Source organism: Clostridioides sp. ES-S-0123-01, assembly GCF_020658415.1.
Lineage (GTDB): Bacteria > Bacillota > Clostridia > Peptostreptococcales > Peptostreptococcaceae > Clostridioides.
Genome location: NZ_JACVWD010000001.1, coordinates 1 through 230,686 on the forward strand (window position 1 = coordinate 1; position 230,686 = coordinate 230,686).

Below are 230,686 nucleotides of genomic sequence, written 5' to 3' on the forward strand. Positions count from 1 at the left end.
AAGCATAATAAAACATAAACAACAAAACTGACATTAATAAATTATTGAAATACCAACACTTGTTAAAAAATAACAACAATAAACAAACAAAATAGATAAATATATCCAATTAAGGTATAATTAAGTTTTATATGATATAGTTATATTTGATAATTGACAATGGTAAAACTTGGAGGGAAAAAATGGATGAAAAAAAAATAGATAATATGAATTATTCATATAGTAACTATTCTAAAAAAACAGGTAAGCCAACTAGAAAAATAAAAAATAATAACCTTACACTTGAAACTAAAGAAGATAAACTTTGTTCTAGTTGCAACAAAGAAAATAATCCTAAAGATAATTACTGTAAATTTTGTGGAAATGAACTTTATGAAATAGTATCATTAAAATCGAGCGAAACAAAACTTGACTTAAAATCTAAAATAAAAGAACTCTCATATCACGCAGACACAAGAGGGATATTTTTAACGACCTTTTCAACTATATTCATATTGCTTGTTATTTCGTTAATATTTAAGGCTATAATTACTATTCAATTTAATGATATCAGTTACATGATAAATCCAGCACATATAATGTTAGCCCTTAATCTAGGTCAAATTAGCGTATCTATCTCTACTATGATGGGTTCTGGATTTATAAGTGCAAATATAGGATTGTTAATATTACTTATAATTCCTGTTTTAGGATTAATTATATCAAATTTAATTTTTATGAGAAAAAGATGTAAGGATTCAAAAACTACATTAGCCAATTCTCTTGGAGTGGGAATTTTTTATGGATTAATTTTAGCTATTTTATGTACTTTTACTAATGTTAAAACTAGCTCACATAGTATGCTAGAGTATGGATATGCTTTAGAGTATAGTTATGAATTTTTTAGTGCACTTTTAAATGGATTTGTATTAGGATTTATATGTACATATATAACTAATTATAGAAAAAGCTATGAAAAAGAAAATATGTATATGTCCCTTTTTTCAAATGCTATTAAAATATTCATATTAGGTTATGTTTTAGTGTTAGCAATACTTTTTATATTAACTATATCTGATAGTAGTTATTTAAATGAATTGAATATGAGTGGATATTCAAGTGGTATCGATTTATTTGCTGTATTGCCACAAATTGCTAGTTACATGTGGGCTTTTGCAAATGGAATTTCGGTAACAATAATAAATTCAACAGTTTCAATGCTTAGCCTAGGCTCATCCTCTTTATTTGGAGATACTAAATTAATGTTTTATGCAATGGGGGCTTTGTCTGCATTAATAATTTTATTAAATGGATATAAATTAAGATTTAAATATGATACAGATAATATTAAACCTGTAATAATATTTAGTATATATTATGCATTTTTAATGGGTATGTTGGCTCTATTTAGTACTTTTATACTTGATAGTAATATTAACTTCTTTAATACAACTAGCTATGGAACAACTCTAGTTATGCAATTTAAATTGTTCTCAACTATTATAATTTCATTTATATACAGTTTTGTGATATCTTTAATAGGATATAAGCTAAACTCAGCTGATTAAATATGATTGGAGGAAACTTCTGTGGAAGAAAATAATAAAAAGACAGTAGATGATAAATTTTCTAAGGTTAAGAAAAGATTTGGTAATGGAAAATTTAAGATTGAATTATATAAAGAAAAATCAAAGATAAATAGAGAAATTGATGATATTCAAGAAAAGAAGAGTAAAATCTTTTTAGAAATGGGAATGTTGACTTATCAAAAAATTAGAGAAAATTCTATTGATGATGAGTGTTTTGATAAATTCTGTGATGAGTTATTAGAACTTGATAAGATAATTTATGAAAAAAATATGGAAATTAATGATATGGAAATTGCAGAAAGCAATGTAACTTGTGAATGTGGCTATATTGGAAATATAAATGACAAATATTGCGCTGAATGTGGTAAAAAATTTGAATTAGATAATGATTGCGATAATTTTATAGTTTGTGGTTATTGTGAAAGTGAAGTAGATTCGGAATCTGAGTTTTGTCCATGTTGTGGTAGAAAAATTATTATGGATTTAGAGTAATATTGGGGAACCTATGTATTATATACATGGGTTTTTTTATTGAAATCATTTGTATCTATATAGGAATGAAAATAAAAACCAAAAAAATGAAATAAATTTTCTTAAAACTGTGAAATATAAGGAAATACTTGGAATAAATCTATAAAAAAATAGAATTAATAAAAAAATATGAAAAAATATTGCAAAGAAAAAGTTTTCATGTTATTATTAATACATAAATTAAGAAAATAAATTTCAGAAATGAGGTAATCGAAAAAATGCTAGATAAGGTAAAGGGAAGACTAATAGTATCATGCCAAGCTTTAGAAAATGAGCCTCTTCACAGTTCTTTTATAATGGGTAGAATGGCTAAAGCTGCTCAAGAAGGCGGAGCAGTTGGCATTAGAGCTCAAGGAGTTGATGATATTATTGAAATAAAAAAAGTTACTGGACTTCCTGTTATAGGTATTATAAAGAGAAATTACGAAGATTCAGATATATATATAACACCAACTAAAAAAGAAGTAGATGAGCTTTTAGCAACAGGATGTGAGATGATAGCACTGGATGCTACTAATAGAGTTAGACCAAACAATGAAGATTTAAAAGAAATTATAAATTATATAAAAGAAAATAATGTTTTAGTAATGGCTGATATTTCAAATTATGATGAAGCTATTAAGGCGCAAGAATACGGTGTAGACTGCGTTTCAACTACATTATCTGGATACACTCCATATACAGAAATTTTAGATGGTCCAGATTTTGTATTGATGGAAAGATTGGTTAAAGATTTAAAAATACCTGTAATAGCAGAAGGAAAAGTAAATACTCCTCAAGATTTAAAGAAAGTCTTTGAAATTGGAGTTCATTCATCAGTTGTAGGTTCAGCAATAACAAGACCACAATTGATAACAGAAAAATTTGTCAAAGCAATTGAAATTAATTAAAAAATTAATTTATAAATTAAAAATTAATTATATTTAACTATATTTGAAAATTAAAATTGGAGGTAAAGATATGAGAACAACAGATATGAAAGGAATTTATTCAGCATTATTAGTTTCATTTGATAAGGAAGGAAATATAAACGAAAAAGGGTTAAGACAAATAATTAGACATAATATAGATGTTTGTAAAATAGATGGTCTTTATGTAGGAGGAAGTACAGGAGAAAACTTCATGCTTTCAACTGATGAAAAGAAAAAAATATTTGAAATAGCTAAGGACGAAGTAAAAGAAGAAATAAAGTTAATAGCTCAAGTTGGTTCAGTTAATTTAAAAGAAGCTGTAGAGCTTGCTAAATTTACAACTGATTTAGGATATGATGCTATAAGTGCTGTTACACCTTTTTATTATAAATTCGATTTTGAAGAAATAAAACATTATTACAATACAATAATAAATTCTGTAGACAATAGATTAATAATATACTCTATACCATTTTTAACTGGTGTTGATATGAGTTTAGATCAATTTGGAGAATTATTTGAAAATGAAAAAATAATAGGTGTTAAGTTTACAGCAGCAGATTTCTACTTATTAGAAAGAATGAGAAAAACATTCCCAAATAAATTAATATTTGCAGGATTTGATGAAATGATGTTACCAGCTACAGTTTTAGGTGTAGATGGGGCAATTGGTTCTACATTTAATGTAAACGGTATCAGAGCTAGACAAATATTTGAACTAACGAAGAGTGAAAAAATATCAGAAGCACTTGAAGTACAACATGTGACAAATGATTTAATAACAGATATATTAGGAAATGGTCTATATCAAACAATTAAATTACTACTTGAAGAACAAGGCGTTGAAGCTGGATACTGTAGACAACCTATGAAAGAAGCAACTGATGAAATGAAATCAAGAGCGAAAGAAATATACAGAAAGTATTTTTAATAAAAATACTTTTAGTATGGGAGGATTGGTCAAATGGTAGGATTTACTTGGATAGATTTTGCAATACTAGTAGTTTACTTATTGGCAGTTTTATTTGCAGGATTGTTATTTTCAAAGAAGGAAATGAAAGGAAAAGAGTTCTTCAAAGGTGATGGAACTATTCCATGGTGGGTTACATCAGTATCAATATTTGCCACATTATTAAGCCCAATATCATTTTTATCACTAGCAGGTAATTCTTATGGTGGAACATGGATTTTATGGTTTGCACAATTAGGTATGTTTATAGCTATACCTTTAACAATAAAATTCTTCTTACCTTTATACAGTAGATTAGAGATAGATACTGCATATGAATACTTAGAAATGAGATATGAAAGTAAAGGACTTAGAGTACTTGGAGCTTTAATGTTTATAATATACCAAATAGGACGTATGTCTATAATAATGTATCTACCATCAGTAGTTTTAGCAGGTCTTACAGGAATACCTGTAAATGTGTTAATAATAGTTATGGGGGTAATAGCAATAATTTATTCATATACAGGTGGATTAAAAGCTGTTTTATGGACTGACTTTATACAAGGTATGGTACTAATAGTAGGTGTTACAGGTACGCTATTTTATTTAATATCAAGTATAAATGGCGGATTTGGAACAGTGATGGATACTCTTACAAGTGGGCATAAGTTCTTAGCAACAAATGAAGTTATGTTTGATAAAAACATACTATCTACAAGTGCATTTATAATATTTGTTGGAGCTGGTCTTAATACTTTTTCATCATATGTATCAAGTCAAGATATAGTTCAAAGATTTACTACAACAACTGATATAAAACAACTTAACAAAATGACATATGGAAATGGTGTTTTATCAATGGGACTTGCAACAGTATTTTATCTAATTGGAACTTGTTTATTTATATACTATACTCAAAACCCAGATTTAGCACAAACAGTTCAACAAGACCAAGTATTTGCATCATATATAGCTTATGAATTACCAGTAGGTATAACAGGAATACTACTTGCAGCAATATATGCAGCATCTCAGTCAACTTTATCAACAGGGCTTAATTCAGTTGCTACAAGCTGGACTTTAGATATACAAACTATTATAACAAAAGATATGAGTATGGAAAGACAAACTAAGGTTGCACAATATATATCATTAGGAGTAGGTATACTTTCTATAGTTGTTGCAATAATCTTAGCAAATGGAGAAATAAAGTCAGCATATGAATGGTTCAATAGTTTTATGGGGCTAGTTCTAGGAGTTTTAGCAGGAATATTTGTACTTGGTGCGTTTTGTAAAAGAGCAACTAAAATGGGAGCATATATTGGATTTGCAGTATCAGCAATTTTAGTTGTTTATCTAAAATATAGAATGCCAGAAGTAACTTCTTGGGCTTATTCTCTAATAACAATAACTACTTCTGTAGTAGTAGGAACAGTATTTAGTGCAATAGAATCTAAAGTTAAAGCAAAAGTATCTTTACCAAAAGCTGAAACTACAGTTTATTATGAAAAATAATATAGAATTTAAATAAGAAATTATCCTATAGAGTGGCTAGATTAGAGTGATTAGATATATAAATAATCTAGCTACTCTATAAGAATGTATAAAGAACTGTATATGTAAAAAACCTGAAAGTAGAATATACTTAAAATTATATAGGGAGATAGTGATTATGATATTTGGAAGTATAAATCATAGTAAGACATATTCAACATTACACGAAGACTTACTTAAGTGTTTTGAATATGCTAAAGAAAATTCATTGATAGATTACGAAAAAGGGACTCATACAATAGATGGTGATGATATCTTTGTAAATATTGTTGAGTATAAAACTTGTGAAAAAGAAGAAAGATTCTGGGAAGCTCATAAGAAATATATAGATGTACACTTGATGCTAGATGGATGCGAAAGAATAGATTTGAATTTTATAGAAAATTTAGAGCAAAAGACATATGAAGAAGATAGTGACTTTTTGCCTCTTGATGGGAAAAACAATGGATATGTTGAACTTAGAAAAGGTGATTTCTTAGTATGTTATCCAGAAGATGCACATATGACAGCAATAAAAGTTTCAGAAAAAGAAAATATAAAAAAAGCTATTTTTAAGGTTTTGGTTAGATAATGAAAATTTATATAACTACTAAGGCTGAAAATAGTGATTTAACTTTCAGCGATTAGTGATATTTCGTAAATTTTAGTTAGATTACTATTTTCAGCCTTAGTTTTTTATAAGAAAGTTTAAATAGATATTAAAAGGTTTAGAATTGTATAGAGGAGTTAATTTATGGATAAAATAGATGTATTTTTATTAATAGGACAAAGTAATGCAAGAGGCTTGGGAAATCCAAAAGACAGTGTTATTCCAAACGAGAATTGTTTTGAATACTTAAGTAGTGACGAGATTATAAACATGAGATGTGAATTAGAGACTTCTGAAGGGGATGGGACTATAGCACCTGCATTTTCAAATGAGTGGAATAGACTTACTGGTAATAAAGTTTGTTTTATACACAATGCAAAGGATGGGTCAAGAATAAAAAATTGGAATCATGATAATAACTGGTTTTTAAATGACACTATAGAAAAATTTAATGCAGGGTGCAATACTTTAAGCAAGAATTATAAAATAACAAATAAATATGTTATTTGGATTCAAGGTGAAAGTGATGCAAAATATGGTAGTGATGTTTTATACTATAAAGAGAGTCTAAAAAAAATTGCATATAGACTAAAGGAAGAGTGTATCATTGATAAAATGTTTGTTAGTTTAACTGGTTATTGGCTTGGAGAAGATGAATATTTTGTTAGAACAAGACGAATTGCAGCAGCACAAGAATTTGCTTGTAATGAATGTGACATATTAAGCATAGGAAGCAAAATTGCTATGAAATTTCATGACCAAGGTCTAACTATTGATGATGTACATTATAGTCAAGAAGGTCTTAATATGTTGGGAGAAGATTTATGTAAGAATATTTATAAATATCATATAACTGAGAAAAAAATTATATTAAAGGATACCATAGATTTATCAGAAGCGAGAAAATATATCTGTGAGTTGGAAAAAATAAATAAAAAATTCATGTAATATAAAATTTTAATTAGTAATATTGGTTATAAAAATAATTTGTATGGAGATATGTTATGAAAAATTACGTTTGTATAGATATTGGAGGTACTTCAATAAAATATGGATTTATTAGAGAAGATGGGTTAATAATCGATAAATCAAGTTTAGATACTGAAGCAAAAGAAAAAGGTGGACCAGGAATATTATCCAAAATAAAGAAAATAGTTAAAAAATATATGAAAGAAAACAATATTGATGGGATATGTATATCAACTGCAGGTATGGTTGACCCAATTGAAGGTAGGATAGTATTTGCATTAGAAGAATTAATTCCAAACTATAAAGGTATGGAATTAAAGAAAGAGATAGAAAAAGAATTTAATATAAAATGTGAAGTTGAAAATGATGTTAATTGTGCTGGCCTTGGTGAAATGTGGCTTGGAGCAGGTAAGGGAGCAACTTCTTCTATATGTATGACAATAGGTACTGGTATTGGTGGTTGTGTTATAATAAATAATAAGCTTATAAATGGATTTAGTAATAGTGCTGGTGAAGTAGGATATATGAATATGAATGGAAGTACTTTCCAAGAACTAGCATCAACTAGTAGTTTGGTAAAAAAATTAGCAAAAATAAAAAATATGGATGAAAATGACCTAAATGGGAAAATAATTTTTGATTTAGCAAAGAATAATGACGAAGATTGTTTAAAAGAATTGGATAATATGATAAAATCATTAGCAATTGGTATTGCAAATATATGTTATGTAATAAATCCTGAAGTTGTAATTTTAGGTGGTGGAATAATGGCACAAGAAGAATTTCTAAAACCTAAAATAGATAGAGCATTAAAGGAGATTCTTATAGAAAGAGTTTATAAAAATACTAATGTAGAATTTGCAAAGAGACAAAATGATGCAGGTATGCTTGGGGCATTGTATAATTTTTTAAACAAAATATAGAGAATAGAAGGTTTTTTAATGAGTATTTTAGAACAATTGGAATCACCAACTTTTAAAGTTACAAAGTCAGATAAATTATTGATAGCTTATATAAAGGAAAATATAGAGGATGTATTTTATAAACCAATATCACAAATTGCTAAAGAGAGTAATATTGGTGAAGCAACTATAACTAGATTTGTTAAAAAAATGAAGTTTAATGGGTTGCAAGACTTTAAAGTTACTTTAGCGCAAGAAATATCAAGTAGTAATAAAAAAAATATTATAAATAAGAATATACAAAATGATGAGCCAGCTTTAGATACAGCCAAGAAACTTTTAAACTCAAATATAACTACTTTAGAGAATACTGTTGAGATAATCAATAGTGTAGATGTTCATGACTGTGCAAGACTTATAATAAATGCTAAAAAGGTTTACTTTATTGGTATTGGATATTCAGGTATAATAGCACAAGATTCAAACTATAAGTTTATGAGAATTGGGCTTAATTGTGTAAGTTTTGATAGTAGTCATACTATGATAATGATGTCTTCTATAATGGAAGAAGGAGATTTAATAGTTGCAATTTCTCATTCTGGGGAAACTGAAGAAATTATAAAAACTGTAAAACTTGCGAGAGCTAATAATGCTAAAATTATATCTATTACTGAAAATAAAAATTCTGAATTAAAGGATATTTCAGATGTGCACTTATCTTATGTATCTGGGGAAACTGTATTGGAAACTGGTTCAATATCCTCTAAATTGGCACAATTTTTTATTATTGATTTAGTATATACACAGGTAGTAAAAGAGCTTTCAAATGAAGCTATTGAAAGAAAAATCAAGACTACAAATGCTATAAAACTGTTTAAAAATGAATAAAATCAGATATTTGTAATACTTTATGTGGTTTTCTTAAAAATTTAGTAATGGGGAGATTTTACATGTCTAAATTAAAAGACTATGATATTGACAAAGTAATACTTTTTAATAATTTATGTAGTGAAACTAAGAATCAACTTAAGGAAAAAGCTAAACTAAAAAGATTACAAAGAAAAGAAATTTTATTTTATGAAAAAGAACAATTGGACAGAGTATACGTACTTTTAGATGGGAAAGTATCTATTTTTAAGATAAGCGAAAATGGTGAGAGAAAGGTGATTTTTATATTAAATAATGGAGAAATTATAAATGACATTACCTTTGATTTTACGAAGAATTCTGCTGTTGGATGTGAGGCATTTGAAAATTCAATTGTGTCTTATTATAGCATTGAAGAATTTACAGAAATTATGAAAAATGATTTTCAGCTTACAAAAGATATTATTTCTTATATGGAGAGAAGGACAAGACGTTTATATAGACAGTTAAAAAATTCAATATCTATAAAAGTAGATAAGAAATTAGCAGCAAAATTGTATAGATTAAGTAAAGAGTTTGGAATTTATTGTGGAGAATGGACCTTATTAAATGTAAATCTTACAGTTACATATTTAGCTGATATGCTTGGCTGTAAAAGAGAGACAGTTTCTAGAATGATAAAAGTATTGCAAAAAGAAGAACTTATAAAGATTGATAATAAAGGTTTTTATGTAAAAGAAGCCGAACTATCAAAATACTTTAAAAATAATTAATTATAATTAAATAAAGATATTATTAAGAGAATCTATCCATAGATTCTTTTTTATTTATCTAAAATGATAATATTTGCCTTAAGTTTATTGAAACAGCTTAATTCTGATAGTATAATTAATTTAATATGAACAGTAAATATACAGATGTTGACACAGCTTCTATACTCAGAAAGGGATGTATCAAAATGAAAAATAAAAAATTCATAGGTTATGCTTTAGGTTTGATTTTTATATGTGTATTTGTGATGTTTTCTCTTTGGGATTTTACCTATAATGTTAATTCATTAGTAGAAAAAAGTAAAAAGATGCATTTAGAAGAGTTGTCATTGCAAAGTTCAAATACTATAAATGTTAAGCTTAACTCACTAACAAAGTTTATAAATAGTATTTCTAAAATTATTTCAGAGTCAGAGGGTATGAAGAAAGAAGATATAATGAAATTGCTAAATGATGTATCAAAGGAATCTGATTTTGAAAAAATCTATATTGCATATCCAGATGGTACAGCCTATACAGGTGATGGAAAGGTCTATAATATATCACAACATAGCTATTTTAAGAAAGCAATGAAAGGGGAAAGCAATATTTCAGAAATCATAAAATCATCTGTTAACAATGAAAATAGTTTTATAGTAGCATTTCCTATGTACAAAAATGGTAAAGTGATAGGTGTTCTGTATGGTTCTTATTATACAAGTAAATTAAGTGAATTTATAGATGTGACTAGTTTTAATGGAGAAGGAAGTACATATATATTTGAAAAATCAGGAAATCTTGTCTTAAAATCTACTCCAGGAGAAACTGATGACACCATAAATAATGTTAGCGATTTTTTTGATTTTATTTATGTTAGAGAAGATTACAGTTATAAAAACTTTATTGAAGATATATCAAATAAGAAAAGTGGATTTTTAGAATATAAATTCAAAGGAAAAGAGGAATATGCCACGTATACTCCAGTTGGTATAAATGATTGGTATGTATTGTCTTTTATTCCAAAGACTTTGATAGTGAAAGAGATTTCTAAGATAAACAAACTTGCAATTATATTAACAACTAAAAACTTCATAGCACTTTCAATTTTGATTTTAATTGTATTTTATAAAGAGAAAAAATCCAAAGAAAAGCTTGTAAAAGCAAATCTAGAGATATCTTCACTCACTAACAATATACCAGGAGGTGTTTTTAAATGTAGTGTAGGTGAAAAATATGAATTTGTGTTTTTAAGTGATGGATTTATTAACCTGTTTGAATATACTAAAGAAGAGATAAAATCCATGTTTAATAATAATTTTTATGATGTAATTTATAAAGATGATGTAGATAGAGTGAAAAATGAATTTGCACTTCAAATATTAGAATCAAAAGTAGTTGAAATAGAGTATCGAATGATTACTAAGAGTGGGAATTTTGTGTGGGTTGTAAATAAGTGTGAGCTTATAAAAGATTCTGATGGAAAAGAGTATTTCTACTGTGTGTTGGTTGATATAACAGATTTAAAAAAAGTAGAAGAAGAACTTAAGATTAATGAAGAAAGGCTTAGAATAGCCTTATCCAAGACTTCTAACATAGTATTTGACTATTATATGCATACAAAATCTATACATGTCTCTAGTGATGTCTCTTTAATATATGGATTACAAAAAAATATTGAAAATGGCATAGAATATTTTATAGATTCTGGGATAATACATCCTGACTTTGTTGATGTGTTTAAAGAATCTTTTAATAAAATGGAAAAAGGTGAAGAAAGTGTAGTATCTGTAATAAAAACAAGACTAGTCAATGGAAAATATATATGGAATAGAATGACTCTAACGAATCTATTTAATGGAGCAGAAATTCCAATTAGAGCGATAGGTCTACTAGAAGACATAAATGAGCAAAAAAAAGCTGAAATGCAATATAATCAAGAAGAGCAATATAGAAAAGCTATGTTGTCTGAAGCAATTGCTATATATGAAATTAATTTTTCTCAAGATAAATTTATATCAAGTAATATAAAGCCTGATAATAATTTAGGCTTAAGACCTGCTGGAAAATATTCTGAAGTAATGGAGGCTATTGTTGACGATATAGTTTTTATTTCAGATAGGGAAAACTTTAAAAAAGTATTTTATTATGAAAATGTCTTAGATTCATATAATAAGGGAGTAAATGAGTTAAAGTTAGAGTATCGAAGATATGACATTAATGGTAAGATTTTATGGGAACTTTGTACAATGCATTTACTTAAAGACCCCCAAAGCAATCAACTTAAAGGATTTGCGTACATTAAAGATATAGACAAACAGAAAAAAGAAGAGATTGAGCTTAAATTTAAAGCTGAACGTGATATATTAACAGGAATTTATAATAAAGGTACAACTGAAACTCTAATAAAGAGATTTTTGAGTTTAGACAGAGTTAAAGAAAGTAGTCATGCATTTTTTATTATTGATTTAGACGATTTCAAAGCTATTAACGATAATTTAGGGCATGTCTTTGGTGATAAAGTATTAGTTGAAGTATCAAAAAAATTAACTTCTATTTTTAGAGAGGATGATATAATTGGACGTATTGGTGGAGATGAGTTTGTAGTTTTCATAAAAAATATGAAGAATATAAAATTTATTGAAAACAAAGCGATTGAGCTATGTAATGCATTTAGAAATTATTATACTGGAGAAAATAAGTCATATAAAGTTTCTTGTAGTATTGGAATATCTATTATGCCAAATCATGGAACAACTTTTATTGAATTATATGAAAAAGCAGATAAAGCTCTTTATCATTCAAAAAATCAAGGAAAAGATAGATTTATTATATTTAATGACTCTATTTAAAGTTTAAATGCAAATGGAGGGCTTAAATTTTTAATATAAAGAATATTAAGTTGAATAAGAATATTTTAACTATCTTGATATGATTTAGTTATAAATGGAGGCATATTATGAATGGAAAATATAGATTTACTATTACTATGGTTATTTTTTTACTTATATTAAATACATCATTTGTTTTAGCCACTTCTGAGAAAGAAAAAGTAAGGGTTGGATATTGGCCTAGTTATGGAATTTCTGTTACAAAAGATGGTCAGTTATATGGATATACATATGATTATATGAATGAAATCGCTAAAATAAATAATTGGAAATTAGAATATATACCTTGTGGATGGAGTCAAGGTCTAGAAATGCTTAAAGAGGGAAAAATTGATATATTTGGAGCATTGCAAAAGGATGAAGAACGTGAAGAATACTATGATTATACAAATTTAAATTTTGGATATGAATATGGAGCATTGTATGTGAACTCCAAAAACAATACAATATCTTATAATAATCTAAAAGAGATTGATGGAAAAGTAGTAGGTACAGTTTCAGATAATCATTTTAAAAGTGTATTTGATGAATACTGTAAAAAAAATAAAATATCTGTAAAATATAAGTACATAGAAGGTGCAGAAGAACTTCAAAAGGAACTTGAAAAAGGAACCATTGATATGATACTTACAGGAAGCATTAGAGATATACCAAATACAAAGGTAGTATTACGCTTTTCATCAGAGCCTATCTATTATGCAACAACTAAGGGAAACAAAAAAATACTAGATGGTTTGAATTATGCATTAAATGAGATTAAGCGAGAAGATATATATTATGATGGTAATTTATTTAATAAACATTATAAGAGTACTGCAATAGCTAAAGAAGTATTTACTTTGGAGGAAAAAGAATATATAAAGAAACATCCTGTAATAAAAGTTGTATCAGGTCCTGATACGTCACCACTATCTTTTTATGATAAAAATACAAATTCCTACAAAGGTATATCAATAGATATATTAAAATCAATTTCAAATAACTCAGGTTTAAAGTTTGAGTATATAAAGGTAGATAATTTTTCAGAGGGTTTAAAAATGGTTGAAAATGGTGAGGTAGATATTTGTGCAAATATGTTTATGTCACGGAGTACTGAGTTAGAGCATAATATTATATTTACTGATGGCTACCTTGAAACTACCATGTTAGGTTTGGCAAAAAATGATATTAGAATGGATGAAAAAACTAAGGTAGCAATGATTAAATGGACAGGGATAGAATCATTCGTAAAAGAATATTATCCAAATCAAGAAGTAAGTTTTTATCCAAATGCTAGTAAATGTATTGAAGCTGTCAAGAAAGAAGAAAGTGATGTATTTATAGGAAGCAACTATATCCTAAATAATATAATTAATACTGAAGAATCTGATGGGCTTATGTTTATGCCAATAAAAAATCAAGTCGTGGATATTGGAATAGGGGTTTCTGAAAAAGCAAATCCTGCATTATTGTCAATACTCAATAAATCCATCAATAGAGTTACAGAAGAAGAGGTTGCAATTGCAGTTACAGGCAGTACGAAGTACTTAGAGCATACAGTTACTCTATTAGATTTTATACAGCATAATATTATGGCATTTATTTTGATAATATTATTTATTATATTTATAGTTTTCGGAATATTTATTGTAAATTATAAGGTACAAATGAATAAATTAAAAAAGATAGCATATGTTGATGAAGTAACAGGTATAAGAAGTCTATTGAAATTTAAAATTGATGCTAATAAGCTTTTTGAAAAATATGGAACGTATAACTTTGTTATATATTATATTAACATAGATAAATTTAAATATATAAATGATATGTTTGGTTTTGAATTTGGAGACAATATTTTAAAATATATAGCAAGAAAAATAGGTGAAAGTATTTTTAAGGATGAAATATATGCAAGATTATCAGACGATAGATTTATTGTAATGACTAAAAAAAGTAATATAGAAAATTTAAGAAAAAGAGCAAATGATTTTTTTGAGATTGTGAATAGTGATAAAGAAAATACATTTAAAATAGATATAATACTTAAATGTGGAGCGTATTTAATTGATAAAGATGATGTAAATATTGATGTAATGATTGATAGAGCTAAGATAGCTTGTCAAACAATAGAAACCAATTATAAGAGTAAAGTTGCTTTTTATGATGATAAAATAAGGCTTTCTATACTTCGTGAAAAAGAAATTGAAAATAATATGGATAATGCACTTTTAAATAAAGAGTTTGTAGTTTATTTGCAACCTAAAATTAACCTTATAACAGATGAGATTGTAGGTTCAGAGGCTCTTGTTCGTTGGATTCATCCAATTAAGGGAACTATATCGCCTAATGATTTTATTCCACTATTTGAGAAAAATGGATTTATAGAAAAACTTGATTTGTATGTTTGGGATAATGTCTTTAGTACAATGTCAAAATGGATAAAAAATGGAATAAAGCCACCACCAATTTCTATAAATGTATCAAGAATTCATTTAAATAATAGAAATATAGTAACTAGTTTAAAATCTTTAATCAATAAGCATAATATACCAGCGCATCTAATAGAACTTGAGTTAACAGAAAGTTTATTTTTGTCAAATATAAGCATGCTTTTAGATATTTTAAATGATTTGCATGATATTGGATTTATTGTATCTATGGATGATTTTGGAAGTGGATATTCTTCACTTAGTCTTTTAAAAAAATTACCAATTGATGTATTGAAGATTGATAGAGAATTTTTAAATGAGACAATTACATCTACACGTGGAGAAAAAGTTATAAAGAATATAATTACATTAGGTAAGGATTTAGATATGCTAATTGTAGCTGAAGGAATAGAAACTGAAGGTCAATTAAATTTATTAAAAAATGCAGGCTGTGATATTGGACAAGGATTTTACTTTGCAAGACCTATGGATATAGAATCATTTGAAAAGCTTGTATTTAAAAGAACAGATTTTTAATTTAAAGTTATAAATAATAAAGAAATATTACTAGAGTTTAATAAACTCTAGTAATATTTTTTTTATTATTTTTAAAACTGTGATAATTATCACAGAAGTATCTAAAATAAAGTGTTAAGATTTAAACAAGATAATAAGTAAGCAAAACTAAAATATAAGAAAGGTGATAAAAATGAAATTAAAATTAGATTCATCCAAATTCAATGAAGGTCTGAATTTCCTAAAAAAAGACTACAAAATATTTGCACCAGTCATAATGCCATTTAAAGGTACTTTTTCAGATACGGACATGATAAGATACAAGGAAGTAAATACTTTTGAAGAAATGGAATTTGCTCAAAAATCAAACTTTTCACCAAAAGAAGTAGTGCTTCCTATTAATCAAGTCTTATTTTACTTTACTGAAAAAGAATTTAAGGAAAGCGATTTAGACAATAAAAAGATTTTAATTTTTCTAAGATCTTGTGACATAAATGGAATAAAGAGACTCGATGAAATATATTTAAATAATGGAGAAGAAAAAGATTATTTTTATAAACATATTAGAGAAAAAATAAAATTTGCACTTGTAGGATGTAAAGAGAGTTTTAGAAATTGTTTTTGTGTAAGTATGGATTCTAATAAAACTGATAACTATTCACTTGGATTGAATATAGAAGGAGAAACATTGTACTTAGACATAAAAGACAATGAATTTGAAGTATTTAATGGAGAGCCATCAGAATTTGATGTTAGTCATGTAACAGAAAATTTAATTTCTATAGATATACCAGAAAATATTGATTCTAATGAGATAATAGGAAATCCAATATGGGATGAATATGACACAAGATGTATTGGATGTGGAAGATGTAATTTTGTATGTCCAACATGCTCATGCTTTACAATGCAGGATATTTTTTATAAGGAAAATGAAAATGTAGGTGAAAGAAGAAGAGTTTGGGCTTCATGTCAAGTAGATGGATATACAGACATAGCAGGTGGAAATTCTTTCAGAAAAAAACAAGGAGAAAGAATGAGATTTAAAACTATGCATAAAATAAATGATTTCAAAAAAAGATTTGGATATAACATGTGTGTTGGATGTGGAAGATGTGATGATGCATGTCCACAATATATATCATTTTCAAAATGTATAGAAAAAATAAATGATTTAGTAACTAGTAAGGAGGAGATATAAATGAACTCATATATACCAGTAAGTGCAAAAATACTAGACATAGTTAAACATACTGATAAAGAATGGACATTCAAAGTGAATTGTGATACAAAAGGGGTTCTGCCTGGAAAATTCTATGAAATATCTATACCTAAATATGGTGAAAGTCCAATATCAGTATCAGGATATGGAGAAGATTATATTGATTTTACAATAAGAAATGTAGGTAAAGTTACTAGTGAATTATTCAATTACAAAGAAGGAGATTCGTTTTTTATAAGAGGACCTTATGGAAATGGATTTGATGTATCTTTATATGAAGGAAGAGAAATCGTAGTAGTAGCAGGAGGAAGTGCATTAGCTCCTGTAAGAGGAATAGTTGAATATTTTTATAATAATAAAGATAAGTGTGAAAAGTTTAAATTAATAGTTGGATTTAAATCACCAAAAGATGTTCTATTTGCAGAGGACTTAAAAAGATGGAGTGAAAAATTGGATATTTTAGTTACTGTGGATGGAGCTGATGAGGGTTATAGTGGAAATGTAGGATTAGTAACAAAATATATTCCAGATTTAGATATAAAAGATATAAATAATACTTCTGCAATTGTAGTTGGACCTCCAATGATGATGAAATTTACAGTAGGAGAGTTTTTAAAAAGAGATTTAGACGAAAAAAATATTTGGGTTTCTTATGAAAGAAAAATGTGTTGTGGAATAGGAAAATGTGGACACTGTAAGATGGATGATACTTATATATGTTTAGATGGACCAGTATTTGATTATTCATATGCTAAAAATCTTATTGATTAGGGGGTGGAGTTTGTGATAAGAGATTTAAATACTAAAAAAGTAATGAAAAATGCTTATAGAATTACAAAAACAAAATATAAAACTTCTTTAAGAGTTAGAGTGCCAGGAGGTCTTATTGACCCTGAAAGTTTAATCACAGTTTCTAGGATTGCAAATGAATATGGTAATGGTCAGATACACATAACTACAAGACAGGGATTTGAAATCTTAGGAATAGATATGGAATATATGGAAGAAATAAATAATATCATACAACCTGTTATTGAAAAGATGAATATAAATCAAAGTGAGAAAAATGCAGGTTATCCAGCAGCAGGTACGAGAAACATAGCTGCATGTATAGGTAATAAAGTCTGTCCAAAAGCGCAGTATAATACAACTGAATTTGCAAAAAAAATAGAAAAAGCAATTTTTCCAAATGACTTACATTTTAAAGTGGCATTGACTGGATGCCCGAATGACTGTATAAAAGCTAGAATGAATGACTTTGGAATTATAGGAATGACCTTACCACTATATGAAAAAGATAGATGTGTGAATTGTGGAGCGTGTGTAAAAAAATGTTCAAAACTATCTGTTGGAGCATTAAAAACAGAAAATAATAAAGTAGTAAGAGATGGAGATAAATGCATAGGTTGTGGAGAATGTGTACTAAATTGCCCAACAAATGCATGGACTAGAGATGAAAAAAAATACTATAGATTAGCTATAATGGGTAGAACAGGTAAGAAAAATCCAAGACTAGCAGAAGATTTTCTTTTATGGGCAGATGAAGACAACATAATAAAAATAATACTTAATACTTACAAATATGTAGAGCAATATATAGATAAAGATGCACCAGGAGGGAAAGAGCATATAGGATATATAATTGACAGGACTGGATTCATGGAATTTAAAAAATGGGCACTTGAAGGTGTACAATTTGAAGAGATAACTAAAGTACATGAAAATATATACTGGAGTGGTGTTAAATATCTATAAGTAATAAAAAAATATATTTAAATAAATTATAAATTTAATAGAAGGAAGAGGGAATTATGCATAAAGAAACTTTGGATAAATTAACTAACGCAGCTATAAATAAAATAAATTTATTAAATACAAGTAAGATAAAATATTTAGTGTCTTCTGCTTTTGCAGGACTTTATGTAGGTATCGGTATACTTTTGATATTTACTATTGGAGGGATTTTGACAGATGCAGGTTCTCCTATGACAAAGATAATGATGGGGTTATCGTTTGCAGTAGCACTTAGTTTAGTTGTAATGACAGGAACAGAGCTGTTTACTGGAAATAATATGGTAATGTCTGTAGGTATGCTAAATAAAGGGGTAAGTATAAAAGATACTTCTAAAATATGGATATACAGTTGGGTAGGAAATTTAATAGGAGCTTTAATTTTAGGTATAATGTTTGTAGGAACTGGTTTAGTAGATAAAGGTCCTGTAGCAGAATTTTTTGCAAACACAGCAGCAGCCAAGGCATCTATGCCATTTATGTCTCTTTTCTTTAGAGGAGTTTTGTGTAATATCTTAGTTTGTGTCTCAGTTTTATGTTCATTTAGAACTAACAATGATAGTGCAAAAATAATTATGATATTCCTATGTTTATTTGCTTTCATAACAACAGGGTTTGAACATAGTGTAGCGAATATGACAATCTATAGTGTTTCATTATTTTCTCCAACAATTCAAACAGTTAGTATTGGAGGAGCTATTTATAATTTAGTAGCAGTAACACTTGGAAACATTGTTGGAGGAGCTTTATTTATGGGACTTGGTACTTACATACTAGGTAAAGAAAAAATTAAACAAGTTTGCTAGATAAATCTTACAACGCCCTCAATAAGTACAAATATTGTATTATTGAGAGCGTTGTTTTTAATTTTAAAAAAATATTTGAAAGAAAAAACGTATGCTGGCATATGAATATATATGTTATATATGATTATAAAGTTCGTTAATATATGAATTAAAATTAGAATTATAAATAGAAAAATTAGAATCCTCACGTAGAAAAGACGATTTTGAATACGATAATAAGTGTGATAAAATTGACTTTGTTGAAATTTTTAAGGAGGTATTTGATGACAAAAAAATTAATAATATCAAAAACTAAATTGTTTATTTTTATAATAGCATTTATATCTGCATTTATAGCTTTATTTGGAAGTAAAAATACACTTATAGGTGTGGCTATAGTAACAGCTATGCTAATGCTTTTGGAAAGGGATTTAACTATTTCTCCAATTAAAAATTTACTGAAATACTTGATAATAAACGTAACATTAGGAGTATTATCGTTTTTTGCAGTACAAAATATGTATTTAGGAATTTTATTAAATTTTATAGCATTATTTATAATAGGATATTTATTTAGTTATGACTTGAAAAGGGCTGTATATGTACCTTTTGGTCTTATGTATATATTTATGATAAGTATACCTGTAGGATTAAGCGAATTTCCTATAAGATTATCGGCTTTAGCTAGTGGTTCACTTGTCATAATGATTGCTCAATTTGTTATGAATAGAAATAGAATGAAAAAAATTGGTGACAAAGAATTAATATCTATATGTGATGAGTTGTTGGAAAAAATAAATCTTTTAAAAAATATTATTAACAGTGATAATTCTGTAAATAAGTCTAATATGAGAAAAATAGATAGTTGTAATTACACAATAAATTCTATATCAAAAGGTCTTAAAATGGTTATATTTGATAATAGAAAAGATGATTTTTTTATTAGTATTAAAGGAATGGATATAATAAATATCTTATTTTCATTAGAAAGAATAAGTTTAATCTTAGATAGATATAAAATAGATACTAAGGAATTTGAGGATGAAGACATAAAAAATATGCTAAAAGAAAGTAGTACAAATAGTAAAGAAGATGTTTTAGTTGTAGTATCTAAAGAAGTAAATTATATCAAGATGTGCTTAGAAAATAAAGATAAGATAACTGATAAAGAAATACTTGGATTTAGAGATTATGTTGTCGCTCAAGATACTAAAAATATAAATTTGAAAGAAATTTATAGTGCTTTAGAAAATCTATATGAATTTTTATTAGAGTACAAAAAGGTAAAATCAAAAGAGGAAAAAAGAGTTGAAAGAAAAATAAAGATACCACGTGAATTTAAAAGAATATCAATATATAAACAACATTTTAATTTAAAATCTATAAGATTTTCTTATGCAATAAAAATCGCTTTGGCTGCAGCAATCTCAGGTTTTATTATGGATTATTTTCACTTAAAAGATGGAAGATGGATAATGTTAACTGTGTTTTCATTAACGCAACCTTATGCAGAGAACTGTTTGCAGAAATCCAGAAAAAGAATAGAAGGTACACTAGTAGGAGCGGTAATATTTATTGTTTCATTTTCAATAATAAAAGATAATACATTAAGGTCATTAATAGTACTTTTAGCAGGATACATAAACTCATATGTAGTTGATTATAGAAAACTGATAGTGTGTGTAACTGTTTCAGCCCTTGGTTCGGCAGCAGTTATGGGAGACCCTAATGTTTTAACTATGAGTAGAATTTCATATGTAGTATTAGGTGCAATTATTGCATTAATAATAAATAAATTTGTTTTACCATATGATGCAAAAATGGGGTATCAGCATGTTATAGATGTGTATAAAGGTATAGTTAAAAATATAATTAATGAAGTTAATAAATCTATTGAAAATTCAACCAATGTTCATTATATAAAGAATCTATTATTAGTGCCATCACTTATTGAAGATAGACTTATGCTGATAAATACTATATACAAAGATGAACATCAAGATGATTTCTTAGAAAATCAACAATTACTAATAAGTAATATGTACAATTTATATATAAATGTCAAAAAGAATAATATTAGAGATGAAGATGTAGAAAGAATATTGAGAGATACTAGTTATATTTCAAATTATGATGCTGATAAATATGATGAAGGAAGAAGTGTAATTTTAGATAGTATTGAAAGTACAGTAAGTTTAGGTGATAAAATAATTTGTCTAAATTTACTTCAAACCTTAAATGGTGTAAAAGAAATGTATAGAATAAGTAATATCAGTAAAATGTTAGTGCAAGAAGTTGCATAGTTTTCTAATCTAATTAAATTATATAAAAAGTCATAGCTTTAAAATAAAGTATATGACTTTTTCTTTTATACAATGTTAACAGAAAATAGTATATTAAAAACAAAAACCATATATTTATGAATTTTGTGTGAAAAAGGTTAAAATATTGATTTTTTTCATTGGTTGAAAAAACAATTTACTTAGGATAAACTATAATAGTATTCAAATATTATGGGGGTTAGATTTATGAGTAAAGATGTAAAGGTAAAGCGCAATAAGAAATATGATACATTTAGTATAACTATGGAACTTGAAAGACCTTTACTTTATGATGAGGTTGAAAACGAAGATGATAAAAATGATAATAGAAAATTTAATATAAAAAAGAAAATATTCATGGGAATAGGTATACTGTTTGTATTGATTCTGCTTAGTTTTTTCATATGGATAAACAAAACATATGAACCTCAAAAACTAGCAAAAGAAGCATTAGTTAGCAATAGTAAAGTTGAGGTAACCATAAATGAAAATATTTCATTTACACCGAAGGGTAGAAAAGTTTCTAAAGGTATAATTTTTTATCCAGGAGCTAAAGTAGAAATTGAATCATATGCACCACTTGCAAGAAAAATAGCAGAAAGTGGATATGAAGTGGTAATTGCAAAAATGCCACTTAATCTAGCTATACTTGGAACTAATAAAGCACAGAAAATTATGGATTCTTACAGTAATATAGAACATTGGGTAATAGGAGGTCACTCATTGGGTGGAGTTGTTGCATCTAATTTTGCACGTGACAATAAATTAATTGATGGAGTTGTGTTTTTATCTTCCTATCCAATGGGCAATGAACTAAAACAGCTAGGTAAAAAGGTTATATCTATATGGGGAAGTAAAGATGGAGTAGTTAATTTTAAAAATCTTATAGAAGCAAAAGAAAAACTTCCTGATGATACAACTTATGTTGAAATTGAAGGGGGAAATCATGCACAATTTGGAGATTATGGAAAACAAAAGGGAGACAATGATGCTATTATAAGTCAAGAAAAACAGCTTAAGATTACTGCAAATAGTATTATTAAATTTTTAAATAATATATCTTAAACAAAAGCTTGAAGTTTATAATATATATAAAGTATTATTTTAAGTAAATATTATTAATATAATAAAATTAAGAGTTGATTAAAAGGGGGATTTTAATATGGAATATGATATGCCACTTTATAGACCGCCAAGTGAGGCTTATAGTCTTATAATACAAGTTACACTAGGATGTTCTCATAATAAATGTACATTTTGTAGTATGTACAAATCAAAGAAATTTAAAATAAAACCATTAGAAGTAATAAAAAATGAAATTGATATATTTAGAAGACATTATAAAAATGTAGACAGAATATTTTTAGCAGATGGAGACGCATTGATAATACCAATGGAAAAACTAAGAGATATAATATTGTATATAAAAGAAGTTTTTCCAGAGTGTGAAAGAATTACTCTATATGGCTCTCCTAAGTCTATAGAGAAAAAAACTGATGATGAACTTAAAGAGTTAAAAAAACTTGGTGTTAAGATGATTTATCTAGGGCTTGAGAGTGGAAATGATGAGGTATTAGAAGATATTAAAAAGGGATTTAATAGTGAACAACTTATAAAAGTTGGTAGAAAAGTTAAGCAAAATGGTATTAAATTATCAGCTACTGTAATAGCAGGTCTTGGAGGAACTAAAAAAACGAATCAACATGGAGTTGATACAGGAAAAATGCTAGGAGCAATTTCACCAGATTATGTAGGTGTATTGAGTTTAATGGTAGAACCTAATACTGAACTTTACGATTTACTTCAATCAGGTGAATTTACAGTATTGGAAGATAAAGCTGTGCTACAAGAAATTAAAGAAATGATAAAAAATATAGATACCAATGAAAAAGTCGTATTTAGAAGTAATCATGCCTCAAATTATGTTAACTTAAAAGGAATATTACCTGAGGATAAACAACGTCTAATTGATGAGATAGATTATTATCTAAGTAACTTAAAATTAAAAAGAGAAGAGTATAGAAGACTGTAAAATTTAGCTATTCTTAATATATATGTGTAGATGTAAAATATTAAAATTATCTAGAGTTTAAGTAATCATGCTACATTAATAGTGTATCACTATTAATGTAGCATGATTTTTTTGTTAAGAAACATAATCATAAAATTATAGAAAAAATCTATCAATAATGATGAAAATATGCACTGGTTTAATAGATTTCTACGCATTATAATAGAGACATAAATTTAAAACACAAAAACTATAAACATAAAAACGTGTGGAGGAATAGAAATGAAAATATATCAAAATATCTTTGAACCATTAACTATAAAAAGGATGAATGTAAAAAATAGAATAGTTATGCCACCAATGGGAACAAACTTTGGTGGAGAAAGTGGAGAATTTAAAGATGAACACATTAAATATTATGAACAAAGAGCTAAAGGTGGAACTGGACTTATAATTGTAGAAAATGCTTGTGTAGATTTTCCTTTAGGTTCTAATGGAACTACACAAATAAGAATAGACCATGACAGATACATACCTGCTTTATATAAGTTAACTGAGAGTCTACATAAACATGGTGCATGTGTAGCTATACAAATTAATCATTCAGGTGCTTCAGCTATGCCAGATAGAATAAATGGATTAACTCCAGTATCTTCTTCGAACATACCCTCAAAAAATGGAGGAACAATACCAAGAGAATTAAAGAAAGCAGAAATACTAGATATAGCTAAAAAATATGGAAAGGCAGCAAAAAGAGCTCAAATAGCTGGTTTTGATGCTATAGAGATACACGCTGGACACTCATATCTAATAAGTCAATTTTTATCCCCAATTTACAATAAGCGTACAGATGAATTTGGTGGAAGTCTTGAAAATAGAGCGAGATTTGCAAAACTAGTAATTGATAAAGTTAGAGACGAAGTAGGAGCCTTATTTCCTATATCTTTAAGGATAAGTGCTGATGAATTTATAGAGGGAGGAAATACTTTAGATGATACTTTAAAGCTTCTTGAATATTTAAATGAAGAAGTAGATATATATAATGTATCAGCAGCATTAAATGATTCTATACAATTTCAAATCGATACAATGACATTAGAAGATGGGTGGCGTTCATATATGTCTAAAGCAGTTAAAAAAAGATTTGGAAAAACAACAATAATAACTGGAAATATAAGGAATCCAGAGATAGCATCAAAAATACTTGAAAATAATGAAGCGGATTTTATAGGTATGGGAAGAGGCCTTATAGCTGACCCTAATTGGGCTGAAAAGGTAGAAAATGGAAAAGAAGATTCAATAAGAAAGTGTATTTCATGTAATATAGGATGTGCAGGTAATAGAATTGGAGCAAATAGACCTATAAGATGTACAGTAAATCCAGACTTAATAAATGGAGAAGAATATAAACAAAGAAAAGTAAATAAGACAACAAATGTGGTTGTTATAGGTGGAGGAACGGCGGGTCTCGAAGCCGCAGCCACAGCAGCAGAGGTGGGCTGTAATGTATTTTTATTAGAAGAAAAAGCAGATATAGGAGGGCTTGCTGAGACAATATCAACTTTTCCGTATAAAAGTAGAATAAATGATTTTCCAAAGTATTTAAAACAGAGAGTTAATAAATTAAAAAATTTAATTGTTTTTAAAAATACAAAGGCCGATATTAAATTTATAGAAAATTTAAAACCTGATATAATTATAAATGCTACAGGTTCAAAACCATTACTTCCACCAATAACTGGTTTGATGGATAGGATAGACCAAGAAAATGGAAAGGTGAGTTCAATATTTAAGCTATTTAATGATATAGAATATTTTAAAACAAAAGACTTAGAAAATAAGAAAGTAGTAGTTGTGGGTGGTGGAGCTGTTGGATTAGATGTTGTAGAATTTTTCTCAGAAAATAAGGCTAAAACGTCTATAGTTGAGATGTTACCAGTTGTGGGCAAAGATTTAGACCCTATAACAAAGGTGACAATGATGAAGATGTTAAAAGATTACAATGTTGATGTTTATACAAATACAGCATTATTGGAAGTTGAGGATGATAATTTTAAAGTTAAGAAGAATGAAGAAGAGTTCTTACTAAATTTTGATTATGGATTTATATGTTTAGGAATGAAATCTAATAATCCAATTTTGAATAATTTAAAGAAATATTTTGAAGCTAAAAATGTGGAAGTTCTAAATATAGGAGATAGTAAAATAGCTCGAAGAATAATCGATGGAGTTAGAGAAGGAAGAAATATAATAACAACTTTAGAAAAGTTAAATCTTTTATGATAATAAATAATAGAGATGATTTTAGAAAAGTCGAATCTCTTGTAGAGAATAAATAATAAAAGTAAAGTAATTTTAGAAAAGTTAATTTATCTTTGTTTTATAACCTTAGTACTATTTTTAATTTTAATTATATCAAGTAGGACTATTGGCAATATAGTAGATTTAAGGGAATTCCTAAAAAGATTTCCCCTAAATCTCGTTTTAAGATAAATTAGTCATAAAATATTAAACTAATCTATCAATAGCTCCTGATTGAATGTGTTGAATACTTGATTGGATTTTTTCATATGACCAATCCCACCACTTAATTTTTAATAATTTTGAAATTATATCATCATTAAATCTTTTCTTTATAATTTTTGCAGGTATTCCTCCAACAATAGAATATGGAGGGACATTATTAGTAACTACAGCTCTTGTTCCAATAATTGCTCCATCACCAATTTTTACACCTGGCATAATTACAGCATCATAGCCTATCCATACATCATTTCCAATTACAATATCACCCTTATTATCCCAAGCATCTGTTATATGATTTATGTCTAAATCCCATTCTTCATAAAAGATTGGAAATGTATAAGTAGAGAGTGATTTCATAGTGTGGTTTCCACTAGTCATTAAAAACTTTACATTACATGCAATTGAACAAAATTTTCCGATTATTAATTTATCATTGTTTATAGGATATTGATATAGTACATTATTTTTTTCAAAATCCCTTGGGTCATTATAAAAGTCGTTATATATTGTATAGTCTCCAACTTTTATATTGTCTCTTGTAATCACATTTTTAAGATATATAGTTTGATAATCATTACTTCTTGGATATATTTTATCTGAATTTGGAATAGTCATGTTTAAATCTCTCCTTTATATTATGTTGTTTTCCTGACTATCCCATTATTACAATGCATCTCTTCACAGAATCACTCCTTATATATTACTTATTTATTTATAGTTTATTATTTTATTTTAAATAAAATATTTTTAACTAAATTGTATTTTATTACAATTGTCTATTTATTTGATTATATCAAAGTGATAAAAAATTACAAGTATTTAAGATATACTAAATATAAATCATTTTTTATTAAGTTAAATAATGCTATTATTGAATTAAACTTTAATTTTCAACAGTGATTTGACTAGAATATATTGGGTATGATAAAATTATGTTTATATAAATATTTATGTAGTATTTATGTAAATTTATTATCTATATTATATAAATAGATAGTATTTATATGTATTTATTTTTAGGAGGTTTTATTATGAGTCGACTAGAGAGACTCGAAATGAAGAAAGTAGAAACTAAGCATTTGCAACAATTCAATCAATTGTTACGTTATGTATTTCAAGTGACAAACCATGATTTACAACAAGTAGGTTGGGAGGAAAGAGAAATAACTCTTGCTAAACTACCTGTATTAAGACAAGCAGATGTATTTGGTTGGTTTGATGAGGATAAACTAGTATCTCAAATAGCTGTTTATCCATTTAAAATCAATATATTTGGTCAAGAATACGATATGGGTGGTCTTACTGGTGTTGGAACATATCCTGAATATTCTAATTTAGGTCTTATGGATAAATTGATGCGACAAGCATTAACAGATATGAGAGAAAGAAAACAATCTATATCTTATTTATTTCCATACTCAATTCCATATTATCGTCGTAAGGGATGGGAAATAATATCAGATAAGATATCTTTTGAAATTAAAGATACTCAGTTGCCGAAACCTAAAGTGGTATCAGGAGAAGTTGAGCGTGTAAGTATAGAACACGAAGATGTCAGAAATGTTTATGAACGATTTTCTAAAAAGAGCCATGCATCTATGATTAGAAGTGAGTTGGCATGGGAAGAATACTGGCGTTGGGATTTAGATGACTTAACATGTGCAATTTATTATGATAAAAACCATGAAGCACAAGGTTATGTGTTATATTGGATTTCTGATGAAATATTCTATATTAAAGAAATGGTATTTGTAGAAGAAGAGGCACGTACAGGATTATGGAATTTTATAAGTGCTCACTTTTCAATGATAAATAAAGTGGTTGGAAATACATATACAGATGAACCATTGGCATTTTTACTTGAAGATGGAGACATAGAAGAAAATATAAAACCATACTTTATGGGTAGAATTGTTGATATAGAACAATTTATAAATCAGTATCCATTTAAAGAACAAGAAAATGAAGTAAAGTTAGTATTTCAATTAAAAGACCCTTTATTAGATTGGAATACAGGAGTATTTACACTAAGTGTTTCTAAAGAAGGTAAAGGTATACTAACCTCTGGTGGTGATAAGTATGATTTGAAGCTTGATATACAAACACTTACAACTATGTTGCTTAGTTACAAAAGACCAACTTATCTTCATAGAATAAAAAGAATTACTTGTGATAAAGAAATAGTAGATTTATTAGAAAATCTTATTGAACGTGAAAATCCATATTTCTCAGATTATTTCTAATAAACTTTAATAAATTTTAAAATGTGTCTGGGATTGTACAGAGTATTTACTCTGAAACAATCCCTTTTTAACTTGTTCTTATTCCATTTTATCAATTAGATTATTGTTTTTACTGTAATTAATAACAAAGTTTCTAAAACTATTAACAGCAGGAGTTAAATATTTATTTTTCATTGTAGCTAAATATATGTACCTTTCATGTATAGGATTTGTTATTGATAAAACCTTTACATTAAAATATTTAAGAGCAAAAATATTTGGAACAACTGCTATACCATAGTTAATAGAAACTAAACCTGCGACAGCTGTATCTTCTTCTGTTTCACATACAATTTGTGGTTTTACATCAACTTTTTCAAAGAGCTTATCAATAATTGGTCTAACTCCACTATCTTCACTAAAGAATATAAAAGGATAATCCTTTGTATCCTTTAAGTCTACACTTTCATTTGAGGCTAAAGGATGGTTATATGGCACTATTACAACCAATTCTTCCTGAAGTATAGCTGTAAAATCTATGTTGGGTTCATTTGGAACAAAAGAGCAAAATGCTAAATCGAATTTTTCATCTTTTAAACTTTGGATAATCTTTTTAGTAGTACCTTGACCAAATGAAAATGAAATATTTTTATTTGACTCTTTTTCTAAAAACTTACCAAGTATATCTGGAATGAAGTAAGCTCCCAATGTATAAATAAATCCTAAGTCTATGACACCTTTTGATATACTTGTATATTCTCTAAGCTTTTTTTCTCCTCTTTCTAATTCACTCAATGCTTTATCAACATAAGTTAAAAAAAATTTACCATATTTAGTTAAACGAACATTTCTACCTTGTTTTTCAAATAAAAAAGTTCCCAGTTCTTTTTCAAGAGCAGATATAGCATGACTTAAGCTTGGTTGAGTTATAGACAATTGTGTAGCTGCTTTTGTATAGTGCTCAACTTTGGCTAAAACTCTAAAGTAATGCAAATGATTTAGGTTCATTGATATTCAATCCCTTCATAAGAAATAAAATTCGGGTTATTTCTACAAAATTATACCATATTATACCATAATTCATAGATTAATTCTATCAATATTAAGAATAATATGTATTTTATTAATAATAATTAAGTAATATAATGAAATTACAAGAAAGAGTGTAAAAAAATTAAATGTAAGTATATAAAATGAAGTTGAAGTACTACTGTAGAATTAGTATTGTTATGACTTATAGTATTTTTACGATATAATAATATTGTGATGTAAAGAATATAAAATCTGATAAAACTTCTATATGTGTGGAGGAGAAATATGAATAATATAGTACAAGTAAAAAATATTAGAATAGGAGAAGGTATACCTAAAATCTGTGTACCAATAGTTGGAAAAACTAAAGAAGAAATTATTGAAGAAGTTAATGACTTAAAGGAAATTTGTTTGGATGTTGTAGAATGGCGTGTTGATTTCTTTGAGAATGTAGAAAATATTCAACAAGTTAAAGAAGTTATTAATGAATTAAGAAAATATATACCAGATACACCTCTATTATTTACATTTAGAAGTATAAAAGAAGGTGGACAAAAATTAATATCAAAAGATTATTATACTATTTTAAATAAGGAAATCTCTAATACAGGATTAATAGACTTAATAGATGTAGAGCTATTTATGGGAGATGAAATTGTAAATGAAATAGTCGAGTTTGCTCATGAAAAAGAAGTGAAAGTAGTCATGTCGAATCATGATTTTAATAAAACTCCCAAAAAAGAAGAGATTATATCTCGTTTATGCAAAATGCAAAAACTAGGAGCAGACTTACCTAAAATAGCTGTTATGCCAAAAAATGAAAGAGATGTTCTGGTGTTGCTTACAGCTACAAATGAAATGGTTCAAGTTTATGCAGATAGACCAATAATAACTATGTCTATGGCAGGAATGGGAGTTATAAGTCGTTTGTGTGGGGAAATATTTGGCTCAGCATTGACTTTTGGAGCAGTTAAAAAGGTTTCTGCACCAGGTCAAATGTCAGTTGAAGAACTAAATTCAATACTACGCATATTACATAAAAGTATTAATTAGTTTAAAAGACTTGAGTATATATGATAAAGGTTGATGTTGTTTCAGGTTTTTTAGGAGTAGGAAAAACTACACTCATTAAAAAAATATTAAAGGCATAAGGTTTTGTAAATTCATCTGATGTATATTTAGAATTTAGCTATTCTTCTGGCAAAACTAATGTTTTTAAATATAGCGGAGTTAAGGATGGAAAAGTAACTATAATAGGATTAAATTTAGGTAATAAAGTTTTAAAAGAATTATTTAATTAAATAACAAAAATATATAATTCTAATTTTGATTATTAAAAGATTATTATAAGAGTCTTTACTAATATAACTAATATGTGAAATTATGGAAAAATAATAATTTTATAAAAATAGATGATAAATATAAATTAAATTATATATGTATATATTGTAGTCCAATAGTGATATAATAATATAAAAAATTTTTATAGAGAGTGAGATTACATATGCGAAGACTTGAAGAGATATTAGAGTACAATAAATCATTTGTAAAAAATAAAGAATATGAACAGTATGCAACCTCAAAACATCCAAATAAAAAAATAGTAGTCCTATCATGTATGGATACAAGATTAACTGAACTTTTACCTAAAGCCATGAATCTTAAAAATGGAGATGTTAAACTGATAAAAAATGCAGGTGCTACTATAATGCATCCATTTGGAAGTATTATGAGAAGTATTTTAGTTGCAATTTATGAATTTGATGTGGATGAAGTTATGGTTGTAGGGCATCATGGATGTGGTATGTGCAATGTGGATACGGATAAATTACTAAATAAAATCTTAGATAGAGGAATATCAAATGATGTAATACTTACACTTCGTAGTGCAGGAATTGATACAAAACAATGGTTACATGGATTTGATTCAGCAGAGGATTCTGTAAAAGATAGTATTAATTTAATAAAAAATCATCCTTTAATTCCAGAGGGAATTGTTGTGCATGGGTTGATTATATCGCCAGAAACTGGAAAAATAGATGTTGTTGTAAATGGATATGAGGATAAATAATATATTTTTATAGTATATAAGTAATATATTATTAAATAAGAGGTTGTTTCAAAATTTATTTTATTTTGAAACAACCTTTTTTAATTGATAAATTTATGAAAAGGTTTATCTTAAGGTTTTAATGAAAAATATAAGTAGTTAGCTAATTAAAAAACTTATTATTAGCTATTAAAATCATAACTAATCAATAGAAAAATATTTAATAAATGAAATTTATATGAATTTTTTATAAATATATTGAAAAAAGATAGCTGTTATAGTAAAATAATCATTAGCCGACTAAGTAATATAAAAATAAGGAGGGTAAGTATGAATAGCAATTCTGAAGAAAAATTAAATGATGTTTTCTTGCAATTGATGCGAATATATTTTATAAGAACTCATTTTTATTTTGATAAATTAGGCTTGTACCAGGGTCAGCCACAAATACTTTTTTCTCTTAGGATGAAAAATGGTCAAAGTCAAAAAGAATTAGCAGATAAAAGAAAAGTAAAAGCATCTACAACGACAGTTATGATAAAAAGAATGGAAAAAACTGGGCTTGTAGAAAGAAAACAAGATGAAAAGGACCAAAGAATTTCTAGAATTTTTTTAACAGATAAAGGCCTAGAAGTATGTAAGAAAGTTGAGGAATTTAACAAAGAATTAGAAAGAGAAATCTTTTTAGGATTTAGTGAAGAAGAAAAAATAGTACTTAGAAGACTTCTAATGCAAGTTAGAGACAATTTAAAAGCAGGATGTCATAAACATGAGCATGAAAAATATTTCTAAAGTTTAAAACAATGTTTTTCAATTTAATGCTATCAGACTAATTAATATTACAGAAGGGAAGAAGTGTATGTTTAAATTAATTAAATATTTAAAGAAGTCAGCCTTATCAATAGTAATAATAGTATGCTTATTGGTAGTTCAAGCAGTATGTGACCTTTCTTTACCAAAATATACATCTAATATAGTAAATATAGGGATACAGCAAGGTGGAGTAGAAAACTCTGTTCCATCTATAATTAGAAAAAGTGAATTAGATAAGATTACTTTGTTTATGGATAAAGATAATAAGGATAAAATATTAGACAATTATACTTTATTGAATAAGGAAGATTACAGCAAGTATAAAGAGAAGTATCCAAATTTAAAAGACGAATCTCTTTATGAGTTAAATACTAAAAACAAGGATACTATAGATGAGTTAAATACTATTTTTGGTAAATCTATTTTAATTGTATCAGGGCTTGAGGGGGACAGTAAGGAAGTAAAAGCAATGAAATCTCAGATAATGAGTCAACTTCCTACACAAGGGACTCAAGGTGAAGAAGTTGATATATTTAAAGTGTTATCAATGATGCCAACAGAACAATTAGACAAATTAACTAAAGAGATGAGCAAAAGCTTTGAAAGTATGCCAGAAAGTATGATAACACAAAGTTCAGTATCATATGTAAAAGCAGAATATGAAAACATAGGTATTGATACAGAAAATATGCAAAATAATTATATATTACTTACTGGTGCAAAAATGCTTGGTATAGCTATGATTAGTATGATAGCTACAATTACAGTTGGATTTTTAGCAGCAAGAGTAGCAGCAAGTGTAGGAAGAAATTTAAGAAGTGGAGTTTTTAGAAAAGTTATGTCATTTTCAAATAGTGAAATGAATGAGTTTTCTACAGCATCATTAATCACTCGTAGTACAAATGATATTCAACAGATACAAATGTTGATGGTTATGCTACTTAGAATAGTTTTTTATGCTCCAATAATGGCTATAGGTGGAATAATAAAAGTTTTAAATACTAATACTTCAATGGCTTGGATTATAGCAGTTGCAGTAGTAGCCATTTTATCTCTAATAATTGTATTATTCTCAGTTGTTATGCCTAAGTTTAAATTGGTTCAAAAGCTTGTCGATAAGTTAAACTTAGTAAGCCGTGAGATAATTACAGGTATTCCAGTTATAAGAGCTTTTAGTACTGAAAAACATGAAGAAAAAAGATTCGATGAAGCAAATAAAAATTTAACTAAAACAAATCTTTTTGTAAATAGAGTTATGACATGTATGATGCCTGCTATGATGCTTATAATGAACCTTATTACAGTTCTTATAGTTTGGAGAGGTGCATATAGTGTTGATTCTGGAGCAATGCAAGTTGGAGATATGATGGCATTTATACAATATACAATGCAGATAATAATGTCATTCTTGATGATATCAATGATATCTATTATGCTTCCAAGAGCATCTGTTTCAGCTACACGTATAGATGAAGTGTTGGTATCAGATATAAGTATCAAAGACCCAGAAAAATCAAAAGTACAAGAATTTAAAGAAGATAAAAAAGGTCTTGTTGAATTTAAAAATGTTTCATTCATGTATCCAGATGCAGAAGAAGCTATATTGACAGATATATCCTTTACAGCAAAACCAGGAGAAACAACTGCATTTATAGGAAGTACTGGTAGTGGTAAGTCGACTCTTATAAATTTAATTCCTCGTTTCTTTGATGTTACTGAGGGAGAAATATTACTTGGTGGAGTTAATATAAAAGATGTTGCTCAACATGATTTAAGAGAAAAAATTGGATATGTACCTCAAAAAGGAGTATTGTTCTCTGGTACCATAGAATCCAACTTGAAATATGGCAGAAAAGACGCAACAGATGAAGAAATGAGAGCTGCAGCTGAAATAGCTCAAGCTACAGAATTCATTGATTCTAAACCAGAAGCTTTTAAAACTGAAATTTCTCAAGGTGGAACAAATGTCTCTGGAGGTCAAAAACAAAGACTTTCTATTGCAAGAGCAATAGCAAAAAATCCAGAAGTTTATATATTTGATGACAGTTTTTCGGCTCTTGACTTAAAAACTGATGCAGCTCTTCGTAAAGCTTTAAAATCAAAAACTGCTGAAAGTACAGTATTAATAGTTGCACAAAGAATTAGTACCATCTTGCATGCAGAACAAATAGTTGTTTTAAATGAAGGAAAAATAGTTGGAATAGGAACACATAAAGAGCTTCTAAAAAATTGCGAAGTTTATGAGCAAATAGCTTTATCACAACTTTCAAAGGAGGAGCTAGCTAATGAGTAGAATGGGAAAAGGTCCTATGGGAAAATCTATAGGAGCAGGACAAAAAGCAAATGACTTTAAAGGAACCATGCGAAAACTAATTGCATACTTATCTAAATTTAAAATATCAATAATTTTGGTAATTGTATTTGCTATTGGTAGTGCATCGTTTTCTATAGTAGGTCCAAAAATTTTAGGTAAGGCGACTACAAAGATATTTGAAGGATTAGTGAGCAAAGTCTCTGGAGGCAATGTAGGTATAGATTTTGACGCAATTGGAAAAATTTTAGCATTATTACTTTGCCTTTACTTGGTAAGTGCACTATTCTCTTTTATACAAGGATTCATAATGAGTGGAATTTCTCAAAAAGTATCTTATAATTTAAGACAAGAGATTTCAGTAAAATTGGATAGATTGCCAATGAAGTATTTTGACACTAAAACACATGGTGAAATACTATCAAGAATTACAAATGATATAGATACTCTAAACCAAAGTTTAAATCAAAGTATGACACAACTTATAACATCAGTAACAACTATGATAGGTGTTTTGATAATGATGTTATCTATAAGTGGTATTATGACATTAGTGGCAATTTTAATATTACCAATATCAATGTTTGTAATTTCAAGAATAGTAAAGAAATCACAAAAATACTTTAGATCCCAACAAGAATATTTAGGGAATGTAAATGGTCAAGTTGAGGAAACTTATAGTGGTCAAACAATAGTAAAAGCATTTAATCGTGAAGAAGAAGCAATTAATGAATTTGATAAATTAAATGATAGTTTGTATAATTCAGCATGGAAATCTCAATTTTTGTCTGGGATAATGCAACCACTTATGATGTTTATTGGAAACTTAGGATATGTAATGGTATCAATCTTAGGAGGTTGGCTTGCAATTAAGAAAACAATTGAGGTTGGAGATATACAGTCATTTATACAATATGTAAGAAACTTTACACAACCAATGACTCAGATTGCACAGGTTGCTAACTTACTACAGTCAACAGCAGCAGCTTCTGAAAGAGTATTTGAGTTTTTAGAAGAGGAAGAAGAAGACCAAGTTGTTGAAAATGCAGTTTCAATAGATGGTTTAGAAGGTAAGATTGATTTTGAAAATGTTAATTTTGGATATAATTCAAATAAGACTATAATAAATGATTTCTCAGTAAATGTTAAACCTGGTCAAAAAGTTGCTATTGTTGGACCTACAGGAGCAGGTAAAACTACTATAGTTAAGCTTTTAATGAGATTTTATGATGTTAATAGTGGTTCAATACTAATTGATGGTCATAATATTAAAGATTTCAATCGTAGTGAGCTTAGAGAAATGTTTGGTATGGTTCTTCAAGATACATGGTTATTTAGTGGCTCAATTATGGAAAATATAAGATATGGTAAACTAAATGCTACAGATGAAGAAGTTATAGAAGCAGCTAAATCTGCACATGTTCATAGATTTATCAAAACATTGCCAGATGGATACAACATGAAATTAAATGAAGAAGCAAGCAATGTTTCTCAAGGTCAAAAACAATTATTGACTATAGCTCGTGCCATTTTAGCAGACCCTAAAATCTTAATATTGGATGAAGCTACAAGTTCTGTTGATACTAGAACAGAAGTATTAATTCAAAAAGCTATGGATAATCTTATGGAAGGTAGAACAAGCTTTGTTATAGCACATAGATTATCAACTATACGTGATGCTGACATGATTCTTGTTATGAATGAAGGAGATATAGTTGAACAAGGAAACCATGAGGAACTTCTAAAGAAAGGTGGATTCTATGCTAATCTTTACAATTCTCAATTTGAAGAAGATGAAGCAATGTAGTAAGAATTTACTTTAAAATATGAGTATCGTTGTAAGAGAAATATAGAATAAACTATGTAGATAAGATTATATTTTGTAAGATATAATCTTATCTATTTTTTTATGTATTTACAAAGTTATGTATTTTGTTATAATATATAATAAGGAAAATGTTGGAGGTGATTATCAAAATGTATATTTAATCGTATTCTTTAAATTTTATTAATAATAAAATTTAATTTTAATAGTTAACAATTATGTAAAGTTATCTACTTTAGTTACTTTTATTAGTTGTGTAAAAAACTACTTAAATTTAAGAATTGGGTTAAATATAATATAATAATTACATATGAGTCAATTAAATTGACATATTTTTAATATATATTTAGAATTTTAATCCTTCTTATAATGTAAGTAGATTGTTTTGTATTACTTAGATTTATAAGGAGTTTTTTATTGAAAAAACTACATAATATAATTGAGGAGAGGTGTTTTAAAGTGATTTTTTATATAAGATTAAGAAAATAACGCACGATTATGGTTATTATAATATTAAATTAGAAGTATCATTTAAGAATAAAATTAAACAAGCAAATTCTTAATGAATTTAATTATAGAGCCATAATCTCGTGCTATATATTAAATAAAAAATAGTATATAAGGAGAATATGGATATGGCAAAAAAAGGAATAATAGTAGGACTAAACATAAATAGTAAATCTGAGGATTTCAACGAACTAATGATTGAACTTGAAAACTTATGCTCTGCATGCAATATTGATGTTGTAGGAAGTATAACTCAAAATGCAAAGCAGGTTAATAGAGCATATTATATTGGTATAGGTAAAGTTGAAGAATTATTAAATATAATAAAACAAGAAAAAGCAGATATAGTTGTGTTTTATAATGAGCTTTCTACATCACAACTTAAAAACCTTGAAGAAAAATTAAAATGTGAAATTATAGATAGAACAGCATTGATACTTGATATATTTGCACAAAGGGCAAAAACTAGAGAAGCCAAGCTTCAAGTGGAAGTAGCAAGTTTAAGATATATGTTACCAAGACTTATAGGCTCAAATGAAAATTTAGGGCGTCAAAGTGGAGGAGTAGGTACTAAAAATAGAGGTTCTGGTGAAAAGAAATTAGAGCTCGACCGTAGAAGAATAGAAGAAAAGATAACTTCTCTAAATAGGGAATTAGATGATTTAAAATTCCAACGAGAAACTCAAAGAAATATGAGAAAAAAATCTAATCTTCCAAATGTAGCTTTAGTTGGATATACAAATGCCGGAAAATCTTCAATAATGAATGAATTAGTTGATATATTTAAAAACTCTGAAGAAAAGAAAGTATTTGAAAAAAACATGTTATTTGCGACATTAGAAACTTCTATTAGAAGCATAGTTCTTCAAGATAATAAAGAATTTTTATTGTCTGATACAGTTGGATTTGTAAGTAATCTACCACATGATTTAGTAAAAGCATTTAGGTCGACATTAGAAGAAGTGTGCGAAGCAGATGTGTTATTACATGTTATTGACGTTTCAAATCCAAGCTATAAAAATCATATTAAAGTAACAGTAGATACTTTAAATCAAATTGGCGCAAATGATATCCCTATAATAAATATTTACAATAAAATTGATTTAGTTGATGAAGAATTATTAAATGATATTGTAGATGATATAGGCAAGGAAGGTATATTTGTTTCAGCCAAAAAAAATATAAATATAGACAAAATGGTAAAATGCATTTGTGATAGCATATTTAAAGATTATATAAGATGTAAGTTTTTGATTCCATACAGTGAAGGAAATGTAGCTTCTTATTTTAATAATAATACAAGTGTCATAAATACAGAATATATGGAAGAGGGAACTCTTTTAGATGTAGAATGTAGTAATATAGAATATAACAAGTATAAAAAGTATGTTTTAGAATAAACTTTTTAAAAGGTATTGTAATCTAGAATTTATTTAAAGTAGTTAGTTTGGAGTTAAGTTGTAAAATTATTATAAATTATAATTTGTATAAAGCGGTATAGTTATCTAAGCTATACCGCTTCATTATATATGATAAAAAATAAGATTATTGACACAAAAGTAATTAATTACTATAATATAAAGTAACTAGTTACTAATTATAGTTATTATCAAGATTAAGGAGATAATTAACATGAAAAATATAGTGATAATTTATAAAAGTAAGTATGGTTCAACAAAAAAATATGCTAAATGGCTTTCAGAATCATTAGCTTGTGATATTTTTGAAATTAAGGATGTTAATCTAGAAAAGATTATAGATTACGATACAATTATTTTAGGTGGAGGTCTTTATGCTTGTAATATAGCAGGAATTTCTTTTTTTAAAAAGCACTATGAGAAATTAGCAGGTAAAAATCTAGTTGTTTTTGGTGTAGGAGCATCTCCATATGATGATTCAGTAATAAGAAAATTGAGAGAAGTTAATTTTAAGGATAAGTTGAATAATATTCCTTGTTTTTACTGCCGTGGCGAATGGAATGAAACAAAAATGTCATGGCTTGATACCACTCTTTGTAGTTTTCTTAAAAAGTCAATAGCTAAAAAACAACGTCAAGGTTTTAATCCAATAGAAACTCCTTTATTATTAGGAGAAGATTTTGATTGGTGTGATAAAAAGTATCTAAATCCTATACTTGATTATGTGGATAAACTTCAAAATACAAGCTTATAACTATATTGTAATTTATAGAGTAATTAATTCTTAAAAATACAATTTTTTTATTAGTTCTCCTGTATCTAAAAGGGGGGCTTTTTTTATTTGTAAATTTATGTTATATTGATATGAATTTATTATTGTATAAAAATTATATTAATAGAAATTTAAACAATTTGTTTTAAAAATAGAGTAGTCTAATTCTTAAAGAGGGGGGTTTAAATAGTGGATATAAATAAGATAGTAATGATGCAAAGGGAATACTATAATACAGGTAAAACAAGAGATGTATCATTTCGTTTAGAGCAGTTAAAAAAGCTAAAGTCAGTTATATTAAAAAATGAAGATAAAATACTTGTGGCATTAAAACAGGATTTAAATAAATCAAATTTTGAAGGATTTATGACAGAAGTAGGTATTTTATATAGTGAGTTGAATTTTGCTATAAAAAATATAAAAAAATGGAGCAAAACAAAAAGAGTTCGTTCAAGTATGGTCAATTTTCCATCTATATCTAAGGTTGTTCCTCAACCTTATGGTGTTACACTTATAATGTCACCTTGGAATTATCCATTTCAACTAGCTCTTATACCATTGGTTTGGTCATTAGCAGCAGGCAATTGTGCAATAATAAAACTTTCTGAGTACTCTGTATCAACTTCACATATAATCAAAGACATACTTGAAAGTATATTTTCAAAAGAATATATTGCAGTAGTTCAAGGTGACCAAGAAGAAAGCGAAAAAGTACTTTTAGAAAAATTCGATTATATATTTTTTACAGGAAGCACTGCGGTAGGTAAAGTAATTATGAAAGCAGCATCAAAGTATTTAACTCCTATAACTTTGGAACTAGGAGGAAAAAGTCCTTGTATTATACTAGAAGATGCAGATATAAATCTTGCTGCAAAAAGATTGACATGGGGAAAACTAATAAATGCGGGACAAACTTGTGTAGCACCAGATTATATTTTAGTACATGAGAATAAAAAAGATGAGTTAATAGAGAAAATAAAATATTATATTGAACAGTATTTTGGAGAGAATCCATGTGATAATGAGCAATTTCCTAAAATTATAAATGAAAAGCATTTTAAGCGTATAATATCCCTTATTGATATGGAAAAGGTAGTATATGGTGGTAATTATAATAACCATACATTAAAAATAGAGCCAACTATAATAGATGATGCTAGTTGGGATGATGATATAATGAAGGAGGAAATATTTGGACCAGTATTTCCTGTTTTGACATACAAAAACTTAGACGAAATTTTGCAAGAAATTATACAAAGACCAAATCCACTAGCTCTTTATATATTTACAAAAGATAAGTATTTGGAAAATAAAGTTTTAGAAATGATTCCAGCAGGAGGGTGTTGTGTAAATGATACAATTATCCATATAGCTACCAACTACTTACCATTTGGAGGTATTGGTGAAAGTGGTATGGGTTCATATCATGGTAAAGCAGGATTTGATACATTTACGCATTACAAAAGTGTATTGAAAAAATTAAATTTAGATATTCCTATTAGATATGCACCATATAATGATAAATTAATTAAAATTCTTAAAAAAATGATGTAAACTATATTGTAGAAAAAATACAAATCAAATTAAAAATATATATTTTGATTATATTTTATCAAATTAAAAATTTTAATTTGGCATATTTGTTATAAAAGTAGTAATTTTGTGATAAAATTTAATTATATAGAAATAAGGAGGAAAAAATGAAAATTAATTGGAATACAAAGTACACGACAATAGCAATTTATACGTTTATAATATCTGCTTGTAGTATTATATTCTATCTTATATCATCACAAATTGATGTATTCTCTAACAATTTAGATATTATGTTTACAACATTACAGCCATTTATAATAGGGTTTGCTATTGCATATCTTCTGAATTTTATTTTGAAATTTTATGAAGAAAGACTTTTTATCAAAAGTGAAAAATTAAAAAACCTAAAACAAAAATCAAAAAGAGGATTGGGTCTTTTATTAACATATGCAACAGCTGCATTGATACTTTACTTATTTATGCAATTCGTATTACCTCAAGTAATTGAGAGTATTGTTGGATTAGCAAATGATATACCTATGTATGTAAACAACGCAACTAAGCTTCTTGATAAATTAATGACTGATTTAAATCTTGATGAACAATACTTTAATTTAGCAGTAGATAAATGGAATGAATTTGTCACATACATTATAAAATTTGTAACAGATTTAATACCAATATTAGGAAATATGTTGAAGGATATAGCTTCTAGTATATGGAATATTGTACTAGGATTGATTGTTTCAGTATATTTGCTAATTGATAAAGAAAAATTCTATGGATTAAGTAAAAAAATAACTTATGCACTTTTTACAGAAACACAAGCTGCTAAAATTCTAGAATTAACTCACAGAAGTAACTATACATTTGGTAGATTTTTAGGTGGTAAGATACTAGATTCATTTATTATAGGTATTTTAACATTTGTAATACTTACAGTGGTAAAAATGCCATATACATTATTAATATCAGTAATAATTGGTATTACAAATATTATTCCATTCTTTGGACCACTGTTTGGAGCAATACCATCTACAATAATAGTAATGTTTGTTTCTCCAATACAAGCACTATGGTTATTGTTAATTATATTAATAATACAACAAATAGATGGAAATATTATAGGACCTAAAATACTTGGAGACTCAATTGGGATATCTGCATTTTGGATTTTATTCTCATTGTTAGTTGCAGGTAAATTATTAGGCTTTGTTGGAATGGTAATAGGAGTTCCTCTATTTGCAGTAATTTATTCTATAATTAAAGATATTATTGAGGGTAAATTAGATAAAAAAGGATTACCAACAGATACTTCTGATTATATGTAGTTAAAAATATATAAATTAATAAAATATTTAAAGCACTGAGACAATTAAAATCTTGGTGTTTTTTAGATAATAAATTCATTATAAAAGAGGTGTTTTTTGTGGCATTTATAGAATGTAAATTTAAATCAAAATATACAGGAGGAGAGACTGATATAATCGTAGTTTTACCTATAGCAAATGGAAAAGAACTATTTACTGGCAAAGAGATATATGACTTTGAAGGTAAGTTTAAAACATTGTACTTATTTCATGGGCTAGAAGATGACCAAAGTTCATGGATTAGATACACTAATGTAGAACATTATGCCAAAAGCAAAAATATAGCTTTAGTAATACCAAGGGTAGAAACTAGTTTTTACACAGATATGTTATATGGACATAAATATTTCACCTTTGTAAGTGAAGAGTTACCTAGATTTGTTAGAGCTATATTTCCTTTATCAGATAAGAGAGAAGATAATTTTGTAGCTGGAATGTCTATGGGAGGGTATGGCGCTTTAAAATTAGCACTTTCAAAACCAAATGAATTTTCAGCAGTAGCAAGTTTTTCTGGTTCACCTGATATGATTCATGAGTTGGAAAATCAGCAAATAGAAACAAATGCTGATATTCTATTCCATGACTTTGGGAAACCAGAAGATGCTAGAAATAGTGAGAATGATTTACTTTACATACTTAAGAATCTTAAAGAGAGTAATAAAGATATTCCTAAAATTTATCAATTTTGTGGTGATAGGGATTTTTTATATAAGAATAATCAAACCTTTAAAAAATATGCAGAATCTTTAGATGTTGATATTGTATATGAAGAGTGTGTTGGTGGTCATGAATGGCGTCTATGGGATTTATGGATAAAGAAATTTATAGATGCAATTGGATAAGCATTTTATTGTCATTAGAGCAAAATATTATAAAGTATTTTTAAACGTAATAAAGACTGAAATATTAAAATACAATTATGATTTCAAAATTTCAGTCTCTAAAAGTTCAATAAAATTTTATTAAGTTCTTATGCGAGTTATTATTGGCGTAAAATTATCAACTATATCTATATAGTATTTACTCAATTCTTCTAAAATATCTTCGCATAAATCAGTGCTGTGACCAAGGTTAATTAGAAACTGTTTTGTAAAATATTTTATTACAGATTGATAAGATATATCATATTTATGTGAAGTATAGACCCTAATTATCTCAGGTTTCATAGCGAGTATACCAATACAGGAAAGTATCAATTCGTCATGTTCTATAGATTCTTTTTCATTAACATATCTTTTCATGACCATTTCAGTTACACTTCGTTGATAGCTTAAAATAGCTTCCTCATAAGCTATATCCAAATAAAAGTTTCTATACGCTTCATTTTTTAAAAGAAAACAAAGGTCAGCATTCATAGCAAGAAAGAACATCATCATTGTACCTTCTTCATGATAATTATAGATTAAAGATTGCATTTCATCCCTTATATCTTCATATATTATAGCTCCTATTTCACTTTTACTTGAGAAATAATAACTTATTAAGCCTAAATTTATATTGGCTCTTTCTGCAATTTGCCTAGTGGTTGTCTTGTGATAACCTTGTTCAAAAAATAATTCTCTAGCAGCACTTATAATACTAGCTTTTGTTTCCTTACCTTTTTCTGATTTTGACATATTTACTGTGTATACCTTTCTTTTCAATCTTTTTTTGAAAATTTACTAACTATAAATATCGTAACCGAACCACCTATTATAGGTACTAAAATTCTGTCAAAGACAGTAAGGAGGCCAATCATATTTAAAAATGCTAATATTGCACTTACTATGACAGCACAGATAGCTCCTTTTTTTGTAGCACCTTTCCAGGAAAGACCAATGACAAATGGTGCAAATATCACACCTGTACATAATGGTGCTGGCCAAAATAATAGTTCTAATAAACTGTCAAACTTGAGTGCTATAATTGCTCCTATTATAGCTGTTAAAGCTGAGGCGATTTGAGAGTATTTAAGAGTATTTTTTAAATCATTAAACTCTATATTAGGATGTAATAATTTATTATAAATATCTCTCGATATTATGGCACTCATTGAGGTCATTAATGAGTCAGCAGTGGACATTATGGCAGCTAATATAGCAGCTAAGAATAATACAGAAACTAAAGGAGGTAGAGTTGTTGATATCATTTGAGGTAAAACCTGAACAGATGATATGTTTGGAAATAAACTACCACCAATAGCTCCAATTATGCCTATAGGGAAAGCAAGAAATAATAGTATAAATCCTGCAATAACACTGCTTTTAACTGCATTTTTAGCATTATCAGCACATTGGTATCTCAAAAAACTTTCATAAGAAAATATTGAGCCTAAAACCAATGGTAAAACTGTATACATAAAATCACTAAGCGACTTATTTCCTGGGAAGAATGGTTCTTTTACCATTGATTGTAACATAAGTAAAGGATTGTCGCCAACTAATTTTAAGCTTATATAAGCTACTATTGGCAAAAATACTACACAAATAGCAAGTTGAATAAATGCTGATACTGCAACTCCCCACATTCCTGATGCATAAGTATATATAATGATTACTATGACTCCTACAATTACAGCTATATCATAAGGGATACCAAATGCAGTAGATACAGAACCAAAAGATATTAGTTGACTGCCCATAATAGCTAATATTGATATTGGTGTTACAAGACATTGATAAGCTCTTAAGAATATACTATGACCATATCTAGTTTCAATATAGTCAGCAGGTGTTATATCACATGATAAGCTTCTTAATTTTCCTGCAAAAAACGCATTTACAAAACAAGCTAAAGCCGCACCTATAGTAGAGTACATACCAACCCATAGTCCTCTTTCAGCTCCCCATTGAACTCCACCAACCAAACATCCTCCTCCAAAAGACGTAGCAGCAATAGTTGCGGCAAGTATGGGTAAAGGAAGATTTCTACCCGCAATTAGGAAATCGGATGCTGTTTTAACTTTTTTAGAAAAATAAAAGCCAATCCATATGTACACTGCACATGTAGCAATTAAAAGTAACATAATTTTTTCTCCTTATATAATATTTTTTAAATAAAATTTATAAAATATATTTATAAAATATATTTTATATAAAAGTAAGACAATATTGACTTTAACTGGCTTTGGATTAGTGTAGCTACAATAATTTAACATATTATGTTATGTAAAAGTTAGATAAAATAAGAAAATTGAAAATTCTGAAATTAAAGATTATAATAAACGTTTACTTGATATATTCTTTTTTGTAATTGTAACATGCTTTTATTTTAAAATCAATAGTACATGTATAAAAATAAAAGGAATTTAAAGGGTGAAAAAATATTTTTAATATCTGATTGTAGTATATAAAAAGAAGATAAAAATTATTCTTGAATAAATTTATAATAATTTAAAATAAGTAAAATTTTGATAAAATAATTTGGAATGTATGCTTTGGTGACACTTTATATGGATATATTAATAAAAATAACGATTTAAATTAAGTATAAATGCCTTTTTGGTTCATTTGAGTAATGAAAAAATAAAACCAAAAAGTGTTTGACAATTATGAATTTTAAGAATATAATTAAATTAAAATTATACACATATAAAAATTTGATTCGAATTATAGAAAGTGTAGAGATGGATTTGAAATTCAAATTATTATACGTGAATAAAAATAAATAAAGAATAAATTATATTAAGGAGGGGTAGATGTGAGTAGTCAAGAAAGCAAACCAAAAGGAAACCTTATATCAAACTTTAGAGATGATATGAGAGACCCTAAAAAGAGAGCAGTATACACTTACTCAGGTTCTATAAATTTGGCATATAATTTTATAGGCTACTTTGTATCAACAGTAACAAACATATTTTTAACTGATGTAGCAAAGCTTGGGGTAATTATGGCAGGTGGTATGCAAATAATACAATCTTTCATAAAGATGGCTGTGGCTCCAATAACAGGGACTGTATTTGACAAACAACCATTTAAAAAAGGAAAATATTATCCTTGGCTTAGATATACACCAGCAGCATTAGCACTAACATATGGAGTATTTTTCATAGTTCCATTAATGAAAATAAGCCCAACATTACTTTTACCTTTAATGACAGCATTATTGTTAATAGCATCTTGTGCTCAGCAAGTAGTTTTCACTATAATCTATGCTATTTACCCTGTGGTTACTAAAACACCTAGAGACAGAGTTATAGGTTCGACTACTACAAATATATTCAAAGAAGTTGGAAAATTTTTAGTAGGTTTTTCATATCCGTTATTATTAGTTTTATTTGCAGATGTACTAGGTGGAGAAGGAATGGGTTATTTAGGTACTTATCTATTCTTTGCAGTAGGATGTCTTCTAGTATTTTGGTTTTCTTCAACAGAGATAATAAAGTCTGGAGCAGAAGCTGAAGTACTTCAAAAAGAAGAAAAACCAAAAATTAAAGCAAGTGAAATGCTAAAAGCTTTATTTACTAATGTACCACTTATGATGGCATTCTGTTTAGAGTTTCTTATATGCATAAGATCTATAGGGCTAGGACCTTTAGCTCCTTATTACTTTAAGTATGTAATAGAAGATGAACGTGGATTAGCAGTATTTTTAGCAATAATGCCTTTGGTAAGTGTAGGCTTTATGTTTTTCGCACCAGTATTTATAAGAATTTGTAAAGAACAAAAATTAGCTTCAATAATTTCTTTCTCTATATGTGCATTATGTCACTTGTTAGTTGCATGGACTCCTTGGGGGAGAACAACTTTAGGTGTAACTATGTTATTGGCAATTGGTGGAGGTTTCTCAAATGTAGTATCAATAATAAATCTTAACTTCTTTGCTGGTTCTTGTGATTATGGACATTGGAAATCAGGAAAAGATTTACCAGGTTTAAGTATGTCACTATATCCAGTTGCAATACAAGTAGGTGTATTACTTGCGACTACTATAAGAACAATTTTAATGAATTCAATGGGATATCAAGCTGATATGGTAGTTACAGCAGCAGTTAAAACAGGTTTTATAAATATGATTTCTTACTCTATGGCAATACCTTTAATAATAGCTGTTGTTATAGCAATCTTATATCCAGTAAGTGATAAAAAATTAAATCAAATAAGAGAAGAATTAAATCAAAGAAACGCTTAATAAAAAATTTGAGTAAATGACTTAGTTTAGTTGTGAGAGTAAGTAGACGCAATAGCGTTTATATAAATGAAAATACATATACAGAGGGGGCTTTTAAAAATGATAGAAAAATTATTGAGAAATACAGTAAAAGAATTACATCAATATGTTCCAGGTGAACCAATAGAAAAAGTAAAAGAAAAATATGGTGTAAAAGAAATAATAAAACTAGCTTCAAATGAAAATCCTCTAGGACCATCACCAAAAGCAATGGAAGCTATGATTGAAATGTTAAAACAAGGTCAACTTTATCCAGAGCCAGAAGCTAATGAACTTAGAAGAAAATTAGCTGAAAAATTGAATCTAAAAGCAGAAAATTTCATTGTTGCTAATGGAGCAGATAACGTTATCACGCTAATAGGTGAAGCTTTTATAAATAGAGGGGATGAAGTTATATACTGTGACCCAACATTCCCGTCTTATAGAACAGCAACTGTTAAAAATGAAGGAATACCAGTAGAGGTACCTTTAACAGAGGATTATAAGTATGATTTACAAGGTATATTAGATAAGATTACAGATAAAACAAAGTTAATATGTGTATGTAATCCTAATAATCCAACAGGAACAATTGTAGATGATAAAGAATTGGAAGAATTTTTAAAGAAAGTCCCTGAAAATATTATAACTATATTAGATGAAGCATATATAGAATTTTTAACAGTACCTAATTATGTGGATGGGCTTAAATATGTAAGAGAAAATTACAATGTTATAGTGACAAGAACTTTCTCTAAAATATATGGTCTTGCAGGACTTAGAGTAGGGTATGGTATTGCTAAAGATGAGATAATAAGAACTTTATTTACCGTAAAAGAACCTTTCTCTGCTAATCGTGTTGCGATAAGTGGAGCAACAGCAGCACTTGATGATGATGAATTTATAAAGGAGACATATGAGTTAAATAGAGTTGGAATGGATTATTTCAAAGACGAGTTCACAAAAATGGGATTTGATGTTGTAGATTCACAATCAAACTTCCTTTATGTAGATATGAAAACAGATATACCTAAGCTATTTGAAGACTTAAAACAAAAAGGTTTTGTAATAAGACCAAATGCTACACATGCACGTGTAAGTATTGGAACTATGGAAGAAAACAAGAAATTTGTAGCAGTTTTAAAAGAAATATTAAATCTTAAGGAAGAGCCAAGTATTGGCTAATAGATAGAAATATTACGAAATGGGGTGTAACTATGAGTTTAAAAATAAACGCAGAGAGATGTAAAAGTTGTGAATACTGCGTTATATCTTGTAAAAAAGGAGCATTAAAAATATCCGATAATATAAACACAGAAGGATATACTCATGTAGAAGTCGATGAAAGCAAATGCATACTTTGTGGAATCTGCTATCAAGTATGTCCAGATAATGTATTTGAAATAATTAAAGAAGAAGCATGTCAAGAGGCTTAAAAGGAGTTGGGAGAATATGAAAAAAATGTGGAAGGGGAATCACGCCATTGCAGAAGCAGCTCTAAGAGGTGGTTGTGAGTTTTATGCAGGATATCCAATTACACCACAAACAGAGGTAATGGAATTTTTATCACATAGAATGTCTGAACTTGGAAGAACTTTTATACAATCTGAAAATGAAATGGCTGCTATATATATGGTATATGGAGCATATGCAAGTGGAATGAGGTCTATGACAAGTTCTTCAGGACCAGGAATATCTTTAAAACAAGAAGGAATCTCATATTTATGTGCAAATCATTATCCTTGTGTAATTGTAAATGTGCAAAGATGGGGACCTGGTCTTGGTTCACTAGATTCAGCACAAACAGACTACCTAAGAGACACTAGAGGGGGAGGAAATGGAGATTATCATCTAATAGTTTATGCACCAAATAGTATTCAAGAAACTGTAGATTTAATGTATAACTCATTTGATGTAGCGGAGAAATATAGAGTGCCTGTTGAAATTTTGACAGAAGCAGCTTTAGGTCAAATGATGGAACCAGTAGAGTTTCCTGAATTTAAGAAAAGAGAAGAAGACTTAGGTTGGACTTATGATGGAAGCAATAGAGACCATGCAAAAGTTCCAGATAACCAAAAACCAGCTTTTTGTATGGAAAAGCGTATGAAAATAACTGAAAATGAACAACAATGGGAAGATTATCAAGTTGAAGATGCAGAATATGTGTTTGTAGCGTTCGGTATACCATCAAGAACAACTATGAATGCGGTTAGAAGACTTAGAGAACAAGGCGAAAAAGTTGGAATAATAAGACCAATAACAGTGTGGCCTTTCCCATATAAAGCATTTGAAAAGGTAAATAAAGATGTAAAAGGATTTATCTCAGTAGAGTCAACTGATACAGGGCAGTTAGTAGAGGATGTTGCATTAGCTTCAAAGAAAATATGCAAAGAAAATGTACCTGTTTATGGATTATTTAGTGGAAATCATATACCAAAAACATTACAAGTAATGGACACTTACAGCAAAATAAAATCTGGCGAAATTAAGGAGGTGTTCTAATATGGCTACAGATAGATTAACACCTAGCATTGTTTCAATACCAAATAAATTTTGCCCAGGTTGTGGTCATGGAATAGTAAACCGTATAATAGCAGAAGTGATAGAAGAAAATGGATATGAAAAAAATCATGTATTAACTTTAGGCGTTGGCTGTGTTTGTAATATGAATTTTAGCTGGAATGGAGATAAGATGCAAACCGCACATGGTAGAGCTTCATCTACAGCTATAGGAGTAAAAGTAGCACGACCAGATATGTTAGTTATGACTTATCAAGGTGATGGAGATGCATATGTTATAGGTCTTTCTGAAACATTAAATACTGCATATAGAAATCATAATATAACTGTGTTTGTAATAAATAACAATAACTTTGCAATGACTGGTGGTCAAATGTCATGGACTACTATGCCAGGTCAAGTTACAACAACAAGTGTAAATGGAAGAGATATAAAAACTACTGGTAGTCCATTAAAAGTTCCTGAAATGGTGGCAAATTACTTTGATGTAGCCTATGTAGCAAGAGGTTCAGTTCATAGTCCAAAAGAAATAATTAATCTAAAAAAATATATAAAAAATGCTATAGAAGCTCAATTGAATGGAGAGGGATATTCATTGGTTGAAATATTAGCACCTTGCCCAACTAACTGGGGTGTATCATTAGAAAAATCTATCCAGTGGATTGAAGAAGAAATAGTGCCATATTATACTCTTGGCGAATTTAAGCAAAGGGATGGTGAATAGTTATGGAAAAAGAGTTAGTATTTGCAGGATTTGGTGGTCAAGGAGTCTTAACTTTAGGTTTAATTGTGGCTGAATCAGCACTTGAATTAGGAAAACAAGTTACTTGGATGCCAGCATATGGTCCAACTATGAGAGGTGGAAAAGCATATAGTGTGGTTAAGTTTTCTGATGAGAGTATAGGTGGACCTGATATGGAAGAAATAGATGTTTTAGTAGCAATGAATAAGCCATCCTTAGATTATATAAATTTAGTAAAAGAAGGAGGAACAGTAGTTATTAATACGTCTGCTATAGATGAAAATATAGTATTAAGAGAAGATGTAAATGTAGTTAAAATAAATTGTCAGGAATTAGCTCAAAAGGCAAACAATCCAAAAGCCGCAAATGTAGTAGTTCTTGGAGCATTGATTGCAAAAACAGGATTATTTGAGAAAGAATTAGCTATAAAAACTATGTGTGATTTCTTTGAGGAAAAAGGAAAAGGCAAATTTAATGTTCAAAATGAAGCAGCATTCATGGAAGGCTATAATAACGCCATTTAATAAATTACCCTTATCTTAAGTGATTCATCTCAAGATTTAGCAGATTTTAAGTGCCAAGAGAAGCTTTATCTTGAGATGGAATTCACTTAAAATCACAACTATAAACATATAGGAGAGTGAATTTATGAGTTTGGAAAAACTTATTAGACCAAAGAGTATTGCTATAGTAGGAGTTACTGATAAACTTGGTTTTGGTAGAAGTGCTGCACTTAGCATAGTAAAAAGTAAAGATACAGATAGAGTATATTATGTAAATCCAAAAAGAGAAGAGTTATTTGGCAGAAAATGTTATAAGACAATACAAGAAGTTCCAGAAGTTGTAGACTGTGTGGTAGTATGCACACCTAGAAATGTAGTTCCATCTGTGTTAAAGGATTCTGGAGAATTAGGAACAAAGGCGGCAGTGGTATATGCTAGTGGATTTGCAGAAGAAGGAACAGAAGATGGAGTAGATTTAGAAAATCAACTTATAGAAATATCTAATACATATGATATGAAAATATTAGGTCCAAACTGTATGGGATTACTAAACTGTATAGATAAAGTTAATCTATGGGCTGGTGGTTCTAAGTGGGATTTGGATACTAAAAAACCAGGGATAGGAATTGTAGGGCAAAGTGGATTTATAACTGCAGAAATTGTTTCAAGTGATTATTTTAATATATCTTATGGTTTTTCAACAGGAAATGGAAATATAGTTACACTAGAAGATGCAGTAGACTTTCTTGTAGATGATAATTATGCATCAGTAATAGCTATTTATCTTGAGGGACTAAAAAATCCTCAAAAATTTATAAATGCACTAAAAAAAGCAGCTCAAAAAAGAAAACCAGTAATAATATTGAAGTCAGGAAGGTCAGAAAAAGGAGCTATATCAGCTGCTTCCCATACAGGAAACTTAGCTGGTTCAAGTAAAGCTTTTGAAAGTATTTTTGAAAAGTATGGAGTAATTTCTGTAGAGAATTTAGAACAATTTATGAGTTTAGCTCAGGCTTTTAGTGTCTTAGAGGGTAATTTACCTAAAAATTCTAATTTTGCAGCAATAAACTTCTCAGGCGGAGAAAATACTATTTGTGCAGATTTAGCAGAAGAAAATTGCGTAGAACTTGCAGAAATATCTGCTGAAACTAAAGAAGAGATGAAAAAATATCTTCCAGGATTTGCAACACCTAAAAATCCATTGGATGCTACGACTGCATTATTCCATGAAAAAGATATGATAGTAGGATTATTACACACATTTGATAAAGATGATAGTGTTGGATTTACTATGATAGGTGCAAATATAAGAGATGAAGAAAATGAAATGCATGAGACTCTTTGTCAAGCTGTAAGCGAAGCTAGAGAGCAGGGATTAAAGAAACCTGTATTTGCAGTTCCTACACTTGAAGGAAATAGATATCTGAATTATAGGGCTAGGTTAGAAAACAGCCAAGTACCTATAATGTCATCAGTTGGGACTACATTTACTTGTTTCAATAAAATGGCTAAATTTGTAGATTATGATTATTCAAAGAGAACTTTAGAATTTGAAGCTGTTAAGAAAAGAAACTCAAATAATGTAGTAGCTTTATCGGAATTAGACAGTAAAATTGAAATGAAGAAATATGGAGTACCAGTGCCAGGTCAAGGTATTGCAAAAAGTATTGATGAATTGGATGAAATTTTAAATTATATAAACTATCCTGTTGTCCTAAAAATAAACTCTTCAGAGATATTACACAAGTCTGATGTTGGAGGAGTCAAAGTAGGAATTAATAATAGAGAAGAGGCAGTAAACGCATATAATGAGATTTTAACTAACGTAAAAGAAGCAAAGCCAAATGCCAAGATTGATGGTATATTGGTTCAAGAAATGGTTGAAAGTGGAATAGAAATAATTATTGGTATAACTAATGATGACCAGTTTGGACCAATGTTATTGGTTGGTTTAGGTGGAGTATTTGTAGAAGTATTTAAAGATACTACTTTATATCCTTTGCCTATAAATCATGATGAAGCTATAATGATGCTTAAGAAGTTGAAATCATTTAAGCTTTTAAATGGATACAGAGGTAGTGAACCTTGTGATGTTGATGCTCTTGCAGATATGATGGTTAAATTAGGTAAATATGCTTATGAAAACAAGGATGAGGTTAAGGAAATAGATTTAAATCCTGTGTTCGTATATCCTAAAGGAAAAGGTGTATGTGTAGTAGACGCCTTAATAGTTAAATATAAATAGTTAACAAGTTTTGGTATTCAACCATAATTAAAGTACTGACTGAAAATCACACTAATTTATAGATTGTGATTTTCAGTCACCCCACATTTAATACACCTTATCTATTATACTAAAAATTTTAATGGTAATATTTTTATATTGTTACAGGTGGATTTGTTGGTGCTGAATATGTACGAGTAGCAAATTCTTGGTCCACAAAGAATAACCCACCTTCTCCAGCAAGTTTAACACGTTTTATATTGTCTTCGCAAGTTGTCTCTTCTTCTGCTTGTTCAGATATAAACCAAAGTAAGAATTGAGAAGTTCTAAAGTCTGCTTCAGAGTTTGCTACAGCAGCTAGATTGTTTATTAAAGCAGTAACTTTTTGTTCATGAGCTAATGTACGCTCAAGAACATCCATTGCAGAAGTGAAGTCTGCATCTGGCATTGGTATAGCATCAAGCTGAACATTTCCTCCTACATTATGTAAGTATTTGTAGAAATACATAGCATGGTCTGTTTCTTCTTTATATTGAACATAAAACCAATTAGAAAATCCTTTAAGTCCTTCTGCTTCAAGGTAAGAAGACATAGAAAGGTAAAGATATGCAGAATATAATTCATGGTTAATCTGTTCATTAAGTAATTTTTCCATTTTAGCTGAAATCATTTTTATACCTCCAAATTTTAAACGCTCTTATAAGATATAATAATATTAAATGGAAAAATATTCAACAAAAGTGATTAAATATTTTAATATTTTACATATTTAATCAAAACTTATACTACCATTAAAAAAATTATAGCTTACTATGGCTACAGAACCAATTAGTGGTGCATTTGCTCCAAAATTTGAATGCCTTACATTTATTTTTTTATATTTAGAAAAACTTGCTGAAGCAGTCAATTTCTTTAATAATGTATTTTCTATAAATGTACCAGGAATATTAAAGTCATAACCTATTATTATAGAACTACAATCAATTAAGGTAAGTGTATTTACTAATGCATATGATATATATGTACAAAATTCATCAAGTAAAAACATACCTAGATTATCCTTGTTATTGGCTTCATCTATTAACTTGACTAGAGAAAAATCTTTACAATTAATTAGTGGAGAATCTGGATAAATATGACTTAACGATTCAATTCTTTTAATTAACTTACTCACACTTGTATAATAGTCTAGACATCCATTATTGCCACAACTGCATACTGGACCACTAAAATTAATAGATGTATGCCCTATTTCACCACTTTGCCCTAAATTACCAGTGTGAAGTTTATTTTCTAATACTAAACCAGCTCCGATTCCATTCATTATATGTAGATATATATAATTTGGAATATCTTTACCTAGACCATACATTTTTTCAGCCAAAGCACCTGCATTAGCATCATTTATCAAAAATATAGGTAAATCAGATATTTCTCCTATAAAATTTACTATGTTTAGGTTTGATACGTTTCCAAAGTCTGGAGGATTTAATATTATACCATTTATATTATCTACAGGACCTATTGAAGAAATCCCAATTCCAATTATATCTCTTTTGTTATTTTTCATTATTTTAGAAAACATTCGTTTTATTATATCTTTTAAAACGTCATTTGACAGATATTTAGGGTAAGTCTCAAAAAGTTGTTTGACAATATTACCTTTTAAATCTGCAATGATTACCTTACAAATATTTCTTCTTATCAAAATGCCACAAACACAAGGAGAGATATTAGAAATATCTAATAAAATAGGTTTACGACCTGATGAATGTGCATTTAAAGTTGATGATTCTATCTCTCTAATCATATTTTCATTAATAAGTTCAGTGACTAGGTTTGATAAAGTCATTTTAGTAAGACCTGTAGATTTAGCTAAATCAACTCTAGACATAGGAGTATTTGTAGAAAGTAGTTTCAGTATTATTAACTTATTTTTAATTTTTACATCTTTTATGTTAGAACCTTGTTTGTTGCTCATCGTAGATCTCCTTAAAAAAGTTAAGTATTTTTATGTATTTTCATATATATACTATGACCTTATAATAGAATAACATTTGATTAAGTTCGAAAATACCATTAATTAGAATATATCACATTATATATTAGAATAGCACTAAAAATATGTTATAATAGTATGAAAAAATATTAGAGTAAGTTAAGGTATACAATAATAAATTAGGATTTGAGGTGAAATACTTATAGATAAATATACAAAAGAAGAATTGATACAAACACTAAGAGTTGTATCTTCAGTTATCGTAAGATGTGAAAAAGCACAACTAAAGTTTATGGAAGGGACTTCTCAACACTCACTCCTTAAGAATAGGATAAAAGCAATGTATATTTCAAAATCATTAATAACAGATGAAAATATAATTGATAAATATACAAAAGAAGAATTAATAGAAGCACTACGACCTGTATCTTCAAGTATAGGCAAATGTGAAAAAGCACAGTCAAAATTTGCAGAGGGTACTACTAATTACAAACGATTTAGAAATATAATAAAAGCAATGTATATTTCTAAATCATTAATAACAGACGAGATTAATAGAAGAAGTTAGATTCCAGATTTTTAAGTTATTAGAAGCTTATTTTTTAGGTTATTTTGAAAAAATAATTATTCCTATTTCTAAAATGGGAAAGTCATTTTATATAATCAATTAGAATAATAGTCATCCACTTAAATGCTATATTTTTGTGCCCTTTCTTAACTTTTTCATATCTAAAATTTTCTATTTTAATATCATGATGAAGGATTAGTCATACCTACTACACTTGTTACTATAATATTTCTGCTTAAATTTATTACAATTGTTCCTGCACATGTAGTTACAAATACAACAATAAGGGTTTCAAGAGCAAAACCGAACATTAAAGAAAGAAGCAGTGAAATATTGATTGTTATTTTTCTCATTAACTGTAAAATAACAATTAGTACAATAAATAGAAAGAACAGTGTAATAGCAAATAACATGCAAATGATAAATGATAATATGATTTTTGAAAAAAACAAATCCTAAATTGTCTTTGTGCTGTTATTGAAAAGAGCTACAGTACCACCAGTCAGTACAGGTATTAAAGATAGGAGCAGAAGAGAAATCATTTTTTTGACTCCTTGGTTCTTATCTCCTACGCAATACATTATATTTCGTTTATTCAAATAAAGCAATAAAAGATATCTTTTATTGCTTTTTATAATATGTTTATTCAATAGTGAAAGTCTTATATAATTTTTATTAAGTTTTTATATGCAATAAATTTCATTATTGTATAATATTAAAATGAATACAAAGTGTATTTACTATCTTTTATTACAAATTGTTACCAAATATGTATACATTAGAATTAAAAAATGGAAAATTGTAACTAAAATGTAAATTTTTTCTCTAATCTATCTAATATTATGGAAACTTTTTGTAATTTATGATATAATAAGAAACATATAATTATTAAATTATAATAAATGACTATAGCGTAGATGTATTACTATGTTATAGTCATTTTTGGATTAAACTTGATATATCAAGGGGGAAGAATATGAGAACAATTAAAAGAGTTTTAGCATTAGGTTTAACATTAGCTATATTTCTAATGAACGCACCTAATGTAAGTGCATTAACATCAGATACCATTAAAGGTAAGAACATATACGAGACGGCTGGATTAATAGCAGATAAAACGAGTTATGATACAGCAATTGTGGTAAATATGGATAGTTCTATAGCAGATGGTCTTTCAGCAAGTGGTCTTGCTGGTGCTGTAGATGCTCCGATTTTACTTGCTCAAAAAAGTAACATACCAAATGAGACAAAACAAAGATTAAAAAATGTAAAAAAGATATACATAATAGGTAAAGAGTTATCAATAAGTAAGTCAGTAGAAACTGAACTGAAAAATACAGGAGCACAAGTAACTAGATTAGGTGGAGATGATAGAATAAAGACTAGTTATAGTGTTGCCAAAGAAGTAAGTAGCATTAAAAAAGTTGATGAAGTTATATTAACTAATGCATATAAAGGAGAGGCTGATACTATAAGTGCTGCACCTGTCTCAGTAAGAGATGTAGCTCCTATAGTACTTACAGATGGAAAAAGTGTTCCTTTTTCAACAAGTAATGTAAAATCATATGCTGTAGGTGGAAGTATTTCTATGAGTACGAGTTTAGTTAACAAGACTAACTCTAAGAGACTTGGTGGTTCAGATAGATATGATACAAATAAAAAAGTTATAAAAGAATTTTATCCAGATTCATCAGAATTTTATTTAAGTGATGGATATGATTTAGTAAATGCTCTTACAGGTTCTACAATTGCTAAAGATAATCCAATTGTATTAGTATCAGAAGATAGTGATAAATCCATACTAGCAGGAGCAGATAAGATTACTAGATTAGGCTCAATAAGCGATAGTGTATATAATAAGTGTGTTTCTGCTGCACAGAATAATGGTGATTCGTCTACAAAAGGGGATTCACCTATGAAAGATGAGACAAGTATATTAGGTGAACCAACAGCTAGCTTAGAAGCTTGTTTAAAATGGGCAAAATCTAAAAAAGCCAATGATTTATTTATAGAATTAATACCAATACTGTATGATACAGCTGTTCAAGAAGGTGTAAATCCTGTTTTAGCTGTAGCTCAATCAGCAAAAGAAACTGGTTTCTGTAATTTTGGTGGAGTATTAGATGCATCTTTTAAAAATCCTTGTGGACTTAAGACTTCTGTTGGTGGTTCTGATACTGACAAAAATGCACACTCAAAATTTGATACTTGGGAAGAGGGAATACTAGCTCAAATTCAACATTTATGTCTATATGCAGGACAACAGGGTTATCCACTTTCAAATCCAGTAGACCCTAGACATGAAAAATCTTTGTTTGGGAAAGCTAAAACAGTTGAAAGTCTTTCTAATAATTGGGCTGGTGGTCAATATGGACAAGACTTAGTTAGAATGATGGGAGAAATTGAGGCGATAAAGTAATTAAATTATTAATTTAATGGTTATATTTAATGAGTTTCATTAAATAACCAATTCAAAATTACAAATAAGGAAAATTTATTATGAAAAAGAGTAATGTTTTTAGTATTATATTTCCTACAATCATAATGTTATTGGTGTTTTTGACTTTTGCTACAGATATATTCAATATACCAGATATTCATTCTAAAGGGATTTTTGTAATAGGGATGATTTTAATTTTTCCAATTGCCTTTTTAATTCAAGGGATAGTTTGTGTATTGAGTAAAACCAACTGGATTTTATCACTTGTAGTATCTTTAATAACTTATATAATATTAATGTATATGTTTTTAAATGATTCAGCATATATCTATATTTTACTTTATGCCGCTTTTTATATGATTGGATATATAACCACTAAAATTTGTCAAAAAATGCAAATTTTTAAAAGATAAATTAACCAAAATATATTACTAAGGAAGTGTCTGCATTGATTTTTTTAAATCAAAAGATAGACACTTCTTTTATTGTAAAAATAAAATATTTATTTAAGAGGAAGTATTGTAAATAAAATTTAACTATTATCATTTTCTTTTAACAATTGTATACAATAAACCTGTAGTATAATTAAGATAGATAAAATAAAGGGAGGGATAATATGAATTTAATTGATAATCATATTCATACTAATTTTTCAAGTGATGGAAAGGATTCAATGGAAGATACAATAAAAAAAGCTATAAGTATAGGTGTTAGATATTTAACTTTTACAGACCATTTAGAACATGATGAAGGGAAGGGATTTTGTATAGATTATAACAACTATGTCCCAGTGTTTAATACACTAAAAGAAAAGTATAAAAAGGATATAGAATTATTGTTAGGTGTTGAAGTAGGATATAGAAAACATTTAAAAAATGAAATAAAAGATGTAATAAGTTCACATCCTTTTGATTTTATATTGTGTTCAACTCATACAATTGATAACGTACCTGTTCCATCAAAAAAATACTTTGAAGGACTTAGCAAAGAAGATGCGTACTATAAATATTTTAATAGCATACTTGAAACTAATCATGAGTTTAAAGATTATAATATATATGGACATTTAGATTATATATCTAGATATGGGATATATTCAGATAACAGAGTAATATATAATGATTTTAAAGATATTATTGATGAAGTTTTAAAGTCAATAATTAATAATGGAAGTGGAATAGAGTTAAATACATCTGGTTATAGATATGGATTAAATGCCATACATCCAAATGAAGATATCTTAAAAAGATATAGAGAACTTGGTGGTTTTATAGTTACTGTAGGTTCTGACTCTCATAGAGTAGAAGATATCTGCAAAGATTTTGATGTGGCTTACGATATGCTTAAATATCTTGATTTTAAATATGTATCATTATTTAAAGAAAGAGAAACTTATTTTTTAAACATAGAAAAAGTTAAATCTAATAATATAGCATAAAGAACTAATATGGCATATAGAGTCTTTTTAAATAATTTGAAAGTTAGTATAAAAATTAATAGCAGAATATTGTATCCTCTAGGAAAATACTAGAGGTTTTTATTTTGTAAAAAATGATAATAGAGAAGAGTTTAAGTTTAAGAAAAATGATTGTCTCAAATTAGAAAACTATTACTATTATATTTAACTATTATATCTTTTTATTATGATATAATAGTTAAATACATTAACCTATCTTTAAATCATGCAAATTATTAGAAAGAAGGGATAAAGTTGTCTAATAAAAATAAAGAAAATATAACCTTAAGCAATCAAATCACAGAATCAACTCAACAAACTTTAACAAAAGAGGCTATACTACATATACCAATGAGCAACTATGCTTATGGCTATGATAGAGAAACATTACATATAAGAATTAGAACCAAAAAAAATGAGGCAAAAAAAGTGACCTTAAGGATAGGAGACCAATATGTATGGGACAAAGGAGGTGCAGGAGGAGGGAATCTAAATGCATCTGGACTTGGTTGGTCTGGTGGAACAAATATAACAATGAACAAAGAAGTAGAAACAGAATTATTTGATTATTGGATAGCTGAGTGTAAGCCTTTAAATAAACGTTCGAGATATGGATTTATAATAGAAGGTCAAGAAGAAAAAATTTTATTTACAGAGAAAAAGATAATAAAATTAGGAAACGAAAATGATGAAAAAGAGTTATGCGAAATAAGTAATTTTTTTGGATATCCATATTTGAATTATATAGATATACCTAAAGTTCCAGATTGGGTAAAGGAAACTATTTGGTATCAGATATTTCCTGATAGATTTGCAAATGGAAATCCATCTATAAATCCAGAAGGAGTAGATATATGGGGCGCTATTCCAACAAGAGATAATTTTACAGGTGGAGATTTACAAGGTGTAATAGACCACCTAGATTATTTGAGCGATTTAGGGATAAATGGAATTTATTTTTGTCCTATTACAGTTGGAAAAACTAATCATAGATATGATACGATGGACTACATGGAAATAGACCCTACCTTAGGTGATAAATCTACTTTGAAAAAACTAATAGAAGAAGCCCATAAAAGAAATATAAAAATAATGTTGGATGCTGTATTTAATCATATAGGATATTATTCTAAGCAGTGGCAAGATGTAGTTAAAAATAAGAATAATTCGAGATATAAAGATTGGTTTTATATAAAAGATATAAGTAAAGTTGATACTCCAATAGAAGAAATAGATGAAAAAAACATACCTTATGAAACTTTTGGGTGTGAAAAATACATGCCAAAACTTAACACAGAAAATTCAGAAGTAATAGAATATTTATTGCGTGTAGGGAGGTATTGGATACAAGAATTTGATATAGATGCATGGAGATTGGATGTATCAAATGAAGTAGATCATGTTTTCTGGCGAAAATTCAGACAAGAGATTAAAAGAATAAAACCTGATATATATATATTAGGAGAAATTTGGCATGGAAGTTTACCATGGTTGATGGGAGACCAATTTGACTCAGTTATGAATTATTTAATGTCAGAAGCTATGAAACAATTTTTTTGTACAAATGAGATAAATGCTGAAGAATTTAAATACATGATAAATGATGTAATAGTAAGCTATCCAATGCAAGTTAATGAAGTTATTTTTAATTTACTTGGAAGTCATGATACTACTAGAATATTGAGCTATGCTGATGGAAATGTGGATAAATTTAAACTTGCATATTTGTTTATGTTTATACAATCAGGAGGTCCGTGTATATACTATGGTGATGAAATAGGAATGCAAGGAGAACTAAGTCCAGTATCTGAAGGACAAAGAAAATGTATGGAATGGAATGAAGGAAAGTGGAATAAAGATATACTTGATTTTATGAAGAAGATTATTAGACTTCGTAAATCAAATAGAGAACTTAGAACTGTATCAAATGAATGGATACTAGCAGATAAAGAAAATGGAACAATTATATTAAGGAAAGAATCTATTACAATAATAATAAATAATTCATCCAAAGATTTAACCTTAAGATTACCAGATTATTTGGTAAATAGAAAAGTAAAAGATTTATATGAAGAAAAAATAGTTGATTTAAAGGAAGAAATAACATTAAAAAAATACAAGTTTATTATTTTAAAATAATATAACCATGTGTTTGTTAGATTATACTATAACTTTTTATATTATTTAAACAAAGTATCATTAATTATAATAAGTGAATTCAGTATAATTTTATATACAAATTATTTGCAGTAAAACTTGTTAAGTAAAGTTTTTATTTGAATAAAAATTAATATTGAAATTTTTAATTATTTTGTAGTTAAGTAAAGATGTATAATTACTGAATAAGTAGAGGGAAGAGAAAACATGAATGACTATGAAGAATATATAGTTACAGTAAAATCTAGTATCGTGAATCTAATTTTAGGTTTAATATTTTTATCAATTGGGATTGTATTAATTGTATTTTGTGTATATATTAAACAGTATTATATATTATTAATTACTCTTGTACTTACAATGTATGGATTAATTTCAATTCTCAAATATACAAGAAAGTATATTATTTTTGATTTATATAATATTAAAGTTCGTAAATGTATAGGGAGTGAAAAAGAGTATTCATATAATGATATTACTAGAATTTCAATAAATAATAAGAAACAGGAATGTCCAGTTAATATATATGTGGATAATAATAAAACTGCAACTTTTTTTGTATCGGATAAAAGTTATATGTCTGCTATAGCAGAAATGAAGCGAAGAGAGTTGCCATTTGATGATAAAAGTATAGACTATATATCAGATATGCCACTTTGGATTCCAATTCCATCTAGTGAGATTAAAAAATTTTGCAATGAAGCTTCAAGAAAACTTGAAAAACAGGTTAAAGAGGATTTGTGTAAAATAGAAAAGGAGTTTGGAAAAGATATATCCTTTTCTTTTGGTATAGATGTTGAAGAAAAAATATTTGTATGTGTATTTTTAGTATGTATTATGAAGAATGGCAACTATACAAAAGTTATAAAAAAATACAGAGGAAAAAAAGCATGGGCTATGTTTCCTGTATATATAGTGGGTCCACAACTATATAAGAAAGAGATTGAAGATGGCAAATTTATTTGTAATATAAATTATTTAAATGCTTTTTCTGGAAAAATGTGGTCAAATTTTTCTAAAATGATAAAAAAATATGGTGTGCAAGAGAGTGAAATAGAAGTTGATTTTGAATTAAAGAGTGAATTGGATTAAATAGTTCTATAGAGAATATCTTAAATATAAGGTATAGACACAAAATAAATTAATTATTAGTCTAAAAAATCCTTATAGAGAAAGGGGTACAAGAATGCTAGAAGCATTTATATTTGATTTAGATGGAGTGATTACAGACACAGCATATTATCATTATTTAGCTTGGAAAAAACTAGCTGATGACATTGGCATAGATATAGATATAGAATTTAATGAGTCTTTAAAGGGTATAGGTAGAATGGAGTCATTAAATAAAATATTAGAATATGGATATAAAAAAGATTTATTTTCAGAAGAAGAAAAAATGAAAATGGCAGAAGACAAAAATAACTATTATGTATCTTTAATAAACAAAATAACTTCAAATGATATTTTGCCAGGTATAAAAAATTTACTTGATGATATAAAATCTAATGATGTAAAGATAGGGTTGTCTTCTGCAAGCAAGAATGCTACAAATGTATTAAAACATCTAGGCATAAGTGATAAGTTTGATTTTATAGCAGATGCGTCAAAATGTAGGAACACCAAACCATATCCAGATATATTTCTTATGTCAGCAAAGGGACTTGGTGTAAATCCTAAAAATTGTATAGGAATAGAAGATGCAAGTGCAGGTATTGATGCTATAAACTCAGCCAATATGTTTTCTGTTGGAGTTGGAGATTATAAAAATCTAAAAAAAGCAAATTTACTTGTAAATTCAACAAGTCAGTTAAATTTTAAGTATATATTAAGTGAGTATAATAAGTATATAGTTAGGAGCATTATATGAAATGTTTGTTTGATAATATAAATGAGTGGAAAGTTATACAAGACAAGATTGAAATTAAAGAAAATAGATTAGCAGAGTCTATAATGAGTATAGGCAATGGTTATATGGGTATGAGAGGAAACTATGAGGAAAGATATAGTGGAGATAGCCATAGAGGTTCTTATATAGCTGGAGTATGGTTTCCTGATAAAACTCGTGTTGGATGGTGGAAAAATGGATACCCAGAATACTTTGGTAAAATTCCTAACTCAGTTAACTATATAGGGATAAGAATTTTCATAGATGGGGTAGAGTTAGACCTTGAAAAATGTAATGTTGAAAATTTTTATAGAGAATTAGATATGAAAAATGGTATTTTAAAACGTAAATTTACTGTGAATATTAATGGTAAAAAATTTGAAGCTAATATAACAAGATTTTTAAGCGTATCAGTTAAGGAATTAGCTGTAATAAAGTATGATATAAAAGCTTTGAATTCTAGTGCTAAAATAAAATTTATTCCATACTTAGATTCAAATATAAAAAACGAAGATTCAAATTACGAAGAAGAATTTTGGAATGCAGTTTCTTCAAGTTCCTCAGAATATAGAGGAAATATACTTTCACGTACAAAAGAAAATACATTTAAGACACCCATATTTACAGTAGGTGCAACGATGCATATTAAAGCAAGAGGTAAAGTAGATGATATATCTTATTTAAGTACTGATAATTACTGTGAAAATTCAATAACAATGGATGTTTTAGAAAACGAAACTATTGGAATAGAAAAATATGTAACAATAACTTCCACTAGAGATTATAGTGAAAATGAGTTATTAAAGAAATGTGATGATATCTTAAATATAGAAATATCTAAAGAGTATGAAGAAATTTTAAATGAACATACAAAATTGTGGAATAAAAGATGGGAAAGTGCAGATATAAAGATAGAAGGAGATAAGAGTAGTCAACAAGGTATAAGATATAATCTATTTCAATTATTCTCGACTTATTATGGAGAAGATTCAAGATTAAATATAGGGCCAAAAGGTTTTACTGGTGAAAAATATGGAGGTGCTACTTATTGGGATACAGAAGCATATTGTCTTCCAGTCTATTTAGGTGTAGCAGATAAGAGTGTAGCAAGAAATCTTTTAGTATATAGATACAATCAGCTAAAGCAAGCAAAAGATAATGCCAAAAAACTTGGACTTAAGGGAGCACTATACCCAATGGTTACTTTCGATGGAGTGGAATGTCATAATGAATGGGAGATAACATTTGAAGAGATTCATCGCAATGGAAGTATAGTATATGCAATATATAATTATACAAATTATACAGGTGATTTTGGATATATAAAAGAAAAGGGCATAGATGTAATAGTAGAAGTAGCTAGATTTTGGGCTAGTAGGGTACATTTATCTACAAGAAAAGATTTATATATGATACACGGAGTTACAGGCCCAAATGAATACGAAAGTAACATCAATAATAATTGGTATACTAATTATATAGCTAAGTGGTGTTTAGAATATGCTGTAGAAAACATCTTAAAATTAGAAAAAGAGTACAGTGAATGTATTAAAAGAAATAATGTAAGTAAAGAGGAAATTGAGGACTGGAAAATAATATCAAATAAAATGTATTTGCCATATGATGAAGAATTACAAATAATAGTTCAAAATGATAATTTTTTAGATAAGGAATTTATAGAGGTAAAGGATTTGCCAAAAGAGAATCTTCCTCTTAATCAAAAATGGTCTTGGGACAAGATTCTTAGGTCATGTTTTATAAAACAAGCAGATGTGTTACAAGGAATTTATTATTTTGGGAATATGTTTACTAAAGAAGAGAAAAAGAGAAACTTTGATTTTTATGAAAAATATACTGTACATGAGTCTTCTTTATCTTCTAGTGTTTATTCTATTATTGCTTCTGAAGTAGATGACTTAAAAAAAGCTTATGAATTATACTCAAGAACAGCTAGGCTTGATTTAGATAATTATAATAATGATACTAATGATGGTCTTCATATAACTTCAATGTCTGGCTCATGGCTTTCTATTATACATGGATTTGCAGGGATGAGAACATGGAATGAAACACTATCTTTTGAGCCTAAGTTACCTCAAGAATGGAATAATTATTCTTTCAATATAAATTATAGATATAATAATATCCATGTTGATGTATGTAGTAATTTAATTAAGATAGAAAATTTAAAGGGAAAACCAATAAAAATTATTGTATATGGAGAAGAGTATGTATTAGAAAAATCTATAGAAATTAATAGAAGTAAATTAAAATAATGTCTTAGTGTATAAATAGTTAAAATAAATTTATCTAATTTTAAATTTATTTTAACTATTTTTTATTTAATGCAAACCTATATATTATAACAATAATCGTGCTTTAAATTAAATATATTACATAAATCTTCATAAAATCTTCATAATTTCGTAAAGAATATGTAACAAAAGTAGGGTATATTGTATTCTGTAGAGAATATAAGGGAGGAAATAATTTATGAAGAATAAGAAGTTCATTATAGCAATACTGATAATAATAGTTGGAATAGGTGTGTTAGTAAAAGAATATTCAATTAAAGAGATAAATAAGGCTGATATAGATGTTAGTAAGTATATAGAATATGCTGATTTAGCAAGTGAAAATAATGCACAAGTTAATTGGAAGTATGTGGCTTCTATCATTGCTGTATTAAATAAAAATAAGTTAGAAAAAGTTAATGATTCACAAATAAAAGAAGTATCAGATTTATTTGTTAAAGATTTTTCTAAAAATAATAAAGTAGAAAATTTAAGTAGTGTTTTAGATGAGTTGAAATTTAATAATAAACAAAAAAGATTGGTTAATGATTATATAGAGGACCTTAAAGATTATGGAATAAAGCCAGAAAGATTAAAATCTGATACACAATATATGAAATTTATTAATGAGATTGAAACATCTGCTATACAAAACTATAAAAATTATAAAATATTGCCATCTATAACCATTGCACAAGCAATAATTGAGTCTAGTTGGGGTAAATCAAGTTTAGCAAAAGAGTATAATAACTTATTTGGTATAAAGGCTGATGCCTATTGGAGAGGAAAATCAGTTACTTTAGAAACAAAAGAACATTTAGATACAATTATAGATGATAAATTTAGAATATATGATGATAAAAGTGAATCTATAAAAGACCATGCAGAATTTTTAGCTACAAATAAAAGATATAAAGCCAATGGTGTATTTGATGCAAAAACATATATCTATCAAGCTAAAGCATTAGAAAAAGCAGGTTATAGCACTGCAAAAGATGAAAGTGGAAGTAACATATATGCAGAACGTCTAATAGAATTAATTCAACAATATAATCTTCAATTAATAGATAGTGAAATTCAAAGTAAATTGTAACTTTGGTGTAACATAAGGGTGATATATTTATCGAGGAGGTGGATTTTATGAAAAAAATATTCTCGGTATTTACAAGTTGTATGATTATTGCAACTACTATCACTGGATGTAGTAGTAGTGAGGTTATTAATGACACATCATCTATGTATAATGTCAAAAATCTGGACTTTAATTTTGAAGTAAAACCAGAAACTTTTGAGGTATCAGTAGAATCTAATGGTTTAAAGGAAAAGATATCTGAACCATTAAAAGAAAGGAAAGTATCAAATTTTAAACAGACAAAAACAGAGACATCATGGACATATCCTGATGAAAACATAGACATAAATATAAAAAAAGAGGAAAGCTATTTAGATGTAGATATTAAATCTAATTCAGAAAAAGAAGCTAGTTTTAATTGGCCAAGAATTGAAGGCGAAAGTTATGTGTTACCACTTTATGAAGGTAAATTTATACCAAGTGATGATAAATACTGGAAAGAGCATTTAAATGAATCAGCTTACAATGTCATAGAATCCTTTTCGATGCAGTTTTTTGCAGTAAATAAGACAAAGTATTCTGTGCTTTATATTATTGAAAATGAATTTAATAATGAGATTAAATTTAATTCTAAAGATAAAATTAATTTTACATTTACACATGAATATCCAAGTATAAATAAAAATAAAGAGTATGGATTTAAAATATATTTGACTGATAAAAATATTACAGATGTGGCAAAAACCTATAAAAATTATATAGTTGATAAAGGTGAGTTTAAAACATTAGAAGAAAAATCTAAGGATAATAAAAACATTGAAAAGCTTTATGGAGCTCCTCAGATTTATTTTGCAGACAAATCTATAATAACAGTAGGTGATATTAAATGGGACAAATTAAAGGAAAATTTATCAGATGATTTAATTAATTGGATGAAAGAACTCCTAAGTAAAAAACCTGATAATAGTGAATTTATAACTGTACTTAATCAAATAAAAACCCAAGATTATATAGATAAATATCAAAAAAATCAAATAGTTCAAGCCTTTAATCAAGTTATGCAACTAAATACTTTTTATAATAGTAAGGTTTTTGATAGTAATGATAAAGAAATAAAAAAAGTACTAGATAAAGGAATATCTAAATTAAATAGAGTAGAACTTATAGAGTTTAACAAAAAGTTATTAAAGTTAAAATTGGGGAATAGTGTGAATAAAATTGATACATGGGCAAGATATAATACAATTGATGTAATTAATGATATGAATAAATCTGGTATTGATAATGCTTGGATAGGGTTTGATGATATGGAAGAAGGTTATGTATCACCAGAAATAGTCAAAAGAGCTAATGATTTAGGTTATCTTGTAGGACCATATGATTCATATCATTCTATACACAAGCCAGGGGAAGAAAAATGGAGTACAGCATCATTTAAAGATAAGTCACTATATGAAAATGCTACTATAGAAAATAAAAAAGGTGAAAAAGAATCTGGATTTCAAGGAGAAGGAAGACAACTAAATCCTACATTATCTTTACCAAGTGTAAAAGAGAGAGTAAAAAGTATATTGAATGAGGGGTATGAATTTAATTCTTGGTTTATAGACTGTGATGCTACAGGAGAAATTTTTGATGATTATTCTCCAAATCATATAACAACACAGTCACAAGATTTAAAAGCTAGACTTGAAAGAATGTCATATATAAGAGATAATGCAAATATGGTTATAGGTTCAGAAGGAGGAAATGACTTTGCAAGTAGCACTATAGCATTTGCACATGGGCTTGAAACACCAGCGTTTGCTTGGGTAGATAAAGATATGAGTAAGAACAAAGAAAGTGAATATTATGTTGGTAGATACTATTCTCCAACAGGAGGAGTGCCAGAAGTCTTTTCAAAGCAGATACCTGTAAAAGAAAAATATAAAAAAATATTTATAGACCCAACTTATTCTTTACCTTTATTTAGATTAGTTTATAATGATTCTGTTGTATCTTCTCATCAATGGCTATGGGGAACTTTCAAAATTAAGGATGAAGTTGGAAGTAGAATGATGAAAGAAGTATTATATAATACACCACCTATGTATTATATAGATAGAACTGAATGGGAAAAACATAAAGGTGAAATAATTTCTCATGATAAAGTATGGTCAGAGTTCAATAAAAAGGCTATTAAAAGAGAAATGACAGACTTTAAGTTTATTTCTGATGATAGATTAGTTCAAATGACTAAATATGGAGATGATTTAAAAGTAGTAGCTAATTTCTCTGAAAAAGATGTTAAATATGAAAATGAAATTGTAAAATCAAATTCTTTGGTAATATATGATAATAATAAGAAAATTATGTATAAACCAGAATAATAGATTTAATGAAAATAAATTCTATCAAACTCACATATAAAATAATATTTAATTAAACTATACAAAATGGTGACTATAATTAATTTTAATAATTAAGATAGTCACTATTTTTATATCATTTTTAATATTGAAAGCTTTACTTCAGTAATATTAAATATCCTAATTATTCTAATATATGTCATACTCATTGTGCCTCTTAATAAATATAAGTTTTATTTTTATTTTAGACAATATATTGACTTTTTGTATTTGAAATAGTATTCTTAGATAAGACACTATATTGTCTAATTGAAGTAATATTATTTTATGAATTATGAATGAATCAAATTTGAAAGATTTAATAAACACTAAAAATAAATACTGGTTCATAGAGAAAGGAAAATATTAAAGAAAATGAATACAATCATTAAAGTTCAAGATTTGGTAAAAGTATTTGATAATCAAGAGGTCATAAAACATTGCAATATAAATGTAGAGAAAGGAAGTATTTATGGATTTTTAGGTGCAAATGGAGCTGGAAAAACTACAGTACTAAAATTGATAGCAGGTTTATTAAAACCAACCACTGGGAATATAATGATTTCTGATATGAATATATCTGAAAATCGTAATAATATTTTAAGAAAAATTGGATGTATTATAGAAACACCAATTTTTTATGAACATTTATCAGCTGAGGAAAATTTAAAGATACATAATGCTTACATGAATTTTTATGATGCAGATATAAATGCTGTTTTGCAAAAAGTAGGACTCGAAAATACTGGAAAGATACAGGTATGTAAGTTTTCTTTGGGTATGAAGCAAAGGTTGGGGATTGCTCGTGCAATGATACATAATCCAGATATTCTTTTACTTGATGAACCTATCAATGGTCTTGACCCTATGGGAATAAAACAAATGCGTGATTTATTCAGAACACTTGCAAAAGAATATGATATGACACTTATTATTTCAAGTCATATATTAAGTGAAATAGAGTATATAGCTGATACAATAGGCATTATTTCGAATGGAAGTATTTTAAAAGAAATTCCTATGTCTACAGTAAAACAAGAATTTCCTAATGGCTTGGAAGAGTATTTTTTTGAAATAATGAATGGAGGAAACAACTGTGTATAAACTTATAAAATTAGAACTAAAAAAAAATAATATTCGCCCTTATCTTCATGCCATGGGTATCATTACCTTATGTGTATTAGGATTTTTGTATACATTTGCTATGATTGCTTATACAGGGGGGGATACAGATTCTGCTGAGTTTTCTAATTACCATAATATTTGGGTAATCACTAACGTTCTACAAATGTCAGCTTATGCCATTTTATCAGCTGTATTGTTTTCCACATTTGTTATAAAAGAATATTCTGGAAAAAATGCAATTTTGATTTTTACTTATCCAATAAATAGAAAGACTTTATTGAACTCAAAGATTGTATTGATAGCTACATTATGTTTGAGTTTTATGTTGCTTGGGACGATTATTTCCCTCCTTATATTTATGGTTACAGAAGCTTTTTTTCCTATGATTTCTGATAATTTTACTCTTGGATTGTTTTTTAAGATTATTATTGAAACAATTTTGTGTGCTGTATTCTCTTTATTTATAGGTGTAATTTCTGCTAGCATTGGATTTCGAAAATATTCCATTCAAACAACGATTATAGTCTCTGTTATTCTTGCTTCCTGCACTGCTAACATTATAACAACTATGCTTCACACATATATTCCTTTTATTATTGTATGGATAGTAGCAGCAGTATTAGCTGGACTTTCGTATTTATGGCTTATCTCAAAAGTTGAAGACATAGAAGTATAATTGTATACTTAATAAAGGTAGTTCTAATGAATAAAGCAACAGATAATAATGCGTCATACTTTATTTATCTGTTGCTTTTTAACATTTTGTGGATGATTAAAGTATGTTTTCCAATCGGTTTGTACATTTAAAAATAATTTTTAATTATTTTATACTTTATGCTTTTGATTCATTCTTATATAGATACTTAGCAAGAATTGAAATTAATAGCATAATTATGAACATACATACTATAGGTATATAGACTGTGGAACTGAAAATTTCAAATAATTTTCCATGCATAATTTGACCAACTGGAGCAACACACTGTGATACAGCGGTAACAGTAGCCATTACTTTACCCAATAATTCATTAGGAGTTTGTTTTTGAACAATAGTTAAAACGAATATAGTAATAATTGTCATAGACATGGCTATAGGTATAACACAAATAAATAACAATATAAAAGATGGATAATATCCTAGTCTAAGCATTAAAGGTGAAATAGAAATAGCCATTGGTATCATCAGAATACTAATTAACATTAACCAGCGATACAGTGTATTCATTTTCATTTTTTTAGCAAACAGACCTATTGAAAGTGCACCTAAAACACTACTAAATTCAATAATTCCTATCCCTATGCCATACATATTATTACTACTATGCATTGTTATACGTAAAATATATTGTATTCCTACAAGTAAGAATGGAGTCAAAAATAAATTTAAAGAAGCAGCTAGAATCATGGCTTTACTAATATAAGATTGTTTTATAACATAAGAAAATCCTTCTTTCATATCACTGACTATTGTTGATACTATGCTTCCATTAACTTTTCTTTTATTAAAAGGTATATGAATAAACATTTCCATTACTGCGGATAGAAAAAATGCAATACAACTTACAATAAGAAGCATCTTAATTCCAATAAGGCCATATAACAAACCTCCAAGTACAGGAGCAAACATACTTGAAAGAGAGCTTATTCCGTTTACAATTCCATTTGCTTGTTCTAAATCTTTTTCATTTGCTATTAAAGGTATGCTTGCTTGCACAGTAGGTTGATACATAGAACTAATAATTGATAATAGTACCATAATAACCCCAATTAATATAATAGAATTGTTTAAAGTAGAAAGAAGACAAATAAAAGTAAAAATAATAACTGAACTAATAAAATCAAATATAACCATTAAATTTTTACGATTAAATCTATCAGCTATTGCACCACCAATTGGAGAAAATAAAAGAGGTATGCTTGATATTGCGTATAAAGTTGCAAATATGTCTGCACGTCCTGTCATATCTAAAATATAAGTGGAAAGTCCAAATCTTAACAACGATGAACCAAGTATAGAGACAATTTGACCAAGTACTATTAAATTAAAATTCTTATTAAAACAACTATTCATTTTATTTAAATCTTGCATTTCTAGAACACCTCACTTTTTAAGACTGACCGTCGGTCTATAAAAATTATAATCAATCACAAATAAAAAGTCAATAGAAATATTTAATTTATAATTTTAAAATTATATTTTTATTTTAAATAAAAGGTATGATATCTATCAAAAATATATCATATCTTATAAATAGCGATATTTCTTTCATACAAAATTAAAAATGGTAATTTGAAATAGTTATAATGAATAGTATTAATATATAGATATAGGGAGATTGATGAAATCATGCATGAAAAAGATAAGGTTATATATAATCTGGAAGAATGTGAGAGTCTAGAAAATACACTTTACATTTCTCAATTTAATACATATAAAAATTTTAAGCTAGTTTCTAAAAAATCTGGAGTAAATTTATTAGATACATCTGTTTGTGGCATGAATATCCACGATATAAAATTGATTGATACAATAGAATGTATGTCGTTAGAGGATGAGCAGATGACTGGTAAAAAGTTAATTTTAGTTGGTGATATAAATACTAACATAAGGTTAGAAAATATAAATAATGCTAAAAGAAATAGGAATTTTACAAAGAAAAATATACTTGAATTAAAAATACCTTTTAGTACATTTATACAAATGCCTAGAGGAATAAAAAATAACGATAAAATTAATTTAAAGTATATTATACAAGATATAACATCATCCATTTTAGATGACAATAATTTATTTATAAGTATAACTACAATTATAAGTTATGACAATAATTTTAAAATAAGATAATATTTAAATTATAGAAAGGTGGGTGCAATGAGAGGTATCAATGAATATGGGGGAGATTTTAGTTATAAGTTATTATCTAGAAGCCCTATAATAACAAAAACTACTTTTAGTAATATTGTTTCAAATGATATGAGTGGAAATATTTTAGAGGTAGAAAAATATGTTGATAAAGAATGTGCATCTGTATTTGATATTTTAACATATACTATTGTTGTTACAAATATGAGTAATCGCAAAACTGGGAATATATTTTTTAAAGATTATATTTCTAAGTACATAAAATTTATAAATAATACTGTAGAAGTTAATGGTATCAGAAAGGGTGGATTAAATCCACAACAAGGTTTTTACATAGGTAAAATAAATGGAAATTGTAAAAAAATAATATCTTTTAAAAGCATAGTATTAGCAAATTCAGCATGTAGGGTTATAGAAAACCACGCTAATATATATTATTATTATAAGTATGATATGGAAAAATTTCCAATGAAAATATCAATAGAAAGTAATCGTGTTTATACAAGTATTAAAAAAGCTGTATTTAAACAATTAAATATAAGCAATACTTTAAAAGCACCTAAAAATCTAAAAGATATATTAAAAGTGAATACAAATAGCAAAATACTTAGTATAAAACTTATAAAAAATCCTATAAATAAAGACAAAAATCTAAAACTATGCAATTTAATAATTGTTGGAAGTATAGAGTTTGAAATTAACTATAGTTGTAGAAATTATAGTAGATTTAAATCAGTAAATAAATTAGATAATAGTTATAACATTCAAGAAGATAAGGACTATAGAAGTAATATAAAAATGGCTAATGAAAATATAGAAAATTACAAAAATCAAATTAATATTACTCCTAGCAAAGTTAAAAAAGTTACTAAAACCTTTGGTTTCTCTTGCTTTATTTGTTCACCTGTTGGAATAGTTTATGAAGATGTAAAAAGTATAAATATAAAAACTGAACATATATCAATAAATGAACTGAATAATGGTGAATTATTCATAAATACATCGCTTTTATTATACTATTAATTGGTTGTACATAAAATTTAAAATTACTAAAACAATTATATGGTTTAATGTATACAAATATTATTATAGATTAGATATAAGGTGATAATTATTGTTAAAATAGCATCAATTATAAAAAATCAGTTAATCAAGTATTTATGACTTATAAATTGATTATAAAGCCTTAACAATAAGCTATTATCAAATAATTTATTATAATATTATAATGACAAGTATATAGTTTAAGAATAAAAGTGTTAGCAAAGTTAGAGATAAGAAATTTGTGATTCTTGATGAAATTTTAGCTTGCAATATATCTGTAATAAATATAGAAATATAAATTTAATAACCACAGTATTCTTAGGAATACACCAAATAATTCAATGTTTGTAACATATACTGTTAGATAATGTGTTGAACTATAATACTTATACTGGATTTACAGTAGTTATTATGAAATAGAGTTAAATAATAATTGTAATAAATAAAATTAAGCATCTAGATTTATGCTAAAATAAGACAAATATGTTAAAAAAATGATAAGTTATGAGAACTTTTGCCATCTTCAATTAATATATTATTACTAGTAATAGCTTTAAAATCATATTACTATTATACAAATTTTAGCTTTAAAAGAAGGTGACAAAAAGTAAATGAAAATATGCATAACAGTAGGTCATAGTATACTAAAAGGTGGAAAAAGTACAGGTGTAAATGCAATAGTTGATGAGTATAGTTATAATAAAAAATTAGCTCCTATGTTAGCAGAGATGCTCATAAGTCAAGGTAATACAGTAGATGTAATAATTTGTCCAGAAAGACATTTTGTAGCAGAAAAAGAAGAGTTTTTTTATAGAGTTCCAAAAGTAAATAGTGGCAAATATGATTTACTAGTAGAGCTACATTTAAATAAAAGTGATGGAAAAAGCTTTGGTGCAGAAGTACTTTATTATGGTAATGAAGGATTAGAATATGCTAAAAGAGTATCTAATAAACTTGGAGAATTATTTGAAAATAGAGGAGCTAAAAAAAGAGAAAATTTATATATCTTGAGAAACACGAATCCAGTTGCAATACAAATTGAAAGTTTTTTCTGTGATAATGTGGATGATTGCAATAAAGCCAATGAAGCAGGTTATGACTATATAGCACGATTAATTACAGAAGGTATTTTGAATAAAGATATAGGTATGTGAGATTATGGTAATTTAGGTATTGATTAATACCTTTTAATCTTAGATATAAATTGAAAAATTGTCTAGGAATATAAATTAAACCTAAGAAGTATACTAATTCAGTTTATTTAAATCAATTTAATTATCTAAAAAAAATACCCCTTGAAAATATTGACTTATCAATGTTAATAAGGGGTATTTTTTTAGATTTTATTTTGATTTAAGGACTAGTTCATAATTTTTTCTGCTAAAATCTATATATAATGATAAAAAGTATAAAAATATCGGTGTCTTACATTATAATAATATAATGGAGAAAAATATAATTGATAAGATAAAAATAAACATAATAAGGTGGTAATATATGAAATATACATTCGAAAGTTTTAAATTGGATAAAAAGATACTTAAGTCATTAAAAAATTTAGAATATAATGTACCTTCTAAGGTACAAATAGAAGTTATTCCAGAATTGTTAAATAGTAAAAATATAGCAGTAAAATCAAAAACAGGAAGTGGGAAAACAGCAAGTTTTGCAATACCGATATGTGAAAATATTGATATAGAATACAATAATATTCAAGCACTTATAGTAGTACCAACGAGAGAATTAGCGCTACAGGTAAAAGATGAGATATCAAGTATAGGAAGGTTAAAGAAGGTAAGATGTAGTGCTATATTTGGTAGACAATCTATAAAAGAACAAGTAGCTGAGTTAAAGCAAAGGGTTCATGTCGTTGTAGCTACTCCGGGTAGAATAATTGACCATATAAATAGAGGCACTATTAATTTAGAAAAAATAAAGTATTTAATAATAGATGAAGCTGATAAAATGTTTAATAAAGGTTTTCTTGAACAGATGGAAACAATATTAACAAATATACCTAAAGAGAGAACCTTAGGTCTTTTTTCAGCTACAATAGGTGAAGAGATAAAATATATATGTGAAAAATATACGCCAGATTACGGCATTATAAATGTAGAAGGAAATGAAAGTAACACTAATGAAGGATTAAGACAAATAGATGATAAAATAATCAAGTCAAAGGAAAGAAATAAGTATGTAGTTTTAAAAGAATTAATATACAGCGAAAATCCAAGGAGTGTAATAATATTTTGTAATACTAAAGAAAAAGTATCTAAACTATATAATAAAATGAGTAAGGAAGGTTTTTTGGTAAGAGAGTTACATGCAGATTTATCACAAGAAAAAAGAATATTTGTGATTAAGGATTTTAAAAATATAAAGTTTAATGTATTAGTTAGTAGTGATGTAGCATCTAGAGGAATACATATTGATGATATTTCTTTAGTCATAAACTATGATGTGCCACAAGATAAGGAAAACTATATACATAGAATAGGTAGGACTGGTAGAAAAGGAAATAGTGGAAAAGCTATCACTATAGTAGATGAAAAAGATGAGAAATATATAGATAATATAGAAACATATGTAGGATATAAAATAAATGAGTTAACTAATATAGAACAAAGTAGTATTATTAAGGGTAAAGTTTTGTTTGAAGAATATTCAAAAGAAATTTTGAAAGAAGTATCGAAAAGAAAAAAAATTGCTAAAAATTCAAACAAAAGTAAAGATATAAAATCAAATCTAGAAAATGAAGTAGTTAAATTGTATTTAAATGCTGGCAAAAAGAAGAAGATAAGGGTATTAGATATAGTTGGAGCATTTAGTAATATAAAAGGTATTACTAATGATGATATAGGTGTAATCGAAGTTCAAGATTTATGTTCATATATAGATATATTAAATTACAAGGGAGACTTGATATTGAAAAGATATAAAGAGATTCCTATAAAGAAAAAAATGGTTAAGGTAAAAAGAGATATACAATAATTCAATTATCATTATTAGTTAATTATTATAATAAATTGCATTGGTTTTGTATTTTCTAAGTATAATGAGATTATAAAGGCTAGATAAAATAAAATTAGAAGAAAAAAGAATTTGATTAAGAGGTACTATATGAAATATTTTGGAAATGGGTTAAGTGAAGTACACAAAGAATTAAATAAAATCATACGTAAAGAAGAAAAAATAGAACAGGGAAAAACACTATTTTTAGAAATTCATTCAAAATTACATCTCTCAGAAATATCAAATACAGAAAAAAATGAAGTGGACAAACTTATTAATGACTTAAACAGAAATGAATATGCTATTGTGCCAACAAGTAAAGACGAAACTATTGCATGGGTTTTGTGACATATCTCAAGGATTGAAGATTTTTATTACAGATACAGGAAATGCTCTCTCTGATGATGAAATTATGAATTTAAGTAAAAGTATCAATACTAATGAATTGCTTTGCTATCGAAATGAAGTTGCAAATGGAAAGAACATTTTCGTACAAAAAAGAAACTTTACAGAAGTTAGATTATAATAACTTAAGTAAACAACAAATCAACTAAGGTATTATTGATTTTGGTTATACTCTAAGTTATACTATTTTTAAGTGTTTATGACAATAGTCATTTTAAATGTAAATCATAAACATATATTTATAGAAATATTAAAGGGGGAAACATATGGCATACTTTAAATATAATAACAAACAGTGCTACTATAATGAAATTGGAGATGGTACACCATTACTTTTTTTACATGGAAATACAGCCTCATCTAAGATGTTTGATGATATAATCGATTTTTATAAAGATGAATATAAAATAATATTAATTGATTTTGTTGGTCATGGCAAATCTCAAATGGTTGATAAGTTTTCTGTCGATTTATGGTTTGATGAGGCTATGCAAGTTATATGTTTTTTAGAAAAGATGAACTATAAAAAAGTAAATATAATTGGCAGTAGTGGAGGAGCTCTTGTTGCATTAAATGTTGCACTTGAAAGACCCGATTTAGTGAATAAGGTAATTGCAGATAGTTTTGAAGGAGAAGCTCCTCTAGAGTCCTTTGTGCAAAATGTGAAATTAGAGCGTGAAGCATCAAAGCAAGATGATGATGCAAAAGCTTTTTATATTTACAATCAAGGCGAAAATTGGGAGCAAGTAGTAGATAATGATACAGAAGCTATTTTTGAACATTATAAAACTATAGGTAAATTTTTTCATAAGCCTCTAGAAACTATGCAACCAGATGTACTTTTAACAGGAAGTAAAGAAGATGAATTTGTATCTTTAGTAGCTCATGATTTCTTTGAAAATACTTTTTCATCACTTCTTGAAAAAATTAAAAATGGAAAAATGCATCTGTTTAATAAAGGTGGGCATCCAGCTATTTTATCAAATGGATTAATTTTTTCAAATGTAGCAAAGAAATTTTTAAAAGAATAATTTAATGATATAATTTGAGCATGGAATAGAGTGTGTTATGGAAATAAAGAATACTTTATATTTTATAAAGGCGTTGGAATATATGAGATACGTACATACAAATATAATAGCAAGAGACTGGGAAAAGCTGTCTGAATTTTATAAAGATGTATTTGAATGCAGAAAAGTACCACCACAAAGAAACCTAAAAGGTGAATGGTTGGATAGATTGACAGGGATAAAAGATGCTCATATTGAAGGTGTGCACTTAGCTTTACCTGGATATGATGATTGTTTACCAACATTAGAAATATTTTCATATAATTTATATGGTGAAGTGCTTCAAAAAAATATAAATAATTATGGTTTTTCACACATCGCATTTGAAATTGAAAATGTTGAAGAAACCCTAAATAAAATAAAAAGTGCAGGTGGAGGTCAAGTTGGAGAAATTGTTAAAACAAAATATCCTAATGGACAAGTTGCTACATTTGTATATGCAACAGATATAGAGGGAAATATTATTGAATTACAGAGCTGGGATTAAATAATAACACAAACAAATTTTTATTTATATTACAAAAAATTTAAAAAGGGTGTTATTAAAATATGTAATTAGACATATCTATTATGTATTGATAATACTTTTTTAATAAATTGGTCATCCTGCAATTTTATCAAATGGTCTTGCTTTCTTAAAAATAGCTAAAGGTTTTCTTAAGAAGTAATTTAAAAAGTTTTTGTATATAATAATGAATAACAAACAATGGAAGAGAGACTTATAAAAAGTAATAGATATTGCTTATAAAAAGTAATAGATATTGCTTATAAAAAGGATACTTGATTATTTCATAGAGAATTTATCAGGTATCCTTTTAAATGCTAAATTAATTGACATAGTTTTTCTAATGAGGCAGATTTATACTTATTTTTATTTATTACTACAGTAATATCATTAAAAAGTTTAAAATCAGGAATAAATATCTGTATAAGGTTTCCTTTTTCTATTTCTTGCTCAACTAGAATTTTAGGAAGAATTGAAACACCTAAACTATTTTTAGTAGCTTCTATTAGGGATTGTGAATCTACACTTTCCCAGCTTGCATGTACTTTGTAACCTTGCAAGGTTACAGCTGATTCAAAAGTTTCACGTACAGCACTTCCTCTTTCTCGTAATAGTAAATCCATACCCAATAGTTGAGATAAACTTAACTCGGCAGTATTGCAATAGCTTGGTGAAGATACAATGCATAATTCATAAGAAGAAAATTTTCTGATTTCTAATGCGCCTTGTATGATTTTCCCTTCAATAAAAGCTATATCAACCTTTCCTTGTTTCAATAATTTTAATGCTTTTAATGCACTATGAACTTCAACGTTAATCTTAGTATTTGGAGATATTTCTTGAAATCTCCTTATTAATTGAGGCAGCCATATTTGAGCAAACGTAATACAAGACGCAATATGTATGGGCGTTTCACACTCTAAGTTTTTAATCCTTGATTCAACATTTTCTAAATTTTCAAGTATTGGCAAAATTTCTTGTAAAAGAAGTTCTCCTGTTTTTGTTAATTTGACACTTTTATGTAATCGCTCAAATAATTTGGTTTCAGCCTCATTCTCAAGCTCTCTTATTGCATGGGAAACTGCTGATTGTGTAATAAATAGATTATTTGCAGCTTTAGTGAAATTTTCTACTCTTGCAACTTCTCTAAAAATAATGCAATGTTTAAAATTCATAATTAGACTCCTTTACTCATGAATTAAATTCATGTCTGCAACAATATTTTATCATTTTACAAATAGCAGTACAACATTTATAATATGTCCATGTGCACATAGAAAGGAATATTATGAGAAAAAATATTAAATTGTATTTATGGCTTTGCTATATAAATTTATTTATAAGTGCCTTTACTTTTGGTGGTGGATACGTTGTTGTTCCTATGATAAAAAAGTACTATGTTATGGATAAAAAAATATTTAGTGAATCAGAGCTTGTAGAAATGGCTACAATTGCTCAATCTTCACCTGGAGCAATTGCAATCAACTTAAGCATTTTAGCAGGTAAAAGAACAGCTGGATTTATAGGAGTAATTATCAGTTGTATTTGTTCAATTATACCTCCTATAGTAATTTTAGGACTTGTTTCAAGGTGGTATGTTGCGTTTTCTTCAAATATTTATATAATTGCAATCTTAAAAGGTATGCAGGCATGCGTTGCTGCATTGATTGTAGATTTGACTATAGATATGTATAAAATGATTCTTAATGAAAAATCAATGTTATTAAATCTATTAGTACCATTTTCATTTATTGCTTGTACTTTCCTTAAAATTAATGTAATACTCGTATTACTTTTAAGTTGTTTGATTTGTTTATTTGCTATATATATTCAACTTCGAAAAAAGGGGGAGAGTATATGATTATAAATTTATTCTTTACGTTTTTGAAAATAGGAATGTTTAGTATAGGTGGTGGTTATGCTATTATTCCAATTATACAGGAACAGGTAGTTTTTAAGCAAGGATGGATAACACAAAAGGTTTTTACTGATATTATTACAATTTCTCAAATGACTCCAGGTCCATTAGCTGTTAATACTTCTACTTTTGTTGGTATGCAAGTGGCAGGAATTGAGGGTGCTATATCAGCAACAGTTGGTTGTATAATATCAGGAATAATTATTTCTATGTTTTTATATGGATTTTTTAAAAAATATAAGAGTTCGAAATTTGTTTTTGAAATTTTAAATGGACTGAAAGCATCCTCTTTAGGATTAATCATCTCAGCAGGATTTACAATTATATTGTTGACATTTTTTGGTTCTTCAAATTATTATACTACCAATATTTTCAAAAATATAGATATTATAGCTGTTATTTTATTTTGTTGTTCATTGTATTGTTTACGAAAATATAAGATTGGACCTATACTTATGATGGTGTTATCTGGATTGTTTGGATTAATTGTATATTTATAAAGAAGGTTAATATATAAGCAAAGAAAGATTTACATATAATTTTCAAAGCTTAAGATATTATGGAGTCTCCTATATTTTAGGAAACTCCTGTTTATCAATTACAAATAACATAGTAGTATTTTATTTTTACTTACTATATATCTTACCTTCAATTAAACAAGTCCATTATCTCACTATCAGATAAACTTCTTAATACACCTTCGTTAGAAAGCTCTCCATTTATAAATTGATTTATAAGCTCTTTTTTATTTTCTTGTAATTTTATTATCTTTTCTTCTATAGTGCCTTTAGCAATTAACTTTATAACTTGTACTACATTTTTTTGACCGAATCTATGAGCTCTGTCACTAGCTTGATTTTCTACTGATGGATTCCACCATGGGTCAAAGTGAATTACAATATCAGCAGTTGTAAGATTTAATCCTGTACCACCTGCCTTTAAAGATATTAAAAAAACTTTTTTGTCAGTACTATTATTAAATTTATCTACAAGTTCAAGCCTTTCTTTAGCATTAGTTTTACCATCTATATAGTGATATGCAATTTTACACTTATCAAGTTCCTTGCCTATATTTTTAAGGACAGATGTAAATTGTGAAAATAATAATATCTTGTGATTTTCATTTATACTATCTCTAAGTATTTCTAGACATGTTTCTATTTTTGAACTTTTTTTATTATAATCTTTTACCACTATACTTGGGTCTAAACAAAGCTGTCTTAGTTTAGTTAAATAAGAGAAAATAACTATTTTATCTTTCTTAAGATTTTTATCTTTCATTTTATCTTGTATATCTTTTGCATACACACTATATATTTTTTTCTGTTCCTTATTTAATTCAACAAAAAAGTTTTTCTCAATCTTGTCTGGGAGTTCTTTCATTACTTCTTTTTTACTTCTTCTAAGAATAAAAGGCTTTATAAGTCTTTTTAAATTTTCAACATTATCTTCTTTATTTATAAATAACTCTTGAAATTTTCCTCTACTATATAAATATCCAGGCATTATAAAATCAAATATAGACCATAACTCTACTAAATTGTTTTCCATAGGTGTACCAGTAAGTGCAAATTTATTTTTGGCATTTATATTTTTTACAGCTTCTGTTACTAAAGCCACTGGATTTTTAATGTTTTGAGCCTCATCTATTACACAATAATCAAAAATTATTTCATTATATTTTTCTAAGTCATTTCTAAGAGTACCATATGTTGTAAGGACTATATTAAAATCGTTTATTTCTCTAAAGCACTTTTCTCTATCTTTTTTATTTCCATGTATCAATAGAACTTTTATATCTGGAGCAAATTTTTCAAATTCATTTTTCCAATTATAAATAAGTGATGTTGGCGTAACAATAATACTTTTTTTATTGAATACAGATAGTAAAAATGTAATAGTTTGTATTGTTTTTCCAAGACCCATTTCATCAGCTAATATACCACCAAATTTATAAAAATCTAAAACTTTAAACCAATTAAAACCATTTATTTGGTAGTCACGTAGATTTGCTTTTAAATTACTTGGAATTTCTGAATTTATAACATTAAAATTTCTAAATTTAGCACATGTATTTTCTAATTCATTTTTACCAGTTATAAATTTTAAATCTTTACCTTTTATCATTTCATTTATATATAGAGCTTTATTATTATGAATTTTATTATCTTTTGATTTATCAATTACATCCAAATTTTCAACCAGTTCAAAAAAATCTTTAGTTTCTTTTTCTGATAAGTCTATAAAACTTCCATCTTTTAGCTTATAAAAAGTACGTTTTTCTTGGAGAGCTTTTAGAATATCTTTGTACTCTTTTGGATTTATATCAGATATATTAAAATTAAATTCTAGATAATTTTGATTAGTTTGATTAATTGAAGCTTGAATTGATGAAGAATTATATATTTTCTTCAATTTAAACTTTTCAGAATAATAGATATCTCCAAATTCCTTTAAAGATTCTAACTGTGAATCTAAAAATGTAAATAGGTCATAGTCAGTTCCTTTAAATGTATATCTGTTATTTTCTTTTACAAATTGTGAAGAAAGCATTTTATTTTCAATTTTAGCCTCCTTTTGTATATTGGGAAGTATAAATTTTTTACCACCTTCATCATCATAGATATACTTTATGTCGCAACATACATTGCCATCAATTATATCAAAGTAAAACTCTGTTTCAAAATTATTTGCTATATTATTTTTTATGTTTTCATCCAAATAAACTTCTTTGGATATTGACTTTAATTTAGGCACTAATAGCCCTAAAACATCTTTAGAGTCTTCTTTATCAAATTTTAATTCCTTAGATTTTGCTAATACTTGATAGATTTTTGAATAATCTCGAGCCTTTTTATGAGACAATAAGTAGATATTATTCTCATATAAAAGTACATCACCTTTTCTACTAAGTGGAACAGGTAGTAAGTCTTTGGAGGATAAGACAATTTTATCTTCTATATTTTTAAAATTAAATTTTATTGGTAAAATATCACTTGATACTTTTGGATGATATTCTTCCTTAGAAAAAATTAGAGTAAAATCCTTGTCCTTAAGAGCATTCAAAAATTGTTTCAGAGAACTCATATTTATTTCCATGAACTTTTTTGAGTATGACGAAGAAAAATTATATGAAAGATTTGTTCCATATTCTTCTATCATATCTATTAACTTCTCATCTTCATCAGCAAAATAATGGATGTTAGGATTATAAATAAATTTTTTTCCAAACTCCAATTCATATCCATTAAGTTTTGAATATGCAAATTCAGTGATATTTTTTAAAACATACATTTTATCGATTCCAATTTTAAACTCAGCAATTGCTTTGTTTGAATCAATGTTTAATAATACATCTAAATTGACTCTTTCTTTTTTAGTATCATTTAAAAAAGAAAGTAGTTGTTTACTTAAGTCCAAGCCGACTTTAGAATCAGTCTTAGAAAGTTTATCTTTATCATCATCTAATATATCTATTAGAACAGGAGGAATGTCATTTTTACTTTTTATTTGCTTTAGGCTTTTTATCACAATAGCAACTAGATGTTTACATATAAAGATGCCTCGATTTGTAATATTTGATTGACAATCAACACAACTACAGTCACTCTCAATTATTTTAAAGTGTTTTATATCTATTGTTATTGAATTAAAATAAAAGCTATAATTATCCTCAGAATTGACTCCACCACGAAATGTTAGCAAGTTATTTTGTAAGTCATCAATATCAATGTCTATATAATCAACTAATTGATTACTATAGTATTTTATACCTCTTGACCATCTTGATGGTTCTGTATTTCTTTTGATTAATTTATATATCATATCTATTTTCATTTTATTCACCTTACCTCACTGTATATATTATAATCTAAATCTATTCAATTTACACTCTAAATACAGTGTTTAAATTAAAGCATATATAAATAGCTTTTATCTATTGCAAAATATATATAAATAACAATTTGCTATTAGATTTTTATTGTAATCTCCTGTAAACTAGGAGTGAAAAATAATGATTTAAGTAGTTTATAAATGTATATAAAATTTAATTATTAAAAACATATTTTAAGTTTATGATATTTAAATTAAAAGAATGTATAATAATTATAGTGTTTTATATTTATCATTGGGAAAGGAAGATATTGATATGGATAGTTATAAATTGATTAAGGCTAAGATACCATGTAAGGAAACAGGAATAGAAATAAAGAAGACTTTATGTGATATTTGTTCTCCAGGAATTCATTGTGGAATTGATGCATATGTCAAAGATGGCAAAGTAATAAAAATAGAAGGAACAAAAGAGCATCCAATGAACAGAGGGTTGTTGTGTACAAAGGGGCTTTGTAATAGAGAATATATGTATCGAGAAGATAGAATAAAAACACCACTGAAGAGGCTTGGAAAAAGAGGTGAAGGAAAGTTTAAGCCAATATCATGGGAAGAAGCTTATAGTGAAATAGGGGGAAAATTAAATAAAATAAAAGACGAATATGGAGCAAAACATGTAGCATTTTTTACAGGGTATGGAAAGTGGTATAGACCGTTTTTACAGAGGTTTGCATCTTCATTTGGTTCTCCTAATTATGGTACAGAATCAAGCTCCTGTTCAACATCAGCACAGATGGCTGGAAATGTTGCAACTGGGAGAAATTTTACAATGCAGGATATGGAAAATGCAAATACTTATTTAGGTTGGGGGTTTAATCCATACTACTCTAAATTTTTAAATAGTGTAAATTTAAGTAAACTAAAGGAAAAAGGTTTAAAATTTATAATTGTAGACCCTAGGATAACACCAACAACTCAAAAAATATCAGATTTGCACTTGAGAGTTAAGCCTGGTACTGATGGAGCTTTAGCTCTAGGAATGGCTAATTTATTTATAGAAAAAGATTTGATAGATAAAGAATACATAGAAAAACATGTACATGGGTTTGATGAATACAAGGAATATGTAAAATTATTTGATTTAGATACTGTCAACAAAATTACAGGGGTTTCTAAAGATGATATAGTAAAAGCTGTAGAGATGTTATCGAAAGGTCCATTTTGTATAAATGAAAGTGCTGCTCCAGTAGTTCATCACCAAAATGGATTTCAAAATTATAGGGCAATGATGTCTCTATCTGCTATAACAGGTAATTATGATAAAATTGGAGGTAACATACCAAAACAAGATTATTTTGCTGGTAAGGTAGGAGGATTTCAAACATTAGAAAAAGAGTTTGTAAAAGAAGTGCTACCTAAAAATATAAATGAAAGAATTGGTGGGGAAAGATTTCCTCTTTGGAATGAAATGGTAAATCAATTTCAAGCTATGGATTTAACTCGACAAATAGAAGAAAAGACACCTTATGAAATAAAAGCATTGTTTTGTCATGGTATAAATGCTAGAATGTTTCCTAATTCAGGTAGGCTTTTTAACGCTCTAAACACTGTAGATTTCTTTGTCAATATAGATTTATTTATGACAGATGCATCAAAATATGCAGATATACTTTTACCTGCATGCACATCTTTTGAAAGAGAAGAATGTAAGAGTTATCCAGGTGGATATATTACATATACGAAAAAAGTAATTGATACATTATATGATTCAAAATCAGATGTAGAAATACTTTCTGATTTAGCAAATGTTATGGACATAGAAGATGATTTCTTAAAAGCAGGTTATGAAGCAAGTATAAGACATATGTTTAAAGGAACTTGTGTAGATGTAGATGAACTTAAAGAAAGTGATTTACCATTGAAATGTAAAGATTTTAAATCATATGAGGTAGGTTCGTATACAATGGAAGGTTATGATACTAGTACATCTAAGTTTGAATTAAAATCTACAATTATTGAGAAATATAAAGATTTTGGATTAGATGCATTACCAACATACAAAGAATTTAATGATGATATAGATGAGTATAATTACCTATTAACATCAGGTGCAAGAATTCCAAATGCATTACACTCAAGACTTCATGATGTTAAGCTTTCGAGAATATTAAAAAATGAGGCTAGTTGTGACATTTCTAGTTTAGATGCAAAAGACTTAGGTATTAAGAATGGAGATTATATAAAAATAACTACTAAAATAGGAAGTTTGAATGTCAAGGTCAATGTTACTGATAGAGTTTTATATAAAAACATACATATGTATCATGGATATAGAGAAGTTGATGTAAATAGTATCATCTGTGATAATTTTGACCCTTATAGTGGATTCCCTGCATATAGAAGTTGTAAGTGTAAGATTGAAAAAGTGAATAAATAATTGGGGGGATATAATGAAAAGTTTATTTGAATTCAATAAAGAGTTATGTACAGCATGTGGGGCTTGTTTGCTTGCTTGTATAGACCAAAATGATAATGACATAGATAATGGTGAATTTTTTAGACATGTATTTACAGTGGAAGAAAAAGAAAAGGTAGAATATTTTTCATTATCATGTGTTCATTGTGATGAAGCAAAATGTGTAGATGTATGTCCTAAAGATTGTTTTAAAAAAGAAAATAAATTTGTCATATTAGATAATCAAGATTGTATAGGATGTAAACTTTGTGAAAAAGCTTGTGAATATGGAGCTTTGATTTATGGAAATGATGGTAAAGCAAACAAGTGTAATGGTTGTGTTGAACGAAATGAGTATGGTATGGATGCACCTTGTGTAATGGTATGTCCTACAGGAGCATTAAAGTTTAATATGGAAGTAGATTAATTATAAATTATAATTTATACTAAGATGTAAAATGAACTTTGTAAAGGACTACATTAAATTTGTATTATAACTAATCTAATGTAGTCTTTTTATGTATATACTTATAAAATAAAAATTGAGATAGTTAGAAGTTTAAATTTTTATTTTAAAAAGTTTGTCTTATGGATTACTAATCAATTAACATGTTTAAGAATTTTTTTTTATGATTTAAAAAATCTTGAGTAAGTTGATAATTTTCACTATCTTCGCATTTAACTTTATTAATGCCATTCTCATTTATTTCATAGATGATTGAATTAGGATAACAAATTAATATGGGTGAGTGTGTTGCTATGATGAATTGGCAATTTTGGGTTACTAATTCGTGTAATCTTGTTATAAAAGCCATCTGTCTAGCAGGTGAAAGTGCTGCCTCTGGTTCATCTAATATATATATTCCTTCTTTAGAAAATTTATGAATAAATAATGAGAAGAAGGATTCACCATGAGATTGTTCATGCAATGATACTCCTCCATAATAGTTTATAGTTTTTACTCCTGACGAAAACCTAGAAGCTTTATCTATTGCAGTAGCTACATTATAAAAAGATTCAGCTCTCAAGAAAAAATTTTGCTTAGGTTTTTTAGGTCCTTTTGTGATTGTTATATATTTATGAAGTTCAGAGTGGCTATTATAAGTACTAAAGCCAAAGTTTTTTGTCCCACCTTCAGGGTTGAATCCATATTCAATAGCTATTGCTTCTAATAATGTTGATTTTCCACTTCCATTTTCACCAATTATAAAAGTTACGTTTTTATGAAAATCAAGTTGATATAAGTTTTTTACTATTGGTAGATTAAATGGATATTCATTTATACTATGTATACCTTTTCTGTTTAGTTTAACTGACCTAATATATTGATTTATTTTTTCAGCATTCAAATTTAAAACTCCCTTTTATTGATTTTAATATACTTATTATAACTTAAAATTAGTGACTATATTTAGGTTTTTATCTAATAAATTTTAATATAGATATTAATAATTTTTAAATTGGAATCTAGATATAGATATTCATAGTGTTAATTATCAGAAACCTTACACTAACAATAGATAATTTTAATTACTCTTAAAATATTTACTTAGGAAATTAAAATATTTTATATTTTTAACAATAAAAATATATCTTTTATTATAAAAAATCATTGAAAAACGATATTATATGATGTAGTATATAAAATATTTTAAAGGAGTTGATATAGTGTCTGATAAATTTATAAAAAATCTATTAAATGGTATATTACAAGTTTTATTTTTTCTTTTAGCATTAGTACTTTCTGTAGGAGGAATTAAAGGCTTTAGTTATATTTGTTTTAGTGGTGAAGCAACTATACAAAGTTTTATATCTGGTATATTAAGGTTTTCTATGGTTGTATCATATTTTATTATAGTAAAGTCATTGTTAGAAATATTAAATAGTTCTGAATATAGCTTATTCATAAATGAAAATGCAAAAAGATTTAGACTTATTGGCTATCTTTTACTTTTAAATTCTGTTATAGAATTTAGTTCAACTTTCGGTACTACTGGAACAGGAATGAGGTTCCTAGATTTAGGATTCGGATTTTACTTCACAGTCCCAACTCTTGTATATTTTGTGGTTGCTCTTATGAGTTTTGTGATTTCAGACGGATTTAAGAAGGCAATAAAGATAAAAGAAGATAATGATTTAATTATTTAGGAGGCACACTATGTCAATTATAGTAAATTTAGACATGATGTTTCGATAACTCTATATTTATGTTTAGTATATGGTAATAAAATATTTAATATATACTCAGTCTTTATTTTAATATATCCAGTATTCGTTCCATCACTACATCCATAATAATTCTTCTGAAGTAAATGATACACGAGATATATTTAATTCTTTACTAAATTTTTTCGTATCTAATTTTTTATTGATTAATATACAGTCTTCCACGGAGGTTGATTTGCAATAGCAGTAATGATATGTAAATATCTATATCATAACTTTTTCATATGTTTTAATTTTATAAAAACGAGTTAGACAGCCCAATTATATTAAATAAATTTGATATTAAAAAGGGCTATATAAGTGAGTAAGGAAATAGTTTTTTTCTATTAGAAAAATAAAGAAAATTCTATTATAATTGAACATGTGACAAAAGTTTGCAAAAAACAACATTAAGTGAGGGGGACTTATTTTATGATTTTTAACATGAAATATTTTTTGGAATTATTTCAAATAATAATGAAATCATTCAATGTAACTGTGATTTTAACAATAAGCTCACTGATATTTTCATTAACTATAGGAACGATATTAGTGTTATCATCTTAGAAGAAAAAGTGCTTTAAAAATACTTGGAGATGAAAATATTGAAATGATTGATTTTCCAGCAATGACAGGTGAAGATTTTGCTATTTATATGAATGAAAGACCTGGTTTATTTATGTATATAGGGGTAGGAAATAAATAAAAAAATATAAATTACAGACTTCATAATAACAAGTTTAATATAGATGAAAAATGTTTAAGCACAGCATCTTCATTATTTGCACAACTTGCAGTAGATTATCTTTGTCAATGTTAGATTATAATTATAAGAATATATTCTATTTAAAAATAAAATGACTAAGTTATTTTTAGATTTCAAATTAACATATTAATTTTAGTATCAAATATATGATTAGTCTATTCTGTTTATTAAAAAAGGTGGATAATAATGATAAAAGTAGAGAATTTACATAAAAGTTTTAAAGGTACAGAAGTTCTTAAAGGTATAAATTTAGAAATAAATCAAAGTGAAGTAGTAGCTATACTTGGTCCATCTGGAACAGGTAAATCTACGTTACTTAGATGTTTAAATTATTTAGTTGAGCCTACAAAAGGAAAACTAATGATTGGAGATGTAAAAGTAGATGTAGAAAAAGCAACAAAAAAGGATATAGCAAATTTAAGAAAACATACATCTATGGTATTCCAAAATTATAACCTATTTAAAAATAAAACAGCATTAGAAAATGTAATGGAAGCATTGATAGTAGTACATAAAAAGAGTAAACAAGAAGCTAGAGAAATTTCTCTAAAATTAATAGAAAAAGTTGGGATGTTAGATAGAAAAGATTTTTATCCATCAAAGTTATCTGGAGGTCAGCAACAAAGAATAGGTATAGCTAGAGCGATGGCAGTAAATCCAAATGTAATATTATTTGATGAACCAACATCTGCACTTGACCCAGAACTTGTTGGAGAAGTTTTAAGTGTTATAAAATCGCTTGCAAAAGATGGAATAACAATGCTTATTGTGACTCATGAAATAAATTTTGCAAAAGAAGTTGCTGATAAAATTATATTTATGGATAATGGTGTGATAGCTGAAGAAGGAACTCCTGATGAAATATTTAATAATCCAAAAAATGAAAGAACGGCAAAATTTTTAAATATTATTAGGAAAGAAGAAGTATTTAATTAAAAACATATAATTGAAGTATGTCTTAAGACATATGAGATACTTTCATAAAAGTAAGCTAATTAACATACAAAATTAATGGATATCTTAATTTATATAATTAAGATATCTATTAATTTTTTGAGTAAAAATATAAATTCTAGATTTAGACGTAATGCCTATAATTTGAATTAATTAAAATTATGTGTATTGAATCATATAAGTTTAAATATCAAACTTATTTTGGAAACAAAAGATTTCAAACTTATTTTTGTTAAAAGATAATAGACCTTCATCTCTCATTTTTCCAAGTTCTCTTGACATAGAACTTCTATCAACACATAAAAAGTCAGCCATTTCATTTCTTGAAAAAGGGATTGTAAACTTATAGTTACCCGTTCTCTCTATTTGATTTGAAAAGTACATGAGCAATTTTTCACGAGTTGTTTTACAAGAAAGCAACTCTATTTTGTTATGAAGTAAAATATTTTTTTCAGCTATTAATTGTAACATATTTTCAACAAGTCTATTGTGAAATTCACATGTAGACGAGCAAATACCAGTCACACTTTTAAATTTTATAAATAGAACTTCACATGAAGATGTTGTCACTACTGTTACAGTACTTTTATGTAGTCTAGTGCAAGCAAACACCTCTCCAAATAAATCACCAGGTAAAAGTTCAGCCACAATATTTCTATTACCTTCAATATCTTCTTTTATTATGTGTGCACTTCCCTTAAGCATAATTCCAATAGAAGTCACTTCATTTCCTACAGAAAATATTATGTCATCTTTTGGATAAGTCTTATCAATAACACCCAAACATTCTAACATTGCTTCAAGTTCATCATCTTTAATCCCTTCAAACAGAGAAATCCTTCTTAATAGATTTATATGTTTTTCTAAAAATTTTTTCAAATAATCACTTCCTTGTTGCATATGCAACCGATAATTTCTTTTCATTGTACTATACTAAATTTATAAAAGCAAGGAGATATAAAAATCCTGTTACAAAAATCTAAAATAAAAAAGACCTATGTCTTAAAAATAAATATCTAGCAAAGTAGTATTTTAAACAAAAAAATTTTATGAGGTGATATAAATGATTAGAAAAATAATTAAAATTAATGAAGAAAAATGTAATGGTTGTGGATTATGTGTTGAAGCTTGTCATGAAGAAGCTATAGGTATGGTAAATGGAAAAGCAAAACTTTTAAGAGACGATTATTGCGATGGTTTAGGAGATTGTTTACCAACTTGTCCAACGAATGCAATTTCATTTGAAAATAGAGAGGCTGCAGAATATGATGAAGAAGCAGTAAAAGCAAATATGGAAGCAAAGAGAGCACAAAAAGAAAATTTAGCATGTGGATGTCCAGGTTCTCAGTCTAAGTCTATAAAAAGACAAGATTTAGATACTATATCTACAAATAACAATATAGTAATGGAGGCACAAGAGTCTCAGCTTAATCAGTGGCCAGTGCAAATAAAACTAGTACCTGCTAATGCATCATATTTAAAGAATGCAAGTCTTTTAATAGCAGCAGACTGTACAGCATATGCATATGGAAATTTCCATAATAAATTTATGAAAAATAAGGTTACATTAATTGGTTGCCCTAAACTTGATGAAGTTGATTATGCTGAAAAACTTACAGAAATTTTAAGATTAAATGATATTAAAAATATAGTGGTAACACGTATGGAGGTACCTTGTTGTGGTGGTATCGTAAATGCAGTTAAAACAGCCCTACAAAATAGTGGAAAGATGATACCATGGCAGGTAATTACTATATCTGTAGATGGGAAAATAGTAGATGGAGAAATCTAATTAAGTAAATCGTAAACAATTTAATAAATTTTAATAAATAAAATTAAATGGGAGGAATAAAAGATGGAGAATATGTTTTGTTTTCAATGTGAACAGACAGTTGGTGGTAAAGGATGTACTATAAATGGAGCTTGTGGTAAAAAAGGGGGAACAGCTAATTTACAAGATGAACTTACAGGAGTATTAATTGGACTTTCAAGAGCAACTGTTGGAAATAAAAATAGACCAACAAGAGAAACAGATAAAGTTATGATAGAAGGATTGTTTACTACTGTAACAAATGTAAGTTTTGATGATGAAGCTATAAAAAGACAAATTGAAAAAACTGAACTAGCAAAAAGTGAACTTGTACCTAGATGTTCAGATTGCTCAACAACTTGTAGTAGAAATGATAACTATGATATGAAGAATTTATGGAATGATAATGAAGATATACGTTCATTAAAATCATTAATTTTATTTGGATTAAGAGGGATGGCTGCTTATGCTTATCATGCAATGGTACTTGGATATACAGATAAAGAAGTGAATGACTTTTTCTACGAAGGGTTAATAGCAGTTGGAGAAGACTTATCTAGTGATGAACTTTTAGGATTTGTAATGAAAACTGGGGAAATAAACTTAAAATGTATGGAATTACTTGATAGAGCAAATACCGAAACTTATGGAACACCAGAGCCAACTCAAGTACCTATGAAAATTGAAAAAGGTCCATTTATTGTAGTTACAGGGCATGACCTTTATGATTTACACAAATTGCTAGAGCAAACAAAAGATAAGGGAATAAACATATACACTCATGGAGAATTATTACCAGCACATGCATATCCAAAATTAAAAGAATATAAGCACTTAAAAGGAAATTTTGGTACAGCATGGCAAAATCAACAAAAAGAATTTGACAATATACCTGCTCCAATACTATTTACGACAAACTGTTTAATGCCTGTTAAGGATAGTTATAGAGATAGAGTATTTACTACAGAAGTGGTTGCTTATCCTGGTATGGTTCATATTGGAGAAGATAAAGATTTTTCTAGTGTAATAGAAAAAGCACTTGAACTTGGAGGATATAAAGAAGATATGCATATGACTGGAATAAATGGAGGTGATATGCTAACTACTGGTTTTGCAAGAGGAACAGTTTCATCTGTACAAGATACAGTAGTAGAAGCTGTAAAAAATGGTGCCATAAGACACTTTTTATTAGTTGGTGGTTGTGATGGTGCAAAACCTGGAAGAAATTATTATACTGAATTTGTAAAACAAGCTCCTGAAGACACTGTTATATTGACTCTTGCATGTGGAAAATATAGATTTAATGATTTAAATCTTGGAGAAATAGGTGGTTTACCACGTTTAATGGATATGGGACAATGTAATGATACTTACAGTGCAATTCAAGTGGCTATTTCATTGGCAAATGCTTTTGAATGTGATGTAAATGAATTACCTCTTAGCATAGTTCTATCATGGTATGAACAAAAAGCTGTTTGTGTACTTCTTACATTGCTTTACTTAGGTATAAAAAATATCTATATAGGACCTTCTTTACCAGCGTTCTTGTCTGAAAATGTATTGAATATATTGGTTGAGAAATTTGCTTTAACTCCTATATCTACTCCAGAAGAAGATATGAAAAAAATATTAGGATAAAGAAAATACGCTTAGCTGATAAGGTATAAATTTTATAATCAAAGTATTATTAAGATTAATTATAATTAACATAAATAAGGGGTGGCTTTGTATAAGGTCAACCCTTATTTATATTTTTATGGTCTATTACTAAAGTATATATTATTTTAATCAATTATTTATAATAAATCATACTTTTAAATATTTATAATAAATCATACTTTTAAACTTATAATACTTAAAATATGTGTATAGTACAAACAAATAAAAAGTATAGTTTTAATAGTGCAGGATACTGAATTTAATTATAGAAAGAGGAACTTTGTAATATAGAATTTGCATAATATATATATATTATAGTGTAATTATTTTAACTAAAATTTAAAATATATAAGGCATTTTATATGGGGGTATGTATATATGAAAAATTCGAATTTTAATATATTAACATTCGATGGTGGTGGATTAAAGGGAGCATTAAGTATATCCATACTTGAGAGAATAGTAGAGGAGTATCCAAGTTTGTTAAATAACATAAATATGTTTGGAGGAACATCTACAGGCAGTTTGATTGCATTAGGGCTTGCATATGGTGTAAGCCCAAAAGAGATAAAGACTCTCTATTCAATTGAAAATTCAAAGTATATTTTCAACAAAAGTTATGCAGAAATGCTCAGACCAAAGTATGAAAATAAAAATTTAAAGGAAATTTTACTAAGTATATTTCCAGAAGACTTAGAATTGAAAGATTTAAGTAAATTAGTCATGGTACCAAGCTTTTATATAGGTAATGAAGAACATTCATGGAAGCCTGTATTTTATAATAATATGCCAAATTCTCTTAATAAAACTAGTAAAGTTGTGGATGTAGCAATGGCAAGTAGTGCTGCACCAGTATTCTTTCCAACCTATAATTGTCATGTTGATGGTGGTATAATAGCAACTGACCCAAGTTTAGCATGTATAGTTTATTCAATTGACAGTGGACTTAAGCTAAATTATAAAAATACAAGACTTTTTTCTATAGGGACTGGATATGTATATAATAGTATAAAGACAGATACAACTGAATGGGGAGCTATTGACTGGATAATCAATAAGGAGCCAGACTTACCAATTATATCTGTTACACTAGAAGGGAACTCTCAAATGAGTCAACTATTTTCTCAAAAACTTCTTGGAGATAATTACTATAGGTTAAATCCTAAAATGGAGAGAGATGTAGCTATGGATGATTGTGATTCACTAGAATATTTAATATCTCTAGGTGAAAACTGTGATATAAAAGATGCATTTGAATGGATAAATAAAAAAGGTTTTTATAAAAATTAGGTATAGTTTTTCATTATATTTATAAGTAGAAAATTTTTATAGTTTATAATTTTGATAAAAGATTTTGCAATTTTAAATACTTTAATATCATATAGTATTTTCTAAATAAAGTAAAAAATAATAAAATACAAGATTATTAAGTTACTTCTTAGGGAATAAATAAAATATAATTTTTTTAAGGAGTGATGAAAATGATAAAACTTGCTACTTTTGCAGGTGGGTGTTTTTGGTGTATGGTAAAACCTTTTGATAAATATGATGGGGTTATAAAAGTAGTTTCTGGATATACATCTGGTCATGTTGAAAATCCTACATATCAAGAAGTATGTTCAGGAACAACTGGCCATGTTGAAGCTATTCAAATAACTTATGATGATAATATAATAAGTTATGATGAACTTTTAAATATATTTTGGAAACAAATTAATCCTACGGATGATGGTGGACAATTTGGTGATAGAGGAACTCAATATAAAACTGCTATATTTTATCATGATGAAGAGCAAAAAAATACAGCTTTGAAGTCAAAAGAAAGCTTAGAAAATAGTAAAATATTTGATAGTAAAATAGTTACTGAAATAATTCCAGCAACTAAATTTTACGAAGCAGAAGAAAATCATCAAGATTATTATAAAAAAAGACCATTAAATTATAATATGTATTATAAAGGTTCAGGAAGATATAATTTTGTAAAAAGTTATTGGGATGGAAATAATGTAGATAGGGAAGCGTTAAAAAAGACTTTAACTCCTATTCAATTTGAAGTTACTCAAAATGACATGACAGAAGTACCTTTTGAAAATGAATATTATGATAATAATGAAGAAGGTATCTATGTGGATATAGTAAGTGGAGAGGTTTTATTTTCTTCAAAGGATAAATTTGATGCGGGATGTGGATGGCCTAGCTTTGCAAAGCCAGTTATAGATAAGTCTATAATTGAAAGAAGTGATTTTTCACAAGGCATGTATAGGGTTGAAGTAAGAAGTGCTAAAGGAAATTCTCATCTAGGTCATGTTTTTGATGATGGACCAAAGGAACTTGGAGGTTTAAGGTATTGTATAAATTCTGCTTCTCTTAAGTTTATACCTAAAAAAGACATGGAAGAATTAGGATATGGAGAATATTTAGAGCTTTTTAAATAATTAAAACTAGTTATATCATATATTCAGATTAGAGATGGAAATATAAATTTATGTTTTCATCTTTTGTTTTTTTGCCAATAATATGATAAATTATTAATTGTAATGTTATAATTTATATTTGTATGACTAAAGAATTTAATTTTTGAAAGAGAGAAAACAAATGAATTTAAAAGACTTTAATGGAAAAAGATTAAAATCAGCTAGAGTTTTTAGAGCTAAAACTCTAGAGCAGTTATCTAAAGAAACTAAAATAAATAAAAAAGATTTACAAGCTTTTGAAGAAAATAAGTATGTTCCAAATATTGAAAATGCATTAAAATTATCAAATATATTAAACTTCCCAAAAGAGTATTTTTATAAAAACGAAAGTATAAATGTTATTGTGGAAGATAGTCATTTTAATCCTCAATCTAAACTTCCTAGAGTGGAGGAAATTTCTTATAGAGAAAAAATAATAATCATTCATAAAATATACTCGTTTATGGAAAGTTATATAAAATTTCCAAAAGAAAACTTACCAAATAGAAAACTAATTAAGGATGTTAATATAAATGATATAGAAAGTCTTGCTAATAAGACTAGAGAACTTTGGAATTTAAACAACAATCCAATAGTAAATATGGTAAGTTTATTAGAGGCTAATGGGATTATAATATCAGGAATGAATGTAGATAGAAAAGGAGCAACCGTATTTACTCAAAAACAGAGAATAGGTAAAGAAACTAAATATCTAATATCTCTTGGGAATGATAAAAAATCAGCATCAATTAGAAACTATGATTTAGCCTATGAGCTTGGATATATAATATCAAGTCAATTGGGAATACCAAATAAGCAATTCTTAGCAGATGAATATGCCTGTGCATTTTTGCTTCCAAGAGAGACTTTTTTAGAAGACTTGGTTTATCCAGAAGACCTAGATTATTATGTAGAACTAAAGCAAAAATGGATTGTACCTATATCTGTTATGATTTTTAGAGCATACAATTTAGGTGAGATAAGCTATAAAAAGTATAATTATCTTATGAGCGAAATGGATAAACGAGGATGGTTAATAGAAGAACCATTAGATAAAATGAAGGGTGTAAGTCCAGTATATTTAAAAAAAGCAGTCGAATTACTGATAGAAAACAAAATAATGAACACAGACAATATAGTATCAAATTTAGGAGATATAGGAATAAGTCTTTATCCAGAAGACCTAGAATTATTGATGGGATTGAAAAATGGACTCCTATCTCAAAATACAAAGAAAAAAAGTAAAGTTATAAAATTTGATGGGAAAAGATAAATTAATATTTTAATATTGAAAGATAAAAGCAGGTATTTATGATTTAAATTTAAGGTTTATTAAGATAATTTTTTATCATAAGAAATTTACCTGCTTTCAATATTAAATTTGAGATACACTTAAAATATGCTATTAACTTAAATATGTATTCTAATATGGTATTAATCTAAATATCCTTAGCAATTTTAATGTATTCTTTTAAAATAGTACATGATTTATTGAATTTTTTTTGTTCATCATCAGTTAAATTAATTTCTACTATAGACTCAACTCCATTTATGCCAATTATGGCAGGAACACCAGCAAACACATCTTTTTGCCCATACTGACCATCTAATAAAGTAGAAACAGGAAGGATTTTTCTTTCATTATGAAAAATTGTCTTTACTATTTCTGTTAAAGCAGTACCAATACCAAATTCAGTAGAACCTTTGCCATAAAGTACATCCCAACCAGCTCTAGCTGTTTTTTCAGTTAATTCATCTAAGTTTAATTTTCCATAAGTGTTAGGATTTTCTTTCATAATATCAAATAATGGTTTACCACCAATTGAAACATGAGACCAAGGAACCATCTGAGAATCTCCATGTTCACCCATAGAATAAGCTTGTATTGATTGTTGAGGAAGATTTGTTTCCTCAGATAAAAGCCTTCTAAGTCTCGAAGAATCGAGTGCAGTGCCTGTACCCAAAACTTTATTTTTAGAAAATCCAGAAACTTTCCAAATATAATCAGAAATTATATCAACTGGATTTGAAATTACAATAAATATACCATCAAATCCAGAATCAACAATAGGTTTTACAATTGTTTTTACAATGTTGACTGTAGACTCAAGAGTATCCAATCTAGTCTGATTTTTTTCAGGTAATGGACCTGCACTTATTACTACAATATCAGAATCTTTACAATCATCAAGTGTTCCACTTTTTATTTTTGTAGCATGTTTAAGATAAGAAACTGCATCTGATAAATCTAAAGCTTGAGCCTTTGCTTTATTTTCATCTATATCAATCATCAGTAGTTCATCACAAACACCTTGAGTTATTAAACTAAATCCACAATGTGAACCGACATGACCAGTTCCTATTATTGATACTTTTCTTGGTTTTATTGACAAATTTAACATCTCCTTACAATTTGTTTTATGTATACATATGAGAATACTCTATAATAATTATAGAGTATCTAAATAAGTTAATTAAAGAATAAATCGTATAGATTTAAAACTAAATAGTCTTTGAAAGTGCAATATGGTCTCTTAAAACAGAACAAGATTTACTAAATCCTTCTTGCTCATCATTAGTTAAATTGATTTCAACAATTCCCTCAATCCCACTTTTTCCTATAATACAAGGAACACCTGCAAATACATTTTCTTCATTGTATTGACCTTCTAATAATGTAGAGACTGGTAAAATCTTTTTCTCATTATGTAGTATAGCCTTTACAATTTCTACTAAAGCAGTTCCTATTCCAAACTCTGTGCAATCTTTGCCATTTATTATACCTATACCTGTTTTCTTGTTTTTTTCAACTATTGATGGTAAGTCTAATTTGCCATAAGTATCTGGATTATCCTTCATCATATCTAAAATTGGTTTGCCACCAATTGAAACATGAGACCAAGGAACTATTTGAGAATCTCCATGTTCACCCATTGAGTAAGCTTGTATTGATTGTTGAGCGATTCCAGTTTCTTCAGATAAGAGTCTTCTAAGTCTTGTTGAGTCTAAAGCTGTTCCAGTTCCAATAACTCTGTTTTTAGGAAAACCAGACTTTTCCCAGATATAATTTGTAACTACATCAACTGGATTAGAAATAACGATAAATATACCATCAAATCCAGAATCAATTATAGGTTTTACTATAGATTTTATCATCCCAATAGTTGGTTTTAGTAAGTCTAACCTAGTTGTGTTTTGTCTGCGTAAAGGACCTTCTGAAGAATCTGCAACACTTATCACTACGATATCAGAATCCTTACAATCATTAAAAGTTCCTTTTTCTATATGTACTTTATGTGGAAGATAGGAAACCGCATCAGCTAAATCTAAAGCTTGAGCCTTTGCTTTAGCTTCATCAATATCAATCATAAAGAGTTCATCACAAACTCCTTGAGTTATCAAACTAAATCCACAGTGTGAACCAACATGACCTGAACCTACAATAGATATTTTTCTTGGTTTTATTGGCATTTTAAATCACTCCCCCTACAAAATAAAACGATATATTTATAATACAATGCTATATGTTATTAAATATGTTTTTTATAGATTGCAATATTCTATCATTTCAGAAAATTTATTTAATATGATTTTATACTAAAGTTTTTAAAAAAGCAATGTTAATATACTTTATATTATTGAATATTTAAAATAATATATAATTATAAATTTGTTAACATTAATATCTATATGTTAAAATATAGTAGAAGATTACTATTAAAAAATAGGTTAAGCTCTATCTGGTGTAATTACTTTAAACTTAACCTAAAATATGTGTATATTTAAACAATAAGGCAGTTTACAATAAAGGAAATGGAGATAAAATCATAATGGAAAAGTTATACTATACAAATCAGTATATAAGAGATTTTACAGCAGAAATAATTGAGATAAGAGAAATAGAAAATAAGTTTCATGTTTTGTTGGATAAAACAGCGTTTTTCCCTGGTGGAGGAGGACAATTTGGAGATTTAGGAAAAATAGATAATTATGAAGTAATAAGTGTATATGAAGAAGATAAAAAAGTATATCATATATTAGATAAAAAACCAATAAAGATACATAAGGTAAAGTGTAGTATTGATTGGGATAGAAGAGAAGATGGTATGCATCAACATTTTGGACAACATGTACTCTCAGGATGTTTTTTTAAGACTTTTAATGCAAATACAACGGGTTTTCATTTAGGTAATGAGTACAGCACAGTGGATATAGAGGGTAATTTAGATGAAGAAAAAATTAGAGAGATAGAGTTGCTTGCCAATGAAATTATTCATCAGAATATACAAGTAGAAACATTACTTCCAACTAAAAGAGAATTAAAAAAAATTTGGTTAAGACGTGCTTTACCAAACACAAATGAAGAAATAAGGGTAGTAAAAATAGGTGACTTAGATACAAATGCGTGTTGTGGAGTACATCCAACATCAACAAGTGAGCTTAGAATGATAAAAATAAAGAAATGGGAGAAGCATAAGTCTAGTACAAGAATAGAGTTTTTGGCTGGTAAAAGAGCTGTAGATGAAGTATTAAAAAGGGATATATATTTAACTAAAATCTGTAGATATTTAAGTTGTAGTGAAGAAGATGCTATAAATGGAATTGTAAATTTAAATGAGAAAGTGGAAGATTCTCTAAGTAAAAAAAGAAAACTTGAAGAAATAGTAGCTAAGTATCAAGTTAAAGAAATGGTTGAAAATGCAAATAAGATTGGAAATATTTCAGTTGTTAAAAAAATTTATGATGAAGAAGATTTAAAATATGTAAATAAAATTGCAAATAAAATTACAGAAGATGAAAATAAAATTGCATTATTAGCTGTTAGATTTGAAGAAAAAATAAACTTGATTTTTGCATGTTCTAAAAATTTGAAGGCTGTTAATATGGGAAGTTTATTGAAGGATGCAATAAGTCTTATAGATGGTAAAGGTGGAGGAAGTCAGGTTTTAGCTCAAGGTGGGGGAAAAAATAATGGTAACTTAGAATCTACCTTCGATTATGCATTTATGAAACTAGAAAAAATTTTATAATGTATTATTACAAAGAGATTAATGTAATACGTAAAATAGATATGGGGGAATAAGTATGGAACAAAAGGACTATATAGAATTATATGAAAATGAAGAACTGATAGAGATAAGAGAAGCCCGTTTAGATGATTTGGATATAATAGCGAGATTTAATTATAATTTAGCTAAAGAAACAGAAGGAAAAGAACTTGACATGGATGTTTTAACTAAAGGTGTAAGGGCGCTGTTATTAGATGAAAGAAAAGGAAAATACTATGTATATACAGTATTTGATAAGGTTGTTGCACAGATTATGTATACATATGAGTGGAGTGATTGGAGAAATGGAAACTTTCTTTGGATTCAGAGTGTATATGTAGAGAAAGAGTATAGAAGAAAGAACATCTTTAATTATTTATTTAATCATATAAAAAATATGTGTGATAGAGATGAAAATATTGTTGGCATGAGATTATATGTAGAAAAAGAAAACATAAATGCAAAAGCAACATATGAGTCTTTAAATATGTATGAATGTGATTATAATATGTATGAATATGAAGTAATAAACCAGTAATGTAAATATAAGATGTAATAAACCAATAATATAAACTTATACTATTATTATATTAAGATTATAAGTTTATATTGGGTATATTGAGAATTGTATGAAATAAAGCAGATATTATAATTAAATTTTTTAGGGGGTATAAGTATGGGCGTTTTAAAAGTCATGTTTTATGTATTTTTGTTTTTAGATTTAGTATCAATATTCTGTTTCTTTTTTAATAAAGGCAAGATAGCATCTAACACAATTGTATTTAATGCAATAGGTGTATATACATTTGTACTTTGTTTCATGTATTTTAGTTCTTATCCAAGTAATAATATTCTTGGTAAATTTATTGCATCTCTCTTTTTTATACTTGGAGTTGCAGGAGTTATGCTTAAAGAAAAAAATTTTTTATATGCTAGATTACTTTTAACTTTGGTTATTGTTTGTTCTACACTTAAATTGTTTGTCATTTAATAAAATGTATCTATAATGAAATTTATGAAGGTCTATATTTTAAAGTATAGACCTTTTTAATATGTTTTAATTTAACACTTAAGGAAAATTTAAGAAAATTTTAAAGGCATCTTAAACACTTGTTGGCATTATTAAAATATTAGAAGAGAGAAGGTGTTATTATTGAAAAAAGACATGTGTAGAACTTCAGAAAAATTATTATTATCAATTATATACATAATATTTTTTGTATATGTTCTAATAACTATAAGGATAATTTTATTTAAAGATGTACCAATTTATGCCATTTTCAAGGGTGGATTTAGGTCTGTCAACTTAATTCCATTCTATACAGTATGGGAATTTATGACAGATAGTAACATTAGTCTTATAAGAGCTATTGCAAATATCATAGGTAATATTGGTATATTTATTCCAATGGGAATTTTTCTTCCTGTAGTATTAAAAAAATTAGATAAAAAAACTATAATTATAATAATTTCTCTTATTAGTTTAGGATTTGAATTAATACAATATATTTTAGCTATTGGAAGCAGTGACATAGATGATGTGCTTCTAAATTCATTAGGTGGGATACTTGGTATTATTATTTATACAAAGGTGACCAAATTATTTCCTAATAACATTAAGAAATTCCAAGCCATAATAAGTACAAGCATAGTTTTGGGAGTAATAGGATTAGGTGTCATTGTTACAAATTACCAAAGCTTGTTAACTTTTAAACTCAAGCCAGATAAACAAGTTTCAAGAATATTAGTTGAAGAAAATAAGGAAATAATTAAAGATATAGATAAAAATGAGGGAGATATAATTGGCTCATTTGAAAGCTTTAAAAATGGTGTATTAACTATTAAGGCAGCTTGTAATAATAATATAAAGAGTCCAGATAATTTAATGGATAAGAGTGGTAATATAAAAGTTTATCTAAGTAAAAATACAAAACTAATATCCTTTGTAATCACTGAAGGAGAGAATAAAGATATAATTAGATATGAAGAATTTGATGCTAAAAATTTGCCTCTGTTAAAGAAATCTGATACATTTGAGATTTGGATTGATAAGTATAATCGACCAAAAGATGAACATGGAATTACAGCTGCTAGATTATTAATCGGATTAGATGAATAGAATATCCAACAAAAAAGAATAACAAAAGTAAAAAACGAAAAAACTATTTCTACAATTATTTTTACATTATGCACAAAAATATATCAACTATTGAAGGAGTAGAGATAAATTATGGAGATAATAAAATATATTTTGTATTTTTTTATATATTCATTTCTAGGATGGGTAGTAGAAAGTGCAGGATGTTCTATAGCAAGCAAAAGGATAATCAATAGAGGTTTTTTAAATGGCCCAATATGTCCTGTTTATGGTTTTGGAGCAGTACTTGTGATATCAATATTAGGCAGGTTTGACAATATAATTATTTTATTTTTGATAGGAATGATTTTGACTACAATACTAGAATATTTTACAGGATTTATTTTAGAAACATTATTCCATGCTAAATGGTGGGATTATTCTGACCAAAAATTTAATGTAAAGGGAAGAGTCTGTTTAAAAAATGCAATATATTTTGGAATAATGTCTGTTGTAATAATAAAATTTATACATCCCTATATAGAATATATTGTGAGTACTATTCCGTATAATATATTAATTTCAATAGTGGTAATTACGACTTTATGGACAATTGTGGATTTAATTGTTACTATCATATCACTTAAAAAATTAGACATGAAGCTCAATTTATTAGATGAAATAATTACAGACCTAAATGGTATAAACATGAAATTGGATAAGTTTGATAGAAGAGAGATACAAGCTTTATTTAAAACAATAAATAGTGAAGAGTTAGAAGCCAGAGAAAAATTAAACAAAATAAACAGTAAATTAGACCGTATAGAATCTAATATTATCTTACAAAAAAGAATTATCAAGGCTTTCCCAGATATAAAACATAAAAAACAACAAGAACAATTACAATATTTTAAAGAAATCATTAATGATAATAAAAGATGATAATATGATTTAATTAGAAATAAATAGAAAAATAGTATTTATAAGATAATTTGCAAAGAACTCTATTATAATAGAATAGAGTTCTTTATTTTTTGGAGAAATAGAGTTGATTTGCTGAAAATAAAATATATTATCTCTGAATAACAAATATTTTGAAAATTATAAAAACATATATTGACAATTTGTGTCAAAAATACTAACATTAGTATATAAAGAATTTTATATAAAAATATCTTTATAAATTGCAATAATTCTAAAAATATAAATTTACTTAAAGAGGGGAATGATTTGCCAATGAGCGAGATAACTAGTCAAATGATAAGTACAGAAGAAAAAAAATATGTTGCTAAGACTCAAAAAATACCTTATTATCCAGTAGCATTTAAATCAGGTGAAGGTGCGATGTTATATGATTATGAAGGTAATGAGTATGTAGACTTTTTAGCAAGTGCAGGCTCTGCAAATGTAGGTCATGGAAATAAGGAAATCTCACAAGCAGTTAAAGAACAAATGGATGATATCACACAATATACACTTGCATATTTTCATAGTGATCCTCCTGTAAAGTTAGCTGAAAAGCTTGTGGAAATAGCCCCTGGAGATAATGATAAGAAAGTATTATACAGCGCAACAGGCTCTGCTTGTATAGATGCTGCTATAAAATTAGCAAGAGGATATACTGGAAGAACAAAAATAATATCTATGTGTGAATCATATCATGGAAGTACTTATGGAGCTATATCTATATCTGCATTAAGTACAAATATGAGAAGAAAAATGGGTCCATTATTACCAGAAGTTTATCACTTCCATTATCCAGATAAAAATAGAACTGCCAAAGAATGTTTAGATGAAATGGAATATGCTTTTGCACACTACTTACCAGTAGAAGAAGTAGCTGCAATATTTATAGAACCAATTGCAGGAGATGCAGGAATAATAGTGCCTCCAGTAGAATGGATTAAAGGATTAAGTAAAATATGTAAAGAAAATGGAATACTACTTATAAGTGATGAAATACAGCAAGGTATGGGAAGAACAGGTAAATGGTTTGGTATAGAAAATTTTGGTGTTGAAGCAGACCTTATAGTTCTTGGAAAATCTGTTGGTGGAGGATTACCTTTAGGAGCAGTTGTTGGAAGAACAGAAATAATGCAAAGTCTTGATGCACCAGCACATCTATTTACTTTAGCTGGAAATACAACAGTATGTGTAGCTGCTTTAAAATCTATAGAAATAATTGAAAGAGAAAATTTACTTCAAAAGAGTATAGAAATGGGAGATTATATTAAAGCAGGATTTGAAAAACTAAAAGAAAAATACGATATAATTGGAGAAATAAGAGGCTTAGGTTTATCTATAGGAGTTGATATAGTTAAAGGAAAAGGTTCTACTGAAAAACATCCAGATGCTACAGCTAAGATATGCTACAGATGTATACAAACTGGTTTGATAATGATATTCTTAGGACAATCCACTTTAAGAGTACAACCACCTTTAGTAATAACTAAGGAAGAAGTAGATAAAGCAATGAGTATTATAGATTCTGCAATAGATGATTATTTAAATGGTAGAATTGGTGACGAAGTTTATGAAGTAACTCAAGGTTGGTAAAATAGATATTAAATAAAAAAGAGTTATCTCAATTTTAGAAAATAATTTCTGAAATGAGATAACTCTTTTAAGTTACCCACAAGTAAGAAGATTAGTCGATTCATTAAAGGTTATGTTTTGGGTATTACTTTTGTGAGTATTAGAAACAGTATTGCGAGAGTAGTTACTCTTACTCGAACTATCTGTCAGTTTTGTTATAATCAAAATTGCTAAAAGAATAAAAATTACTGTGTATAAAGCAATAACATATGGTTTTCTTTTATATTTGTATTTGTTATTAAAAAAAGAATGTCCATAATTATCTTTATTGACCTTATGTTTATTTATATTTGTATTCTTTTTTTTGTTATTCTTCTTTTTATCATCCTTTTTTCTATTTTTAGGGTAAGGAATGACTTTGTGTGTATCATCAAGTTTGACATTTTTATTTTTTTGAATATTGTTTTCTAGGCTAGCTTTTTTTTCTCCAAATTGAATAGTTTTATTGGTATTGTTGTTATCTTTCAATGTTAATCTCCCTCCCTTAAACTTTCCCTTTAGATAATATTACTACTAACCTATAGAATATACAATAATAATATACAACGAATAAAATTTTATAAGTATAAATCTCTTTCCCCACGTTCTAAGGCAGTCATATTGTTAGATACGATGTTTCTTATGTCTTCTCTTTCTATCTTAGATATTTCTTCAGTAATAAGTTTTTTACCCATAGCTTTAAGTTCTTCGTCACCATAATCAATTAAAAATTCATTCAATGTAGTAAGTGCATTTGGTGTGCAGACATTGTGAATTTGACGACTCTTAGCCAAACTCATAAATCTATCTCCAGTTCTACCTTTTCGATAACAGGCTGTACAGTAACTAGGGATATATCCATCAGTGATTAATTCCTTAAGGACTTCTACAGGGCTTCTGTGGTCTCCAACCTCAAATTGTTCTGTATTGTCACCATCTTCATATGCTTTATATCCACCAACACCTGTTAGAGAACCTGCACTAACTTGTGATACACCATATTTTAGTAATTCATTTCTCATTTCAGCAGTTTCCCTAGTAGACATTATAATTCCAGTAAAAGGAACTGCCAATCTAGTTATAGCTACAATTTTTTTGAACATATCATCAGAAACTAAATGAGGGAAATTTTCTAAACTCATACCCTCAGCTTTTTTTAATCTAGGGAAAGATATAGTATGGAATCCTACACCAAATTTTTCTTCTAGGTGTTCATTATGCATCATAAGTCCTAAAACTTCAAATTTAGGGTCAGCTAGACCAAATAAAACTCCTGCACCAACATCATCAACTCCAGCTTCCATGGCTCTATCAAAAGCTGTTAAATGGTAGTAGTAATCATTTTTTATAGACTGACCATGCATCTTTATAAATGTTGGTTTATGGTAAGTTTCTTGGAATAGTATATAAGTTCCTATTCCTTTTTCTTTTAGTAGTTTATATTCTTCTACACTAGTAGCTGCTATGTTAACGTTTACCCTTCTTATGTTTCCATTTTCATTATATGTTGAATAAATTGCATCTAAGCAGTCTAATATATAATTTATATCACAATTTTTAGGGTCTTCACCAGCTTCTAAAGCAAGTCTTTTATGACCCATTTTTTCAAGTATTTTAACTTCTTCTCTTATTTCGTCCATAGTAAGTTTTTTTCTTTTAAATTTATTACATGTATTGAAACCACAGTAAACACATTCATTTACACAGTAGTTTGATACATAAAGAGGGGCAAATAAAACCACTCTATTACCATATATTTCATTTTTTATTTGCCCAGCTATACTAAATAATCTATCAAGTTGTTTTTTATCTTCTACTTCAAGAAGTGTAGCTATATCTTTATAACTAAGTTTTTCTCTTCTATCAGCCTTATCAAGTACTTTCTCAATATCATCAGAAGTTGAATTTTTTGCATCCTCTAACAAAGAATTAATAAGTTCATGTTTTATGAACATTTACAAACGCCTCCATTCAATATTATCACCACGAGAGTAGTCAACTTTAAGTCCTAGTGACTTGATATTTTCCTCTAAACTCTGGTGATATTCACAAGCTTCTTGACCAGTAAAGGCTTTGTTATCATAAAGAGAATATTGTTTTCTAAATTCTTGAGGAGAAAGGTTTGGCATAATTACATTACAACCAGCTAAAAGACCTGCATTTCTACCACTAGGGTTTATAGATGCAAGAGCTGTTGTAGCAGGTAATAAGATTTTTGGAAGTAGAAGTCTTGTAATTGAAAGCATAAGTAGTGTTTTTTCTAAATCACCATGTTTATAATCTTTAAAGATTGTATCATGATGTGGGATAAAAGGTCCTATACCAACCATATGAGGATTTAACTCTTTTAGGTATAATAAGTCACGAACAAGGTCCTCATTGCTTTGGAATGGTGACTCAACCATAAATCCAGCACCTACTTGATAACCAATTTCCTTGAGGTTTTTAAGGCATTCTTTTCTAGTTCTAAGTTCAATGTTTGGCGGATGTAATTTTTTGTAATGGCTGTCTGTAGCAGTTTCATGTCTTAAAAGATATCTATCTGCACCACTTAAAAAGTATTTTTTATAGGAGTCATAGCTTTTTTCTCCTAATGATAATGTTATAGCACAATCCTCATATTTATTTTTGATACTTGAAACAATCTCACATATCTTATCATCAGTAAAATATGTGTCTTCACCACCTTGTAAAACAAAAGTTCTGTATCCTATCTTATAACCTATATCACAACATTCAAGTATTTCATCCGTTGAAAGTCGATATCTTGTAATATTTTTGTTAGAAGATTGTATACCACAGTAGTAACAATTGTTTTTGCAGTAGTTTGTAAGTTCTATAAGCCCTCTTAAGTAGACTCTATTTCCATAGTGTTTATTTCTCATATCGCTAGCTTGCTTGTAAAGATAGTTTCTCAAATTTTGTTCAAAGTTATATTCTTCATTGTCGATATTCTCTATTAAGTATAGTAGTTCATCAAAGCTTAGTGAATTAATGCTGTAAAGTTTATCTATAAAGTATTTAATCTTATTTTTAGTCATATCTTAGTATGTATTTATTAAATATATTTAAATTTTTAGTAATTGAAAAGTTCAAGGGATCTTTCCAAAATACCTTTTGTATATGCTATTAAAATACCATAGTTTACGATAGGTACATTGAAAGATTTTGCCTTTTCTATTCTAGATAACATTCCAGCTCTATTCATCATACAAGCTCCACAGTGAACTACAAGTGCATATTTAGTTATATCTTCAGTGAAAGATACTCCAGAACTAAATTCAAAAGTAATATTTTTACCAGTTTTCTTTCTAATCATATTAGGGATTTTAACTGTTCCAATATCATCAGTTTGTCTGTGATGAGTGCAACCTTCAGCCATCAAGACCTTGTCACCATCTTTTAAATTTTCTAAAGCATAGGCACCATCAATTAATTCTTTAAGGTCTCCTTTTTGTCTAGCGAACAATATAGAAAAAGATGTAAGAGGAATATCTTTTGGAGTATCTTTATCCACTTGTGGAAATACTTGAGAGTCAGTAATAACAAGCTTAGGTTTTTTACCTAAATTAGATAGAGTTTCTTTTAAGCTATCTTCTTTTGTAACTATAGAAATTGCTCCAATATCCAAAATATCTCTTATAACTTGCTGTTGAGGAAGTATAAGCCTACCTTTTGGAGCTGCCTTATCTATTGGAACAACTAAGACAACTAAATCATTTGGCTCGATTAAATCTGATACCAATTTAAACTCATTACTGTCTTTAGGCAAAACCTTTATTATTTCATTTTTTAAATCTTCAATTCCAATTTTATCTGTTGATGAGACAGAAACAACTGGACATTTAACTTTATTTTTAGTTAAGTTTAAAATTTCAGATTGATTTTTAATTGTATCAATCTTGTTAAGTACTAAAATATGAGGTATATTTTTATCATTAAACTTTTCAATTAGTGATAAATCTTCTTTTGACACACCAATTTGGCAATCCACTACTAGTAAAGCTATGTCTGTCTTTTCTAAAATATCTAATGATTTGCTTATTCTAAGCTCACCAAGTTCACCAACATCGTCAAGACCAGCAGTATCTATAAGAACACAAGGTCCTATAGGAAGGATTTCCATTGGTCTAAATACTGGGTCTGTAGTAGTTCCAGCAATATCTGATACTATTGCAGCACTTTGATTTGTTATAGCGTTTATTACGCTAGATTTACCTGCATTTCTTTTACCAAAGAGACCTATATGTACTCTTATTGATTGTGGAGTAGAATTTAGACTCATTTGTACTCACCACCTTAAATTTCTTTTTTTGATATACTAGTTTTTACAGATACATGAGGTATATTTCCCAATTTACCAGTCAAACTATTGATAATATCCATTTCGCCAACAACTGCTATACATACAATTGAGACACCTTCTTCTTCACAAGGAATTCCCATTCTACCTTTAATAATACCTTTAAAAGTTGATACAACTTCATTAAATTTAAGCTGACATTCTTTTGGTTCTTCCAAAATAGCACTTATAACCGCAACCTTTTTCATAAATATCCTCCTAACTCAGAAAATATGTTCTTAAACAAATCCAAAATCAAAAAACTTTTCTTTTTAAAGAAAAGTTTCTACAAAAGAAAAGTTATTAATTACACAATTATAATGTGCTATATTAAACTATTTCCTTACAGATTAGATAACTCTTTTCTGGTAGGGTTAGCTTGTAAAATTTATTTTAACAACAATTAGCTAAAGAAAATTTTTATACAATTTGTGTGAATCATATAAAAATTAACTAAAGAAAATTGAAGTTACTTATATAATAGTAGTAAATCGAGATTAAGTCTATAGAAAAACCAATTTTTGTATAAAAATAAAAATTGGTTATTTACAAAGAAATGACTTTAATAAAATATATAGTTAATTATTTTTTTAGCATGTAGTTTATAAGAAGTTTTAGAGTATTTTCAATTGCTTCTATATGAGTTCTTTCGTAGTGGTGGCTATTATTTGTTCCAGGGCCAACACAAGCTATTTGAACATCTTCTCCCCAACGAATAGCCTCTGAAGCATCTGAACCATAAAAAGTAAATACATCGACAGCATAATCTAAATTATTATCTTCTGCAACATCTACAAGTTTATTTCTTAAACTAAAATCATATAGAGATAAGTTATCTTTTGCAACTATAGTTACACCATGTTCACTAGATGTTTGACTTGGTCCAGTAGGTGCTATATCTATTGCTACAAATTCTCTAGTTTTTTCAGGTAAAGCTTTAGAGACACCATGTCCAATTTCCTCATAATTACTTATATAAAAGTTAGTAGTATGCTTAGGTATTAAGTTGTTTTCCTTAAAGTATCTAGCTATTTCAAGAACCATTGCTACAGCTGCTTTGTTATCTATATATCTAGATTTTATAAAACCAGATTCTGTAGTTTCAAAACGATGGTCTAGACATACAAAATCTCCAACATTTATTCCCAAATCCAAAATATCCTGTTTATTAAATACTTTTTCATCAAGTCTAATAATCATTGTTTCTTCATTTCTTTCAGATGCAGCTTTTGTCTGTCCATATATATGAGTAGAAGCGTATTTAAACACAACACTTCCTCTAACTTTTTTACCTTTTCTAGTTATAACAGTGCAATTTTCACCTTCTATAGCGGCCCAACAACCACCACCGACTTTATGGTATTTAAGAGTACCATCTGGTGATATTTCTTTTACCATAGCACCAAGTGTATCCATGTGTGCAGATATTGTTATTTGATTTGAATCATCTTCACCAGGAAGAGTAGCTATAAGAGCACCTTTTTTTGTAAGAGTAGTATTAAGACCTAAAGTTTCAAAATCCTTTTTGCTTTCTAAAACTGCATTTTCAGTATATCCAGCTGGACTTGGTATATCAAGATACTTCTTCATCAAATTTATAGTATTAGTTAAATTTAAATTCATATTATTTCCTCCTAAAAAATGTATATTCATACAAATTATAACATAAATACGAATGTTCTGAAAACTGTATTTGAAAGAAAAATTTCTAAATCTATTAAAAAAAATAATATATAAGGTAAAATTAATTTATATTATATGGGTTTAAGTTGAAAATAGTTTTATTGTATAAATAATAAAAATAAATAAAAAACAAATAAACAAATAAAAACAAATAAATAAAATATTTAGTTTAATTCTCTTTACAAATAAAGATTTTAGTAATAAAATAATTTTTGAAAAAGATTTTAAATTCAGACTATTCGTTTTTAAAGTAATTAATCTGTAAACCTTTATTAATATGTGTAAATAGTTGGTTATATATGTATTTAATTAGCTAAATATAAATAAAAAAGTTTATTTTAATTATTTTCATTATTGGGAAAAAATTTATTAGGAATTATAAAAAATCTGGATTACTTAGAAAAAGAGAGGGTGTGTATAATGTGATTGAAAACGGATTCGTATTTTGTAGTTTTTTAGTTGTATTTGTAGGTGGCATTTTTTACATGGTTGATAAATTAAAATGGAAGATATTCGATGTTATTAATCCAATGCTTTTAATCTATTTAGGAGCTGCTATACTTGCATCATTTGGTTTATTTGCACAAAATGAAGAAGTTGGTATCTATCAGAATATAATAACCGTAAATTTTCTACCATTAATGTTAGTATTCTTATTAATTCAATGTGATTTAAGAAAAATATTAAAAATGGGCCCTAAAATGTTATTATCATTTTTCTGTGCTACATTGACATTTATGCTTGGATTTGTTATAGCCTTTATAATTTTTAAAGGTTCAATGGGTGCAGATTCATGGAAAGTTCTTGGTGCAGCATCTGGGTCATGGATAGGTGGTTCATCAAATATGATTGCAGCAGCTAATGCTTTAGGTGTTGCAGAAGAAGGGCTTAGTTATGCAATACTTATGGGTTCTATAGGATATACAGTATGGATGTCTGTTTGTCTAATGTCTGTAAAATTTGGACCTAAATTTAACAAATGGACAAAATGTGATACAAGTTTTATAGATGAGGTTACAGCAAAGCTTGAGAAAGAAAATAAAGATAATACAGCACCTACGTTTGTGGAACTTATGACTTTATTATCTGTTGGATTTGGAGTTGCAGCATTTGCACAGATTGTATCTAAGATACTTCCAACTTCAGGCATACTTAATGAGACTATGTGGGTAGTGCTTGTTGCCTCTACAGTATCAATACTGTTAGGTATGACTAAGATATCAAAACTTAAAGGAAGTACATTAGTAGGAAATGTGTTTATGTACTTGCTTCTTGCAGCAACAGGAAGTAAAGCAAATTTCTTTGGACTATCAGAGGCTCCTGTTTACATAATGTTTGGATTAGTAGTAGTTCTTGTACATGCCATTTCATTTATAGGACTTGCAAAACTATTTAAATTAGACTTATTTACTTGTGAGGTAGGAAGTATAGCTAATATAGGTGGTGTAACTACAGCACCAATGATTGCTGGGGTTCATAATCCAGTATTAATTCCAGTAGGTGTACTTATGGGGCTTTTAGGAAATGTTATAGGAACTTATTGTGCTCTTATAGTTACTCAAATATTACATATGTTAGCTTAATGAAACTATAGTATAAAGCTAAATAATTCATATCAAAAAAGTTATTTCAATTTAAGCATAAGCTTTTATCGAAATAATTTTTTTTATTTGGCAAAATAAGTCGTTTTAAAAAGTTGTTTTGACATATTTAGTGAATAATATTGTAAAAATTACCAATAACGATATATATTTAATTTTTATATTGAATCGAACGTTTGTATGATGTATAATAAATATATAGAACGAATGTTTGCAGAACGAATGTTTTTTGAAATTATTTTAATAATTTATGAATATATATCACAATGCATAAATATATTTAAATATAAAGATAAAAAGAATTTAAAGGAGTGTTGATAACTTATGATAATTCCATCAAGAAAAATACAGGATATAACATTAACAAATTTAAAAAATGGTGAAGTGACTTTAATTGAATTAGATGAAATATATAAAAAGATGGGATTTTTATTTGTTGTAAGTGAAGGCAAATTGAAAAAAATAAAAAAGGAGAATCATCATTAAAAATGCATAAAATAAATACTATAAAATTTTGTAAAACCTAACTTATGTAGAATATAAATACTTAAGTTAGGTTTTTTTGTGATAAAATCTGTGATTACTTGAGTTTTAGAAAGCAGTACAGTGTTTTATAAACTAAAAAATAAATGAGTTTAAATCTCAAGGGCATAATACTGCATAAGAGGTGATATTAATGAAAATAGTAACCTACAATATTCATAAAGGTATGGATTCAAATAATAAATTGACATTATCTAAAATGGGAATATATTTAAAGAACTTAAATTGTGATGTAGTTTGTTTGCAGGAAGTACTATACCCTCAATTTTTAGCTTTAAAGGCTGTTTTAAATATGGATGGTGTATTTGCCACAAATGTAAAAAAGGTAAATATGTTATATGGAATTTGTACATTTACAAAATTAAAAATATTAAACAATAATCATTTTTTTTTAACTAGTAAAAAAGAACAGCGAGGAGCACTTTGTATAACTGTAGATGATTATGGAAGAATTATAAATATTATAAATGTTCACTTAGGTTTAGATAGAGAAGAGAGAGCAAAGCAACTGGATGAAATAATAGACTATAGAAATAGATTAGTAGGAGCTGTTGTTTTATGTGGTGATTTCAATGAAAAAAATATCTCTTTAGATATGTTTAGTGATATGGCTGTTTGTCTAAATAAATCTCAGTTTGCAACCTTTGAAAAGTCAAATTCTAGGATAGATTATATTTTTGTTGATAGAAAAACTGAACTAAAAGGATATATAGTAGAGAAGATTTATTTATCAGACCATTATCCAGTAATAGGATATATTTGATTTTTAATGTAACTTAATCAATATTCGTAAATAAAGAGTAAATTTTTTATTAAGGTATAATTAAAAAAATATAATTAAAAAGTGTCAAAAAGAAATCTAATTATAAGACATAAATTTACAATAAAGTTACATTTGCTTAAATGCCTTGTTTAAAAAAAGCTATTCAAATATAATCTAAAGTAGTTTTGAAAGGGAAACTTTAATAAGCAAAATTAAGATAAATTAAGTTAGTGTTAAAATGAGGTGAATTTATGAGCAGAAGTACAACAAGGGTTTCAAAATTAGGAAAAGAAAAAAAACGAAATTTTATAATAGTGTTAGCAGTTTTAGCTGTAGCGATTGGTGTGTCTACTTATTTTTTTAACAACAAATTTCTATATAATGGGAAAATAGCTAAAAATGTATATATAGAAGATATAAATGTATCCGATATGAGCAAAGAAGAAGCATTAAAAGCTGTAACAGATAAGTATACTCCAGAAGACCTGAATCTTACTTATGATGGAAAAGATTATAAAATATCTCCAAATGATATTGATTTAAAATATAACACAGAAGAAGTTGTAAAAAATGCTTATGAGAGTACAAAAAAAGGTTCTTACTTTCAAAACTTAAAGAAGTATATTGATATAAGAATAAATAAGCTATCCCTGAAAATAGAATCTGGATATGATGAGGCAAAACTTAGTGCTCAAGTATCTTCAGTAGCAGATAGCATCAACGTTAAAATGAAAAATGCTTCAGTTAGTGTTGGAAGTGGTGGATTAAATTACACAGAGTCTGTTATAGGTAGAGAATTTGACTTGGCATCAAATAAAGAATCTATATACAACATGATAAAAAATAAAGAGCATAAGCCTTTAGAACTAAAAGTAAACCTTCAAAAACCAGATATAACGACAGAACAAGTAAAATCTGTGAATTCTGTTATAGGTCAATATTCAACAACATATTCTCAATCTGTATCAGGTAGAGCATATAATGTGGCATTGTCAGCAAGAAAAACTAGTGATGTTTTACTAATGCCAGGTGAAGAATTTTCATATAATAAGCTTACAGGGCCTAGCAATAAAGCTAATGGTTACAAAGATGCACCAGTTATAGTTTATGGAAAATTAGAGCAATCAGCAGGTGGAGGTGTTTGTCAAACATCTTCAACAGTTTATAATGCAGCTCTTCTTTCAGGTATGGAAATAACACAAGTTACAAACCACTCATCTGCATCTACTTATGTACCAAGAGGTAGAGATGCTACGGTAAGTGATGGAGGATTAAATTTAAAATTTAAAAATCCATATAACCATCCTGTATATATTAAAAATTATGCAGGTGGAGGAAGTGTATCATCTATAGTATATGGCAATTCTGGTGATAAACCAAATATATCTATAGAAGTAAAAAACACTGGAAAAGATAAATATTCTACATATAGGGTGTATAAAGACTCAAATGGAAAAGTCATAAAAAGAGAACATATATCAAATAGTTCTTATAAAGAATTGAAAAAATAGATTATTTTTTAGCTTAATATTGAATTGATACAAAAAACAAGAGAGTTGATAACTCTCTTGTTTTTTGTATAAGAGTAGACTTACTAATTGTCGTTTTGATATTAGAATCATTAATATATAGAAAATATTCCTATATATTGGTATAATTATAAATAGATTTAGTTATATAAAATGTATGAGGAGGTGACAGGGTTGAATTTTATAGGCAATAGGTATGAGGTAGTAAATTCTGATGACGTTTTAGAAATTAACAAAATCTATAAAGCTAGGGATGTTTTTTACAGAAAAAATGTGTTAATAAAAGTTATAAAACACAATAACTATATTTGTGAAGATTTTGTATCAAATTTAATTGATGAAAGTACTGCTTTAGATGAAATAAACTCTCCTTATATACTAAAAATAATTGATGTTGGGATTCATTGCACAGAAGAAACAACATTATATTATATTGTAAGTGAAGACTTTGATGGTATTGGCCTAGATGAATTAATTCTAGGTAATTATCTTCATCTAGAAGCAATTATAAATATAATGATACAAGTTTTAAAAGCTTTAGAAATGATACATAGAAATTATTCATATCATGGCAGTTTAAAGTCAAGTAGTATAATGGTGAATACAGAATATAATATTAAAATTTGTGATTTTGGAATTACAAAAGCAAATAATGGGGTTAATACAAGAAGCTATGGAAATAGAAGATATTTATGTCCACATCAACTATGTATAAACTATACTGATAGAGAGAGTGATTTTTTCGCAACAGGTCTTATTTTATTTGAGTCTATATTTAAGAAATTACCTTTTGGAGAAGCAAATTCAGAAGAAAAAATGTTACAATTGATTGATAAAGGGCTAGATTGGAATAGTATAAGAGCAATTAATGGAAACATAGAACTTATAAATGTTATAAAAAGACTGCTTGGTAGAAATAATAAATATACTAGAGCTAATGATATTATTGTTGACCTTAGTAAGGTAATGTATGAAAAAGCATATATAGAGGTTGAAGATAAATTAGAAGAAGAACCAAAAAAAATTGTTCAGGTTAGAAAAGAAGATAAAAGTAAAGTGAGAAGAAAATTACATAAAAAAATTGTTGTTGCTGGCTTAGCTATAGTTATGATTTCAATGATTATTATAGGTTCTATAATATAAAAATTATATATTGTACATTTTAAAATAAATGTCTATAAATAATATACATATAGATTAAAATTTTAGTATTGTTTTAATTATGAGAGGAAGTGGTTATTATGTTAGCAAAAAATAATGAGGTGTTAAACGTTTAAGAGTATTTTAACAAATAGCCACCTGCTTTTGTAGTTTAAAATAAAAAAGCTGTGGCTAAAAGTCACAGCTTTTTGCTACTTTTTAAAGGCAGGAGTATATTAAAAAGGAGCAAAGTATGAGTGAAATAAAAATAATAGCAAGTAACAAGTGTTGGATTGAAGATATAGCAAAGAAACAACTTGAAGATATTTTAAAATTGAATGGAGTTTTAAGAATAGTAGGATTGCCTGATTTACATGCAGGTAAAATACCTGTGGGCCTAGCAGTTGAAACCAAAGATATTATCTATCCACATATAATTGGAAATGATATAGGTTGTGGCATGACTTTATTTAAAACTGGAATTTCCAAAAAGAAATTTAAAAAAGATAGATGGATTAAACGTCTTTATGAAATTAAAGATTTATCTGATATAAAAATAATAAATCCATATGAAGAGGAATGCCCAATATCAAATTTGGGGACTATTGGAAGTGGAAATCATTTTATAGAATTTCAATGTGTAAATAAAATTCACAATAAAGAAAAATTTGAACTATTAAGATTTTCACCTGATGACATAATGATGTTAGTTCATTGTGGGTCAAGAAATTACGGAGAAACCATACTTAAAAAATTTTATAATAAAAATGGTACTGAAGTTGGAAGTGAAAAAGAAAGAGATTATATGATAAATCATGATAAAGCTTTAATCTGGTCAGAGCGTAATCGTGAAATTGTTAGTAAAAAAATCATGCAATCAATAGGTATATCTAGAGATATTGAAAAAATATTGTCTATAAATCATAATTTTATAGAAAAAAGGGAAGATAAATTCATACATAGAAAAGGTGCTGTTTCAAGTGAAAGAGGAGCTGTAATTATACCTGGTTCAAGAGGAAGTCTATCATATATAGTTATGCCTACTGAAAATACAGAACTGTCTTTATATTCTCTATCACATGGAGCTGGTAGAAAATGGTCTCGTTCAATTTGTAAATCTCGTCTTAAAAACAAGTATAATAAAGATACTATAAAACAAACAAAATTTAAAAGTCATATTCTATGTAATGATATAAACTTGTTATTTCAAGAGGCTCCAGAAGCATATAAAAATATAGAACAAATTATTGAAAGTTTGATAGAATATAAGCTTATTCAAGTAGTGGCAACTATGAAACCACTAATTACTTATAAAGGGTAATTTTAAAAATTATATTAAATTATAAATAACTGATTTTATTAAAGCATATTAAGAATGCTTTGATACTATCAGTTATTTTTTTGTTTTTTGTTAGGGTTAATAATTTAAAAAGCTTAACTTCATAATATGTAATTTTTATAAAATTACATTCTGTAAGAAATGTTGGGTATAAATGAAAGAATAAACATTATTTTTATTTTAATAGTGAGTATTATAGGTGTTTTATTATGTTAAAAGATAAATAAATTTATTTATATTGACACTAGGATATAATTTATGAAATAATGTTAAAGTGACTAAAATAGTTAAGTAAAAATAGAAAAGGAGCAGTGTTTTATGAAAAAGAATACTAACATTAGTGAGTCCGGGGTTAGACTTCTTAATAAATAAGGAGTTTAATGAACAATAATTCCTTATTTATTAAGTCGATTACAAATAATTATTATAAAAATAAGTGAAATAGTTATTTAAAATTCATGACTTATAAATAAAGGAGAAAGTAAAATAATGAATAGTAATACAATTGAAAGACTACAACTAAATGAGGTTAAAGAATTAATAAAAATACATTGTGTAAGTTCACTTGGAAGAAATTTAATAGACAAATTAACTCCTAGTGGTAATATTGAAGTAGTAAGAAGGAAATTAAAAGAAAATAAAGAAGCTAGAAAAATAATTGAAAATAGTAATCATATACCACTTGAAGGGTTGTTTAATGCAGGTTCTACAATAGATAAAATTGAAAAAGGAATGATAATAGAACCTATTGAACTTGTAAATATAGAGGATTTTTTAAGAGGTTGTAGGAAGATGAAAGCTTTTATGTTAGACAAAGAATTTTATTCGCCTACATTAAGTTCTTATGCTTTAAATATAACAGAATGCAAAAACATAGAGGAAGAGATAAACTACTGCATAAAATCAAATAAAGTTGATTCTAATGCCAGTAAAGAATTAAAAAAGGTAAGAAGAAATATAGAAGTTACAGAAGGAAAAATAAAAGATAGATTAAATAAGTTTATAACATCAAGTATAAACAAAAAGTATATACAAGAGTTTATAATAAGTAAAAGAAATGATAGATATGTAATACCAATTAAATCTTCTTATAAAAATGAAGTTGATGGTACTATATTAGATACTTCATCAAAAGGAAATACTGTATTCGTTGAACCAATAAGTGTGTCAAATTTAAGTACAGAATTGACTATGTTAAAAGCTGACGAGACTATTGAAGAATATAAGATATTATCTTATTTAACAGAGCTTATATTTGATAAAATAACTCAGATAAAGTTAAATATAGAAATACTTTCTGAATATGATATGGTATTTGCAAAAGCTAAATATAGTCAAAAAATAAATGGTATTACTCCAAGAATAAACAACAATGGATATATAAAAATAATCAAAGGTAAGCACCCACTTTTAACAGGAGATGTGGTACCTTTAGATTTTGAAATAGGTAAAAGTTATAGAAGTCTTGTAATAACAGGACCTAATGCAGGTGGAAAAACTGTAACTCTTAAGACTGTTGGTCTATTAACTTTGATGGTTCAATGTGGTTTTGATATTTCTGCTAAAGAAGACAGCGAACTAAGTGTATTTGAAAAAGTGTTTGTAGATATAGGAGATAATCAAAGTATTGAAAATGCTCTAAGTACTTTTTCATCACACATAAAAAATATTGCAGAAATTATGGACTCATCAAATAATTCTACACTTGTTCTATTTGATGAGATAGGTAGTGGAACTGAACCCAATGAAGGAGCAGGACTAGCAATATCATTGCTAGAAGAGTTTTATAGTATGGGATGTATAACAATAGCATCAACTCATTATGGCGAAATAAAAAAGTTTGCTAATTTGCATCCAGAATTTGAAAATGCAGGTATGATGTTTGATAAAGAAACTTTAGAACCATTATATAAATTAACAATAGGAAAATCTGAAGATAGTAATGCTCTTTTTATTTCTAAAAAGATGGGAATAAAAAATAAGGTATTAAGTAGAGCTAAAGAATATATAACTGATAGAAACTACAATTTAGATTTAGTTAAGAGAAGTAAATTAAAATCCCATACTGAAAATAAAGATAATGTTGAATTTATTTCCAATTATACAGAGTATAATACAGGTGATAAAGTAAAATTATTGGATGAAAATGACTTTGGAGTTGTGTATAAACCTAGAGACAAATTTAATAATGTAGAAATATTATTTAAAGACAATTTTGTTTTAGTAAATATAAAAAGATTAGAACTTAGTATAAAAGCAGAAGAGTTATATCCAGAAGGATATGATTTAAATTCATTGTTTACTAGTTTTAAAGATAGAAAATTAGAAAAAGACATTCAGAGAGGTTCAAAAAAAGCTCTTAAACAGATTCAAAGAGAAATTAGAGAAAATAGAAAACAAATGTAAAAAACATAAATGACTATTTAAAATGTAAATAATTATTTTACAAAACATGAGTAATAAATGCGATTATTTTTGCGTATTTTACTCATGTTTTTTTGTGTGTAAAAATTTATACTTTAAACATAGATGAAATAATATTAAAGGAGGTATAAATATGGATGTTCTATTATCTGTAAAAGATGTAACAAAGACTTACAGTAAAAATAAAAAACCAAGTTTGAATCATGTTTCATTCGAGGTAAATTCTGGTGAATTTGTTGGAATTATGGGAGCATCAGGTTCTGGAAAAACAACTTTACTAAATGTATTATCTACAATAGATAGTGTAAATAGTGGTGAGATAGTAATTAATGGTGTAAATTTAAAAGAATTAAATAATAACTCTACTGCGGATTTTATAAAGGATAATATTGGATTTATATTTCAAGAATACTTTTTGATTGATAGTTTGAATGTTTTTGAAAATATAGCTGTACCACTTACTTTAAAACATATGCAAGCAAGTGAAATCGAAGATTCTATCAAGTTATTGACAAAACGTTTTGGAATAGATTCAACTTTGTATAAGTATCCAAATGAGTTATCTGGTGGTCAATGTCAAAGGGTTGCTGCAGCAAGAGCTATTATAAAAAAACCATCTATAATACTTGCAGATGAGCCAACTGGAGCACTTGACTCAGTATCAGCAAATGAGTTACTAAAAACACTAAGTGATGTAAATCGAGAATTAAAAACTACTATATTGATGGTAACACATGATGCTTATGTAGCTAGTTTTTGTAGTAGAATTTTGATTTTTAGGGATGGTCAAATTATAGATGAACTTCAAAAAAATGAAAAAAATCATAAAGATTTCTTTGAAGCTATAGTTAGCAAGACCAGTAAACTAGAAGAAATATATTAGTATACATTAAAAGGAGATAGTAAAAATGAATATATATAACATTGCTAAAAAGAATCTCAAGAAAAACTTTTCGTTTTATTCATTATATTTGTTTTCTGTAGCTTTTATACTCATGATATTTTTTAGTTTTGTATCTTTTTCTGTGAATGATATTATAATGAATAAAATTTCATCAGATGGAAGAGTAGAAACTATGACAAAAACTATTTCAATTTTTATAATTTCATTTGTATTATTCTATATGCTTTACTCAAATAGATTTTTTATAAGACGTAGAATGAGAGAGCTTGGCATATACACCTTGATGGGATATAGAAAATCAAGTATATTAAAATTAGTTATGATTGAAAATATATTTATTTGCATGATTGCTTTTATTATAGGTGTTTTAGCTGGTTCATTATTACATAAGTTTATTATACATGTAATTGTGCATTCATTAAATTTAAATGTAGATAGTTCAAAGATACCTTTTTTCAATGTAAATGCTGTTATTTCTAGTATATTATTTTTAATTGTTATATTACTTGTACTATATTTTTCAAATTGGAAATTGATTCGAAGAAATTCTCTTCTTAATTTAGTCAAAATAGAACGAAACGAAGAAAAACAGATTATAATAAGACCTTTGATAGCTTTTATAGGTATTTTTATGCTTGTATTAGGATATGTACTAGCTTTTGATATGACTAGAGGAAAGGATTCTGTTTGGTATAGTATTGGTTTTTCTCCAATTGCTATATTGACCTTACTTTGCGTAGTTGTTGGAACTGTTTTTTTTATAAATTCATTTTTACCTTATATTATTAGAATATTAAAAACTAAAAAAAATCATTTTTATAGAGAAATACAGATTATTACAATTCCTAAGTTTATTTACTCCATACGTTCTAATGCAAAAACATTAATTTTATTAACTTTGTTGTCAGCAGGAACATTATGTATATTTGCGTCAACTGTTTTATCAATTTATTATCCTGTAGTAGCAGTTTCTCGTATAGTACCTTCTGCTATTGAGTTTAAGTTAGAAGAAAAAAGTAATGTTGATAAAATTATTAATGCTGTAAGAGATTATGAATTAATAGAAAACCTTAAATACAGAGAAACAAATATTATAAAAGTAAATTCTTCATCAAAAAATTTACCGATTGAGTATTCTATTGGCAAAGACAAAGGAAGAATCTCTGGATTTGACTGTATATCAGAGTCTGATTATATAGAATTAATTAAACAACAAGGGAAAACATTTGATTTAAAACCTCTGAATTATAATGAAAGTGTATTAGTAAAATATAGACCAAGTGAAGAGAATGTGGATAAAGGGAAAATCCTTAACTTAGATTTATATTCAGATAAAAAGGTAGATGTGGTTATAAAGGATACTACATTAGATAATCCAATTAGTTTTTCAAATAGTATTGGAACATTAATAGTGTCGGATAAATTATATAATGAAATATCTAGATACAATAATCTATCAAGAAATTCTATTATAAGTATTGATGGAAAAGATATGAGAGATAATAAAGAAATTTATGAAAAACTTAAAAATTTATTAAAGAATAATCCATATTTTATAAGTGCTTATCAAAGAAAATTTGAAATTGTGCATGAGAGTAGTTCAACTTTTTTATTGATTAGCTTTCTTTCTGTTATATTTTTTATTGCTACAGGAAGTATGCTGTATTTTCACAGTATTTCTAATGCCATTTATGATAGAAATAGTTTTAATATATTGAGTAAAATAGGATATAGTCAAAAAAATATAAAGAAAATAATTAAGAATCAGATTTTAGTGTTTTTTTCGATACCATATGTATTAGGAATGGCACATAGTATATTTGGATTAATTGCTTACAAATCTGCTTTAATAGATAACATATTAGGAAATAATACACCTATAATAATTCCAATAGTATTTGCAAGTGTCATATTTACACTAGTATATATAGGATATTACATTTTAACAAAGTATTCATGTTATAAAATAGTGCTTAAAAAATAGCATTAAAAATTTTATAAAATATTTGGAAAATAGAAGATAAGCATCTTGTATATAAATTAATTTACAAGTTATGTAATGTTATCATATAATTAATTATCAGAAAGGAGTTAATATGTTCAAAGTCAGTTATAATAAAAGAAAGATTTTCATATTAATAAATCAATTATTGATAATATTATTTCTAATTTATGAATTTTTTAATAATAAAAATATTAAAAGTATTTCCATTTTCAATCTCTTACTTGTATCTATTATAGTTGTTGATATAATGTACATTGAATTAATTAACTTGAAACAAAATAGAGTGCTCGTACAATTTACAAACTTGCTTGTTTTGCTTTCTTGGTATTTTTTATTTTTATTTGATAATAGTAAAACATCTTCTGAATTAATTTTTTTCCTAAGTCCAATTATTGTTTTTGAAAGTGTAAGATTTTTATTTGTATTTTTCTTTCAAGATTACAAATACAACTACCAGAAAGGCTTAGAATTTATATTGAAACTTATGTGTGCTTTGACAGTCGTTTCAAAATTTATTGATAATCATCTGTTTGCACTACTTTATTTATTACAAATAATTATAAGTTTGATAAGCTTTATATTCTTAATAGTCTTATATAAAAAAACTGTGATACTTGTTTTAAAGTGTGAGAAAAGAAATTTTATATATTCAGCTATTTTATTGTTTATATTCCTTGTATATGCTATAGTTTTTTCTAAAAAACAGGAATATGTTGAGAATCTAGGAATGTATTTAATTATATCATTAGCCATATTTAGTATCCATAATATTGCTATAAAAGATAAAGGTTATATAAAACAAAATACTATGCTAAATGGTAAGAAAAGATTGATTTTTATTTCTTTAATAAGTGTATTTTTCGTTGGAATTGGAAAACTATTAGACCTTAATATAATTACGTATTTTATAATAATACATTGTATATTTTGGTTTACTCTACTTTACTTTATTTTAATTTACACAAACATTGATGATATCATATATAATAAAAATTCAGTAAAAAAATTTAGTGTGCAAGAAAGCAACTTAATAAATAATCTAATGCAGATATATAAAGAGGAAGAGCTTAAAAAGGATTTTTCTAATTATCTACATGATGAAGTATTACAAGATTTACTGTCAATTAAAAATATGATGAAAAAATCTGAAAATCCAGATGTAAAATATATAATCGTAAGTACATTAGAAAAATTAAATCTATCTATTCGCAATCAAATGCAGGATTATCATCCAATATTGTTAAAAACACTTACATTAAAAGAAAATATAGAAAATATGTTTGTTATGGTTAGAGGTAATTATTTATCTAAAAATATAGAAATTTGTTTTACATGTGAAGATAATATATTTTTGGCTGAACCATATAATTTTATTATATACCGTATATTAAAAGAGCTAGCAACAAATGCTTTTAAACATTCAAATTGCTCTAAAATCGAAATTTCACTAATTCAAAAAAATAAAGATATAATTCTTTCAGTATTAGATAACGGAGTGGGAGTGGAAAGTGAATATGATTTAATAAGATATCAAAATAATGGGCTATCTTCTATTCAAGAACAATTACACAGATTAAATGGTGTTTTTAATATTGATAAGACAGCTTCTGGGTTTAGTATTGTTGTAAAAATTCCTATGGAAGGAGAGAATTATTATAAATATTTTATTAATAGATGACCATGTGTTATTTGCAAAAAGCTTAGAAATTGCATTAGAAGATTATACTGAAATAGAAAAATTTATTTATATTAAAGATATTTCCCAGGTAATTTCAATAATTAAAAATGAAAAACCAGATATAATTCTTATTGATATTAATTTAGGAAAAATTGATAATGATGGGTTGTCTCTAGCAAAAGACATTATAAGAATAATACCTAAAGTAAAAATAGTCATGTTAACGGGTTATGATTTGCCTGTATATAAGTATGAAGCTCAAAAAATGGGTGCAAAAGGCTTTATAAATAAAAATATTGAGCCAGATAAATTTATTGAAATATTAAATCAGATTCAAAATGGATATAATTATTTTCCCAATGAAATAAAATATATTGAAGAGCTAACACATAGAGAAAAATTAATATTGCAATTTCTATATAATGGAGTTAAGAGAAAAGATATAGCAACTCAATTATACTTAAGTGAGCGAACAGTATCTAATCATATCCAAAACATTTTTGATAAACTAAATGTATCTTCTTCATTAGAAGCTGTCACAAAGGGAGTTCAGCTTGGATATATTAAACTCAATATGCAATAAGAGAAGTTTGTAGTTCAGTAAATGTATTTGATTGTAAATTTTCATCTAATATAATAATTAAATTTAAGTAGAAATTTTTATCATTTAAAATATATATAAAAAGGCTATCTAAAATAAAATTTTAAGATAGCCTTTTTGTTAACATATTTTCATAAATCCAATAATTAGTAAAATCAAACCGCTTAACCAAGATAAATTTAGATTTATATTTTTAACAAATACATTTCCTAGTAAACAACCAAATGATACTGCTAATATATTTGAAATTAGAGAAAATAAGATAACTTGTATATAATTTACACCTACAAGACCACTTCCAAATCCAATAGCTAATCCATCTAAGCTTAAAGCAAGTGCAAGTGTAAATGCTTCAGCAGATTTAAGAATTTTAGATTTATTTGTATCTAAAGTGTCAGGTTCAACACTAACATTAAAATTTAACTTAAGGTCTAGCATATTAAAATTATAATCTTTTGAATGTATGGATTTTTTCTTGAAATAAGATTTAAAGAAACTCTCAACTAATCGAGAACTTCCTAATAAAAATAAAATTAAAAAGCATATCAACATTGTTATATTTTGAGGTAAGAAGTCTCTAGCTATTGTACCTGCAAAAAGTGATATTGCCAAAATTGCTGAAGAAACCACACTAATAATCATATTTGAATATAAAGGAACTTTAACTTTATTTACGCCATATCCAAAACTTGTTACAAAGGCATCTATACAAAGAGAAGTTACTAATAAAATTGATTCAATCACAGTAGATTAACATCCTTTCTCTTAAATTTTATACTTATATAGTTATAGTATTGTAAAAAGAGATAAATTGTTACAGATAAACCAATAGAGTGTTGATAGAATTTCAACATTTTGTAACACCTAAAAAACAAAAAATTCATATTATATAATATAAAATCAAACCTAATAAAGCAGGTGAAAATAATGGAGCAACATATTGAGGTTGAGAGTTTTGGTAATCTATTGAAGGCATTATTAAAAGAAAAATCAATATCAATGGGAGCGTTGAGTAAAAAAAGCGGAATTGATAAATCTACTATATCTCGCATAGCAAATAATAAACAAAAACCGAATATAAATCACCTAGAAAAGATTGCAATACACTTAAATGTAAATTTAGAAGAGTTATTAAAAGCATCAGGATATGAGTTTAAAAACAGTAATAATAAACAAATTTTTAATATAGATAGCGATTTTAGTAACTTTGATGATGTACTTGGATTTGCAAATTTAATTAATGATAAAAATTTCAACGGAAATATTGAGAAAGAGTTAAGTAAATGTGAATTATATGTTCAAACAGATGAAGGGAAAAAATTACTTTTTGATAGTTTTAGTAAAAAAATAGATTCTATAGAAAAACAAGGACAATTTACAGATAGACTGAGGGACATGTATGCTGAATTTTGTACAGGAAAATTAGGAATAAAAAAATATTTATTGACTGGAAGTATGCTGCTTTACTTTGTTATATCAACGGATGTTATTCCAGACTTTGTATTTCCAATAGGATTTATGGATGACTTAGTAGCATTAAATATGATTACAAAACTACTTAGAAAAGATAAGTAGTTTTGTAATTGTACTACTCTATGGAGATGACAAGCAAAGATACTGAGTATAGATAAATTTTAATGTTTATCTAAGGAGAAATAACTTGAAAATTTTAAAATAAACAATTTAATATATATTTTGTATGTATTTAAGTATATAAAATAAAATAATATCCAAACTAATACAAAATAGTGATAATTTTTTTGTACTGGAGGATATTTATGAATTGCAAATGGATATCTAAAATAGATGAAAGAAAAAAATGTCATAGAGAAGCAGATTCTTCTGGATATTGTATTTTTCACAAAGAGAATAAGTCTAGTGAAGATATAAAACTGATGATGGACAATATATATAAGGAAGAAATAAATGAATTTAATGGATTTATATTTGAGAATGAATTTAATGCAGAAGAAATATTAACTTATGACTATAAATTATTAAATTTTTCTGAAACGATATTTAAAAAAGAAGCAAATTTTAGAAAATATCTTTTTAAAAAAAATGTTATTTTTAACTATACAGATTTCAGGGGTCAAGTATCTTTTAATGCTTGTGTATTTTTAGAAAATTGTGATTTTAATAAAACAAAGTTCAATAAGGTATATATAAATGATAAGATATTTGAAAAAGTAAAATTTAAAGGGCCTGATTTAGTAGTTAATAAAGTAGAAAATTTTCCAAGAATGGATGGAATAATTTTTAGTATGTGTACAAAATTTATACTTAAAAATGTGGAGTATGGAAAAAGTGAATGCAAGCATGGAAAAATAAATTATAGAATAGCTAGAAATCAAGCTACAAAAATTGGAGATTATGAGATGATAGGTCCTTACTATTATAAGGAAAGAATTTATAGTAGCAAAATGATAAAACGTTCTGACTATCCAACTCTCAGCAGTTATTTAGTTGAAAAGTTTTTTGACCAAATAGCGCACTATACTACAGGTTATGGAGAAAAACCATGGAATATATTATTTGTGATTATAGCTATAATAAGTAGTTTTGCCTTATTATATCTATTCGTAGGTATAGAAAGTTCAAACAGTACACTTATAACTTTAAATATAAATAACTTAGGTAATTATTCAGCAAGTGAGATTTTTAAAACATATATAGATTTATGGTATTTTAGTATGGCTACATTTAGTACAGTAGGATACGGAGATATGGTTGCTACAAGTTTGATTGGTAAAGCTTTAGCAGGTATAGAAGTATTTTTAGGAGTTACAATAGGAGCAATTTGGGCATCTGTGATTATTAAGAGAATGATAAGATAATATCTGTGTAAATATGGATAGGTATTAATTACTAGATATAAATTGGACTAAAGAGGGAAAATTTAAATATAAATATACTTAATAATCCAAGAAGGTGAAAAAATTGAAAAACGGAATAAAAAAAATTTTAACATTAACTCTAATTCTAGCATTTATAATACCAAATTATTCATATGCTGATGAAAAATCCGTAGACAAATACTCAAAAACATCTATACTTATAGACCAAGAAACAGGTAGAGTCTTGTATGGTAAAGAGCCTGATATGAAGGTACCTTTAGCAAGTTTAAGTAAGATGATGACTTTTTTACTTGCAATAGAGGCTATTGAAAATAAAGAAGTAAAAGAAACTGACACAATAAAGATAGACAAGTCTATTGCTTCAGTGAAAGGTTCAAGCTATAAACTAAAAGTTGGTGAAGAAGTACCACTTATAGAACTTATGAGAGGTCTTATGATTGTATCAGGAAATGATGCAGCAATTGCTATAGCAAAACATATTTGCAAATCTAAAGAGGCATTTGTAGATAGGATGAACAAAAAAGCAAAAGAAATAGGAATGACTAATACTCATTTTTTAAATCCAAATGGTCTTCCAATATATGATTTAAGTAATCCCAAAAAACCAGCAAAAGAAAATATATCTACTGCAAGAGATATATCTATTCTTGGAAAATACATGTTTGACCATTATGAAAAGCAAGTAACAGCTATAACTGATATGGAAACCTATACGAACTCAGATAGAAGCTTTGAAAAAAGCAATACAAATGCATTATTGAGAATTATACCTGAAGTTGATGGTATAAAAACAGGGTACACTGGGAATGCTGGCTATTGTTTATCATTTTCTATGATTGTTAATAAGAATGATAAAAATGAGAAAAAACGTAGAGTAATAGGCGTTGTATTAGGTGCTAATCATAAAGATAAAAGAATATCCTCTTCTTTGGCTATGTTAAAATATGGAAAAGAGAATTTTAATATGAAAAAAGTAATTGATAAAGATAGCTTTATTGGTAAGAAATATATAAAAGGAATGAAAGAACTAGAGGTTACTTTAAAAGCAAAAAATGAACTTTATACAATATTAAAAAATGATGAAAATATAAAATCTGAAGTAAAAATTAAAAATATGGAGTATCCTGTTAAAAAAGGTGATACTATGGGTACTATAAAATATTACACTAGTTCAGGTGATTTACTTGGAAGTGTAGATATAGTCAGTGATAATAGTGTTGATAATGTACCACTAAAAACAAAATTAAAAATGAAATTTGCAAATTAAATTCAAAAAAATGGTATAAAATATACAAAAAAATATAAAAATAGAAAATATGGAAAAAATATTGTTATTTTTTCACCTCTATGATATACTACTAGAGGTGAAAAAATAAAATAAATCACACACAGCATTGGGATCCTTAAAAGGTGCCTATTACATGGTTTTTTAGGGAGAAGATCAAGCTGGAGGTATAAAACCAGGAGGTAAATATGTCAGTAATATCAATGAAACAATTATTAGAAGCAGGTGTTCACTTCGGTCACCAAACAAGAAGATGGAACCCTAAAATGGCTAAGTATATATTCACAGAAAGAAATGGAATATATATAATCGACTTACAAAAAACAGTTAAAAAAGTTGAAGAAGCTTACAAGTTCACTAAAGAAGTAGCTGAAACAGGAAAGCCAATTTTATTCGTAGGAACTAAGAAACAAGCTCAAGATGCGATAAAAGATGAAGCTGAAAGATGTGGAATGTACTTTGTTAATGAAAGATGGTTAGGTGGAATGTTAACAAACCACAAAACTATAAAAACTAGAATAAATAAATTAAGAGAATTAGAAAAAATGGAAGAAGAAGGCGTATTTAACGTTCTTCCTAAAAAAGAAGTTATAAAATTAAGAGCTGAAAAAGAAAAACTAGAAAAGTACTTAGGTGGAATAAAAGACATGCCTGAATTACCAGGTGCAATGTTCGTAGTTGACCCAAGAAAAGAAAACATAGCTATTCAAGAAGCTCACAGATTAGGTATACCAGTAGTTGGTATAGTTGATACAAACTGTGACCCAGAACAATTAGACTTTGCTATACCAGGAAATGATGATGCAATAAGAGCCGTAAAATTAATAACTGGTGCTATGGCAACAGCTGTAATTGAAGGTAGACAAGGTGCTGAAGAAGAAGTAGCTGAAGACCAAGAATAATAATTTGACAATTAAATGGTAAGGGTCGCCCTTACCATTTATAATATGGAATAGAATAAGTAGGAGGAAACTTAAAAAATGGCTAATATAACTGCTCAAATGGTAAAAGAGTTAAGAGAAAGTACAGGCGCAGGAATGATGGACTGTAAGAAAGCTTTACAAGAAGCTGAAGGAAATATGGAAAAAGCAGTAGATTTATTAAGAGAAAAAGGATTATCAAAAGCTGCTAAAAAAGCTGGTAGAGTTGCTGCTGAAGGTCTAGTTGCAATAGAAATGAACGATGATAATACAGTTGCTTCTATGGTAGAAGTTAACTCAGAAACAGATTTCGTTGCTAAAAATGAAGACTTCAAAGTGTTCGTTAAAGATGCTGCTTGTATGGCATTAGCTACTGATAAAGAAGATATCGCTTCTTTATTAGGTGAAACTCATAGAGAAGGAATAACTTTACAAGAAGTTTTAAATAATAGAGTTGCAAAAATAGGTGAAAAATTAGACTTTAGAAGATTTGCTAAAGTTGTAACTAATGGACAAGTTGCTGGATATATCCACGGTGGTGGAAAAATAGGTGTTCTTGTTGAAATGGAAACAGAAGCTAGAGATGCTAAAGTTTTAGAATTAGGTAAAGATGTAGCTATGCAAGTTGCTGCTATGAATCCTAAATACGTTTCAAGAGATGAAGTAGATGCTGAATACATAGCACATGAAACAGAAGTATTAACTCAACAAGCATTAAATGAAGGAAAGCCAGCTAATATAGTTGAAAAAATGGTTAAAGGAAGATTAGAAAAAGAATTAAAAGAGGTTTGTTTATTAGAGCAAACTTTCGTTAAAAATCCAGATATAACTGTTAAACAATTAGTTGCTGATGTTGCTAAAGCAGTAGGTTCTGATATAAAAGTTGTTAAAGTTGTGAGATTCGAAGTTGGTGAAGGTATACAAAAGAGAGAAGAAAACTTTGCAGAAGAAGTTGCTAAGCAACTTAAGTAATAACCAAAGAGAGAACACGCAGGTGTTCTCTTTTTTAAAAAATAGAAAAAATGGATATGAAGGATTGAAATAGGAGGTTTCTGATGGATAAACCAATGTACAAAAGGGTATTGTTAAAATTAAGTGGAGAAGCATTAGCGGGAGAAAGAGGTTTTGGTATAAATAATGATGTAGTTAATGATATTGCTATTGCTATTAAAAAAATACAAGAAATAGGTGTTGAAGTGGCTGTAGTTGTAGGTGGAGGAAACTTCTGGAGAGGTAGAACTAGCGAAGGAATGGATAGAACTACTGCTGACTATATAGGTATGTTAGCTACAGTTATGAATGCAATGGCATTACAAGATGCACTAGAAAATATAGACGTTGCTACAAGAGTTCAAACTGCTATAGATATGAGACAAATTGCAGAACCATATATAAGAAGAAGAGCAGTTAGACATTTAGAAAAGGAAAGAGTTGTTATATTTGGTGCAGGAACTGGAAACCCTTACTTTACAACAGATACAACTGCTGCTTTACGTGCTGCTGAAATGGAAGCAGAAGTTATTTTGTTAGCTAAAAATGTTGATGCAGTATATGACAAGGATCCAAAAGTACATGCAGATGCTAAGAAATTTACAGAATTAAGCTATATGGAAGTTATACAAAAAGAATTAAAAGTTATGGATTCTACAGCTACATCTTTATGTATGGATAATAAGATTCCAATAAAGGTATTTGAGCTTACAACGGAGAATATAATAAGAGCAGTAAAAGGTGAAAATATAGGAACTACTGTAAAATAATGAAGAATGAAGGAGGAGTAAAATTATGAAACTAGAAATACATAAGCAGTTAGAAGAGAAAATGAATGGGACAATTGATGCTTTAAAGTTCGAATTTGGAACTATAAGAGCAGGAAGAGCCAATGCACAAATGTTAGACAAAATAAGAGTTGATTATTATGGAACTCCAACTCCAATAAATCAAATTGGTGCTATATCTGTACCAGAGCCAAGAATACTAATGATATCTCCTTGGGATAAATCTGCTATGCATGAAATAGAAAAAGCTATAGCTAACTCAGATTTAGGATTGAATCCATCAAATGATGGTGAAGTTATAAGACTTTCTGTACCAGCTTTAACAGAGGAAAGAAGAAAAGAATTAGCTAAAAAGGCCAGTAAAGCTTCAGAAGAATTTAAAGTTAGAATAAGAAATGAAAGAAGAGACGCCAATGAAAAAATTAAGAAAATGGAAAAAGGCGGAGAAATAACAGAAGATGAATTAAAGAAAGCACAAGATGAAGTTCAAAAAATGACTGATAAATTTATAAAAGAAATAGATACATTATTGGCTAAAAAAGAAAAGGATATAATGGAGGTATAATATTGAAAAAATATTATAACCTTTTAGGTCTTCATATAGATGAGGTAAAACAATATTTTGATGAACAAAATGTAGCTTATACCATAAAATCTATTGAAGGTAAAAAGGATAAAGATAAACTTGTAGTTCCTAGAGTTATAAAAATATCTGAGATAGGTGATAGTGTAGAACTAATAATCACATACTTTTCTGACTCCTTAATTTAAGGAGTCAGAACAATATTGGAGGCAAAATATGAATAACAACATCATGTATGACATAGACTTAAATAACATACCTACTCATATTGCTATTATAATGGATGGGAATGGAAGATGGGCAAAATCCAGATTTCTTCCAAGAACTGCAGGACATAAGGCTGGAGTAGAAACTATAAGAGATATAGTTAAAGAATGTTCAAATTTAGGTGTTAAGCACTTGACACTATATGCATTTTCAACAGAAAATTGGAAAAGACCAAAACTTGAAGTTGATACACTTATGAACTTATTATCTACATACTTAAGAAATGAAATAGCTGAACTGCATCAAAATAATGTAAAAGTAACAGCTATAGGAGAGATAAGTGCTTTACCAAAAACTTGTATAAGAGAATTAAATTCAGCTAAGGAAATGACAAAAGACAATACAGGAGTTAACTTAAATTTAGCATTGAACTATGGAAGTAGGGCAGATATAAAAAATGCTCTTATAGATATAGTAAAAAATTGTGAAAGTGGTAAAATAGATATAAACAATATTGATGAAGATATTATAAAAAACTATTTAAGCACAAAGTCTATACCAGATCCAGACTTGGTCATAAGAACAAGTGGGGAACAAAGATTGAGTAACTTTTTACTTTGGGAAGTTGCTTATTCTGAGTTTTACTTTACTGATATACATTGGCCTGATTTCAACAAAGAAGAATTACAAAAGGCTATATATTTATATCAAAAAAGAGATAGAAGATTTGGAGGACTTAAGTAAGGAGATTATTTTATGCTTACAAGAATTATTGCTTCACTAGCTCTGGTTCCATTATTTCTATTTGTTGTATATGGAGGGATTCCTCTTTATATAGCTGAGATGGCAATAGTTTATATTGCATTACATGAATTTTATAAAGCATTTAAAATAAAAGATATACATCCAATATTTATTATAGGGTATATATTTTCTATTTATTTAGCTGTAAAAAATATTTTTAACTTACCATTGGAATATACTTATGCAGTGCTTTTCATTTTATTTTTAGCAAGTATAATTTATATGTTGATGGGCAAAAGCAATGTTATAGATGTTTCGATTACATTTTTAGGAGTTTTTTATATAGGAGTATTTTTAGATTTTATAGTTATAACTATAAATAGCTTTGAAAGAGGGAATATCTATGTATGGCTTATATTTGTAATATCTTTTATGACAGATATATTTGCATATTTTAGTGGCTATTTACTTGGCAAACATAAGTTAATCCCTAAAGTGAGTCCTAAAAAGACTGTAGAAGGAGCTATTGGAGGAATAATAGGAAGTACACTTTGTTGTATTTTATTTGGGTATTTATTTGGTATTGATTTGCTTCAATTGGCTATAATAGGAAGCATAGGAAGTATAATAGCTCAATTAGGAGATTTATTTGCATCCTCAATAAAGAGATATGTAGGGATAAAGGATTATGGAAAGATAATACCTGGTCATGGGGGTATATTAGATAGATTCGATAGTGTTATATTAGTAGCACCTTTTGTATATAATACTATTAAATTTTTTATTAGATAAAGATTGGTTGGTTTTAAAAAGGCAGTCTATAATTGCTAGTAATGAAAATAGCTATGTAACTTTTAAAAAGCAGAAGAATTCTGTGAGTATTTAGTTACATGGCTATTTTCATTTTTTTATTTAATAATTTCGACATTTTTAAATATAGTATCTTTTTATAAGCTATATATCTGAATATAACTAATTTATTCTCAATTATAAATTTTATTTTTATGTATAATTAATAAGTCATAAGTATATTATTGATTTTATTTGATAAGTATGGGTATAATTTAAGTAATATATCAAAAAAAAGGAAAATATTTCCAAAATATGATAAAATAAATTCAAATAGTTAAATTCTCAATAAATAATATATTTTAATTGTTTATTGAAATATATTAGGTACTCCATCTTCAACATCATCAAGTTGATGATGTAAATTTAAAGTATACCAGTATAAAAATAGCTTTTGAATTAGGTAAGAATTTATTATATATATATAAATTTTCATAACTAGAAAATATGATTGGAATTAAAAAAATAATAGAAAAAAGTTTATTTCAAGAAGTTAAAGCAATTTAGGGGGGATGGATTAATAGGCATGTTAACTAATAATATTATAGACAAATTAACGAATTTAAATGGAAATTACAATTTGAGAATGATGCTTTCAAGTCTAGAAACACAGAAAAAGCCATATGGTATTATGTTTATTGGAATTGATGATTTCGAACAAATTAATAACTTATATTCTTATTCATTTGGAGATAGGGTTTTAAAAAAGTTTTCTAAATCTATTTTACCTTTTTTACCTGAAGATATAAGTTTATATAGATTAGATGGAAATGGTTTTGGAATTTTGTATCCAAATGGAGATTGTTATGAATTAACAAAACTCTTTAATAGGTTTCAAGATATCGCACAATGTATAAAACAGATTAATGGACATGCTATTTCATTTACTATATCAGGAAGTATTTGTTTTTATCCAAAAGATGGTATAGATTGTGATACACTATACCAAAATGCACGTGTTACATTTGAAAAAGCAAAAAAGCAAGGGAAAAAAACACTAATTGTCTATTCAAAAGATGAGTTGACTTTTTCGCAGTATTCTATACAGTTGATAGAGTATCTAAGAGAAAGTGTATTAAATAATTTTAAAGGATTTTATTTAAATTATCAACCACTTATTTTTAACAATAGTAAGAAACTATATGGATGCGAAGTATTGCTTCGTTGGAGAAATCCTAATTTTGAAATGAAACTTGGTCCAACTGAATTTATACCTTTTTTAGAATCTTCTGGGCTTATGGATACAGTTAGTCAATGGGTAATTAAAACAGCTTTAAAGCAATTAAAAGTATGGACAAAATATATGCCAAATTTCAATATGAATATAAATGTGTCATATCAGCAGCTTGAAGACCCTAGCTTCAAGTTTTTTATTTTAGACACTATAAAGCAAGAGGGTATATCTCCATCTCTGATTACATTGGAATTAACAGAAAATAATAACATAAAACAAATAGAAGAAATAAGGAGTTCTTTTGATTTTCTTCGAAGTCAAGGTATTAAGATTACATTCGACAGCTTTGGAGCAAAACATTCATCTTTAGAAATTTTTCGTGAACTAAGTGCTGATTCTTTAAAAATTAATCATACTCTTTTAAACCGTATTACATATGATGTAATAGACCAAAAAATCGTCTCTCAAATTATTAATCTATGTCATAGTATGAATATGTCCGTTTATGTGGAAGGAATTGAAAATAAAGAAACTTTAAAAATAATTGAACAGATGAGACCAGAAATATTGCAAGGATTTTATTATAATGAGCCTATAAACGCAGAGAAGTTTTATGAGCATTACTTTGAAAAGAATATTGAGAGCATTAATTATCAGGAAGATGTTATATCAAAAGAACTTTCTATAGAAAAAGAAAAAAGTATGGTATATTCTGCCTTTACTCCAACACATTCAATGAATATAAAAGAATTGGTTGATAATGCTTATGCAGGCATATTTCAAGTAGGAATGAACCCTGAATTTACTTTTCTTACATGTAATGAAGGCTATAGAAGGATGTTAGGTTATAACATTAAAGAGATGGAAGAAAAATTTAAAAATCAAGCATTAGGATTTGTGCATCCAGATGATATGGAATATGTGAATTATGAAATTAGAAGGCAACTTGGAATTAGCGATATAGTTACAATTGAATTTAGGGTAGTAAAATCTGATGGAACTCCTATATGGATACTTGGAACAGGCAATGTAGTAAAAGGTAAGCAGGGTTCTAAAAGTTTAATTGTAGTCATAATAGAAAATGATAGGCTTAAGAAAAGGTCTTTAGAGATGGAAGAATCCTATTGGAAATACAGAAGAGTTTTAGATAATATTCCTGCTTGTGTAAAATGTATCCATTTTGATGAAAATTTTACTTTAGATTATATTTCTCCTAGCTTTATATCATTGATAGGTTATACAGAAAAAGAAATTAAAAGTAAGTTTGATGGAAAGTATATCAATTTAATTATAGAAGAAGATAGAAGAGTTGTACTTGGAGATATGATAAGCCAAGTTAATTCTGGAGATATAGTTACACTTCATTATCATGTTAGATGTAAAGATAATCGTTTGATTTCTTTAGAAACGATTTCTAGATTATGTGAAAATGATAAAGATGGCAAGAAGTACTTTTATTCAAGTATTGTGGATGTAACAGAGGCAACAGATGTAACTTCTGAAAAAAGTGATAAAAAATCTAATAGACTTGTTAATCGCTATCAAACAGCCTTAAAACAATGGGGAGATATATTATTTGAATATAGTTTTAAGGATGGTACAATAACATTTTCTGATAACTATTATAGTATATTTGAGATAGAACCAAGAGGAACAATTTCTGAACAATTATCAAATATTTATGAAGAAGACCATCAGATTTTACTTGACGCTTTAGAAAATGCACGTATTGGTAATAAGCCAGAAGCAATAGAGATACGTATACGTTCTAAAGATAACGTACATTTATGGTGTTCTATAGTATTTAATGAACCTGATAAGATTGGAGATGCTACTATATCGATACTAGGTAAAATAAGAAATATTGATGAAGAAAAGAGAGAGTATAATAAGTTAATTGAGCAATCTCAAAATGATTTAATGACAGGATTACTAAATAAAAGTACTACTGAGGAAAAGATAAGACACATGTTGCTATCAGTTGATGAAAATAAGAAATATGCATTATTTATGATTGATGTAGATAATTTTAAGGATGTTAATGATACTATGGGGCATGTATTTGGAGATAAAATCTTAATTGAGTTAGCGGAATGTCTAAAAAGTAATTTTAGGAAAACAGATATTGTTGGCCGTGTTGGAGGTGATGAATTTATAGCATTTATGGAGTATAATGGAGATAAAGAAAGCCTGCAAAAAAAAGGTCATGATATATTAAAAAGATTAGATACCACGTTTACATATGATAAATTATGTTTTGAAGTAAGTGTAAGTATAGGTATTTCTAGATACCCAGAAGATGGGAAACAGTTTTATGAGTTGTATCATCGTGCAGATAGTGCATTGTATAGAGCAAAAGAAGAAGGTAAAAATACATATTGTATGTTTTCCATCTAAAAATAAAATCAATCAAACACATGTTACTACAAAGCTTTTGTAATCACCTTTACTAAGTGATTAGTTATTTGTAAGTTATATAGATACATTATAATAGAGGTAACTGAAAGTGCTTTTAATGAAATATCAGAGCCAGTTAATTCAATTTTAGAAAAGCTTACTTAAAGAAACCTTTAATTGAGAAAAAGTCTACAAGTATCATTTAGTACATTATTAAAATGTCACATCGTATAGATATGTATGTTGTATGTTAAGGAATTGAAACTAAGAAAGACTTAGATTTTTTAAAGACTATTAAATGTGATGTGGGACAAGAATTTTATTTTTCTAGACCAATAGAAGAAAAAAATTTTTTAATAAATATGTGACTGAAAAATAATATAAATATTGTAAAAGTGTAATAAGAACATAACATGCTAGAAGAATTAAAAATTTGTAATTAAAATTAGCAATAGATAAAAAGTATTAGTAATGTAACTAATGCTTTTTCTTATTGGCTTTATTTAGATTAATAATCATAAGAATAAAATGTTCATATAATAATTGAGTTGATTTCAATTTGATTTTATTAATAATGTAATAATGTTATTTGTGTAATGTCCAGTATTCATAACCAAAGATACTCTTTCTTTTACAAAGTTGAACTGAGTTATTTTTATTTGTCGAATCATACATGTTATTAGTAACTTTCATTTTTTTATTTTATTATTTACATTTATTTTAAGATAGTAATCGTTTTCAGAGCGAGAAGGATTTATTTCTTTATCAACAACTGTTACAAATTCAAACTCAGGTTTATCTAATGTTGCTATATAATTTAATGCTGGTGTTGTAGAAAAACTAAGAATAAATGTAGATAAGGTAACCAGTAATACTTTAAGTTTTGTTTCATGTCTTTTTTTGATAATTAATACTAAGGCATAAAAAATTAACAACACTATCATGTAAATAGCAGAAAAACTAAATCTTTCATTATTTGGTGTATTTAGGGTGTTTGTTGATAAAAGTGGAGTTAACATAGATAATGAACATGCTGTTAAAGGAAATGGTATATGATACTTTCTTGATTCTTTTGCTTTAGGTATTTCTAGTAGCATTTTAGGATATAGCCATAAATACATCATCCAACTGAATAGTAATATAAATATATAGATGGAAAATTTAATTTTCATAGGAGTAAGGAGAGCAATGATAGCAAGTATTGTTAGTAAATAACGAATAATACAAGTAACCTTTTTTTCTTTTTCTATGACAGCTAAAGTCCATCTATTTTTTATAAATTCATTTTCTCTTTTTTCACTCTGCTTCATTTAATAACCCTCTATTAATAGTATAGTTTTTTAATCCATTACTTTGTTTTATTTTAACATATTTATATAAAAAAGTAACATTGAAGTTTTTTATTTTTTGGAATGTTATGTTAACTTGGGATAATGATTATACAAATTTGTAATCAGAAGAAATTACTTCTATCATTACTTAAAGTTAATAAATATAATTTTCTGTAAAGCTTTTTAATTAGATACAGATTATTTTAAAACATATTTTTGATAGGTGCTATTTATTGTTATATTAAAATGAATTTATTTATCAATATTGAAAGAACATGGTTTTAGCCAATTTTGAATAAATGATTATTTATCGAAAAAGATGAAAATTTTTCAAAATAGATAAAATATGATAAAATAGATTTTAGAAGAGGTGATAAAATGATTTCATACACTCCATTGTGGAAATTGCTAATTGATAGAAAAATAAGAAAGATGGAATTTGTAAATATATCAGGTATAAGTATTTCTGTTTTAGGTAGATTAGGAAATGATAAGTCTGTTTCTATGGATACAATGGAAAAGATATGTTTAGCACTAGACTGTAAAATAGAAGATGTTGTAGAAATAAAAAAGGATGTTTAATGATGCTAAAATATTTTAATAATATTGTAAAAAACATATAAAGAATAGGTAAGGTTTAATTTAATAGATAGAGTTTTATTGGATTAAAAATAAAAGTAACTATATGTGAATAAATTAAAATTAAAGAGTAATGCTATAATGTAAACTAAATATATTTTTCCAGTAATTATATGAAGTTTTTGTGAATAGTAAAAATAATTGTTTTAGTAGTGTTATAATGTCTTGGTAGGGTATATTTATTATTAGAAAGGATTATTATATGAAAAAAATATCAATTTTAGGTTCTACAGGCTCTATAGGTAAGCAAACCTTAGATGTAGTTAGAGAAAATAGAGACAAGTTTGAGGTAGTTGCAATATCAGCTAATAGCAGTATTGAATTACTACTTGAACAAATTGTAGAATTTAGACCTAAATATGTAACCGTTTTTGAGGAAAGCAAAGCATTAAAATTAAAAGAAATATTGCCACAAAATATAGAGATAGAAGTTTTAACAGGAATGGAAGGTTTAAAAATAATTTCATCACTAGATGAAATTGATGTACTTTTAACTGCTGTTGTGGGAATGATAGGATTGGTCCCAACACTTTGTGCTATAAAGAAGGGAATAGATATAGCATTAGCGAATAAAGAGACATTAGTAACTGCTGGAGAGCTTGTAATGGCAGAGGCAAAAAAATATAATGTAAATATTCTTCCCGTTGATAGTGAACATAGTGCTATATTTCAGTGTTTAAATGGAGAGAATAATAAAAATATAGAAAAAATAATACTTACAGCTTCTGGTGGTCCATTTAGAGGAAAGAAAAAAGAAGAACTTTTAAATATAACTAAAAATGAAGCTTTAAAGCATCCAAACTGGAGTATGGGAAGAAAAATAAGTATTGACTCTTCAACTCTTATGAATAAAGGACTAGAAGTAATAGAAGCTAGATGGCTATTTGGAGTAAAACAAGAAAATATAGATGTAGTAGTTCATCCACAAAGCATAATTCACTCAATGGTACAGTATACAGATAGTTCTATAATTGCACAATTAGGATGTCCAGATATGAGGTTGCCTATACAATATGCTCTTACATATCCAGATAGAATGGAAAGTAATTTTGAAAGAATGAATTTTTCAAAATTTAGTACTTTAACCTTTGAAGAACCAGACTTAGAGACTTTTCCATGTTTAAAATTAGCTTATGAATGTCTAAAGATGGGTGGAACTTATTCTTCTGTTTTAAATTCTGCAAATGAAGTTTTGGTAAGTGAATTTTTAGAGGATAAAATTGGTTTCTATGACATACCATATTACATAGAGAAAACTTTAGAGGTTCATAAAAGCATAAGCAAACCAACGTTAGAACAAATTTTAGAAACAGATAGATGGAGTAGAGCTTATGTTGAAAATCTGATAAAAAAATAGGAAGGTGAATTTATGACTATAATAGCTGCATTAATACTATTTAGTATAATTGTATTAATACATGAATTAGGACATTTTATATTTGCAAAAAGAAGTGGGATTAAGGTAAATGAGTTTTCTATAGGTATGGGACCTAAGATATATAGTGTAAAAAAAGATACAGAGTATTCCATAAGAGCTCTTCCAATTGGTGGATATGTAAGTATGGAGGGTGAAGACGAAGAACAAATAAGTCCAAATTCTTTTGGAAATAAATCTATACTACAAAGATTTAGTACTATTGTAGCAGGACCAATATTTAATATAATACTGGCAGCAATACTTTTAGTACCAGTGTTTTTGTATATAGGTTCTCCAACTACTACACTTGGAAAAATAATGCAAGATACTCCTGCACAAGCAGTAGGACTTCAAGTAGGAGATAAGATAAATAAAATAAATGGTAATTCTGTTAAGACTTGGGATGAAGTTGCAAATATTATAAATACTTCTTCTGGTGGAGAATTGAAGCTTAGTATAACTAGGGATGGAAATGATAAAGTTGTAAATGTAATTCCTAAAGATAACAATGGAAAGTATGAAATAGGAATTCAGCCACAAAGAGAAAAAGATTTCTTTGGTTCAATAGTAAATGCATGTAAAACTACTGTGGATATGACAAAACAGATGTTAACATTTTTAGGTCAAATGGTTACAGGACGTGTACCAGGAGGAATTGGTAATGCTGTTGCAGGACCAGTAGGTGTTATTGGTATGGTATCAGATGCAGCCCAAACAGGTCTTATAAATGTAGTCTATTTGGCAGCTGTCATAAGTTTAAATCTAGGTATAGTAAACTTATTACCAATACCAGCCCTTGATGGTTGGAGAATACTTATGTTATTATTAGAAGCTGTTAGAGGCGGTAAAAAACTTGACCCAAATAAAGAAGGTATGATAAATGTAGTTGGATTTGGAGCCTTAATGTTATTTATGCTTTTTATAACATATAAAGATATATTAAGGTTATTTCAATAATTTAACTTTATATAAAGTTTAAAAAAGCTATGTAGTTTTAAGTGAGAATAAATTAATTTTAAAAGGTTAAATTTATTCTTAGTTGTTTAACTATATAGCTTTTTAATTTATAATATATATGTAGTTTGTAGTATTTTTTAAGATATTGAATAATTTTAATATAAAATAATATATAGAGGTGAAATATGAGTTACAAGAGAAGACAGACAAGAGAAGTTAGCGTTGGGAGTGTAAAAATAGGAGGAGAAAATCCTATAAGCATACAATCTATGACAAATACTGATACAAGAGATGCAGAGGCTACAATATCTCAAATAAAAAGATTAGAAGAAGCTGGTTGTGATATAGTTAGAGTTGCTGTTCCTGATATGGAAGCAGCTAAAAATATAGGAAAGATAAAGTCTAATGTAAATATACCTGTTATTGCTGATATACATTTTGATTATAAGTTAGCACTTGAAGCTATAGAACAGGGTGTAGATGGTGTTAGAATAAATCCTGGTAATATTGGAAACATAGAAAGAGTTAGAATGGTTGTTGAGAAATGCAAGGAAAAAAATCTAAAAATTAGAATTGGTGTTAATGGAGGTTCTTTAGAAAAAGAACTTTTAAATAAATATGGTTCTGCAACTGCTGAAGCATTAGTTGAAAGTGCTATGGGACATATTAAGATTCTTGAAGATTTAGGTTTTTATAATATAGTTATTTCTCTAAAATCATCTGATATTTATAAAACTGTTGATGCATATGAATTAATATCAAAGAAAGTTGATTATCCTCTTCATATTGGAATTACTGAATCTGGAAGTGTTCATAAAGGAACAATAAAGTCTTCTATAGGTGTGGGAGCACTTCTTCTTAAAGGGATTGGAGATACTGTCAGAATATCTTTGACAGGTGACCCTGTTGAAGAGGTTGTTGTTGGTAAACAGATTTTAAGAAGTTTGGGTCTTTTAAATGACAAGATTAAAGTTATATCATGTCCTACATGTGGAAGATGTAATATAGATTTAATTAGTGTTGTAAATGAAGTTGAGGATAAAATTGGTAGTATGGAAAAAGATATTACTGTTGCAATTATGGGGTGTGCTGTAAACGGACCTGGAGAAGCTAGAGAAGCCGATATAGGCATTGCTGGTGGTAAGGGTGAAGGTCTTTTATTTAAAAAGGGCGAAATTGTAAGAATGATTAATGGTGATAAATTGGTTGACGAGTTACTGGAAGAAATTGATAAGTTATAGTATACAATCAATAAATATAAAATAGCTAGATATTCAGTACCTTTGGAATAAATTTTATTCATGGTATTTAATTATCTAGCTATTTTTAATTAAGTAAATTTGAAAAGATATAAGAAATCTATATTCTAATTCAATCATATAAGTGAGTACCAAAATTTATTCTGTATTTATTATAATAAAATTATATTTGCTAAAATGAAAATTACAATAGTAGTACTGCAATATAATTACTATTATTGTAGTATTTAGTTACTAAAACTATTGATGTATTATGTTAATATAAATAGTAATGCATTTTAGAACCTATTTAAGAATATATACTATAATTCTTCCTTGTATCATAAGTATACATGTAGTAAATACTTAGAAATAGTTTGTTTTTTAATAATGAACTTATAAAAAATAAACTATTAAATAATAGAAAAGTAGATAAAAATAACAATTTTTTATTTTTTATCTATTTTCCCATTCTCTATAAATACTTTTAATTATATGGATATAATTCATAATAAGTTAGCAATAAATCAACCATTTTACCATAACTTTGGGTTCCTTCAGCAATTCCATTAGCTTTTAAATAAGAATTATTAAACTCATTGGAGATTTTATCGATTTTACCTTCATATCTTTGCCAAAATTCACTCTCATTTTTTAAATCCCTACGAACAGACTCTGAAATACCAGCAGAAATATCAGCATATGCCTTATAGTCAACTTTGCTTAAAGCAGAAGCAGTATAATTTAAGGCCAAAATATAGCCAGAATAATTAAAATCAATATCAGGATGTTTTATTGAAGTGAGATAACCTATAAAGTTAGCTTCATCTTCACTAGCAAATCCTCTCTGATGTGCCATTTCATGACCAACTGTACAAGGAATATATAAGTCAGGGATTGCAATATTAATATTTGCCTCACCTGTAAAGGGAAAGTATATACCAGTTATTCCTGTATAACACATAAGATGTGATGAAATAACATACTTTGGCTTAGAGTAACTACCACTAACACTAGGTAAAATATATGAAATTTTATCATATCCTAATTGAGCTCTATTTATGACACCTTTATAATCTGTATTAGATTTTACGACACCATTTTTATCTTGTAGTGTAAGTTTTCTAGTTTCATTTGCTTTAGCTACCAAAAATTTATATAACTCAGAAAGTTCTTTAGTACTATGTTGCTTTGATTGGACAGAACTGTTGTTTTTTAAATTGTATTGGTTGATAAGGGTATTCTCGAGTGGAACTCTATTGTAGTTTATACCCCAAAGTACTACAAAAAGAAAATAAACTATTGATAAAATGGATAATATATTTAAAATAGAATTCTTTAAAAATGTCTTTAAATTTCTATTCTTTTTGAAAATTGTAAATACAATAGAACATAAAAATAAAAAAATAGATATAACTATTATGTACATTGTAATTTCGTAGATAGAAAATGGAAATATTCCTGAAACTTTACTTAATAGCTGTATAACTTTTTTATCTATGGCTTGAGAATAATATTTTTCAACAATATGTGGAATTTTACTTGCTATGAAATTTAAAAACAAAGCAATAGGAAAAAGGATTAAAGAAAAATATTTTATTTTTTTACTCATATTTCACCTCTCAGACTTTAATTTATATAAATATATTATATATCAATTAAAGTTAGATTGTAAAATAGGTATAGTTATTTATATTTATGACTTTATACTAAATAAATGATAAGTTATAATATTCATATGAATAAACAATTTATGTATAACTAATAATAATTAAAAATAACAATTGTATAAGGAGTAAAAAATATTATGATAATAAGGCTTACTAAAGATAATTTTAATTTTAGATTTAAACAATATGAAGGGATGTTTTTTCATGCTGAAGTAAACGAAGGAGAAGAATCAATTAAATACAAAATAACTAAAGATAAAGATGGCACTGAACTAAAAGAGTTTGGAAATACACATATAAAGGATAATATGATATATATACCTCAAATAGAAGCATACATAGATTTAAACAGTATAAAATAAAGATTGTAGGTATTAATTTAAAAAGAGGGTTATGTTTAGGGGGGAATACAGTATGAGTAAAGCATTAGACATAGTAATAAGACCAGTAAGAAGGGAAGACGCGAAATCGATTAATGAAATGAGAAGAGCATATAATGTTATGAGAAATACACTAGCATTAATGAGTGATAGGCTGGATAGAACTATAGCTATGCTAGATTCTCTAGGTGAAAATGATTATATGTTTGTGGCTGAAATTGATAATGATGGAGAAAAAAATGTAATAGGTTTTGCTGGTTTACATGTGAATCCATCTCCAAGATTAAGACATAGTGCAGAACTAGGAATAACCGTTGATGAAAAGTATCATGGTATAGGAGTAGGTCAAAAGCTTATGGAACAACTTTTAGACATAGCAGACAATTGGATTAAGTTGATGAGAGTAGGGTTAGAAGTAATTGTAGACAATGAAAAGGGATTAAACTTATACAAAAAACTGGGATTTGAAATAGAAGGAACTAAAAAATATGCTGTAATTAGAGATGGAAAATTTGAAGATGTTTATATCATGGGAAGATATAATAAAGATTTAATTTAACTCATTCCAATAAAAATAGAGAAGTAGAATAGATTATCTATTAATAAAGAATTTTCATTAAAGATAATTTAATATTACTTCTCTATTATATTTTAAAAACTTTATTATCGAAAATTTATAAAAACATTCTATATACAAATAGAATTATTAGCAATATCAAAGCTACCTTAAAAGCTAGACTAGCAACAGTTTTTATAATTTTTACAGAAACGCCTATAGCAACTATAGCAAATACTATTTTAAAGAGTAAATCTATATCCATATTTAAGCCTCCTATTCTATCATACATATAGATATTATTGACAAATATCTAGGAAAAAATTCCATCAATACACTATAATAAATTGTTTATATTTGTAATTTATTGAGTCTATTATTATATAATACATAAAAGAATAAATCAAGATAGTAAAAAAATACTTATAAAAGGTATTGATATAACTGAAAATAATGTCGTAAAAAATACACATTGTGAGGCTAGTGTTACATTAGAATCATATTGATTAGCAAATATAGCAGTATTTGCAGCAGCAGGCATAGAAGAAATTACTACTGGTATAGCTAAAATCATTTTATCATTAACCCACCCTTTTAGAATAAAGTATATAATCACAGGAAGTACTAATAATCTTACAATAGTAACTAGATATAATCTTTTATTTACAAAACAATCTATTGCTGAAGAATTAGCAAGCAAACTACCAATAATAATCATAGATATTGGTGTAGTCATATCTCCTAACATCTTAAGTGGATCATTTATAAACTGAGGTAATCTAAGACCTGTTATAAATAAAAATAAACCAATAACTACTGCTATTGTAGCAGGGCTTATAAGTGATTTCATTGAAAATCCTTTAGTGGTACTACCTTTAGATAACAAGTAAATTCCCAAAGTAAAAGAAAACAAGTTAAATGGTAGATTAAAAATAGCGGTGTAGAATATAGCTTCATGGCCTAGAACTGCTTCAATTACAGGATAACCCATGAAAGCTACATTTGAAAAAACAACTATATACTGATATATCCCCAGGTCTTTTGTATCTTCACATTTTAAAATGTATTTTAACAAAAAAGCAATTATAATAGAAACTATATACATAACTAAGGATATAAATAATAATAGTAGTATTTTTTGTATCATTTTATTATCAAAGTTAATCTGCATAGAACTAATTATCATAGATGGTAAAAAAATAGTCATTGTCAAATTTGAAAGTTTAGATGTACAGTGTTCATCTAATAAGTTGAATTTTCTGACAAAGTATCCTACTAAAATAATTATAAATAAAACTGCAACTTGAACAAAAATATTGCTGAAATTCATAAAATGTCCCCCCTATATATACATTATATACCAACTCAATAATAAAATCTAATGATTATAAAATTTAAAATTCAATATTACAATATAGTGACAAAAGGTAAAAATTCAATATTATAGCATTAATTATGGTTTATAATGTATAATAATGTTTGAGAGAATATATTTTATAAAATGGGTAGGTAGCGAATAATGAAAAACACAAAATTTTCTATAAGAAAAATAAAAAATATATCTAGTGACCCCAAAGTTATACATACTAAGGGAGCTCTTTTTGAAAAAATGGGAAAGACAGAAAGTGCAATAGAATTATATAAAAGTGCAGCATTAGATAATTATGTAAAATCTCAATATACTTTGGGAAATATATATGAAAATAAAAAGCAATTTAAAGAAGCAGAAAAATGGTATTCAATGGCATATAAGAATGGAAGTGAAGATGCTGCATTTGATTTGGGTAATATGTATTATAGATTAGATGGATATGAGTATGCTATATACTGGTATGAGAAAATAGCTACTATAGGATATTTACAAGCACAAAATAATTTAGGTGTATGCCATTTTAAAATGAAAGATTTTATAAGATGCGAAAAGTGGTTAAAAGAAGCAGCAGATAATAATCTAGGTAAGGCTTGTTTTAATCTAGGAGTATTGTATACATTTTTAGAAAAAGAAGATGAGGCATATGAATATTATAAAAAAGGTTCTGTACTTTTAGATGATGATGCGAAGTATAATCTAGCAATACTAAATGGAAAGAAGAAGGACAATAAATCTACAGTAAGTCTATATAAGCAATTGTATAAGTCTGGTCATATGAAAGGTTGTTTTAACTTGGGTATGATTATGGAAATCAATGATAATTTGGAAGAAGCAGAGAGATATTATAAAAAGAGCGCAGATAGAGAAGATGTAAAATCTGAGTATAGACTTGCATATGTATATGATAGAAAAGAAGAATTAGGAGACGCAATTTATTATTATGAAAAAGCAATAGAAAAAAATCACACACTTTCTAAATATAGACTTGCAAATTTATATAATAGAGAGAATGAGATAGAAAAAGCAAAGACTTATTATAAAATGGCAGCAGAAGATGATATAACAGAAGCTAAAAACAATCTAGCAGGTATATATTTTGAAGAAAAAGATTATGAAAATGCTATAAAGTACTATGAAGATGCTATAGCTGTTGGATGTAAAAGTTCTCTTGAGAATCTTGGAGACTTATATTATCAAAATCAAGATATAGAAAAAGCAGTTTCATATTATTCTAGAATTCCAAATAATGTATCGTGTCAAATAAAATTAGGGAATATATATGAAGATTTAAATAACATAGAAGAAGCTATAAGTTGGTATAAAAAAGCATCTGAAAATGGAGATACCAAATCTAGCTATAGATTGGGATGTATATATGAGAATTTAGGAAATACAAAAAATGCTAGAAAGTATTTTGAGATGGCAAGTAGTAAAAATCATATGAATGCGCGTATACATTTAGGTAGAATTTATTTTAGAGAAGGAAAACTAGAAGAATCTAAAATGATGCTTGACACACCTGCTAATGAAAATAATATATATGCTCAACACATGGTAGGACTTATTTATGATATGTTTTACAAAGATTATGTTAATTCCAAATACTGGTATGAGAAGGCTAGAGCACAAGGTTGTGTTGAATCAATATATAATTTAGGGCAAATTTATTTAAAATTAAATGATGATGCAGAAGCTGAAAAATATTATAAAGAAGGTATTAAATTTGGGAGTAAGAAGTGTGAATACATGCTTGCAGGACTTTACTACAAAAAAAGTTTAGATATGTATATTTCTCTAGCAGATGAAGAATATGATAACTGTGGAGAAATAGTAGAAGATTTCCCTAAACTAAATATAAACTTTGATGAAATATTAATTCCACCATTTAAATTACAGGAAGAAATACTTGATGAAGAAGAGTATGTTCCAATTTATATATTGAACATAAAAGAAAGTTTAGACTCAATGTTGGAAGGTCTTGAAACTGAAATGAGTATAGATGAAGAATATGATAATTAAAAAACCTGATAAAAAAAGTATTTTTAAAATAAATAAAAGCCATTGGAGTAAATGTAAATTAATTAACTCTAATGGCTTTTTCTTATTAATATTTTATAATAGCTTGTTTCTTGACATAAAAAATGTAATTATTATGCATATTATAGAAGTAATGAGCATAATTATCCAAAATCCATTTGGGTTATCAGAAAATGGCATATTGATAACATTCATACCAAAGAATCCTGATATTATTGTAGGTATTGAGAAAATTAGTGTAACTACTGTTAAAAATTGCATAACATTATTTTGATTATTACTTATAATTGCACTGAAAGCATCCATAATTCTACTCAATATATCTCCATAGATTTTAGCCATATCAAGAGCCTGTCTATTTTCGACTATAACATCTTCTAAGAGGTCTTCATCATCTGGATATTTCTTTATACCAGCAGTTCTAACCATCTTGTTTAAGACCAATTCATTGGACTTTAAAGAGGTAGAGAAGTATACCAAAGACTTTTCTAATTCCAATAGTTGTACTAGTTCTTTATTTTTCATAGATTTGTAAATTTCTCGCTCTATTATGATTGTCATTTTATTTATTTTTCTTAAGTAATGCAAGTAATAAGCTGCATTTTTATGAAGAATTTGAAGCAAGAAGCGAGTTTTTTTAAATGTAAAAAAATCTTTAATATGACCAACTATAAAGTCATTTAAAATCTTAGTTTGTGCATTACAAACTGTTATAATAGCTTCTTGAGTTATTATAATACCTAAGGGTATTGTAGTATAATGAGAAGAATTAGAGTCACTTTCGTCTACTGGTATATCTATAAGTATAAGAGTATGATTGTCTTCAACATCTATTCTTGAGCGCTCTTCTTCATCTAGTGCAGATTCTATGCTTTCTACATCTATATTTAATAAATTAGAAATTTCGTTGATTTCACTATGATTAGGTTCAACAAGATTTATCCAACAGCCATCTTCAAAAAAACTAAGTTTCTCTAATTTTGAATCTATAGTTTTGTAATATCTTATCATGGCAACACATCCTTTATTCAGTTTTATATAAATCTCATCATTTAATAGTATCTATTAATTAACTAATTTATATAACTGAATATCTGTATTAGTTTTAAAGTTAGATATTATTAAGTGATGAAATTGTAAAAAATTCTCTCCGCAACGGACTAGTATCCATTGCTCATCACTCTCCTTATTTATTATTTTATACATGCCTATATACAAAAGAAGTATTTTAAGCACTCTTTAATATAATACCTTTTCCAGGTATATAAATCAAGTTTTGATTTAGTCAAATGATATTTTTGTTATAATTTACATGTAAAACATAACAGTCATATTTAACTTAGATAAAGTATATATATACTCTGAGTGAAAATATTAAATATATTAGAAAATGAATAGGTATCTATATCCTTACTCCTTTATAATATGTTTAATAAAAAATACTTTGTTTTTCAAAGTAAATTCTAGTAATAATTTATGATGAAAATAAAAGTATTATCAATATAATAGAATGAGAGGTTATTAGAGGTATGAGTGAATTTAAAGAGATTATGTCAGAAGAAATTAAAAGTAATCCATTTAAGTTGATAGGTAAAGACTGGACATTGATAACAGCTGAAAAAGAAGGTAAAGTAAATACAATGACTGCTAGTTGGGGTGGACTTGGAGTTATGTGGGGAAAAAATGTTGCTTTTGTAGTAATAAGACCACAACGTTATACTAAAGAATTTATAGATAATACAGATTCATTTTCTCTTACTTTTTTTGATGAAGATTTTCGTGAAGAACTTTCTTATTGTGGTAAAGTATCTGGCAGAGAAGAGGATAAAATATCTAAAACAGGATTTAATGTAGAACATTTAAATGGTACACCTTATTTAAAAGAGGCAAAGTTGGCTATTATATGTAAAAAAATGCACTGCCAAAAAATTGACCCACAATGTTTTATTGATGAAGAGATAGATGGAAGATGGTATCCACAAAAAGATTATCACACTCTATATGTAGCTGAGATAACAAATGTACTTGTAAAAGAAGATTAAATAATATGCAATGATAGGGTTATATCAGTAAGCAGTATTATAGGAAGCAAAGAAAATTTAATTATGATATATAAGTGATTGAGTTTTTATACATGAAATTTTCTACAATTGATTGGAAAATAAATTAAGTAAGAGCAAGTGAAATTTTGAAATATACTATTAATAATGGTGTAAATTATATTTATATAGTATCTTAATAAAAATAAAGATGAGAATATAAATAAGCTAAGGATATAAATATGTTAATATAGATTGATTAGTAACATATTTAAACATCCTTAGCTTAATAAAAATTTAATTTGTAAATTTTCAAATTATAATTCAGAAATTAATTCATTGATAACATCTTCAACAGAACTTAACTTATCAATTTTATACGCATTATTGCCACAGAATAAAAGTGAATTTTCCACATCTCCTTTAACAGCATTAATTAATGCTTGAGAAATACAGTATGGTGTTTCTTTTGGATTGCAAGGAATCAAACAGTTGTAACATTTTTTTATCTCTGGACGATTAGTTTTAACATCTTCTATAAATTTATTTCTTATAGCACGTCCAGGAAGACCTACAGGGCTTTTAACTATGTGTACATCTTCTTCTGTAGCATTTATATACGCCATTTTAAAGTTTTCATGTGCATCACACTCATAAGTAGCAACAAATCTCGTACCAACTTGTACACCACTTGCTCCCATATCAATATATTTTTTTACATCACTACTAGAAGTTATGCCACCAGCAGCAACAACTGGAATGTTCTTGCCAAATTTTTCTCCATAATTATTTGCAACTTTTAATATCTCAACAAATTCTTTATCATAGTCTATAGAATCTATGTTATCAAGCTCCTCATTAGAGTATCCAAGATGACCACCAGCTTTTGGACCTTCAACAACTATTAAGTCAGCAGTAGTTTTCTCTTTTCTATCCCACATTTTTAAGATTACACTAGCAGCTTTTGCAGTAGAAACTATAGGTGCTATTTTTACATTACTTCCTTTTACTAAAGATGGTAGTTTATTAGGAAGTCCAGCCCCTGATATTATAAGGTCTACACCAGCTTTAACAGCTTCTTTTACATATGTTTCATATTCTTTCATAGCGACCATGAAATTAATGCCAATAATGCCACCATTTGAAATTTCTTTTGCTCTGGAAATATGTTTTTTTATAGCTCTTAAATTTGCATTTATAGTGTTAGTCTCAAAATCTTCCTCATCATAACCAATTTGAACTCCAGAAACTACACCAACACCACCAAGCTTAGCAACAGCACCAGCAAGTGATGATCTAGATATACCAACGCCCATTCCACCTTGAATTATAGGAACTTTTGCAACTAAATCTCCAATTATTAACTCTTTTATGATAATCCCTCCTCAATGTAAACATGTTTAAAGAACTAGATTATAATACTTAATATTATTACCTAGTCCTAATTATTATACTACAAATTATAATAAAAGAGTAGTTATATTTTATATGTGAGACAATAATTATAGAATATTTAAAACTGCTCCTTTAGAATCACAACACAACTCTTTTATTTCCCAATTAGATTTTAAGTTTGATAGATGATCTCTCATATTATACACGAAATTATCATCATTTTCTTTTATTAAAGCCATTATAGTAGGCCCAGCTCCACTTAAGAATACGCCAATACTATTTAATTGTTCAGATTTTTTAACAATATCACTGTAGTTTTCAATTAAAGTACCCCTATAATCTTGATGCAATTTATCTTGACAAGCTACTTTAAGAAGCTCAAAGTTTTTGTTTAACAGTGCAGACACAAGTAAAGCGACTCTACTAACATTAAACACTCCATCAGAATATGGTATTTCTTTTGGTAAAACACCTCTAGCTTTTTCAGTTGACAGTTTGAAATTAGGTATCATTGCACAAAATTTGAGTTCATTAGGGATTTCTATAATATCGTAGTGTATATTGTCATTATCAGTAACAGAAACAACCATATTACCTAAAATAGCAGGAGCAACATTATCTGGATGTCCCTCTATTTCTGAAGCTATATTTAACAACTGGCATTTATCTAAATTAGCATTTGATAGAGCATTTGCAGCTATAACGCCAGCAACTATACAAGAGGCACTACTACCAAGACCTCTACATATAGGGACATCACTTTGGATTTTTATTTTGATACCAGTAGGTATTTTAGCTGGCTTAACTCTATCAAAGAAGTATTTCATAGATGTATAAACTAAATTATTTTCATTTTTGTAGGCATCTTCGCAACCTTCTATTTCAAGACCACTTTCAATTTCTTCAACATAAAATTTATTATATATATTTAAAGCAATTCCAAGACAATCAAATCCTGGACCTATATTTGCACTTGTTGCAGGAACTATAATTTCTAACATAATAATCACCTATACCTTTAAGAATTTTTCTATAGCTATTTTTAATTCATCCTTTTCATAAATATCTTTATGTAGTATTTCTGCATTTTGAAGATTTCTAATAGGTTTTGGTATATCTACCTTAGCAATATTTGATAATCTATCTATTATGGCAAAATCATCAAGATTTCCCAAATTGGAGTCTATAGATTTTAAAACATCTTCAGAAAACTTAAATGGGCTTGCAGTACTTACAACAACAGTTTTTGTATCATCAGAAGTTTCTTTTTTGTATTTTTCATAACAATTATATGCAACAGCAGTATGAGTATCGATTAAATAATTGTAATTTTTAAAAATATTATTTATCGTGTTTTTAACTTCTTCCTCATTAGAATATTCACCATAGAATGAAGCCAGATTCTTTTTCATATCTTCATTTATTTTATAAACTCCATCTTCACTAAGATTAGATAGAAGTCTGCTTACAGTTTCAGTATTTCTATTTGATATTTCAAATAATAATCTTTCTAAATTACTTGAAATTAATATATCCATAGAAGGTGAAGAAGTCAATTTCAATGCTCTATTTTTATCATATATACCAGTTTTAAAGAAGTCATAAAGTACATTGTTGTCATTTGATGCACATATCAATTTATTTATTGGAAGTCCCATTTGTTTAGCATAATATCCAGCTAAAATATTACCAAAGTTACCAGTTGGGACTACAAAATTTATTTTGTCATTTAACTTTATTTCATCACTATCTACCAATTTCATATATGAATAAAAATAGTATGCAACTTGAGGAAGAAGTCTTCCTATGTTAATTGAATTAGCAGAAGATAAGATATAATTACTATCTAATAGTTTTTCATTAAATTCCTTATTAGAGAAAATTTTCTTTACACCAGATTGTGCATCGTCAAAATTTCCTTTTATACCAACTACATATGTATTTTTTCCAGTTTGAGTCTTCATCTGAAGTTTTTGCACTGCACTTACACCATCTTCTGGAAAGAATACAATTATTTTTATCTTGTCTATATCTTTAAAACCTTCAAGTGCTGCTTTTCCTGTATCTCCAGATGTAGCAGTAAGAATTACAACATCTTTTTCTAAATTATCTTTTTTAATAGATGTTTTAAGAAGGTGAGGCATTATAGTAAGTGCCATATCCTTAAATGCTAAAGTTGGACCATGATATAATTCTAAGAAATAAGCATCATTTACTTTATTTAATGGAGCTATACTAGTGCAATCAAATTTTTCGTCATATGCATTTGTTATACAATCTTTAATCTCAGATTCAGTAAAATCGCATAAAAATTTACTAAGGACAAAAAATGCTATTTGGGAATACGTTAAATTTACTAAATCTATAAGTTCATTTTTTACATTTGGAAATTCACTTGGAACATAAAGACCACCATCGTTTGAAATTCCTTTTATTATTGCTTGTGATGCAGTTACTTTTTCTTTGGTGCCTCTTGTACTTGAATAATACATTTCTATAATCCTCCATATATTTTAAATTTTTAATTAGCTAATTAAACTAGATACAGAATATTTTAAAAACTGAATTTAGGTAATAAAAAAAGACCCTCATCCCTAAAAAAGGGACGAGAATCTGTTTCCCGCGGTTCCACCCAAATTGATTTTAAAAAATCCACTTGATACTTTAACGTAAGTAGTAAAACGTCTATTCTTACTAAAATCATAAGATAACTTCAGATAGAAGCTCATAGGTAGTTTTCAATCTTTCTAGTTAAAGAAACTTTTCAGCTAATAGTTTCCTTCTCTGGTAACCGATTCAGATTTACTCTTCCTAATCAAAGCCTTTCAATATTCTTAATATTATTAATTATTCTAGAATATAAAACAGACAAAGTCAAGTATTAATATAAAAATTTGGAAAAAATATTTTTTGAAATGTAAAAAAACTGTAATCAAATTGACTTATATACAGAATATTTTTTTAACCTTTTTAAATCTATAAAAACTTGAATTTTCATAGAAATGAAGTGGATTTTAATAAAAATTAATTAGAAGATAAGAGTTACATATCTGTAATATTAAAATTTTATGCTACACCATATTACAAAAAAAGTTTACAAAACTTTAATTTGAAAAATGTAATTATATGGTATATCATATAAATATAGATAAATAGCGTTAATATTTAAACGATTAATTGTACTTGAATTAATAAAAGTATATAATTCTTAATTTGAAAAAAATACTATTGTAAAATTACAAATATGTTCAAATTAAATTCACAAGTATTTCACATAATAAGAGTATACTGTAAACAAAAGGAGGTATTAAATATGGGAATAGTACTTATAACAGCAGCATTAGTTTTGGTTATGTATGGACTTTCAATTCTATCATATATATCAGAAAGCAATATATTAGAAGACACTGTAAATGATAACCAATAAGGTTTTAAATTATATAAATAAGTAGAACTGTAAGTAAAAATTACTTTTTATTTACAGTTTTTTTATATATTTATTAAATAAAGTTAACATATAAATAAATAAAGTTAAAATGTAAAAAATAATACTTTATTTATAGCTATCAGTTTTTAAATTAATCCTTTCTATAAACTAACAAAAATAATGTTTTGTTTATAGTATATATGGATAATAATAGTAAAGTATAAGAATAATGAGAATAATATATAAGAAATAATAATATAAAGAGAGGTAAATTGTCATGGTAGATATTATTGTAATTGGTGCTGGACCAGCAGGTTTAACTTCAGCAATTTATGCTATGAGAGCTGGTTTAAGTGTAACAGTCTTTGAAAAAAGTATTTATGGAGGTCAAGTTGCAAGTACATCTGAGGTAGAAAATTATCCAGCAGTTCAAAAAATTTCTGGTATAGAGTTTTCTACTAACATATATAATCAAGCAGTCGATCAGGGTGTTGATATTCAGTTTGATGAAGTAGAAAGGATAAGTTTAGAAGGTAAAGTAAAAATTGTTAAAACAGCATCAGGAGAACATAAAGCAAAGGCTGTTATCCTTGCAAATGGAGTCGAAAGACGTAAATTAGGATGTGTTGGAGAAAAAGAGTTTACAGGTAGAGGAGTATCTTATTGTGCAACATGTGATGGAGCCTTTTTTAAGAATAAAGAAGTTGCAATAGTTGGTGGAGGAAATACTGCATTAGAAGATGCTTTATTTTTAGCTAATAATTGTACAAAAGTGTACTTAATTCACAGAAGAGATGATTTTAGAGGTGAAGAAGTATTAGAAAAGTCAGTAAAGGCAAGAAAAAATATTGAGATACTTTATAGTCATGGTGTAGAAAAAATAGAAGGTGAAAAGACAGTATCAAGAATAGAAGTAAAAGACTTAAAAACTGAGGAGAAAAGAACTATAGATGTAAGTGGTATTTTCATTGCTATAGGACTTAAACCTAACAATAAAATGTTTGAAAATGTACTTGAGTTAGATGAAGGTGGGTATATAGTTTCAGATGAGTCTTGCACAACATCAGTTGAAGGTGTATATGTAGCAGGAGATAATAGAACGAAGTTTTTACGTCAAATAATAACAGCAGCTTCAGATGGTGCTATCGCAGCTGTTCAAGCAGCTAATTATATAAATGTTGAATAAATATAACTCTTAAATAAAAATAGCCATATAACACTATAAAGAAAATATATCTTTAAGTATTATATGGCTATTTAGTAAATAGATATTAGAATTTATTTACCTTGTCTAGACTTATTATATCTTAATCTATCATGTTCATTTAATAATCTTTTTCTAAGTCTTATAGAATCTGGTGTGATTTCAACTAATTCATCATCTTCTATAAATTCTAATGCTTCCTCAAGAGTGAATATTCTAGGAGGTGATAATTTTATAGCATCATCTGAACCAGAAGCACGTACGTTACTCATTTTCTTGTTTTTACAAGGATTAACTACCATGTCATCTTTTCTAGAATTCATACCAATTATCATGCCTTCATAAACTTCTACACCAGGGTCTACAAACATCGTAGCTCTATCACTTAAAGCATTAAGAGAATATCCCATAGTAACACCAGGCCCTTGTGCTATTAAGACACCATTTCCTCTTGAAGGTATTTCACCCTTAAATTCTTCAAATTTTTCAAATGAACGAACTAGAGTACCTTCTCCACGAGTAGCATTTATAAACTCACTTCTATATCCTAAAAGACCACGAGTAGGAGCTAAGAATTCTATTTTTACATAGTCTCCTTCTATTGACATAGACTCCATCATACCTTTTCTCATGTTCAATTCATTTATAATAGTACCTGAATAAACTTCTGGACAGTTTACAATAACTCTTTCTACTGGTTCCATCAATTTTCCATCTTCTTTATGCATTAAAACTTCAGGCTTAGAAACACCAACTTCATAACCTTCACGTCTCATATTTTCAAGAAGTATAGATAAATGAAGTTCTCCACGTCCAGAAACTTTATATCCATCAGTAGTATCAAGAGGTTCAACTTTAAGTCCTACATTTACTTCAAGTTCTTTTTCAAGTCTGTCTTTTAAATGTCTAGTTGTAACGAATTTACCACTTTTTCCAACAAATGGAGAATCATTTACTAAGAAGTTCATAGAAAGAGTAGGCTCTTCTATTTTTATCATTTCCATAGGAAGTGGATTATCTAAATCACATAGAGTTTCTCCTATAGATATATCAGGAATACCAGATATAACAACTATTTCTCCACTAGTAGCTTCATTCACTTCAACTTGTTTTAAACCTTCATATACAGAAAGTCTTGATACTTTTCCTCTAGATACAACAGAACCTTCTCTACAAATAGCAACTTGTTCATTGCTTTTAAGTGTTCCTTTATAGATTCTACCTATACCAAGTCTACCTACATAATCATCATATGCAAGAGCTGATATTTGGAATTGTAGAGATTCATTGTCGTAATCAGGATAAGCTTCAACATGATTTACAATAGTTTTAAATAGTGGAGATAGGTCTTCACTGTCATCATCCATTTCAAGTTTAGCTATCCCTTGTTTAGCTATTCCATATATTATAGGGAACTCACATTGTTCGTCTGTTGCATTTAAGTCTACAAATAAATCGAAAACTTCATTAACTACTTCTTCCGCTCTTTGGTCTTTTTTATCAATTTTATTGATAAATAGTATTGGTTTTAAACCGAACTCTAAAGATTTTTGTAAAACAAATCTAGTTTGAGGCATTGGGCCTTCGCTTGCATCAACTAGTAAAATAACTGTGTCAACAGTTTTCATAACACGTTCAACTTCAGAAGAAAAGTCGCTATGTCCTGGTGTATCAACTATATTTATTTTATAGTCTTGATAGTTTATTGCACAGTTTTTTGAATATATAGTTATGCCTCTTTCTTTCTCAAGGTCGTTACTGTCCATAACGCAGTCTTTAACTACTTCATTTTCTCTAAAAACACCACTTTGAGAAAGGAAAGCATCAACTAGTGTTGATTTTCCTGCATCAACGTGGGCAATAACTGCGATATTTATAATTTTATGTTTTTGTGACATTTTTGTTGCTCCCTTCGATTAAAATAACTTATTAATTATATCACAATATATTATTAGGTACAAGGAAAAATAGATTAAAATGCATTAATATAATTTAAATTAGGTAAAAATGTTGATTTCAAATATATAAATTTATTTTGTTTAAAAAAAATTTTTAGACAAATAATAAATTTATAAATGAACATACTAATTTAAAAGTAGAGGATGATATATATTGGAAGTAACTAAAATAATCATTAAATATTTTACAAGTGAAAGTGATATTTTCATAAAAGAGGAAGTAGATAATTTTGAAGAACTTTTAAGATGTTCTAAAAAGTTTATTGAGGGTAAAAAAATAGAAGAAGATGTTTTATATATAAAATCTAAAGAAAACTACAAAGTAAATGTAGTTAAGTTTATAGAAGTTAAAGAGTTGGAGATAGTAAGAAAACAGCAAATACCCCCATACATGTAATAATAAAATTACTATAAAATGGAATGCATGGAAATAATTTATTGTAAAAAAAAAATTACAAAGCTTATATTTGGGTATAACTGTATTAATTAGACATTAATTAGGAGGAACTTAAATATGATAAGAGTATGCCCAAACTGTTCAAATGTGGATGTAAATAAGCTAAAAACTTTAGTTGGAGAAGAAAATGTGAAGACTGGTTGTATAGGTCAATGTAGAGCATTTAAAAAAGAAGCTGTAGGAATAATAGATAATGAGCTTGAAATAAGAGAAACAGAGGAAGAATTTTTTGAAGCATGTAAGAAATAAACTATACATGTAAGAAAAAACTACAGTAGAAAATAAATTATATAAAAGAGAGCATATAAATTGAGTAAGTATTTAGCAATTTATTTGCTCTCTTTTTATGTACATATTTAATTATGAGTATACTTTTTTATTAAATACAAATAAATATAACTAAATTAAATTTATTTATTAAAAAAATATTGATTAAATATACCTATAGGGGGTATAATATATACTATAGATTTCCAAATAAAGAATTTATCAATATTACATATCAAAATAAAATATACAAATTAATTGAAAATATATTGAAAGAGAGGAAGAGTTTATTATGAGTTCAAATAAAATAGTAGAAAATTATAAAATAACAGGTATGACATGTGCAGCTTGTGCAAAGGCAGTAGAAAGAGTAACTAAGAAATTAGATGGAGTATATGACCAAAGCGTAAACATAGCTACTGAAAAACTTAAGATAGAATATGACAATTCTAAAGTTAGCTTTGATGACATAAAGCAGGTTGTAGAAAAAGCTGGATATGGAATTATAAAGGAAGAAAGTAATAAAAAAATTGATATGAAAATTGATGGAATGACATGTGCAGCCTGTGCAAAAGCTGTAGAGAGAGTAGTAAAAAAATTGGATGGAGTAGAAAGTATTAGTGTAAATATTGCAACTGATAAAGCTAATATAGACTATAATCCATCAAAAGTAAAATTATCTCAGATAAAAGCAGCTATAGAAAAAGCTGGTTATAAACCAATAGAAGAAGTAAAAAATAAAGTTGATGTAGATGAAGATAAATTAAGAAAAGAAAAAGAAATGAATACTTTATTTATTAAATTCATAGTTGCAATAGTATTTGCAGTACCTTTGTTTTATATAGCAATGGGTCCTATGATAATAAAACCTATAGGACCATGGCCTTTACCAGAAATTCTAAATCCTATGACAAATACTTTAAATTATGCATTAGTTCAATTGATTTTAGTAATTCCAGTTATGATAGCTGGATATAAATTTTATATAAATGGGTTTAAAGCACTTTTTTCTTTAAGTCCTAATATGGATTCTTTGGTTGCAATTGGTACATTGGCAGCATTTTTATATAGTCTATATACAACAGTACAAATAGCAAATGGACAAATTCAGGGTATGCACCATCATCAGTTGTATTATGAAAGTGCAGGAATAATAATAGCACTTATATTACTTGGTAAATATTTAGAATCAAAATCAAAAGGAAAAACATCAGAAGCAATTAAAAAACTTATGGGGCTACAACCTAAAACTGCAATAGTAATAGTTGATGGTAAAGAAATAGAGACTCCTATAGAAGAAGTTGGAATAGGAGATATAATACTAGTAAAACCAGGGACTAAAATACCAGTAGATGGAGTTGTAATAGAGGGATATACATCAGTTGATGAATCTATGCTTACAGGTGAAAGTATACCAGTAGAAAAAAATATTGGAAGTAAAGTTACAGGAGCTAGTATAAATAAAAATGGTGTTATTAAATTTAAAGCTGAAAAAATTGGTGGAGATACAGCTCTTGCTCAAATAATAAAATTAGTTGAAGATGCACAGGGTACAAAAGCACCCATTGCTAAACTTGCTGATACTGTTTCTGGATATTTTGTACCAATAGTAATTGCAATAGCTATAGTATCATCATTATTGTGGTTTTTAGTGGGTGGAAAAGATATAGTATTTGTACTTACTATATTCATATCAATACTTGTAATTGCTTGCCCTTGTGCATTAGGATTGGCTACACCAACTGCTATAATGGTTGGAACTGGAAAAGGTGCAGAAAATGGAATACTGATAAAAGGTGGGGAAGCACTAGAATCTGCTCACAAAGTAAATACAGTAATATTTGATAAAACAGGTACAATAACAGAAGGAAAACCAAAAGTAACAGATATTGTATTAAATAATGTGAAAGAAGAATACCTAATTAAGATTGCTTCAAGTGCAGAGAAAGGTTCAGAACATCCTCTAGGAGAAGCAATAGTTAGATATGGAGAAGAGAAAAATATACAGATTGAAAAAGTTGATAACTTTAAAGCTATACCAGGTGCTGGTATACAAGTTACTATAAATAATGAAAATATATTACTTGGAAATAGAAAGCTTATGAACGACAATAATATTAACCTTAAAGATTTAGAGGAAAAATCTAATATACTAGCAAGTCAAGGTAAGACACCTATGTATATTGCTGTAGATGGAAATTTATCAGGAATAATTGCAGTTGCAGATGTGGTTAAAGAAAGTAGTAAAAAAGCAATAGATATTCTTCATGATATGGGAATAAAAGTTGCAATGGTAACTGGAGATAATGTTAAGACTGCAAATGCTATAGCAAGTCAAGTAGGTATAGATATGGTATTAGCAGAGGTTTTACCAGAAGATAAATCAAAAGAAGTTGAAAAATTACAAAATCAAGGTAAGTTTGTTGCAATGGTAGGAGATGGAATAAATGATGCACCAGCTCTTGCAAAAGCTGATATAGGAATAGCAATAGGAAGTGGAACAGATGTAGCAATTGAGTCTGCAGATATAGTGCTTATGAAGAGTGATTTAATGGATGTTCCAACTGCGATTAAACTTAGTAATGAAACTATAAAAAACATAAAGCAAAACTTATTTTGGGCATTTGGATATAATACAATTGGTATACCTGTAGCAGCAGGATTATTGTATATATTTGGAGGACCTCTTTTAAATCCAATGATTGCAGCAGCAGCCATGAGTTTAAGTTCAGTTTCGGTAGTTTCAAATGCGCTTAGACTTAAAAATTTCAAAGCATATAAAAAAAATTAGAATAATAAATTAAGTAAAAATGTATTTAAAAGAGCTATCTTTAATTAAAAGGATTAATTTACAAATTAAGATAGTTCTTTTTTCATGTAAAATTCACAACAATGAGATAAAATATAAGTAATATAAGAAATTTTAAAATAGAAAGGATTGATAGGATGAACTCGTCAATACTTGTAATCGAAGACGATTCAAACATACAAGAATTAATATCAGAGTTTTTAAGTGCAGAAGGCTATCAGGTTGAGTCAGCAAATGATGGATTAGAAGGTATACAAAAATTTAAGCAAGGAAGTTATGACTTGGTAATATTGGATATAATGATGCCAAACTTAGATGGTTATGGAGTTTGTAAAATGATAAGAAAATCATCAAGTGTTCCAATTATATTTTTGACTGCTTTAAACGATGAAGGAGATCAACTTAAGGGATTTGACTTAGAATGCGATGATTATATAACAAAACCATTTTCATTTAATCTTCTCATTAAAAGAGTAGAAGCTATCTTGAGAAGAAGCAACAAAACGATAAATGATAAGTTTATAGTTTTTGAAAAATTAAAGTTAGATTTAAACACATATATTGCTGAAATAGATGGAGAGCCTATAGAACTTACATTAAAAGAATTTAATATATTGAAAGCTTTGATAGAAAAATATCCACAGGTTATAACTAGGGAAGGTCTTTTAGATAGTATATGGGGTTATGATTATTATGGAGATACTAGAATTGTTGATGCACATATAAAAAATATAAGAAAAAAAATATCATTACCATATATTAAAACTGTAAAAGGAATAGGATATACACTTGAGAAGGATATTTGATAAGTGGGAAAAATTAAGTATAAAGTATAAATTATTTTCCATAACAACATCATTATTAATAGCATTAGCTTTAATAATATACCTAATTTTATATTTTTTATTGCCATCATATTATCATGAGTATAAAATTGAGTCTCTTCAAGAAAGCTTAAAATCTCTAGTAGATAGTTCAATTCACTTTGATACATATACTTTAGAAGAAAGACTCTATTATATGGCTAAAGACCAAAACCTTGCTATTTTACTAAAAGACAACCAAGGAAAAATTGTATATGGTAAAAATGAAGTAGTTATTTTAAGATATAGTAAGTATATGATTAATAGTATTGAAGATGAGTATAGAACATCTATACCTATATATACAAAAGACTCAAAAGACGGGCCATATAGTTTAGAACTTGTTATGCCATTACAGCCAATTGACGAAGCAAATGAAGTCATAAGAAAGTTAATGCCATACATTATATCAATAGCGATATTAATAGCAATTATTGGAGCATATATATATTCAATCGTAATAACAAAGCCTCTTATAAATATAATAGAGAGTGAAAGAGAACAGGAATATAGAAGAAAGGATTTTGTTGCAACGATATCACATGAATTAAAAACTCCAATAACCATAATAAGTGGTCAAATTGAAGGAATGATTTATAGTGTAGGTAAGTATAAAGATAGGGATACTTACTTGAAAAAATCATATGAATGTACACAAGAGCTAAAAGATTTAGTAAATGAGATGATAGAGGTTTCAAAATCAGAAATACTAGAAAAAGATTTAAAATTAGTATCAATAAATATAAGTGAACTTTTAAATAGACTGGTAAAAAGACAAGTATTTTTAATAGAAGAAAAACATATGAAAACTATTCTAAAAATAGAAGAAAACCTAGAAATTAAGGCAGACCAAGAGAGAATAACTAAAGCAATTAATAATATAATAAATAATGCTATAAAATATTCTCCTGAAGGCTCAGACCTTATAATTAGACTTTATGATAAAAACAATCGAATAAACAAAAAAACTTCTAATCAAAGAGTTATTTTAGAAATTGAAAATACTGGTGTAACTATAGAGAAACGTTACTTAGAAGAGATATTTAATCCATTTTATAGAATAGAAAAATCTCGTTCAAGAAAAACTGGAGGAAGTGGTCTTGGTCTTTATATAGTCAGTCAAATTTTTAAAACTCATGGGTTTGAATACAGTATAAAAAATAAGGAAAACTCTGTAGTATTTACGGTTGAATTTAAAAATTAGCTTTAAAACATATATAGAGTATCTTTTCATAAGTTGGAAAATGTCAGCATAGCCTGTATTTACGAGTTTTGATAAGGATGGTAGTAGAAAATTAGCAAAATCAAGGCTTTGCAGACAGCAGGCAGACAGTGTGATTATATAAAACTGAATATTATGATAGAAAAAGGACGCATTTTTGAAATCTGCGTCCTTTTTCTATTGGATTTTGCTTATCCTTGAAAAGTCAGCAGGAAGTAAAGAACATCATTGAATGGGCTTCATTGATGGCTTTTGATTAAATGGGTTTTAGAGCCGTGTTACAGTCATTTTTAGATACCGAAGATACAAGGCATCTTACTTAGAGGATGGGCAAAATCTAGCGCTGGATAAGGTAGATTTTGGTTATCTCATTGAGCATTTATACAGGCAGACTGGAACTGAATATGAGTTATTCCCTGCTGAAGAAGAAATTTGAGAGGGATTTTTTGGATAAATTGCAAGGTTAATGCAAGGTTCTAGCAAGATTAATGTAAGATTAGAGTGTTATAATGGGAATCAGAATAGGGGGAATGTATATGAACAAATACATAATTGAAACGAAAAATCTTACAAAACAGTATGGTTCACAAAAAAGTGTTGCTGACCTGAACATCCATGTACAGAAAGGGAGAATTTACGGTCTGCTTGGTAGAAACGGAGCAGGAAAAACTACCACAATGAAAATGTTGCTTGGATTAACACAGCCTACTTCTGGTGAAGTGAAGATTTTTGGAAAATGCTTAAAAGACAATGAAAAAAAATTGCTGCCACACATAGGAAGTCTGATTGAATCGCCTGGTTTTTATCCGAACCTGACTGCTACGGAAAATCTGTGTATTTTTGCTACTTTACGTGGAATTCAAAACCGGAACTCTATCAAAAATGCTTTGGATTTAGTAGGTCTTCCCTATAAAGACAAAAAGCTGTTTTCTCAATATTTTCTGGGAATGAAACAAAGACTAGCGATTGCCCTTGCTATTATGCACGAGCCAGAATTATTGATTTTGGATGAACCAATTAACGGTCTTGACCCTATTGGAATTGCAGAAATACGCTCATTTATCCATGACCTATGTAAAAAAAGAGGAAAGACCATTTTAATCTCCAGTCATATTTTATCAGAAATAGCTCTGCTGGCTGATGATATAGGAATTATCGACCATGGAGTATTATTGGAAGAAGAAAGTCTATCTGAACTGGAACAGAAAAGCAACAAATATATTCATTTTACGATTTCTGATACAGCACAGGCAGGAAGAGTTTTGGAACACATATTCCATGGGCAGCACTTTACAATTCAAGATGACCACAATTTAAGACTGCATAATCTTGATTTATCTGTTGGAAAAATTGTAACTTCGTTTGTAGAGAATGGATTAGAGGTTTTTGAAGCACATACTTGCGAAGAGACCCTTGAAGACTACTTCAAACGAGTAACCAGAGGTGAGGTAATTGCTTAAACTTATAAAATGTGAATTTTGGAAGTTAAAACGCAAAAAGTTATTATACGCACTTTTGTCATTATCATTATTCTTTCCCTTAATTTTAACATATATGGCAAAATCCAGAACAAACACAGATATGACAGAACATTATCTTCAAACAAGATTTGATTATGTCTATACAATGATGTTAGGTTATGGATTGGTTTTTTTACTGCCTTGTTTAATTGGTATTATTGCAGCTATTCTTTTCTTTATAGAAAGAGACTGTAATACTTCAAAAAATATCAGGACAATACCTATTGCAAATACGCAACTTATCATGGCAAAAATCTATATGTTATTTATTTTTGGAATTGCTTTTTGCCTAATAAATACCTTATCAGTTGCATTGTTTTCCAGTTTGTTTCATGCAGGAATGGTTTATGGTATGTCCTATAAGTTAATGATGAGTTTAGTTTTTGCTGTGCTTATTGTAGCGGCTTCTTTACCAATTGTTTTTCTGATTATTTATTTTAACAAAACATTTTTATTGTCCATCTTGCTTGCATTTTTCTATTCTATTTTCAACTGGGGAATATTGGGGACTGTGGGAACCTCCATAAGTGCTTCTAAAATCACTTTTTTAAATTTCTTTCCAGTTATATGTGTTATGAACTGGGCGAGCGGTTCCATGATGAATAATCTGCAAAAAGATAATCTTTTACCAGAAGCATACGATATTGTACCAACCACTAGCCATACAGTTTTACTCATGGTGATTACTGTTACTATCTTCTTATGGCTGATAGTTCGATTCTACAAAAAATGGACGAGGTAATATATATGGAAAATATAGTAAAAGTTGAATTTTTGAAATTAAAACGATATTCTGTAATAAAGGCTGGAATTATTATGACAACACTTTCTCCACTACTGTCATTATTTTATTCAACAGCTAGTGGTGGACAATCATGGACATTTGAATATTTCATGCAACAGGTTATGACTAGTAATTGTACCCTTTTCTTCCCGATTATTATTACATTGATTGCTGGATATATCATAACACGGGAATATACAGACGATACCATAAAAAACCTATTAACAATTCCTATTCCTTACAAACAACTACTTTCCAGCAAATTACTTGTACTACTACTCTTAACAATTTATTTCAGTTTTATAGGATGTGTTATAGCGTTAGTAATCAATATAATTGCTGGATTTCCAGGAGTAGGTTTTGGCAATATCATTAATATGTTTATTCATATTATCGGAGCAAACATTTTTGTATACATTGCTGTTTTACCCATTATCTTACTTTTCTGTTGTTCAGTAAATAACTTTTTGGGTGGTGTTGCACTTGCTTTTGTATATGGATATTTTGGAACTTTTGAAGGAACATTATTAAATTATTATCCGATTAAAGCAAGTATGATTTTAATGGATTCTAATTGTAGTGCGGAGTATGGATATACTTATCGTATTTTTCCTGCTTTAATTGTACTGCTGTTCATTTTATTGATTTCTGGAATTATCCTTGCTGGCAAAAAGAAAGAAACTAGTGTATTAACGATTACTAAAAAGAAAAAAACAGCAAGAAAAAAGGGATGGTAATAATTTAAAAATAAGCCAACAGAAGATTATTCTTCTATCAGTTTATATTGGATAATTTTGTAAATTAAATGCTGATGTGCAATACAATATCTTTACATATATAGTATTTTCTACATTAAAAAGTAGAAGTTTCAATAATAGTTCATTGTAAAATCATAAAAAATTCATACTAAAAATGTATTATGTAAATAGAAATAAAAAATTTTAAACCATAAAATAACACCAAGCTATAATGATGATATAACCTAATATCCTCCAATTAAATCATCATTATAGTAATTCCCAACAATTAAATGCAATGAATTTAAGTAAATGCAATGAATTTAAGAAATAACATCGAGCATAGAGTATATATGCTTGATGTTATTTTTATTTTAAAACGAAAAATAGGTAATCTTTATTAAAAGTTATATATTCAGATAGTCTTAAATTACATTTAATAACTTAAAAATTATACTTGATAGAGCAAATAAATATATACATTTTGGGAAAAATAACTGTAGGAAGTATTATATTTACAGAGGAGGTAGTTTTGATGGATAGACTTAAAAGAGATATGAAAAACATGAAAGAAGATTTAAAAGAAGGTGCTAAAAAGACAGCTTATGTAATGAAAAATACTGCTGAAGACTTAAAAGATGACGCTCAAGGTGCTATGGTAAACCTAGAAATGAAGAAAGATGAAATGATGGAAAGATATGAGCAAAAGAAATTTGCAAAAGATTTAGAAAAGCAAATGAAAGATGAAATGAAATAAAGTTTTGTCTATAGATTTAGGTACTATTGTCAATAATAGTTCTTAGATAAGAAATACTATAAAAGGTTTTACAGAAGAAATAGACTTTCTAAAAATAACTGTATTATATTTAGAAAGTCTATTTCAAGTATGTTGTATTTAAATCATATCAATTTTAAAATTTTAAATATTAAATTTGATTATTGCTGTAATCATATAGAATTAAGGATTTTAAGGATATTTACAAAATAATGGTTTATCTCTTTAATCTATTTGAAAAATATATCATTAAGTTTATAAAACATTCACATTAAATTCTGATAAAGTATTTACTATGTCAGGAGTAGGTGATTTTTCTGTAATTATAGAACTAATGTCTTCTAAATGAGCAAATTTAAAGTTTCCATCAAATTTAAATTTTTTATCTTCCATAACTATAAATACTTTTTTACTTGAATTTATTATAGCTTTTTTTGTAAGTCCATCTTCAATTTCAAATGTTGTAAGAGAAGAATTAAATACATCTATACCACAACTGCCCATAAAAGTTTTATCAAATTTATATCTTGATATAAAGTCTATTGTCGGAGTACCAACAAATCCATCTAAGCTAAGATTTAATAAACCACCAGTAGAAATTACATTTAAATTATTGGGCTTTGAAGTAACTACATTTAGTATATCTAGCATATTTGTGACCAATGTTACTTTCTTATTGCTTTCAGCTAACAGTTTAGCCAACAATATATTGATTGTAGATATATCTAAAAATATAGTTTCTCTATCTGAAATTAGATTAAATGCTTTTTCTGCTATTATTTTTTTTGTTGGTATATTAATTTCTTTTCTATCTTTTGTATCTTGGTTTTCAAGGGTTTCTCTGACTAGTACAGCTCCACCATAAATTCTTCGTATTGAAGAAATTTTTTCTATATTTTTTAAATCTTTTCTTATACAATCTTCAGTAACATTAAATTTTGAACTGAGTTCTTTTACAGTAACTCTTCCTTCTTTTTTTAGGATATTTAATATAGCTTGAATCCTTTCTTCCGCAAACATCTTTTACCTCTTTTCCTGAATATAGTATTATAGTAAATATTATAAGATAAAAGATAAAATATCAACTATTTTAATATGGAATACAACATTAATTTAATATAAAAAGTATATTATTCTTAATAGTTTATTTAAAACTTAATAAATAAAGAAATTATAAAAATATACAACAAAATCAAACAATAAAAAAACATAAAAAACAATAATAAAAAAGTTGAAAATAATACCAAACCAATATATAATAAGAATAAATAAAATAAAAAAATAAAGTTTAAAGGGGGATATTTTAATGCAACTAATCTTAGATACAGGTAACATAGAGGAAATTAAAGAGCTAAGTACTTATTTACCAGTTGATGGTGTAACAACAAATCCAAGTATTATTTCAAAGGAAAAAAAGAATTTTAAGCAACTTATAAGTGAGATTGGTGAAATTATAGGTGAAGATATGCCTATACATGCTCAAGTATTAAGTACAAAGTATGAAGATATATTAGATGAAGCATTATATATAAGTAGTTTGAGAGAAAACATATATGTGAAAATACCTGTAACACAAGATGGTTTAAGAGCTATAAAAGACCTTCATAAAAAAGGAATAAAAATAACTGCCACTGCAATATTTACTGCTCATCAGGGATTTTTAGCTGCAAAAGCTGGAGCAAATTATGTTGCACCTTATGTAAACAGACTTGATAATATATCTGGGGATGGTGTATCTGTGGTTTCAGAGCTTATAAAAATAATAGATACTTATAATATGGATACAAAGGTACTTGCTGCTAGTTTTAAAAATGCACAACAGGTTATAGAATTAATGAAGTGTGGAGTACACAGTGTTACAGTGCCATATGATATTTGTAAATCCATGATGAATCATCCATTGACAGATTGGAGTGTTGATAAGTTTATAGAAGATTGGGAAAATACTTTTGGAAAAGGTAGCAAAACAAATAACATTTAATTTTAGAATAAAAAATTAGTTTTTATGCAATTTTATAAATAGATTTTTATAAAAAAGATGAAAATATGAATTAACTTAAGATAATAATGTTCTAAATTATTAAAAAGAAAATTCATATTTTCATCTTTGTTAAACTTCTAGACCTATAAATCTCCACCAAGGGAAGGTTATACAGATTATTATAAAATAGGTTAAAGGAATTAAAGTCAAACCATACTTAAAAATAACCTTACTATTATATAGATTCTCACCATGTCCAACCATTATTGTTGCATGATGAAAAGGCAATATGTATTGTATACTTACTACAATATAAACAAAAAGGCAAAGAACAATACTATTTTCTTTCAATATATGTAAACTTCCAAGTAATGGTATCACCACGGAGGATGTAGTGACAGCACTTCCAAGGCATATATTCAGTATTATTGTCAGGGTTATTAAAAATAATATTGAAATAGTTTTTGAAGAGTTTGGAATTAATTTTATTAAATAGTTTCCCATTATATCAACAACTCCAGAATACTTTAGTACTCCTCCAATTGAAAATGCTGCTACAAAAAAAATGAGAACTTTCCAATTTATTTCTTTTAAAGTATTGAAACCAATTATTCCTTTTAACAACAAAAGAAGTACACAAATAGACATTATAATTAGTGTATTTAAATTATGAATAAATTGAGTTAAGAACATAAAAAACATTATTCCTAAACATAAAAATACATGTTTTTGTTCATCACTTAATAAACAAAATTCTTTTTTTAGATTAGAATATGAAAATTGAAATTTATTAGAATTAAGATTATCATAAGAAGTAAATTTTATTAAAGATAATTCTTTTTTAAAAACAATTATAAATAAAAAATAAGTTATAAAACAAGTAATTATAGTTGGAACAGACATATAAAAAGTCCACTGCCCCCAGTTTATATTACAATTTCCAAGTTCTAGGACTACATAGTTTAAAAGAGTATCTCCATTTACAAAAAACATTGATGTAAATGTAGATGCTGTAAATATACTAAAGAGAAGTATAGATTTTGAATCATCAGCTAAGTGTTGTTCTTTAAAAAATTCTTTATAAAAAGCTGACACAAGAATGACTCTTGGAAATGGCTGTGGTATGAAAAATATTAATAATACACCTAAAATATATGATAAAAAAATCATTTTTTTAGGGGTATCTACAGTATTTAAAATTAATTTTTCAGAAATAATTTTTGCAACACCTGTCTTTGCAACTGCATTAGTAATTATGTAAGCAAGGATTATTATATAAAAATTTTCTGTAAATAAAAATTGTAAAATGACTTTCAAAGGTGCAATATTAAAAATAAAAGCTAATATTACAAAGACTAGTGCAACTACAGTTTTTTCAACAGAGTCTACAGCCCATATTAAGATAGTTAAAAACGATAAGCATATAGAAAATTTTATATTGAAACTATAATTTAGAAAGAAGTAAAGAATTATAGTAACCATAATAGTCATGCAAAATTGTTTTGGTTTAAGAATAATATCCATTTTTTGTATCCACCTCCATAATTTATTATATCATAATGAAGGTGAATACATTTTATTAAAAGATTATTCATTAATTCTATGATTTACAATAGCTTTAGTTTTCCAATAACCTTTTTTATAATAGATGACTGTAACAATAAGACCTAAAGTCCAACCAAAAGGTATACCCATCCAAATTCCATCTGTTCCAAATAATCTAGAAAATAAATAAGAAGCAGGAATTCTTCCAAGCCATAAAGATACGACTGAACTCATCAAAGCAAACATAGAATCACCAGCACCTTTCATTGCACTTGAAAGTACAAAGGAAGTACCAATAAATAAGAAAAAAGGTCCTATTATAAATAAGTAAGAAGAACCAATTTTAATGACATCTTTGTCTGTATTAAATAGAGAAATTAAGTTTTCTCTAAATAATAAGATTAAGGCAACGACAACAATTGCTAGAATTAAAGCCATTTTTATAGATTCACGAATTCCTTTTCTAACCCTTTCATTTTCTCCAGCACCTATATTTTGAGCAACAAAAGTGGAAACAGCAGAACCAAGGTTCATGATAGGTAAGCTTATAAAGTTTTCTATTCTAAGACCAGCTCCAAAAGCTGCCATGGCAGATGTACCATAACCATTAACTAAAAATTGAAGAGCCATGTTGCCAATTGAAAATAACATCTGTTGAACTCCACTTGGAAGTCCTAATCTAAGACCATCTTTAAATATTTTATTGTCATATACAATTCCTTTAATCTTAAATTTAAGTACTTCATGTTTTTTATTTAAATATATTATGCTAATTATAAATGATACTGCTTGAGCCATTATAGTGGCAAGTGCAACACCTTCAACTCCCATTTTCAAGACAACAATAAAAGTTAAATCTAAAACTATATTTAAAATTGTGGCTATTATTAAAAAATAAAGTGGAGTTACTGAATCTCCAAGTCCTCTAAGTATTGCACTTACTGAATTATATCCAGCAGAAAATAAGATTCCACCAAATATTATAGTAAGATACAGTTTTGATTGATTAAAAACTGATTCTGGAGTATTCATAAGCTTAAGCATAGGACCTCCAAATACTATTCCAATAACACTTATCAATATAGAGCCAATAAATAAAAGTATATATGTAGTATCAATAGTAGCTTTTACTTTTTTTAAATCTCCTGAACCATAAAACTGTGAAATTAAAATAGAAAAACCAAGACTGACACCCATAAGCATTGCTACAAGCAAAAACATTATAGGGTTAGCACCTGAGACTGCTGCCATAGCTTCTTTACCAATAAATCTACCAACTATAATACTATCAGCAGTATTGTATAGTTGTTGAAATAAACTACCAATAAGCATAGGCATAGCAAAAAAGAATATAGATTTTCCCTCATGACCTGTAGTTAAATCTTTCACCCTTATTCCTCCAAATTTAAAAATTATTAATTATCAATTTGCTATAATAAATATAATATAATCTTAACATAAACTTTATATCTGTACTATAAATAAATTGTATTAAATAATCATATATTTTATAAAAATGTAAAGAATATAAGTATGACGTAGATATAGAAAATTAACATTTAATATAATCGAATATTAATACAAATTTATTCTAATATATACGCATATATTGACAAAATTAACTATATAAATTAAAATAATATTCGTAAAGAAAAATTCATGTTTTATATTGTATAACATATAATTTTGACAATACGGGTCATAAGTTTCTACCGGAATACCGTAAATATTCTGACTATGTATACTATTATTTAGTTAAATAAATATTTATTTAACTAAATTATGAAGGATACGACTCAGCTTATTAGTTACTGCGTCGTTTTTTTGTAAAATTTAATAGGAGGTGTTGTTATGCAAACAACAAACAGTAGTACCATGCAGAAACTTTTTCCAATTTTGACTAATAAAAATGTCGACATGAAGAAAGAAGTAATTGCTGGTGTAACTACTTTTTTAACTATGGCTTATATAATAGCTGTAAATCCAAACATTTTATCAGCAACAGGGATGCCAGCAGGTGCTCTTGTTACAGGGACATGTCTAGCAGCAGCATTTGGATGTATTTTAATGGGAATGGTTGCAAATCTTCCTTTTGCTTTAGCATCAGGTATGGGTCTTAATGCATTTTTTGCATACACAGTAGTCTTACAAATGGGGGTTCCTTGGGAAGTAGCTCTTACAGCGGTATTTGTAGAAGGTATCATTTTTATAATATTATCAGTAAGTGGAGTTCGTGAAGCTGTTGTAAATGCAATACCAAAGAATATGAAGCTTGCTGTTACAGGTGGTATAGGTATATTTATTGCACTTATAGGTTTAGTTAATTGTGGAATCGTAATTGGAGATCAAGCTACTCTTATAAAGATGGGGAAATTTACTCCAGCAGTAATAATAGCTTGCATAGGATTAATAATTGTAGCAGTATTAGATAAAAAAAGAGTTAAAGGTTCTATCCTTTTTGGAATAGTAGTAAGTTCATTACTTGCTTGGGGATTTGCATTTATGAATCCAGAATATGCACAAAAATTAGGTATATACTTACCTAGTGGAATATTCAAGTTTGAAAGTTTAGCACCGATAGCAGGTAAAATAGATTTAGGATATGTATTACATCCAACAAATATAGGTGGTTTCTTTGTAATAGTTTGTACATTCTTATTTGTTGATTTCTTTGATACAGTAGGTACATTAGTAGGGGTTTGCTCTAAAGCAAATATGCTAGATGAAAAAGGAAATGTTCCTAATGTAGGTAGAGCTTTGCTTACAGATGCAGTTGCAACTACAGTAGGTGCAGGGCTTGGAGTATCTACAGTTACAACTTATGTTGAGAGTTCAACAGGAGTTATTGCAGGTGGTAGAACTGGATGGACAGCAGTAACAGTTGGTGTTTTATTCTTAGTTGCAATGTTTTTCTCTCCTGTATTTATAGCAATTCCATCATGTGCTACAGCACCAGCTTTAATTTATGTTGGGTACTTGATGCTTGGTACAGTTAAAGATATTGAGTTTGACAATATAACTGAAGGTGTTCCAGCTTTCGTTACTATTGCTTGTATGGCATTAACTTATAGTATAGGTGATGGTTTAACTCTAGGTATATTAACTTATGTTTTTGTAAATGTATTTTACAACATATTTGGAGCTAAAAAGGCTGAAGATAAGAAACATGTTTCAGTAGTAATGATTGTTCTTGCTATATTATTTATAATAAAACTTTGGCTATTATAATAGATATTGTTTAAAAATTTAATTCAATAAAATAAAGAACTGTAATTTCTAATCTATTTTGAGAAGAAGTTACAGTTCTTATTTTTTTGTATTACTTAGATATATCTACTAATTTTCCCTTTTCTAAGGTTTTAGGCACAATTGTTATATTAAATTCTTTTTGCAATTCTTTTATAATATCTAATTCTTTTTTTGTTATTATTGAAATAGTATCTCCACTTCGGTTTCCTCTAGCAGTTCTACCACATCTATGCAGATATTCATTTTTACTATTTGGAAAATCTAAATTAAAAACATGGCTTATATCTACTATATCAAGTCCACGAGCAGATAAATCTGTTGTAACTAAAATTTTTGCTTTTCCAAGTTTAAATTTATTTATTGCATTTTTTCTATCCTCTTTTGGCATATTTCCAAATATTCCAATTGCTTTATAATTATGATAGTTTAATTTTGATACTATAACATCTATGTTTTTTTCATTGTTTACAAATACAATAGCTCTTTTTGGGTTTGTAGCAGCTAATGTTTTTCTAAGAAAATTAAATTTATCTCTTATTTCCCCTAACATATATGTATGATTTATATTAGGATTTATCTGTGACTTTTCTTTTGTTTTTATTAATTCAAATTCTTTCATAAATTTATCACAAATTTTTATAGTACTATCTGTAAGACTTGCAGAACAACCTATGATTTGTCTATCTCTTAATGTAGTTTTTATTATGTCTTCTACACAAGTTATGTTTTTACCATTCAACAAATTGTCCACTTCATCTAAAACGATAGTTTTTATGTTGTGTGATTTTAACTTCTTCTGCTTTATTAAGTCTAAAACTCTTCCACAAGTTCCTATTACTATATGTGGTTTTATAGCCTTTATATTTTTTATTTGTTTTTGTATATTAACTTCTCCAATTAAGGATAGTGAAGTCAAAGGAGTTTCTGAGTTTTTTGCTAATAATTCAATTTGATTTGTAATTTGCATTACTAATTCATGTGTTGGTGCAAGTATAAGAGCCTGAGTTTCTCTTTTTGATGTATCAATTCTTTCAAATATAGGTAAAACATATGCAAGTGTTTTTCCTGTTCCAGTTTGTGAGTTGATTAATAAATCTTTATTTTGCATTATATTTTCTATAACAAGTGACTGAACTTCTGTTGGAGAAGTTATGTCTTGTTTTTTAAGTCCATTTATTAGAGTAGAACTTATCTTTAATTGTTCAAATGTGTTCATCTTTTGCTCCTTCTATTAAAAACTTATATTATTGTAGTTAACTATTTCTTATTATACATTGTTTAGTCAAATCGAACTATACATTATTTTATAATTATGTGCAATTTAGAAGTAAATATAGATGTTTTTTGTATATTTATATTGAGTTCAGTATTTTTACAATTGTCTAATACTTAAATTTAAAAATTTAGCAAATTGTAGTTGCAATTGTTTAATACTTGTTATATATTATATATAACAAGTATTAAAACTATAATATATAACATGGAGGGAAATTATGTTAAAGATAAGTAATGTATCTAAATCATATAAAAATAAAAAGGTAGTAAATAATATTTCATTTGAGGTAAATGATGGAGAGATTTTTGGCTTTATAGGTCATAATGGTGCAGGAAAAACTACTACTATTAAAGCAATTGTTGGGATACATGATTTTGAGGGAGGAGAAATACTTATAAACTCTAAATCTATAAAAAAACAATCTGTTGAGTGCAAAAAGGAAATGGCGTATATTCCTGATAATCCAGATTTATATGAAGATCTAACTGGAATACAATACCTTAATTTTATAGCAGATATATTTGAGGTAGATAAAAATGAAAGAGAGGAATTAATAAAATACTATTCAAATAAATTTGAAATTAATAGGGCATTAGGAGATTTAATATCTTCGTATTCACATGGAATGAAACAAAAACTAGCTATAATTTCAGCTTTAATCCATAATCCTAAAATTCTAATTCTTGATGAACCTTTTGTAGGTCTTGACCCAAAAGCTTCCTTTATATTAAAGGAAATCATGAAGGAGTTTTGTAAAAAAGATGGTTGTATATTTTTCTCAACGCATGTATTAGAAGTTGCTGAAAAAATCTGTGATAAGATTGCCATAATAAAAGATGGAAATATAATTGCTTATGGAACTACTGAAGAAGTGAAAGGAAACAATTCTCTTGAAAATATTTTTATGGAATTAATAGAAAAATAAAATGCTATTTTTACAGAATATAATGTCTAAAGTGAGGTATGATAAATTATGAGTAATCTAAGTATATTAATAAAAACTAATATAATAAATGAGTTTAAATTGAATGCTTTAAAAAATATAGACAGCAAAGAAAAACAAAAAATAATAGGAATGATGTTTTCAATAGTTGTTGTAGTAGGGCTATTAATATTTTATGTAACAAGTTTAAGCCTTTCTCTAGTTGATATTTTAAAACAAATAAATCAAATGGAAATGTTGCTTGTGTTTGGCTTTGGATTATCAACAGTAATGGCAATTGTTACATCATTATATAAAACTTCATCATATCTATTTCAAGCGAAGGATTTAGAGTTATTAACTAGTTTGCCAATAAAAGAATCTACTATATTGGCTAGTAAAATATTAATGTTAGTTGGAACTAATTATTTGTTTTCTTCAGTGTGTATGATTATACCAGCAGTAGTTTATTTTTTTAATGCCAATGTAAGTATAACCTATTTTCCTTACTTAATATTATTATTTTTGGCTCTGCCATTACTACCAATAGTTGTTTCATCAATAATTTTCTTATTTATAGGACAGTTATCATCAAAGCTAAAATATAAAAATTTAGTGTTAATCATAGGTAATGTAATATTAATTTTGGCTTATATTGTACTTATGTCAAAACTAAACTCTATATCAGTTGAGTTATTAAAAAATAGTGCATCTATTTCAGAAACAATTAATAAAATATATCCACCTATATACTATTTTGTTGATGCTCTTAAAACTGGAAGTATAGTTTCATTTTTAATGTTTATGGCAACATCATTAATACCATTCTTTATCTTTGTGACTCTGTTTGCAAAAGGATTTACAAAGATAAATGCTAGAATGGGTGAAAGTTATAAGACTAAAAACTATAAATTTAAAAGTCAAAAAATTTCAACACCCTCAAAGGCTCTATTGAAAAAAGAATTTAGAAGATATACTTCTTCATTTATTTACTTTTTGAATTCATCTATTGGTCTGTTATTTTTAATAGTGGCTACAATCGGTGTGTTGGCATTTGGAGCTGATAAAATAGGTGAGTTACTAAAAATGAATATAGATTTTAGTATTATAAAAATACAGTTATTAGGTGCGTTTCTATTTATAATAGTAATGAACTGCACAACATATTGTTCAATTTCTTTTGAAGGAAAGAATCTATGGATACTAAAGTCTTCTCCAATAGATGAAAGGGAGATATTTTGGTCAAAAATATTGATGAATTTTTTATTAAATGCACCATTATCTGTTTTATGTCTAATATTAGTGTCTATAAAACTAAACTTTGAAATTCAGTTCGTGATGGTAGCAAGTTGCTTGATTGTAACTATGTCAATGTTTGTAGCTTTAATGGGATTGTTATCAAATTTACTTTATCCAAACCTTGATTGGAAAAATGAAGTGGCGGTAGTAAAAAGAAGTGCAAGTATGATAGTTACAATATTAGTATCATTAATTTATATAGTTATACTTGGAGGCACATATATGTTATTGAAAGTTTCATTTCTAAATATATATTTGATTTTAGCAAGTGTGCTTACACTTATATTAGACTTTATGCTATGGAGAATTATTTCCACTAAAGGAGTAAAAATATTTAAAAATTTATAGATATATTTGTGTTAAAAATAGACTTATTTTTTAAAGTATTGCAAAGAATATGCTAAGTAGTATACTATTGTATAGTGATATGAAAAAATTTAGGAGAAAATAAATGAGAAAATTATCCAAAAAAGAGAAAGATTTTATTCAATATGGATTTCTGATATTTTTGATATGTATTACTACTTATTTAGTATCAACCACTTTAGATGTAAAACTAATACCTAAAATTATAAGTCTAGTAAATAAAACCTATATATTTCTTGGCATACTAATAATGTTAATATATATGATAATTGAATCTATTGTGACACATTTGATAATAAATGCAGTTCAAAAAACAAAAGTAAAATTTATAGGTATCAAAATGGCTACAATGGGATTTTATTATAATTTAGTTACTCCCTTTGCATCTGGGAGTCAGCCAATGCAAATATATGCACTTACAAAGTATGATGTTAGTCTCAGTAAATCTGTAGCCATAGTTACTAATAAGACAGTTGTATTTCAAAGTACAGTTACTATATTTTGTGGAATTTTAATTTTATTGAATAAGTCATTATTAATGGAACAAGTGCATTCAGTTAGAGTTTTAATCGCCGCTGGGATGACCATGAATGTAAGCATGCTATTAGGAGGACTCTTAATAGTATTTAGTCCTAAGCAAGTAAAAATGATAGCAGAGGTTTTGATTAATTTTTTATCTAAATTTAAAGCATTTAAGTTTTTAGATTTAAAAAGAGATAGAATAAATCATTATATTGATGACTACAATTATTCTATAAAAATATTTATCAAAAATGTAAGGATTTTATTTTTAAGCATATTGCTTACTGCACTACAACTTATAGCATACTTTAGTATAGTTTATTGTGTATATAAAGCTTCAAATTTAAAAGGAGTATCATATATACATATAATGACATTGCAAGTATTTTTATACATGGCAATATCACCAGTTCCAACACCAGGAAATGTTGGAGCAAATGAAGTTACATTTTTTACCATGTTCTCAAACATAATTCCAAAAGAATTATTGGGATATTCAGTGCTTTTGTATAGTGGATTTGTATATTATATGTTATTAATAATTTCAGGATTGTTTACATTCAGAACACATTATACATTGAATAACTGGAAACATGATAACAAAAGTAATTCTAGTTTAGGAGAAGTTATTGAAAAAGTTTAATTATTAGAAAATAAAAAGAAATATAAATTACTTAGTTTGTAAAATTTAATCGATAAAATTATTATTAGGGAAATTCTAAATATAAATATACTGCTAAAATAAGCTGTATTGTATTGAGATATTTCCCTTTTTTGATTAAAATTATAGAAATTTGAAATAATAAGTAATAAATACAAACTCTATATTATTTAGAAAAGGAGAAAATATGAAACAAAATAAAGAAAATGAAAAACAAATGAGTAATTCTAATATTAAAAAAAATAGTGATAATAAAATCGAAATTGCTGAAGAACTATATCCAAGTAAAAATATAGGTAGTATGCTTGGAGATAGAATAGATAAGAAAAAAATCAATCGTCCAAGTTAATGAAGTAGTTGAAAATGGTGTGTTTTAAAAAAATAATATAATGAGATGTTTTATTGTTAAATTTAAACTTATTTTAATGATAAAAAAAGTCGAAAATCGTCTAAAATGCACCTGTATGGGGGACAACGTTATTTTATAGATGCATAAAACTTGACAAAATCAACCTTTTCTTGGCAAGAAAAAAAAGATAAAATTATATGAGCGTTATTTAATTGTCAAAAATGAAGGTAAAGTTGCAAGTGATAAAAAATATGATTGATAACATTTATTTCTGTGCTATAATTGTATAGTAAAATGAATAAATGAATATGTTGTATACATGCATATTAGGAGGAGAGACTGACATGGAATCATCTATACATACAATTGCCAGCAATAATTTATTGATAATTTTTGCTATTGTGAGTATAACTGGAATAATTTGCAGCAAACTTAGCGAAATCGTAAAAGTTCCAGATGTTGTATTATTTTTACTTGTAGGTATTTTAATAGGACCATCATTTTTGAAATTTATAGATATTCGTGGATTCCAAATAGAGAATCAACTGATACTTACATTTGGTTCTGCATTTATATTATATTTAGGTGGAAAAGAAATAAGTTTAAAAGTTTTGAAAAATGTAAAGATATCTGTATTTTTACTAGCTACTGTAGGAGTAGTGATATCTGCTTTTATAATGCAACAAGTAATAGGATTTACTTTTGGAGTAAGTGCAATGACTGCTTTATTAGCAGGAACTATAATAGCATCAACAGACCCTGCTACTCTTGTACCTATATTTAATCAAGTGAAGATAAAGGATAGAGTAAAACAAACTGTAATAAGTGAATCAGCTTTTAATGATGCAACAGGAGCTATATTAACATCAGCAGTGTTAGCTGTAATTTTATCAAATAAGTTTTCTTTAAGTGCCAATATTTATGAATTAGGTACAATGGTTGTTGTAGGAATTGTAGTTGGTCTAATTACAGGAATACTGCTTTTGAAATTGGTTAATGATAAGCCATATGGTATATTTAAAGATTTTGCACCAATAATATCTGTTATTTCAGTTGTGGTTGCATATGAATTATCTACAAAATTAGGCGGAAGTGGATATATGTCTTGCTTTATTGTAGGTATAATAACTGGTAACAAGAAAAACTTTAAAATATGGTTAAGCCAAAAATCTTATGATGCAGATTTTTATGTTGCTGAGACTTTAGGAACTATTTGTCGTATGGCGATATTCATAATATTAGGTAGTCAAGTTAATTTGGCTCAGTTAGGTAAATATTTTGTACCATCTGTAATTGCAGTGCTAGTATTAATGTTTATAGCAAGACCAATTTGTGTCTTAGTATGTGCACTTGCAGACAGAGAAGCAAAATGGAGTAAAAATGAAATATTGTTCATGATGTGGGTAAGAGAAACTGGTGTAATCCCAGCTGCACTTTGTGGTATTATTTCAGCAATGAAAGTTCCTGGATATGAAGTAATTTCATCAGTAGTATTTATGTCTATATTAATTACATTAGTAATACAAGGAAGCACTACAAAATTGGTAGCTAAAAAACTTGGATTATTAGAAGAAGAAGTGATAAATATAAGCGAAAAGGTATCAACTTTTTAGTTTTTCACTTTAAAGGATACATAATAATGGCTATTTTAAGGTTATCTAGTGATAATTATTGAAGTAGCTATTTTTTATGTAAAAATGAATTTACATAATTTACATATTGCATATATTTATTATCAAAATTTGTTGAAGCTGTGATATAATTAGTTGTATTTAAAATAAGAATAGCGAATAAGGGAGGAAATTTATGTTTACGGTTATAGATATTGTACAACCAGATACAGTGGAAGAAGCGTACTCAATTTTAAATAAAAGAAAAACTAATCAAGTAATTGGTGGAAGTGCTTTTTTAAGAATGGGGAAAAAAAGAATAGGAACAGGAATAGAGTTATCTAACCTAAACCTAGATTATATAAAAGAAGATAAAGAGTATGTTGAAATTGGTTCTATGACTACTTTTAGAACATTGGAAACAAGTTCAATAATAAAAGATAATTTTGGTAAAATAATAGAAGATTCAGTTAAAGATATAATAGGAATTCAGTTTAGAAATGTAGTAACAGTTGGTGCAACAGTCTTTTCTAAATATGGGTTTTCTGATTTGATAGTGGCATTGCTTTCATTAGATACAGAAGTAGAGTTATATAAGGGTGGGAGAATTAGCCTTGAAGAGTTTTTAGATAGAGATTATGGGAAGGACTTATTGACTAAGGTGTATATAAAGAAGGAAAATAAAAAAGCCTCTTATAAGTCATTGAGAAATGCAAAAAGTGATTACCCTATTTTGAATGTGTCTGTTTCAAAAGATGGTAAGAAGTTTAAGTTATGTGTAGGAGCAAGACCTCAAAAAGCTATGATTGCAAAAAAAGCTAGTGAATTTTTATCTAATAATGAAATTAATAAAGCTAATATAGATAGGGCAATAGAAATAGCTTCAGAGGAATTAACATTTGGTTCTAATATGAGAGCATCTAAAGACTATAGAAAAGCTATGAGTAAAGTACTTTTAAAAAGAGCTATAATGGAGGTTATTTAATGTTAGTAAAGCTTAATATAAATGGAAAAATGAAAAATATTGATATAGAGCCAGAAGAATATTTGGTTGATACCTTAAGAAAAGTTGGCAATTTAAGTGTAAAAAGGGGTTGTGATACAGGTTGTTGTGGTCTCTGTACAGTTTTAATAGATAAGAAACCTACATTATCTTGTGCGACATTAACCTTGAGAGTTTTAAATAAAGAGATAACTACAATTGAAGGTTTAGAAAATGAAGTTAAAGAATTTAGTGAAGTTTTGGTAAAAGAAGGAGCTGAACAATGTGGTTTCTGCTCTCCTGGCTTTATACTTACTGTACTTGCAATGAAAGATGAGCTTAAGAACCCTACAGACGAAGAAATAAAACATTATTTAACAGGAAATTTATGTAGATGTACAGGATATATGGGACAGTTAAGAGCTATCAAAACTTATCTGGAGGTAAAGTAGAATATGAATATAGTTGGAAAAGGAATTGAAAAAATAGATGGAATGAGTATAACAACAGGAAAACCTGTATATACTGATGATTTAGCAGCAAAAGATGCTTTAATAGTAAAGATACTTAGAAGCCCTTATGCTTATGCAAAGATAAAAGATATAGATACATCAAAGGCAGAAATGGTTGATGGTGTTGAATGTATTTTAACATATAAAGATGTACCAAAATCTAGATTTACACTTGCTGGTCAAACCTATCCAGAGCCATCACCTTATGATAGGCTAATTCTTGAAGATGTTGTGAGATATGTTGGTGATGAGGTAGCCATAGTTGCAGCTATAGATGAAAAAAGTGCAGTTAAAGCAATGAATCTTATAAAGGTAAATTATGAAGTACTAACACCTGTTTTGAATTTTGAAGAGGCAATCGGAAATAAAACTATAGTACATGATGAAGATAGACATTGTAATTTTGAAATAGGTATGCAGAGAGAAAAGAATATAGTGTCACATCATGACTATACAAAAGGTGATATAGAAGAAGTATTAAGTAATTGTGACATAGTGATTGAAGAAACATATTATACTCAAGCTCAAGCCCATGCAATGATGGAGACGTATAGATCATATAACTATTTAGATCATGCTGGAAGACTAGTTGTAGTAAGTTCAACTCAAATACCATTTCATGTTAAAAGACATCTATCCCGTGCATTAGAACTACCAGCTAGTAAAATTAGAGTTATAAAACCTAGAATTGGTGGTGGCTTTGGTGGTAAACAAACTGCTTGTGTTGAGATTTTTTCAGCTATTGTAACTTTAAAAACAGGTAAGCCAGCTAAAATAATATATGATAGAAAAGAAACTTTTAATTGTTCGACTAGTAGACATGCAATGAAACTAAAAGTTCGACTAGGTGCTACTAATGATGGAATAATAAAGGCTATCGATATAAATGCACTTTCAGATACAGGAGCATATGGAGAACATGCTTCTACAACTATTGGCTTAGTTGGGGAAAAGACTTTACCAATGTATAATAAGGTTGAGGCAACAAGATTTATCGCAGATGTAGTTTATACTAATAAAATGCCAGCAGGTGCACTTAGAGGGTATGGAGCTTCTCAAGGCTGTTTCGCTGTTGAATCAACTATAAACATGTTAGCTGACAAATTAAAAATGGACCCAACGGACTTGAGATTAAAAAATGTAGTAACACAAGGTGAAACTACCTTTGCATATGGAAAAACTTTAAATAGTGTAGACTTAGTAAAATGTATAAATAAAGGGAAAGAACTTATCGGATGGGATGAAAAATATCCTTGTAAGCATCTTGAAAATGGAAAAGTTAGAAGTGTGGGTATGGCAATTACTATGCAGGGTTCTGGTATACAAGGGCTTGATAAATCTTCAGCTGAAATAAAACTAAATGACTGTGGAGACTATACACTTATGATAGGTTCTACTGATATGGGTACAGGAAGTGACACAATTCTAGCTCAAATGGCTGCTGAAATTCTTGAGACAAGTATTGAAAATATAACAGTTATATCAGCAGATACAGATTTGGTCCCATATGACCCAGGTTCATATGCTTCAAGTACCACTTATGTAACTGGGATGGCAGTAGTTAAGGCAGCTCAGGATTTAAGGGATAAAATAATATCTGCTGGAGCAACTAAACTAGGTGTAGATAAAGACGAATTAGAATTTGATGGTATAAAATTAACTAGTAAAGAATGCAGTACTTCGTTATTTGACATAGCAGTTGACTCTACAATTGGACCAAATACTAATCAATTAATAGGTCTCGCATCTCATGGTAGTCCAGTATCACCACCACCTTTTATAGCTGGTTTTGCAGAAACTGAAATTGATAAAGAAACTGGAAAAGTTGACTTATTAAATTATGTAGCCATAGTGGACTGTGGAACAGTTATAAATAAAAACTTAGCAAAGATACAGGTTGAAGGTGGAATTGTTCAAGGTATTGGAATGGCAATGTTTGAAGAAGTTAGATATACAGAAAAAGGTAACATGGATACAAACACATTTATGCAATATAAGATTCCAGCTAGATGTGATATTGGAAATGTGGAAGTTGATTTTGTTGAAAACTATGAGCCAACAGGACCTTTTGGAGCTAAATCTGTTGGAGAGGTTGTTATAAATACACCTTTACCAGCAATACAAGAAGCTGTTTTTAATGGTGTTGGGGTTAGAGTAAATACACTTCCTATTACACCTGAAAAAGTTTTTATGGAAATGAATAAGTAAGTATTTTATACAGATTTTAGACTAGTTTTACATGTTAAACAACCAGTTATGTCATACCTGTTGAAAGATATTTAATAAGTAGTTATTATAATATTATGAAACTTTACTTGTAAAATATAAAATTAACTAAGGGGATGATGTTTTGGCTGGAAATCTAAATAATATGAGAGCAGTAAATAATTTTAGAGGAGATAATAACATTTTAGAATGTTTAGTCAGCTTTGAGGGTCGTTCAATAAGTCAGAGAAAAGCAAGGGTATTTTTTAAGGAAATGAAGAATCAAATAGAAATCGACTTCGTAGAAGAAGAAATTTCTAAACTTGTTGAAAATGTTGTTTTAAATACATCATATCAAGAAATGTTATATGATGAAATAGAGAAACAGCTGGAAATTGATTGTGTAGGAACTTGGATGATATTATCTAAATTAAAAGATGCTAGAGTTCATTGATTTTAAAATAAATTATTAGAGCCTAATTTTAAGGCTCTTTTTTAATGTTTTTAATTAAGATATAAACTTATTTTAATTTATATATATGATAATTATAACATATATTTAAAATCTAACTATTTAATTTTATATGTATTCTATTGTATAATATAAATTAGATTAATAAAATAGTTCGTTAAAATAATTTATTTATTTTAAATTATTGTTTAAGTTTATAAATTTTGTATAAAATAAAATTATATTATTAATTTTTAGCAATAAAATTTTCACTAGGAGAGATATATGAGAAGAAATAGTACCAATATAGCAGTAACAGCAGTTGTTACATCAATTTATGCAGTTTTAACTTTATCATTAGGATTTATAAGTTATGGACCAATACAATTTAGGATAGCCGAGATTATGATGCTTCTAGCATTTTTAGATAAGGGATATATAGTAGGTCTTACATTAGGTTGTTTTTTAGCCAATGTAATAGGTCCATATGGTGTACCTGATATAATTTTTGGAACATTTGCCACATTTGTAAGTGCAAGTTTAGTGTATATTACTAGAAAGTTAGGCGATCAAAATAAAAGCACATTAATTATAGCTTCTATATGGCCTACTATCATAAATGCAATTGTAGTTGGATTAATGTTAAATATATTTTTTGGACTTCCTCTAATATTATCGATGATACAAGTAGGTTTTGGAGAATTTGTAGTAGTAACCTTGGTAGGAGTACCATTCTTTTGTTTTTTAATGAAAAAATATAGAAATATCATTGATATTAAGTTTTAGAGTGCAGAAAGTTATTTTGTAGATTAAAAATTAGTGTGAATTAAGAATAGTATTATTATAAGGGGGATTTTATTTGTCAAAGATAAAGAGATTAACTGATGTTTGGACATATATTAATGATAGACAAAAGTTTACAATCAAAGAGTTGTCAGAGAAGTTTAATCTTTCAACTAAAACTATTCAACGATATTTAATAGAATTAAATGAAATGGGGCTTCCAATTAAAGCAGAAAAAGGTAGAAATGGAGGTTATAGGGTATTAAATAATAGCTATATACCTCCTGTTATATTTACAGAAAAAGAAGTTATGTCTATAGTTTTTGCATTTAAGTCACTACAAGTTTACAATTTTTCACACATAAAAAAAGAAATTGATTCTATAATTAAAAAAATAAATTATAATCGTGAAAGTAGTGCAAAAATAGGTATAAACAACATTGAAAAATATATTGAGTTTATAGCTAATTATAAAAATATTGATGCCAATATTGTGACTGAATTTTTCAGGTCTTCATCAAACTCTTGTGTTTTAAATATCAAATATAAATCTGGAAATCAGTTGCTGGAGAAAAAAATATGCCCAATAGGTATATATTTAAATGAAGGATTTTGGTTTTCACCAGTGTATGACTATGAAAGTGATAATATTATACTAATACGTATAGACAAAGTACTGGAAATTGAAAAAGTAGGAGAGTCTAAAAAAGCATGTATAAGTTTGAAAAGTTGGCTAGATTCAGTATATAGCAAGTTAAATGAAGAGATGGCAATTACTAAGAAAACTAGTGAAATTGTTCATTTGCATGTATTACTCACAAAAGAAGGTATTTCTAAAATAACTAGAAGTTTTTTAGATTTGGATATAGAATTAAATGAAAATGGAAGTGGAACAATTAGTAAATTTATAAAGTATGAAGAAATAGATTGGTGGATATCTACATTATTTTCAATAGGAAAAGATGCTAAAGTTATAGAACCAAAATTTATGAATAAATTACTTTATGATAGGGCTAAAGAGTTAAAATATTTTTATGAAGAAAATATGATATAATATTTAAAAATGTTAAAATTAAATAATTATTAAGGAGATATATATTATAATGGAAAGTTTTAATAAGAATGCTAAGATAATTGGTATTGGAGCTAAAGGTATTAATATAATAAATGAAATAGAAGAAAAAGTAAAAATAAATATGGATATAGAAAAAATTACTATGAATCAAGAGGTTGAAAAAGAATATGTTAGAAGTCTTTTAGATGGAGTTGACATATTATTTTTAGCATATTCAACTGAAGATAAACAAAGTCGAGAAGTTATAAAAGCTATTTCATACATGTCTAATGAAAGACGAATTTTATCTATAGGTATAAATTCTTCAGAAGAAGAAAATAAAGATGACTTAGGAATTAATAGAGAATTTAAAGTCAATGAAAATAGTATTTTAAAATTTGTTGATTTGATGAATGTTATGATAGAATCTATTTCAGACTCTTGTATGATAAATATAGATATAAGTGATTTAAAAGAAGCTATTATAAGTGATAAAGGGATTAAGTATTCTTTTGAAGAATTTGAAGATTCAAAACAGCACAGTGAAATAGTAGATATTTTATTTGAAAATATGGAACATTTTGGTGAAGAATTTATTGGGAAAAAAGGTATAGTTTTTGTTGAAGGAAATGATAAATTTTCACTAGTTGAATTAAATGATTTGATGAATAATATTCAAAGTAAGGTAGAAGAAGGCTATGAAATAATATTTTCTTTATACTTAAAAGAAAATTTAGATGGAAAGATTAAAGTGGGAATGTTATATAATTAATGTATTTTAGATATTAAGGAGAAGTATATGTCTGAAAATATAAATGTTACAGAGTATTGGCTAATGGAAGAATTTTTTTATCAAGAGACAGATACACCACAAATTTTTAAAGAAGAAAGCATAATTGCATTGGGATTTGATATAAAAATAAATTTAAAAAAAGTGCTTAATATGGGAAAAAAATCTGAAAAATACATTAATGAGAACTGTAATGACAAAGATTTTATAAAAAAATTTATTTCAGTTAAAAAAGGAGATTATTTTCTATATAAGGCATATCAAAATGTAGAAGAAAAAATTAAGTATAGTGTTCTTATTGGTATTGTTGAAGAAAGTTTTGAAAATGGTTATGAATTAAGTCATATCTTGGGTCATACATTACCTATAAAATGGATGTACACATTTGATACAGTTTTAAATTGTAAAATATATACGAGTGAGTTTTATAAATTAAATAATGAAGATATAAATACATATTTAGACATTATTAAATTGCAACATAATAAATCATTAAAAAAAAGAATAGAAGAAAATGACAATAATAAATGGTACCTAAAAAACTATTATTATATAGATGTAGATAAGTGTGTAGAGAATGAAGAACTGTTTATTCAACCCACTAATTTAGAACAATTAGAAAACTTGAAAAATATAAATACAGATGATTATATTCTAGTATATAATAGCGAAAAAGTAAGTTACGAAAATGACCATACAATGAAAAGCTTATTTGGTGTTTGTCAAGTTAAAGAGGGTTTTGATAAAGACAAAATAACTACTTCAGAAGGTGGATGTTTTTTACCTGTAGAATGGATAGAAAATGAAAAAGAGAATATTGATGGAAATGCATGGGTTATCTTTGAAAATAATAATTTAGTTGAAAAATATATAAAAAGATGTATTAATAAAATTCCATTAAATACCATACTTTATGGTCCACCAGGGACGGGTAAAACATATAATGCAAAACAAATAGTTTATAATTTAATAAATGAAACTAGTTTAAAAAATAATGATTGTACAAGTTATGTAGATTATAAAAATAATGTAGAATTTTGTACTTTTCATCAATCATATGGATATGAAGAGTTTATAGAAGGTCTCAAATCCGATGGTGAAGGTAATTTTAAGCCAGAAGATGGTATATTGAAGGAAATATCTATAGAAGCATGTTATGATGGGTTGAAACTTGAAAAGAAGCTAAATCTTGAGTTAGAAAAAGATACTTTAACTATAGAAGATGTAAAGGCAAGAAAAAAGATGTTGGTACTTGATAATATAAAAGATGTTGAGAACTTTAATTTTGAAGAATCAGAAAACTATGTTTTAATAATAGATGAAATCAATAGAGGAAATATATCTAAAATATTTGGGGAATTAATAACATTATTAGAAGATGATAAAAGACTTACTAAATCAAATCAAACTATCGTAAAACTACCATATTCAAAAGAAAGATTTTCTCTACCTCCAAATTTATATATAATTGGTACTATGAATACATCAGATAAATCCATAGCTCTTTTAGATATAGCTTTGAGAAGAAGATTTGCTTTTGAAGAAATTATGCCAGACTATGATTTATTGTCCGTTGTAGATGGAATAGATGTTAAAAATATGCTATATACAATTAATAAGAGAATAGAGTTTTTATATGATAGAGACCATGTTATTGGACAGGCCTACTTACTAAATGTAGAAAATATTGATGATATAGTGGCCGTATTTAGAAAAAAAATAATACCACTTCTTCAAGAATATTTCTATTATGACTCAGAAAAAGTAGGACTTATTTTAGGTGGTATAGGTAAAAATGAAAAGGACAAATATATTGTTTATAAGGAAGAAATCACAGCATCTAAATTATTTAAAAATAATAATTCATCAATAATGGAAAGTAAAGTTAATTATTGTATAAAACGAAATATATCTATTGAGGAGTTAAAAAATATATATGAGTAAAAATATATATGTAAAGGAAACTTATGAATGGATAAAAGTAGGTAATGGTGAAAATGAACTTACAGAAACTGAATATGAAAAATTACTTAAATATCTGGATAATAATAATGATGTGTTAAAGAGTAATATAATAGATATCAGATATAAAAAACTGAGATTCATAAATTATGTAGGTGTTATATATTTTGAAAATGTAATATTGGAGATACTTCCAAAGCTGTCATTAAGTAATGATATTGTAAAAGATAGAGAAATGCTATTACAAATGCTTTCTACATGTAATAAGATTCCAATTATAATAAACGAAAATATAAAATCAAGTTTAAAAAATTATAATCTCATGAATTTTTTTGTTATGTATTTTATTGAAAGTATGCAAATGCAAATTAAGAGAGGGATTTATTTTGAATATATAAATAAGATAGATAATTCGAATGTTGTAAAAGGCAAGATATTAATAAGTAAATATGCAAGAGAAAAAAATATATCTCCAATGAAAATAAAATGTGAATATGATGAGTATAGCGAAAATAATTTTTTGAATCAAGTTTTAAAAAAGGCATGTATATCTATATTATGTAGAGTAAATGACAATTTAATTCAAAATAAGATAAAAAAAATTTTGAGTTATTTTTATAATGTGGACTTAGTTTATATAAATAGAGAAGAACTATTGGATTACAAATTTTATAAAAATAATGATAGATTTAAAGATTGTTACTCATTGGCGAAACTTATACTTTTAAATTTATCGATGGATAACAGCGAAAATAATCAAGATGCATTTTCTATATTATTTGAAATAAACATTTTATATGAAGAATATATCGGAAACTTAATAAAAAATATATGGAATAATGAATTTAGAGAAACGTATATACAAGATAAAAGTAAATTTCTTTTAAAAAATGAGCAAACAGGAAAGAAAACTTTTAATTTAAGACCAGATATAGTTTTATATGATTCAAAATATGAATCTGAAATCATAATTGATACAAAATGGAAAGCTATTGAAGTGGATTCAAATATCTTCTATAGATCAAGTGATATATATCAGATGTATGCATATATAACATCTTATGAAAATGCAAAAAGATGTATATTATTATATCCTTGTATTAAAAAAGACAAAAATTACAGTTCATGGAGGTTATTGGAGTCGTTTAAAGGTAAATTTATAGAAGCAAAAACTGTAAGATTGGATAATATAAAAAACACCATATCTGATTTGAAAAAAATAATTTTTAATTATAAATTTTAAAAATAAGAATTATAAAAATAATAAAAATACATTGTATAAAGCAATAAACAATTTTATAGCATATAAGAACTATAAAAAAATAATAAATGAAAATTTTTGTAAACTATTTTAGATGTTAAACATGGCACTATAATTGCTTATTTAGCATAGAATGCTTGCAAAATAAAGAAAGTATACCTGCTAAATTGAAATTTAAGTAGGTATATTTTTTCTTAAGCTTCATTTGAAAATTAAAATATTATTGTAAAATTATAACTAAGCTTTTCTGTTATGATATAATTAAATAGATAATTTAAATGATGATTATATATAATACTTATTTGGAGTTGATATTTTATGGATAAACACAGTGATTCAGTAATGTATGGTGGAATGGAAGTATACAATATTTGGGGAACAACAACAGTAGACTCTATAATTGGGGAGTCTGATGTAATGCTTGCTCTTAAAAATAGAATTTGTAAAATTGGAAATAGTGATTCTACTGTAGCGATAACTGGAGAAAGTGGCACTGGAAAAGAGTTAATAGCAAGAGCCATTCATCTCGCAGGAAACAGAGGGAATAAAACATTCGTTGCTATAAACTGTGCTGCTATACCAGAGCCCTTGCTAGAAAGTGAACTTTTTGGGTATACAAAAGGAGCTTTTAGTGGGGCAGATTCAAAAGGCAAAATTGGTAAATTTGAATTAGCTAATGGAGGAGTTGTATTTCTAGATGAGATAGGGGATATGCCAATTCAATTACAATCAAAGCTTTTGAGAGTGTTACAGGAAAAGAAGTTTACAAGAATAGGTTCAAATGAACTAATTGATATAGATGTTAGAATTATATCAGCTACTAATAGAGATTTATTTGAGTTGGTTAAAGAAAATAAATTTAGAGAAGACTTATATTATAGATTAAATGTAATACCTCTAGAAGTACCTCCTCTTAGAGATAGAGGAGATGATATACAAATATTAATAAATAATTTTATAGATAAATATTCAAGGAAGATGAAGAAAAATGTATACCATATAGAGCCAGATGTAGAACATATGCTGCTTAAATATCCGTGGCCAGGAAATATAAGAGAATTAGAAAACACTATAGAATTGGCTTTAAATCTTCTTGAAGAAGATGGGATAATACATAAAGGTATAATAAATAGAAAGATAATTGAATATTTTAAGTTAAACAAAATAAATATAAAATTACTTGAGGAAAGTGACTATGAAATAAATATGGAACAAGATATACTTACCCTTGAAGAATTTGAGAGAGCATATATAAAAAAGGTATTAAAGTTTTATGGAAATGATACTAAATCTAAAAAGTTAGCTGCTAAAAAGCTTGGAATATCGCTAGCAACATTGTATAGAAAGATAGATGTATAGTAATTATTCTTTTAATTCTCAATTCTAAAATTTGAAATTATAAAATTGATAAAAATCACTTGAAAAACTATTTTCTAAGTGATTTTTTTTGTAATAAGATTTTATTATCCAAAAATAAAAAAAATTTGAAAGAATTTAAAAAAAGAAATGCTTTATCAAATTATTAAATACTAACAAATATAATAAAAATTATATATGTAAAACAATTTTGTTAAAATATTGGCATTATAATTGCTTCATATTAAATCAAGATGACAAAATAAAAAAGAAAGGATGTTGAATAATAACTGTCATTAAAAAATAGTTGGGAGTGATAACCTTGAGTAAATATCAAAAAAGTGTATCTATGTTTGATATTGATGGAAGGCCACCAATTTTAAAGTGTTTACCACTATCAATGCAGCATATACTAGCAATGATAGTTGGAACTGTCACAGTACCTATAGTTGTGGGAGGAGCTGTTGGTGCTAGTGCCACACAAATAACACTTTTAGTGCAATATGCATTAATAATAGCTGGAATATCGACACTTATACAACTATATCCAATAGTAAATATTGGTTCAAGATTGCCTATAATTTTTGGAGTCGGTTTTACTTATGTGCCAACACTCGTAGCAGTTGGAGGAAGTTATGGACTAGCGAGCATATTGGGAGCACAATTAATAGGGGGAGTGGCTACAGTATTAATAGGAATATTTATAAAAAAGATAAGAAAATTTTTCCCTAATATAGTTGCAGGAACAGTAGTTTTTACAATTGGATTATCTTTATATCCTATAGCAATAAATTATATGGCAGGTGGTGTAAATAGCCCTACTTATGGCTCTATACAAAATTGGGCAGTAGCAGCTATAACACTAGTGGTAGTTATAGGTCTTAGTCAATTTGCAAAAGGTTATGCAAAATTGGCAGCAATATTTTTGGGAATTATAGTTGGATATTGTGTATCTTTAGTTTTGGGCATAATAAATTTTGACCCTATTAGAGAGGCAACTTGGTTTGCTATACCTAAGCCACTTGAATTTGGACTTAAATTTGATATACCAGTAGTAATCTCTGTAGTAATTGTAAGTATAATCAATGCTGTTCAAGCAATTGGAGATTTGTCAGCTACTACAATGGGAGGTATGGATAGAAATATAACAGATAAAGAACTGTCAAGTGGAGTAATAGGAAGTGGAATTTGTACTATGATAGGTGCTTTGTTTGGAGGTTTACCACCATCATCATATAGTCAAAATGTAGGTATGGTAGCTATGAACAAAGTAATAAGCAGATTTGTACTTGGAATAGCTGGTATATTTATGTTATTATCGGGGTTTGTACCTAAGTTTGGTGCATTGATGACAACTATACCATATTCTGTTTTAGGAGGGGCTACAATATCTATATTCAGTATGATAACAATGACAGGTATAAAGTTAATTATTACAGAAGAATTGTCATCAAGGAATATTACTATTGTAGGTTTGGCAATAGCTTTAGGTATGGGAATAACATCAGTTCCGGCAGCACAGGAAGCATTTCCTCCATTTGTAAAGTTAGTATTTGGAGAATCTCCAATAGTAATTGCGACATTGGTTGCATTTGTTTTAAATCTAATAATACCAAATAAAAGTCTAGAAGATGAAGCTAAAGAAAGAGCTGTTATGGAAAAGGCTAATTAAAAAATGATAATTTAAAAGGGTTGTTTAAATTATTTTATTATGAGATTGTTAGATTACTTCAGATAGCTATTCATTTTAATAAGAAATTTAATAAAGAGTATACATCAGACATTTAATGTTTAGTCAAAAAGAAAATCGGGGAGGGTATATTTGCACGTTTGTTAAATTTTTATAAAAATAGCTCAGTTTAGCTGTGGTTATCGGTTGAGCAATAAATTCATGGTCATAAAAATATTTATAGAAAATAATTATAAAATATTTAGTCAAGATATTTATGTATGGGAGGATTTATTTTATGAAAACACGTAATACTTCAAAATATGATGTGGATGGGATACCACCACTAAAGGAATCGGTACCTTTAGCTTTACAACATTTGTTAGCAATGATAGTAGGAAATATGGTGCCTGCAATATTAATAGCAAACGTGGTAGGACTTAACCAGGGGCAAGCGACGATGTTGATTCAAGGCTCTATGTTAGCAGCAGGTTTGGCAACGTTTTTACAATTATATCCAATACCTTTATTTAAAGGATTTAAATTAGGTTCAAGATTACCTGTAATGATGGGAATGAGTTATGTATTTTTAGGGGCCTGTCTTTCTGTAGCAGCTAAAGACGGTTTAGCAGCTCTATTTGGAGCACAAATTGCTGCTGGGGTAATCGTATTCTTTGTAGGATTTGCAGTTAAGAAAATTAGACATATATTCACTTCTATAGTTTCTGGAACTATAATAGCATGTATGGGACTTGGATTATTTGCAACAGCTATAAAGAATTTAGCAGGAGGAGAAGGTGCACAAACATTTGGAAGTCCAATAAATTTTATAGTAGGAGTTATAGTTGCTTTTGTAATAATAATGATAAATAAGTATGGTAAAGGCTTAGTTAAAAACTCTTCAATATTAATTGGAATATTAGTAGGATATGCTATATCTTTAGTTTTAGGATTAGTTGATTTTTCTGCAGTTAAAGGTGCAGCTATAGTATCTTTGCCAACACCAGCAGCTTTTGGATTGGAATTTAGACCAGAGTTAATAGTAATGTTTACTATTATTTACATAATAGGTATAGCTGATATGATGGGTGCGTGTACAATAGCAACAATAGGTGCAATGGACAGAGAGGTAACTGATGAAGAGTTATCATCAGTTGTTTTAGGAAACTCTGTAACTTCTATAATTTCATCACTATTTGCAGCTCTTCCAACTGGAGTATTCAGCCAAAACACAGTAATTGTATCTATGAATAAAGTTACAAGTAGATTTGTAATAGCATTAGGAGCACTTGTATTATTGCTAGCAGGAATATCTCCAGCATTAGGAGCAATAATGACAACTATACCATCTTGTGTTGTTGGTGGAGCAACTTTAGTAGTATTTTCATCAATAGCAATGTCTGGTTTTTCTATTATGAGTATGGATGGTTTTACTGAAGAAAATAATCTTATAGCAGGAGTATCTATAGCAACAAGCATGGGTCTTACAACTGCTCCACAAGTTTTAGACCAATTTCCAGCAACAATTGGAACTGTCCTAGGAGGCTCAAGTATAGTTTCTGGAGCAATAATAGCTATATTACTTCAAACACTATTTAAACTAAAAGGAAGTAAGAAAGCTGAAAACGTTACTTCAAATCTTGAGGAAAATATTGGATAAATGTATTAGATATGATATGAGAAAGCTATGTGATAAAATGTTGTAATGAAAGTATTAAAAGGGGGATTTAAGATGATTGATATACTAATAAAAAATGCAATAGTTGTTACAGTTAATAAAAATAGAGAAGTTATATTTGATGGAGCAATAGCTATTCAAGGTGACAGAATCTTAGATATAGGAAATACAGATGATGTTGAGGTGAAGTATACTGATGTTAAAAAGGTTATAGATGCTAAAGGAAAAGTGATATTCCCTGGATTTATAAACACTCATAATCATCTATTCCAAGTATTATTAAAAGGTCTAGGAGACGACATGGCACTTCATGAATGGTTAAACACAATGATGTTTCCATCAGCAAAGTTCTTGACAGAACAAGATACCTATGATGCTGCAATGCTTGGATGTATGGAAGGTTTAAAAAGTGGTATAACTACAATGGTTGATTATATGCATACACATAATAGACCAGGACTTACAGATGGAATAGTAAAAGCATATAAAGATTTAGGTATAAGAGGAGTAGTTGGTAGGGGCTGTATAGATTTAGGTATTCATAAAGAGCTTATAGAAGACGTGGAAACGGTTGAAAAGGATTTGAGAAGAGTATTTGAAAAATATCATAATTCAGAAAATGGAAGAATAAAAATTTGTGTAGCACCTTCTTCAATGTGGGCTATATCTGAAGAAATGGGTAAAATGCTTTGGAATATAGTCAAAGAGTATGATTCATACTTCACAGTTCATATTTCTGAAACTGAATTTGCAAGAACAGCAACAAAAGATATACATGGGGAAATAGATATAAAATTACTTGAAAAATGGGGAATAGTAGGTCCAGAGGTTGTAGCAGTGCATTGTGTATGTATAACTGATGAGGACATGGAAATGCTTAAAAAGTATGATATAAAAGTTTCTCATAATGTTGCAAGTAATATGTATCTTGCTTCTGGTGTTGCACCTGTTCCAGAAATGTTAAAGAAGGGTATAAATGTAAGCTTAGGTCTTGATGGTGCAGCAAGTAACAATGCACAAGATATGGTAGAACTTATGAAATTAACAGCTTTACAACATAAGGTAAACAATTGTGACCCTCTTGCAATTTCTGCAGAAAAAGTCCTTGAAATGGCTACAATTGAGGGAGCAAGAACTCTTAGAATGGAAGATGAAATAGGTTCTTTAGAGGTTGGAAAAAAAGCTGATTTAGTAATATTTAACTCAATGCTTTCTCCAAAATCAATACCTCTTCACAATCCTGTATCAACTTTGGTATACTCAGCTAGTATGCACAATGTAGAAAGTGTCTTAGTTGATGGAAATATAATACTTGAAAATGGTAGAGTTACTACAATTGAAAGTGAAGAACAAGTCTTATTGAATGCTCAACATGCAGCAGAAGAATTATGTAAGAGAGCTAATGTAACTAATAGAATGGAAGGGCATAAGTGGAATAGCTTATACTAGTATAAAAACAAACTTGTAATAATATTCTATTACAACATTAGTTTATCTGTAGGAGGAGAAAATGGAAAAAATAAAATTAAATATTAATGATTACATGTATGAAGTAGAAGTTGAAAAGAATGAAACTCTTTTGCATGTACTTCGTGAAAAATTAAATCTAACTGGAGCGAAACAAGGTTGTAATAGTGGCAGTTGTGGAGCATGTAAAGTTTTGATAGATGGAGTAGATATAAAATCTTGTAAACTTCTTGCAAGGAACTGTGAAGATAAAGTTATATACACTATAGAAAGTTTTGCTAATGGAGAAAATCTTCATCCAATACAAGAAGCTTTTATAGAAGTTGGAGCTGTACAATGTGGATATTGCACTCCTGGCATGATTATAACTACACAAGCTCTTTTAAATAGAAATTCATCTCCTAGTGAAGATGAGATTAGAGAGGCTTTTAAAGAAAATCTCTGCAGATGCACAGGATATATAAAAATTATAGAAGCTGTAAAATTATCTGCAGCTAGATTAGGAGGTAGATAGTTATGGAAAAAGTCATAGGAAAATCATACCCTCTAAAAGATGCAGCTTTAAAAGTTACTGGTCAAATGAAGTATGTAGCAGACATGAAACCGCAAAATGCACTTCATGCTAAAATGCTTTTAAGCCCAGTAGCACATGCAAAAATAAAAAGTATAGATACAAGTGAAGCCGAGAAAATCGTTGGAGTTAGAGCCATAGCTACACATCTCAATACATCACAGAGAAAATATAATGGTTCTTTACGATTTTATGAACATAATATACCTGAAAATGAAGTTATTTTTTCAGATACAGTTAGATTTGTAGGTGACCGTGTAGCAGCAGTTGCAGCAGAAACACCAGAAATAGCAGAAAAAGCTGTAAAACTTATAAAAGTAGAATATGAAGAATTACCAGCTATATTTACTATACAAGATGCAATAAAAGAAGATGCTATATGTATACACGGAGATTCAAACATGGTTTCTCAAAATAATATAAATGGTGGAGATGTAGAAAAAGGTTTTAAAGAATGTGACTACATCTTTGAAGACGAATACTCTACTCCTGCTATACATCATAGTGCAATAGAAACTCACAGCGTAATTGCACATTATGATTATAATGATAAATTGATTGTACATACACCTTGCCAAAATACATTTGGTTTTAGAATAATATTATCTCAAATTTTTGGGATGTCATTAAATAAGATAAGAGTTATAAGACCTGCTATTGGAGGTTCATTTGGTGGGAAATTAGAAATGACAATTGAGCCAGTAGCAGCAGCATTGTCAAAAATGACGAGAAGACCAGTCAAAATGGTTCTTACAAGAAAAGAGTCTATGATATCAACAAGAACTCGTCATGGGTCTTTTGTAAAACTAAAAACTGGTGTAAATAAAGATGGAGAAGTAATAGCACAGGAGATAAAAATATACACAAATACAGGTGCATATGCATCAAGTGCTTTAAATGTTATAGGAGCACTTAGCCATAAAGTGTTTAAAGTCTATAAAATACCAAATATAAAATTTACTGGAATACCAGTATATACAAATACACCAATAGCAGGTGCCATGAGAGGTTATGGTTCACCTCAAATATTTATGGCTCAACAAGCTCAATTTGCAAAAATAGCTAAGAAAATAGGTATGGATTTAGTAGATTTTCAAAATAAGAATGCTGTAGAGCCAGATGATGTTGATATAATCTTCCACGGTTCTCTTGGCAATCCTAGAGTTCTTGATTGTATTGAACAAGGTAAAAAAATGTTTAAATGGGATGAGAAGAAAGCTCTTCCAAAAGAAGAAGGAAATTATTTAAGAGGTATAGGTATGGCAATAGGTGCACATGGTAATGGAGTTTTTGGTGCACATAGAGATGTTGTCACATTGACTCTTAAATTAAACGAAGATGGTACACTAACACTACTTACGGGAGCACATGATATGGGTAATGGTGTTGTAACTATGCAAACAATGATGGTAGCTGAAGTTTTGGGAATAACTCCTGATAAAGTTGATACTTTTGAAACTGATACTGATGCATGTACATTTAATCTTGGAGATTATGCAAGTAGAGGTGTATTTGTAGAAGGTGGAGGAGCTAAAAAGACAGCAGAAAAATTAAAGACTTTAATACTGGAAGAAGCAGAAAAATTACTCGAAATTTCAAAAGAAGAGCTATATCTAGAGAATGGATATGTAATCAGTAAACTTGATGAAAATATTAAAGCATCATTATCTGATGTTGCAGTATATAGTCAAAGTAAGTCTTTGAGAGAATTGACAGTTGTTGAAGATTACTCTTCTCCAGCAGGTATTACTTCTTATGGTGTACATTTTGCTGAAGTTTTAGTAGATAAAGAAACTAAAGATGTAAAAGTAGTTGATTTTGTAGCTGTACATGATGTTGGTAGAGTTATAAATCCTCTAAATTTAGAAGGTCAATTAGAAGGCGGAATTCATATGGGGTTAGGTTATGCGTTAAGTGAAGAGCTAGCCTTTGATGAGCAAGGAAGACCTAAAGCTACTGATTTTAAAAATTATAAATTATTTAGAACTGTCGATATGCCAAAGTGTCAAGTTGCATTTGTAAATAGTTATGAAAAAGCTGGACCTTTTGGTGGCAAGAGTATTGGTGAATGTGCAGTTGTACCAGTTGCACCTGCTGTAGCAAATGCAGTATATGATGCAACTAATGTAGAGATACATTCATTGCCAATAAAATTAAAATAATAATACTTAAACTTAAAATGAAACTTTATTAAAGTTATAGAAAGTAATAAAAATAGATTTATTTGATGAGGAGATATTGTTATGGCAAAGATATTAGGTATTTGTGGAAGTCCACGTAAAGGAGCAACAGAATATGCAGTATTAGAAGCTTTGAAAGAAGCTGAAACTATACCTGGTATAGAGACTGAGTATTGGTCAGTTAGAGGGAAAAAAATAAGTCCTTGTGTGCATTGTGATGCATGTATAAGAAAAGAGACTATGTGTATCATAAAAGATGACATACAAGAATTAGAGCAAAAAATATTAGAAGCAGATGGAATTATAGTGGGTTCTCCAGTGTATGATATGAATATAACTGCTCAACTTACAGCAGTATTTAATAGACTTCGTCCTATGTATTTAGTTCATCCAGGAAAACTTCAAAATAAAGTTGGAGCAGCTATAACTACTGGTGGAACTAGATATGGTGGTCAAGAATTAACAAAACTTCCTATAATAAATTTCTTCTTAATGCATGAAATGTTAGTATCTGGAGGATTAGGAGGATGCTATATAGGCGGTACAATATGGAGTAAAGATGGAAAAGCAAAAGGGGCTCAAGAAGACGAAACAGGTATGGACACAGTAAAAAGACTTGGAAAAGGTGCTGCAGAAGCAGTTATGGTTTCTAAGTTTGGTCTTGAAAAATGGAATCTTGTAAAAGAAGAATTAGATGTTAAAAAAGATGAAAAATCACCTCTTAGAGACCATTAAAAAGCAATTACTTCTTCAAAAAAAATAAAGACATATGGATATGTGAGATATAAAGTTGACACTCTAAGGGAAAAGGAAATATAGCATTTTACTTTAATCTGACAGATGATAATTACAAATCTGCGATTATTTATGTGAATGCCAAAAGTAGTTTTGTTTGTTTCACACTTTATCACAAAATTCCATAACTGAAAACTAAGTTGATACAGTTACAAACTTATATACATACGAGTTGAATTTTTACTATTCTCTCAATAAAAAATAGTGATGTAATAAAATATTACATCACTATTTTATGTCTTTTATTAAATATTTTATAGATTTATATGTCAAAAAATACATAAGGAATACGTTTTAAGTATTAATTTTTAAATTTTAAAAATGAGAATTAAAAAGTGAGAAGATGAAAAAGGTTTTTTTATTATCAAATTCTATATACATTAGATAACATAATAGATAAAAGTAAAAAAAGTTGAAAGTATTGCAAATTCTATGCTAAATAGCCACAGAAAAATATTTGATATATATTAAGTGTTGGCATGTTAATTGCTAATATATAGAGTATAAAAATTTAACAATAATTTGGAGGTATTTTAGATGCTAAAAGAAATTAAATGGAAAGTAAACAATCTGCCAAAGGGCGATAAAGAAAATTGTATCAAATTTTTAAATGAAGAAGAAATAACTAAGGTTAGAAACTTCCATAAAAGCTTTCCTCAATATAAAGAAACTCCATTAGCAAACCTAGAAGGTTTAGCAAAAAAATTAGGTGTTGCAGGAGTATATGTTAAGGATGAATCTTACAGATTTGGATTAAATGCATTTAAAGTTTTGGGTGGTTCTTACTCTATGGGTAAATACTTAGCTCAAAGATTAGATACAGATATATCAGAGTTAGGATATGAAAAATTAACTTCAGATGAAATAAAAGAAAAATTAGGAGAAATAACTTTCTTTACAGCTACAGATGGAAATCATGGTAGAGGAGTTGCTTGGACAGCTAATAAATTAGGTCAAAAATCTGTTGTATTAATGCCAAAAGGTTCTTCTGAATTTAGATTAAATAAAATCAAGGGAGAAGGTGCAGATGCTAGTATAACAGACTTAAATTATGATGATGCAGTAAGATTAGCTAATGATTATGCAGAAGCTGATGACCATGGAGTAATGGTTCAAGATACAGCATGGGATGGATATGAAGAAATACCAGCATGGATAATGCAAGGATATGGAACTATGGCTCAAGAAGCTATAGAACAATTAAAAGAATATGGAGTAGATAGACCAACACATGTATTTGTGCAAGCAGGAGTTGGTTCGCTTGCTGGTGCAGTTCAAGGATATGTTGCTTCAATATATGATGAATGCCCAATAACAGTAGTAGTAGAAGCTGATGAGGCAGATTGTTACTATAAATCAGCAGAAGCAGGAGATGGAAAACCAAGATTTGTAGGTGGAGATATGCCAACTATAATGGCAGGTCTTGCTTGTGGAGAACCAAATACTATAGGATTTGAAGTATTAAAAAATCATGCAGCAGCATTCGTTTCAGCACCAGACTGGGTTTCTGCTAAAGGTATGAGAACATTGGGGAATCCTTTAAATGGTGATGAAAAAGTAATCTCTGGAGAGTCTGGAGCGGTTACAACTGGTCTTTTAATAGCAGCTATGGAAAGAGAAGATTTAGCTGACTTAAGAAGAGATTTAAAGTTAGATGAAAATTCAAGAGTACTTTTAATAAGTACAGAAGGAGATACTGACCCTGATAAATACAGAAGTATAGTTTGGGATGGAGAGTATCCAAGCATATAGATAATTATTAAAATATTATCTTTATCAAATAATCATTTACATATTAAAAAGATTATAAGTTCTAAAATTTAGAAATTATATAAATTATAAAGGCTTAAATTAAAATATACATTTATAAAATCTAGGGGGATAACGAAATGCTAAACGAACAAAGAAAACAAGAAGTAACTGAGATATGTCAAAAACTAATCCAAAATCCTAGTTCTTCTGGAAATGAAGAAGGGGTTGTAAAAGCAATAGAAGAATCTTTTGAAAAATTAGGCTTTGATAGCTGGTCAAGAGATAGATATGGAAATATAGTAGGATGCATAAAGGGAAATAGACCAGGTAAAAAAATATTATTTGATGGTCATATAGATACAGTTCCAGTTCCAGATGCAAGTAAATGGAGTGTTCCTCCTTTTGAAGGAAAAATAGTAGATGGAAAGATATATGGTAGAGGAACTTCTGATATGAAAGGTCAGTATACTGCAATGATGTCTGCTGTAGCGTATTTTGCTAAAGATACTAATAAAGACTTTGCTGGTGAATTATATGTAGCAGGAGTTGTTCATGAAGAAATATTTGAAGGAGTTTCAGCTAGAGAAATAAGTAAAGCTGTTAAACCTGATTATGTTGTAATCGGAGAATCTTCAGAACTAAACTTAAAGATTGGTCAAAGAGGTAGAGGAGAAATAGTTGTAGAAACTTTTGGTAAACCAGCTCACTCTGCTAACCCAGAAAAAGGTGTAAATGCAGTTTATAAAATGGCTAATGTAATTCAAAGAATACAACAATTAGTACCTCCAACTCATCCAGTTTTAGGTGATGGAATATTAGTTTTAACAGATATAAAATCTTCTCCATATCCAGGTGCATCAGTGGTGCCAGATTATTGTAAAGCTACTTTTGATAGAAGATTATTAGTTGGAGAAACAAGAGAAGGAGTATTAGCTCCAATACAAGCATTATTAGATGAAATGATGAAAGAAGACTCAGAATTAAATGCAAAAGTTTCTTATGCATCTGAAAAAGCTGACTGTTATACAGGAAATACTATAGAAAGTGAAAGATTCTTCCCAGGTTGGTTATATGATGAAGATGATGAATTTGTTCAAGCAGCATATAAGGGATTAAAAGAAGCTGGAATAGATTCAGAAATAACTCAATATTCATTCTGTACAAATGGAAGTCACTATGCAGGTGAAGCTGGAATAAAAACAATAGGATTTGGTCCTTCTAAAGAAAATCTTGCTCATACAATAGATGAGTACATAGAACAAGAACAATTATTTATAGGAACAGAAGGTTACTATGGAATATTAAAATCTGTATATGGAAAATAATATTTAGTTCACAATAAATTATTTAAATATAGTCTAGAGGTGCTAAATTTAGCACCTTTGGCAAACATAAATTTATGTAAACAATATAAAATTAAAATTCTAAAAGAATCTACTAGAGCTTAAAAGTTAGGAGGTATATATGGGAACAATACTAAGAGGTGGAACTATAATTACCTCTGATAAAACTTATATAAGTGATTTAAGAATAGAAGATGAAAAGATAACTGAAATAGGAAATGATTTAGAAATAAATAATGATAAAGTAATTGATGCTACAGGGAGACTTATAATTCCTGGAGGTATAGATACACATACTCACTTTGATATGAATGCAGGCTCTATAACTACTGCTGATAATTTTAAAACAGGAACAAGAGCGGCTATAGCTGGAGGAACTACCACTATACTAGACTTTGCAGAATCAAGTGAAGGAGAAAATCTAATACAAGGTGTAGAAACATATCATAAAAAAGCAAGTGGAAATTGTTATTGTGATTATGGATTTCACATGACAATCACATGCTTAGATAAAGATACATTTACGCACATGGAAAAGCTTATTTCAGATGGAATAGTATCCTTTAAAATGTATATGGCATATGAAGGTATGAAAGTAGATGATGGAACAATATACAAAGTACTAAAGGAAGCTAAAAGCCTAGGTTGTATAGTTGAATTTCATTGTGAGAATGGAGATTTATTGGATGCATTAATAGAAGAACATTTACAAAATGGAGATTTAGAACCTAAATATCATCCACTTACAAGACCAAACATAGTTGAGAAAGAGGCTGTTTCAAGACTTGCTGATATAACTGAATTGTCAAACTCAAAATCATATGTAGTTCACCTAAGTTGTAAAGAGTCACTAGAAAGTATAAAGATAGCTAGACAAAAAAATGTAGATATGATAGTAGAAACATGTCCGCAATATCTATTATTAGAAGATAGTTTATATAATAAGGATGAATTTGAGGCAGCTAAATATGTAATGTCTCCTCCACTTAGAAAAAAAGAAGATATAGATTTTCTTTGGAAAGGTTTGTCTGAGGGCGATATTCAGACCGTAGGTACAGACCATTGTTCATTTAATTTTAAAGGTCAAAAAGATTTAGGAATTGATAATTTTAGTAAAATACCAAATGGAGCACCAGGTGTTGAACATAGATTATCTCTTTTATATACATATGGGGTTTTGGAAAATAGAATAAGTGTAAATAAATTTGTAGAAGTTACTTCCACAAATGCTGCTAAAATATTTGGGATGTATCCTAAAAAAGGTGAAATAGCTGTAGGAAGTGATGCAGATATAGTGATTTTAAATATAGATAAAGAAGAAATAATCAGTTATAAGAATCAAAAACAAAATGTAGATTATACTCCATATGAAGGAGTTAAAGTCAGATGTAAAGTTGAAGATGTTTTTTTAAGAGGAAAGCATGTAGTACAAAGTTGTAATATCATGGAGCAACCAGCAGGTCAATATATTAAAAGAAAAATTACTAAATAATGCAGGGGGAAATAAGAATGATGGATATACTTATTAAGAATGCCATAATAGTAACTGTAAACAAAGAGAGAGAAGTTATTTTTGATGGGGCATTAGTAGTAAAAGATAACAAGATTGCAGATATTGGGAATTCTAAAGAAATAGAAAGTAAGTACACTGATGTTAAAAAGGTAATAAATGCTAAGGGCAAAGTCCTATTCCCAGGTTTTATAAATACACATAATCATTTATTCCAAACTTTATTAAAAGGATTAGGAGATGATATGGTACTTAAAGATTGGCTAGAAACTATGACATTTCCAGCAGCCAATTATTTAGAGCCAAAGGACACTTATGATGCTGCAATGCTTGGCTGTGTGGAAGGTCTTAGAAGTGGTATAACAACAATGGTTGACTATATGTACCCTCACAGTAAACAAGGTCTTTGTGATGGAATAATAGATGCTTATAAAGAATTAGGAATAAGAGGAATACTTGGAAGAGGTTGTATGAACACAGGTGCTCAATTTGGAGTTCATCCTGGAATAATGCAAGATGTAGAAACGGTTGAAAAAGATGTAAGAAGATTGTTTGAAAAACACCACAATACAGAGAATGGAAGAATCAAAATAGGAGTAGCTCCAGCAGCAATATGGTCAAATTCTCAAGAAATGCTTGAGATGCTTTGGAGAGTAGTAAAAGAATATGATGATGCTTTATTTACAGTACATATATCAGAAACTCCTTTTGATAGAGAAGCAGCAAAAGAATTGCATGGGCAATATGACATAGATGTTTTAAAGAAATTGGGAATACTTGGACCAAATGTACTTATGGTACATTGTGTATATTTAACTGAAGAGGATATGGAACTTACTAAAAAATATGACATGAAGGTGTCTCACAACACAGCAAGTAATATGTATTTATCTTCAGGAGTTGCACCAGTACCAGAAATGCTTAAAAAAGGAATAACAGTTAGTTTAGGCGTAGATGGAGCTGCTAGCAATAACTCTCAAGATATGCTTGAACTTATGAAATTAACAGCACTTCAACATAAAGTTAATAAATGTGACCCATTAGCAATGTCAGCAGAAAAAGTTCTTGAACTAGCGACTATAGATGGAGCAAGAGCTATTGGAATGGAAGATGAGATAGGTTCACTAGAAATTGGTAAAAAAGCAGATTTACTAATATTTAATCCAATGCTTTCACCAAAAGCAATACCTATGCATAATCCAGTGTCTACATTAGTATATTCTTCTAGCATGAAAAATATAGAGAGTGTTATAGTGGATGGAAATATAATAATGGAAGATTCAAAAATATTAACAACTGATGAAGAAAAAGTATTAAAAGATGCTCAAGATACAGCTGAGAGACTTTGTGTAAGAGGGACTATAAAGAATAGAATGGAAGGCCATAAGTGGAATAGTCTTTATTAATAAATACAATATTATTCTTAAATAAATTAAATATAGTATAGACTTTGGCTTAAAAATATGAGTTTTGAGGTGATTTATTTGATTATCAAATGTACCATAAATAATAAAGAAAAAGAATTGAATGTAAGACCAGATGATTTTTTAGCAGATACATTAAGGGAAAATGGATATGTAAGTGTTAAAAAAGGATGTGATACTGGCTCATGTGGTCTATGTACAGTAATGGTAAATAACAAAGCTGTGCTGTCTTGTAATTATCTTACTGCTAGAGTAGAGGGACAACACATTACAACACTTGAAGGCGTAGTAGATGAAGCTAAGAAATTTGGGGATTTTCTTGCGGATGAAGGCGCTGACCAATGTGGATTTTGTGCTCCTGGATTTATAATGATGGTTTTAGCAATGAAAAGAGAACTTCAAAATCCAACAGAAGAAGAAGTTATAGATTATGTAAATGGAAATCTTTGTAGATGTACAGGATATAAAGGTCAACTAAGAGCAATACATAAATATTTGAACACTTAAATTTTTTAAGTGAAAATTAAATTGATATGGGGAGAGAATATGATAACTATAAAGGAATATGTAGTTCCAAAAAGTTTAGATGAAGCTTATGAACTGCTAATATCAAGAAAAAACAACATAATACTTGGAGGCTGCGGATTTTTAAAACTAGGTAGCAAAAATATTGGTTCAGCAATAGATTTAAAAGACCTAGGTTTAGATTATATAAATGAAACTGAGAATAGTATATTAATTGGAGCAGATACAAGTTTAAGAACTTTAGAATTAAATAAGGTTATTAAAAATTACTGTAGTGGAGTAATTTCAAACGCTGTTTCTAATATAGTAGGAGTTCAATTTAGAAGTGGAGCTAGAGTGGGAGCTAGCGTATTTGCTAAGTATGGATTTTCAGATTTAATACCTTCATTACTAGTAGTAGATGCAAAGGTTAAGTTATATAAAAAAGGGGTTATGAATTTAGCTGATTTTTTAGAAAGTGAGCTTGAAAAAGATATATTAATGGAAATTATATTACCTAAAAAAGATGCTATAGGTGTATTTGATTCAATAAGAAAATGTACAGGTGATTTTGCGGTATTAAATGGGGCAATGTTAAAAGAAGGAAATTCTTATAAAATTGCAATAGGAGCTAGACCAAGAAGAGCAAAGATTGCATACAAAGCAAGTGAAGTGCTAAGCTTAGAAAATGATGCAAACAAAGCTGGAGAGGTATCAAGTGAAGAACTTTCATTTGGAAGTAACATAAGAGGAAGTAAAGAGTATAGAAAAGATATGGCAAAAGCATTAGTTGTTAGAATGTATAATAGTATTGGGGGTGAGTTTAATGGTAAATAAAGAAGTAAGAAAAATAGATAGTGAAGCCATTGTTACTGGTAAACCAATATATACTGAAGATTTAATTTTTCATAGGGATGTTTTGACTGTTAAACTTCTTAGAAGCCCACATGCTTTTGCAAAAATAAAAAATATTGATATAAAAAATGCATTAAAAGTAAAAGGTGTAGTAGATATATTTACTTACAAGGATGTACCAAATTATAGATATTCAATGGTTGGAGAATCATATCCAGAAGCATCACCTCATGACCAATTAATACTTGAAGATATAGTGAGATATGTAGGAGATGAAGTTGCTATAATAGCGGCTGAAGATGAAAGAGCAGCTATTAAAGCAATGAAACTTATAAAAGTTGAATATGAAGTAATGACACCAATATTAGATGCAAGAGAATCAGAAGGTAATAAAATTTTAATACATGAAGAAGATGATTTGTTTTGTCCGTTTGATTTTGGATTAGATGCTACAAAAAATATAGTATCAAGAGAAAAAATGGGTAAAGGTGATGTAGAAAAAGAGTTTAAAGAGTGTGATGTGATAGTAGAAGAATCTTATATGACTCAATCACAAGCACATTGTATGATGGAAACTCATAGAGCTTACACATATATAGATACTAATGGTAGACTAGTAGTAACTTCTGCAAATCAATCAGCTTATCATATGAGAAGACAGGTTTCAAGAGCATTGGGAATACCTCTTTCAAAGGTGAGAGTAATAAAGCCAAGGATAGGTGGAGGTTTTGGTGGAAAAAATATAGCTGTAACAGAGATATATGCGTCATTTGTAACTTGGATGACGAAAAGACCAGCAAAACTTATATATACTAGAGAAGAAACTTTTGCAATGACTAATACTAGACATCAGATGTTTTTTGACATAAAAGTTGGAGCAGATAAAGAAGGAAATATAAAAGCTATAGATATGAAAGCATTAAACAATACAGGTGCTTATGGTGACAATGGACCTTCAGTTTGTTCCGAGTCAGGGCATAATGTGCTTCCAACCTATAATAATGTACCTGCAATAAAGTTTGATGGAAGGACTGTATATACTAACTTAGTTCCAGGGGGAGCATTGAGAGGGTACGGAGCAACTCAAGGTACATTTGCACTTGATTGTGCAATAGACGAATTAGCACATAAACTTAATATGGACCCAACAGAAATAAAATTAAAAAACATTATAAAAAAGCAAACTGAAGGCGGAATAATGAATTTTCCAATAAGAAGTTGTGCACTTGATGAATGTATAATTAGAGGCAAAAAGCTAATTGGATGGGATGAAAAATATCCTGTTATAGATATTGGGAATAATAAAGTAAGAGCTGTTGGAATGTCAGTTGGAACTCATGGTTCTGGTATAGCTAACATAGATATGGCAATAGTAAATATGAGAATGGATGAGGATGGAACTTATAAGTTATTTTCTGGGTCTTCAGATTTAGGAACTGGTTCTGATACAATACTTGCACAAATTGCTGCCAAGACACTAAATACATCTATTGATAGAATTTCTGTTTATACAGGAGATACAGATATGTGTCCATATGATACTGGAGCATATGCTTCTTGTACTACTTATGTAACTGGAAATGCTACAATAAAGTCAGCTGAAAGTTTAAAACAAAAGATATTAAAAGTAGCACAGAAGAAATTAGACCTACCAATCGATGATTTAATGCTATATGAAGACAGAGTTTGTTATAGTGAGGATGTAGAAAAGTTTGTTTTATTAAGTGAATTAGGAAGAGAATCTGTTGGTGGTGGAAATCAAGATGTCTTATACTCATCTGAATCTTATGGGATAAAAGAGAGTGCAAAACCATTTTTAGCAGGTTTTGCAGAGATTGAACTAGATAAAACAACAGGTGAGTTTAAGGTGATAAACTATGCTTGTTCAACTGATTGTGGTACAGTTATGAATCCTGCACTTGCAAGAATACAAGTTGAAGGAGGAGTAACTCAAGGTATAGGGCTTGCAATGTATGAAGATCCTAGACATGGTTCTGATGGTAAACTTCAGACTTCTAATTTGTTACAGTATAAAGTTCCAACAAAAAAGGATATAGGAAATATATTAGTAGATTTTGTAGATAATTATGACCCAACAGGACCATATGGAGCAAAATCTTTAGGAGAGATAGTTATTCATACGCCAGCACCAGCAATAGCAAATGCAATTTTTAATGCAGTAGGTGTGAATATAAGAGAACTTCCTATAACTTCTGAAAAGGTTTATATGGCTATGAAAAAACTAAATCAGGGAGGTAAATAAATGGTTGCTATAAAAAGTAAATACTTAATATCTTCTGCTGATGAAATATATACAAATTATGCTGTTGTAATAGAAAATGACATTATAAAAGATATATTGCCAAATGAAGAAGTTGAATTAAAATATAAAGATATTTCAGAGATAATAAATAAATCAGATGCCATAGTAATGCCAGGCTTTATCAATGGGCATATGCATCAATATGGAGTGCTTTCTAGAGGAATACCAGCAAATGTACATTTTACTGATTTCGAAGGATTTTTAAATGACTATTGGTGGCCGTTTATAGAAAATAGAATAGGACTAAAGGAAGTAAAAGCCACAACTAAAGCATCTGCAATAGAACTTATAGAATCTGGTGTAGTAGCATTTTGTGACACATTAGAAGCTCCAAATACAGAAAAAGGAACTTTAATTGAGCAAGGGAAGATACTAGAAGAAATAGGAATGAAAGCAGTTTTATCTCTAGAAAGTTGTGAAAGAATAAGTTATGAAAATGGGTTAAGATGTTTAGATGAAAATTCTAATTTAATAAAATGGAGTAGAGAAAACAGTAAATTAATAAATGGAATAATGTGTACACATACTAGTTTCACATGTTCAGATAAATTTATCAAAAAAGCTAAAGAAGATGCAAGAAAATTAGAGGCACCAATGCAATTTCATTTATGTGAGAGTATATATGAACCAAACTACTCTAAAAAACACTTTAATAAAAAAGCAGTTGATTACTACAATGATTTAGATATATTAGATGAGACTGTATTAGCGTCTCAATGTGTAAAAGTAGATGATGAAGAGATAGACATATTAAAGGAGAAAGGTGTAAAGGTAGTTCACATGCCTCTTAGTAATTGTGAAGTAGGTGGCGGTTTTTCTCCAGTTCCACGAATGATTAAAAAAGGCATAAAAGTAGCATTAGGCACAGATGGATATATAAATGATTTTTTTGAAGTTATGAGAGGTGCATTTTTAATGCATAAATCAGTTGAAGAAGATGCATCTGTAATGCCCGCAAGTTTAGTATTTAAGATGGCAACAGAACATGGTGCTTATGCATTGGGACTTCAAAAATCAGGAAAAATAACAGTTGGTAATAAAGCAGATATAATAGTTATGGAAGATGAATTTAAAACTCCTGTAACACTTGATAATATATTTGACCAGATAGTAGTGCAAGGTAAAAAAGAATTTATATCAAATGTATACATAGATGGTAAACATATTTTAAAAGAAAAACAATTGGTTAACTTAGATAAAAAAGCTATTGTTAAAGAAATGAAAGATGTTGCCTGTGAATTCTGGAAGTTTTAATAAATGTAAATAAATATGAAAAGGGGAAGTAAATAATGTATAATTTTTTAGGGAAAGAATTAAAATCACCTTTTATAATAGGTTCAGGTCCGTTGACATATAGTGCAGCTGGATGTAAGATACTAAGTGATGCAGGAGCAGGAGCAGTTGTTACTAAGACAATAAGAAAAGAAAGAGCTATAAATCCAGCACCTCATATGGTGAGAAATACAGCTAATGCTCTTTTAAATAATGAGAAATGGACAGATTTTGAACCAGAGCAATGGATAGATTTTGAAATACCACAAATGAAAAAAGATGGAACTGTATGTATAGCTTCAGTAGGTCATACAATAGAAGAAAGTAGTGAACTAGTAGAAAAGATTGCAAATGCAGGAGCTGATTTTATAGAGCTGGTATCTTATGACTATAGAGATTTAATACCAATGCTTAAGGATGCGAAAGAAAGAGTGAATATACCAGTAATAGTTAAACTTCCTCCTATGATAGATGAAATAGGGGCTTTTGCTAAAAAATTAGAAGAAGCAGGAGCAGATGCAATAACTGCTTGTGATTCTGTAGGACCAGCACTTAGAATAGATATAGAAACTGGCCAACCTTTATTAGGTGGAAATGGAATTGGATATTTAAGTGGAGAAACTATTAAACCAATAACTCTACAAAGAATATATGAAATAAAAAAAGAGGTAAATATACCTATAATTGGATTAGGTGGATGTGTAAGTGGAGATGATGCTTTAGAGATGATTATGGCAGGTGCTGACTTCGTTGGTATATGTTCAGTAGTAATATTAAAAGGAGCTCAAGTAATAGCTAAAATACACAATGACCTAAATTCTAATCTTGACAGACTAGGATATAAAACTATAGAAAATGCTTGTGGGGTAGTACATAAGCATATGGGAGAGGTAAATGAAAGACTTAGTTTTGAATTTACTTATGATGAAGAAAAGTGTACTAAATGTAAGATGTGCGAGAGAGTGTGTGCATATCAAGCTAGAAAATTAAATGACAAGATGGAATTAAATGAAGGTGAATGTAGATATTGTGGTCTTTGTATATCAGTATGTAAACCAAAGGCACTTGGAAGAAAGATTTCATGTCCAGAATTAAATGCATAAGATGTTTTATAAAAAATATAACTTCAAAAGATAAAAATTTATATACAGATAAAGGATACCATATTAAAATGGTATCCTTTTGTTTGTAATTATTATTTTTAGATTTATATCTATATTAATTATTTTTTGTAGTAATTATACATAATAATTTTAATAATTAAATTTATAACAACTATTTTAGAGATATATGTTAACATTGTATAGCATTTGTATAAGATGTTATAATAATTAATAGGGATGGTGATGTAAGTGGAAGATAAAATTTTAGAATTATTACATATTATAAATAAAGATGTGGTTAGCATGAAAAATGACATGTCAGAAGTAAAACAAGAAATAAGTGTAATGAAAGAAGAAATAAGCGAAGTGAAACAAGAAATATGCATAATAAAAAATGACATGTCAGAAGTAAGACAAGAAGTAAGTGTGATGAAAAAAGAAATGAATGAAGTAAAACAAGAAGTAAGTGTAATGAAGAAGGAAATGAGTGAAGTAAAGCAAGAAGTAAGTGTAATGAAGAAGGAAATGAGTGAAGTAAAGCAAGAAGTAAGTGTAATGAAAAAAGAAATGAATGAAGTAAAACAAGAAGTAAGTGTAATGAAAGAAGAAATGAATGAAGTAAAACAAGAAGTAAGTATAATGAAGAAAGAAATGAGCGAAGTAAAACAAAAAATAAGTGTAATGAAAGAAGAAATGAATGAAGTAAAACAAGAAGTAAGTATGATGAAGAAAGAAATAAATGTAGTGAAAGAGAATTTACATGAAGTTAAATTAGAAATGAACTCTATGCAAAATCAAATAAGTAGTGCAAGTAAAGATATAAGTGAAATTAAAGCAGAAAGTATTGTAGTTAATGAAAAACTATATGAAATAGATGTTAAAGTAGATGCCTTAGAATCTGAAGGAAAATCAATTAAAGAACAACAAATTGAACAAAATAGTATTTTAGGAAGTTTATTACATAACTCTGAAATAAATAAAGCTACTCATGATAATATGGAACATAGTATAGCACATATAAAAGGTGATACAAACTCCATAAAAGAAGATGTTTCAGAAATAAGAAGAGATTTAAATTTAGTAGAATTAGCTACAAGCAAAAATTGGAGCGATATTGTAAAATTAAAATCAGCTAGATAATCTTTTAATTACATTAACTTATCATCCATAAAAGTATAAACTTTCATATAAAAATAGATGCTTATAATAGTCTTACTATTTATTATAAATTTTAGAAATTAAAATAAAAATTTGAGAAAAGATCATTTGAAAAATACTTTTGGTCTTTTTTTTTATGTAATTATAAAAATATCATAAAAATAAAATTTAAAATTTGCTTAATAAAAAATTACAGAACAGTTGGAATAAGTAAATTTTTATCAAGGAAAGTATAAAAAAATTATTCTATGCAAATGTATGCAAATATTGGCATTAAAATTGCTGTATAGAAATAATAAATAGTAATGTACATAAAGATTGTATTATACAATAGTATTACTATTTTTAATTATAGATATTGGTTTATATCTATATGCTAGATAGAAACTTGTATGTTTTATGTTGCAGATACAAATATAGTAAAGGAGAGTACATGGGTACAACTGAGATACATAGCTTATTAAGTTTTTCTGTCTTATGATAATTATATTATAAAATATTCATAAATATTTTGATTTTCAATTTGAAAATTATTTTATGCTTAAATTAATTATTATGTAATTAATTTAATAACAAAAACAGTGAAAGAGTAAATAATATTATTTACAGGGGGTAATAAAAAAGTATATTAAATAAGTTGTACTTTTAGCCCCGTACATAAAGAAATTTATGTAGGACACAACTTTAAAACCAGTAAATCCTAAAGCCTTGCAACTACAATAAAAGATAGAAAGAAACTTTTATGAATGTGGTGAAAACCAGAAATAATAGCAAGGATGGTATATGGTGAGAGCCTAAGTACTTTACAATGGACATTTGGTCTCCAAGCCTAGAAATAGGAAGGTCAAACGACTATCTCGAAAGAGAGTACACTATAAGCTATTGATAGTGGAAACGGGTTGCTCTTAACAGGTAATGCTGAAGATGAAGAAATAGTCTACGCTCATATGAAAGTATGAGGTCACTTAAGATTAAAGTGGCATCTATAAAGTAGCGTTTATAGGTAAATGTTTAAAACTTACAAGATATAAATACTTATGAAAACTTATAACTTATAATGATTAAGATTGAAAGATTTAGATTGGATTAGAATTGTTGTAAAAAATTTTAAAGTCCATAGCTACAATACTCTTATATTTGTAAAGCACTATAGAACATATACAAAATAATAGAATAAATTTAATTGTTAATAATTAAATTTGTTGTACGTGATTTTTAAGTATAAAAACTTAAATGTATTACTGAGTATAGTAAGATTTATAAAAGTCATTTAATTTAATATATTAAATTTTTAAGTATTTATATAATTCAATAAGTTTTATGTAACGGGAGTTTTTATTATGAAAGCAAAAAGTACATCAAAATTTGAATTAGACGGAATACCACCACTAAAGGAAGCAATACCTTTGGGGTTACAACACTTAATGGCAATGGTAATAGGTAGCTGTTTACCAGCGATACTAGTTGCAAATGCGGCTGGACTTAATCATAAAATGTCTACACTATTAATTCAAGCTGCTTTGATTTTTGCAGGATTATCAACTTTGTTACAATTATATCCAATACCACTATTTAAAGGTTTTAAATTGGGAGGAGGAATACCAGTTATAATGGGAGCTACAGCAATGTTTATAGGAGCTGGAGTTTCTGTTGCAGGCAAGTATGGATTACCTGTCTTATTTGGCTCTCAAATAGTCGCTGGTATAGTGATAATCATAATTGGTTTTGGTCTTAAAAAAATAAGGTTTATATTTACCCCAGTCGTATCTGGTACTATAGTTGCATGTATGGGTCTTGGACTTTTTCCAATAGCTATAAAAAACTTAGCTGGAGGTATGGGTAATGAGACATTTGGACAACCAATTAATTTTATAGTTGGAATAGCTGTATCACTTATGATATTAGGATTAAATAAATATGGAAAAGGATTGTTTAAAGATGCATCAATATTAGTTAGCATAGTTTTTGGATATATTTTATCACTAATTTTGGGAATAGTAAATTTTTCTTCAATTCAAGAGTTTACTTTGGTTGCACTTCCAAAACCACTTGCTTTTGGATTGGATATAAAGCTTGAGGTTGTAGTAATGTTTTCAATAATATATTTGGTTGAAATAGCTGATATTATGGGAGCATGTACACTTTCTACAGTAGGAGGACTTAATAGACAAGTTACAGATGAAGAACTTTCTTCTGCTGTTTTAGGAAATGGAGTATTATCTACAATAGGAGCATTATTTTCTGCTACTCCAATGGGAATGTTTGGTCAGAATTCTGCAATCGTTTCTAATACAAAAATTATAAGTAAATTTGTATTAGCTATTGGAGGCATTGGATTATTTCTGGCGGGAGTATCACCTTTATTAGCTAATTTAATCAGAACAATACCTCCTTGTGTGGTTGGAGGAGCAACACTCGTAATATTTTCAACTCTTACAACATCTGGATTAAGACTTGTTAGTATGGATGGTTTTAATCAAGAAAATAGTATGATATTAGGTCTTTCTATGGCAACTGGGATAGGATTTATGGTAGTTCCTCAGGTTCTTGAAAAATCTCCAAAATTTATAGAAACACTACTTGCAGATTCAAGTGTAGTTTCAGGAGCTATGGTTGCTATAATAGTTCAAGGTTTATATATGATAAAATTTTCAAAAGGTAAGGACAATAAAAATAAAAAGGAAAATATATAGAGTAAAAAACTAATAGAATTAAATTAAGTTTACTATATATTTATAAAAATAAAGCAAAGTACTTAGTAGGTTTCAAGTTTTAATAAATATAATATAAGGGGGATAAGATGGTTACTATAAAAGAATATTCTGTTCCACAAAGCCTAGAAGAAGCATATAAAATTTTGATTTCTAAAAAAAATAATGTTATTTTAGGTGGTTGCGGATTTATAAAATTAAGCAATAAAAACATAGGAACAGCCATAGATTTAAAGGATATAAATCTAGACTATATAAAAGAGGATGAAAAAAATATACTAATAGGAGCAGATACATCTTTGAGAAGTTTAGAAATAAACAAAACTATTAAAAATTATTGTAGTGGAATAGTCTCAAGTGCTGTTTCTAATATAGTTGGTGTTCAATTTAGACAGGGTGCAAGAATTGGAGCTAGTGTATTTTCAAAGTATGGTTTTTCTGACTTGATTACAGCACTTTTAGTTGTTGGTGCGAAGGTAAGGTTATACAATAGTGGAATATTAGAGTTAAATGAGTTTTTGGATAGTGAATTAAATAAAGATATATTAATTGAGGTAATACTTCCTAAGAAAGATGCAGTAGCTGTATTTGATTCAATAAGAAAGTGTACAGGAGATTTTGCTATATTAAATTCAGCTATGTTAAAAGAAAATGATACTTATAAAATAGCAATTGGAGCAAGACCTCAAAGAGCTAAATTAGCACTTGAAGCAAGTCAAATATTGAGCAAAGAAAAGGATATAGATAAAGCATCTATTATTGTAGGTAAAGAATTAATTTATGGAAGTAATATGAGGGCAAGTAAAGAATATAGAATAGATATGGCAAGTGCACTGCTTAAGAGGATGTATAGTGCTATTGAGGGAGGTAATAAATAATGATTAATAAGGGGATAAGAAAGATAGATAGTACAGCAATTGTGACAGGAAAGCCACTATATACTGAAGACCTTATTATGCATAAAGATGTTTTGACTCTTAAACTTCTTAGAAGTCCACATGCACATGCCAAAATAAAGCATATAGACACGTCAAAAGCTGAAAAAATTCCAGGAGTTGTAGGAATTTATACTTATAAAGATGTACCACAAGTTAGATATTGTGTTCCAGGTCAAACAGAACCAGAAGCATCTCCTTATGATAGAGTTTTACTTGAGGATACAGTTAGATTTGTTGGAGATGAGGTAGCATTAGTAGCAGCAGAAGATGAAAAAACTGCACTTAAAGCTTTAAAAATGATAAAAGTAGAGTATGAGATTTTAAAGCCTGTATTTAATGCAAAAGAAGCAGAAGGAAATGAAGTTATTATACATCCAGAACAAGATATAGTAGAACCGTATCCTTTTGGATTAGATGCAAAAAATAATATAGTATCAAAAGAGTTTTTCGAGTTTGGTGATGTTGAGGCTAAGCTTAAAGAAAGTGAATTTGTGGTAGAAGCATCATATAAGACTCAAAGTCAATCACATTGTATGATGGAAACTCATAGGTCATATGCATATAAAGATATAAATGATAGGATTGTTGTTGTGTCATCATTACAATCACCACACAATGTAAAGAGAATACTTAGAAAAGTATTGGGGATTCCTTCTTCTAAAATAAGGGTGATAAAGCCTAGAATAGGTGGTGGATTTGGAGGAAAGAATATAGCAGCAACAGATATATTTACTGCATTTGTGACTATGAAAACTGGAAGACCAGCAAAATTTGTCTTTACAAGAAGTGAAACCTTTGTAGGTTCTAATAGTAGGCATGAAATGTTTTTTGATGTTAGAGTAGGTGCAGACAAAGAAGGAAATTTAAAGGCGATAGAATTAAAGTCACTAAATAATACAGGTGCCTATGGTGGTAATGGAGTTTCGGTTTCTTCAGAATCAGGTCATAATACATTACCAATATATAATGATATTGATGCTGTTAGATTTGATGCTAGAACAGTATATACTAATAGATTACCAGCAGGTGCACTTAGAGGTTATGGAGCTACACAAGGCATATTTGCAATAGATAGTGCTATTGATGAATTAGCCAATAAGATTGGTATAGATCCTCTTGAATTTAGAGTTAAAAACATAATAGATAGGTACACTAATGGAAAAGCAGCAGAAGAAGAAATTCTAAGCTGTGAATTAAAACAGTGTATAGAAAAAGGGAAAAAATTAATTAATTGGGATGATAAATACCCATGTAAAGATATAGGTAATAACAAGGTGAGAGCAGTAGGAATGGCAGTGGCAAATCATGGTTCTGGTATACCACGTGTAGATATGGCAACAGTGACTATACGAATGGACGAAGATGGGACATATAAGTTATTATCTGGTCTTGCTGATTTAGGTCAAGGTGCTGATACAATTCAAGCACAAATTGCTGCAGAGACTTTAAATACGACTGTAGATAGAATATCTGTTTATACAGGTGATTCAGACCTATGTCCATATGATACAGGTGCGTTTGCTTCTTGTACTACAACAGTTACAGGAAATGCAACAATAAAAACAGCAAATAAATTAAAAGAAATAATACTTTCAGTAGCAGAATCAAAACTAGAGTCTAAAAAAGAGGATTTAGAGTTAAGTAAAGATAGAGTTTTTGTTAAGAATGATGAGAGTAAATTTGTGTTATTAGAGGAATTAGGAAGAGAGTCAGTTGGAGGTATAGGGTTTTCAAGTGACGATGTACCAGTTGTTTTAGAAGCAACAGAATCATTTGGTATGTTAAAAAGAATAAAACCATTTATAGCAGGATTTGCTGAAATAGAACTAGATAAAAATACAGGAGAATATAAGGTAATAAATTTTGCATGTGTACCTGACTGTGGTACGGTTATAAATCCAACATTAGCGAGAATACAAGTAGAAGGTGGAGTAATGATGGGGATAGGGTTTGCAATGTATGAAGACCCTAAATTTGATAAAGATGGAAAGTTATTGACAGACAGTTTCTTGCAGTATAAGGTTCCTACAAAAAAAGAAGTAGGAAATATATTAGTAGATTTTGCTGATAATTTTGACCCAGGAGGGCCTTATGGAGCTAAATCTTTAGGAGAAATAGTTATACATACGCCAGCACCAGCAATTGCAAATGCAATTTTTAATGCTACTGGAGTTCGTATAAGAGAGCTTCCTATAACTTTTGAAAAAGTGTACATGGGGATGAAAAACAACAACAAATAAATTTAATAAATGATATACTATAAAAGTATAAATTTAAGTTATTTTGCAAAATAAAGTAATTTAATAGACATTATATATGGTGCTTTATAAAAATACCATATATAATGTCTAATAGAGTAGGAGTTAAAGGAGGTGAGTTTATGCCAAATAGAACAAAAAACATACATTATGGGACTCAGAGACAACAATTAAAAAATTTAACTAAGAAAGAATATCAGGCTTTGCGAGAGATGTGCTTTTTAGCAAAGAACTTGTATAATGTTGGTACATATAATGTCAGACAACACTACTTTAATCAAGGGGAGCATCTTAATTATGAAGCCAATTATCATGTATGTAAAGAAAATGAAAACTATAAACTACTCAATAGTAATGTAGCACAACAAATACTAAAAGAAGTTGATAGTTCATTTAGGTCATTTTTTGGTTTAATTAAATTAGCTAAAGAAGGCAAGTATGATTTTAGAGGAATAAAATCACCTAAATATTTAGATAAAGAAGGATTTTTTAGTATAATAATAGGACAAATAAGAATTAAAGAGGATGGAATTTTAAATGTGCCTATGTCTCCCGTATTTAAAAAAATGTATGGAAAGGTGAGTATAAAAGTTCCAAATAATATATTAGACAAAAAAGTTAAGGAAATAAGAATAATACCTAAACATAAGGCTAGGTTCTTTGAAATTCAGTATTGTTATGAAATACCGAAATCAGAGGAAGTTTCAAATAAAAAAAATGCACTGGCAATAGATTTAGGTTTAGAAAACTTATGTACTTGTACTACCAACTTAGGTGATAGTTTTATTATAGATGGAAGAAGGCTTAAGTCTGTGAACCAATGGGCAAATAAGCAAAATGATAAAATAGAGGCTTTAAAATTAAAAAAGAATATAAGTTTAATTACAAGAAAACAATTTAAAGTATGGAATAAAAGAAATAATCAGGTTAAAGACTATGTAAATAAAACTTGCTTTTACATAATTGACTACTGTGTAAAAAATAATATTGGCAATTTGATTGTAGGATATAATGCTAAGTTAGAAAAAAGTGATAATATGGAAAAGAAAATATATAGAAATTTTATAAGAATTCCTTTTGGAGAGATAAAAGGAAAACTAGAGTATCTATGTAAAATAAAAAATATTAATTTCATTAGACAAGAAGAAAGTTATACTAGTAAATCAGATTTTTTTGCCAATGATTATCTTCCTGATATTAATTTGGATGATGTACAGAAACACAAATTTAAGGGAGAAAGAATAACACGTGGTCAATATAAATCTAGTATGGGTATGATTATAAATGCGGATGTAAATGCAAGTCTTAATATATTAAAAAAATCACAAATAGTTGATTTATCTTACTTGCAGAATAATCCTCAGATGTTAAAGCAACCACAAAGAATAAGAATATCTTAATAATAATTAAAAGATAAACTGATAGCGTATAAGCTTACAGCTTAGCGGCGAATTGGATCCGCCTTGTTGTTTACAACAGAATCTATTTACTTTTTAGTTTATAGAATTTCAAAAATCACTTTTACTAAAACAGTTAAATTATAAATTTCAAATAAATCAAATTTAGGATATTTAAAAGAAATATTTATGAGAGGTGAAAGTGTGAAATTATCAGATATGATAGGAGCAAATGAAATAATAACTGTAGTTGGAGCAGGAGGAAAAACTTCATTTATAAAATACTTTGCGAATTTTTATAGAGATAAGCTAAAAGTTTTACTTACAACAACTACTAAAATATATTTACCTGATGAAAAAGACTATGACAATATATTTATGACAATAGATGGAACTTCTATTCCATCTATTTGTTATGGAGTAACAGTATGTGGAAGCTGTATAAATAATGAAAATAAAATAGTAGGAATCAAGTTATCTGATTTAGAAAAAATGATAGACAAATTTGATTTGGTATTGATAGAAGGTGATGGTTCAAAGAGAAAAAAACTTAAAGGTTGGAATGATGGAGAACCAGTAGTATATTGTAAAACTACAAAAACTATAGGTATATTAGATATAACTTCATTTGGAATGGATATTAATGAAGAAAATATACATAGGTTAGATGAATTTAAAAAAATAACTAATTTAAATATGCGTAATATAAATGATAATTCTACAGTAAATCTTGATAATTTAAAAAATGTAGTATTAAATCCAAAAGGATTGTTTAAAAATTATCATGGTAAAAAAATATTATTTATTAATAAAGTCGAAAATGAAATGTATGAAAGTTTAGCTATAAATTTAATTAAAATTATTAAAGAGCATGAAAGTGAAATAGACATATTTTATGGAAGTATAAAACAAAATTTTTGTATAAGATATTGAAGTATTAAAATAATTTATGTGATATTATATATATAGATAATATCAATAAAGATACTATAAAATCATAACAATATCAATACATTATAAATGTTAAGGAATGATATATATGATAAATGCAGTAATAATGGCGTCAGGATTTGCCAGAAGAATGGGAGAAAATAAACTTTTACTGGAATATGATGGATGTTATATAATAGAACATGTACTTAAAGCAGTTAGTAAAATTAATTTTCATCAAGTTGTAGTTGTAAGTCAATATAAAGAAGTTTTAGCATTGTGCAATAAATATGGCTTTAAATATGTAGATAATAAAGATGCAAATATAGGTCAGAGTGAATCCATAAAATTGGGAATTTTAAATAGCTCAAAATGTGATGGATATATGTTTTTTGTGGGAGACCAACCATTTATTGATGATTTATATATAGATAAAATTATAAATACTTTTAAATTAGATAGAGATTTTATAGTAATTCCAAGATGCAAAGATGTATGTGGAAATCCAGTTGTATTTCCATTTAGCAAAAAAAAGGAATTGTTGGCACTTAAAGAAGATGAAAAAGGGAAAACTATTTTAAAAAATTCATCAAAAATAAAATACGTAGAAGTTCCCGAAAAAATGTTATTAGATATTGATACAAAAGTGGATTATGAAAGAATAGGGGGCAAATTATGAAATTAATAAAAACTATAGATGCTGTTGGACAAGTTTTATGTCATGACATTACTCAAATAATACCAGGAGAATTTAAAGGAAGAAAATTTAAAAAGGGACATGTAGTAAAAGAAGAAGACATTCCAGTTTTATTATCTCTTGGTAAAGACAACTTATATGTATGGGAAAAATCAGAGGGAATGATTCATGAAAATGAAGGAGCTTTATTTTTAAAAGAATTAACTGCTGGAGAAAATTTAGATTTCAGTGAAATAAAAGAAGGAAAGATAGATTTTATAGCAGCATGTGATGGGCTTTTAAAAATAGATGTCGATGCACTTTTTGATTTAAATTGTGTTGGTGAAATAATGATGGCAACTCTTCATAATAATTTTGTAGTAAATAAAGGGTTGAAAGTAGCTGGAACAAGAGTCATACCTTTAGTTATAGATGAGAAAAAACTAGAAGAGGCAAAAAAAGTACTTGATAACAGAAAGATAGTCAATGTGATACCTTTTAAACCTAAAAAAGTAGGAATTGTTACCACTGGTAATGAAGTGTTTTACAGTAGAATTGTTGATAAATTTGGACCAGTAATAGAAGAAAAAGTAAAGGGGTTTGGATGTGAAGTTATAGGTCAAACTATATGTCCAGATGATAAAGATATCATAAAAAATGCAATAAAAGAATTTATAAGTCAAGGAGCAGAACTTATCTGTTGTACTGGTGGAATGAGTGTAGACCCAGATGATGTCACACCAACAGCTATAAAAGAGACTGGAGCTGATTTAGTTACATATGGGTCACCAATATTACCAGGAGCAATGTTTTTACTTGCTTACTATGGAGAAGTCCCAATTATGGGTATACCAGGGTGTGCAATGTATCATAAAACTACAGTGTTTGATATAGTTCTATCTAGGATTTTAATAGATGAAAAACTTGACAAATATGATATAGCTAAATATGGTCATGGTGGTCTTTGTATGAACTGTGATGTATGTACTTACCCTGCATGTAATTTTGCTAAAATATAAAACCATAAAAATAGAGTACTTACAAACTTAGGTACTCTTTTTAAGTATTAATTATACAGAAAATATCTTTTTACTAATAGCTAAAACAGTTTAAAGATTCAAATAAAGTATTTAGAGTGTGTAAAAGAATTAATAAAGTTGCAATTTGATTTTTTTATAAGTATAATATAATAGATTGTTAATTTTTATGAAACTTACAATCTTTAGTACAATTTTAATAAATATTTCACGAATTTGGTATAAAAAATATGCTGTTTACGTGATAATAAAAATGTTATCAAAATTTTATGATAAAATAAATTATGAACAAAAAGAAAGGAAAATACATTAATGTTACAAGTTACAGGTGTTGGACTTAGATTTGGTGATAAGGAACTATTTAAAGATGTTAACTTAAAATTCACTAAAGGAAATTGCTATGGAATAATAGGAGCTAATGGTGCGGGAAAATCTACTTTTTTAAAAATATTATCAGGAGAAATAGAACCAAATACAGGGAATGTGTCTATAACTGATAAAGAAAGAATGTCAGTTTTAAAACAGGACCACTTCGAATATGAGGAAGAAACTGTTTTAAATGTTGTTATAAGAGGTCATGAAAGACTTTGGAGTATAATGCATGAAAAAGATGCTTTATATATGAAAGAAGATTTTAGCGAAGAAGATGGAATAAAAGCTGCTGAACTTGAAGGTGAGTTTGCAGAACTTGATGGATGGGATGCAGAAACTAACGCTGAAAAAATACTTATGGGTCTTGGTATAACTAAGGATATGCATTACAAACAAATGAAAGAATTAGTTGGTGGAGAGAAGGTTAAAGTGTTATTAGCACAATCACTTTTTGGAAAACCTGAAATACTATTAATGGATGAGCCTACAAACCACTTGGATTTTAAATCAATAAATTGGTTAAATAATTTTATAATGGATTTAGAAGAGTCTATAGTTATAATAGTATCACATGATAGACATTTCTTAAATCAAATATGTACTAATATAGTTGATGTTGACTTTGGTAAAATACAGATGTATGTTGGAAACTACGACTTCTGGTATGAATCAAGTCAATTAGCATTACAACTTGCTAAAGACCAAAACAAAAAGACTGAGGAAAAGATAGCTCAATTAAAGGAATTCATAGCTAGATTTAGTTCTAATGCTTCAAAAGCTAAACAAGCTACATCTAGAAAGAAACAATTAGACAAATTAGAAATTGAAGATATACAACCATCAAGAAGAAGATATCCATATGTAGGATTTACACCTGCTAGGGAAATTGGTAATGAAGTTTTAGAAGTACACAATTTAACTAAAACTATAGATGGAGTTAAAGTACTTGATAATGTTTCATTTAGATTGGATAGAGATGACAAAGTAGTATTTATGGGTGATGAAATAGCTACTACTGCACTTTTAAATATAGTTATGGGAGAACTTGAACCAGATAGTGGAGAATATAAATGGGGAGTAACTACTTCTCAAGATTATCTTCCAAAAAACCATAATAAGTTTTTTGATGGAGTAGAGTATTCTCTAGTTGACTGGCTTAGACAGTTTTCTGAAGAAAAAAGTGAGAGTTTTATAAGAGGATTTTTAGGTAGAATGTTATTCTCTGGAGAAGAAGCTTTAAAAGAAGCTCAAGTTATATCTGGAGGAGAAAAAGTCAGATGTATGCTTAGTAAGCTAATGCTTTCAAATGCAAATGTACTTGTGTTAGATGACCCTACTAACCACTTAGACTTAGAAAGTATAACTTCTGTTAACAAAGGACTTGAAAAATTCCCTGGGGTGCTTTTATTTACTTCTCATGACCATGAGTTTATATCTACTATAGCAAATAGAATTATAGAGATAACTCCAAATGGAATAATGGATAGAAAGATGGATTTTGATGAGTATTTAGAAAGTAAAGAGATACAAGACCAATTAGCTAAAATGTATGGGAAAGATAAATAATTGTTAGTTTAAATATTATTTTTACTAATTATAATTATTAGAATAAAAACCTTTTAATGTTTGAGAATACGCTATAGAAGTATGTAGGTATTTAATCAAATATTAGGAGGTTTTTTATTTAGTATATATATTGTAGTAAATAGGGTTGTAGAGATAACTCAAACAGAACTACGGATAGAAAGATGTATGGATTTTTATTATAAAAAGTACATGTCTCCAAATCAAAATTGATTGTTTACATTGGGTCAAATTACAATAATGTTTGGAGACATAATAAGAAAAAGTTATATAATATAATTTCATAAGTCTATAGACATTCTCTTTTATGATAATGTATTTTTTGTAAGGTTATAGGTGTTACTTTTTCATCATAAAAATCTTCTGCTTTACTAGTAACAATACCACCTAAGCTACAAATGATTTTAACTGTTGTGTTACGTGCTTCCATAAAAATTTCATCAACATCTTGAGAAAATAAATTAAGTTTATAACGCTAAAACTATTTTGTAATAAATATATTTTAACTCTTCTATTATAAAATTAAATTTGAATATTAATTTAACTTTAATTTTATTAGTAGTAAAAATTAATTT

The 230,686-nt window shown here is 27.7% G+C and carries 192 protein-coding genes, 1 riboswitch and 1 other annotated feature; of the genes, 158 read left to right on the top strand and 34 right to left on the bottom strand.

The genetic code is table 11. The features are described from left to right. Nucleotides 1–182 precede the first annotated feature (182 nt). The 20 genes from IC175_RS00005 to IC175_RS00100 all read left to right on the top strand — a co-directional run bounded on the left by IC175_RS00005 (nt 183) and on the right by IC175_RS00100 (nt 25,817). Nucleotides 183–1,547 carry a hypothetical protein gene (locus tag IC175_RS00005; protein WP_227850954.1) on the top strand — a complete coding sequence of 455 codons (1,365 nt, stop codon included), beginning with the start codon at nt 183–185 and terminating at the stop codon, nt 1,545–1,547. A 21-nt stretch (nt 1,548–1,568) separates the two neighbouring features. After that, nucleotides 1,569–2,060 (top strand): zinc ribbon domain-containing protein, encoded by a 492-nt coding sequence (locus IC175_RS00010; protein ID WP_227434928.1) that lies wholly within the window; start codon nt 1,569–1,571, stop codon nt 2,058–2,060. 257 nt (nt 2,061–2,317) lie between these two features. After that, nucleotides 2,318–2,989 carry an N-acetylmannosamine-6-phosphate 2-epimerase gene (locus IC175_RS00015; RefSeq protein ID WP_227835420.1) on the top strand — a complete coding sequence of 224 codons (672 nt, stop codon included), beginning with the start codon at nt 2,318–2,320 and terminating at the stop codon, nt 2,987–2,989. Between the two features lie 70 nt (nt 2,990–3,059). Continuing rightward, a complete protein-coding gene (locus IC175_RS00020; RefSeq protein ID WP_413926681.1) occupies nt 3,060–3,941 on the top strand; it encodes an N-acetylneuraminate lyase in 882 nt (293 codons plus the stop codon). Nucleotides 3,942–3,974: 33 nt separating this feature from the next. Next, complete coding sequence (locus tag IC175_RS00025; RefSeq protein ID WP_227434925.1) at nt 3,975–5,477, top strand: sodium:solute symporter; 1,503 nt, start codon at nt 3,975–3,977, stop codon at nt 5,475–5,477. Nucleotides 5,478–5,634: 157 nt separating this feature from the next. Beyond that, a complete protein-coding gene (locus IC175_RS00030; RefSeq protein ID WP_227434923.1) occupies nt 5,635–6,087 on the top strand; it encodes a YhcH/YjgK/YiaL family protein in 453 nt (150 codons plus the stop codon). A gap of 162 nt (nt 6,088–6,249) precedes the next feature. Then, a complete protein-coding gene (locus tag IC175_RS00035) occupies nt 6,250–7,053 on the top strand; it encodes a sialate O-acetylesterase (protein ID WP_227850955.1) in 804 nt (267 codons plus the stop codon). 56 nt (nt 7,054–7,109) lie between these two features. Continuing rightward, on the top strand, nt 7,110–7,997 hold the full coding sequence (locus tag IC175_RS00040; protein WP_227434920.1) for an ROK family protein: 888 nt from the start codon (nt 7,110–7,112) through the stop codon (nt 7,995–7,997). Between the two features lie 18 nt (nt 7,998–8,015). Further along, nucleotides 8,016–8,864 (top strand): MurR/RpiR family transcriptional regulator, encoded by an 849-nt coding sequence (locus IC175_RS00045; protein WP_227482491.1) that lies wholly within the window; start codon nt 8,016–8,018, stop codon nt 8,862–8,864. 62 nt (nt 8,865–8,926) lie between these two features. Next, nucleotides 8,927–9,616: a Crp/Fnr family transcriptional regulator gene (locus IC175_RS00050; protein WP_227434918.1), complete on the top strand. Its 690-nt coding sequence runs from the start codon at nt 8,927–8,929 to the stop codon at nt 9,614–9,616. 185 nt (nt 9,617–9,801) lie between these two features. Next, complete coding sequence (locus tag IC175_RS00055; protein ID WP_227850956.1) at nt 9,802–12,441, top strand: diguanylate cyclase domain-containing protein; 2,640 nt, start codon at nt 9,802–9,804, stop codon at nt 12,439–12,441. Nucleotides 12,442–12,548: 107 nt separating this feature from the next. Then, nucleotides 12,549–15,425, top strand: a complete 2,877-nt coding sequence (locus IC175_RS00060) for an EAL domain-containing protein (RefSeq protein WP_227850957.1) — start codon at nt 12,549–12,551, stop codon at nt 15,423–15,425. Between the two features lie 172 nt (nt 15,426–15,597). Then, entirely contained in the window at nt 15,598–16,605 is a 1,008-nt protein-coding gene (asrA, locus tag IC175_RS00065; protein ID WP_227850958.1) for an anaerobic sulfite reductase subunit AsrA, read from the top strand. Beyond that, entirely contained in the window at nt 16,606–17,397 is a 792-nt protein-coding gene (asrB, locus tag IC175_RS00070; RefSeq protein WP_227434905.1) for an anaerobic sulfite reductase subunit AsrB, read from the top strand. Between the two features lie 12 nt (nt 17,398–17,409). After that, nucleotides 17,410–18,381, top strand: a complete 972-nt coding sequence (asrC, locus tag IC175_RS00075) for a sulfite reductase subunit C (RefSeq protein WP_227482495.1) — start codon at nt 17,410–17,412, stop codon at nt 18,379–18,381. A gap of 56 nt (nt 18,382–18,437) precedes the next feature. Then, nucleotides 18,438–19,223: a formate/nitrite transporter family protein gene (locus IC175_RS00080; RefSeq protein WP_227434902.1), complete on the top strand. Its 786-nt coding sequence runs from the start codon at nt 18,438–18,440 to the stop codon at nt 19,221–19,223. A 263-nt stretch (nt 19,224–19,486) separates the two neighbouring features. Beyond that, entirely contained in the window at nt 19,487–21,505 is a 2,019-nt protein-coding gene (locus tag IC175_RS00085; RefSeq protein ID WP_227434900.1) for an FUSC family protein, read from the top strand. A 225-nt stretch (nt 21,506–21,730) separates the two neighbouring features. Next, nucleotides 21,731–22,588, top strand: coding sequence for an alpha/beta hydrolase (locus IC175_RS00090; protein WP_227850959.1), 858 nt, complete (start codon nt 21,731–21,733; stop codon nt 22,586–22,588). 97 nt (nt 22,589–22,685) lie between these two features. Next, nucleotides 22,686–23,555 carry a radical SAM protein gene (locus tag IC175_RS00095; RefSeq protein ID WP_227434897.1) on the top strand — a complete coding sequence of 290 codons (870 nt, stop codon included), beginning with the start codon at nt 22,686–22,688 and terminating at the stop codon, nt 23,553–23,555. Between the two features lie 261 nt (nt 23,556–23,816). Then, entirely contained in the window at nt 23,817–25,817 is a 2,001-nt protein-coding gene (locus IC175_RS00100) for an FAD-dependent oxidoreductase (RefSeq protein WP_227850960.1), read from the top strand. A gap of 225 nt (nt 25,818–26,042) precedes the next feature. On the opposite strand, the gene IC175_RS00105 is transcribed toward IC175_RS00100, so the two are convergent. Continuing rightward, nucleotides 26,043–26,675 carry a CatB-related O-acetyltransferase gene (locus IC175_RS00105; protein WP_227434894.1) on the bottom strand — a complete coding sequence of 211 codons (633 nt, stop codon included), beginning with the start codon at nt 26,673–26,675 and terminating at the stop codon, nt 26,043–26,045. 416 nt (nt 26,676–27,091) lie between these two features. On the opposite strand from IC175_RS00105, the gene eis reads away from it, so the two are divergent. After that, nucleotides 27,092–28,303: a GNAT family N-acetyltransferase gene (gene eis, locus IC175_RS00110; protein ID WP_227850961.1), complete on the top strand. Its 1,212-nt coding sequence runs from the start codon at nt 27,092–27,094 to the stop codon at nt 28,301–28,303. Nucleotides 28,304–28,381: 78 nt separating this feature from the next. On the opposite strand, the gene IC175_RS00115 is transcribed toward eis, so the two are convergent. Next, entirely contained in the window at nt 28,382–29,290 is a 909-nt protein-coding gene (locus tag IC175_RS00115; protein ID WP_227434891.1) for a LysR family transcriptional regulator, read from the bottom strand. 309 nt (nt 29,291–29,599) lie between these two features. On the opposite strand from IC175_RS00115, the gene aroD reads away from it, so the two are divergent. The 11 genes from aroD to IC175_RS00170 all read left to right on the top strand — a co-directional run bounded on the left by aroD (nt 29,600) and on the right by IC175_RS00170 (nt 42,758). Then, nucleotides 29,600–30,367: a type I 3-dehydroquinate dehydratase gene (aroD, locus tag IC175_RS00120; protein WP_227434885.1), complete on the top strand. Its 768-nt coding sequence runs from the start codon at nt 29,600–29,602 to the stop codon at nt 30,365–30,367. 20 nt (nt 30,368–30,387) lie between these two features. Then, entirely contained in the window at nt 30,388–30,465 is a 78-nt protein-coding gene (locus IC175_RS19555; RefSeq protein WP_227434955.1) for a GTP-binding protein, read from the top strand. Nucleotides 30,466–30,818: 353 nt separating this feature from the next. Beyond that, on the top strand, nt 30,819–31,385 hold the full coding sequence (locus IC175_RS00130) for a beta-class carbonic anhydrase (protein ID WP_227434884.1): 567 nt from the start codon (nt 30,819–30,821) through the stop codon (nt 31,383–31,385). 309 nt (nt 31,386–31,694) lie between these two features. Next, nucleotides 31,695–32,156 carry a MarR family winged helix-turn-helix transcriptional regulator gene (locus IC175_RS00135; RefSeq protein WP_227434883.1) on the top strand — a complete coding sequence of 154 codons (462 nt, stop codon included), beginning with the start codon at nt 31,695–31,697 and terminating at the stop codon, nt 32,154–32,156. Nucleotides 32,157–32,223: 67 nt separating this feature from the next. Next, entirely contained in the window at nt 32,224–34,470 is a 2,247-nt protein-coding gene (locus tag IC175_RS00140; RefSeq protein WP_227824047.1) for an ABC transporter ATP-binding protein, read from the top strand. Next, nucleotides 34,463–36,295 (top strand): ABC transporter ATP-binding protein, encoded by a 1,833-nt coding sequence (locus IC175_RS00145; protein WP_227434881.1) that lies wholly within the window; start codon nt 34,463–34,465, stop codon nt 36,293–36,295. The genes IC175_RS00140 and IC175_RS00145 overlap by 8 nt, the downstream gene beginning before the upstream one ends. A 653-nt stretch (nt 36,296–36,948) precedes the next feature. Beyond that, the gene (gene hflX / locus IC175_RS00150) at nt 36,949–38,220 is read left to right on the top strand and encodes a GTPase HflX (RefSeq protein WP_413927230.1); all 1,272 of its coding nucleotides are present in this window, start codon (nt 36,949–36,951) and stop codon (nt 38,218–38,220) included. Between the two features lie 232 nt (nt 38,221–38,452). After that, nucleotides 38,453–38,992: a flavodoxin domain-containing protein gene (locus IC175_RS00155; RefSeq protein WP_227850963.1), complete on the top strand. Its 540-nt coding sequence runs from the start codon at nt 38,453–38,455 to the stop codon at nt 38,990–38,992. Nucleotides 38,993–39,199: 207 nt separating this feature from the next. After that, on the top strand, nt 39,200–40,564 hold the full coding sequence (locus tag IC175_RS00160; RefSeq protein WP_227434878.1) for an aldehyde dehydrogenase: 1,365 nt from the start codon (nt 39,200–39,202) through the stop codon (nt 40,562–40,564). Between the two features lie 146 nt (nt 40,565–40,710). Beyond that, nucleotides 40,711–41,877, top strand: coding sequence for an AI-2E family transporter (locus tag IC175_RS00165; RefSeq protein ID WP_227434877.1), 1,167 nt, complete (start codon nt 40,711–40,713; stop codon nt 41,875–41,877). 98 nt (nt 41,878–41,975) lie between these two features. Next, nucleotides 41,976–42,758: an alpha/beta hydrolase gene (locus IC175_RS00170; RefSeq protein ID WP_227434876.1), complete on the top strand. Its 783-nt coding sequence runs from the start codon at nt 41,976–41,978 to the stop codon at nt 42,756–42,758. A 120-nt stretch (nt 42,759–42,878) separates the two neighbouring features. Here IC175_RS00170 and IC175_RS00175 read toward each other — a convergent pair whose 3' ends face one another. After that, a complete protein-coding gene (locus IC175_RS00175; RefSeq protein WP_227434875.1) occupies nt 42,879–43,532 on the bottom strand; it encodes a TetR/AcrR family transcriptional regulator in 654 nt (217 codons plus the stop codon). Between the two features lie 23 nt (nt 43,533–43,555). Next, complete coding sequence (locus IC175_RS00180; protein ID WP_227482502.1) at nt 43,556–44,920, bottom strand: sodium:solute symporter family protein; 1,365 nt, start codon at nt 44,918–44,920, stop codon at nt 43,556–43,558. 674 nt (nt 44,921–45,594) lie between these two features. Here IC175_RS00180 and IC175_RS00185 point away from each other — a divergent pair. The 7 genes from IC175_RS00185 to IC175_RS00215 all read left to right on the top strand — a co-directional run bounded on the left by IC175_RS00185 (nt 45,595) and on the right by IC175_RS00215 (nt 53,053). After that, entirely contained in the window at nt 45,595–47,025 is a 1,431-nt protein-coding gene (locus IC175_RS00185; protein ID WP_227434873.1) for an MFS transporter, read from the top strand. A gap of 99 nt (nt 47,026–47,124) precedes the next feature. Further along, entirely contained in the window at nt 47,125–48,228 is a 1,104-nt protein-coding gene (gene hisC, locus IC175_RS00190; protein ID WP_227434871.1) for a histidinol-phosphate transaminase, read from the top strand. Nucleotides 48,229–48,260: 32 nt separating this feature from the next. Continuing rightward, nucleotides 48,261–48,479 carry an indolepyruvate ferredoxin oxidoreductase subunit alpha gene (locus tag IC175_RS00195; RefSeq protein WP_227434869.1) on the top strand — a complete coding sequence of 73 codons (219 nt, stop codon included), beginning with the start codon at nt 48,261–48,263 and terminating at the stop codon, nt 48,477–48,479. Nucleotides 48,480–48,495: 16 nt separating this feature from the next. After that, nucleotides 48,496–49,545, top strand: coding sequence for a 3-methyl-2-oxobutanoate dehydrogenase subunit VorB (gene vorB / locus IC175_RS00200; RefSeq protein ID WP_227482503.1), 1,050 nt, complete (start codon nt 48,496–48,498; stop codon nt 49,543–49,545). Between the two features lies 1 nt (nt 49,546). Beyond that, nucleotides 49,547–50,287 (top strand): thiamine pyrophosphate-dependent enzyme, encoded by a 741-nt coding sequence (locus tag IC175_RS00205; RefSeq protein ID WP_227434863.1) that lies wholly within the window; start codon nt 49,547–49,549, stop codon nt 50,285–50,287. 2 nt (nt 50,288–50,289) lie between these two features. Beyond that, the gene (locus IC175_RS00210; RefSeq protein WP_227840925.1) at nt 50,290–50,829 is read left to right on the top strand and encodes a 2-oxoacid:acceptor oxidoreductase family protein; all 540 of its coding nucleotides are present in this window, start codon (nt 50,290–50,292) and stop codon (nt 50,827–50,829) included. Between the two features lie 124 nt (nt 50,830–50,953). Continuing rightward, nucleotides 50,954–53,053, top strand: coding sequence for an acetate--CoA ligase family protein (locus IC175_RS00215; RefSeq protein WP_227482505.1), 2,100 nt, complete (start codon nt 50,954–50,956; stop codon nt 53,051–53,053). 133 nt (nt 53,054–53,186) lie between these two features. Here the strand turns inward: IC175_RS00215 and IC175_RS00220 are convergent, their stop codons facing one another. Both IC175_RS00220 and IC175_RS00225 read right to left on the bottom strand, forming a co-directional pair. Further along, nucleotides 53,187–53,702 (bottom strand): ferritin, encoded by a 516-nt coding sequence (locus tag IC175_RS00220; protein WP_227850964.1) that lies wholly within the window; start codon nt 53,700–53,702, stop codon nt 53,187–53,189. 99 nt (nt 53,703–53,801) lie between these two features. Next, nucleotides 53,802–55,013 carry an ROK family transcriptional regulator gene (locus IC175_RS00225; protein ID WP_227434857.1) on the bottom strand — a complete coding sequence of 404 codons (1,212 nt, stop codon included), beginning with the start codon at nt 55,011–55,013 and terminating at the stop codon, nt 53,802–53,804. 244 nt (nt 55,014–55,257) lie between these two features. Between IC175_RS00225 and IC175_RS00230 the strand changes: the two genes are divergently transcribed. The 12 genes from IC175_RS00230 to IC175_RS00285 all read left to right on the top strand — a co-directional run bounded on the left by IC175_RS00230 (nt 55,258) and on the right by IC175_RS00285 (nt 71,091). After that, entirely contained in the window at nt 55,258–55,599 is a 342-nt protein-coding gene (locus tag IC175_RS00230) for a hypothetical protein (protein ID WP_255612860.1), read from the top strand. Nucleotides 55,600–56,575: 976 nt separating this feature from the next. Then, nucleotides 56,576–58,018 carry a cell wall-binding repeat-containing protein gene (locus IC175_RS00235; RefSeq protein WP_227434856.1) on the top strand — a complete coding sequence of 481 codons (1,443 nt, stop codon included), beginning with the start codon at nt 56,576–56,578 and terminating at the stop codon, nt 58,016–58,018. An 80-nt stretch (nt 58,019–58,098) separates the two neighbouring features. Beyond that, on the top strand, nt 58,099–58,452 hold the full coding sequence (locus tag IC175_RS00240; protein ID WP_227434853.1) for a hypothetical protein: 354 nt from the start codon (nt 58,099–58,101) through the stop codon (nt 58,450–58,452). A gap of 203 nt (nt 58,453–58,655) precedes the next feature. After that, nucleotides 58,656–59,477, top strand: a complete 822-nt coding sequence (locus IC175_RS00245) for a histidinol-phosphatase HisJ family protein (RefSeq protein ID WP_227434851.1) — start codon at nt 58,656–58,658, stop codon at nt 59,475–59,477. A 273-nt stretch (nt 59,478–59,750) separates the two neighbouring features. Continuing rightward, the gene (locus IC175_RS00250) at nt 59,751–61,634 is read left to right on the top strand and encodes a glycoside hydrolase family 13 protein (protein WP_227824041.1); all 1,884 of its coding nucleotides are present in this window, start codon (nt 59,751–59,753) and stop codon (nt 61,632–61,634) included. A gap of 225 nt (nt 61,635–61,859) precedes the next feature. Next, entirely contained in the window at nt 61,860–62,744 is an 885-nt protein-coding gene (locus IC175_RS00255) for a hypothetical protein (protein ID WP_227850965.1), read from the top strand. A 94-nt stretch (nt 62,745–62,838) separates the two neighbouring features. Next, complete coding sequence (pgmB, locus tag IC175_RS00260) at nt 62,839–63,519, top strand: beta-phosphoglucomutase (RefSeq protein WP_227850966.1); 681 nt, start codon at nt 62,839–62,841, stop codon at nt 63,517–63,519. Beyond that, nucleotides 63,516–65,813 carry a glycoside hydrolase family 65 protein gene (locus tag IC175_RS00265; RefSeq protein WP_227835434.1) on the top strand — a complete coding sequence of 766 codons (2,298 nt, stop codon included), beginning with the start codon at nt 63,516–63,518 and terminating at the stop codon, nt 65,811–65,813. Before pgmB ends, IC175_RS00265 begins: the two co-directional genes overlap by 4 nt. A 217-nt stretch (nt 65,814–66,030) precedes the next feature. After that, nucleotides 66,031–66,924: a glucosaminidase domain-containing protein gene (locus IC175_RS00270; RefSeq protein WP_227482508.1), complete on the top strand. Its 894-nt coding sequence runs from the start codon at nt 66,031–66,033 to the stop codon at nt 66,922–66,924. A 47-nt stretch (nt 66,925–66,971) separates the two neighbouring features. After that, nucleotides 66,972–69,272, top strand: coding sequence for a glycoside hydrolase (locus IC175_RS00275; protein ID WP_227824036.1), 2,301 nt, complete (start codon nt 66,972–66,974; stop codon nt 69,270–69,272). 393 nt (nt 69,273–69,665) lie between these two features. Then, complete coding sequence (locus IC175_RS00280; protein ID WP_227434844.1) at nt 69,666–70,394, top strand: ABC transporter ATP-binding protein; 729 nt, start codon at nt 69,666–69,668, stop codon at nt 70,392–70,394. After that, nucleotides 70,387–71,091 (top strand): ABC transporter permease, encoded by a 705-nt coding sequence (locus tag IC175_RS00285; protein ID WP_227835436.1) that lies wholly within the window; start codon nt 70,387–70,389, stop codon nt 71,089–71,091. Before IC175_RS00280 ends, IC175_RS00285 begins: the two co-directional genes overlap by 8 nt. Nucleotides 71,092–71,247: 156 nt before the next feature. Here the strand turns inward: IC175_RS00285 and IC175_RS00290 are convergent, their stop codons facing one another. Beyond that, nucleotides 71,248–72,504, bottom strand: coding sequence for an MFS transporter (locus IC175_RS00290; RefSeq protein ID WP_227850967.1), 1,257 nt, complete (start codon nt 72,502–72,504; stop codon nt 71,248–71,250). 258 nt (nt 72,505–72,762) lie between these two features. On the opposite strand from IC175_RS00290, the gene IC175_RS00295 reads away from it, so the two are divergent. From IC175_RS00295 to IC175_RS00330, 8 genes are all read left to right on the top strand, one after another. Beyond that, nucleotides 72,763–73,260 carry an SPOCS domain-containing protein gene (locus tag IC175_RS00295; protein ID WP_227845936.1) on the top strand — a complete coding sequence of 166 codons (498 nt, stop codon included), beginning with the start codon at nt 72,763–72,765 and terminating at the stop codon, nt 73,258–73,260. A gap of 27 nt (nt 73,261–73,287) precedes the next feature. Further along, nucleotides 73,288–74,301, top strand: coding sequence for a DUF11 domain-containing protein (locus tag IC175_RS00300; protein WP_227482514.1), 1,014 nt, complete (start codon nt 73,288–73,290; stop codon nt 74,299–74,301). Between the two features lie 632 nt (nt 74,302–74,933). Next, nucleotides 74,934–75,476: an N-acetylmuramoyl-L-alanine amidase gene (locus IC175_RS00305; protein WP_227434839.1), complete on the top strand. Its 543-nt coding sequence runs from the start codon at nt 74,934–74,936 to the stop codon at nt 75,474–75,476. 343 nt (nt 75,477–75,819) lie between these two features. Beyond that, entirely contained in the window at nt 75,820–77,313 is a 1,494-nt protein-coding gene (locus IC175_RS00310) for a DEAD/DEAH box helicase (protein ID WP_227434838.1), read from the top strand. Nucleotides 77,314–77,442: 129 nt separating this feature from the next. After that, entirely contained in the window at nt 77,443–77,682 is a 240-nt protein-coding gene (locus IC175_RS00315; RefSeq protein WP_227850968.1) for a hypothetical protein, read from the top strand. Beyond that, nucleotides 77,666–77,860: a hypothetical protein gene (locus IC175_RS00320; RefSeq protein ID WP_227850970.1), complete on the top strand. Its 195-nt coding sequence runs from the start codon at nt 77,666–77,668 to the stop codon at nt 77,858–77,860. The genes IC175_RS00315 and IC175_RS00320 overlap by 17 nt, the downstream gene beginning before the upstream one ends. A 145-nt stretch (nt 77,861–78,005) precedes the next feature. After that, on the top strand, nt 78,006–78,770 hold the full coding sequence (locus IC175_RS00325) for an alpha/beta fold hydrolase (protein ID WP_227434835.1): 765 nt from the start codon (nt 78,006–78,008) through the stop codon (nt 78,768–78,770). A gap of 82 nt (nt 78,771–78,852) precedes the next feature. Next, nucleotides 78,853–79,296, top strand: a complete 444-nt coding sequence (locus tag IC175_RS00330) for a VOC family protein (protein WP_227824032.1) — start codon at nt 78,853–78,855, stop codon at nt 79,294–79,296. A 335-nt stretch (nt 79,297–79,631) separates the two neighbouring features. Here IC175_RS00330 and IC175_RS00335 read toward each other — a convergent pair whose 3' ends face one another. Continuing rightward, nucleotides 79,632–80,489, bottom strand: coding sequence for a LysR family transcriptional regulator (locus IC175_RS00335; protein ID WP_227845935.1), 858 nt, complete (start codon nt 80,487–80,489; stop codon nt 79,632–79,634). A gap of 113 nt (nt 80,490–80,602) precedes the next feature. Between IC175_RS00335 and IC175_RS00340 the strand changes: the two genes are divergently transcribed. Both IC175_RS00340 and IC175_RS00345 read left to right on the top strand, forming a co-directional pair. Beyond that, nucleotides 80,603–81,175, top strand: a complete 573-nt coding sequence (locus tag IC175_RS00340; protein WP_227850971.1) for a chromate transporter — start codon at nt 80,603–80,605, stop codon at nt 81,173–81,175. Next, nucleotides 81,172–81,732 (top strand): chromate transporter, encoded by a 561-nt coding sequence (locus tag IC175_RS00345; protein WP_227434832.1) that lies wholly within the window; start codon nt 81,172–81,174, stop codon nt 81,730–81,732. The genes IC175_RS00340 and IC175_RS00345 overlap by 4 nt, the downstream gene beginning before the upstream one ends. Nucleotides 81,733–81,880: 148 nt before the next feature. On the opposite strand, the gene IC175_RS00350 is transcribed toward IC175_RS00345, so the two are convergent. Beyond that, the gene (locus IC175_RS00350; protein WP_227850972.1) at nt 81,881–85,069 is read right to left on the bottom strand and encodes a DEAD/DEAH box helicase; all 3,189 of its coding nucleotides are present in this window, start codon (nt 85,067–85,069) and stop codon (nt 81,881–81,883) included. A 259-nt stretch (nt 85,070–85,328) separates the two neighbouring features. Here IC175_RS00350 and IC175_RS00355 point away from each other — a divergent pair, with 259 nt between their 5' ends. Further along, a complete protein-coding gene (locus IC175_RS00355; RefSeq protein WP_227850973.1) occupies nt 85,329–87,503 on the top strand; it encodes a molybdopterin-dependent oxidoreductase in 2,175 nt (724 codons plus the stop codon). 13 nt (nt 87,504–87,516) lie between these two features. Then, the gene (locus tag IC175_RS00360) at nt 87,517–87,948 is read left to right on the top strand and encodes a 4Fe-4S dicluster domain-containing protein (protein ID WP_227850974.1); all 432 of its coding nucleotides are present in this window, start codon (nt 87,517–87,519) and stop codon (nt 87,946–87,948) included. 169 nt (nt 87,949–88,117) lie between these two features. Here the strand turns inward: IC175_RS00360 and IC175_RS00365 are convergent, their stop codons facing one another. Continuing rightward, complete coding sequence (locus IC175_RS00365) at nt 88,118–88,870, bottom strand: AAA family ATPase (protein WP_227850975.1); 753 nt, start codon at nt 88,868–88,870, stop codon at nt 88,118–88,120. Between the two features lie 319 nt (nt 88,871–89,189). Here IC175_RS00365 and IC175_RS00370 point away from each other — a divergent pair, with 319 nt between their 5' ends. From IC175_RS00370 to IC175_RS00375, 3 genes are all read left to right on the top strand, one after another. Next, complete coding sequence (locus IC175_RS00370) at nt 89,190–89,669, top strand: DUF2975 domain-containing protein (protein ID WP_227850976.1); 480 nt, start codon at nt 89,190–89,192, stop codon at nt 89,667–89,669. A gap of 489 nt (nt 89,670–90,158) precedes the next feature. Next, complete coding sequence (locus IC175_RS19330) at nt 90,159–90,293, top strand: hypothetical protein (protein ID WP_255615797.1); 135 nt, start codon at nt 90,159–90,161, stop codon at nt 90,291–90,293. Between the two features lie 385 nt (nt 90,294–90,678). Then, nucleotides 90,679–91,428 (top strand): amino acid ABC transporter ATP-binding protein, encoded by a 750-nt coding sequence (locus tag IC175_RS00375; protein ID WP_227850977.1) that lies wholly within the window; start codon nt 90,679–90,681, stop codon nt 91,426–91,428. 201 nt (nt 91,429–91,629) lie between these two features. Here IC175_RS00375 and IC175_RS00380 read toward each other — a convergent pair whose 3' ends face one another. Further along, complete coding sequence (locus tag IC175_RS00380) at nt 91,630–92,346, bottom strand: Crp/Fnr family transcriptional regulator (RefSeq protein ID WP_227845954.1); 717 nt, start codon at nt 92,344–92,346, stop codon at nt 91,630–91,632. Between the two features lie 163 nt (nt 92,347–92,509). Between IC175_RS00380 and IC175_RS00385 the strand changes: the two genes are divergently transcribed. The 5 genes from IC175_RS00385 to IC175_RS00405 all read left to right on the top strand — a co-directional run bounded on the left by IC175_RS00385 (nt 92,510) and on the right by IC175_RS00405 (nt 98,641). After that, on the top strand, nt 92,510–93,238 hold the full coding sequence (locus IC175_RS00385) for a 4Fe-4S binding protein (protein WP_227434824.1): 729 nt from the start codon (nt 92,510–92,512) through the stop codon (nt 93,236–93,238). Nucleotides 93,239–93,301: 63 nt separating this feature from the next. Further along, nucleotides 93,302–94,894, top strand: coding sequence for a hydroxylamine reductase (gene hcp / locus IC175_RS00390; RefSeq protein WP_227482527.1), 1,593 nt, complete (start codon nt 93,302–93,304; stop codon nt 94,892–94,894). Between the two features lie 399 nt (nt 94,895–95,293). Next, complete coding sequence (locus tag IC175_RS00395; protein ID WP_227830613.1) at nt 95,294–96,205, top strand: patatin-like phospholipase family protein; 912 nt, start codon at nt 95,294–95,296, stop codon at nt 96,203–96,205. Nucleotides 96,206–96,396: 191 nt separating this feature from the next. Beyond that, the gene (msrA, locus tag IC175_RS00400; RefSeq protein WP_227482529.1) at nt 96,397–97,350 is read left to right on the top strand and encodes a peptide-methionine (S)-S-oxide reductase MsrA; all 954 of its coding nucleotides are present in this window, start codon (nt 96,397–96,399) and stop codon (nt 97,348–97,350) included. A gap of 160 nt (nt 97,351–97,510) precedes the next feature. Next, nucleotides 97,511–98,641: an XRE family transcriptional regulator gene (locus IC175_RS00405; protein ID WP_227434820.1), complete on the top strand. Its 1,131-nt coding sequence runs from the start codon at nt 97,511–97,513 to the stop codon at nt 98,639–98,641. A gap of 166 nt (nt 98,642–98,807) precedes the next feature. Here the strand turns inward: IC175_RS00405 and IC175_RS00410 are convergent, their stop codons facing one another. Both IC175_RS00410 and IC175_RS00415 read right to left on the bottom strand, forming a co-directional pair. After that, complete coding sequence (locus tag IC175_RS00410) at nt 98,808–99,761, bottom strand: L-lactate dehydrogenase (protein WP_227434819.1); 954 nt, start codon at nt 99,759–99,761, stop codon at nt 98,808–98,810. A gap of 109 nt (nt 99,762–99,870) precedes the next feature. Further along, a complete protein-coding gene (locus IC175_RS00415; protein WP_227434818.1) occupies nt 99,871–100,839 on the bottom strand; it encodes an L-lactate dehydrogenase in 969 nt (322 codons plus the stop codon). A 359-nt stretch (nt 100,840–101,198) separates the two neighbouring features. On the opposite strand from IC175_RS00415, the gene IC175_RS00420 reads away from it, so the two are divergent. From IC175_RS00420 to IC175_RS00445, 6 genes are all read left to right on the top strand, one after another. Beyond that, a complete protein-coding gene (locus IC175_RS00420; RefSeq protein ID WP_227850978.1) occupies nt 101,199–102,398 on the top strand; it encodes a DHHA1 domain-containing protein in 1,200 nt (399 codons plus the stop codon). Between the two features lie 55 nt (nt 102,399–102,453). Then, nucleotides 102,454–102,954: a GNAT family N-acetyltransferase gene (locus tag IC175_RS00425; RefSeq protein ID WP_227482532.1), complete on the top strand. Its 501-nt coding sequence runs from the start codon at nt 102,454–102,456 to the stop codon at nt 102,952–102,954. A 138-nt stretch (nt 102,955–103,092) separates the two neighbouring features. Beyond that, a complete protein-coding gene (locus IC175_RS00430) occupies nt 103,093–103,407 on the top strand; it encodes a hypothetical protein (protein ID WP_227482533.1) in 315 nt (104 codons plus the stop codon). Nucleotides 103,408–103,569: 162 nt separating this feature from the next. After that, nucleotides 103,570–104,535 (top strand): VanZ family protein, encoded by a 966-nt coding sequence (locus tag IC175_RS00435; protein WP_227850979.1) that lies wholly within the window; start codon nt 103,570–103,572, stop codon nt 104,533–104,535. A gap of 111 nt (nt 104,536–104,646) precedes the next feature. Beyond that, entirely contained in the window at nt 104,647–105,435 is a 789-nt protein-coding gene (locus IC175_RS00440) for a putative ABC transporter permease (protein ID WP_227850980.1), read from the top strand. Between the two features lie 294 nt (nt 105,436–105,729). Then, entirely contained in the window at nt 105,730–107,049 is a 1,320-nt protein-coding gene (locus tag IC175_RS00445; RefSeq protein ID WP_227850981.1) for an aminotransferase class III-fold pyridoxal phosphate-dependent enzyme, read from the top strand. A gap of 72 nt (nt 107,050–107,121) precedes the next feature. Here the strand turns inward: IC175_RS00445 and IC175_RS00450 are convergent, their stop codons facing one another. From IC175_RS00450 to IC175_RS00475, 6 genes are all read right to left on the bottom strand, one after another. Beyond that, nucleotides 107,122–107,556: a hypothetical protein gene (locus IC175_RS00450; RefSeq protein ID WP_227482536.1), complete on the bottom strand. Its 435-nt coding sequence runs from the start codon at nt 107,554–107,556 to the stop codon at nt 107,122–107,124. A gap of 89 nt (nt 107,557–107,645) precedes the next feature. After that, a complete protein-coding gene (gene hydG / locus IC175_RS00455; protein ID WP_227482537.1) occupies nt 107,646–109,022 on the bottom strand; it encodes a [FeFe] hydrogenase H-cluster radical SAM maturase HydG in 1,377 nt (458 codons plus the stop codon). Further along, complete coding sequence (gene hydE / locus IC175_RS00460) at nt 109,023–110,108, bottom strand: [FeFe] hydrogenase H-cluster radical SAM maturase HydE (protein ID WP_227850982.1); 1,086 nt, start codon at nt 110,106–110,108, stop codon at nt 109,023–109,025. A gap of 35 nt (nt 110,109–110,143) precedes the next feature. Beyond that, nucleotides 110,144–111,352 (bottom strand): [FeFe] hydrogenase H-cluster maturation GTPase HydF, encoded by a 1,209-nt coding sequence (hydF, locus tag IC175_RS00465; protein WP_227482538.1) that lies wholly within the window; start codon nt 111,350–111,352, stop codon nt 110,144–110,146. A gap of 14 nt (nt 111,353–111,366) precedes the next feature. Further along, a complete protein-coding gene (locus tag IC175_RS00470; protein ID WP_227434807.1) occupies nt 111,367–111,618 on the bottom strand; it encodes a TM1266 family iron-only hydrogenase system putative regulator in 252 nt (83 codons plus the stop codon). A 373-nt stretch (nt 111,619–111,991) separates the two neighbouring features. Further along, entirely contained in the window at nt 111,992–113,032 is a 1,041-nt protein-coding gene (locus IC175_RS00475; RefSeq protein ID WP_227845927.1) for a M42 family metallopeptidase, read from the bottom strand. Between the two features lie 482 nt (nt 113,033–113,514). On the opposite strand from IC175_RS00475, the gene IC175_RS00480 reads away from it, so the two are divergent. The 11 genes from IC175_RS00480 (at nt 113,515) to IC175_RS00530 (ending at nt 127,601) form a co-directional block, all read left to right on the top strand. Beyond that, nucleotides 113,515–114,675, top strand: a complete 1,161-nt coding sequence (locus tag IC175_RS00480) for a DUF819 domain-containing protein (RefSeq protein WP_227434805.1) — start codon at nt 113,515–113,517, stop codon at nt 114,673–114,675. 342 nt (nt 114,676–115,017) lie between these two features. After that, nucleotides 115,018–115,179 (top strand): hypothetical protein, encoded by a 162-nt coding sequence (locus tag IC175_RS00485; RefSeq protein ID WP_227434804.1) that lies wholly within the window; start codon nt 115,018–115,020, stop codon nt 115,177–115,179. A 190-nt stretch (nt 115,180–115,369) separates the two neighbouring features. After that, the gene (locus IC175_RS00490) at nt 115,370–115,999 is read left to right on the top strand and encodes an endonuclease/exonuclease/phosphatase family protein (protein ID WP_227434803.1); all 630 of its coding nucleotides are present in this window, start codon (nt 115,370–115,372) and stop codon (nt 115,997–115,999) included. Between the two features lie 251 nt (nt 116,000–116,250). Further along, the gene (locus IC175_RS00495; RefSeq protein ID WP_227434802.1) at nt 116,251–117,510 is read left to right on the top strand and encodes a VanW family protein; all 1,260 of its coding nucleotides are present in this window, start codon (nt 116,251–116,253) and stop codon (nt 117,508–117,510) included. A 183-nt stretch (nt 117,511–117,693) separates the two neighbouring features. Beyond that, nucleotides 117,694–118,671 carry a protein kinase domain-containing protein gene (locus IC175_RS00500; RefSeq protein WP_227434801.1) on the top strand — a complete coding sequence of 326 codons (978 nt, stop codon included), beginning with the start codon at nt 117,694–117,696 and terminating at the stop codon, nt 118,669–118,671. A gap of 250 nt (nt 118,672–118,921) precedes the next feature. Beyond that, nucleotides 118,922–119,989, top strand: coding sequence for an RNA ligase RtcB family protein (locus IC175_RS00505; protein WP_227850983.1), 1,068 nt, complete (start codon nt 118,922–118,924; stop codon nt 119,987–119,989). A gap of 507 nt (nt 119,990–120,496) precedes the next feature. Further along, the gene (locus IC175_RS00510) at nt 120,497–122,413 is read left to right on the top strand and encodes an endonuclease MutS2 (protein ID WP_227434799.1); all 1,917 of its coding nucleotides are present in this window, start codon (nt 120,497–120,499) and stop codon (nt 122,411–122,413) included. Between the two features lie 151 nt (nt 122,414–122,564). Then, entirely contained in the window at nt 122,565–123,314 is a 750-nt protein-coding gene (locus IC175_RS00515) for an ABC transporter ATP-binding protein (RefSeq protein WP_227434798.1), read from the top strand. 25 nt (nt 123,315–123,339) lie between these two features. After that, on the top strand, nt 123,340–125,319 hold the full coding sequence (locus tag IC175_RS00520) for an ABC transporter permease (protein ID WP_227850984.1): 1,980 nt from the start codon (nt 123,340–123,342) through the stop codon (nt 125,317–125,319). 112 nt (nt 125,320–125,431) lie between these two features. Then, nucleotides 125,432–127,018: an ATP-binding protein gene (locus IC175_RS00525; protein ID WP_227850985.1), complete on the top strand. Its 1,587-nt coding sequence runs from the start codon at nt 125,432–125,434 to the stop codon at nt 127,016–127,018. 4 nt (nt 127,019–127,022) lie between these two features. After that, a complete protein-coding gene (locus tag IC175_RS00530) occupies nt 127,023–127,601 on the top strand; it encodes a response regulator transcription factor (RefSeq protein ID WP_255606521.1) in 579 nt (192 codons plus the stop codon). Nucleotides 127,602–127,739: 138 nt separating this feature from the next. On the opposite strand, the gene IC175_RS00535 is transcribed toward IC175_RS00530, so the two are convergent. After that, nucleotides 127,740–128,363, bottom strand: coding sequence for a manganese efflux pump (locus IC175_RS00535; protein WP_227434795.1), 624 nt, complete (start codon nt 128,361–128,363; stop codon nt 127,740–127,742). A gap of 183 nt (nt 128,364–128,546) precedes the next feature. Here IC175_RS00535 and IC175_RS00540 point away from each other — a divergent pair, with 183 nt between their 5' ends. The 11 genes from IC175_RS00540 to IC175_RS00590 all read left to right on the top strand — a co-directional run bounded on the left by IC175_RS00540 (nt 128,547) and on the right by IC175_RS00590 (nt 140,414). Beyond that, nucleotides 128,547–129,194: a helix-turn-helix domain-containing protein gene (locus IC175_RS00540; protein WP_227434794.1), complete on the top strand. Its 648-nt coding sequence runs from the start codon at nt 128,547–128,549 to the stop codon at nt 129,192–129,194. Nucleotides 129,195–129,397: 203 nt separating this feature from the next. Next, nucleotides 129,398–130,456 carry a potassium channel family protein gene (locus IC175_RS00545; protein WP_227434793.1) on the top strand — a complete coding sequence of 353 codons (1,059 nt, stop codon included), beginning with the start codon at nt 129,398–129,400 and terminating at the stop codon, nt 130,454–130,456. A gap of 103 nt (nt 130,457–130,559) precedes the next feature. Then, nucleotides 130,560–131,744, top strand: coding sequence for a D-alanyl-D-alanine carboxypeptidase family protein (locus tag IC175_RS00550; RefSeq protein WP_227434792.1), 1,185 nt, complete (start codon nt 130,560–130,562; stop codon nt 131,742–131,744). Between the two features lie 206 nt (nt 131,745–131,950). Further along, nucleotides 131,951–132,664, top strand: coding sequence for a 30S ribosomal protein S2 (gene rpsB, locus IC175_RS00555; RefSeq protein WP_003424537.1), 714 nt, complete (start codon nt 131,951–131,953; stop codon nt 132,662–132,664). 78 nt (nt 132,665–132,742) lie between these two features. After that, nucleotides 132,743–133,654: a translation elongation factor Ts gene (gene tsf, locus IC175_RS00560; protein WP_021384993.1), complete on the top strand. Its 912-nt coding sequence runs from the start codon at nt 132,743–132,745 to the stop codon at nt 133,652–133,654. Between the two features lie 83 nt (nt 133,655–133,737). Beyond that, the gene (gene pyrH, locus IC175_RS00565; protein ID WP_003430597.1) at nt 133,738–134,442 is read left to right on the top strand and encodes a UMP kinase; all 705 of its coding nucleotides are present in this window, start codon (nt 133,738–133,740) and stop codon (nt 134,440–134,442) included. Between the two features lie 25 nt (nt 134,443–134,467). Further along, the gene (gene frr, locus IC175_RS00570) at nt 134,468–135,025 is read left to right on the top strand and encodes a ribosome recycling factor (protein WP_227434791.1); all 558 of its coding nucleotides are present in this window, start codon (nt 134,468–134,470) and stop codon (nt 135,023–135,025) included. A gap of 2 nt (nt 135,026–135,027) precedes the next feature. Then, nucleotides 135,028–135,231, top strand: a complete 204-nt coding sequence (locus IC175_RS00575) for a hypothetical protein (protein ID WP_227434790.1) — start codon at nt 135,028–135,030, stop codon at nt 135,229–135,231. A gap of 28 nt (nt 135,232–135,259) precedes the next feature. After that, entirely contained in the window at nt 135,260–135,994 is a 735-nt protein-coding gene (locus tag IC175_RS00580) for an isoprenyl transferase (RefSeq protein ID WP_227434789.1), read from the top strand. 12 nt (nt 135,995–136,006) lie between these two features. Continuing rightward, nucleotides 136,007–136,786 (top strand): phosphatidate cytidylyltransferase, encoded by a 780-nt coding sequence (locus IC175_RS00585; RefSeq protein WP_227434788.1) that lies wholly within the window; start codon nt 136,007–136,009, stop codon nt 136,784–136,786. Nucleotides 136,787–137,369: 583 nt separating this feature from the next. Continuing rightward, a complete protein-coding gene (locus tag IC175_RS00590; RefSeq protein WP_227850986.1) occupies nt 137,370–140,414 on the top strand; it encodes a diguanylate cyclase domain-containing protein in 3,045 nt (1,014 codons plus the stop codon). 689 nt (nt 140,415–141,103) lie between these two features. On the opposite strand, the gene IC175_RS00595 is transcribed toward IC175_RS00590, so the two are convergent. Next, nucleotides 141,104–141,724: a hypothetical protein gene (locus tag IC175_RS00595; RefSeq protein WP_227850987.1), complete on the bottom strand. Its 621-nt coding sequence runs from the start codon at nt 141,722–141,724 to the stop codon at nt 141,104–141,106. A 399-nt stretch (nt 141,725–142,123) separates the two neighbouring features. Between IC175_RS00595 and IC175_RS00600 the strand changes: the two genes are divergently transcribed. From IC175_RS00600 to ispG, 4 genes are all read left to right on the top strand, one after another. Further along, on the top strand, nt 142,124–142,327 hold the full coding sequence (locus tag IC175_RS00600) for a helix-turn-helix domain-containing protein (protein ID WP_227434784.1): 204 nt from the start codon (nt 142,124–142,126) through the stop codon (nt 142,325–142,327). A gap of 259 nt (nt 142,328–142,586) precedes the next feature. Next, the gene (locus IC175_RS00605) at nt 142,587–143,741 is read left to right on the top strand and encodes a 1-deoxy-D-xylulose-5-phosphate reductoisomerase (RefSeq protein ID WP_227830604.1); all 1,155 of its coding nucleotides are present in this window, start codon (nt 142,587–142,589) and stop codon (nt 143,739–143,741) included. A gap of 12 nt (nt 143,742–143,753) precedes the next feature. After that, complete coding sequence (gene rseP, locus IC175_RS00610; RefSeq protein WP_227482552.1) at nt 143,754–144,758, top strand: RIP metalloprotease RseP; 1,005 nt, start codon at nt 143,754–143,756, stop codon at nt 144,756–144,758. A 185-nt stretch (nt 144,759–144,943) separates the two neighbouring features. Next, nucleotides 144,944–145,999, top strand: a complete 1,056-nt coding sequence (gene ispG / locus IC175_RS00615; RefSeq protein ID WP_227830603.1) for a flavodoxin-dependent (E)-4-hydroxy-3-methylbut-2-enyl-diphosphate synthase — start codon at nt 144,944–144,946, stop codon at nt 145,997–145,999. A 484-nt stretch (nt 146,000–146,483) separates the two neighbouring features. Here ispG and IC175_RS00620 read toward each other — a convergent pair whose 3' ends face one another. Continuing rightward, nucleotides 146,484–147,608 carry a DUF3810 domain-containing protein gene (locus tag IC175_RS00620; protein WP_227824008.1) on the bottom strand — a complete coding sequence of 375 codons (1,125 nt, stop codon included), beginning with the start codon at nt 147,606–147,608 and terminating at the stop codon, nt 146,484–146,486. Nucleotides 147,609–147,803: 195 nt separating this feature from the next. Here IC175_RS00620 and IC175_RS00625 point away from each other — a divergent pair, with 195 nt between their 5' ends. Further along, nucleotides 147,804–148,028, top strand: coding sequence for a hypothetical protein (locus IC175_RS00625; RefSeq protein ID WP_227482555.1), 225 nt, complete (start codon nt 147,804–147,806; stop codon nt 148,026–148,028). Nucleotides 148,029–148,080: 52 nt separating this feature from the next. Then, on the top strand, nt 148,081–148,605 hold the full coding sequence (locus IC175_RS00630) for a GNAT family N-acetyltransferase (RefSeq protein ID WP_227850988.1): 525 nt from the start codon (nt 148,081–148,083) through the stop codon (nt 148,603–148,605). Between the two features lie 115 nt (nt 148,606–148,720). Here the strand turns inward: IC175_RS00630 and IC175_RS00635 are convergent, their stop codons facing one another. Together IC175_RS00635 and IC175_RS00640 are read right to left on the bottom strand one after the other, a co-directional pair. Beyond that, entirely contained in the window at nt 148,721–148,867 is a 147-nt protein-coding gene (locus tag IC175_RS00635) for a hypothetical protein (protein WP_227434777.1), read from the bottom strand. A 138-nt stretch (nt 148,868–149,005) separates the two neighbouring features. Further along, nucleotides 149,006–149,932: an AEC family transporter gene (locus IC175_RS00640; RefSeq protein ID WP_227835461.1), complete on the bottom strand. Its 927-nt coding sequence runs from the start codon at nt 149,930–149,932 to the stop codon at nt 149,006–149,008. Between the two features lie 189 nt (nt 149,933–150,121). Between IC175_RS00640 and IC175_RS00645 the strand changes: the two genes are divergently transcribed. Next, the gene (locus IC175_RS00645; RefSeq protein WP_227434775.1) at nt 150,122–151,993 is read left to right on the top strand and encodes a tetratricopeptide repeat protein; all 1,872 of its coding nucleotides are present in this window, start codon (nt 150,122–150,124) and stop codon (nt 151,991–151,993) included. A gap of 93 nt (nt 151,994–152,086) precedes the next feature. On the opposite strand, the gene IC175_RS00650 is transcribed toward IC175_RS00645, so the two are convergent. Continuing rightward, a complete protein-coding gene (locus IC175_RS00650) occupies nt 152,087–153,022 on the bottom strand; it encodes a magnesium transporter CorA family protein (protein WP_227434774.1) in 936 nt (311 codons plus the stop codon). 518 nt (nt 153,023–153,540) lie between these two features. Here IC175_RS00650 and IC175_RS00655 point away from each other — a divergent pair. Continuing rightward, a complete protein-coding gene (locus tag IC175_RS00655) occupies nt 153,541–154,053 on the top strand; it encodes a flavin reductase family protein (RefSeq protein ID WP_227850989.1) in 513 nt (170 codons plus the stop codon). Between the two features lie 314 nt (nt 154,054–154,367). Here the strand turns inward: IC175_RS00655 and IC175_RS00660 are convergent, their stop codons facing one another. From IC175_RS00660 to thrC, 3 genes are all read right to left on the bottom strand, one after another. Then, nucleotides 154,368–155,426, bottom strand: a complete 1,059-nt coding sequence (locus IC175_RS00660) for an NAD(P)H-dependent flavin oxidoreductase (RefSeq protein WP_255606541.1) — start codon at nt 155,424–155,426, stop codon at nt 154,368–154,370. Between the two features lie 126 nt (nt 155,427–155,552). After that, nucleotides 155,553–156,446, bottom strand: coding sequence for a homoserine kinase (gene thrB, locus IC175_RS00665; protein WP_227482558.1), 894 nt, complete (start codon nt 156,444–156,446; stop codon nt 155,553–155,555). A 9-nt stretch (nt 156,447–156,455) separates the two neighbouring features. Beyond that, nucleotides 156,456–157,937 carry a threonine synthase gene (gene thrC, locus IC175_RS00670; RefSeq protein ID WP_227850990.1) on the bottom strand — a complete coding sequence of 494 codons (1,482 nt, stop codon included), beginning with the start codon at nt 157,935–157,937 and terminating at the stop codon, nt 156,456–156,458. Between the two features lie 106 nt (nt 157,938–158,043). Next, nucleotides 158,044–158,273: a binding site (T-box leader), on the bottom strand. Nucleotides 158,274–159,149: 876 nt separating this feature from the next. Here thrC and trxB point away from each other — a divergent pair. Next, nucleotides 159,150–160,058: a thioredoxin-disulfide reductase gene (trxB, locus tag IC175_RS00675; protein ID WP_227482559.1), complete on the top strand. Its 909-nt coding sequence runs from the start codon at nt 159,150–159,152 to the stop codon at nt 160,056–160,058. Between the two features lie 92 nt (nt 160,059–160,150). Here trxB and typA read toward each other — a convergent pair whose 3' ends face one another. Next, on the bottom strand, nt 160,151–161,974 hold the full coding sequence (typA, locus tag IC175_RS00680; protein WP_227434769.1) for a translational GTPase TypA: 1,824 nt from the start codon (nt 161,972–161,974) through the stop codon (nt 160,151–160,153). Nucleotides 161,975–162,188: 214 nt separating this feature from the next. On the opposite strand from typA, the gene IC175_RS00685 reads away from it, so the two are divergent. The 9 genes from IC175_RS00685 (at nt 162,189) to IC175_RS00725 (ending at nt 171,450) form a co-directional block, all read left to right on the top strand. Further along, nucleotides 162,189–162,431 (top strand): hypothetical protein, encoded by a 243-nt coding sequence (locus tag IC175_RS00685; protein ID WP_227824003.1) that lies wholly within the window; start codon nt 162,189–162,191, stop codon nt 162,429–162,431. A 117-nt stretch (nt 162,432–162,548) separates the two neighbouring features. Next, nucleotides 162,549–162,740, top strand: coding sequence for a DUF1450 domain-containing protein (locus IC175_RS00690; RefSeq protein WP_227434767.1), 192 nt, complete (start codon nt 162,549–162,551; stop codon nt 162,738–162,740). Between the two features lie 310 nt (nt 162,741–163,050). Then, the gene (locus IC175_RS00695; RefSeq protein ID WP_227845916.1) at nt 163,051–165,549 is read left to right on the top strand and encodes a heavy metal translocating P-type ATPase; all 2,499 of its coding nucleotides are present in this window, start codon (nt 163,051–163,053) and stop codon (nt 165,547–165,549) included. Nucleotides 165,550–165,704: 155 nt separating this feature from the next. Further along, the gene (locus IC175_RS00700) at nt 165,705–166,373 is read left to right on the top strand and encodes a response regulator transcription factor (RefSeq protein WP_227434765.1); all 669 of its coding nucleotides are present in this window, start codon (nt 165,705–165,707) and stop codon (nt 166,371–166,373) included. After that, entirely contained in the window at nt 166,357–167,634 is a 1,278-nt protein-coding gene (locus tag IC175_RS00705; protein WP_227434764.1) for a sensor histidine kinase, read from the top strand. The genes IC175_RS00700 and IC175_RS00705 overlap by 17 nt, the downstream gene beginning before the upstream one ends. Nucleotides 167,635–168,188: 554 nt before the next feature. Continuing rightward, complete coding sequence (locus tag IC175_RS00710; RefSeq protein WP_227850991.1) at nt 168,189–169,112, top strand: ABC transporter ATP-binding protein; 924 nt, start codon at nt 168,189–168,191, stop codon at nt 169,110–169,112. Then, complete coding sequence (locus IC175_RS00715) at nt 169,105–169,914, top strand: ABC transporter permease (protein WP_227823999.1); 810 nt, start codon at nt 169,105–169,107, stop codon at nt 169,912–169,914. The genes IC175_RS00710 and IC175_RS00715 overlap by 8 nt, the downstream gene beginning before the upstream one ends. Nucleotides 169,915–169,919: 5 nt before the next feature. After that, the gene (locus IC175_RS00720; protein ID WP_227850992.1) at nt 169,920–170,693 is read left to right on the top strand and encodes an ABC transporter permease; all 774 of its coding nucleotides are present in this window, start codon (nt 169,920–169,922) and stop codon (nt 170,691–170,693) included. A gap of 535 nt (nt 170,694–171,228) precedes the next feature. Beyond that, a complete protein-coding gene (locus IC175_RS00725; RefSeq protein ID WP_227434761.1) occupies nt 171,229–171,450 on the top strand; it encodes a hypothetical protein in 222 nt (73 codons plus the stop codon). Between the two features lie 273 nt (nt 171,451–171,723). On the opposite strand, the gene IC175_RS00730 is transcribed toward IC175_RS00725, so the two are convergent. Continuing rightward, a complete protein-coding gene (locus tag IC175_RS00730; protein WP_227434760.1) occupies nt 171,724–172,488 on the bottom strand; it encodes a DeoR/GlpR family DNA-binding transcription regulator in 765 nt (254 codons plus the stop codon). A 286-nt stretch (nt 172,489–172,774) separates the two neighbouring features. On the opposite strand from IC175_RS00730, the gene fsa reads away from it, so the two are divergent. Then, a complete protein-coding gene (fsa, locus tag IC175_RS00735; protein WP_227434759.1) occupies nt 172,775–173,449 on the top strand; it encodes a fructose-6-phosphate aldolase in 675 nt (224 codons plus the stop codon). A gap of 129 nt (nt 173,450–173,578) precedes the next feature. Here the strand turns inward: fsa and IC175_RS00740 are convergent, their stop codons facing one another. Continuing rightward, the gene (locus IC175_RS00740; protein ID WP_227850993.1) at nt 173,579–174,973 is read right to left on the bottom strand and encodes an SLC13 family permease; all 1,395 of its coding nucleotides are present in this window, start codon (nt 174,971–174,973) and stop codon (nt 173,579–173,581) included. A gap of 63 nt (nt 174,974–175,036) precedes the next feature. Then, nucleotides 175,037–176,383, bottom strand: a complete 1,347-nt coding sequence (locus IC175_RS00745) for an MATE family efflux transporter (protein ID WP_227434757.1) — start codon at nt 176,381–176,383, stop codon at nt 175,037–175,039. Between the two features lie 266 nt (nt 176,384–176,649). Beyond that, nucleotides 176,650–176,752: riboswitch (purine riboswitch) on the top strand. Between the two features lie 93 nt (nt 176,753–176,845). Between IC175_RS00745 and IC175_RS00750 the strand changes: the two genes are divergently transcribed. After that, complete coding sequence (locus IC175_RS00750; protein WP_227434756.1) at nt 176,846–178,222, top strand: NCS2 family permease; 1,377 nt, start codon at nt 176,846–176,848, stop codon at nt 178,220–178,222. Between the two features lie 91 nt (nt 178,223–178,313). Here the strand turns inward: IC175_RS00750 and IC175_RS00755 are convergent, their stop codons facing one another. Next, nucleotides 178,314–179,459: a DEAD/DEAH box helicase gene (locus IC175_RS00755; RefSeq protein ID WP_227434755.1), complete on the bottom strand. Its 1,146-nt coding sequence runs from the start codon at nt 179,457–179,459 to the stop codon at nt 178,314–178,316. Nucleotides 179,460–179,736: 277 nt separating this feature from the next. Between IC175_RS00755 and IC175_RS00760 the strand changes: the two genes are divergently transcribed. From IC175_RS00760 to IC175_RS00950, 39 genes are all read left to right on the top strand, one after another. Next, entirely contained in the window at nt 179,737–180,444 is a 708-nt protein-coding gene (locus tag IC175_RS00760; protein WP_227434754.1) for an ABC transporter ATP-binding protein, read from the top strand. Nucleotides 180,445–180,492: 48 nt separating this feature from the next. Next, a complete protein-coding gene (locus IC175_RS00765) occupies nt 180,493–182,088 on the top strand; it encodes a putative ABC transporter permease subunit (RefSeq protein WP_227434753.1) in 1,596 nt (531 codons plus the stop codon). A gap of 103 nt (nt 182,089–182,191) precedes the next feature. Continuing rightward, a complete protein-coding gene (locus tag IC175_RS00770; RefSeq protein ID WP_227434752.1) occupies nt 182,192–183,271 on the top strand; it encodes a lysylphosphatidylglycerol synthase transmembrane domain-containing protein in 1,080 nt (359 codons plus the stop codon). A 205-nt stretch (nt 183,272–183,476) separates the two neighbouring features. Beyond that, on the top strand, nt 183,477–183,638 hold the full coding sequence (locus tag IC175_RS00775) for a DNA polymerase III (RefSeq protein WP_227482569.1): 162 nt from the start codon (nt 183,477–183,479) through the stop codon (nt 183,636–183,638). A 344-nt stretch (nt 183,639–183,982) separates the two neighbouring features. Further along, entirely contained in the window at nt 183,983–185,251 is a 1,269-nt protein-coding gene (locus IC175_RS00780; protein ID WP_227850994.1) for a cation:proton antiporter, read from the top strand. Between the two features lie 193 nt (nt 185,252–185,444). Further along, the gene (locus IC175_RS00785; RefSeq protein ID WP_227434749.1) at nt 185,445–186,233 is read left to right on the top strand and encodes an FAD binding domain-containing protein; all 789 of its coding nucleotides are present in this window, start codon (nt 185,445–185,447) and stop codon (nt 186,231–186,233) included. Further along, the gene (locus IC175_RS00790; RefSeq protein ID WP_227434748.1) at nt 186,233–186,682 is read left to right on the top strand and encodes a (2Fe-2S)-binding protein; all 450 of its coding nucleotides are present in this window, start codon (nt 186,233–186,235) and stop codon (nt 186,680–186,682) included. The genes IC175_RS00785 and IC175_RS00790 overlap by 1 nt, the downstream gene beginning before the upstream one ends. 3 nt (nt 186,683–186,685) lie before the next feature. Next, nucleotides 186,686–188,950 (top strand): xanthine dehydrogenase family protein molybdopterin-binding subunit, encoded by a 2,265-nt coding sequence (locus tag IC175_RS00795; protein WP_227434747.1) that lies wholly within the window; start codon nt 186,686–186,688, stop codon nt 188,948–188,950. 142 nt (nt 188,951–189,092) lie between these two features. Further along, the gene (locus IC175_RS00800; protein WP_227434746.1) at nt 189,093–189,401 is read left to right on the top strand and encodes a hypothetical protein; all 309 of its coding nucleotides are present in this window, start codon (nt 189,093–189,095) and stop codon (nt 189,399–189,401) included. 282 nt (nt 189,402–189,683) lie between these two features. Then, nucleotides 189,684–190,184 (top strand): QueT transporter family protein, encoded by a 501-nt coding sequence (locus IC175_RS00805; protein ID WP_227850995.1) that lies wholly within the window; start codon nt 189,684–189,686, stop codon nt 190,182–190,184. Between the two features lie 73 nt (nt 190,185–190,257). Next, nucleotides 190,258–191,235, top strand: coding sequence for a helix-turn-helix transcriptional regulator (locus tag IC175_RS00810; protein WP_227482571.1), 978 nt, complete (start codon nt 190,258–190,260; stop codon nt 191,233–191,235). Nucleotides 191,236–191,284: 49 nt separating this feature from the next. Then, complete coding sequence (locus tag IC175_RS00815) at nt 191,285–192,007, top strand: cell division protein (protein WP_227434743.1); 723 nt, start codon at nt 191,285–191,287, stop codon at nt 192,005–192,007. A 27-nt stretch (nt 192,008–192,034) separates the two neighbouring features. Beyond that, entirely contained in the window at nt 192,035–193,969 is a 1,935-nt protein-coding gene (locus IC175_RS00820) for an AAA family ATPase (RefSeq protein WP_227434742.1), read from the top strand. After that, entirely contained in the window at nt 193,962–195,230 is a 1,269-nt protein-coding gene (locus IC175_RS00825; protein WP_227830596.1) for an McrC family protein, read from the top strand. The genes IC175_RS00820 and IC175_RS00825 overlap by 8 nt, the downstream gene beginning before the upstream one ends. A gap of 336 nt (nt 195,231–195,566) precedes the next feature. Continuing rightward, nucleotides 195,567–196,607, top strand: coding sequence for a sigma-54 interaction domain-containing protein (locus tag IC175_RS00830; RefSeq protein WP_227434740.1), 1,041 nt, complete (start codon nt 195,567–195,569; stop codon nt 196,605–196,607). 346 nt (nt 196,608–196,953) lie between these two features. Beyond that, entirely contained in the window at nt 196,954–198,276 is a 1,323-nt protein-coding gene (locus IC175_RS00835) for a nucleobase:cation symporter-2 family protein (protein WP_227851114.1), read from the top strand. A gap of 295 nt (nt 198,277–198,571) precedes the next feature. Beyond that, nucleotides 198,572–199,933 (top strand): uracil-xanthine permease family protein, encoded by a 1,362-nt coding sequence (locus IC175_RS00840; RefSeq protein ID WP_227434739.1) that lies wholly within the window; start codon nt 198,572–198,574, stop codon nt 199,931–199,933. 72 nt (nt 199,934–200,005) lie between these two features. Next, the gene (locus IC175_RS00845; protein WP_227434738.1) at nt 200,006–201,400 is read left to right on the top strand and encodes an amidohydrolase family protein; all 1,395 of its coding nucleotides are present in this window, start codon (nt 200,006–200,008) and stop codon (nt 201,398–201,400) included. A gap of 61 nt (nt 201,401–201,461) precedes the next feature. Next, the gene (locus tag IC175_RS00850) at nt 201,462–201,932 is read left to right on the top strand and encodes a (2Fe-2S)-binding protein (RefSeq protein ID WP_227434737.1); all 471 of its coding nucleotides are present in this window, start codon (nt 201,462–201,464) and stop codon (nt 201,930–201,932) included. Between the two features lie 2 nt (nt 201,933–201,934). Next, nucleotides 201,935–204,151: a xanthine dehydrogenase family protein molybdopterin-binding subunit gene (locus tag IC175_RS00855; RefSeq protein ID WP_227823993.1), complete on the top strand. Its 2,217-nt coding sequence runs from the start codon at nt 201,935–201,937 to the stop codon at nt 204,149–204,151. 81 nt (nt 204,152–204,232) lie between these two features. Next, nucleotides 204,233–204,904 carry a flavodoxin family protein gene (locus IC175_RS00860; RefSeq protein ID WP_227434735.1) on the top strand — a complete coding sequence of 224 codons (672 nt, stop codon included), beginning with the start codon at nt 204,233–204,235 and terminating at the stop codon, nt 204,902–204,904. A 597-nt stretch (nt 204,905–205,501) separates the two neighbouring features. Beyond that, nucleotides 205,502–206,716, top strand: coding sequence for a diaminopropionate ammonia-lyase (dpaL, locus tag IC175_RS00865; RefSeq protein ID WP_227434734.1), 1,215 nt, complete (start codon nt 205,502–205,504; stop codon nt 206,714–206,716). A gap of 137 nt (nt 206,717–206,853) precedes the next feature. Beyond that, entirely contained in the window at nt 206,854–208,041 is a 1,188-nt protein-coding gene (locus IC175_RS00870) for a YgeY family selenium metabolism-linked hydrolase (RefSeq protein ID WP_227482575.1), read from the top strand. A 139-nt stretch (nt 208,042–208,180) separates the two neighbouring features. Then, nucleotides 208,181–209,551 carry a dihydropyrimidinase gene (gene hydA / locus IC175_RS00875; protein ID WP_227850996.1) on the top strand — a complete coding sequence of 457 codons (1,371 nt, stop codon included), beginning with the start codon at nt 208,181–208,183 and terminating at the stop codon, nt 209,549–209,551. 17 nt (nt 209,552–209,568) lie between these two features. Further along, a complete protein-coding gene (locus IC175_RS00880) occupies nt 209,569–210,975 on the top strand; it encodes an amidohydrolase family protein (RefSeq protein WP_227434961.1) in 1,407 nt (468 codons plus the stop codon). A 78-nt stretch (nt 210,976–211,053) separates the two neighbouring features. Next, the gene (locus IC175_RS00885) at nt 211,054–211,500 is read left to right on the top strand and encodes a (2Fe-2S)-binding protein (RefSeq protein ID WP_227434963.1); all 447 of its coding nucleotides are present in this window, start codon (nt 211,054–211,056) and stop codon (nt 211,498–211,500) included. A gap of 39 nt (nt 211,501–211,539) precedes the next feature. After that, nucleotides 211,540–212,334, top strand: a complete 795-nt coding sequence (locus IC175_RS00890; protein WP_227434965.1) for an FAD binding domain-containing protein — start codon at nt 211,540–211,542, stop codon at nt 212,332–212,334. Next, the gene (locus IC175_RS00895; protein ID WP_227434972.1) at nt 212,324–214,615 is read left to right on the top strand and encodes a xanthine dehydrogenase family protein molybdopterin-binding subunit; all 2,292 of its coding nucleotides are present in this window, start codon (nt 212,324–212,326) and stop codon (nt 214,613–214,615) included. Before IC175_RS00890 ends, IC175_RS00895 begins: the two co-directional genes overlap by 11 nt. Beyond that, on the top strand, nt 214,616–215,929 hold the full coding sequence (locus IC175_RS00900) for an amidohydrolase family protein (protein WP_227482577.1): 1,314 nt from the start codon (nt 214,616–214,618) through the stop codon (nt 215,927–215,929). 35 nt (nt 215,930–215,964) lie between these two features. Continuing rightward, entirely contained in the window at nt 215,965–217,050 is a 1,086-nt protein-coding gene (locus IC175_RS00905; RefSeq protein ID WP_227434977.1) for a dihydroorotate dehydrogenase, read from the top strand. A gap of 249 nt (nt 217,051–217,299) precedes the next feature. Beyond that, on the top strand, nt 217,300–218,190 hold the full coding sequence (locus IC175_RS00910; RefSeq protein WP_227482578.1) for a hypothetical protein: 891 nt from the start codon (nt 217,300–217,302) through the stop codon (nt 218,188–218,190). A 1,358-nt stretch (nt 218,191–219,548) separates the two neighbouring features. Continuing rightward, a complete protein-coding gene (locus tag IC175_RS00915; RefSeq protein WP_227823988.1) occupies nt 219,549–220,901 on the top strand; it encodes a uracil-xanthine permease family protein in 1,353 nt (450 codons plus the stop codon). A 107-nt stretch (nt 220,902–221,008) separates the two neighbouring features. After that, nucleotides 221,009–221,797: an FAD binding domain-containing protein gene (locus IC175_RS00920; RefSeq protein WP_227830593.1), complete on the top strand. Its 789-nt coding sequence runs from the start codon at nt 221,009–221,011 to the stop codon at nt 221,795–221,797. Further along, nucleotides 221,797–224,097, top strand: a complete 2,301-nt coding sequence (locus IC175_RS00925; protein WP_227434985.1) for a molybdopterin cofactor-binding domain-containing protein — start codon at nt 221,797–221,799, stop codon at nt 224,095–224,097. Before IC175_RS00920 ends, IC175_RS00925 begins: the two co-directional genes overlap by 1 nt. A 140-nt stretch (nt 224,098–224,237) precedes the next feature. Further along, nucleotides 224,238–225,515 (top strand): RNA-guided endonuclease InsQ/TnpB family protein, encoded by a 1,278-nt coding sequence (locus IC175_RS00930; RefSeq protein WP_227434986.1) that lies wholly within the window; start codon nt 224,238–224,240, stop codon nt 225,513–225,515. 201 nt (nt 225,516–225,716) lie between these two features. Then, nucleotides 225,717–226,445, top strand: a complete 729-nt coding sequence (gene yqeC, locus IC175_RS00935; RefSeq protein WP_227434988.1) for a selenium cofactor biosynthesis protein YqeC — start codon at nt 225,717–225,719, stop codon at nt 226,443–226,445. Between the two features lie 106 nt (nt 226,446–226,551). After that, complete coding sequence (gene mocA, locus IC175_RS00940) at nt 226,552–227,121, top strand: molybdenum cofactor cytidylyltransferase (RefSeq protein ID WP_227434989.1); 570 nt, start codon at nt 226,552–226,554, stop codon at nt 227,119–227,121. After that, nucleotides 227,118–228,137: a molybdopterin-binding protein gene (locus IC175_RS00945; protein WP_227434991.1), complete on the top strand. Its 1,020-nt coding sequence runs from the start codon at nt 227,118–227,120 to the stop codon at nt 228,135–228,137. Before mocA ends, IC175_RS00945 begins: the two co-directional genes overlap by 4 nt. Before the next feature lie 330 nt (nt 228,138–228,467). After that, nucleotides 228,468–230,093 carry an ABC-F family ATP-binding cassette domain-containing protein gene (locus tag IC175_RS00950; protein ID WP_227434992.1) on the top strand — a complete coding sequence of 542 codons (1,626 nt, stop codon included), beginning with the start codon at nt 228,468–228,470 and terminating at the stop codon, nt 230,091–230,093. Nucleotides 230,094–230,400: 307 nt separating this feature from the next. Here the strand turns inward: IC175_RS00950 and IC175_RS00955 are convergent, their stop codons facing one another. Continuing rightward, on the bottom strand, nt 230,401–230,541 hold the full coding sequence (locus IC175_RS00955) for a hypothetical protein (RefSeq protein ID WP_227482586.1): 141 nt from the start codon (nt 230,539–230,541) through the stop codon (nt 230,401–230,403). Between the last annotated feature and the right edge of the window lie 145 nt (nt 230,542–230,686).

Excerpts from the sequence above, each read along its gene's own strand:
- IC175_RS00050 (WP_227434918.1), top strand. The coding sequence starts at position 8,927 with ATGTCTAAATTAAAAGACTATGATATTGACAAAGTAATACTTTTTAAT.
- IC175_RS00505 (WP_227850983.1), top strand. The coding sequence starts at position 118,922 with ATGAGTGAAATAAAAATAATAGCAAGTAACAAGTGTTGGATTGAAGAT.
- IC175_RS00900 (WP_227482577.1), top strand. The coding sequence starts at position 214,616 with ATGGTTGCTATAAAAAGTAAATACTTAATATCTTCTGCTGATGAAATA.
- IC175_RS00815 (WP_227434743.1), top strand. The coding sequence starts at position 191,285 with ATGGAAAGTTTTAATAAGAATGCTAAGATAATTGGTATTGGAGCTAAA.
- IC175_RS00640 (WP_227835461.1), bottom strand. The coding sequence starts at position 149,932 with ATGAATTTCAGCAATATTTTTGTTCAAGTTGCAGTTTTATTTATAATT.
- vorB (WP_227482503.1), top strand. The coding sequence starts at position 48,496 with ATGAAAAAAATGTGGAAGGGGAATCACGCCATTGCAGAAGCAGCTCTA.
- IC175_RS00475 (WP_227845927.1), bottom strand. The coding sequence starts at position 113,032 with ATGAATTTAAATTTAACTAATACTATAAATTTGATGAAGAAGTATCTT.
- tsf (WP_021384993.1), top strand. The coding sequence starts at position 132,743 with ATGGCTAATATAACTGCTCAAATGGTAAAAGAGTTAAGAGAAAGTACA.
- IC175_RS00330 (WP_227824032.1), top strand. The coding sequence starts at position 78,853 with ATGAGATACGTACATACAAATATAATAGCAAGAGACTGGGAAAAGCTG.
- IC175_RS00925 (WP_227434985.1), top strand. The coding sequence starts at position 221,797 with ATGATTAATAAGGGGATAAGAAAGATAGATAGTACAGCAATTGTGACA.
- IC175_RS00335 (WP_227845935.1), bottom strand. The coding sequence starts at position 80,489 with ATGAATTTTAAACATTGCATTATTTTTAGAGAAGTTGCAAGAGTAGAA.
- IC175_RS00630 (WP_227850988.1), top strand. The coding sequence starts at position 148,081 with ATGAGTAAAGCATTAGACATAGTAATAAGACCAGTAAGAAGGGAAGAC.
- IC175_RS00725 (WP_227434761.1), top strand. The coding sequence starts at position 171,229 with ATGGATAGACTTAAAAGAGATATGAAAAACATGAAAGAAGATTTAAAA.
- IC175_RS00315 (WP_227850968.1), top strand. The coding sequence starts at position 77,443 with ATGAAATATTTTGGAAATGGGTTAAGTGAAGTACACAAAGAATTAAAT.
- IC175_RS00540 (WP_227434794.1), top strand. The coding sequence starts at position 128,547 with ATGGAGCAACATATTGAGGTTGAGAGTTTTGGTAATCTATTGAAGGCA.
- IC175_RS00495 (WP_227434802.1), top strand. The coding sequence starts at position 116,251 with ATGAGCAGAAGTACAACAAGGGTTTCAAAATTAGGAAAAGAAAAAAAA.
- IC175_RS00360 (WP_227850974.1), top strand. The coding sequence starts at position 87,517 with ATGAAAAGTTTATTTGAATTCAATAAAGAGTTATGTACAGCATGTGGG.
- IC175_RS00340 (WP_227850971.1), top strand. The coding sequence starts at position 80,603 with ATGAGAAAAAATATTAAATTGTATTTATGGCTTTGCTATATAAATTTA.
- IC175_RS00595 (WP_227850987.1), bottom strand. The coding sequence starts at position 141,724 with ATGAAGCAGAGTGAAAAAAGAGAAAATGAATTTATAAAAAATAGATGG.
- IC175_RS00845 (WP_227434738.1), top strand. The coding sequence starts at position 200,006 with ATGATTGATATACTAATAAAAAATGCAATAGTTGTTACAGTTAATAAA.
- IC175_RS00175 (WP_227434875.1), bottom strand. The coding sequence starts at position 43,532 with ATGTCAAAATCAGAAAAAGGTAAGGAAACAAAAGCTAGTATTATAAGT.
- IC175_RS00755 (WP_227434755.1), bottom strand. The coding sequence starts at position 179,459 with ATGAACACATTTGAACAATTAAAGATAAGTTCTACTCTAATAAATGGA.
- IC175_RS00635 (WP_227434777.1), bottom strand. The coding sequence starts at position 148,867 with ATGGATATAGATTTACTCTTTAAAATAGTATTTGCTATAGTTGCTATA.
- IC175_RS00020 (WP_413926681.1), top strand. The coding sequence starts at position 3,060 with ATGAGAACAACAGATATGAAAGGAATTTATTCAGCATTATTAGTTTCA.
- IC175_RS00030 (WP_227434923.1), top strand. The coding sequence starts at position 5,635 with ATGATATTTGGAAGTATAAATCATAGTAAGACATATTCAACATTACAC.
- IC175_RS00135 (WP_227434883.1), top strand. The coding sequence starts at position 31,695 with ATGAATAGCAATTCTGAAGAAAAATTAAATGATGTTTTCTTGCAATTG.
- IC175_RS00605 (WP_227830604.1), top strand. The coding sequence starts at position 142,587 with ATGAAAAAAATATCAATTTTAGGTTCTACAGGCTCTATAGGTAAGCAA.
- IC175_RS00115 (WP_227434891.1), bottom strand. The coding sequence starts at position 29,290 with ATGAACCTAAATCATTTGCATTACTTTAGAGTTTTAGCCAAAGTTGAG.
- frr (WP_227434791.1), top strand. The coding sequence starts at position 134,468 with ATGAAACTAGAAATACATAAGCAGTTAGAAGAGAAAATGAATGGGACA.
- IC175_RS00895 (WP_227434972.1), top strand. The coding sequence starts at position 212,324 with ATGGTAAATAAAGAAGTAAGAAAAATAGATAGTGAAGCCATTGTTACT.
- IC175_RS00140 (WP_227824047.1), top strand. The coding sequence starts at position 32,224 with ATGTTTAAATTAATTAAATATTTAAAGAAGTCAGCCTTATCAATAGTA.
- hcp (WP_227482527.1), top strand. The coding sequence starts at position 93,302 with ATGGAGAATATGTTTTGTTTTCAATGTGAACAGACAGTTGGTGGTAAA.
- IC175_RS00265 (WP_227835434.1), top strand. The coding sequence starts at position 63,516 with ATGAAATGTTTGTTTGATAATATAAATGAGTGGAAAGTTATACAAGAC.
- IC175_RS00275 (WP_227824036.1), top strand. The coding sequence starts at position 66,972 with ATGAAAAAAATATTCTCGGTATTTACAAGTTGTATGATTATTGCAACT.
- IC175_RS00785 (WP_227434749.1), top strand. The coding sequence starts at position 185,445 with ATGTTTACGGTTATAGATATTGTACAACCAGATACAGTGGAAGAAGCG.
- IC175_RS00740 (WP_227850993.1), bottom strand. The coding sequence starts at position 174,973 with ATGGATATTATTCTTAAACCAAAACAATTTTGCATGACTATTATGGTT.
- IC175_RS00270 (WP_227482508.1), top strand. The coding sequence starts at position 66,031 with ATGAAGAATAAGAAGTTCATTATAGCAATACTGATAATAATAGTTGGA.
- dpaL (WP_227434734.1), top strand. The coding sequence starts at position 205,502 with ATGCTAAAAGAAATTAAATGGAAAGTAAACAATCTGCCAAAGGGCGAT.
- hydE (WP_227850982.1), bottom strand. The coding sequence starts at position 110,108 with ATGACTAAAAATAAGATTAAATACTTTATAGATAAACTTTACAGCATT.
- IC175_RS00730 (WP_227434760.1), bottom strand. The coding sequence starts at position 172,488 with ATGTTTGCGGAAGAAAGGATTCAAGCTATATTAAATATCCTAAAAAAA.
- IC175_RS00870 (WP_227482575.1), top strand. The coding sequence starts at position 206,854 with ATGCTAAACGAACAAAGAAAACAAGAAGTAACTGAGATATGTCAAAAA.
- IC175_RS00710 (WP_227850991.1), top strand. The coding sequence starts at position 168,189 with ATGAACAAATACATAATTGAAACGAAAAATCTTACAAAACAGTATGGT.
- aroD (WP_227434885.1), top strand. The coding sequence starts at position 29,600 with ATGAATAATATAGTACAAGTAAAAAATATTAGAATAGGAGAAGGTATA.
- IC175_RS00470 (WP_227434807.1), bottom strand. The coding sequence starts at position 111,618 with ATGAAAAAGGTTGCGGTTATAAGTGCTATTTTGGAAGAACCAAAAGAA.
- IC175_RS00215 (WP_227482505.1), top strand. The coding sequence starts at position 50,954 with ATGAGTTTGGAAAAACTTATTAGACCAAAGAGTATTGCTATAGTAGGA.
- IC175_RS00890 (WP_227434965.1), top strand. The coding sequence starts at position 211,540 with ATGATAACTATAAAGGAATATGTAGTTCCAAAAAGTTTAGATGAAGCT.
- IC175_RS00100 (WP_227850960.1), top strand. The coding sequence starts at position 23,817 with ATGAAAATATATCAAAATATCTTTGAACCATTAACTATAAAAAGGATG.
- IC175_RS00090 (WP_227850959.1), top strand. The coding sequence starts at position 21,731 with ATGAGTAAAGATGTAAAGGTAAAGCGCAATAAGAAATATGATACATTT.
- IC175_RS00720 (WP_227850992.1), top strand. The coding sequence starts at position 169,920 with ATGGAAAATATAGTAAAAGTTGAATTTTTGAAATTAAAACGATATTCT.
- IC175_RS00060 (WP_227850957.1), top strand. The coding sequence starts at position 12,549 with ATGAATGGAAAATATAGATTTACTATTACTATGGTTATTTTTTTACTT.
- IC175_RS00695 (WP_227845916.1), top strand. The coding sequence starts at position 163,051 with ATGAGTTCAAATAAAATAGTAGAAAATTATAAAATAACAGGTATGACA.
- IC175_RS00325 (WP_227434835.1), top strand. The coding sequence starts at position 78,006 with ATGGCATACTTTAAATATAATAACAAACAGTGCTACTATAATGAAATT.
- IC175_RS00855 (WP_227823993.1), top strand. The coding sequence starts at position 201,935 with ATGGAAAAAGTCATAGGAAAATCATACCCTCTAAAAGATGCAGCTTTA.
- IC175_RS00770 (WP_227434752.1), top strand. The coding sequence starts at position 182,192 with ATGAGAAAATTATCCAAAAAAGAGAAAGATTTTATTCAATATGGATTT.
- IC175_RS00955 (WP_227482586.1), bottom strand. The coding sequence starts at position 230,541 with ATGGAAGCACGTAACACAACAGTTAAAATCATTTGTAGCTTAGGTGGT.
- IC175_RS00095 (WP_227434897.1), top strand. The coding sequence starts at position 22,686 with ATGGAATATGATATGCCACTTTATAGACCGCCAAGTGAGGCTTATAGT.
- IC175_RS00395 (WP_227830613.1), top strand. The coding sequence starts at position 95,294 with ATGAAAAATTCGAATTTTAATATATTAACATTCGATGGTGGTGGATTA.
- IC175_RS00880 (WP_227434961.1), top strand. The coding sequence starts at position 209,569 with ATGATGGATATACTTATTAAGAATGCCATAATAGTAACTGTAAACAAA.
- pgmB (WP_227850966.1), top strand. The coding sequence starts at position 62,839 with ATGCTAGAAGCATTTATATTTGATTTAGATGGAGTGATTACAGACACA.
- IC175_RS00795 (WP_227434747.1), top strand. The coding sequence starts at position 186,686 with ATGAATATAGTTGGAAAAGGAATTGAAAAAATAGATGGAATGAGTATA.
- IC175_RS00545 (WP_227434793.1), top strand. The coding sequence starts at position 129,398 with ATGAATTGCAAATGGATATCTAAAATAGATGAAAGAAAAAAATGTCAT.
- IC175_RS19330 (WP_255615797.1), top strand. The coding sequence starts at position 90,159 with ATGATTTTTAACATGAAATATTTTTTGGAATTATTTCAAATAATAATG.
- IC175_RS00485 (WP_227434804.1), top strand. The coding sequence starts at position 115,018 with ATGATAATTCCATCAAGAAAAATACAGGATATAACATTAACAAATTTA.
- IC175_RS00915 (WP_227823988.1), top strand. The coding sequence starts at position 219,549 with ATGAAAGCAAAAAGTACATCAAAATTTGAATTAGACGGAATACCACCA.
- fsa (WP_227434759.1), top strand. The coding sequence starts at position 172,775 with ATGCAACTAATCTTAGATACAGGTAACATAGAGGAAATTAAAGAGCTA.
- hydA (WP_227850996.1), top strand. The coding sequence starts at position 208,181 with ATGGGAACAATACTAAGAGGTGGAACTATAATTACCTCTGATAAAACT.
- IC175_RS00290 (WP_227850967.1), bottom strand. The coding sequence starts at position 72,504 with ATGCAAGATTTAAATAAAATGAATAGTTGTTTTAATAAGAATTTTAAT.
- IC175_RS00950 (WP_227434992.1), top strand. The coding sequence starts at position 228,468 with ATGTTACAAGTTACAGGTGTTGGACTTAGATTTGGTGATAAGGAACTA.
- IC175_RS00905 (WP_227434977.1), top strand. The coding sequence starts at position 215,965 with ATGTATAATTTTTTAGGGAAAGAATTAAAATCACCTTTTATAATAGGT.
- IC175_RS00850 (WP_227434737.1), top strand. The coding sequence starts at position 201,462 with ATGGAAAAAATAAAATTAAATATTAATGATTACATGTATGAAGTAGAA.
- IC175_RS00580 (WP_227434789.1), top strand. The coding sequence starts at position 135,260 with ATGAATAACAACATCATGTATGACATAGACTTAAATAACATACCTACT.
- asrB (WP_227434905.1), top strand. The coding sequence starts at position 16,606 with ATGAACTCATATATACCAGTAAGTGCAAAAATACTAGACATAGTTAAA.
- IC175_RS00515 (WP_227434798.1), top strand. The coding sequence starts at position 122,565 with ATGGATGTTCTATTATCTGTAAAAGATGTAACAAAGACTTACAGTAAA.
- IC175_RS00700 (WP_227434765.1), top strand. The coding sequence starts at position 165,705 with ATGAACTCGTCAATACTTGTAATCGAAGACGATTCAAACATACAAGAA.
- IC175_RS00600 (WP_227434784.1), top strand. The coding sequence starts at position 142,124 with ATGATTTCATACACTCCATTGTGGAAATTGCTAATTGATAGAAAAATA.
- IC175_RS00035 (WP_227850955.1), top strand. The coding sequence starts at position 6,250 with ATGGATAAAATAGATGTATTTTTATTAATAGGACAAAGTAATGCAAGA.
- IC175_RS00165 (WP_227434877.1), top strand. The coding sequence starts at position 40,711 with ATGAAAATTAATTGGAATACAAAGTACACGACAATAGCAATTTATACG.
- IC175_RS00105 (WP_227434894.1), bottom strand. The coding sequence starts at position 26,675 with ATGACTATTCCAAATTCAGATAAAATATATCCAAGAAGTAATGATTAT.
- IC175_RS00445 (WP_227850981.1), top strand. The coding sequence starts at position 105,730 with ATGAGCGAGATAACTAGTCAAATGATAAGTACAGAAGAAAAAAAATAT.
- IC175_RS00310 (WP_227434838.1), top strand. The coding sequence starts at position 75,820 with ATGAAATATACATTCGAAAGTTTTAAATTGGATAAAAAGATACTTAAG.
- IC175_RS00415 (WP_227434818.1), bottom strand. The coding sequence starts at position 100,839 with ATGCCAATAAAACCAAGAAAAATATCTATTGTAGGTTCAGGTCATGTT.
- IC175_RS00145 (WP_227434881.1), top strand. The coding sequence starts at position 34,463 with ATGAGTAGAATGGGAAAAGGTCCTATGGGAAAATCTATAGGAGCAGGA.
- IC175_RS00625 (WP_227482555.1), top strand. The coding sequence starts at position 147,804 with ATGATAATAAGGCTTACTAAAGATAATTTTAATTTTAGATTTAAACAA.
- IC175_RS00055 (WP_227850956.1), top strand. The coding sequence starts at position 9,802 with ATGAAAAATAAAAAATTCATAGGTTATGCTTTAGGTTTGATTTTTATA.
- IC175_RS00240 (WP_227434853.1), top strand. The coding sequence starts at position 58,099 with ATGAAAAAGAGTAATGTTTTTAGTATTATATTTCCTACAATCATAATG.
- IC175_RS00650 (WP_227434774.1), bottom strand. The coding sequence starts at position 153,022 with ATGATAAGATATTACAAAACTATAGATTCAAAATTAGAGAAACTTAGT.
- IC175_RS00080 (WP_227434902.1), top strand. The coding sequence starts at position 18,438 with ATGCATAAAGAAACTTTGGATAAATTAACTAACGCAGCTATAAATAAA.
- IC175_RS00765 (WP_227434753.1), top strand. The coding sequence starts at position 180,493 with ATGAGTAATCTAAGTATATTAATAAAAACTAATATAATAAATGAGTTT.
- IC175_RS00860 (WP_227434735.1), top strand. The coding sequence starts at position 204,233 with ATGGCAAAGATATTAGGTATTTGTGGAAGTCCACGTAAAGGAGCAACA.
- IC175_RS00835 (WP_227851114.1), top strand. The coding sequence starts at position 196,954 with ATGTTTGATATTGATGGAAGGCCACCAATTTTAAAGTGTTTACCACTA.
- thrC (WP_227850990.1), bottom strand. The coding sequence starts at position 157,937 with ATGTATTATTCAAGTACAAGAGGCACCAAAGAAAAAGTAACTGCATCA.
- IC175_RS00220 (WP_227850964.1), bottom strand. The coding sequence starts at position 53,702 with ATGATTTCAGCTAAAATGGAAAAATTACTTAATGAACAGATTAACCAT.
- IC175_RS00830 (WP_227434740.1), top strand. The coding sequence starts at position 195,567 with ATGGATAAACACAGTGATTCAGTAATGTATGGTGGAATGGAAGTATAC.
- trxB (WP_227482559.1), top strand. The coding sequence starts at position 159,150 with ATGGTAGATATTATTGTAATTGGTGCTGGACCAGCAGGTTTAACTTCA.
- eis (WP_227850961.1), top strand. The coding sequence starts at position 27,092 with ATGAGTCGACTAGAGAGACTCGAAATGAAGAAAGTAGAAACTAAGCAT.
- IC175_RS00750 (WP_227434756.1), top strand. The coding sequence starts at position 176,846 with ATGCAAACAACAAACAGTAGTACCATGCAGAAACTTTTTCCAATTTTG.
- typA (WP_227434769.1), bottom strand. The coding sequence starts at position 161,974 with ATGTCACAAAAACATAAAATTATAAATATCGCAGTTATTGCCCACGTT.
- IC175_RS00255 (WP_227850965.1), top strand. The coding sequence starts at position 61,860 with ATGAATGACTATGAAGAATATATAGTTACAGTAAAATCTAGTATCGTG.
- IC175_RS00385 (WP_227434824.1), top strand. The coding sequence starts at position 92,510 with ATGATTAGAAAAATAATTAAAATTAATGAAGAAAAATGTAATGGTTGT.
- IC175_RS00805 (WP_227850995.1), top strand. The coding sequence starts at position 189,684 with ATGAGAAGAAATAGTACCAATATAGCAGTAACAGCAGTTGTTACATCA.
- IC175_RS00345 (WP_227434832.1), top strand. The coding sequence starts at position 81,172 with ATGATTATAAATTTATTCTTTACGTTTTTGAAAATAGGAATGTTTAGT.
- IC175_RS00295 (WP_227845936.1), top strand. The coding sequence starts at position 72,763 with ATGCATGAAAAAGATAAGGTTATATATAATCTGGAAGAATGTGAGAGT.
- IC175_RS00790 (WP_227434748.1), top strand. The coding sequence starts at position 186,233 with ATGTTAGTAAAGCTTAATATAAATGGAAAAATGAAAAATATTGATATA.
- rseP (WP_227482552.1), top strand. The coding sequence starts at position 143,754 with ATGACTATAATAGCTGCATTAATACTATTTAGTATAATTGTATTAATA.
- IC175_RS00775 (WP_227482569.1), top strand. The coding sequence starts at position 183,477 with ATGAAACAAAATAAAGAAAATGAAAAACAAATGAGTAATTCTAATATT.
- IC175_RS00490 (WP_227434803.1), top strand. The coding sequence starts at position 115,370 with ATGAAAATAGTAACCTACAATATTCATAAAGGTATGGATTCAAATAAT.
- IC175_RS00130 (WP_227434884.1), top strand. The coding sequence starts at position 30,819 with ATGCGAAGACTTGAAGAGATATTAGAGTACAATAAATCATTTGTAAAA.
- hydG (WP_227482537.1), bottom strand. The coding sequence starts at position 109,022 with ATGTTCATAAAACATGAACTTATTAATTCTTTGTTAGAGGATGCAAAA.
- IC175_RS00780 (WP_227850994.1), top strand. The coding sequence starts at position 183,983 with ATGGAATCATCTATACATACAATTGCCAGCAATAATTTATTGATAATT.
- IC175_RS00300 (WP_227482514.1), top strand. The coding sequence starts at position 73,288 with ATGAGAGGTATCAATGAATATGGGGGAGATTTTAGTTATAAGTTATTA.
- pyrH (WP_003430597.1), top strand. The coding sequence starts at position 133,738 with ATGGATAAACCAATGTACAAAAGGGTATTGTTAAAATTAAGTGGAGAA.
- IC175_RS00620 (WP_227824008.1), bottom strand. The coding sequence starts at position 147,608 with ATGAGTAAAAAAATAAAATATTTTTCTTTAATCCTTTTTCCTATTGCT.
- IC175_RS00305 (WP_227434839.1), top strand. The coding sequence starts at position 74,934 with ATGAAAATATGCATAACAGTAGGTCATAGTATACTAAAAGGTGGAAAA.
- IC175_RS00225 (WP_227434857.1), bottom strand. The coding sequence starts at position 55,013 with ATGAGCAACAAACAAGGTTCTAACATAAAAGATGTAAAAATTAAAAAT.
- hisC (WP_227434871.1), top strand. The coding sequence starts at position 47,125 with ATGATAGAAAAATTATTGAGAAATACAGTAAAAGAATTACATCAATAT.
- IC175_RS00840 (WP_227434739.1), top strand. The coding sequence starts at position 198,572 with ATGAAAACACGTAATACTTCAAAATATGATGTGGATGGGATACCACCA.
- IC175_RS00945 (WP_227434991.1), top strand. The coding sequence starts at position 227,118 with ATGAAATTAATAAAAACTATAGATGCTGTTGGACAAGTTTTATGTCAT.
- ispG (WP_227830603.1), top strand. The coding sequence starts at position 144,944 with ATGAGTTACAAGAGAAGACAGACAAGAGAAGTTAGCGTTGGGAGTGTA.
- IC175_RS00235 (WP_227434856.1), top strand. The coding sequence starts at position 56,576 with ATGAGAACAATTAAAAGAGTTTTAGCATTAGGTTTAACATTAGCTATA.
- IC175_RS00645 (WP_227434775.1), top strand. The coding sequence starts at position 150,122 with ATGAAAAACACAAAATTTTCTATAAGAAAAATAAAAAATATATCTAGT.
- mocA (WP_227434989.1), top strand. The coding sequence starts at position 226,552 with ATGATAAATGCAGTAATAATGGCGTCAGGATTTGCCAGAAGAATGGGA.
- IC175_RS00085 (WP_227434900.1), top strand. The coding sequence starts at position 19,487 with ATGACAAAAAAATTAATAATATCAAAAACTAAATTGTTTATTTTTATA.
- IC175_RS00440 (WP_227850980.1), top strand. The coding sequence starts at position 104,647 with ATGGAGATAATAAAATATATTTTGTATTTTTTTATATATTCATTTCTA.
- hydF (WP_227482538.1), bottom strand. The coding sequence starts at position 111,352 with ATGAGTCTAAATTCTACTCCACAATCAATAAGAGTACATATAGGTCTC.
- IC175_RS00520 (WP_227850984.1), top strand. The coding sequence starts at position 123,340 with ATGAATATATATAACATTGCTAAAAAGAATCTCAAGAAAAACTTTTCG.
- IC175_RS19555 (WP_227434955.1), top strand. The coding sequence starts at position 30,388 with ATGATAAAGGTTGATGTTGTTTCAGGTTTTTTAGGAGTAGGAAAAACT.
- IC175_RS00420 (WP_227850978.1), top strand. The coding sequence starts at position 101,199 with ATGGAAAAGTTATACTATACAAATCAGTATATAAGAGATTTTACAGCA.
- IC175_RS00280 (WP_227434844.1), top strand. The coding sequence starts at position 69,666 with ATGAATACAATCATTAAAGTTCAAGATTTGGTAAAAGTATTTGATAAT.
- IC175_RS00825 (WP_227830596.1), top strand. The coding sequence starts at position 193,962 with ATGAGTAAAAATATATATGTAAAGGAAACTTATGAATGGATAAAAGTA.
- IC175_RS00405 (WP_227434820.1), top strand. The coding sequence starts at position 97,511 with ATGAATTTAAAAGACTTTAATGGAAAAAGATTAAAATCAGCTAGAGTT.
- IC175_RS00590 (WP_227850986.1), top strand. The coding sequence starts at position 137,370 with ATGTTAACTAATAATATTATAGACAAATTAACGAATTTAAATGGAAAT.
- IC175_RS00690 (WP_227434767.1), top strand. The coding sequence starts at position 162,549 with ATGATAAGAGTATGCCCAAACTGTTCAAATGTGGATGTAAATAAGCTA.
- IC175_RS00155 (WP_227850963.1), top strand. The coding sequence starts at position 38,453 with ATGAAAAATATAGTGATAATTTATAAAAGTAAGTATGGTTCAACAAAA.
- rpsB (WP_003424537.1), top strand. The coding sequence starts at position 131,951 with ATGTCAGTAATATCAATGAAACAATTATTAGAAGCAGGTGTTCACTTC.
- IC175_RS00025 (WP_227434925.1), top strand. The coding sequence starts at position 3,975 with ATGGTAGGATTTACTTGGATAGATTTTGCAATACTAGTAGTTTACTTA.
- IC175_RS00210 (WP_227840925.1), top strand. The coding sequence starts at position 50,290 with ATGGAAAAAGAGTTAGTATTTGCAGGATTTGGTGGTCAAGGAGTCTTA.
- IC175_RS00045 (WP_227482491.1), top strand. The coding sequence starts at position 8,016 with ATGAGTATTTTAGAACAATTGGAATCACCAACTTTTAAAGTTACAAAG.
- IC175_RS00205 (WP_227434863.1), top strand. The coding sequence starts at position 49,547 with ATGGCTACAGATAGATTAACACCTAGCATTGTTTCAATACCAAATAAA.
- IC175_RS00245 (WP_227434851.1), top strand. The coding sequence starts at position 58,656 with ATGAATTTAATTGATAATCATATTCATACTAATTTTTCAAGTGATGGA.
- IC175_RS00015 (WP_227835420.1), top strand. The coding sequence starts at position 2,318 with ATGCTAGATAAGGTAAAGGGAAGACTAATAGTATCATGCCAAGCTTTA.
- IC175_RS00430 (WP_227482533.1), top strand. The coding sequence starts at position 103,093 with ATGGGCGTTTTAAAAGTCATGTTTTATGTATTTTTGTTTTTAGATTTA.
- IC175_RS00510 (WP_227434799.1), top strand. The coding sequence starts at position 120,497 with ATGAATAGTAATACAATTGAAAGACTACAACTAAATGAGGTTAAAGAA.
- IC175_RS00005 (WP_227850954.1), top strand. The coding sequence starts at position 183 with ATGGATGAAAAAAAAATAGATAATATGAATTATTCATATAGTAACTAT.
- IC175_RS00820 (WP_227434742.1), top strand. The coding sequence starts at position 192,035 with ATGTCTGAAAATATAAATGTTACAGAGTATTGGCTAATGGAAGAATTT.
- asrA (WP_227850958.1), top strand. The coding sequence starts at position 15,598 with ATGAAATTAAAATTAGATTCATCCAAATTCAATGAAGGTCTGAATTTC.
- IC175_RS00375 (WP_227850977.1), top strand. The coding sequence starts at position 90,679 with ATGATAAAAGTAGAGAATTTACATAAAAGTTTTAAAGGTACAGAAGTT.
- thrB (WP_227482558.1), bottom strand. The coding sequence starts at position 156,446 with ATGTTAGAAATTATAGTTCCTGCAACAAGTGCAAATATAGGTCCAGGA.
- msrA (WP_227482529.1), top strand. The coding sequence starts at position 96,397 with ATGATAAAACTTGCTACTTTTGCAGGTGGGTGTTTTTGGTGTATGGTA.
- IC175_RS00380 (WP_227845954.1), bottom strand. The coding sequence starts at position 92,346 with ATGCAACAAGGAAGTGATTATTTGAAAAAATTTTTAGAAAAACATATA.
- IC175_RS00040 (WP_227434920.1), top strand. The coding sequence starts at position 7,110 with ATGAAAAATTACGTTTGTATAGATATTGGAGGTACTTCAATAAAATAT.
- IC175_RS00195 (WP_227434869.1), top strand. The coding sequence starts at position 48,261 with ATGAGTTTAAAAATAAACGCAGAGAGATGTAAAAGTTGTGAATACTGC.
- IC175_RS00350 (WP_227850972.1), bottom strand. The coding sequence starts at position 85,069 with ATGAAAATAGATATGATATATAAATTAATCAAAAGAAATACAGAACCA.
- IC175_RS00585 (WP_227434788.1), top strand. The coding sequence starts at position 136,007 with ATGCTTACAAGAATTATTGCTTCACTAGCTCTGGTTCCATTATTTCTA.
- IC175_RS00920 (WP_227830593.1), top strand. The coding sequence starts at position 221,009 with ATGGTTACTATAAAAGAATATTCTGTTCCACAAAGCCTAGAAGAAGCA.
- IC175_RS00655 (WP_227850989.1), top strand. The coding sequence starts at position 153,541 with ATGAGTGAATTTAAAGAGATTATGTCAGAAGAAATTAAAAGTAATCCA.
- IC175_RS00760 (WP_227434754.1), top strand. The coding sequence starts at position 179,737 with ATGTTAAAGATAAGTAATGTATCTAAATCATATAAAAATAAAAAGGTA.
- IC175_RS00930 (WP_227434986.1), top strand. The coding sequence starts at position 224,238 with ATGCCAAATAGAACAAAAAACATACATTATGGGACTCAGAGACAACAA.
- IC175_RS00180 (WP_227482502.1), bottom strand. The coding sequence starts at position 44,920 with ATGTTACTTTTAATTGCTACATGTGCAGTGTACATATGGATTGGCTTT.
- IC175_RS00525 (WP_227850985.1), top strand. The coding sequence starts at position 125,432 with ATGTTCAAAGTCAGTTATAATAAAAGAAAGATTTTCATATTAATAAAT.
- IC175_RS00425 (WP_227482532.1), top strand. The coding sequence starts at position 102,454 with ATGGAACAAAAGGACTATATAGAATTATATGAAAATGAAGAACTGATA.
- hflX (WP_413927230.1), top strand. The coding sequence starts at position 36,949 with ATGGCAAAAAAAGGAATAATAGTAGGACTAAACATAAATAGTAAATCT.
- IC175_RS00355 (WP_227850973.1), top strand. The coding sequence starts at position 85,329 with ATGTATAATAATTATAGTGTTTTATATTTATCATTGGGAAAGGAAGAT.